Here is a 226,711-nt window from a genome sequence, read left to right as displayed (position 1 = left end):
CCACGGAGGCCCGTGTGGCCACGTCAGCTCAGCTTCTGTTCTCCGCTCTCGCCAAACCCGTGACCGAAGCGGGGGAGCCCGACCCGTTCGCCGGGGTCTCCTACCCCGACTGCGGCCTGTGCGGCCTCGAGGGATCCGGTCTGCACACGGAGGCGCCGCTCACCAGTGAGCCCGCGCCCGCCGACATCGCCCCCCTGACCAGTGAGCCCCCGCTCGCCGCCGAGCCGCCGCTGACGAGCGAGTCGACCGGTGCCGCGTTCGGCACCGGGGCGGGCGCGGAGCCCATGGAGTTCTGAATGGAGTCCTGATGGGCAGAGCGCTCCTCGCCGAGCTGCACGGCGTCGCCACCTCGTACGAGCCCGCCCCCGGCCGCACCGTGCGGGTGTCCGACGACACCGTCGTCGCCGTGCTCGCCGCGCTCGGCGTGGACGCCTCGACCCCCGACTCCGTACAGGCCGCGCTGGAGCGGCACGAGCGCGAGGAGCGCGCCCGGCTGCTGCCGCCGTGCGTCGTGGTGCGCCCCGGCAGGCCGCCGCGGCTGCGGCTGCCCGAGGGCACCGTGCTGCGGGTGGACCCCGAGGACGGCGGGGACGGCGCGCACGGCGCGGTGCGCGACTGGCGGCCCGGGGCCGACGGCCCCGCGGCCGCCGCGCCGCCCCTGGGCAGCCACACCGTGCACGCCCAGGCCCCCGACGGCCGCTCGGCAGCCGCCACCCTGATCGTCGCCCCCGACCGGATGCCGCAGCCCCCGGCGCGCAGCCACGGCTTCCTCGTCCAGCTGTACTCGCTGCTGTCCGCGCGCTCCTGGGGGATGGGCGACCTCGGCGACCTGGCCGACCTCGCCGCCTGGTCGGGCCGGGCGCTGGGCGCCGGGTTCGTCCAGCTCAACCCGCTGCACGCGGCCGTGCCCGGCACGTCCACCGAGCCCACCGACCCCTCGCCCTACCGCCCCTCCTCGCGCCGCTTCCCCGACCCGGTCCATCTGCGGGTCGAGGACGTGCCCGAGTACGCGCAGCTGCGCGGTGCCCCGCGCGAGCGCGTCGACCAGCTGCTGGACCGGGCCGCCGCGCTGCGCACCGCCGTGCTCCATGAGGGCGCGCTGATCGACCGGGACGCGGTGTGGGCGCTCAAGCGGGAGGCCCTGGAGCTGGTGCGGGCCGTGCCGCTGAGCCCCGGCCGCCGGGCCGCCTACTGCGACTTCCTGGCCGAGCGCGGCCAGGCCCTGGAAGACCACGCCATTTGGAGCGCGCTCGCCGAGATCCACGGCCCCGCGTGGCGCTCCTGGCCGCACGGCCTGGCCGACCCCGGCTCCGCCGCGGTCGCCCGCGCCCGCGGCGAGCACCTGGACCGGGCCGACTTCCACTGCTGGCTGGCCTGGCTGACGGACGGGCAGCTGGCCGCCGCCCAGCGCGCCGCGCTCGACGCCGGGATGGCCATCGGCCTGGTGCACGACCTGGCGGTCGGGGTGCACCCGTCGGGCGCCGACGCGTGGGCGCTGCGGGACGTCTTCGCGTCCGGGATGTCGATCGGCGCGCCGCCGGACGCGTTCAACTCCCACGGCCAGGACTGGGGGCTGCCGCCGTGGCGGCCGGACGCCCTGGCCGCCACGGGCTACGCCGCCTACCGCGATCTGCTGCGCGGGCTGCTGCGGCACGCGGGCGCGCTGCGCATCGACCATGTGATGGGCCTGTTCCGGCTGTGGTGGGTGCCGGAGGGGCGGGAGCCGACCGAGGGCTGTTACGTCCGCTACGACGCGGAGGCCATGCTCGGCGTGCTCGCCCTGGAGGCGCATCGCGCCGGGGCGGTGATCATCGGCGAGGACCTCGGCACGGTCGAGCCGGGGGTGCGGGAGACGCTGGCCGGGCGCGGGGTGCTGGGCACGTCGGTGCTGTGGTTCGAGCGGAACTACCCCAGTGGGGACGGCGGGGACGGCGAGGACGGCGAGCAGGGCCGGGGCGAGGCGAGCGGGGAGAGCCGGGACAGCGGGGAGACCGGGGAGACGGGGGAGACCGGGGGTGTCGCACCCGTCCGCGCCCGCCCGCTGACACCCGAGGAGTGGCGCGCCGACTGCCTGGCCACCGTCACCACCCACGACCTGCCGAGCACCGCCGCCCGGCTCACCGGCGGCCATGTCGAGCTGCGCCACCGGCTCGGCCTGCTCACCGGCCCGCTCGAGCGCGAGCGGGCCGAGGACGCGGTGGAGGTCGCGGAGTGGCTGACGCTGCTCGGGCGGCTGGGGCTGCTGCCGGAGGGGCCGGGCGACGAGGAGGCGGCCGTCAAGGCGGTCCACCGCTTTCTGCTGCGCACTCCGGCGAAGCTGGTCGGCATATGGCTGCCGGACACGGTGGGGGACCGGCGCCCGCAGAACCTCCCCGGTACGTGGAACGAGTACCCGAACTGGCGGCTGCCCATCGCGGACGCGGCCGGCCGCCCCGTATCCCTGGAGGACCTGGTGGCCTCGCCGCGGCTGCACGCCCTGATGGGCGAGGTCACGCGGGAGGCGGGGCGTGCGGGTGTGGGCAGGCCCACCCCGGGCACGCGGGGCGCTAGGCCGTCCGATACCGTGAGTGCGTGAGCAACAAGGTCAAAAAGAACGCCGTTCGCGCCGGTGCCGTCATCGCCGCGACGACGGCCATGCTGATGGTGTCGTCCCCCGCGTTCGCGTTCCGCGACGACGGTGACGACCCGGGTCCGGGCCTGAGCGTCGCCGAGACGCTCGGCCTCTACGTCGTCACTCCCATTGTGCTGTTCGTCGTGATCGCCGGTCTGGTGATGCTCGGCGACAAGACCCGCAAGCGCAGTGACTGACACAAACTGACACCTAGGACGCTGTGACGAGGGCGCCCCCGGCCGACCGCCGGTGGGCGCCCTCGTCGCGTTCCCGCGGTGACTCTGCCGAGCGACCCTCTCAAACGTCTTTCCCAAACATCTTTCCCGGCGCGTATCAAGCCGTTTATTTTCGCTTTAACCTACGGTGTCGTAACCTACGGAGCCGTAGGTAACGCATCGCACGACGACGTCCCCAGGAGCCCACTGTGACCCTCGCCCCCACTCGCCGTCACGGTCAGGCCGTATGGAGCGACAGCCGCCTGCTGTACGCACTCGAAGAGGTCGTCGAGGTGGAGCTCAACCGGCATCTGAAGGCCGCCAAGGAGTGGATGCCCCACGAGTACGTGCCGTGGAGCGACGGCCGCAACTTCGACGGTGTGATGGGCGGCGAGGCCTGGGCGCCCGAGCAGTCCAAGGTCAGCGACGTGGGCCGGATCGCGCTCGTGGTCAACCTGCTCACCGAGGACAACCTCCCCAGCTACCACCACGAGATCGCCACGCTCTTCGGCCGCGACGGCGCGTGGGGCACCTGGGTGCACCGGTGGACGGCGGAGGAGGGCCGGCACGGCATCGTCATGCGGGACTACCTGCTCACCAGCCGCGCGGTCGACCCGGTCGAGCTGGAGCGGTTCCGGATGGCGCACATGTCCGAGGGGTTCGAGTCGGACAACAACCACAGCATGCTGCACTCCATCGCGTACGTGGCCTTCCAGGAGCTCGCCACGCGTATATCGCACCGCAACACCGGTCACCACTCCGGAGACCCGGTCTGCGACCGGATGCTCGCCCGCATCGCCACCGACGAGAACCTGCACATGGTCTTCTACCGGAATCTGCTGGCGAAGGCGTTCGAGCTGGCGCCCGACCAGACCATGTGCGCCGTCCGCGATGTGGTGGTCGGCTTCCGTATGCCGGGACACGGCATGCCCGGGTTCGAGCGGGCGGCCGCGCAGATGGCCATCGGCGGCATCTACAACCTGCGCATCCACCACGACGATGTGCTCCAGCCCGTGCTGCGCTTCCTGAAGGTGCTGGAGATCTCCGGGCTCACGGGCGACGGGCTCAAGGCGCAGGAGGAGCTCGGGCTGTACATGGGCGGCCTGGACACGCAGGCCACGAAGTTCGACGAGCGGCGCGAGGCGATGCTGGCCCGCCGCGCGGCCCGCGCCGCCGAGCGCGTCTAGCGCGCCTGCGGCGGGCCGTTTCCCCCATCCACGCGCGAACGGGCTGGATTCGCTCCGCGAGGCGAATCCAGCCCGTCAGGGGGAGGGCGTCAGCCCGCCGCGGCCGCGGCGTCCGCCGCCTGCGCCCTGAGCGCGCGCTCGACGCCCGCGCGGCACTCCGTGACCAGGCGGCGCAGCGCCGCGCTGGGCTCGGCCGAGGCCAGCCAGGCGTCGGTCGCGTCCAGCGTCGCCTGCGAGATCTGCACCGTCGGGTAGAGGCCGACCGCGATCTGCTGCGCCATCTCGTGGCTGCGGCTGTCCCAGGCGCCCTTCACCGCGGCGAAGTACTTCTCGGCGTACGGCGCCAGCAGCTCACGCTGGTCGGTCTGGACGAAGCCGCGGATCACCGCCTCCTGCACCGCGTTCGGCAGCTTGTCGCCCTCCACGGCCGACGCCCACGCCTCGGCCTTCGCCTCCGGCGCCGGCCGCGAGGCGCGCGCGGTGGCCGCGTGCCGCTCGCCCGCCGAGGTGCGGTCCCGGCCCAGCTCCTCGGTGATCGCCTCCTCGTCGGCCCGGCCGGTCGCGGCGAGCCGCTCCAGCAGCGCCCAGCGCAGCTCGGTGTCGATGGTCAGGCCCTCGATGGCCTCGCTGCCCGCCAGCAGCCCCGACAGCAGGCCGAGCTGCTCGTCGGTGCGGGCGGTGTCGGCGAAGGCCCGGGCCCAGGCCAGCTGGTGGTCGCTGCCGGGGCCGGCGGCCCGCAGATGGGTCAGCGTGGCCTCGGTCCACTTCGCCAGGCCCGTCTCGCGCCACTCGGGGGCGGCGTACAGGTCCAGGGCCAGCTTGGCCTGGCGCTGCAGCGACTGCACGACGCCGATGTCCGACTCCTTGGCGATGCCGGACAGCACCAGGGAGAGGTAGTCGCGGGTGGCCAGCTCGCCGTCGCGGGTCATGTCCCAGGCCGAGGCCCAGCACAGAGCGCGCGGCAGGGAGGCCTCGAAGTCGCCCAGGTGCTCGGTGACCACGGCCAGCGACTCGGGGTCCAGCCGGACCTTCGCGTACGAGAGGTCGTCGTCGTTGAGGAGGATCACGGCGGGGCGCTTGCGGCCGGCCAGGGCCGGCACGGGGGTCAGCTCGCCGTCCACGTCGACCTCGATCCGGTCGCCGCGCAGCAGCTTGCCGGTGGCGCTGAGCTCGTACAGGCCGATCGCGACGCGGTGCGGGCGCAGCACACCACGCGGCGGAGCCGCATCATCGGACAGAGTGCCCTTGGCACCGGGCGGCAGCGCCGGGGCCTCCTGGCGCACCGCGAAGGAGGTGATGGTGCCGGAGGCGTCGGTCTCGATCTCCGGGCGCAGGATGTTGATCCCCGCCGTCTCCAGCCACGCCTTCGACCAGGTCTTCAGGTCCCGGCCGCTGGTCTCCTCGAGCGCGCCCAGCAGGTCGGACAGCCGGGTGTTCCGGTACGCGTGGCGCTTGAAGTACGCCTGCACGCCCTTGAAGAACTCGTCCTGGCCCACATAGGCGACCAGCTGCTTGAGGACCGAGGCGCCCTTCGCGTACGTGATGCCGTCGAAGTTGACCAGGACGTCGTCCAGGTCGCGGATCTCGGCCATGATCGGGTGGGTGGACGGCAGCTGGTCCTGCCGGTAGGCCCAGGTCTTCATCGAGTTGGCGAAGGTGGTCCAGGCCTGCGGCCAGCGGCTGCCCGGCGCGTACGCCTGGCAGGCGATGGAGGTGTAGGTGGCGAACGACTCGTTCAGCCACAGGTCGTTCCACCACTCCATGGTCACCAGGTCGCCGAACCACATGTGGGCCAGCTCGTGGAGGATGGTCTCGGCGCGCGTCTCATAGGCCGCGTCCGTGACCTTGGAGCGGAAGACGTACTGGTCGCGGATGGTGACCGCGCCCGCGTTCTCCATCGCGCCCGCGTTGAACTCCGGCACGAACAGCTGGTCGTACTTGGCGAAGGGGTACGCGTAGTCGAACTTCTCCTGGAACCAGTCGAAGCCCTGCCGCGTCACCTCGAAGATCGCGTCCGAGTCCAGGAACTCGGCGAGCGAGGGGCGGCAGTAGATGCCCAGCGGCACCGACCGCCCCTGGCCCTCCCAGCTGCTGTGCACGCTGTGGTACGGCCCCACGATCAGCGCGGTGATGTACGTCGAGATGCGCGGGGTCGGCTCGAAACGCCAGATGTTGTCCTTGGGCTCGGGCGTCGGCGAGTTGGAGATCACCGTCCAGCCCTCGGGCGCGGTCACGGTGAACTGGAAGGTCGCCTTCAGATCCGGCTGCTCGAAGTTCGCGAACACCCGGCGCGCGTCCGGCACCTCGAACTGTGTGTAGAGGTACGCCTGCTGGTCCACCGGGTCCACAAAGCGGTGCAGGCCCTCGCCGGTGTTGGTGTACGCGCAGTCCGCGACGACCCGCAGCTCGTTGCGCCCCTCCTGGAGACCGGTCAGCGCGATCCGGGAGTCCGCGAAGGCCTTGGCCGGGTCCAGCTCGTACCCGTTGAGCACCACCTGGTGCACGGTGGGGGCGACCAGGTCCGCGAAGGAGTCCGCGCCCGCCTCGGCCACGTCGAAGCGCACGGTGGTGACCGACCGGAAGGTGCCGCCCTCCTGCGCGCCGGAGAGATCGAGCTCGATCTCGTACGAGTCGACCGTGAGCAGCCGGGCCCGCCGCTGCGCCTCTTCGCGGGTCAGGTTCGTTCCAGGCACCTGGGCATCTCCTTCGAATACGACGTTTCGGCCATCCTTCCACGCAAAGCCGGTCCGCCGCCCGCGGTAATCGCCCGGCGCCGCGGGGCGCTCGTCAGGTGCCCGGAACGGGGGGCTCAGCTGAGCTCGGCCGCCACCAGCTCGGCGATCTGGACCGCGTTGAGCGCCGCCCCCTTGCGGAGGTTGTCGTTGGAGACGAAGAGCGCGAGGCCGTTGTCGACCGTCTCGTCCACCCGGATGCGGCCCACGTAGCTGGGGTCCTGGCCGGCCGCCTGGAGCGGGGTCGGGATCTCCGAGACCTCGACGCCCGGGGCGTCGGCGAGCAGCTCGTACGCGCGGGCCACGCTCAGCGGGTTCGCGAAGCGGGCGTTGAGCTGGAGCGAGTGGCCGGTGAAGACGGGGACGCGGACACAGGTGCCGGAGACCTTCAGCTCCGGGATCCCGAGGATCTTGCGGGACTCGTTGCGGAGCTTCTGCTCCTCGTCCGTCTCGAAGCGGCCGTCGTCGACGAGGTTGCCCGCGAACGGCAGCACATTGAAGGCGATGGGGCGCTTGTAGACGGCGGGCTCGGGGAACTGCGCGGCCGCGCCGTCGTGGGTCAGCGCGGTCGCGTCGTCGATGACCTTGCGGACCTGGCCGGCCAGCTCCTCCACCCCGGACAGGCCCGAGCCGGACACGGCCTGGTAGGTGGTGGCGACGAGAGCGGTGAGACCCGCCTCCTCGTGCAGCGGGCGCAGCACCGGCATGGCGGCCATGGTGGTGCAGTTCGGGTTGGCGATGATGCCCTTGGGGCGCTGCGCGACGGCATCCGGGTTGACCTCGGAGACCACCAGCGGGACCTCGGGGTCCATCCGCCAGGCGGAGGAGTTGTCGATCACCACGGCGCCGGCCGCGGCGACCTTGGCCGCCAGCGCGCGGGAGGTCGCCCCGCCCGCGGAGAACAGCGCGATGTCCAGCCGCGAGTAGTCGGCGGTGGCCGCGTCCTCGACGGAGATCTCGGTGTCCCGCCAGGGGAGCGTGCGCCCGGCGGAGCGGGCCGAGGCGAACAGGCGCAGCTCCTCGACGGGGAAGTCCCGCTCGGCGAGGATCTTGCGCATGACCCCGCCGACCTGGCCGGTGGCTCCGACGATTCCGATCCTCACGACGCGCTCCTTGTGCTCTGTGCCTGGTGCTGGGTGCCTGGCGTGCCGTCCCATCATGCGGGTGGCCCCGGCGACCTTGTCCAATCTATTGTCCGGTGCCTGGGACGGTGCGTTGTCCGGTGCCCGGGACGGGCCCGCGCCGGCCGTGCGCCGGGCGTACGCCGCGGGCGCCCCGCGGCCTTGAGCCCCCTCGGCGTTCCCAGCTCCGGTGAACTCCGGGTGAGCGGCGGAATTCCGGCGGCGTAGTGCGGGATGACCGTTTGCTATCGCCAAGATCCACGTGCGCATTTCGGCGGCGGGCGTTGCCGCATCGTTAACTCGCAGGCCATCCCAGCTGCCAACGATCCGAAGTGACAGGGCAGCCCGCTGCCCGACCGCAGCCGCGCATCCACTCGGGGAGATCCCGCATGTCCCGCATACGGTCCGCCGCCCACGCCGCCCTCGACCGCCGCACCCTTCTCGTCGCCGCTGCCTCCGCCGGTGCCGCGACCGGCCTCGGGTTCGCCTTCGGGCCCGGCGGCGGTTCGGCGACCGCCTCCCAGCCCGCCCGGGTGAGCGCCGCCGGCCGCAGGGTCGTCACCGCCCCCTCGCTCCCCTCGGAGGCCGGCACCACGCTGGAGACCTTCTCCGCCCCGCGCGGCACCGGCGCCTACCGCCGGCTCGGCGACGGCCCGGCCTGGGCCCGCACCGTGCGCACCGAGCTCGCCGGGGCCAAGAGCGGCCGGGAGGCCCGGCGCACCACGGTCGCCTCCTTCGTACAACTCACCGACCTGCACCTCACCGATGTGCAGCACCCGCTGCGCTACGAGTTTCTGCGCGCCGGTCGCCCCGGGGCCTGGCGGCCCCACGAGGCGCTGACCGTCGTCGGCGCCGCGTCCCTGATCGAGCGGGTCAACGGCCTGCGCGGCGGACCGGCCACCGGCTCCCCACTGTCCTTCGTCATGACCACCGGCGACAACACCGACAACAACGCGCGGATCGAGCTGGACTGGTTCCTGGGCGTGATGAACGGCGGCCGGATCACCCCCAACACGGGCGACCCGCGCCGCTACGAGGGCGTGCAGAACAGCGGGATCAAGGCGTTCTGGCACCCGGACAGCGCGCTGCGCGACGCCGACAAGCAGGCCGGTTTCCCGCGTATCGAGGGCTTCCTGGCGGCCGCGCTGCGCACCGTCAACAGCCCCGGGCTGCGGCTGCCCTGGTACTCGACCATCGGCAACCACGACGACCTGGCCGGCGGCGTCTACTCCTTCGGCGGGAACTACTTCGCCGACCTCGCCACCGGCAGCCGCAAGCTCCAGATCATTCCGGCCGCCGAGGCCGCGGACCGCTTCAAGGACGAGCGCAAGGGCGGCGACCCCACGGGCACGGTCATGAAGGATCTGCTGCGCGCCCACAAGAAGGACATGCGCACCGTCACCCCCGACGAGCGCCGCGCGCCGATCAGCCGCCACGACTACCTGGCCGCGCACCTCAGCCCCGCCCACACCGGCCCCGGCCCAGTCGGCCACGGCTACACCAAGGCCAACCTCGACGAGGGCACCTGCTACTACTCGTTCCGGATATCCGACGGCGTCCTCGGCATCAGCCTGGACACCACCGACCCGGGCGGCCACTACACCGGCTCGCTGGGCACCGCCCAGCTGCGCTGGCTGGAGCGGACGCTGAAGGCCCACAAGGACGACCGGATCCTGGTCTTCAGCCACCACTACAGCCGCAGCATGGACAATCTGAACCGCGACCCGGCCCGCCCGGGCGAGGCCCGGCACGGCGGCGACGAGGTCGTGGCCCTCTTCAAGCGCCACCCCCAGGTGCTGGCGTGGATCAACGGCCACAGCCACAAGAACGAGATCACCCCGCGCTCCACCTTCTGGGAGATCACCACCGCCTCGCACGTGGACTTCCCCCAGCTGGCCCGGGTGATCGAGGTCGTGGACAACCACGACGGCACGCTGTCGCTGTTCACCACGCTGATCGAGTCGGCCGCGCCGCGCCGCACGGACTACTCCGACCTGTCCCAGACCGGCCTCGCCGCGCTCTACCGCGAGCTGTCGTACAACGCCCCGGGGCGCAGCCAGGCCCTGGCGGGCGACGCGGACGACCGCAACACCGAGCTGCTGCTGCGCAAGGCGTGAGCCCTGGCCGGTGCGGACCGGCCCCTCACCGGGGCCGGATCACGACGTAGGGCGCGGGCTCGCGGTCGACCGCCGCGATCAGCGCGGTGCGGACCACCGCGGCCTGCGCCTCCAGGCACTCGCGGAGCTTCCTGGGGGTGACGCGTACGACTGTGATGCCCATCCGCTCCATGTGCTCGCCCGCCGGCGCCAAGCCGCCCAGCGGGTCGTACCCGCTCTGGCGTGAGACGCGCGCGTCGATCTCCAGGGCCACGGCCTGGGCCGGCCAGTAGGCGTCCACCCCGGCCAGCAGGGTGCCGCCGGGCAGCCGCAGCTCCACGTTCCACAGCGGCTCGGGCAGGGCGTATCCGCGCACCATGTCGTACAGCAGCCCCTCGGCCATGGCCCGCCCCTCCGCCAGCAGCGCGTCGACGGCGTCGACGACATGCGGCCGGGCCAGCAGCCGGGCCCGGCTCAGCTCCGCCACGAGGGCCGACGCCTCACAGTGGCCGTGGCGCACGGCCTCGACGAGCAGCCGGCGCACCGTCGCGGCGTCGGGCAGCTGGGCCACCGCGTCAGCGAGGGCGCGGGCGGCGGGGGCGGCCGGCAGGCCGGTGATCTCCCAGGGGCGGGGCAGGGCGGCGGCGCGGACGAAGCGCACATAGCCGGTCGGGCGGAGCCGCCGGGTGCGCGGTACGAGCACATCGACGCGGTCCAGGGCGCGCAGCGAGGGGGCGGCGGAGAAGCGGTGCAGGGCCAGCGCCGCCAGGCCGGTGATCATCGCCGCGCCGTACGGCCCGCCGCCGGCCCCGGGCACCGGGGCGCCGGCCGGGCCGCCCGCGCTGCCCGAGCGGTGCATGCCGCCGGTGCCGCCGGTGCCGCCCGAGCCGTCCGGACCGCCCGCGCGCTCGCGGCTCGCGGCGTACAGGAGCGCCGCGCGCAGCCGCTCCTCGCCGGTCGCGGGGCCGGGGTGGAGCAGATGGACGCCCGGCAGGATCCGCTGCCAGGGGCCGCCGGGGCGGCAGCGCTCGGCGGCCTCCGCCGCCGTCACGCCGTGCTCACGAAGCTGACGGCTCGTCAATACGCTGCGCCCGCCGTCCGGGAGGTGGTGCAGCGGGCGGGGCGAGAGCGGGGTGTCGGAGTTCATGACCCCGCCATTCCCGGGCCCGCCCGGCCCGCTAACCGCTGTTACACGCTCGTCGACAAATGCGGACAACGCCGCCCTAAAGTACGGCAGTTCGATTGCCGAAAACGCCTCATCTGCCGAAAACGCCCGTCAGACGGCCGAGCGAGCGTCGCACTCCTGTCCGCGCAGCGCCCGCGCGAGATCGTCCCGCGACTCCAGGACCAGCCGGCGCAGCGCGGGCGCCGCGCCCGGGTGGCCTGTCAGCCAGGCGTCGGCCGCCTCCAGGGTCGAGGCGTCGCCCTGCGCGGGGAACAGCCCGCGGACGATCGCCATCGCGATCTCGATCGATCGCTCCCGCCACACCCGCTCGATCGCCGCGAAGTACCGGTCCGCGTACGGCGCGAGCAGCTCCGCCTGCGACGGCTGGGCGAACCCCGCGATGGTGGCCTCCACCACGGCGTTGGACAGCGCGTCGGACTCCACGACCGACGCCCATGCCTCGGCCTTGACCCCGGCCGACGGCCGGGCGGCCAGACAGCGCACCTGGTGGCGCCTTCCGGAGGCGGTGTCGTCGCGGGCGAGCTCCGCCGCGATCAGCGACTCGTCGGCCGCGCCCTGGGCGGCCAGCGAGGCCAGGAACGTCCAGCGCAGCTCCTGGTCGACGTCCAGCCCGTCGATCCGGGCCGTGCCGTCCAGCAGCCCGCGCAGCAGCCGCTGGTCCAGGTCCGTGGCCGCGGTCTGGGCGGAGAACCGCGCCCAGGCCAGCTGGTGGCCGCTGCCCGGCGCGGCCAGCCGCAGCTCGCGCAACGCGCCCTCGGCGGCCCGCAGGCCGCCCTCCTCGCGCCACGCGGGCGCCGCGTAGTGCTGGAGCGCGGACTGGGCCCACGCCTGGACCATCTGGAGCACGCCGATGTCGGTCTCCGCCCCGGCGAAGCGCTCCACCAGGTCCAGGAAGTCGCGGGCGGGCATCAGCGCGTCCCGCGTCAGGTTCCACAGGGCGGACCAGCACAGCGCCCGCGCGAGGGGGTCGGTCAGCTCGCCCAGATGGGCGCGCAGGGTGTCCAGCGAGACCTCGTCGAAGCGGACCTTGCAGTACGTGAGGTCGTCGTCGTTGACCAGGATCAGATCGGGCCGCTCGGCCCCGGTCAGCTCGGTCACGACCGTACGGGGGCCGTCCACGTCGACCTCGGCCCGGGCGTAGCGCACCAGCGCGCTGGTCTCGCCCGCCGCGGCGCCGTCCCGGCGGTAGAGGCCGACCGCGACCCGGTGCGGGCGCAGCGTCGGGTGCTCGGCGGAGGCGGCCTCCTGGAGGATCGACAGCTCGGTGATGTGGCCACCCGCGTCATAGGTGGCCTGCGGGGTGAGCACATTGACCCCGGCCGTCTCCAGCCAGGCCCGCGACCAGGCGGCCATGTCCCGCCCGGAGGTCTCGGTCAGCACCGACAGCAGATCGACCAGGCGTGTATTGCCGTACGCATGGCGCTTGAAGTAGCGGCGCGCGCCCTCCAGGAAGGCGTCCCGCCCGGCGTAGGCGACCAGCTGCTTCAGGACGGAGGCGCCCTTGGCGTAGGTGATTCCGTCGAAGTTGAGCTTGGCGTCCTCCAGGTCGTGGATGTCGGCCGTGACCGGGTGGGTGGAGGGCAGCTGGTCGGCGCGGTAGGCCCAGGCCTTGCGGCGGTTGGCGAAGGTGATCCAGCCGTCGGTGAAGCGGGTCGACTCGACGAGGGAGAAGGCGCCCATGAAGTCGGCGAAGGACTCCTTGAGCCACAGGTCGTCCCACCACTCCATGGTGACCAGGTCGCCGAACCACATATGGGCCATCTCGTGGAGGATCACATTGGCCCGGTGCTCGTACGAGGCCTGGGTGACCTTGCCGCGGAAGACGAACTCCTCGCGGAAGGTCACACAGCCCGGGTTCTCCATCGCGCCGATGTTGTACTCGGGCACGAACGCCTGGTCGTACTTCCCGAAGGGGTACGGATAGTCGAAGTGGTCGTGGAAGAAGTCCAGGCCCTGCTTGGTGACGGTGAAGATGTCGTCCGCGTCGAAGTGCTTGGCGAGCGAGGCGCGGCACAGCGCCCCCAGCGGGATCTCCAGGGCGGAGCCGTCCGGCAGGGCGCGGCTGTAGTGGTCCCGCACGTAGTGGTACGGGCCGGCGACGACCGCCGTGATGTAGGTGGAGATCGGCTCGGTCGGCGCGAAGCGGGTGGTGGCGAACCCCTCGCCGGCGTCCTGCGGCCCGGCCTCGGCCACCGCTCCGTTGCCGAGCACCGTCCAGTCCCGCGGGGCGGTCACCGAGAAGGTGAAGCGGGCCTTGAGGTCGGGCTGCTCGAAGTTCGCGAAGACGCGGCGGGCGTCGGCCGGCTCGTACTGCGTGTACAGATAGACCTGGCCGTCCTCGGGGTCCACAAAGCGGTGCAGCCCCTCGCCCGTCCTGCTGTACGCGCACTGCGCGTCCACCACCAGCTCGTTCTCCGCGGCGAGGGAGTCGAGGACGATCCGCGCGCCGTCGAAGACGGCCGAAGGCGCGAGCTCCCGCCCGTTCAGCCGCACCGCGGTGACCCGCGGCGCGAGCAGATCGACGAAGGACGCGGCCCCCGGCTCGGCGCAGCGGAAGCGGATCGTGGTGGTCGAGCGGAAGGTGCGCGGCCCGTCGCCGGTGTACTCCCCGACCGCGGACCGCAGGTCGAGGGCCACGTCGTACGAGTCGACGGCCAGCAGCCGCGCTCGCTCCCGGGCTTCGTCACGGGTCAGGTTCTCGCCGGGCAAGACGCGGCTCCTTTGTCATCGTCTCGAGGATCGGAACACCCGAATCCGGGCAGTTCCGAATCATGTCATGCGGCACTGACACCGGGAATCGGGGAATGGCCGCCGCAGCCGGACGTGTTCCCTGGAACAGCTATAGCTGTTTTTCGCATGCGTTCGTCCGAGGAGAAAACGTGACCGACACCGCCAAGACTCCTGCCGATTTCTGGTTCGACCCGCTGTGTCCCTGGGCCTGGATGACCTCCCGCTGGATGCTGGAGGTGGAGAAGGTCCGCCCGGTCGAGGTGCGCTGGCATGTGATGAGCCTGGCCGTGCTCAACGAGCCCAAGCTCGACGAACTGCCGGAGCAGTACCAGGAGATGATGCGCGGTCCGGCGTGGGGCCCGGTGCGGGTGTGCATCGCCGCCGCGGACAAGCACGGCGACGAGGTGCTCGGCCCGCTCTACACCGCGCTGGGCACCCGCTTCCACAACCAGGGCCTGGAGCGGAACCGCGAGACGATCGTGGCCGCCCTGGAAGAGGTGGGCCTGCCCGCCGAGCTCGCGGACGCCGCCGACACCGACGCCTACGACGACCTGCTGCGCGCCTCCCACAAGGTCGGCATCGACCTGGTCGGCCAGGACGTGGGCACCCCGGTCATCGCGGTCCCCGGCTCGGACGGCGAGCAGATCGCGTTCTTCGGCCCGGTCGTCACCCCCGCGCCCAAGGGCGACGAGGCCGCCAAGCTGTGGGACGGCACCCTGATGGTCGCCTCGATACCCGGCTTCTACGAGATCAAGCGCACCCGCACCGTGGGCCCGATCTTCGACTGAGGAAGCCTCGCAGGACGTACGGCAGGGGCCCCGCGCGGCAGCGTCGCGCGGGGCCCCGTCACTCCGGCCGGGGGCGGTCAGCCGCGCACCGCCACCACCCGCTGCTTGATGTATCCGACCACCGCGAGCGCCACCGTCAGCCCGGCCGAGAAGTACAGCTGGGTGCGGGTGCCGGACTCGCGCGTCATCAGCACCAGCACGGCGACGATCCCGGCCAGCGCCACCCACGTCAGATACGGGAACAGCCACATCTTCACCGCGAGCTTCCCGGGCGCCTCGCGCTCCAACCGCTTGCGCAGCGCCAGCTGTGAGAAAGCGATGAAGCCCCACACGATCAGCACGGCCGCGCCGACCATGTTGAGCAGCCACTTGAAGATGGTGTCCGGCCACTGGTAGCTCAGCTCCACCGCGACGAAGCCGAAGGTGCAGGAGAGGCCCACGGCCGCCCGGGGCACCCCGCCGCTGACCTTGCCGAGGAACGCCGGCCCCTCGCCGCGCGCGGCGAGCGAGTACGCCATGCGGGAGGCGCCGTAGATGTTCGCGTTCATCGCGGAGAGCAGGGCCACCAGCACGATCACGTTCATGAGCTGGCCGGCCGCCGGGATGTCGAGGTGCTTGAGCACGGCCACGTACGGGCCCTCGGCGACGACGGACGGGTCGTTCCACGGGATCAGGGTGACGGCGACCAGCATCGAGCCCACGTAGAACACCGCGATGCGCCACATCGCGGTGCGCACGGCGCTCGCCACCCCCTGGACCGGGCGCTCGGACTCCGCCGCCGCGATGGTGACCGTCTCCAGGCCGCCGTAGGCGAACACGGTGGCCGGCAGGCCCAGGATGAGGCCCTCGAGGCCGTTGGGCATGAAGCCGTGGTTCCCGGTGAGGTTGGCGGTGCCCGGGGCGTCGGTGCCCGGGAGCACGCCGAGGATCGCCAGCACGCCCAGGACCAGGAAGAGCGAGATCGCGGTGATCTTCAGCGCGGCGAACCAGAACTCGAACTCGCCGAAGTTGCCGACGGCCGCGAGGTTCGCCCCGCAGAACAGCACCATGAACAGAGTGACCCACATCCAGGACTGGGTGTCCGGCAGCCACTGGACCACGATCCCCGCCGCGCCGATCGCCTCGGCCGCGATGGCCACGCACAGCAGCGCGTAGAACATCCAGCCCACGGTGAACCCCGCCCACGGGCCGATCGCCCGCTCGGCGTGCACGGAGAACGAGCCGGAGGCCGGGTTGGCCGCGGACATCTCGCCGAGCATGCGCATCACGAGCATCACGAGCAGCCCGGACAGCACATACGCGATCACGATCGACGGCCCGGCGGCCGCGATACCGGTGCCGGAGCTGACGAACAGGCCCGCGCCGATCACACCCCCGAGGGCGATCATCGACAGATGGCGCTGCTTGAGGCCCTGGGACAGCGGCGGGCCGCCGGCCCGGCCGCCGCCGACCGCCTCGGCGTCGTGCGCTTGCGCGGAGGACGCGGGTGTCCGGTTCATGTCTCTGTTGTGTCCATTACATGAGGTGGGGCAGATGTATGAGGTGGTGCCGGTGCAAAACGACCTCAGTGTGCGGGGGTGTGTCCGCTCAGGACAACATGCGGCCCTGAGATGTCTGAATATCGGACCCTCGCGTGACGCTGCGTACCCATCCCATCGCCTGCCTCGTCGCCCGGTGACCGGTGGCCGCCTCCGGCTGCCGGAACTCTCCAAGTGGGAAGGTGCGGGTTTGTCGCTCGTCGACCGTGATCGCGGCCCGGCCCCCGGGTTACCGTCACCGTGTCCCACACTGCCTCTCACCTCGGAGAACCGCCGATGAGCACCGCTTCTGCCGCCACCGTCCACCCGGGCACGGTCCTCGCGGACGTGATCTTCCCGGCCCGCCGGGCCCGGCCGGTCGGCTCATCGGCCAGGTACGTCCTGACCCGGGACGCCGCCCTGGTCGTCGGCGGCGCCGCGCTCACCGGCCTCGCCGCGCAGATCTCCGTGCCCGTCCCCGGCTCCCCGGTCCCGGTGACCGGCCAGACCTTCGCGGCGCTGCTCGTCGGCACCTCGCTCGGCGCCCGGCGCGGCTTCCTCTCCCTCGCGCTCTACACCCTCCTCGGCATGGCGGGCCTGCCGTGGTTCGCCGAGGGCCACTCGGGCGCCGCGATGCCGTCCTTCGGCTATGTGCTGGGCATGCTGCTCGCCTCGGCCGCGGTGGGCGCCCTGGCGCGGCGCGGCGGGGACCGCGGGGTGCTGCGCACGGCGGGCACCATGGCGGTGGGCTCCGCGATCATCTACGCCGTCGGCGTCCCCTACCTGGCGCTGGCCGCGGACATCTCCCTCGGCCAGGCGGTTGCCGCGGGCCTCACGCCGTTCCTGATCGGCGACGCCCTGAAGGCCGCGCTGGCGATGGGCGCGCTGCCCGCCGCCTGGAAGCTGATCGGCCGCCGCGGCTGACGCCTCCCGTACGCACTCAGGCGCCGAGGGCCCATAGGGCTGTCGGCGCCTGAGTCATGCCGGGGGAGAAGCGGCTCTACGGGAGCGCGGACTCCGTGGGCTTGCCGCCGGCGCCGTCGGAGCCCTCGACGGCCGCGCGCCGGGCCGCCGGGAGCCGGTCGCGGACCAGCGCGAACGCCACGACGAGCACGGCCACCAGCGTGGAGAACAGCACCTGGTCGCGCCCGTCCTTGTCGGTCAGCATGTAGACCAGCACAAACGAGATCATCGCGATCGTCGCCCAGGTCAGATAGGGGAACAGCCACATCCGGACGGTCAGCTTCTCCGGGGACTCGCGCTGGACGATCCCGCGCATCCTCAACTGCGTGAAGCAGATCACCAGCCAGACGAACAGGGCGACCGCGCCCGAGGAGTTCAGCAGGAACTGGAAGACCGTGGTCGGCCACTGGTAGTTGAACCAGACCGCGACAAAGCCGAAGACGACCGACCCGAGGATCGCGGTCTGCGGCACCCCGCGCGAGGTGGTGCGCGCGAAGGCGGCCGGCGCGTCCCCGCGCTGCCCGAGCGAGAAGGCCATCCGGGAGGCGGTGTAGAGGCCGGAGTTCAGGCAGGACAGCACGGCGGTCAGCACGATCACATTCATGACCTGGCCCGCGTGCGGGATGCCGATCGAGTCCAGCGCGGATACGTAGCTGCCCTTGGTCTTGTCCGCGATCCCCGGGTCGTTCCACGGCAGCAGGGTCACCACGACGAAGATCGAGCCCAGGTAGAAGACCGCGATACGCCAGATGACGCTGTTGGTCGCCTTGGTCACCGCCCGCTGCGGGTCCTCGGACTCACCGGCGGCGAGGGTGACGATCTCGCTGCCCATGAAGGAGAAGACGACCAGCAGCACGCCGGTCAGGATCGCGCCCGCGCCGTGCGGCAGGAATCCGCCGTGGTCGGTGAGGTGCCCGAAGCCGGCCCCCTCGTTGTCCGAGCCGGGCAGCGCCCCGAAGGCGGCCAGGCCGCCCACCACGATGAACGCGGCGATCGCGACGACCTTGATCCCGGCGAACCAGAACTCGAACTCGCCGTAGGAGGAGACCGAGACCAGGTTGGCCGCGGTGAGCACCACCATCACGATCAGCGCCCAGGCCCACTGCGGCACCGCCGGCACCCAGCCCTCGAGGATCGTGGCGCCCGCGGTCGCCTCGACCGCCAGCACCACCACCCAGAAGAACCAGTAGAGCCAGCCGATCGAGAACCCGGCCCAGCGGCCGAGCGCCCGGTCGGCGTAGGCGGAGAAGGAACCCGAGGTCGGGTTGGCGGCGGCCATCTCGCCGAGCATCCGCATCACCAGGACGACCATCAGGCCGACCAGCGCGTAGGAGATGAGGATGCCGGGCCCGGCCTTGGCGATGCCGGCTCCGGATCCGACGAACAGCCCGGCGCCGATCACCCCGCCGATCGCGATCATCGACAGATGGCGGTTCTTGAGGCCCGCTTTGAGACCGTCGGGCGGGGTTCCGGGGTCGGGGGAACCGGACTTCGCCTCGGCCGTGTTGGTCGCAGGTTGTGCGCTCATGCTCGGTCCTTTGCTCTTGGGTGACGAGCGTCGCCAGTGAAACCCAGGTGCATGATCGACTGAACCTTTGATTCTAGATTGTTACCTGGGGTTTCTCTGTGTTTCCTCAGTGCTACTGAGGGCTTCCGCAACTCGTACCCCGGGCGGTGGCGACCACACGGCCGTGTCACACTCGGGGCATGCGCGTGTACCTCGGCTCCGACCATGCCGGTTTTGAACTCAAGAACCACCTAGTGGAGTGGCTCCGGGCGGTCGGCCATGAGCCCGTCGACTGCGGTCCCCACATCTACGACGCCCAGGACGACTACCCGCCGTTCTGCCTGCGGGCCGCCGAGCGGACCGCGGCCGACCCGGACAGCCTCGGCATCGTGATCGGCGGCTCCGGCAACGGCGAGCAGATCGCCGCCAACAAGGTCAAGGGCGTGCGCGCCGCGCTGGCCTGGAGCGAGCAGACCGCCGAGCTCGGCCGTGAGCACAACAACGCCAATGTGATCAGCGTCGGCGCCCGGATGCACACGCAGGAAGAAGCGACCAAGTTCGTCGAGATCTTCCTGAACACCCCGTACTCGGGTGAGGAGCGTCACACCCGGCGCATCGAGATGCTCTCGTCCTACGAGACCACCGGCGCCCTGCCGCCCATCCCCGCCCACCACCCGCAGCAGGACTGATGGCCTGATGCCCGAAGGGCACACCATCCACCGGCTGGCCGCCGACCACAGCGAGCTGTTCGGCGGCCGCGCCGTACGCGCGGCCAGCCCGCAGGGCAAGTTCGCGGACGGCGCCGCGCTGATCGACGGGCAGGTGCTCGAACACGCCGAGGCCCACGGCAAGCACCTCTTCCTGAGCTTCGCGGCCACCGGCTGGGTCCATGTCCACCTCGGCCTGTTCGGGAAGTACAGCCTCGGCCCGGCGCCCGCCCCGCCGCCCACCGAGACCGTACGGCTGCGGCTGGCCGGCCAGGCGGCCTACGCGGACCTGCGCGGGCCGACCGCCTGCTCGCTGATCAGCGAGGGCGAGAAGCAGGCGGTGCACGACCGGCTCGGCCCGGACCCGCTGCGCCCCGCGGACGACGCGGACCGCGCCTGGGCCCGGATCTCCCGCAGCCGCACCAGCGTCGCCGCGCTGCTGCTCGACCAGAAGGTGGTCGCGGGGGTCGGCAACGTCTACCGCGCCGAGGTCCTCTTCCGGCACGGCATCGACCCGTACCGCGCGGGCCGCGATCTGACCCGCGCCGAGTGGGAGGCGATCTGGGCGGACCTCGTGGCGCTCATGCGCGAGGGCGTGCGGAACAACCGGATCGACACGGTCCGCCCCGAGCACACCCCCGAGGCGATGGGCCGCCCGCCGCGCGTCGACGACCACGGTGGCGAGGTTTACGTCTACCGCCGGGACCGGCGGCCCTGCCATGTCTGCGGCGGCGAGATCCGCACCGCGGACCTCGCCGCCCGCAACCTCTTCTGGTGCCCGAACTGCCAGCGCGATTAGGACCCTCAGAAGCTGTGTGGCAGCCAGGGCGCCGGGTCGCTGAGGAAGGCGGCCGACGCCTCGGCCAGCGCCCCCTGGCGCAGCTCCTGGACGCGCCCGGCGCCCGCCAGCGCGGACAGCGAAATCCCGCCAAGATATGCCGCGCCCAACTCCCGTGCGCCCAGCCGCAGCCCTGGCGCGTCGGTCGTCCGCTCACAGCTCCCGCCCTTGGCGTCGCCGGCCAGCCGCCAGCGCCCCTCGTTCCACGGGCAGAAGGGGTCGGTGACCTCCAGGACCAGGTCCACCGGCAGGGCGTAGGCCCGCGCCGCGAGCGCCGCGCCCACGTCGACCGGGCGTACGTACAGCGCGTCGCGCAGCCGGACCTTGCACCTCCGGATGTCGGAGACCAGGTACTGCCACGGATCGTCTACCGGTCGGCTACCGGTCCGGATCGTGCAGGTGAGGTCGAGATCGAAGAGAAAGCGCCACAGCGCGCCATAGGACGCCGGGTCCAGGGCCTCCAGATCGCGCACGATCACCACCCCCTTCGACCCGGCCAGATCCCAGTCCGGCCTGACCGCGAAGCGCACATAGCCGGTCACCGCGCCGTCCCGCTCGGCCAGCACACAGCGCAGCGGCGAGGCGCCCTCGCGCTCGTCCGGCGGGTCGAGCAGCGGCTGCCGCTCCCAGCCGGGGCGCCGCTCCAGCATCCCCGGCCGGGCGGCCACCCGCCGGGCGTAGACCGCCTCACAGGCCTCCAGCCCGGCCTCGGGCGCCACGGCGCGCAGAGCCACTTCGTCGGCCCCCTCCGGGACGCTCAGGCCCACCCGCGCGGTGTCGATCTCGGCGGACGCGCTCTGGGCGGCCATGCCGAAGCCGAACCGGCCGTAGATCTCCGGCTCCGAGGCGGTCAGGACCGCCAGCGGCTCGCCGGCGGCGCGGACGTCGTCCAACTGGCGGCGCATCATGGTGCGCAGCACCCCGCGCCTGCGGTGCGTCGGCTGCACGCCGACCAAGGTGAGCCCGGCCGCCGGCACCACGGCGCCGCCCGGCACCGACAAGCGGAAGCTGAACAGCCCCGCCGTCCCGACGATCGCGTCCCCGTCCCACACCCCGATCGAGCGGTCACATTCGGTCAAGTCGCGGTCCAGGACGCGCTCCTCCGCGGACGGCTGGACCCCGCCGAAGGCGAGTATCAACGTTCCGTACCACTCGTCCCAGTGGGATGGGTCGAGCACACGCAGCTCCATCGTCATATTCCCATCCCTAGCAGCGGATTCCGGCACAGGCGAACGAATTTCGCTTACGATTGCCCACTCCGGTGGGTGGTTCGACGCGCCACGAATCGACGCGCGTCCGAACGGGTGGGTAGGGTCCCGATGCAATGACTGGCGGCGTAGACACTCCAACAGCCCGGATGCGCAAAGCACTGCACCGGGCTCGCACTGGCGTGCGCAAAGCCGGAGTCGACTACTTCCGCGGCGGCGGCTCGGACCGGCTCGCCCTCACCCTGCTGCTGCTCGCCGTCCCCACCATCGCCTTCGGCACCATCGCCCAGCCCGACTGGTGCGCCCCCGCCGCCCTCGTCCTGCCCATCGTCGCGGGCGGCCTCGTACTGCGCCCCGCCAGCCTGCTCGCCCTCTATGGGGCGGCGGCCACCGCCCTCATCGTCGAATCCGCCGTCCTCGGTCCCTACACCGAGGAGGACACCTCTGCCCGGGTCACCCCCGGCACCATCCTGGTCGTCGCGGCCGTCGGCTTCTTCGGCCTGCTCATCGCCCAGTTCCGCAGCCGGGTCGGGGTGCCCTGGCGGCGCGGCGGCACCATGCTCTTCGACCTGCGCGAACGCATCCGCGTCCAGAGCAAGCTGCCCAGCCTGCCCAGCGGCTGGCACCGCGAGATGGCGCTGCGCCCGGCCGGCGGGCAGTCCTTCTCCGGCGACTTCGTGGTCGCGGCCCGTACGAACGGTGGCCGCACCCTCGAAGTCGTCCTCACCGACGTCTCCGGCAAGGGCATGGACGCGGCCTCCCGTGCCCTCCTGCTCTCCGGCGCCTTCGGCGGCCTCCTCGGCTCCCTGCCGCCCCACGGCTTCCTCCCCGCCGCCAACGGCTATCTGCTCCGCCAGGACTGGGACGAGGGCTTCGCGACCTCGATCCATCTCGTGCTCGATCTCGACAGCGGCGATTTCGAGCTCTTCTCGGCCGGACACCTGCCCGCGCTCCAGCTGAGCGCGGGCACGGGCAAGTGGGAGGAGAAGTCCGCCGACGGCCCCCTCCTCGGCGTCTACGACGGGGCTCAGTTCGACCCCACCAAGGGCACGCTGCGCGCCGGCGACGTCCTGATGCTCTTCACCGACGGCCTGGTCGAGACCGCGGAGCGCGACATCAGCGAGGGCATCGACCGGCTGACCGGCGAGGCCGACCGCTATGTCGCGGGCAACTTCCACGGCGCGGCGTGGCACCTGATCGAGACGGTCGCCAAGGACGTCAACGACGACCGGGCGCTGCTGCTCATCTGCCGCCAGTAGGCGGGCCTTCCCCCTCCGCGCCCCTTCCCGGCCTCGGGCCCCTCCCCCGCCTCCGGGCACCGGCGGAGACGACAGGGGGCGCTGACGGGCGTTGTGCGGGCTTTTCCCCGCGGTTGACCTCCCGTCACCCCAGCGTCACCCTCGCGGGGCCTCCCGGGCCCTTCCAGGCCGTTCCAGGGCATGCCGGGGCATCCCGGGGAACGTCCCCCGGCGCGCCCCGGCCGGGGCACGGGAGGCCCGGGCGGGGGCCGAGGGGCCCGGCCGGGGGCTAGCCCTACCCCGGAAACGGCGGCAGCCGTCATGGCTGCGGAACCCCCGCCATCCGTAGGTTCGAGGCATCGTCAAGCACCTCGGAAGGGCGGAGACCATGCGGCTGCGGAGGCGGCGCGAAGAGCGGCGCGAGGAGCGTCGGGGCGAGTGGGGGGAGGCCGCGGCCGACGCGGGCGGCACAGCCGTCGAACTGCGCGGCGTGCGGCGGCAGTACGGCCGCGGCTCGCGCGCCGTGCACGCCCTGCGCGGCATCGACCTCACCCTCCCCCGGGGGAGCTTCACCGCCGTGATGGGCCCCTCCGGCTCCGGCAAGTCGACCTTCCTCCAGTGCGCCGCCGGCCTCGACCGGCCGACCGCGGGCTCGGTCCGCCTCGGCGGCACGGAGATCACCGGCATGACCGAGGACAAGCTCACCGCGCTGCGCCGCACCCGCCTCGGCTTCGTCTTCCAGTCCTTCAACCTCCTGCCCTCCCTCACCGTGGAGCAGAACGTGGTGCTCCCGATGCGGCTCGCGGGCGCGCGCCCCGACCGGGCCCGGGCCCGGGCCGTGCTCGCCCAGGTGGGGCTGCACGAGCACGCCGGGCGCCGGCCGGGCATGCTCTCCGGCGGGCAGCAGCAGCGGGTGGCCATCGCCCGCGCGCTCGTCACCAGCCCCGACGTGGTCTTCGCCGACGAGCCGACCGGTGCCCTGGACACCGGCACCGCCGCCGAGGTGCTCGGACTGCTGCGGCACGCCGTGGACGCGCTCGGCGCGACCGTCGTCATGGTCACGCACGACCCCGTGGCCGCGAGCTACGCCGACCAGGTGCTCTTTCTCGACGACGGCTCGATCGCCGACAGCATGGCCCGCGCCGACGCCCAGGAGGTCACCGCCCGGATGGCCCGGCTCACCGCCCGCGCGGCCGCCGGCGCGCCGCCCCGTACGGCGAGCACGGCGAGCACGGCGAGCACGGCGAGCACGGCGACCACACTGAGCACGGCGACCACGCCCGTCGGCGCGCCCTTGTCCGGAGAGACGGCCCGATGAGACCGCTCGGCAACGGACTGGCCCGCGCCGCCGTCCGCTTCAAGCCCGCCGCCTTCGCGGGCACGTTCATCGCCCTGATACTGGCCGCCGCGATCGTGTCGGCCTGCGGGATCCTGCTGGAGACCGGGTTGCGGGCCGCGGTGCCGCCCGGGCGCTACGCGAGCGCCCCGGTCGTGGTCGCCCCGGACCAGCGGGTGGGGAACCGCGAGGCGTCGGAGCCCGCCCCCGACCGGGTCCGGCTCGACGCCTCGCTCGTCGCCACGGCCGCCCGCACCCCGGGCGCCGCGGCCGCCGCGCCCGACCTGACCTTCCCGGTCCGGGGCGGCGACGCCGCCCTGACCGCCCACGGCTGGGGCTCGGCCCCCTTCACCGGGGTCGCGCTCGGCTCCGGAGCGGCCCCGCGGGACGGCGAGGTCGTCCTGGACCCGGCGGCCGCGCGTGCGGCGCGCAGCGGCGTGGGCGGCCAGGTCACGCTGACCGCCGCCGACGGCGACCACCGCTTCCGGGTCTCCGGCATCACCCGTACGGACGGCGGCGCGCCGGACCCCGGGCCCACCGTCTGGTTCACCAACTCCCGGGCGAGGGCCCTGTCCGGCCACCCCGCCACCGTCGACGCCGTCCTGGTCCGTCCGGAGCCCGGCACGACCCCCGCCGCCCTGGCGGACCGCCTCGGGCGCGCCCTCAAGGCGGCGCCCGGGGTACGCGTGCACACCGGCGAGGGGCGCGGCGCGGCCCGGGAGCCCGGTCTCGCGGGGGCGAAGGACCTGCTGGAGGGGATCGGCGGTTCCTTCGGCGGGATCGCCACCATGGTCGCGATCTTCACCACCGCCGGGACCGCCGCCCTCTCCGTCGGCCAGCGCGGCCGTGAGATCGCGCTGCTGCGCGCGGTCGGTGCCACCCCGCGCCAGATCCGCCGGTCCATCGCCACGGAGGCGCTGCTGGTCGCCCCGCTCGCGGGCGCGATCGGCACGCTGCCCGGCATCGCGCTCGCGCACTGGTGGTTCGGACAGCTCCGGGACCGGGGCGCGATCCCGGCCGGGGTGGATCTCTCGGTCTCCTGGATCCCGCTGGTCAGCGCGGTCGGCGCGGGGCTGGTCGCCGCGTTGTTCGCGGGCCTGGCCGCCGCCCGCAGACCGGCCCGGATCAAGCCGGGCCAGGCGCTGGGCGAGGCGGCCGCCGAGCCGTTCCGCCCCGGGGTGATCCGTACGCTGCTGGGCACCGCGGCCCTGGTCGGCGGCGGTGTGCTGACGGGCGTGGCGGCCTCCTCCTCGGGGGACGACGCGGCCAACGTCGCCCTCGGCATGGTGATGCTGTTCATGCTGGCCGTCGGGCTGCTCGGCCCGTTCGTCGCCCGCGGCTGCGCCTGGCTGGTCGGCCTGCCGCTGCGGGCGGGCCGGGCCCCCGCCGTCCTGGCCGCGGCCAACACCTGGGTCAACGCCCGCCGCCTGGCCTCGGCGATCACTCCGCTGGTGCTCGCGATGGCCTTCGCCTCGACGCTGGTGTTCCTGCACACCAGCGAGGACCACGCGACCGCCGGGCAGCGGAGCGCGGGCATCGTCGCCGACCACGTCGTCTCCGCGCCGGTCGGACTGCCCGCCGACGCCACGGCCCGCGCCGGCTCCGTCCGGGGCGTGGCGGCGGCGGTCGGGGTGCTGCGCACCGGAGTGCTGGTGCCCAGGGGCTCTGGCGACGGCGCCTGGCTGGCGAGCGAGTCGGCGCAGGGCGTCTCGGAGGCCGGCCGCGCCCTGGCAGCCGTCCAGGACCTCGACGTCCGTACGGGCAGCCTGGAGGCGCTGGGGCGCGGCACGGCGGCCGTGGACGCCGACGTCGCCTCCGCGGTGGGGGTGAAGGTCGGCGACCGGCTCCGGCTGCGCCTCCCGGACGGCACGGCGGCCGCGCCCAAGGTCGTCGCGATCTACGGGCGGGGGCTGGGCCTGGCCCGGATCACTCTGCCCCGCGCGGCACTGGCCTCCCATATGACCTCGGCCTTCGACAGCCATGTGCTGGTACGGGACGCCGAGGGCGCCGACCCGGCGGCCGTCGCGGCGGCGCTCGGCCCGCTCGGCGAGGTCGCGGGACCCGGCGGCTACGCGGCCGCCCGGAACGAGGAGAGCGAGCTCAACGCGTGGGCCAACGCCGTGATGGCCGCGGTGCTGGGCGGCTTCGCCGCCGTGGCCGCAGCCAACACGCTGGTGATGACCGTGCTGGACCGCCGACGGGAGCTGGGCATGCTGCGGCTGGTCGGGTCGACGCGGCGGCAGGTCCTGCGGATGGTGCGCTGGGAGGCGCTGCTGGTGGTCGTCGCGGGGGTCGCGCTGGGCACGGCGATCGCGCTGGCCACACTCGTCCCGATGACGCGCGGCCTGACCGGCGAGGGCCCGTACCTCCCGCCGCTGACGTACGCGGGCTTCGCGGGCACCGCGCTGGCCCTCGGCCTGCTGGCGACGGCGCTGCCCGCCCGGGCGGTGCTCCGCCGCGGCCACTGACCGGCGAGAGGCAGGGGTCTGAGAAACAGGCCGGTGAAACGGCGAAGACCGCGCCGGGGCCGTTGTACACGGCCCCGGCGCGGTCTTCCGTCGTGCGCTCGGGTCGGGCGGTCAGGCCGCCGGGGTGGTGCGCTTGCGGGCCTGCTCGGCCGGGTCCTTGCGGAAGGCCCAGGCCATCTTCGGCTCCATCGCGAAGCGGAACATGCGCTGCACGGGTGGTGTGCAGAGCGCGGTGATCACCGCCGCGGCGATCACGGTCACCGCGATCTCACCCAGCGGGTCGTTCACCCACGGGTTGTCGTCGTACCAGCCCCAGAAGCGGGAGCCCTTGGCGAGGAAGCCGTGCAGCAGATAGCCGTACAGAGTCCCGGCGCCCAGGGCGGTGAACCACATCCGCCGCCGCGGCACCCAGGCGAAGAAGCAGGCGACCAGCACCATCGAGCAGCCGAACATCGCGAGGGTCATCACGGGCCCGGTCCACGGCGGCGCGGCCAGCTCCTGGACGCTGTCGCGGCGGTAGAACCACGCCTTGTTCATCCGCGGGCCCGCCCAGTAGGCGAACACGAACGCGGAGGCCAGCACCGGCAGGGCCAGGATCCGCGCCCGGCGCCCCCGCATCAGCTGGAAGTGCTCCGGCTTCATGTGCAGCCCGATCACGAAGAACGGCAGGAACTGGAGCACCCGCTGGAGATCGAGGTCGTCACCGATGTCGGGGGAGACCGAGGCGAGCGTCGCGATGGCCAGCGAGAGCGGGACGGGCCAGCGGATGATCTTCCAGATCGGCGTGGTCATCCGCCAGACGAACAGCGCGATCAGGAACCAGGTCAGATACCAGGGGTCCAGCAGGCTGAAGTCGTAGGTGGGGTCGTCGTCCGCCCAGCGCTTGAAGAAGGTGTACCCGATCTCGAAGATCAGATACGGCACCGCGATTCCGGTGATCAGCCGCCTGAGCCGGTCGGGCCGCATGTCGAAGCTGCGCGAGAAATAGCCGGAGATGAGGATGAACGCCGGCATATGGAGCGAGTAGACGGTCATGTAGAGCGCTCTGGCGGTGCGGCTCCCGTCGGTGAGCGGCTCCCACGCGTGGCCCATGGCGACCAGGACGATCGCGAGGTACTTCGCGTTGTCGAAGAACGCGTCCCGCTGCTTGGGCTTGGGCCCGTTCGAAGCGGTCGGTGGACCCGTCTGATGCCCTGCTGTGTCGCTGTGCGGTGTGGGGGGAGTGGGCTCCGCCTCCCGGGCCGGGGGGAGCGGGGCCCGCTGAAAACCGTGCGGGCGCAGGGAGTTGGTCACAGGCCCTCCCACCAGGAGCTGGGGGAGAGGACCCGGGACCACACTGCGCGCCGGGGAGTGATGGCAGTGTGGAACATCTGAGGCACGATAGCCCCGGAACCTCTATTGCGTAAAACCTCGTTCAGTTCTTTGTTGCCTATCACATACATGGCCTGCACAGATACTTCTCGGGGGTAAGTCGACAAAGCGATCCCCATGTCCGGCGCCGCGGCCCAAGTGTGCCCGATCTGTCGGGTTTCATCCAGCTTAAATGGCGACATATGCCCTGCAAGCGGCTCTGGCGGAATGTCTGGTTCATTGGCGCTTTGTCGTTACGCGCTGCCCCGCCGGAACGGCCTCGCCGGTAATTTGGAATTTCTCGCCAGACTATGTGATCAAGGCCAATTCTGATCGTCGGGCAGGTCGTCGAATTGTGGGCCGCGTCACCCTCTCCCGGCTCGTCCGGGACCGCTTCGGTGGGTAGGTGAGGTGCGGACCGACGGACCGGCGGTTCCGTCACGCGCCTCCGGTGCGGCGGCAGTTGATGGCACGATGGTGTCGCGGGGGTGTGCGAGGTCGTGTGCTTCCGGGGCCGGAGAGATGCGGAGCAACCGAGGGTGTGTGATCAGTCGTGGTCATAACAGTGTCTTTGGTGGTGCTGGTGGGGGTCATCCTTGTGCTGATGATCCGCAGCGGCAAGATCAAGGGAGGGCCCGCCCTTGTGGCGGCGCTCTTCGGGTTCCTACTCGCCTCGTCCGACCTGGCGCCGAACATCCAGGACTTCCTCGACTCGATCTCGCGCTCGATCAGCGACTTCGACATCTGATCCGTCAGCGCATCCTGCCCGCGGAGCCGCCGGGACCCGGAAGGCGGGTCCCAAGGGCGAGGCGGGTCCCGGGAAACGCGAACGGCCCGGCACTGGGGAAATCCCCTGAACCGGGCCGCGAGCCATGGAGCGGGCGACGGGAATCGAACCCGCGTAGCCAGTTTGGAAGACTGGGGCTCTACCATTGAGCTACGCCCGCCTGCACCGCCGCCCCGCCGGATGTCCCGGGCGCGGCCGCCGAGCGTGATCGCTCGACCCGCGGCACGGGAAGCATCGTAGCGGGTCCGCGCCGTATCCCGCACACCCTTGCCCACCAGTCGGAAAACCGGCAGCCGGGGCCCGCGCGGGCATGTACCCTACGTGTCGCACCGGCGGGGTGTGGCGCAGCTTGGTAGCGCGTCCGCTTTGGGAGCGGAAGGTCGTCGGTTCGAATCCGGCCACCCCGACCACTCACGATCACCACAAGCGCAAGATCGCATTGTGGGCCGCGTCATGCGTGCGGTTACTATGCAAGCTGCGCGTCTGTGACTTTCTCTAACCGGGCGCGATCCGCTGAAACGCATCACAGCAACGCAGCAGAACCCAAAGAAGTCAGCCCCAAGGAGACCGAACCGTGAAGAGCGCCGTGGAGACCCTGAACCCGACTCGGGTTCGGCTCACTGTCGAGGTGCCCTTCGAGGAGCTCAAGCCCAGCCTCGACGCGGCGTACAAGAAGATCAACCAGCAGGTCACGGTGCCCGGCTTCCGCAAGGGCAAGATCCCGGCCCGTGTGATCGACCAGCGCTTCGGCCGTGGCGCGGTGCTGGAGGAGGCCGTCAACGACGCGCTCCCGAAGTTCTACACCGACGCGGTCAACGAGGGTGAGCTGAACCCGCTCGGCCAGCCCGAGGTCGACATCACCGAGCTCAAGGACAACGAGCTGCTGGCCTTCACCGCCGAGGTGGACATCCGCCCGGCGATCGAGATCCCGGACTACTCCGGCATCGAGGTCACCGTCGACTCCGTCGAGGTCTCGGACGAGGACATCGACAAGGCCGTCGAACAGCTGCGCGACCGCTTCGCCACCACCAGCGCGGTCGAGCGTGCCGCCGCCGAGGGCGACATCGTGGTCGTCGACCTCGAGGCCAAGGTGGAGGGCGAGGTCCTCGAGGACGGCGTCGCCACCGGCGTCAACTACACGATCGGCTCCGGCGAGCTGCTCGAGGGCATCGACGAGGCGGTCACCGGCCTGGAGGCCGGCGGCTCCGCCACCTTCACCTCCGAGCTCAAGGGCGGCTCCGCCAAGGGCAAGGAGGCCGAGGTCACCGTCAAGGTCTCCGAGGTCAAGGCCCGCGAGCTGCCCGAGCTGGACGACGACTTCGCTCAGCTGGCCAGCGAGTTCGACACCTTCGAGGAGCTGCGCGGCGACACCCGCCGGCGCCTGGAGCAGTCGAAGAAGTTCGACCAGGCCACCCAGGCCCAGGAGAAGGTGCTCGACGCCCTCCTGGAGCTGGTCGAGGTCCCGATCCCCGAGAAGCTCCTCGAGGACGAGATCCAGACCCGCAAGCACAACCTGGAGCACCACCAGCTCGGCCAGATGGGTCTGACCCTGGACGCCTACCTGGAGATGCAGGAGAAGACGGCCGAGGAGTTCGAGGCCGAGCTCAAGGAGCAGGCCGAGAAGGGCATCAGGACCCAGTTCGTGCTCGACGAGCTGGTCAACAAGGAGAAGCTGTCCGTCGGCCAGGAGGAGCTCACCGAGCACCTGATGCGCCGTGCGCAGTCCTCCGGCATGAGCCCGGACCAGTTCGCCCAGGCCGTGGTCGAGGGCGGCCAGGTGCCGATGCTCGTGGGCGAGGTCGCCCGGGGCAAGGCCCTGGCGGTCGTGGTCGAGGCCGCGAAGGTCGTCGACGACAAGGGTGAGACCGTCGACCTGGAGGACGACGACGAGGCTGACGAGGCAGCCGAGACCGGCGAGACCGTCGAGGCCGCCGCCGAGGAGCCGGCCGCCGAGGCTGAGAAGGCCGAGGAGGCCGACAAGGCCGACAAGGGTGGGGAGAAGGCCGAGGGCTGATCGCCCCGCCGCCCTCTGAAAGCCCGTACGAGCGGGCCCGAACGTCTGAGCGCGTCCGGGCCCGTTCGTGGTTCCACGGCCCCGTGACGGCCCCTGGGAGGCACCTCGCGGGACTTCCGCGGCGCGACCCCGTGCCCATGCCCCGCACACCCCCGCGACCGGCAGGAACCTGCGCTCAGAGCGAACAGTTCCTGATGCGGGATGGCGCCCGCCGACCAGCGCGTTAGGGTCCGTAGATACGAGGGCAGGGGAGTCCCACGAGCCCGCCGGAGCGTACCGGCGGTTACGCCCCCCGCGTCCCAGAAGAAGACGCTGAGACGGCCAGTCGCCGTCAGAGACGAGCAGGTGGATACGTGACGAATACGATGCCTTCCGCCGCCGGCGAGCCGACCTTCGGAGGCCTCGGCGACCAGGTCTACAACCGGCTGCTCGGTGAGCGGATCATCTTCCTCGGCCAGCCGGTCGACGACGACATCGCCAACAAGATCACCGCGCAGCTGCTGCTGCTCGCCGCGGAGCCCGACAAGGACATCAACCTCTACATCAACTCTCCGGGCGGCTCGATCACGGCCGGCATGGCGATCTACGACACCATGCAGTACATCAAGAACGACGTGATCACCATCGCCATGGGCCTCGCCGCCTCGATGGGCCAGTTCCTGCTGAGCGCGGGCACCCCCGGCAAGCGCTTCGCGCTGCCGAACGCCGAGATCCTGATCCACCAGCCGTCCGCGGGCCTGGCGGGCTCCGCGTCGGACATCAAGATCCACGCCGAGCAGCTGCTGCGCACGAAGAAGAAGATGGCCGACCTCACCGCCTTCCACACCGGCCAGACCGTTGAGCAGATCACTCGCGACTCCGACCGCGACCGCTGGTTCTCGGCCGAGGAAGCCAAGGCGTACGGCCTGGTCGACGAGGTCATCGCCTCCGCCGCACACATCCCGGGCGGTGGTGGCACCGGGGCGTGAGCCGCCCGCTCCCAGCCGACCCAGCCCACTGCTCATCACCAGGACGGTGCATGTGAACACCCAGAACTTCCCCGGCAGGGGCCTGTACGCCCGCCACGACGGCCCCCAGGCCGAGGCCCGCTACGTCGTGCCGCGCTTCGTCGAGCGGACCTCCCAGGGCATCCGGGAGTACGACCCGTACGCGAAGCTCTTCGAAGAGCGCGTGATCTTCCTCGGCGTGCAGATCGACGACGCCTCCGCCAACGACGTCATGGCGCAGCTGCTGTGCCTGGAGTCGATGGACCCGGACCGTGACATCTCGATCTACATCAACTCGCCCGGCGGCTCGTTCACCGCGCTGACCGCCATCTACGACACCATGCAGTTCGTCAAGCCCGACATCCAGACGGTCTGCATGGGCCAGGCGGCCTCCGCCGCGGCCGTGCTGCTCTCCGCCGGCACGCCCGGCAAGCGGATGGCGCTGCCGAACGCCCGCGTGCTGATCCACCAGCCGTACAGCGAGACCGGGCGCGGTCAGGTCTCCGACCTGGAGATCGCGGCCAACGAGATCCTGCGGATGCGTTCGCAGCTCGAGGAAATGCTGGCCAAGCACTCCACGACGCCGATCGAGAAGATCCGCGACGACATCGAGCGGGACAAGATCCTCACGGCCGAGGAATCGCTGTCGTACGGTCTGATCGACCAGATCGTCTCGACCCGCAAGACCTCGGTGGGCCTGGGCTGAACTCCGGTATCGGCGCCCCCCTTGTATCGAGTAGCGCCAAGGGGGGCCCGAACGGGGCCCTGAGCAAGGTACCGTCATAGGGGGCTGGGGTCCGCCCCCGGTAACAGAAGCAGAAAGCGCAGCGCAAGCACCCGGATTCGGCTGAACAAAGCGGATCCAAGGCGAAGGGGAATCACCTCGTGGCACGCATCGGTGACGGCGGCGACCTGCTCAAGTGCTCGTTCTGCGGGAAGAGCCAGAAGCAGGTGAAGAAGCTCATCGCGGGCCCGGGTGTGTACATCTGCGATGAGTGCATCGATCTCTGCAACGAGATCATCGAGGAAGAGCTCGCCGAGACCTCCGAGGTGCGCTGGGAGGAACTCCCCAAGCCCCGCGAGATCTACGAGTTCCTCGAGGGCTATGTCGTCGGCCAGGAGGCCGCGAAAAAGGCGCTTTCCGTCGCCGTCTACAACCACTACAAGCGGGTCCAGGCCGGCGAGAACAGCGCCCACAACCGCGACGACGGCATCGAGTTGGCGAAGTCCAACATCCTGCTGCTCGGCCCGACCGGCTCCGGCAAGACCCTGCTGGCGCAGACCCTCGCCCGGATGCTCAACGTCCCCTTCGCCATCGCCGACGCCACCGCGCTCACCGAGGCGGGCTATGTCGGCGAGGACGTGGAGAACATCCTCCTGAAGCTGATCCAGGCCTCCGACTACGACGTCAAGAAGGCCGAGACGGGCATCATCTACATCGACGAGATCGACAAGGTGGCCCGCAAGAGCGAGAACCCCTCGATCACCCGTGATGTCTCCGGCGAGGGCGTGCAGCAGGCGCTGCTGAAGATCCTGGAGGGCACCACGGCCTCGGTGCCCCCGCAGGGCGGCCGCAAGCACCCGCACCAGGAGTTCATCCAGATCGACACCACGAATGTGCTGTTCATCGTGGGTGGCGCCTTCGCCGGTCTGGAGAAGATCATCGAGTCGCGGGCCGGCGCCAAGGGCATCGGCTTCGGCGCCACGATCCGCTCCAAGCGCGAGATCGAGGCCAGCGACCAGTTCCAGGAGGTCATGCCGGAGGACCTGGTGAAGTTCGGGATGATCCCGGAGTTCATCGGCCGCCTCCCGGTCATCACCTCCGTCCACAACCTGGACCGCGAGGCGCTGCTCCAGATCCTCGTCGAGCCGCGGAACGCACTGGTGAAGCAGTACCAGCGGCTCTTCGAACTCGACGGCGTGGAGCTGCACTTCGACCGCCCGGCCCTGGAGGCCATCGCCGACCAGGCGATCCTGCGCGGCACCGGCGCGCGCGGTCTGCGCGCCATCATCGAAGAGGTCCTGATGTCGGCGATGTACGAGGTGCCGTCCCGCAAGGACGTCGCCCGCGTCGTCATCACCGAGGACGTCGTCCACTCCAACGTCAACCCGACCCTGGTGCCGCGCTCCCGCGGCACCGAGCCGGGCGAGCGCCACGAGAAGAGCGCGTAAGGCCGCGCGGCAAGGCGCTGGAAGGCGCCACAGACGCGAGGAGGGCCCTGGGGAATCCCCGGGGCCCTCCTCGCGTCGTACGGCGTCAGCGCGCCGCTCAGGCGGGTTTGCGGGTGTCCTTGTAGATGCCCGCGGTCACCTCAGCGAACGCCTCCATGTCGGCGTCGTCCACGGTCGTGCTCTCCGCGTTGATGTCCAGCACCATGGCCGCGTCCGTCTTCTCGGCCCAGGCGCAGGCAGGGGCGTAGATCCGGTCGTACATCTTGACGACCTCGCACTCTATGCTCGGCCCGTTCTCGCCCTCGGGGTGGAACGTCTTGCGCTTCTTCTCGACCGTCGGGGAGGCGTCGCCGCCCGTGAAGCCCTTGAACATCTCGTCGCGGACCTTGTCGGGGTCGCTGAACTCCCCGTACACACCGGAGTAGGCCAGCCCCGAGTTCGAGTCGTCGGAGCGCGTGTACTGGGCGAGGACGGAGGTGGCGCCGTCGGGCATGCTGTCCTGCACGCTGGTGCCCTCGTTCTCGAGGTCCTTGGTGCCCTTGTCCAGGGTGTACGTGCCGTCGTCCAGCGACTTGGGGGCGACCAGCTTCATCGCCTTGGGCTTGTCCTCGCCCTGGCTGAGCACCACGGCGCCGGTGACGATCGCGCCGATCACCACCAGACCGGCCGCCGAGATCGCGATGATCTTGGTCTTGTTGCGTCCCCCGGCCGGCGCCGCGGGCCCCGGGAAGGGCGCCTGGGGCTGGCCGTAAGGGGCGGTCGGCTGCTGGGGATAGCCGTAGCCCTGCTGCGGCTGCTGCTGGGGGTAGCCGTAGCCCGGCTGCTGTGCGTACGGATTGGGCTCCGCGGTCGGTTGCTGCGCCCCGCCGTACGGGTTGGGCTGACCGCCTCCGTATGGGTTGGGGCCCGTCTGGCCCCCGCCGTAAGGGCCGGGCTGCGGCGGCGGCTGGTTGTAGCTCATCGTGTGGGGATCCCCCTCCGGGCTGCGCCTGTGAACTTCGCTGTGCGGGCCGCTACTTGATCTCCACGCGGGCGTCCTTGCGGACCTTCGCGGTGATGTCGGCGGCGGTGTCGATCGACATGCCCCCGCCGGAGAGCGCGGCCGACACGTCGGAGACGACCACATAGCCGACGGTGCTGTGGTCGGCCCACATGCACAGCGGGATGGTGAAGCTCTTGGTGGCCTCGGTGGTGCCGGTGAACTTCACGTTCTGGCACTTCATCACGGCGTCGTCCAGACCGGCCGGGGTGACCTGCTGCGGGCTGCCCTCGAGCTCGGCCTTGCCGCCGCTGCCGACGCTGGAGTCCTTCTGGGCCTCCTGCGAGATCTTCGCGAAGGCGCCGTCCACCACGGCCTGGGGGTTGTCGATCGTGCCCCACAGACCGTTGAGGCTCAGGACCTTCTGGCTCACGCCCGATCCGGCCTTGTAGCCGGCGCCGACGGACTGCGCGTTCTTGACGCCGAGCTTCTCGAAGTCGGCCTTGTCGCTCTCGCTGAGCCCGTCGCTGTTCCCGGAGGGGTCCTTGGTGTACTCGCCGGCGACCGTCCCGGGCGTGGTCAGCTTGTAGCGCTTGCCGTCGTCGGCGACGACGTTCTTGCCGCCGCCCTTGCCGCCCTTGTCGTCGTCCTTGTTGTTGTTGAACAGCAGGAACCCGCCGACCACCGCGGCCACCACGACCACCGCGCCGATGGCTATCGCCAGGCCCTTCTTGTTGCCGCCGCTCGGCGGGGGCGCCGGCTGGTACGGCCCGGGCATGCCCGGCTGCCCGTACGGCTGCTGGGGCTGCTGGCCGTAGGGGGCGGCGGGCTGCTGCCCCGGGTAGCCGTACCCGGGCTGGGGCTGCGGGGGCTGCTGCGGCTGGCTGTACGGGTTCGGCTGGCCGTAGCCGCCGCCCTGCTGCGGGGGCTGCTGCGGGTAGCCGTAGCCGGGCTGTCCGGCCGCGCCGCCCTGCCCGTAGGGACCCGGCTGCTGGGGCTGCTGGCCGTACGGGCCCGGCTGGTTGTAGCTCATGTCTGTCCTTCGCTTTGTTGCCGGTTGTTGCTAGCTGTCTATTTGGACGCGCGCGTCGTCGCGCACCTTGACGGTGAGCTCGGCGGCATCCTTCAGCGACATGCCGCCGCCCAGGACCGCGGCCGCCGGGTCCACCATCACGGTGATGCCCAAGGTGTCCTTGTCGCCCCAGACGCACGCGGGCGCCTCCACGGATCCCTGATCCGAGGTGAACTTCAGCCCCTGGCACTTCAGGACGTCCCCGTCGAAGCCGTCGGGGGAGAACTCCTGGGCGCTGCCCTGAGGCTGCGCCGTGCCGTTGTCCTGAAGCGCCTTGACGATGACCGCCAGGGCCAGGTCCGCCCCTCGCTTGGGGTCGGTCACCTTGCCCCAGACCCCGGTGAACTTCATCATGTTCTTCCCCGCGGACTGGTAGTCGGCCGCCACCAGATGCGGATCCTCGACGACCGGCACCTGCTGGAGGTCCTTCTTGCCGGCCTCGGACAGGTCGTTCTCGTTGGTGCCGGCCCCTTGGCGCTGATAGTCGCCGGCGACCGTCTTGGGGGTGGTCAGCTTGTACGGCCCGTCGTCGCCGCCGAGCAGGAAGTAGGCCCCGCCGCCCGCGGCCCCCAGGGCGACGATCGCGGCCACCGTGATACCCACGGCCCTGCCCTTGCGGCGGCCGCCGGCGGGTGGGGCCGGCTGCTGCGGGTAGCCGTAGCCGGGTCCCTGCGTCTGCTGTGGGGGCGGTGTCTGCTGCTGCGGCGGCTGGGCGTACGGATTCGGCTGGCCATAGGGGCCCGGCGCGCCGTAGCCGCCGTACGTACCGGGGCCGCCGTAGCCGCCCGGCGCGGCCGGCTGCTGCGGATAGCCGTAGCCCGGCTGCTGGGTGTAGGGATTATTGGGCACGGGCGGCTGGCCGGCGCCGTACGGACCCGGCTGCGCCCCGTAGGGGCCGGGCTGCGGCGGCGGCTGGTGGTAGCTCATCGTGCCCTCTCTTCGATGCCCATGACAGGTGCGCAACATCCTTCCTGACGCGTTGGCCTCCCTTTGCGGCGGGGGCACAACGGGTTCGTAACGGAGTGCCGCGGCCCTTTAGACTGCGGTCGTGACCGAGAACTCTCAGCAGCGCCCCGACAGCGGGCCCAACAGCCACCCCGAACTGCCGACCCAGTACGCGCCGGCCGATGTAGAGGGGCAGCTGTACGAGCGCTGGGTAGAGCGCGGTTACTTCGAGGCGGACGAGAACAGCGGCAAAGAGCCCTACACCATCGTCATCCCCCCGCCCAACGTCACCGGCTCCCTGCACCTCGGCCATGCCTTCGAGCACACCATCATCGATGCGCTCACGCGGCGCAAGCGCATGCAGGGCTTCGAGACGCTGTGGCAGCCCGGCATGGACCACGCCGGCATCGCCACACAGAACGTGGTGGAGCGTGAGCTGGCCAAGGAGGGCGTCTCCCGCCATGACCTGGGCCGCGAGGCGTTCGTCGAGCGGGTGTGGCAGTGGAAGGCCGAGTCCGGTGGGCAGATCTCCGGCCAGATGAGGCGCCTGGGCGACGGCGTCGCCTGGAACCGAGAGCGCTTCACCATGGACGAGGGGCTGTCCAAAGCCGTCCAGACCATCTTCAAGAAGCTCTACGACGACGAGCTGATCTACCGCGCCGAGCGGATCATCAACTGGTGCCCGCGCTGTCTGACGGCCATCTCCGACATCGAGGTGGAGTACCAGGACGACGACGGCGAGCTGGTCTCGATCCGTTACGGGGAGGGCGACGCCTCGATCGTCGTGGCCACGACCCGCGCCGAGACGATGCTCGGTGACACCGCGGTCGCCGTCCACCCCGACGACGAGCGCTACCGCCACCTGATCGGCACCGAGATCGAGCTGCCGCTCACCGGCCGCCGCATCCCGGTCGTCGCCGACGAGCACGTCGACCCGGAGTTCGGCACCGGCGCGGTCAAGGTGACCCCGGCCCACGACCCGAACGACTTCGAGATCGGCCAGCGTCACGGGCTGCCGAGCCTGACCGTCATGGACGAGCACGCGGTCATCACCGCCCACGGCCCCTTCCAGGGCCTGGACCGGCTGGAGGCGCGCAGCACCATCGTCGGCGCGCTGCGTGCCGACGGCCGGATCGTGGCCGAGAAGCGGCCGTACGTCCACTCCGTCGGCCACTGCTCGCGCTGCAAGACAACCATCGAGCCGCGGCTGTCCATGCAGTGGTGGGTCAAGGTCGGCCCGCTGGCCAAGGCCGCGGGTGACGCGGTCCGCGACGGCCGGGTGAAGATCCACCCGGAGGACATGGCCAAGCGCTACTTCGACTGGGTCGACAACCTCCACGACTGGTGCATCTCGCGCCAGCTGTGGTGGGGCCACCGGATCCCGGTCTGGTACGGGCCGAACGGCGAGGTCGTGTGCGTCGGACCGGACGAGCAGCCGCCGTCCGGCGAGGGCTGGCACCAGGACAGCGACGTCCTGGACACCTGGTTCTCCTCGGGCCTGTGGCCGTTCTCCACGCTCGGCTGGCCGGAGGACACCGGCAGCCTGCGGAAGTTCTATCCGAACTCCGTCCTGGTCACCGGCTACGACATCCTGTTCTTCTGGGTCGCCCGGATGATGATGTTCGGCCTGTACGCGATGGACGGCACCCCGCCGTTCCACACCATCGCCCTGCACGGCATGGTGCGCGACCAGCTCGGCAAGAAGATGTCCAAGTCCTTCGGGAACGCGGTCAACCCCCTGGACTGGATGGACCAGTACGGCTCGGACGCGGTCCGCTTCACCCTCGCCCGGGGCGCCAACCCCGGCGTGGACGTGCCGATCGGCGAGGACTGGGTCCAGGCGTCCCGCAACTTCGCCAACAAGATCTGGAACGCCACGCGCTTCGCGCTGATGAACGGCGCGACGGTCGAGGGCGAACTGCCCGCCCCCGAGCGGCTGTCCGCGGCCGACCGCTGGATCCTGTCCCGGCTGAACACGGTGGTCGCCGAGGTCGACGCGTACTACGAGGACTACCAGTTCGCCAAGTTGTCGGACTCCCTCTACCACTTCGCGTGGGACGAGGTCTTCGACTGGTACGTCGAGCTGTCCAAGACCACCTTCGCGCAGGGCGGCGAGGCGGCCGACGCCTCCCGGCGGGTGCTCGGCGAGGTCCTGGACGTGATGCTGCGGCTGCTGCACCCGGTCGTCCCGTTCGTCACCGAGAAGCTGTGGACCGCGCTCACCGGCCGGGAGTCCGTGGTCATCGCCGACTGGCCGCGGGACAGCGGCTTCCGCGACGCCGCCGCCGAGCAGGAGATCACCACCCTCCAGCAGGTGGTCACCGAGGTCCGCAGGTTCCGTGCCGACCAGGGCCTCCAGCCCGGCCAGAAGGTCCCGGCGCGCCTCGACCTGTCCGGCACCCCGCTGGCGGTCCACGAGGACGCCATGCGCGCGCTGCTGAGGCTCCAGCCGGCCGGTGAGGACTTCACCGCCACCGCCTCGCTGCCGGTCGCGGGCGCGACCGTGGCCCTTGACCTGTCCGGCGCGATCGACGTCGAGGCCGAGCGCAAGCGGCTCGCCAAGGACCTCGCCGCGGCCGAGAAGGACAAGGCCCAGACCACGGCGAAGCTGAACAACGAGGCCTTCCTGGCCAAGGCACCCGACCACGTCGTGGAGAAGATCCGGGGCCGGCAGTCGACCGCCGAGGCCGACATCGCCCGGATCACCGCCCAGTTGGCGGCCCTGCCCCAGGGCTGACCACCCAGCCGGTGCCGAAGCGCCCCCGCCCCCTCAGCCGAGGGCGGCGGGGGCGCTTCGCGTGTGCGGGGTCACACCCGGGAACCAAACGCACCGTTCCGGGAGTTATCCGCTCGTACGTCCCGGAAGGAGCACCGCCACCATGAACAAGCCGCTGCGACACGCCTCCGTGTTCAGCCTGCTGCTCGTGCTGGCCCTGCTCATCTGGGCCACCTGGATCCAGGTGGCCAGGGCGCACAGCCTCGACGACAACGCCCACAACCCGCGCATGGCCATCAAGGAGTACTCCGGGCCCCTCGGCGACATCCTGGTCGGCGGCAAGCCGGTCACCGGCTCCGCCGCCACCAGCGGCGACCTGAAGTACAAGCGGACGTACACCGACGGCGAGCTGTACGCACCGGTCACCGGCTACGCCTCGCAGACGTACGGCACCACCCAGCTGGAGGCGCTCAACCGGGGCGTGCTGGACGGCTCGGACTCCCGGCTGGCGGGCCCCGACCAGTTGCTGACCCGGCAGCGGGCCAAGGCGGGCGATGTGCTCACCACCATCGACCCCGCCGCGCAGAAGGCCGCGTACAAGGGGCTCGGCAGCAAGACCGGCGCCGTCGTGGCCATCGACCCGAAGACGGGGAAGGTCCTCGCCCTGGCCAGCACCCCCTCCTACGACCCCGGCACCTTCGCGGGCTCCTCCGCCGCCGACCAGAAGGCGTGGAACGCGCTTCAGAAGGACGAGAAGCAGCCGATGCTCAACCGCGCGCTGCGCCAGACGTATCCGCCGGGCTCGGCCTTCAAGCTGGTCGTCGCCGCGGCGGCGCTGGAGGACGGGCTCTACGGCTCCGTGGACGAGCCGACGAAGAGCCCCGACCCGTACCGGCTGCCCGGCACGGTCACCGACATGACCAACGAGAGCGCGTCGGCCCCCTGCAAGAACGCGACGATACGCACCGCGCTCCAGTACTCCTGCAACACGGTCTTCGCGAAGATGGCGGTCGACCTGGGGCAGACCAAGGTCGCGGCCCAGGCGAAGAAGCTGGGCTTCGACGACTCCAAGCTGGACATCCCGGTGCGCGCCGCGAAGAGCGTCTACCCCAGCGGCATGGACGCCTCCCAGACCGCCCTGAGCGGCATGGGCCAGTTCGACGTCACCGCGACCCCGCTCCAGATGGCCATGGTCTCCGCGGCCATCGCGGACGGCGGCACCCTGATGAAGCCGTATCTGGTCGACCGCACCACCGACGGCAGCGGGGGCACCCTGGACCGGACCGAGCCCGCCGCGTACAGCCGGGCCATGTCGTCGTCCACGGCCTCGCAGCTGCGGTCCGCGATGACGACGGTGGTGGAGCGGGGCACCGGCACCAGCGCCCAGATCCCTGGGGTGACGGTCGGCGGCAAGACCGGCACCGCGCAGCACGGCGAGAACAACAGCGCGAACCCGTACGCGTGGTTTGTGAGTTACGCGGCTGACGGGCAGGGCCATCAGGTCGCGGTCGCGGTGGCGGTCGAGGACAGCGGCGCGGCCCGCGCCGACATCTCCGGCGGCGGCCTGGCCGGGCCGATCGCCAAGTCGGTGATGAAGGCGGCGCTGGGCGTATGAGGGGCACACGGCCTCCGGAGGAGGACCGAGCCCCAAAAGAGACGCGCCGGAAGCAGGCCGAGCCCTGAAAGTAGACTGTGACCGTGAGCGAGAGCCCCCAGAACGAGCCCGATGAGTTCGACGAGATCGTCGGAGCCGAGACCGACCGCGACCCCGATCTCGCCGTGATCGAGGCCGGGAGCCGGACGCTGCGCACCCGGTCCGGGCCGGCGCAGGGGGACGGAGTGCCCTCCCGTCCGGCCGACCCGGAGCTGGACCGGGCGCTGCGGGAGGTGGAGGCGGAGCTCGCGGGGCGCTGGCCCGAGACCAAGCTGGACCCCTCGCTGGTGCGCGTCGAGGCGCTGATGGACATCCTCGGCTCCCCGCACCGCGCCTACCCCTCGATCCACATCACCGGCACAAACGGCAAGACCAGCACCGCCCGCATGATCGAGTCGCTGCTGGGCGCCTTCGACCTGCGCACCGGCCGCTACACCAGCCCGCACGTCCAGTCGATCACCGAGCGGATCAGCCTGGACGGGGCGCCGATCTCCGCCGAGCGGTTCATCGAGACCTACCAGGACATCCGGCCGTACGTCGACATGGTCGACGCCTCACAGGAGCACCGGCTCTCGTTCTTCGAGGTGCTCACCGGCATGGCGTACGCGGCCTTCGCGGACGCGCCGGTCGACATCGCGGTGGTCGAGGTCGGTATGGGCGGCGTCTGGGACGCCACCAATGTGATCGACGCCGGGGTCGCGGTGATCATGCCGATCTCGCTGGACCACACCGACCGGCTGGGCACCACTCCGGAGCAGATCGCGACGGAGAAGGCCGGGATAGTCAAGCAGGACGCCACGGTGGTGCTGGCACAGCAGCCGCTGGAGGCCGCGTCCGTGGTCCTCAAGCGCGCGGTCGAGGTGGATGCCACGGTCGCCCGCGAGGGCATGGAGTTCGGCGTGCTCTCCCGCGAGGTGGCGGTCGGCGGCCAGCTGCTGACCCTGCGCGGCCTCGGCGGTGAGTACCCGGAGGTCTTCCTCCCGCTGTACGGGGCCCACCAGGCGCACAACGCGGCGGTGGCGCTGGCCGCCGTGGAGGCGTTCTTCGGCGTCGGCTCGGAGCACGCCCGCATCCTGGACATCGACACGGTCCGCACCGCCTTCGCCTCCGTCACCTCCCCGGGCCGGCTCGAAGTGGTGCGCCGCAGCCCGACCGTGGTCCTGGACGCCGCGCACAACCCGGCCGGGGCGCGGGCGGCGGCCGAGGCGGTCACCGAGGCCTTCGGCTTCAGCAGGCTGATCGGTGTGGTCGGCGCGAGCGGCGACAAGGACGTACGCGGCGTCCTGGAGGCCTTCGAGCCGATCTTCGCGGAGGTGGTGATCACCCGCAACTCCACCGAGCGCGCGATGGACGTGGACGAGCTGGCCGGCTTCGCCGTCGAGGTCTTCGGCGCGGAGCGGGTGCAGGTCGAGCCGCGGCTGGACGACGCCCTGGAGGCGGCGATCACGCTCGCGGAGGAAGAGAGCGAGTACTCGGGCGCGGGCGTGCTGGTGACCGGGTCGGTGATAACGGTCGGCGAGGCCCGGCTGCTTCTGGGAAGGGGCTGACATGCGAACGCTGTGCGCATCCACCCTGATCGGTGAATTCTTTGTGATCGGCTTCGCCGGTCTGGTGGCCATGAAGGTCTCCGGCCTGTCCGTGGCCACGGTGTGGACGGTCTGCGGCATCGCCATGGCGCTGTGCGTCCTGCTGTGCGGGATGCTCGGCCGCCCCGGCGCGGTGCACATCGGCTGGGCCCTTCAGATCGGCCTGGTGCTGAGCGGCACCATCGTCACCACCATGTACGTTCTGGGCGCGGCCTTCGCGGGGCTGTGGTGGGCCTCGGTCCACTACGGCCGCAAGGTCGACGAGGCGAAGGCCCGTTTCGCTTCCGCCCGCGCCGGCACCGCCGGTGCTGACACTGCGTAACGTGGCCGTCGTTCACCCATGTAGCCTCGGCGGCACAGTTTCACCCGCATGCCACGTTCCAAGGGAGTTCTCGCAGTGACCCAGCGCACGCTCGTCCTTCTCAAGCCCGACGCCGTACGACGCGGACTGATCGGCGAGATCCTGAGCCGCATCGAGAAGAAGGCGGGCTGGACGATCAGCGCGCTGGAGCTGCGCGAGCTCGGCCGCGAGGTGCTGGAGCAGCACTACGCCGAGCACGTGGGCAAGGCCTTCTACGAGCCGCTGGTGGACTTCATGGCCTCCGGCCCGGTGGTCGCGCTGGTCGTCGAGGGCGAGCGCGTCATCGAGGGCGTACGGGCGCTGGCGGGGCCGACCGACCCGATCGCCGCGGCGCCGGGCTCCATCCGCGGCGACTTCGGCACGATCGTGCGGGAGAACCTGATCCACGCCTCCGACTCCGAGGAGTCCGCCCAGCGGGAGATCAAGATCTTCTTCCCCGGGCTCGCCTGAACCCGCCTGAACTCGTCCGGGCCGGGTTGACCGTTCATCACATGGTCACCCGGTCCCACCTGGGGCGGCCGCCATTGTTCGGCCGCCCTTCGGCATATGCGGGCCGATCGGGGGAACGCATCCCCGCGACACGACGTCACCATTAGCAGGGGGCGGGCCCGTGTTCTGCTGACAATGGCGGAGGACCCCCGCAGCGTGTTCGAGCGGGCGTGACTACGATGAGAGCTTCCGCGCCTCGCAGCGCACCACATCCTGCCGACCTCAAGCAAGCAATCGCTCAATTGGGAAGGCCTGACGCATCCTCATGGGGAACAACATGTCGTTCATCGGCCGTGACATGGCTGTCGACCTCGGGACCGCCAACACGCTGGTGTACGTCAGGGGCCGCGGGATCGTCCTCAACGAGCCGTCCGTCGTCGCCATCAACACCAACACCGGCGGAATCCTCGCGGTGGGCGCCGAGGCGAAGAAGATGATCGGCCGCACCCCTGGCAACATCGTGGCCGTGCGCCCGCTGAAGGACGGCGTGATCGCCGACTTCGAGATCACCGAGCGGATGCTGCGCTACTTCATCCTGAAGATCCACAAGCGCCGCTATCTCGCCCGCCCCCGCGTCGTCGTCTGCGTGCCCTCCGGCATCACCGGCGTCGAGCGCCGCGCGGTCATCGAGGCCTCCACCCAGGCGGGCGCCCGCCAGGTGCACATCATCGAGGAGCCCATGGCCGCCGCCATCGGCTCCGGCCTGCCCGTCCACGAGGCCACCGGCAACATGGTCGTGGACATCGGCGGCGGCACCACCGAGGTCGCGGTCATCTCGCTCGGCGGCATCGTCACCGCGCAGTCCATCCGGGTGGCGGGCGACGAGCTGGACAACGCGATCATCCAGCACATCAAGAAGGAGTACAGCCTTCTGCTCGGCGAGCGCACCGCCGAGAACATCAAGATCACGATTGGCTCCGCCTTCGAGGGCAAGGAGGAGGAGCACACCGAGATCCGCGGCCGTGACCTGGTCAGCGGTCTCCCCAAGACCGTCGTGATCTCCGCCGCCGAGGTCCGCAAGGCCATGGAGGAGCCGGTCAACTCGATCGTCGACGCGGTCAAGACCACCCTCGACAAGTGCCCGCCCGAGCTGTCCGGCGACGTCATGGACCGCGGCATCGTGCTCACCGGCGGCGGCGCCCTGCTGCGCGGCCTCGACGAGCGGCTGCGCCAGGAGACCGGCATGCCGATCCACATCGCCGAGGACCCGCTGGACTCGGTCGCGCTCGGCTCCGGCAAGTGCGTCGAGGAGTTCGAGGCGCTCCAGCAGGTGCTGGACGCCCAGCCCCGCAGATGACGATCCGGTGAATCCGCCGTACGGGTGGCCGACTTCCCGTACGGCGGAGCGGCGGTTCACTGATATACAGGCATTTGGCTCCCCATGACCGGCTACACGTGAAAATCGCCTGACGAATGACGTGGCCGGTCCGACTCCGACGAGGAAGGCACGTCGCCGCACGTGAGGGACACACGAGAGAGCCGGCTGCTCCTGGTGCTGCTGGTCGCCATCGCGTTCGCACTGATCACGGTGGACATCCGCGGCGGCGAGGACTCGCCCCTCGACGGCGCCAGGCAGGCCGCCGCATCCGTCTTCGGCCCCGTCGAGGACGGGGTCGCGTCCGCGGTCGACCCGGTCGGCAACGCCGTCGCGGCCGTACGGGACTCAGGCGAGCGGCATGACCGGATCAGCGCCCTGGAGCGGGAGAACGCGGAGCTCAAGCAGCGGCTCGGCAGCGACGACCGCAACCGCGCCCGCGTCGTCGAGCTGGACAAGCTGCGCAAGACCGCGGGCGCCGGCCAGTACGGCATCAAGGGCGCCCAGGTCATCGCCATAGGAGCGGCCCGGGGCTTCTCCTGGACCGTCACCATCGACGTGGGCAGCAAGGACGGCATCCGCCGCGACATGACCGTCATCAACGGCGACGGCCTGGTCGGCCGGGTCACCACCGTCGGCCCGTCCACGGCCACCGTCGTCCTGGCCATCGACCCGGAGTTCACCGTCGGCACCCGCATGGAGAAGTCCGGCGAGCTCGGCTTCGCCAACGGCCAGGGCGGCCGCTCGCTGCGCGTCCAGCTCCTCAACGGCAAGGCCAAGATCAAGAAGGGCGACCGGCTGGTCACCTTCGGCTCCCGCGCCAACAAGCCCTTCGTGCCCGGCGTTCCGGTCGGCGAGGTGGTCCGGGTCGACCCCTCGGGCGGCGATCTGACCCGCACCCTGCTGGTGCGCCCGTACGTGGGCTTCACCAAGCTCGACATCGTCGGGGTCGTCGTCGAGCCGCCGCGCGAGAACCCGCGGGACACGGTGCTGCCGCCCAAGCCCGCCAAGCCCAAGCCGGCGCCCACGGTCACCGTCACGGTCAAACCGACCTCGTCCCCGAGCGCCTCCGCCGACAGGAGCTGACCCATGCTGCGTCTGAACCGGGTCCTGCTCTCGACCCTCCTGGTGGTCATCGCCCTCGTCGTCCAGGTCTGTGTGCTCGCCCGGCTCCAACTGCCCGGCGCGGTCCCCGACCTGCTGCTGCTCGTCGTGCTCGGCCTCGCGCTGGTCTACGGCCACACGGGCGGCGCGCTCATCGGCTTCGGCGCCGGCCTGCTCGCCGACCTCGCCCCGCCCGCCGACCACGCCGCCGGGCGGTACGCCCTGGTGCTGTGCGTCATCGGCTATCTGGCGGGCCTCGCCAAGCCCGAGACCGGCCAGCTCCGGTCGGCCACCGGGCCGATGCTCGTGGTCGTCGCGGCGGCCATCGGCAGCACGCTGCTGTACGCGGGCGTCGGCCAGCTCGTCGGCGACGACGCCTCCCGCCATGTGGGCCTGAGCAAGCTGCTGTTCACCGCGGCGCTGTACGACCTGCTGCTGGCGCCCTTCACCGTGCCGCTGATCATGGGAATGGCCAGAAAGAGCGAGAACGACCCGATGGCCGACAGCTCCGGCGGCTCCCGGGTCGGCAGCCAGCGCGGCGGGCTCCTGATGAAGGCCGCCAACCGAGGGACGGGACGGCTCAAGGGGGTCAAGCGCCTGTGAGGCCTCGATCCGACATCCAGTGGGGGCAGCAGCCATGAGTAATATCCCGGAGACCGGGCGGACTCCGCGCGTCACCATCCGGCTGGTCGCCATCCAGATCATCGTCTTCTCGCTGCTGCTCACCCTCGGCGGCCGCCTGTGGTACCTCCAGATCCGCAACGGCGACGAATACACCGCGGAAGCCGCCAACAACCACGTCCAGCAGGTCGTCCACCCCGCCGTGCGCGGCTCGATACTGGACGCCCGCGGCGTGCCGCTCGCCGACAACGAGACCCGCCTGGTCGTCTCCGCCAGCCGCACCGAGCTGATGAAGATGAAGGACGACGGAAAGGCCGTCCTCACCCGTCTCGCCGACGTCCTGGACATGAAGCCCAAGGACGTGATGGACAAGGTCCGGCTGTGCGACGCCAAGACGGCCCAGCCCTGCTGGAACGGCTCGCCGTACCAGCCCATCCCCATCACCGACGAGGCCAGCCCCAAGCAGGCCCTCCAGATCCGCGAGCGCGAAGAGGACTTCCCGGGGATAAGCGCGGAGCCGACCGCCGTGCGCCGCTACGCCGCCCCGGGCGACGCCAACGCCGCACAGGTGCTCGGCTACCTCTCCCCGGTCACCGACGAGGAGATCAAGAAGGCCGAGGACAGCCATTCGCCGCTGCTCCGCTCCGACCAGGTCGGCCGTAACGGCCTGGAGCGCGAGTACGACGACCAGCTGCGCGGCAAGGCCGGGGTCACCCGCTACGAGGTGGACAACCTCGGCCGGGTCATCGGCCAGGCGGAGAGCCAGAAGGCCCAGCCCGGCGCCAACGTCGTCACCAGCATCGACGCCCGGGTGCAGGCCGTCGCCGAGAAAGAGCTGGACCAGGCGATGAAGGACGCCCGCAAGGAGATGGACCGGAACACGGGCCGCAGGTACGAGGCGGACGCGGGCGCGGTCGTGGTCATGGAGGCGAAGACCGGCCGGGTGGTCGCGATGGCCTCCAACCCGACGTACGACCCCAACGCCTGGGTCGGCGGCATCTCCGGCAAGGACTACAAGAGGCTCACCGGCAAGAACTCCAACTACCCGCTGCTGAACCGGGCGATCCAGGGCCAGTCGGCCCCCGGCTCGATCTTCAAGGTGATCCCGACCACGGCCGCGGTCAACGCCGGCTACCCCTTCGACGGCAACTACAACTGCTCCAGCTCGTTCAGCATCGGCTCACAGGTCTTCAAGAACTTCGAGTCGAAGGGCTACGGCCCGATCAGCCTCGGCCGGGCGCTTGAGGTCTCCTGCGACACCGTGTTCTACGACCTCTCGTACAAGCAGTGGCAGAAGGACGGCGGCAACAAGCCCAAGAAGCACCCGGCGGACTGGTTCTACAAGACCGCCCACCAGTTCGGCCTCGGCAAGGAGACCGGCATCGACCTCCCCAACGAGGTCACCGGCCGGATCCCGGACCGCCAGTGGAAGAAGGACTACTGGAAGGCCAACAAGAACGGCTGGTGCAAGTACGGCAAGAAGGACGGCAACTACGGCCAGCGGATCGCCTACGAGAACTGCCTCGAAGGCATGAAGATGCGCGCCGGTGACTCGGTGAACTACTCCATCGGCCAGGGCGACACGCTCGTCACCCCGATCCAGATGGCGACCATCTACGCCGCGATCAGCAACGGCGGCACGCTGTACGACCCGACCATCGGCAAGGCGATCATCAGCGCCGACGGCAAGAAGGTCCAGGAGATCAAGCCGAAGTCGCACGGCAAGCTGCCGATGGACGGGCAGACGCGCCGCCAGATAGACAGCGCCCTCGCGGGAGTCGCGACCCGCGGCACCGCCGCCTGGCGATTCGGCGGCTGGCCGCAGAACAAGATCCCGATGCACGCCAAGACGGGTACGGCCGAGGTCTACGGCAAGCAGACGACCTCGTGGTTCGCGACGTACACCAAGGACTACTCGATCGTCATGACGATCTCCCAGGGTGGTACCGGCTCCGGCGCCTCCGGCCCGGCCGTGCGCAACATCTACAACGCGCTCTACGGGGTGGACGCCAAGGGCGGCATCGACAACAAGAAGGCGCTGCTGCCCAAGCCCCAGGCGACCCTCCCCAAGATCGATTCCGATGGCACCATTCAGGACCAGCCGCTGGGCCCGCCGGTCAAGGCGGTCGGAAGGCGGGACGAGCAAGCGTGAGTGCCTCTACGCACACGTACACCACGCGCCGGTTCACGCCCGAGCGCGGCACCTGGGGCAAGCTCATGGCGCGCGACTCGATCGTGCGCCGCCTGGACTGGATACTGCTGTTCGCCGCGCTGGCCCTGTCCGCCATCGGCACCGTCCTCGTCTACTCCGCCACCCGCAACCGCACCGAGCTCAACCAGGGCGACCCGTACTACTTCCTGATCCGGCACGCCATGAACACCGGCATCGGGCTGGTGCTGGCCGTCGGCACGATCTGGCTCGGCCACCGCACACTGCGCGGGGCCGTGCCGGTGCTGTACGCGCTGTCCGTGATCCTCGTCCTCGCCGTCCTCACCCCGCTCGGCTCCACCATCAACGGGGCGCACGCGTGGATCGTGATCGGCGGCGGCTTCTCCCTCCAGCCCTCCGAGTTCGCCAAGATCACCATCATCCTGGGGATGGCGATGCTGCTGGCGGCGCGCGTGGACGCGGGGGACCGCGTCAACCCCGACCACCGCACCGTCGTCCAGGCCCTCGGGCTCGCCACGCTGCCCATCGCGATCGTGCTGCTCATGCCGGACCTCGGCTCGGTGATGGTCATGGCGGTGATCGTGCTCGGCGTGCTGCTCGCCTCGGGCGCGTCCAACCGCTGGGTCGTGGGGCTGATCGGCGCGGCCGTCATCGGCGCGGTCCTGATCTGGCAGCTCGGCGTGCTCGACCAGTACCAGATCGACCGCTTCGCCGCCTTCGCCAACCCGGCCCTCGACCCGGCTGGCGTCGGCTACAACACCAACCAGGCGCGGATCGCGATCGGCTCGGGCGGCCTCACCGGCAAGGGGCTGTTCCACGGCACCCAGACCACCGGCCAGTTCGTGCCCGAGCAGCAGACCGACTTCGTCTTCACGGTCGCGGGGGAGGAGCTGGGCTTCCTCGGCGCGGGCCTGATCATCGTGCTGCTCGGTGTCGTGCTGTGGCGCGCCTGCCGCATCGCGCGGGACACCACCGAGCTCTACGGCACGGTCGTCGCCGCCGGGATCATCGCCTGGTTCGCCTTCCAGGCGTTCGAGAACATCGGCATGACGCTGGGCATCATGCCGGTGGCCGGTCTGCCGCTGCCGTTCGTCTCGTACGGCGGGTCGTCGATGTTCGCCGTGTGGATAGCGGTCGGCCTGCTTCAGTCGATCCGCGTACAGCGTCCCGTATCGGCCTGACGCCCGATCCGCCCGACGCCGGGGCTGCCCTCAAACGCCGCACAGCAGTACATTCACGTCATGGCGGACACGGTGCGTGAGATCGAGCGAAAGTACGAGGCCCCCGACGACGGCCGGCTCCCCGATCTGACCGGGGTCGCCGGCGTCGCGGAGGTCGTGAACAAGGGCGTGGCCACGCTGGACGCCACGTACTACGACACCGCCGACCAGCGGCTCGCGGCGGACCGCATCACCCTGCGCCGCCGCACGGGCGGCAGCGACGCGGGGTGGCACCTCAAGCTGCCCGCCGGGCCGGACGCCCGGGACGAGATCCGCGCCCCGCTGTCGGACACGCTGCCCGCCGAGCTCGCCGCCCTCGTACGCTCCCGCGTCCGCGACAAGGGGCTCGTCCCGCTGGTCCGCCTGGTGTCCGAGCGGGACGTCAGACACCTCGTGGACGCCGACGGCGCCCTGCTCGCCGAGCTGTCCGCCGACCGCGTCACCGCCAGCCGTCTGACCCCGGAGCAGGGCGAGCCGGTGGGGTGGACGGAGGTCGAGATGGAGCTCGCCCCGGGCGGCGACCCGGCGCTCCTCGACGCGCTCGAATCGCATCTGACGGAGGCGGGGCTGCGCCGCTCGGCCGCACCGTCCAAGCTCGCCAGGGCGCTGGCCGAGACCAGGGTCGCGCGGGACGGCACGAAGGGCGCCGAGTCGGCCGACAAGAAGGCCGAGACGGGCAAGAAAGCCAAGGCGGGCAAGAAGGCGGGCAAGGGTGCGAAGGGCGCCGGGCCCACGGCGGGCGACGTGGTCCTCCGCTACGCACGCGCCCAGATAGCCGACGTCGTCTCGCTCGACCCCGCCGTCCGCCTGGACGCGCCCGACTCCGTCCACCGCATGCGTGTCGCCACCCGCCGCCTGCGCAGCTCCTTCCGCTCCTACCGCAAGGTCCTGGACCGGGCCGTCACCGATCCCATCGGCGACGAGCTGAAGTGGCTGGCCGGCGAGCTCGGCATCGACCGCGACCGCGAGGTGCTCACCGCCCGGATCGAGGAGCGGCTCGCCGAGGTCCCGGACGGGCTGCGCGCCGGCCCCGTGGCGGAGCGGCTGGGCACCTGGTCGCGGACGAGCCGCCGCGGTTCGCGCGAGCGGCTGATCGGCGTGCTCGACGGCGAGCGCCACCTCGCCCTGCTGGCCTCCCTGGACGCGCTGTCCGCCGACCCGCCGCTGCGGCCCGCCGCCGACCGCCCCGCCGAGGACGTGATCCTCGCGGCCGTGCTGCGCGACTACGAACGGCTCGCCGCCCTTGTCGCCGCCGCCCTCGCCGCTCCCCCCGGGCACGACCGGGACCTCGCCGTGCACGAGGCGCGCAAGAAGGCCAAGCGCGCCCGCTACGCCGCCGAGGCCGCCCGCCCCGCGCTCGGCAAGCCCGCCAAGGCGTTCGCGGGGCTCATGACCGAGCTCCAGGATCTGCTCGGCGACCACCAGGACAGCGTGGTCGCCCGCGAGGCGCTGCGCGACCTGGCCGAGCAGGCGCACGCCGCCGGGGAGCGCGACTTCACCTTCGGCGTCCTGTACGCCCGGGAGGAGGCGCTGGCCGCGCGGCGGGAGGCCGAGCTGCCCGCGTTGTGGGCCGAGGTCTCGCGCGAGAAGCACCGGGCGGCGCTGCGGCCGTGAGCGGCGTCAGGAGTGTCCGCCGGGCGGGTTAGGCTTGGGGGTCACCCTTGTCAGCTCACGAAGGTCTTCCGGATGTCTGTCGAGTCGGTCTTTCCGCAGCTCGAGGCCCTGCTCCCGCATGTGCAGAAGCCGATCCAGTACGTGGGCGGGGAGCTGAACTCCACCGTCAAAGCCTGGGACAGCTGCGACGTCCGCTGGGCGCTCATGTACCCGGACGCGTATGAGGTCGGTCTGCCCAACCAGGGCGTCATGATCCTTTACGAGGTACTGAACGAGCGCGAGGGCGTGCTCGCGGAGCGCACGTACAGCGTCTGGCCGGACCTCGAAGCGCTCATGCGCGAGCACAAGGTGCCGCAGTTCACCGTCGACTCGCACCGCCCGGTCGCGGCCTTCGACGTCTTCGGGCTCTCCTTCTCCACCGAGCTCGGCTACACCAACATGCTGACCGCGCTCGACCTGGCCGGGATCCCGCTCGAGGCCAAGGCCCGCACCGAGGACCACCCCATCGTGGTTGCGGGCGGTCACGCCGCGTTCAACCCCGAGCCGATCGCGGACTTCATCGACTGCGCGGTGATCGGGGACGGCGAGCAGGCCGTCCTGGAGATGACCGAGATCATCCGCGCCTGGAAGGCCGAGGGCCGCCCCGGCGGCCGGGACGAGCTGCTGTTCCGCCTCGCCCGCACCGGCGGCGTCTATGTGCCGGCGTTCTACGACGTGGAGTACCTGCCCGACGGCCGGATCTCCCGCGTCGTGCCCAACCGCTCCGGCGTGCCGTGGCGGGTCTCCAAGCACACCGTCATGGACCTGGACGAGTGGCCGTACCCGAAGCAGCCGCTGGTGCCGCTCGCCGAGACCGTCCATGAGCGGATGTCCGTCGAGATCTTCCGCGGCTGCACGCGCGGCTGCCGCTTCTGCCAGGCGGGCATGATCACCCGCCCGGTGCGCGAGCGCTCCATCACCGGCATCGGCGAGATGGTCGACAAGGGGCTCAAGGCCACCGGCTTCGAGGAGGTCGGCCTGCTGTCCCTGTCCTCCGCGGACCACACCGAGATCGGCGACGTCGCCAAGGGCCTCGCCGACCGCTACGAGGAAGACAAGATCGGGCTGTCGCTCCCGTCGACCCGGGTGGACGCCTTCAACATCGACCTCGCCAACGAGCTCACCCGCAACGGCCGCCGCTCCGGCCTCACCTTCGCCCCCGAGGGCGGCAGTGAGCGCATCCGCAAGGTCATCAACAAGATGGTCTCGGAAGACGACCTGATCAGGACCGTCGCCACCGCGTACGGCAACGGCTGGCGCCAGGTGAAGCTGTACTTCATGTGCGGCCTGCCGACCGAGACCGACGACGACGTGCTCCAGATCGCCGACATGGCCATGAAGGTCATCGCCAAGGGCCGCGAGGTCTCCGGCAAGAACGACATCCGCTGCACCGTCTCGATCGGCGGCTTCGTCCCCAAGCCGCACACCCCCTTCCAGTGGGCCCCGCAGCTCGGCGCCGAGGAGACGGACGCCCGCCTGGAGAAGCTGCGCGACAAGATCCGCGGCGACAAGAAGTACGGCCGCTCCATCGGCTTCCGCTACCACGACGGCAAGCCGGGCATCGTCGAGGGCCTGCTCTCCCGCGGCGACCGCCGGGTGGGCGCGGTCATCCGCGCGGTCTACGAGGACGGCGGCCGCTTCGACGGCTGGCGCGAGCACTTCAGCTACGACCGCTGGATGGAGTGCGCCGAGCGGGCGCTGCCCGAGTTCGGCGTGGACGTCGACTGGTACACCACCCGCGAGCGCGCCTACGAGGAGGTCCTGCCCTGGGACCACCTGGACTCCGGCCTCGACAAGGACTGGCTCTGGGAGGACTGGCAGGACGCCCTCGACGAGACGGAGGTCGACGACTGCCGCTGGACCCCGTGCTTCGACTGCGGCGTCTGCCCGCAGATGGACACGCAGATCCAGATCGGACCGACGGGCAAGAAGCTGCTGCCTCTGACGGTCAAGAACGCTGGTCCGACGCCCGCCGTGAGTGGTCACGCGCACTGAGGGCGAGGGCGAGGTGCCGCACCCTGATCTACACGGTCACTTGAGGATCTCGAGCAGCCGATCGGCGAGAGTCGCTGCTGAGTGGGGATTCTGTCCGGTGATCAGGTTGCGGTCCTCGACCATGTACGGCTCCCATATCGGGCCGCGGCTGAATTCGACGCCGACCTGGTCCTTGAGTTCGGTCTCCAGCAGCCACGTTGCCCTGGAGGCCAGCCCGACCGCCTCTTCCTCCTCATTGGTGAAGCCCGTGACCCGGTAGCCCTTGAAGGGTGACTCGCCGTGCATTCTCGTGGCCAGCATCGCGGAAGGGGCGTGGCATACGATCGCGAGCGGGTCGCCGGAGGCGAGTTGCGCCGTCAGCAGGCGGCCGGCATCGGCGTCGAACGCCAAGTCCGACATGGGACCGTGACCACCGGGCAGATACACCGCGTCGTAGTCCTCGAGACGGACGTCCGAAAGTTTGAGGGGCCGACGCAACACCTCGGCATCGCGGATGATGGCTTCCAGTTCGAGGGCTCCGTCCTCACCACCCGCCATCGAGGGGCGCAGGCTCATCATGTCGACGTTCGGGATCGCACCGCCGGGTGTCGCGACCACGACGTCATGGCCGGCCTCCGTGATCTTCTTGTAGGGCATCGCGAACTCTTCGGCCCAATATCCCGTCGCATGCCTGGTGCCGTCCTTGAGCACCCAATACGTCGCCCCACTCACGATGAAGAGGACTTTCGCCACGGCGCCCACCTCCCCGCCCGAGAACAGCTCGCACATTCATTGCACGCTCGGCACAGCAGCCCGGCAAGTCCAGTGACTCTCCGGGACACAGTCGTAGCCGAGAGAGACGCTTCTGCCCGCGCATGGACACGCGAATCCGGATCGGACCGACGGGCAGGAAGCTGCCACCGCCGACGGCCGTCAAGTAACCCACGGCCCGACAAGTACGCTGGAAGGGGCACGGGCCGCGCACCCGCACAAGGTGAGGGCCCGGCCTCCGGCGTTCGACAGCAACACCTCGATCGCAACACCTCGATCGCAACACCTCGACAGCAAGGCTTCGACGGCAAGGAGAAGGACCCCTGGGCAAGCGACAGCCCGAAGGCCCGCCGCCCGCACCCGCGGTGCAGCGCATTCGTTTGCGCTACACCAAGCGCGGCCGCCTCCGGTTCACCAGCCACCGCGACTTCCAGCGCGCCTTCGAGCGGGCGCTGCGCCGCGCCGAGGTGCCCATGGCGTACTCGGCGGGGTTCACCCCGCACCCCAAGGTGTCGTACGCCAATGCCGCACCCACCGGCACGGGCAGTGAGGCCGAGTACCTGGAGATCCAGCTCACCGAGGCGCGCGACCCCGAAAGGCTGCGTGAGCTCCTCGACGAGTCGCTGCCCGCCGGGCTCGACGTCACCGAGGCCGTCGAGGCCCATACGCCGGGCCTGGCCGATCGGCTTCAGGCCTCCGTCTGGGAGATCCGGCTGAGCGGGGTCGCCCCCGAGGAGGCCGAGCGCGCCGTCGCCGCCTTCCTCGCCGCCGAAACGGTCGAGGTCGAGCGCCGGACGAAAAACGGGTTGCGGTCCTTCGACGCACGTGGTGCCGTCGCCCGGCTCGAGGCCCTCGCGGCCCCGGTCGATAGGCCGGGGGACCCTGCCTGTGCGATACTGCGGCTGGTGGTACGGCATCTGACACCTGCCGTGCGACCCGACGACGTCCTGTCCGGTCTCCGCGCTACGGCCGACCTGGCGCCGCCGGTCCCCGCAGCGGTGACCAGGCTGGCGCAGGGGCTGCTCGATGAGGAGTCCGGCACGGTGACCGACCCGCTCGCGCCCGATCGCGAGGCAGTACCGGCCGCCCCACCCACGGCCGCCGGGCTGACCGCCGCGATGGCGCCGGAAGGTTCCGCGTAGGACCGCCGTCGATGCGCCGCCGGTGCACCAGGGAGCCACCCCGGGTCCGGCAGGCGCACTGACCAGGAGACTTTCGCCGGTCCCGGCATTTCCGGTCCCGGCGAGTGAGACGACAGCTCCCGTGCGGCGCCCGCGCCGCGGGCGGCGGCAATCGCGCAGAGCGCGAATTGCCGCCGAACGCGGACGCGGCGCCCGGGAGCGTGACGGGAGAAACGCCCGCATGCTCGAGCCTATTGAGCCGATCGAACCTATCCAGCCCTTGGGACAGCCCGCTCAGCGTGCCGTCGCCCCCAGGGACACCACCGAGAACAACACCCCAAGCGACACCCTGCCGCCGCGCCGCCGCCGCGCGGCCTCCCGGCCGGCCGGCCCGCCCGCGGCAGTGGTGAGCGACGAGGCGGCCCAGTCCGCCGCTCCGGCCATACCGGCCGCCTCGACCACCGACCTCGACCCCCAGGCCGCCGCGCCGTCCGCTTCGGCGGAGGAGCCGGTGCCCGCGCCGCGTACGCGCCGTCGCGCCACGCGCAAGGCGACGGCCCCGGCGGGCTCGCCGGAGACCGCCGAGACCGCGCTCTCCGCGGCGGAGTCCGCTCCTGCCGCTGAGGACGGCACACCGGCCGAGGAGCCGGTGCCCGCGCCGCGCACACGCCGCCGGGCCACGCGCAAGGCGACCGCTGAGGCGGGCTCGCCGGAGGTGGCCGCCCAGACCGCCGAGGACGCCGATGTCGTGGAGGAGGCCGCCGCGCCGGTGCGCGGGCGTCGCCGTGCGACCCGCCAGGCGTCCGCTCCTGCCGGTCCGGCAGAGACCGCTGAGACCGTTGTCGCCGCCGAGGCCGCTGCCGTGCCCGACGAGGCGGCCGACGAGCAGCCTGCCGAGGAGTCCGATGAGGCCGCCGAGGCGGCGGCGCCGGTGCGCAAGCGCCGTCGCGCGACCCGCCAGGTGTCCGCTCCGGCCGCTTCGCCGGAGGCGGCCGAGGCCGAGACCGTCGTCGCCGCCGAATCCGACGAGGCCGCTGCCGAGAGCGGCGAGGCCGACGAGCCGGTCCGTAAGCGTCGTCGGGCGACGCGCAAGGCGACCGGCGAGGAGCAGGTCGCGGAGGACGTGGCCGCGTCGGAGCCCGTCGGCGAGGACGCCGATGAGGAGGCCGTGGCGCCGGTCCGCAGGCGTCGTCGGGTGGCGCGCAAGGCGACCGCCCCGGCGGGCTCGCCGGAGGCCGCCGCGACGGAAGAGACCCAGCCCGCCGAGACCGCCGAGACCGCTGACGCCGCCGCCCAGGCCGCGTCCGAGTCCGGTGCCGAGGCGGCGGAGGAGGCCGAGCCGACCGCGCGGCGTACCCGCCGCCGGGCGACGCGTAAGGCGACCGCCCCGGCAGGCTCGCCCGAGCCTGAGCCCGAGGCGCCGGAGGCGGCAGCCGCCGCTGCCGAGGTCTCTGCCGCACCTGCCGACGAGAGCCCCGCCGACGAGGACACCGCCGCGCCGCGCGCCCGTACCCGCCGTCGTGCGACCCGTACGGCCGCCGCTCCCGCCGCCGACGAGTCGGCCGAGGCCCCGCGGCCGTCGGCCGGTGAGCCGGAGGCCGCCGAGGCCGAGCCGGAGGCTCCGGCCAGGGGCCGGCGCCGGGCCGTGCGCCCGCCGACCGCCGTGTTCCAGGCCCCGGTGTTCACCGAGCCGGTGTTCCAGACGCCGGAGAGCGCCGCCCTGGCCGCCGCCGCGGCCGCCGAGGAGGCGGACGAGACGGACGAGGCGGAGGACGAGGAGCCGTTCGCGGTCGCAGAGCAGGCGGCGCCCACGGCTGCCCGCCGCCGTCGCCGTCGCCGCGGTGAGCCGTTCGACGACCAGGCCGCCCGGGCCGCACAGCCCGAGCAGGCCGCGCAGGCCGAGGCCGAAGAGACGGCCGAGACCGCCGAGGAGGCCGAGCTCGCGGACGGCGAGCACGGCGACGAGGAGTCGGGCGAGCGCCCGGCCCGCCGCCGTCGCCGTGGTGGCCGCCGCCGTCGCCGTGGCGAGGCCGCGGACGCCGAGGGCGCGGAGGGCCGCGCCGAGGGCGAGGCCGGCGAGCGCTACGAGGACGAGCACGCGGGCGAGGGCGCGGACGAGCAGGTCACCGGCGAGGCCGGGGCCGAGGAGTCCGAGGAGGACGAGGCCGGCGGCACCAGCAGCAGCCGTCGCCGCCGTCGCCGGCGCCGGCGCAGCGGGGACGCCGCCGAGGTCGAGTCGGGCGACGACCCGGAGCGTACGGTCGTCAAGATCCGCGAGCCGCGGGAGCGGCGCGCCAAGGAGGCCGAGTCCGGCGCCGACGAGGTGCAGTCCATCAAGGGCTCGACGCGCCTCGAGGCGAAGAAGCAGCGCCGCCGCGAGGGCCGTGAGCAGGGCCGCCGCCGGGTGCCGATCATCACGGAGGCCGAGTTCCTGGCCCGCCGCGAGGCGGTCGAGCGGGTGATGGTCGTCCGGCAGAACGGCGAGCGCACCCAGATCGGCGTGATGGAGGACAATGTCCTCGTCGAGCACTTCGTCAACAAGGAACAGTCGAACAGCTACGTCGGCAACGTCTACCTGGGCAAGGTGCAGAACGTCCTGCCGTCGATGGAGGCCGCCTTCGTCGACATCGGCAAGGGCCGCAACGCCGTGCTCTACGCGGGCGAGGTCAACTTCGAGGCGCTGGGGCTGTCCAACGGCCCGCGCCGGATCGAGACCGCGCTGAAGTCCGGCCAGTCCGTGCTGGTCCAGGTCACCAAGGACCCGATCGGTCACAAGGGCGCCCGGCTGACCAGCCAGGTATCCCTCCCCGGCCGCTACCTGGTGTACGTGCCCGAGGGCTCGATGACCGGCATCAGCCGCAAGCTGCCGGACACCGAGCGCGCGCGTCTGAAGCAGATCCTCAAGAAGATCGTCCCCGAGAACGCGGGCGTTATTGTCCGGACCGCGGCCGAGGGCGCGAGCGAGGAGGAGCTGTCCCGCGACGTCAAGCGGCTTCAGGCGCAGTGGGAGGAGATCCAGAAGAAGGCGAAGGGCGGCGGCGCCCCGACGCTGCTCTACGGCGAGCCGGACATGACCGTCCGGGTCGTCCGCGACATCTTCAACGAGGACTTCTCCAAGGTCATCGTGAGCGGCGACGGCGCCTGGGACACGATCCACGGATACGTCTCGCACGTCGCCCCCGACCTCGCGGACCGGCTTCAGCGGTGGACGTCGGACGTCGACGTGTTCGCCACGTACCGGATCGACGAGCAGCTGATGAAGGCGCTGGACCGCAAGGTGTGGCTGCCCAGCGGCGGCTCCCTGGTGATCGACCGGACCGAGGCGATGGTCGTGGTCGACGTCAACACCGGCAAGTTCACCGGCCAGGGCGGCAACCTGGAGGAGACGGTCACCAGGAACAACCTGGAGGCGGCCGAGGAGATCGTGCGCCAGCTGCGGCTGCGCGACCTCGGCGGCATCATCGTGATCGACTTCATCGACATGGTGCTGGAGTCCAACCGGGACCTGGTGCTGCGGCGCCTCCTGGAGTGCCTGGGCCGGGACCGTACGAAGCACCAGGTGGCGGAGGTCACCTCGCTGGGCCTGGTCCAGATGACCCGCAAGCGGGTCGGCCAGGGCCTGCTGGAGTCGTTCTCCGAGCCCTGCGTGCACTGCAACGGCCGTGGTCTGCTCGTCCACATGGACCAGCCGACGGCGGTCGGCGGTGGCGGCAAGCGCAAGAAGAAGAAGGGCGCGGCGGCCCAGCCCGAGCAGGCGCCGGAGGTCGTCGAGGCCGCTGAGGCCGCCGAGGCGGCCGTGGTCGAGGCCGAGCCGGAGACGGTGGCCGAGGCCGCCGCCGAGGCCGCGGAGCACCGGCACGCGCCGGAGCCGGTGACCTTCGCCGCCGACGAGGAGCTGTACAGCAGCGCCGCGGAGGCCGAGGCGGCCGCGACGCGTGGCCGTACGCGGCGCCGGGCGACCCGGAAGGTGACCGCCCCCGCGGGCGCCCCGAAGGCCGCGGAGCAGCCGGAGGCGGCCGTGGTCGTGCTGCCGGTCGAGGAGCCGAAGGAGGCCCCGGCCGAGGAGCCGAAGGCCGAGGCGGCGGCTGAGCCGGAGCCGGCCGTCGCGCCGGAGCCGGTGTCCGCGCCGCGTACGCGCCGCCGGGTGACCCGGAAGGTGTCCGCTCCCGCGGGCTCGCCTGCGGGCTCCGAGGAGGCGGCCGTGGTGGTCGTCAGCGCGGCCCAGGACGCCGGGCCGGAGCCGGAGCCCGAGGCCCCGGAGACGGCCCCCGAGACGGCCGCTGAGACGGCTTCCGAGGCGGCTTCCGAGGCCGCGGCGGAGCCTGAGGAGGCGGCGGCCCCGGCGCCGGCGAAGAAGACGGCCCGCAAGGCCGCCAAGAAGGCGCCCGCGAAGAAGGCCGCGGCCAAGAAGACGGCGGCGAAGAAGACGACCGCCAAGAAGACCGCGGCCAAGAAGACGACGGCCAAGAAGTCGGTGGCCAAGAAGACCGCGGCGGCGGAGCAGCAGACGCCGTCCTCGGTCTCGGCCTCCACCGACGACTGACACCGGCGACCGAGCACGCCGCACCGGGATCCGGGGCGGGGGTTGTCCACCCGACTGGGGCGGGCGCCCCCGCCCCGGCCCCGGTTTGACCCCCTGGTCCCGGCCCCGTAACCTTGACCGTCGGCGTTTGTACGCCAACCCCTGAGCAAATCCCTCCCGCCCCGCCGGGAGAGGCCGCTCGCCGTTGCCTGGGCATCCCTTCGTGGACGTACGCAGGTGATCGGTGAACCACTGACCGTGCCGGTCGATGGGGAGCGGCTGGCATCAGAGGTCCCGATTACTGACGAGAGAGTGAGAACCGCGTGTACGCAATCGTGCGCACCGGCGGCCGCCAGCAGAAGGTGTCCGTGGGCGACGTCATCGAGGTCGACCGTTTGTCCAGCAGCAAGGTCGGCGACACGGTGGAGCTCTCGACTCTGCTCGTTGTCGACGGTGACGCCGTGACCAGCGACCCGTGGGTGCTGGCCGGGGTGAAGGTGCACGCCGAGGTTGTGGACCACCACAAGGGCGCCAAGATCGACATCCTGAAGTACAAGAACAAGACCGGCTACCGGAAGCGGATCGGTCACCGTCAGCTGCACACCGCGCTGAAGGTCACCAGCATCGACGCGGCTGCGAAGTAAGGGACTGAGGAGACATGGCACACAAGAAGGGCGCATCGTCCACTCGGAACGGTCGCGACTCCAACGCCCAGCGGCTCGGCGTCAAGCGCTTCGGCGGCCAGGTCGTCAACGCGGGTGAGATCCTGGTCCGCCAGCGCGGCACGCACTTCCACCCGGGTGCGGGCGTCGGCCGTGGCGGCGACGACACGCTGTTCGCGCTGGCCGCCGGTGCGGTGCAGTTCGGCACCGCGCGTGGCCGCAAGGTCGTGAACATCGTTCCGGTCGCTGAGTAATCAGCCCGGGGCGACACCACACACCTTTCCGAGGGCGGACCGCTCTTTCCCGTGACGGGGAAGCGGGTCCGCCCTCGGTGCGTTACGCCTAAGACATTCGGTACGTAAGGCGTACCGTACGTAGCTACTTTGGAGGCACAGCGTCATGACCACCTTCGTGGACCGCGTCGAGCTGCACGTCGCCGCGGGTAACGGAGGCCACGGCTGCGCCTCCGTGCACCGCGAGAAGTTCAAGCCGCTCGGCGGCCCGGACGGCGGCAACGGCGGCCGTGGCGGCGATGTGATCCTGGTCGTCGACCAGTCGGTCACCACGCTGCTCGACTACCACCACAGCCCGCACCGCAGGGCCACCAACGGCAAGCCGGGCGAGGGCGGCAACCGCTCCGGCAAGGACGGCACGGACCTGGTCCTGCCCGTCCCGGACGGCACCGTCGTCCTCGACAAGCAGGGCAACGTCCTGGCCGACCTGGTCGGGCAGGGCACCACCTTCGTCGCCTCCCAGGGCGGCCGCGGGGGCCTGGGCAACGCCGCGCTGGCCTCGGCCCGCCGCAAGGCCCCCGGCTTCGCGCTGCTGGGTGAGCCGGGCCAGGCCGGGGATGTGGTCCTGGAGCTCAAGACGGTCGCGGACGTGGCGCTGGTCGGCTACCCGAGCGCCGGAAAGTCCTCGCTGATCTCGGTGCTCTCGGCCGCCAAGCCGAAGATCGCCGACTATCCCTTCACCACCCTGGTGCCCAACCTCGGCGTGGTGACGGCGGGCTCCACCGTCTACACCATCGCCGATGTGCCGGGCCTGATCCCGGGCGCCAGCCAGGGCAAGGGCCTGGGCCTGGAGTTTCTGCGCCATGTCGAGCGCTGCTCGGTGCTCGTCCACGTCCTGGACACGGCGGCGCTCGAGTCCGAGCGCGACCCGCTGAGCGACCTGGACGTCATCGAGGCGGAGCTGGCGCAGTACGGCGGCCTCGGCGACCGGCCGCGGCTGGTCGCCCTCAACAAGGTCGACGTTCCCGACGGCCAGGACCTCGCCGACATCATCCGGCCGGATCTGGAGGCCCGGGGTTACCAGGTCGTCGAGGTGTCGGCGGTCTCCCGGCACGGCCTCAAGGAGCTTTCGTTCGCCCTGGCGAAGATCGTCGCGGCGGCGCGGGCGGCCAAGCCCCAGGAGGAGGCGACCCGTATCGTCATCCGCCCGAAGGCCGTGGACGACGCGGGCTTCAAGGTCGTCGCCGAGGACGGCTTCTACCGGGTGGTGGGCGAGAAGCCCGAGCGCTGGGTCCACCAGACCGACTTCAACAACGACGAGGCCGTCGGCTATCTCGCCGACCGGCTGGCCCGCCTGGGCGTCGAGGAGGCGCTGGTGAAGGCCGGGGCGCGGTCGGGCGACGAGGTCGTCATCGGCGCCACGGACGACGCCGTCGTCTTCGACTGGGAGCCGACCATCACGGCCGGCGCGGAGATGCTCGGCCGCCGTGGCGAGGACCACCGCTTCGAGGCCCCGCGCCCGGCCGCCCAGCGCCGCCGTGACCGCGACGCGGAGCGGGACGACGCCGAGGCCGAGTACGACGCGTTCAACCCCTTCTAGGGCGAGCGCGGCGCGGTTGAACGCCCAGAGCACGGCGAGGGCCCCGGGAGCTTTCTCCCGGGGCCCTCGCCGTGCTCTTGAGGCTGTGTGGGGCGTGTGCGGCGTCAGACCGCCGCCGCCTCCTCCGCCTCGGGCGAGCCCGACTCCGGCTCCGCCTCTTCCGCGGCGTCCCTGGCCTCGCGCTGCGCGGGGATCTCGTCCGCCAGGCGGGTGGCCATCCGGGCGCGGCGGGCGTCGGCCTCGGCGCACAGGTCCTGGGCGGCCTGGTCGAAGCGCACCAGCGATGGCGGGTCGGACGGGCCCAGCAGATGCACCTTCAGCTCGGCGCGGGCGGCCACGTGGGTGTCCTTCTCGGGGTCGCGGACCGACTTCAGGAGCTCGGCCACGCCCTTCGCGTCCGGGGCGAGGATGGTCGCGGCGCGCACCGTCGGGAAGCCCGACTTGAACTCGGCCTCGGTGAGCCCGCTGGTGTTCGCCACCGCGTACGGCTTCTCGCTGGTCAGGTAGTCCGAGACCACGCTCGAGACATCGCTGATCAGCAGGTCCGACTGGTTGAAGCAGGGGAAGATGGCGGGCCGGGGGCCGGTGATGATCTGGTGCTCCCACACCGGCATCGAGGCCCAATAGGCGTTCTCCCAGGCCGCGGTGGCCGCGGCGACGACCGCGGCGCGGTCCTTGTCCGGGGAGCCCTGGAGGTTCATCCGCTCGATTTCGTCCGCGCTGGGACGGAAGGAGGCGCTGGTGAGGCGGTTGAGCTCATCGGTGCGGCGGGCCAGTTCGGCGGCGGCCTCCGGGCCGGGCCGGGCGCCGCTCCGCTTGGCGTTGGCCTCGACGATCATCGCCTGGATGCGCTCGTTGGCGCGGCCCGCGCGCGGCTCGACCGAGCCGGTCATCGGGTGCGGCTTGTAGAGGAGGCGCACCTTGGGGTCGGCGAGCAGCTCGCGGACGATGTTCTCGCCGGCCAGGATGACCGAGGTGTTGCCCGGGTTGCCGTCCCAGCCCTCCCAGGTCGGCGCGTACAGCACGGTGGTGAAGTGCTCCTCGCCCGCGCCGCCGAGCGCGCCGGTGGGCGTGGCCGCGTAGGGGCGGATCGGCGCCAGCTGCGGGCGGCCGACCTCGACGACGTCCTTGTCCTCGACGCCGATGTCGGCGAGCTGGTAGCGCTCGCGCGCCGCCGGACCCGCGACCCACACCTCGTCATACGCCTTGGCGTACGGGTTGCAGCTGGAGAGCTTGTCGCTCTCGCCGTGGTTGATGAAGGCGTGCTTGATCGACGGGATGCGCAACACCTGCGAGGTCTTGCCGGAGTTCGCCGGGTGCAGCAGCACCTTGAGCGTCGAGTGCTCCAGCCGCATCAGGTGCGCGACCTTCGGCAGACACACGATCGGCACGTCCGTCGCCTCGATCTTCTGCACCATGAAGCGCTCACGGAGCACGATGATCGGCTTGCCGTCGAGCGCGGCGAGCGTGGAGAGCCACATGTTCGCCTGGTACGCGGAGGTGGTGCCGCCGGAGAAGTACATGCCCACGGTCGGCTGGTACTCCGCCAGCCAAGTGTCCAGCCACGCCAGCGCCTTGGCCTCACCGGCCACGCGCTTGCGCGGCAGCAGCCAGGTGCCCAGGTGGACGGTGCCGGCGATCGCGATCAGCAGGCCGACGGCCACGCCGATCGCGCCCCACACGGCGTTCTCGGTGCCCGCGGTGATCAGCAGGCCGACGGTGACCGGCACCGACAGGCGCACCAGCCGACGGCCGTGCTGGCGGGCGAACAGCCGTGGCGGGGCGTCGCTGAGTCCCAGCGCCGACGCGTCGATGTTGCGGGTGACGAACGGCAGCTGGCGGGTGCGGCGGACCAGTATGGCCACGGCCTGGCATGCGAAGTGCGTCACATAGAACAGCAGCAGCCCGACCGTGAGCGGCGCCTGCTCGTGCAGCGGGTCGATGCCCTCTATGCGCAGCAGTCCGACCATGATGAGCATGTCTCTGAACAGCTGGCGCACCGTGACGTCGAGGCGGACCTTGCTCAGCAGCGACAGCAGTCCCGGTTGCTTGTGCTGCAGATAGAGATCGAGCGCGAGGCCACCCGCCGAGGCGGCGATGAGGAGGGGCACGTTCGGGAGCACGGCGCCGACGAGCTGTGTGGTGAAGAACACCAGCATCGCGAGTAGCGCCGCCAGCTGTACGGCCCGGCGGGGGGCGGTTCCGGCAGAGGGCACGGGTTGAGCTCCTGGCAGGAGAACGAGGGAAATGTATGGGGGGACCCCTGACCGTATGCCGCCGCCAGGCCCGGTGACAATCCGCGCCCGCGCCAACCGCCTCGAAACGGGTCCAAAGGATCGGCCCGAGGCGCTCCGGGCGACCGGAGGGCGACGCCGGGGAGGCCTTCAGGAGTCCGGCAGGCGGCCTGTGGGCGACTCTCGGGCGGCCGAAGGGCCCCCGGCTGCGTCCAGGGTGTGGCCCGTCGGTCCAGAGGCGTCCGTGGGGGCGTCCAGGGGCGAGTCCCGGTGGCGTCCAGGGGCTGAAATGCGCGGGCGTGCGATGCCGTGGCTGACGTACATTGCCGGCTTGTCATGATGAGTGTGTAGGAGTGCGCTCGTCACGGCGTGGACGGGCAGAACACCAGGGGACGAGCAGACGAGCAGGGGAGCGGTGTGAGCGAGCAGGACGGGTCCGCGGAGGTACGGGGCGAGGTGACCGCGGCCCGCAGGATCGTGGTCAAGGTCGGCTCGTCCTCCCTCACCACCGCGGCGGGGGGCCTGGATGCCGACCGGGTCGACGCGCTGGTCGACGTCCTCGCCAAATTCGCGGACGGCCCGGGCGGCCCCGGCGACGCGGACGGCAAGGAGATAGTCCTGGTCTCCTCCGGTGCCATCGCCGCGGGCCTGGCGCCGCTGGGGCTCGAGCGGCGCCCGCGCGACCTCGCCCGCCAGCAGGCCGCCGCCAGCGTCGGCCAGGGCCTGCTGGTGGCCCGCTACACCGCCTCCTTCGCGCGCTACGGCCGCCGGGTCGGCCAGGTGCTCCTCACCACCGACGACACCAGCCGCCGCGCCCACTACCGCAACGCCACCCGCACGCTGGACCAGCTGCTGGCCATGGGGGCCGTGCCGATCGTCAACGAGAACGACACGGTGGCCACGGACGAGATCCGCTTCGGCGACAACGACCGGCTCGCGGCCCTGGTCGCCCATCTGGTGCGGGCCGATCTGCTGGTGCTGCTCTCCGATGTGGACGGCCTGTACGACGGCGACCCCCGGACCCCCGGTACCTCCCGGATCGCCGAGGTCACCGGACCCAAGGACCTGGACGGCATCTCCATCGGGAGCGCGGGCCGCTCCGGGGTGGGCACCGGCGGCATGGTGACCAAGGTCGAGGCGGCCCGGATCGCGGCCGCGGCCGGTGTCCCGGTGGTGCTCACCTCCGCCAGCCGGGCCGGTGACGCCCTGCTGGGCCGCCCCACCGGCACGTTCTTCCACCGCACCGGCCGCCGCTCCGCCGACCGGCTGCTGTGGCTGGCCCACGCCTCCGCCCCGCGCGGGGCGCTCACCCTGGACGACGGGGCGGTGCGGGCCGTGGTGGAGCGCCGTACCTCGCTGCTGCCGGCCGGTATCGCGGCGGTGGAGGGCGAGTTCACCGCGGGGGACCCGGTGGAGCTGCGCGACACCGAGGGGCGGGCCGTCGCCCGCGGGCTGGTCAACTTCGACGCCAAGGAGATTCCCCGGCTGATCGGGCGGTCGACCCGCGAGCTGGCCCGGGAGCTGGGCCCGGCGTACGAGCGCGAGGTCGTACACCGGGACGACCTGGTCGTGTTGCACAGGTGACGGACGTCACTCAGGGGAGAGAAAATCCGACAAGTCCGTTCATTCAACGGAGAGCTTCCGGAAAACCGCCCCGCGGCCTCCCGTGGGCTGGTCAACTTTGTTGCACGGGGCCGCACCGGCAGCGGGCCCGTACACCGAACCGCGGGTAACCGCAGCACAACACCGGCTCCGCGTGGGGCGTGAGCGGGGCAGCGAGCAACAGGAGGCCGCCGGTGAGACGAGGGCGCTCGGGGGCGCCGCCCAAAAAAGCGGCGGCGCGCACCCTTACCAGTGTCGGGACCGCGACGAGTGTCGGAACCGGTCCCGGCGTCGGAACCGGTGGCGCCGGGGCGAGGGAGGTGCCGGAGGCGGTGGGCGCGGCGGAGGCGCCCGTCGAGGCCACCCGCCTGTGGCATGTCACCCTCAGCCTCTCCGGTGCCGAGGCGCCGCTGAGGGATGTCCGGCAGGCGCTCGAGCGGCTGGCCCATGACCATCCGTTCCTGCTGACCAGCCGCTACGCCAACGATCACGCCGAGATCCGCTACTGGGAAGAGGCCCGGGACCTGCACGACGCGGCGGCGGTGGCCCTGCGGCTGTGGGGCGAGCACCGGTCCACGGCCAAGCTGCCGCCCTGGGAGATCGTCGGCCTCGAGGTCATCGACCGCGACACCTATCACCAGCGCGTCGCGGAGGGGTACGGCCCGCCGCCGGCCTCGCCGGTGGGGGTGCACCCGTACTGACCCGGGGCGTCCCTAGGGCTCGTGCTCCTCAACAGCGCGTCCCTATGGCGCGGCTTTTCCCGTCGTGAGAATTCCGTCTCGAAAAGCGGGACGGCGGAGGGCACAGGGTCGGACGCTCAGTAGGCTTCATGCATGACCAGCGCACCGACCTCGCCCCTCACCGACCCCTGGCCGAAGTCCCCGGTCCTCCAGACCGCCTACCGGGCCCGGGCCGCCGCCGCCGACCTCGCCCCGCTGCCGCGCGCGGCCAAGGACGACGCGCTGCTGGCGATGGCCGACGCGCTCGAGGTGCGGACCAAGGAGATCCTCGAGGCCAACGCGGTCGACGTGGAGCGGGCGCGCGAGGCCGGTACCAGCGAGGCGATCGTCGACCGGCTGACCCTCACCCCCGAGCGGGTGCGGGCCATCGCCTCGGACGTACGGGACGTGGTGGCGCTGCCCGACCCGGTCGGCGAGGTGGTGCGCGGCTCGACCCTGCCCAACGGGATCGACCTGCGCCAGGTGCGGGTGCCGCTCGGTGTCGTCGGAATCATCTACGAGGCCCGGCCCAACGTCACGGTGGACGCCGCCGCGTTGTGCCTGAAGTCGGGCAACGCCGTGCTGCTGCGCGGCTCGTCGTCCGCGTACCAGTCCAACACCGCGCTGGTGAAGGTGTTGCGCGACGCGGTCGGCGGCGCCGGACTGCCCGCGGACGCGGTGCAGTTGGTGCCGGGCGAGAGCCGGGAGTCGGTGACCGAGCTGATGCGCGCCCGCGGCCTGGTGGACGTGCTGATCCCGCGCGGCGGCGCGTCGCTGATCCGTACCGTCGTCGAGGAGTCCACGGTCCCGGTCATCGAGACCGGCACCGGCAACTGCCATGTGTACGTGGACGCGCAGACCGACCTCGACATGGCGGTCGAGATCCTGGTGAACTCCAAGGCCCAGCGGCCCAGCGTGTGCAACGCCGCCGAGACGCTGCTGGTGCACCAGGACATCGCGCCCGAGTTTCTGCCGCGCGCGCTGGACGCGCTGGCCGAGGCCGGGGTGACGGTGCACGCCGACGAGCGGGTGCTGGCCGCCGCAGAGCAGTTGGAAGGGTCCAAGGCCACGGTCGTCCCGGCGGTGATGGACGACTGGGAGACCGAGTACCTCTCGTACGACATCGCGGCGGCCGTCGTGGACTCCCTGGACGCCGCGGTGGCCCATATCCGACTGTGGTCCTCCGGTCACACCGAGGCGATCGTCACCACCTCCCAGGCGGCTGCCCGCCGCTTCACCCAGCTGGTGGACTCGACGACGGTCGCGGTCAACGCGTCCACCCGGTTCACGGACGGCGGCCAGTTCGGCTTCGGCGCCGAGATCGGTATCTCCACGCAGAAGCTGCACGCGCGCGGCCCCATGGGCCTGCCCGAGCTGACCTCGACCAAGTACATCGTCACCGGAGACGGTCACACGCGCTGAGTGGCGTCCCCCGAACGGGGGATGCCACGGACCGTCAGCGGGTACTCCGGTCGGGTGATGGCTGCGGCGCCCCGCCTCAGCCCTCCGTTCCCCCGAATACCATTTCACCCTGCCCAAATTGACCCGTCCGGTCTACTCTGAATGGGTGCCGGACGACGTGGGAGGCAAGCCGTTCCCGGACGGCGAGGAGCCCGACGACCGCAGCCACGGGGAAGCGAACGACGAGTTCGCCACCGTGGTATTCGACGAGGACTTCGTACGATCCGCCGCGATCCACGAACCCACCGCCATCGAGCGGATGCTGGCCGCCGCACAGGCCCGCGCCGACGCCGAGGCGTCCCGCCGCCGCACCGCCGGGGTCTCCCCGGAGGACGAGCTCTACGACGACGGCTACGGCCCCGACGGCGAGTTCGGCTATGAGGACGACGACGGCGACCCGGCCGACGGATTCGGCCACGACCGGGACGCCGACGGCGCCTATGGCCCGTACGGGCGGTACGGCAGCGCCGGGCGCCCTTACCGCGGCCATGCCCGCTGGCACCGCCCGGTGGCCTGGCTGCTGGCCGTCCTGATGGGCATCGGGGTGGTCGCGCTGGCCTTCACGGCCGTCTACCGCGGCGCCTCGGGCAACCGCCAGAACCCCGCCCCGCCGCCCGCCAGCAGCGGCGTGGACGCCACGCCCGCCGACCGCCCGGCCGACGTGCCGTCGGGGCGGACGGAGCCGTCAGCGCCGTCGGGGTCCGCTGATTCGGACGCGCCGGTCGCCACCGCCACGGCGGTGCCGCCCTCGCCGTGAACCGGCCCTGAACGAGCCGGGGCCGGGGCGCGCGACCGGAGCGCCCGGCCGGGTCTGTGACCGAAGTTGTGGAGTATCACCGCGTTTACCGGGGGCTGTCGCGACCTACTCTTGAGGTATGACCGGGCGTGGAAACCCTCCTGAGGGGACCCCCGAGGGCGTCCCGGGAGGTGGTGACGACGAGTATCGCTCCGTCGTTTTCGACGAGTCGTTCGTCCGCGCTGCCCGGCTCCAGGAATTCTCGGCCCAGGAGCGCATGGGCGAGCACGCCAGGGCGGTGCGCAGCCGCCACGCCTGGGCACGGGCGGGCGCCTCGCGCCAGGCCGTCCTTCTGGTGCTGCTGATCGCCTTCGCCTTCGCGGCCGCCGTCTACATGGGCGTGCGGCACCCCTACCAGAGCCCCCCGCCCCAGGCTGTCGAGCCGATGCGCAGCAGCGTGGTGCCGCTCGCGCCGCGCGGCCAGGTGCCCGGCGGGGAGCCCGCGGCCCTGTTCGAGAACAGCCCGGCCGCCACGTACGCCACCGGCGCCGAGGGCGTCACCCTGCCCGGTGTGCGGCGCACCCACAGCTTCTCCGAGAGCCAGGTGATGACCGCGCTCACCACGGCCAAGGAATACCTCGTCAAGTCGTCGCTCGACCCGGCCGTGCTCACCGGCGGCGAGGCGCGCTCCGTGCGGCTGCTGCTCGACCCGGACCAGCTCGACCAGTTCGACCGCAGCTTCGAACACCCGGTCGACGACGGCCGGTACGCGGCCACCGGCTGGCTGACCCGCTTCAACCCGGCCGAGGTGGCGCTGGCCGCGCCCGTGGTGCGCGTCCACGGCACCCTCACGGCCATCGAGCGGAACGCCGCCACCCTGGAGGTCACCGCCGACCACACCTTCGTCTACGCCGTGCGGCGGCCCCACGAGGGCGGCACCGACCACGCCTCGCTGTTCACCGTGCGGCGCGAGACGCGCTTCCGCTTCGACCGCGACGATCTGCGCGACCACCACCTGGAGGTGGCGCAGAGCTCGGTGCTGGCGGGCCCGCAGGCGTGCGCCGCGAACGCCGCCGGGTATCTGCGGCCGCTGCTGGCCGGGCAGAGCGCCAAGGGCGACGCACCGCCCGGCACCGACCCGTACACCTCCGGCCGCCCCACGGCGTCCCTGTGCGGCGTGCTCTCTCCACAAGCCATGCCGCACCTGCACCCTTCTTCGTAGCGGCTTCGCCTCCGGGCGCTCGGGTCCCCTGTCGACGGCGCTCGTCGCACGGTCGCTCGTGCCTCGCTCCCTCCTCCTCGCCCCTTTCGACAGGGGCGCGCCCTTTGGCTCAGCCGCTGGGTCGGCTTCCTGACCGCTACGGACGATCCGGCTCGGGACCGGCCTGGGGCGGGGTGCCGTCGCCAGGGCCGCCCTCGGCGGAGTCCTGGCCCGAATCCCGGCCCGAATCCCGGGACGGGCCCTGGGAGGGGTCCTTGGGCGCCTCTTTGGCGGACGGGGCGCCGCCACCCGTGAACTTCTCGCGCAGCTTGCTGCCCAGGTCGCCCGCGCCACCCGCCACATCCCGCACAAACGCCATCAGCGGGTCCTTGCTGCCGCGCACCGACTCCGCGTAGTGGTTCGCCGACTCCTTGAAGGAGTCGCTGATCGAGGTGTTCTTGTCCTCGTCGCGCCGCGGATAGTGACCGTCCATGATCCGCTGGTAGTCGCGGGTCGCGGCCCACTTCTTCAGCTCGGCGGCGCGCACGGTGGTGAACGGGTGGGTGCGCGGCAGCATGTTCAGGATCTTCAGCACCGAGTCCCGCAGATCGCCGCCGGCCTCGTACTCCTCGGCCTGCTCCAGGAAGGCGTCCACGTTCATCTCGTGCAGGTGGTGGCCGCCCGCGAGCTTCATCAGCCCGCGCATCGACGCCTTCAGGTCCTGCCCGACCAGCAGCCCCGCGCGGTCCGCGGACAGCTCCGACTTGCGGAACCACTCGCGCAACGCCGTCACCAGCGCCATCACCGCGACATTGCCGAGCGGGATCCAGGCGACCTTCATCGCCAGGTTGGTCAGGAACAGCAGGATCGTGCGGTAGACCGAGTGCCCGGACAGCGCATGGCCCACCTCGTGGCCCACGACCGCCCGCATCTCCTCCTCGTCGAGCAGCTCGACCAGGCCGGTGGTCACCACGATGATCGGCTCGTCCATGCCGATGCACATCGCGTTCGGCTTCGGGTCCTGTGTGACATACATCGCGGGGATCTTGTCCAGGTCCAGGATGTAGCAGGCGTCCCGGAGCATGTCGTGGAGATGTGCGAACTGCCGGTCGCTCACCCGCACCGAATCGGACAGATACAGCAGCCGCAGGCTCCGCTCGGGCAGCAGCCCGCTCAGCGCCTTGAAGGCCACGTCGAAGCCGGTCAGCTTGCGCAGCGCGACCAGCGCGGAGCGGTCCGCCGGGTGCTCGTACGCGCGTGAGGAGATGCCCGGGAACCGCTGCCGGTCACGCCCCGGCACCCGCTCCGAGCCGCCGCCCCCGCCGTTGGACATGTCGCTGTTGCTCATCTGGCCCCCTCGCCGAACCGCTCGGCTTGACTGCATGGTCGATGCCCCCACCAGCGTAGGCCGGGCGGAGCCGCCCGCGGGGCGGGGGTTAGCGTGGAGGGATGCCTGACATGACTGACATGACTGGTCTCAACGAAGTGCTCGTCGCCGTCTCCAAGGAGGACACCGGGCCGGGCGCGCTGCTGCGCATCGTCCTCGTGGTGGGCATCGTGGGCGCCGTGCTGCTCGCCTGGTTCCTGTTGCGTGGGTACAAGCAGGACTGAGATCCGGCTCGCATACGATGTGGCGGACGCACTTGCCCGCCTCGACCCGGATAGGTTCTGCCTGCGATGACCGCTTACAGCGCCGTGCACGCCCTGACGACTCTCGCCTCCGAGGGCGAGCACGTCGACAACCATCCGAGCATCAGCCCCTACATGACCGGCGGCGGGGCCCTGGTGATCCTTTTCCTGCTGCTGTGGATCACCACGCGCTTCAACCGGGACCGCTGACCGAGGTCACACTCTCCATGGGTCCCGGCGCCGGGCCGGGCCCAGTAGGGTCTGCTCGCATGGAAGAGCAGAAGGGGCACGTCAAGCGGCGGCTCGGGGTGATGGGCGGGACGTTCGACCCGATCCACCATGGTCACCTGGTCGCCGCCAGCGAGGTCGCCTCGCAGTTCCACCTCGACGAAGTGGTGTTCGTGCCGACCGGGCAGCCGTGGCAGAAGAGCCACAAGAAGGTGTCCCCGGCCGAGGACCGCTATCTGATGACGGTGATCGCGACGGCGTCGAACCCGCAGTTCTCGGTCAGCCGTATCGACATCGACCGGGGCGGCCCCACGTACACCACGGACACGCTGCGCGATCTGCGCGCGTTGAACAGTGACGCGGACCTGTTCTTCATCACCGGCGCGGACGCGCTCGCCCAGATCCTCACCTGGCGGGACGCCGAGGAGTTGTTCTCACTCGCGCACTTCATCGGGGTGACCAGGCCCGGCCACATACTGGCCGATCCGGGGCTGCCGGAGGGCGGGGTGTCGCTGGTGGAGGTGCCGGCGCTGGCGATCTCCTCCTCGGACTGCCGGGCCCGGGTCGCCCACGGTGAGCCGGTCTGGTACCTGGTGCCGGACGGCGTGGTGCGCTACATCGACAAGCGTGAGTTGTACCGGCACGACTGCTGAAGGGGCACCGGTGAACGACGGACACGACCCGTACGACCCGTACGAGCGGGATCCGTATCCCCAGGACCCGCAGATCTACGGCTACGACGCCTATGGCCGGCCGATCTACCAGCCGCAGGAGCCACAGCACGGCTACGACCCGTACGCACAAGGTCGACCACAACAGCCCCAACAACCGCAGGAGCCCCAACAGGGTTACGGGTACGACCCGTACGCCCAGCAGCAGGCGCAGTACGGGCAGGCGCAGCAGCCCCAGTACGACCTGTACGCCGGACAGCAGCAGTACCCGCACCAGCCCGACCCACAGCAGCAGGGCCAACAGCAGGGCCAGCAGCAGGGCTACGGCTACTCCCCGTACGACACCTCCTCCTACGACACGTCCTACGCTCCCGGCGGCCGCCCGGCCGTCCCCCCGCAGCGCGACCCGGCGGCGGACCGAGAGGACGCGTACAAGGAGCCCGGCCCCGGCAGGCGCGAGGAGCCGCCGGCCAGGGGAACGCCCCCCGGGGAAGCGCCCTCCAGAGCCGACGCCCCCGCCGGCAAGCGGCCGGACGAGCGGCCCGACCCGGAGTCCGACCGGCAGCCCGACGGTGACGAGGCGTACCGCACCGAGCAGTTCTCCTTCGTCGAGGAGCCGGACGACGACTCCGAGGACGTCATCGACTGGCTCAAGTTCGCCGAGACGCGCTCCGAGCGGCGCGACGAGCGCAAGCGCAAGGGCCGCAACCGCCTGGTGGCGCTCGTGGTGGTCATGGTGCTCGCTGTCGTCGGCGGGGTCGGCTACCTCTGGTACGCGGGGAAGCTGCCGGGCATGTCCGACGGCGAGAAGGACGCGGCGGCCGCCGGGGGCCCGCAGAAGCGCGCCGTGATCGTGGTCAATCTGCGCGAGACCAAGGGCGGGCGCACCTCCACCGCCCTGCTGGTCGACAACGAGACCACCAAGAAGGGCGCCACCGTCCTGCTGCCCAACGCGCTCGCCCTGTCCACCGAGGACGGCGGCTCCACCACCCTCGGCCTCTCGGTGGTCGACGAGGGCTCCGACGCCACCCGCGACTCCCTGAGCACGCTGCTGGGCTCGAGTATCCAGGGCACCTGGCGGCTGGACACCCCGTACCTGGAGAACCTGGTCGAGCTGGTCGGCGGCATCACCCTGGACGCCGACGCCACCGTCCCGGGCGCCGCGAAGGGCGACGACCCGCTGGTCGAGCGCGGCAAGCAGCGTGAGCTGGGCGGTGAGGCCGCCGTCGCGTACGCCACCTACCGCGGGCAGGGCGAGGCGCAGACCAAGCAGCTCGCACGCTTCGGGCAGGTCATGCAGGCGGCGCTGAAGGAGATCTCCAGCGATGCCTCCGGCGCCACCCGCACCGTGGAGTCGCTGGCCCAGATCCCGGACCCGTCGCTGAGCGAGCAGGAGCTGGGCGCGTCGCTGGCCCGGCTGGCGGAGCAGGCCAAGAGCGGCTCGTACGACACCACCATGCTGCCCGTCGAGCCGGACGGGTCGCTCAGCGAGCAGTCCACCGACCAGGTCGTCAAGAACATCCTCGGCGGCGCGGTCAAGAACACCGACAAGGACGCGGCGCCGCGCGTCGTCGTGAAGAACGCGGGCTCCGCGCGGGGCGCGGCCAACGAGGCGCAGGTCGCCCTGGTCAACGGCGGCTTCACGGTCGTCGGCGCCACCGAGCAGGGCGGCACGCCGCAGGCGGCCTCGCAGGTGCTGTACGCCGACGCGAAGCAGGCCGCCCAGGCCAAGGAGGTCGCCAAGACGCTCGGGCTGTCCGCCTCCGCCGCACAGAAGGGCAAGGTCCCCTCGAACGCGGACATCACCGTGCTTCTCGGCCCGGACTACACCCCGAAGCGCTGACCGGGTACCGAGCGGCCGGACGGGGTGACGGTGGGGCGTGAGACCCTTGTGGGTATCACGTCCCACCGACCGAAAGCCTTGCCTGTGACCGCCACGGACCGCTCCATCGAGCTCATCAACGCCGCCGCCCAGGCAGCCGCCGACAAGCTCGCGCACGATGTCATCGCGTACGACGTCAGCGATGTGCTCTCGATCACCGACGCCTTCCTGCTGGCCTCGGCTCCCAACGACCGCCAGGTGAAGTCGATCGTCGACGAGATCGAGGAGCGGCTGAGCAAGGAGCTGGGCGCCAAGCCGGTGCGCCGCGAGGGCGACCGGGAGGCCCGCTGGGTGCTGCTGGACTACGTGGACATCGTGGTGCACGTCCAGCACAGCGAGGAGCGCGTCTTCTACGCCCTGGAGCGGCTGTGGAAGGACTGCCCGCAGCTGGAGCTGCCCGCCGACGCCCAGGCCACCCGTGGCAAGGCCGAGGAGCACGCGCACGCGCAGGGCGCCGACGGCGGGCCGGGCGGTGAGCTGAGCTGAACGGCTCCCAGGGCGGCCGCAGCCGCCGCATAGTCCTGTGGCGGCACGGCCAGACGGCCTGGAATCTGGAGCGCCGCTTCCAGGGGACCATGGACATCGGGCTGACCGAGGCGGGCGTCGCGCAGGCGCGCCGCTCGGCCCGACTGCTGGCCGCGCTGAAGCCGGACGTGATCGTCGCCTCCGACCTCAGCCGCGCCAAGGCGACGGCCGCCGAGCTGTCCGCCGTCACAGGCCTGGAGGTCGGCTATGACTCCGGGCTGCGGGAGAGCTACGCCGGACAGTGGCAGGGGCTCACCCATGAGGAGATCACGGCGCGGTTCGGCGAGCAGTACGCGGCGTGGAAGCGCGGCGAGCCGGTGCGGCGCGGCGGGGGAGAGCTGGAGACCGAGGTGGCCGACCGGGCCGCGCCGGTCGTCTCCGCAGCCGCCGACAAGCTGCCGGACGGCGGCACGCTGGTCGTGGTCAGCCATGGCGGCACCATCCGCACCACCATCGGGCGGCTGCTCGGTCTTGAGGCGAGGGCTTGGGAGGCGCTCGGCGGGCTGTCCAACTGCTGCTGGTCGGTGCTGGGCGAGGGCGTGCGCGGCTGGCGGCTGCTGGAGCACAACGCCGGATCGCTGCCGGAGCCGGTGCTCGGCGACGACGACTGACCGGATTTCCTTTTCCGGCAGGTCACCGGCTAAGCTTCATCCCGTTCGAAGCGCTCCGGCGCAACGGAGAGCGGGGCTATAGCTCAGTTGGTAGAGCGCCTGCATGGCATGCAGGAGGTCAGGAGTTCAATTCTCCTTAGCTCCACAGATCTTTGATCGTGACGATCCCGCTTCCCTCAGAGGGAGGCGGGATCTTGCTTTTACGCCCCTGTGGCTTTTACGTCCCCGCAGCGGCGTTTTCTGCCTCCGTCTTTTCCGCCTCCGCGCCCGCCGCCCGCTCCGCCAGGATCTCGGAGACGCTCCGGGCGTGCCGGGGGCAGCCGATGAGCAGGTCGTCGATGGCGCGCAGCCGGTCCAGGTACGCCCGGCTCTGCTCGTCGCTCGGGGTGTAGACCACGACGCGGCTCTCCGGAGCCCCCTGGATCACCAGGGAGGTCGAGATCAGTCGCAGCTCGCCGACCGAGGCATGCCGCACCAGCTTGATCCGGGAGCCGGGCGGGGCGACATCCCCACTGCGCCACATCCGGGCGAACTCCTCGCTGAGGCCCAGCAGCCGGTTGATGAACTCCTCCCAGGCGGGCTCGCCCACATGGCGGCCGTATCCGCCGCGCAGCGTCGCCACCATGAGGGGCAGCTCATTGGCCCGGTTGATGAACATGGAGCAGCAGCCGGGATGGGAGAACAGCTGCCACAGGGCGTTCCGCTCGGCGTGGGGGGCTATCGCGAGCGAGGGGAAGAGGGCCCGGTACGCGTCGTTCAGCGCCAGCATGTCGTACCGCGCGTTGTAGACGACCGCCGGGAGCGGGTCCATCGCGTCGATGATGCCCTGCACCTCCGGGCCGACCGTTCGCGCCTCGTCCGCCGGGTCGGGGGCGTACGGCACCTCGGCGAGGTCGTACAGGTGCTCGCGCTCGGCCTGGTCCAGGCGCAGGGTGCGGGCCACCGCGTCCAGCACCTGTGCGCTGGCGTTGATCGGGCGGCCCTGCTCGAGCCAGGTGTACCAGGTCACGCCGACCCCGGAGAGCTGGGCGACCTCCTCCCGGCGCAGCCCCGGTGTGCGGCGGCGCAGGCCCGGGGCCATGCCCACGTCGGCGGGTGTGACCCGGGCGCGGCGGGTGCGCAGGAAGTCGGCCAGCTGCGGCCGCCGGCGGTGGGTCTTCGCTGCCATCGTCGTCTCCCCCTGAGTACCTCCGCCCTATGCTCCCCGCGGCGGCGGGTGGCTGCCAGGTGCTGTCAGTACCAGCATCGGCGGGCTCTCGTTACCGGTATCGGCCCGCCTCCACGCTCGGTCCATGACACAGACCACCCCGACCACCCCGGTGCCGCCCGGCGCGCTCGACGGCACCGGTGAATCCAGTAAAGGCGAGGCCACCGACAACCGGGCCCGGAGCCGGGCGGCGGGCCCCGGCCGGCTGCTCGCGATCGTCCTGACCGGGCAGCTCATGGCGGTCCTCGATGTCTTCATCGTCAACGTCGCCGCCCCCACCCTCCGTGCCGATCTGCATGCCTCGGGCTCCGGTCTGCAACTGGTCGTCGCGGGTTACACGATCTCCTACGCCGTGCTGCTGATCACCGGCGCGCGGCTGGGCGCCCTGATCGGCCACCGTCAGGCGTTCCTGGCCGGCCTCACGGTCTTCACCGCCGCCTCGCTGGCCTGCGGGCTGGCCCCCGGCACCGGGGCGCTGATCGCCTTCCGGTTCATCCAGGGCGCGGGTGCGGCGGTGATGCTGCCGCAGGTGCTCAGCCTCATCCAGCGGACCTTCACGGGCGCTTCGCGGGCCCGCGCCCTCGGTGCCTACTCGGCGGTGCTGGCCTCCGGCGCGGCCGCCGGGCAGGTCCTGGGCGGGGTGCTGGTGCAGGCGGATCTGTTCGGGACCGGCTGGCGCCCGGTCTTCCTGGTGAATGTGCCGATCGGCCTGGTGCTGCTGATCCTGGGGCCGCGCTGGCTGGGCGGCGCCGAGGAGCGGCCCGAGGCGCGCGCGGGCGGCGGCGCGGCGGGGCGGTCCGGGGCCCTGGACCTGGCCGGTCTGCTGCTCCTCGCGGCGGCCGTGCTGCTGTTCACCGTGCCGATGGTGCTCGGCCAGGAGTGGGGCTGGCCGCTGTGGGGCTGGGTCATGCTGGGCCTGAGCGCGGTCCTGGCGGCGGTCTTCGCGGTGTACGAGGCCCGGCTGGCCGGGCGCGGCGGGGCGCCGCTGATCTCGCCGCGGGTGGCGGGGGCGCCGGGCATGCCGCTGGCGATCGCCCGGATCGTCCTGGCGATGGCGGCCAACGCGGGCTTTCTGTTCGTGATGACGCTGCATGTGCAGGGCGCGCTCGGTTACGGCGCACTGCGGGCCGGCTGGACTTTCGCGCCCACGGCCGTGGCGTTCGGCCTGGTCGGCCTCAACTGGCGGCGCATACCGGCCCGCTGGCAGCCCGTCACCGTGCCGTCCGGATTCCTGCTGGCCGCCGTCTCGTTCGCCGGGGTCGGGCTGGCGCTGCGGGACGGATCGGACGGTGGCCCCTGGCTGTTCGCCGCCCTGGTGGGCGTCGGGACGGGGCTCTCCTTCGCCTACAGCCCCGTGCTGACACGGACGTTGGCGACCATCAGGCCGCAGGACGCGGCGGACGCCAGCGGGGTGCTGGTGACATCGGCTCAACTCGGCATGCTGACCGGCGTCGCCGTCTTCGGTGCCATCTTCCTGGGCCATGGGCCGGGCGTGGACGCCTCCGCGGACGCCCTGTGGGCGACCTGCCTGGCGCTGGCGGGCGCGGCGCTGTGCGGAGCGATTGTGGGTCTGGTGATACGTGTGGGGCATCTCCGCTGACCTGGGCGGCTTCCCGTGGCAGAATCGGCGGCCGGGGGGGGGATGGGGCAACGAGTTTGAGCGGGAGGGACAGTGGGATGCCGAGCAGCATTCTGCGGTGCCCGTCCTGTGGCTCAGGGGAGGTGGCCCAGGTCCTCGGTGACAACGGCGGTGTTTCCTACGTGTGTACGGCCTGCGGCCACAGCTGGAGCTGAGTGAGATTGGGAGCGCACAGCCGGAAGTGCGACTGGTGCGGCAGCGGGACGCCGATCGTGCGTGACATGGAGCCGCTCAACCCCGACTACCAGTACTGGTGTGTGGAGTGCGCGCGGGCGCTGATCATCAAGGGTGACCCGATCGAGACGTACCGGGAGCTCGAAGGGGAGCCGATCTACGGACGGCTCCTCGACGAGCACTGCACCCTGAAGCGTTTCTATTCCTTCGCGACGGCGTAAAGGGCGCGCGTCGGCGGCATGAAGGGTGCGTGCGAGGCATGCCCCGGCGCCCCCGGGAAACCGATTTGGCAGATGGCCGTGGGGGCCGTGTAATGTAGGCGATGCCGCCGGGGGGACCGGGCGGAGCAAGACCTGGGGCTATAGCTCAGTTGGTAGAGCGCCTGCATGGCATGCAGGAGGTCAGGAGTTCAATTCTCCTTAGCTCCACAGTGAGAGTGGGCGGGTCGTCCGGTGAGGACGGCCCGCCCATTGTCGTGGGCCTCCACCCATCCGGGGGCAACCTCTGTGCGTGCCATTGGTGCCCTGCGGTAACCTGTCCCCATGCGTGCCGTACGCCTTCTGCTTAGCGGGCCGCGCTGATCAGTCCCGATCGGTGATCCACCCGGTCGGAATCAGCGCGGCGTCCCCTCCTGTGCGAGGGGTCTTTTTGTTTCAGATGCGACTGCGACCAAGAGTCGCCCGGTACCGCTGGCAGAGACGATCAATGGAGCTTTGAGGACCATGAGCGAGACCAATGCCGCCCCCGAGGCGGTCGCGCCGCACCGCTACACCGCCGCGCTGGCCGCCGACATCGAGGCCCGCTGGCACGACTTCTGGGACGCGAACGGCACGTATGACGCCTCCAACCCGAGCGGTGACCTGGCCGGGGACCCCGAGGCCGCGGCGCGGCCCAAGAAGTTCGTCATGGACATGTTCCCGTACCCCTCGGGCGCCGGCTTGCACGTCGGCCACCCCCTGGGCTATATCGCCACCGACGTCTACGCCCGCTTTCACCGCATGACGGGCCACAACGTCCTGCACACCCTGGGCTTCGACGCCTTCGGCCTGCCCGCCGAGCAGTACGCCGTACAGACCGGCACCCACCCGCGGGTGAGCACCGAGGCCAACATCGAGAACATGCGGCGCCAGCTGCGCCGCCTGGGCCTGGGCCACGACCCGCGCCGCTCCTTCGCGACGATCGACCCGGACTACTACAAGTGGACCCAGTGGATCTTCCTGCAGATCTTCAACTCCTGGTACGACCAGGAGGCCGACAAGGCGCGCCCGATCGCCACCCTGGTCGAGCAGTTCGTCTCCGGTGAGCGGGCGACCCCGGACGGGCGCCCCTGGGCGGAGCTGACCGCCGTCGAGCGTGCGGACGTGCTGAGCGGCTACCGCCTGGCATACGCCTCCGACGCGCCGGTCAACTGGTGCCCGGGCCTGGGCACCGTGCTGGCCAACGAGGAGGTCACCGCCGAGGGCCGCTCAGAGCGCGGCAACTTCCCGGTCTTCAAGGCCAACCTGCGCCAGTGGAACATGCGCATCACCACCTACGCGGACCGACTGCTGGACGACCTGGACGCGCTGGACTGGCCGGAGGCCATCAAGCTCCAGCAGCGCAACTGGATCGGGCGGAGCGAGGGCGCCCGGGTGGACTTCCCCGTGGTGGACCACCCCGACGCCAAGATCACGATCTTCACCACCCGCCAGGACACCCTGTTCGGCGCCACCTACATGGTGCTGGCGCCCGAGCACGGCCTGGTGGACGCCATCGTCCCGGCCGCCTGGCCCGAGGGCACACACGACGTGTGGACCGTCGGACACGCCACCCCGGCCGAGGCCGTCGCCGCGTACCGCAAGCAGGCCGCCGCCAAGTCCGACGTCGAGCGGCAGGCCGAGGTCAAGGACAAGACCGGCGTCTTCACGGGCGCCTTCGCGATCAACCCGGTCAACGGCGACCGGGTGCCGGTCTTCATCGCCGACTACGTCCTGATGGGCTACGGCACCGGCGCGATCATGGCCGTCCCGGCGGGCGACCAGCGCGACTTCGAGTTCGCGCGCGCCTTCGAGCTGCCGATCCGCTGCATCGTCGAGCCGACCGACGGCCGGGGCACCGACACCGCGACGTGGGTGGACGCCTTCGGGTCGTACGACGCGAAGATCATCAACTCGGCGGGCGAGGGCATCTCCCTGGACGGCTTGGGCGTCGTCGAGGCCAAGGCCCGGATGGCCGAGTGGCTGACCGGCCGCGGCATCGGCGAAGGCACCGTCAACTTCCGGCTGCGCGACTGGCTGTTCAGCCGCCAGCGCTACTGGGGCGAGCCCTTCCCGATCGTCTACGACGAGGACGGCGTGGCCCACCCGCTGCCCGAGTCGATGCTGCCGCTGGAGCTGCCGGAGGTCGAGGACTACTCGCCGCGCACCTTCGACCCCGACGACGCCGACACCTCCCCGGAGACCCCGCTGTCCCGGAACGAGGACTGGGTCAACGTGGTGCTGGACCTGGGCGACGGCGCCGGGCCCAAGCGGTACCGCCGCGAGACCAACACCATGCCCAACTGGGCCGGCTCCTGCTGGTACGAGCTGCGCTACCTGGACCCGCACAACAGCGAGCGCCTGGTCGACCCCGACATCGAGCGTTACTGGATGGGCCCGCGCGAGGGGCAGCCGACCGGCGGCGTCGACCTGTACGTGGGCGGCGCCGAGCACGCCGTGCTGCACCTGCTGTACGCGCGCTTCTGGTCCAAGGTGCTGTACGACCTGGGCCACGTCTCGTCGGCCGAGCCGTTCCACAAGCTGTACAACCAGGGCATGATCCAGGCCTATGTCTACCGGGACGGCCGCGGCATCGCGGTCCCGGCGGCCGAGGTCGAGGAGCGGGACGGCGCGTACTACTACCAGGGCGAGAAGGTCACCCGTCTGCTGGGCAAGATGGGTAAGTCCCTGAAGAACGCCGTCACCCCGGACGAGATCTGCGCCGAGTACGGGGCCGACACGCTGCGCCTGTACGAGATGGCCATGGGGCCGCTGGACGTGTCCCGGCCGTGGGACACCCGCGCGGTGGTCGGCCAATACCGGCTGCTGCAACGGCTGTGGCGCAACGTTGTGGACGAGACCACCGGCGAGGTCACCGTCGTCGACGCCGAGCCGGACGAGGCCACGCTGCGGGCCCTGCACAAGGCGATCGACGGCGTGGGGCAGGACCTGGCGAACCTGCGCTTCAACACCGCCATCGCCAAGATCACCGAGCTGAACAACCACGTCACCAAGGCCCGCGAGGTGCCGCGCCAGGTCGCCGAGGCCCTGGTGCTGCTGATCGCGCCGCTGGCCCCGCACATCGCCGAGGAGCTGTGGCGCAAGCTGGGCCACGACACCACGGTCGTCCACGAGCCCTTCCCGGTCGCCGACCCGGCGTATGTCGTCGACGAGACCGTGACCTGCGTGGTGCAGGTCAAGGGCAAGGTCAAGGCACGGCTGGAGGTGGCGCCCTCGGTCTCCGACGAGGAGCTGGAGAAGCTGGCGCTGGGCGACCCGGCGGTGGTGGCCGCGCTGAACGGGGCGGGGATCCGCAAGGTCATCGTGCGGGCGCCGAAGCTGGTGAACATCGTCCCCGCGTGAGCGCTGCCCGATCGCTCAGCTGCCCGATCGCTCCGGGGCCGGGCCTCGGAGGGTAGGGATACCACCTAAGGGCGGGTTGGGGGTTCGTCGGGAACCCCCAACCCGCCCGTAGCGTTTACGGTGGGAAGACGAACTGATGCTGCCGGCCCGGTGCCCCCGGCCCGTCGCCGCGAAGGAGCGCGCATGGAAGCCGTTGCCTGGATCCTGCTGCTTGTCTTCCTGCTCTTCGTCTCGGTGGGGGTCTACGCGGGTGTGCGGGCGGTCAAGGCGGCCAAGCGCGGCATCGATCGCACGGTTAGCCAGGCGCGCCGCACGGTGGAGGACACCAAGCTGAGAGCCAAGCAGTTCGCGCAGCCCGGCCCGGCCGGCGAGCTCGCCGAGCTGCGCCTGTCGCTGCGCACCTCGATGCGGGCGACCCAGGAGGCGTTGCGCGCGGGGGCGCCCCAAGACTCCTCGCTGTCCGAGGCGTTGGGCCTGTTCGAGCGGCTCAGCGCCCATGGGCGCGAGCTCGACGAGGACCTGAAGCGGCTGGAGCAGGAGCCCGACAAGGGCCGTCTGGCCTCCCAGCTGCCCGAGCTCCGGGAGCGTACGGAACGGATCACGCGCTCCGCGGACTCGCTGCGCTGGGCGGCGCAGGACCGGGCGCAGCGGTTCGCCCGGGACGACCTGGACGCGCTGGACCGCGAGATCGAGGTCGAGGCGAGCGCGCTGCGGCACTGGACGCAGGTGCCCGAGGCGCCGCCCCGACCGGCTCCCGGGCCCGCGGCGGGGGCTCAGTCCGGGGCCGGGACGGCTGCTGGGTCCGGGGCCGCGGCGTCCGGCCCGGCGTCTTCGGCGGGCTCCACGGCGGCCGATGGGCAGCCGCGGTCCATCAATGGCCCCACCCCCACGGCCGGGGCGGACCACTGGTGGCAGAAGGCGGCCGACACCGCGGGCGTGCGCCGCGAGAACACGACCTGATCATCCGGCGGGGTCGCGCTGTCAGCCCAGGCCATCCCCCGATAATCTCCCAGTCATGTCCCGCCATGTCGCGATCGTGACCGATTCCACGGCGTACCTTCCACCGGAGGCCATGGAGCGGCACCGCATCGTCTCAGTGCCGCTGACGGTGGTGCTCGGAGACCGGGCACTCGAAGAGGGGACCGAGATCTCGGCCAGGTCCCTCGCGCAGGCGCTACAGAAGCGCAGACCGGTGACCACGTCCCGGCCCAGCCCGGCGATGTTCGCGGCCGCCTACCGCGCGGTGGCGGAGGCGGGCGCGACGGGCATCGTCTCCCTCCACCTGTCGGCCGAGTTCTCCGGCACCTACGACGCGGCCGTGCTCGCGGCCCAGGACGCGCCGGTGCCGGTGCGGGTGGTGGACAGCGGCATGGTGGCCATGGCCCTCGGCTTCTGCGCACTGTCCGCGGCCGAGACGGCGGAGAGCGGCGGCACGCTGGACGAGGCGGTCGCGGCCGCCGAGAAGCGGGCCGAGAGCACGGCCGCCTACTTCTATGTCGACACCCTCGACTATCTGCGCCGAGGCGGCCGGATCGGCGCGGCCCAGGCGCTGCTCGGCTCGGCCCTCGCGGTCAAGCCGCTGCTGCAACTGGACGAGGGCCGGATCGAGCTGCGGGAGAAGGTGCGCACGGCGTCCAAGGCCATCGCACGGCTCGAGGAGATCGTGGTGGAGCGGGCCGGCCTGAGCCCCGTGGACATCGCGGTGCAGCACCTGGCGGCGGGCGAGCGGGCGGCGGCTCTCGCGGAGCGGCTCCGCGAGCGGGTGCCGGGGCTCGCGGAACTGTATGTGAGCGAGGTGGGCGCGGTGATCGGCGCGCACACCGGGCCCGGACTGCTGGGCGCGGTGGTCTCGCCGCGCTAGCGGGGGTGGGCGCGCCCGTCCGGGTGACGGAGTTATCCACAACTCATGGGTTATCCCCGGAAATTGAGGTGTGCGGGCGGGATCGGCCGGGGGCGCCTACCGTCAGACGCATGGCAACTCGATCACGCACAGTAACCACCAGGCCGGGCCCCGGCCGCCGTCACGACCGCCGTCCGCCCTCCGGCACGGGTCACCAGCTGTTCCGCCGCCGTCCCGGCACCGGCGCACGCCCGGCGGCGGTCGCGTACCACCGCCATGCGCGTGCGACCGCGCTCTTCCCCGCCACACCCCGAGTCACCGCCGCCACCCCTCAACCACCACCCCCGCCGGACAAGGCGAGCGGCGAAGAGACCACCGCGGAGGCGGCGGAGGGCCCCGGGGAGGCGGCGGAGGACACCAGGGAGGCGCCGGAGGACACCGGGGTGGCAGACGCCACGACGGGGGGAGAGGGCAGGGCCGGCGGTCCGACAGTGCCGCGCCGCGACCGCCTGCGGCTCGCGCTGAAGGAGCGGTTGCCGCTGTGGCTCCAGCTCCGCTGCGGCATCGAGCCGCGGACCCTGGCCGCGCTGACCGTCGTGCTGCTCGTGGCGGCGGCCTTCGCGGCGTACCACTTCTGGACCGGTCGGCCGCAGACCGTCGCGGCGCCGGCCCCGGAGCCCGCTCGCAGGGCGGCCGCCGAGCCGGCCCCGGCTCCATCGCCCGGTGCGGTGCCCACGGCCGGTGCGGTGCCGACGCCCGGCTCCGGGGGCTCGGTCGTGGTCGATGTGTCGGGCAGGGTCCGCGAGCCGGGGGTGCACCGGCTGCGCTCCGGCTCCAGAGTCACCGACGCGCTGAAGGCGGCCGGAGGGGTCAGGCCAGGCACGGACCTCAGCGGGCTGAACCGGGCCCGCGTCCTGACGGACGGCGAGCAGATCGTGGTGGGAGCGCCTGCGGCCCCGACCCCCGCCGCCCCCGCCGGGGCGGGTGGAGGTACGGGCGGCGCGGCCCCCGCGCCCACCGGACCGATCAGCCTGAACTCCGCCACCGCCGACCAGTTGGACACCCTTCCCGGGGTCGGCCCCGTGCTGGCCCGGCACATCATCGACTACCGCACTCAGCACGGCGGTTTCCGCTCCGTCGACGAACTCCGCGAGGTCAACGGGATCGGCGACCGCCGGTTCGCCGACCTCCGCCCGATGGTCCGCCCATGACGCCCCAGCAGGCCCCGCGCGCCCGTGCCCCGGTGCATGCCGCGGCAGACTCCCCGCGCGGAGCCTCCGCCCCGCGCCAGGAGGGCCCGGCCGACCTGCGCCTCGTACCCCCCGCCCTCGCGGCCTGGCTCGCGGCGGCGCTCGCCCTCGGAGCGTCCGGCCGCGCGGTGGCCCTGGCCTGCGCGGGAGCATTCCTCGCGGCGGCCGCCCTCCTATGGGCCACCCACCACCCCCGACGCGTGGCGCCGGATCCGCCCGACGAGCCGGCGCCCGCCGGGGCCACGACCACCGGCCGCCCGCCTGGGACTGACGCCCGATTACGAGCGACATCCTCGGGCACGACCGGGCAGCTCGCCCGGGCCGTGAGTTCGCCTGTGGGGTCGGCCAGTGGCTCGGGCGTGGCCTTGTGGGCCGGAGCGGGGGCGGCTGCCCGGGGGCCCGTGGCGCGGCGGCGCGGATTGGCGGGGAGCGTGGCCGCGGGGTTGGTCTGCGGGGCCGCGGCGGCTGCCGTCGCCTGGGCGCACGCCGCGGATGTGCGGCGGGGGCCGGTGCCGTCGCTGGCGGGGGCGTATGCCGGGGCCACTGTGGAGCTGACCGTCACGGGCGACCCGCGCCTCACCCGTCCCCGGGTGCGAGGGGCCGCGCTCGCGCCCGTGTCCGTGATGGTGGAGGCCGAGGCCACTCGGGTCGCCGCCGACCACGGCGGCACGACGGCCACGACCCGCGCCCCCGTCCTCCTGATCGCGCACGCCCCGCCCCGGCAGCAGACCGCCTGGCTCGGGCTGCTGCCCACCACGCGGCTGCGCGTGCACGGCCGCCTCGCCCCGCCGGCGCACGGCGGCGACCGCACCGCCGCCGTGGTGCGCGTCGACGGCGGCGCGCCACTGATCGTGGCCGGGCCCACCGCGGCCCAGCGCGTGGCCGGGCGTCTGCGGGCCGGCCTGCGCGCCGCGACCGAAGGGCTGGCCCCGGACGCGCGGGCGCTGCTCCCGGGGCTTGTCGTGGGGGACACCTCGCGGGTGTCGCCAGACCTCGACGAGGCGTTCCGGGCCGCGGACATGACGCATCTGCTGGCGGTCAGCGGAAGCAACCTGTCCGTGATCCTCGTGCTGCTGATCGGCCCGCCCCACCTCGCCGCCCGGGCCGAGCGGCGCGGCCTCGCCGCCAGGCTGGGCATCCCGCTGCGGATGACCGCGCTGCTCGGCGGTGGGCTCACGCTCGCCTTCGTCGTGGTGTGCAGACCCGACCCCAGCGTGCTGCGCGCGGCCGCGTGCGGGCTGATCACTCTGCTGGCCATTGCCACCGGCCGCCGCCGGTCCCTGCTGCCCGCCCTGGCCGCCGCCGTCCTGGTGCTGGTCCTCTACGACCCCTGGCTGGCGCGGAGCTATGGATTTCTCCTCTCCGTACTGGCCACGGGCGCGCTGCTCACCCTCGCGCCGCGCCTCGCCGCCGCCCTGCGGCGGCGCGGGCTGCCGCCACGGCCGGCGGAGATGCTGGCCGCGGCCGTCGCCGCCCACGCGGTCTGCGCGCCGGTCGTCGTGGTGCTGGCCGGGCGGGTGAGCCTGGTGTCGATCCCCTGCAATCTGCTCGCCGAGCTCGCGGTTGCCCCGGCCACGATCCTGGGCTTCGCCGCCCTCGCCGCGGCCCCGCTCGCGTTACCGGCCGCCGAGTGCCTGGCCTGGCTGGCCGGTTGGCCGGCCGGATGGATCGCCTCCGTGGCCCGTACGGGCGCGGGGCTGCCCGGGGCGGAGGCCGCCTGGCCGGGCGGCTGGCGGGGCGGGCTGCTGCTGGCCGCCGTCACCGCGGCCGCCCTGCTCACCGGCCGCCGTCTGCTCAGGCATCGGCTGGTGTGCGCGCTCTGCGCGCTGCTCCTGCTGCTCGCGCTCGTCCGCCCGGCCCCGCTGACCCGCGTCATCACCGGCTGGCCGCCGCCCGGTTGGCGCATGGTGGCCTGCGACGTCGGCCAGGGCGACGCACTGGTCCTGTCCGCCGGTCCCGGCGCGGCCGTCGTCGTGGACACCGGGCCCGAGCCGCGTGCCGTGGACCGCTGTCTGCGGACGCTGGGCGTGGTCCGCATCCCGCTGCTCGTCCTGACCCACTTCCACGCCGACCATGTGGCCGGGCTGAGCGGCGCGTTGCGCGGCCGGGCGGTGGGCGCGATCGAGACGACGCCCCTGCTGGACCCGCCGGACCAGGCCGAGTCCGTGCGCCGCCGGGCCGAGGCGGCGCACATCCCGGTGGTCACCGCCGTGCCGGGGGAGCGCCGCCGGGTCGGCCCGCTGTCCTGGGAGGTGCTGTGGCCGCCGCCCTCAGCGGGGCCACACACGGAGGGGCCAGGGTCGGTCACACCGCCCGCGGAGGGGCCGAACGACGCGAGCGTCACCCTCCTGGTCCGCACGGCGGGCCTGACCTTCCTCCTTCTGGGCGATCTCGAACCGCCCGCGCAGAGCGCCCTGTTGGCGGCTCACCCCGCGCTGCCCGAGGTGGACGTCCTCAAGGTGGCCCACCACGGCTCCGCCTACCAGGACTCACGGCTGCTGCGCCGCCTGAGCCCGCGCCTCGCGCTGATCTCCTGCGGTGCGGACAACCCGTACGGCCACCCGTCCCCCCGGACCATGGCCGCCCTCCGGGCCCAGGGCGCCGCCGTCCTCCGTACCGACTCCGCCGGCCCGATCGCCGTCACCGGCCCGGACCTGCGGGCGGCCGTCAGATGACCCAGCTACTAGATGACCCAGCTTCCGTCCCGCCTGACAGGCCGCCCGTGCAGCGGCACCGGACACGGCACTCGACCCCGTCGGCTCACTCGGCCTCCAGCCACCCGTCGTACTCGGCCGCGAAGGCGTCGAGCGCCGCCGGATCCAGCGCCTCGGCCGGGTCCTCCACGACGACCAGCCACTGCGCGTCCTCCGCGTCGTCCTCGCCGGCCAGGGCGTCCCGGATCAGGTGGGGTTCCTCGGCGATGCCGAAGCGGTCGGCGAGGGCCTCGCCCACCTCTTCCGCCGCGTCGCGGTCGGGCAGCACCAGGACGTGTCGTACGGGGGCAGGTCGTGCGTCGGTCACCGGATCATTGTCGGGCATCCGGGAGACGGGACTGTCGGGGTTGTCGGCGGGTCGTGGGATGCTGGACGGCGATGGCCAGGAAGACGACGACCGACGATCCACTCGCCCCCGTGACCCTCGCCGTGGGCCAGGAGGACCTGCTGCTCGACCGTGCCGTGCAGCAGGTCGTGGCGGCCGCCCGGGCCGCCGATCCGGACACCGATGTGCGCGACCTCGCGCCCGACGCGCTTCAGCCCGGCACGCTCGCGGAGCTGACCAGCCCCTCCCTGTTCGCCGAGCGCAAAGTCGTGGTGGTGCGCAACGCACAGGATCTCTCGGCGGACACGATCAAGGACGTGAAGGGGTATCTGAGCGCCCCTGCCGAGGAGATCACCCTGGTGCTGCTGCACGCCGGCGGCGCCAAGGGCAAGGGGCTGCTCGACGCCGCCCGCAAGGCGGGCGCGCGCGAGGTCGCGTGCCCGAAGATGACCAAGCCGGCCGACCGGCTCGCCTTCGCGCGGACGGAGTTCCGGGCCACCGGGCGCTCCGCGACGCCGGAGGCGTGTCAGGCCCTGGTCGACGCGATCGGCAGCGATCTGCGCGAGCTGGCGAGCGCCTGCGCACAGCTCGCCGCCGATGTGGAGGGCACGATCGACGAGGCGGTCGTCGCCCGCTACTACACGGGCCGCGCCGAGGCGTCCAGCTTCACGGTCGCCGACCGCGCCGTCGAAGGGCGTACGGCCGAGGCCCTGGAGGCGCTGCGCTGGGCGGTGGCCACGGGCGTGGCGCCGGTGTTGATCACCAGCGCCCTCGCCCAGGGCGTGCGCGCCATCGGCAAGCTCGCCTCCGCGCCGCGCGGTGCGCGCCCCGGCGACCTGGCGCGGGAGCTCGGCATGCCGCCGTGGAAGATCGACCGGGTGCGGCAGCAGATGCGCGGCTGGTCGGCGGACGGCGTGGCGGTGGCGCTGCGCGCGGTGGCCGAGGCCGACGCCGGGGTGAAGGGCGGCGGCGACGACCCGGAGTACGCCCTGGAGAAAGCGGTGGTCACCATCGCCCGCGCCGCCCGCGCGGGCCGCTAGGCCCAGAGACGAGGGCCCAGGCCCGCCCGGGGGCGGCGGGCCTGGGCCGTAGGGCCCTCGGAGGGGCTATTTCTGGAGCTTCTCCAGCGTCCCCTTCGCGCTCGCCTTGAGCATCGCGGTGATCTCGGTGTTGGTCTTGACCGGGGTGCCCGACGAGCTCGACGCGTACTGCGACCACGTCGTCTGGTACGTCATCCAGCCGTCGCGCACGCCGAGGATCACATAGGCGCTGGTGTTGCTGCTGCTCTCGTACTCCTGGGCCACCACATACGCCTCGTCGCCGACGCCGCTGACCTTGGACACCTTGTAGTGGGTGGTGGAGGTCTTCTGGTTCTTGTACGACATGTACGTCGCCTTGAACTCGGGCGTCGGGTCGGTCTTCCGGTGCAGATAGGCCGTCGTGTAGAGCCACGCGGAGGAGTAGTCACCGGTGGAGGAGGAGCTGGGCTCGTAGTCGACGTTGCAGGTCATCGAGTCCATGGCCGGGTCCTCCGAGCTGCTGTGCTGCGGGTTGGTCCCGGAGGTGCTGGTCTTCTCCTTGAAGGAGGCGTTCTCGATGGGGGAGAAGTCGCTGGAGGTGCACAGATTGCTCGCGTACTGGTAGCTCCCGAGGTCGGCCTTCTCCTCGGAGCTGCCGAAGCCGCCGGTCGAGAACACCACCCCGGCCCACACCGCCGAGGCCACGACCGCCCCGCCCAGGGCCCACAGCCAGCCCTTGCCGCCACCGCCGCCCGAGCCCGTGGGAGGCGTGGGCATGGGGGGCTGGGCGCCCATCGGGCCGTACCCGGCCCCGTATCCGGCACCGGCCGCGGTCTCGGGCGTGGACCAGCCCCCGGCCCCGGGGGGCCCGGGCGGACCGGGGGGCATCGCGGTGACGGCGGGCATGGCGGGCATCGTCGGCTGCGCGTACGGATACGGCGACGGCTGAGGCGGCTGTGCCTGCTGAGGGCCCTGGCTGTACGGGTTCGGCTGCGCGACCGGCGGCGTGCCGGGCTGAGCCGGCTGGGGCTGCTGGGGCTGCCCATAAGGGTTGGGTGTGTCCCCCGATATCGACATGACGTGAACATACCCGATTAACAGCCAAAAGCCCCACGCTGCCCTGGGGAAAGGGCGAGCGTGGGGCCTTGTTGAAGCAGAGTGCGCCGCACCCGCGTGGCGAACGCAGGCCGCGTGCGGCGCGGTGCCGCAGCTGTTGCTGTCGGCTGCCGGACGGAGCGGGTGAGAGGGACCGCTTGGGTCCGTGCCGGCGGGGTGGGGCGGCCGCCCCGGGGGTGAGCCCGGGAGGAGAGCCCCGGAGGTCAGCCCTGGAGGCCGGCGACCTGGTTGGCCAGGGCCGACTTCTTGTTGGCCGCGTTGTTCTTGTGGATGACGCCCTTGCTGACGGCCTTGTCGAGCTTCCGGGACGCGACGCGGGCGGCGGCGGTGGCCTTCTCGGCGTCACCGGCGGCGACGGCCTCGCGGGTCCGGCGGATCGCGGTCTTCAGTTCGGACTTGACGGACTTGTTGCGCAGGCGCGCCTTCTCGTTCGTCTTGTTCCGCTTGATCTGGGACTTGATGTTCGCCACGTAAAGAGCCTTCGCAGGTTCGTTGGATTTCGCTGTTTCGTTTCGCATCCGGTGTCGCGCGCGAAGAGGGGCACGAGACACAGTCGGCCAGATTACCAGCAGGCTTGTCGGCGTCCCAAACCGCGACCTGGAGCCACCGGACGGGGGGCCGAATCCACGCCGAACCCGGACGCGGTCGCCAGTCATGGGACCATGGACTGACTGACAACACCGAGTCCCGCCTAGACACAGGACCCTGCGTGCCCGCGACCCCTACCAATGTGCCGGAGCCGAGCCGTACCGACCCGGCTCTCATCCGTAACTTCTGCATCATCGCGCACATCGACCACGGCAAGTCGACGCTCGCCGACCGGATGCTCCAGCTGACCGGTGTGGTCGAGCAGCGGCAGATGCGCGCGCAGTACCTCGACCGCATGGACATCGAGCGCGAGCGCGGTATCACGATCAAGTCCCAGGCGGTCCGGCTGCCCTGGGCGCCCACCCAGGATGCGGGCGCCACCCACATCCTCAACATGATCGACACCCCGGGCCACGTGGACTTCACCTACGAGGTCTCGCGCTCCCTCGCGGCCTGCGAGGGCTGCGTCCTGCTGGTCGACGCGGCCCAGGGCATCGAGGCACAGACTCTCGCCAATCTCTATCTGGCGCTGGAGAACGACCTCACGATCATCCCGGTCCTCAACAAGATCGACCTCCCGGCCGCCCAGCCCGAGAAGTACGCCGCCGAGCTGGCGCACATCATCGGCTGCGACCCCTCCGATGTGCTCAAGGTCTCCGCCAAGACCGGCGAGGGGGTGGCCGAGCTGCTGGACGAGGTGGTCCGGCTGGTCCCGGCCCCGGTGGGCGTCAAGGACGCCCCCGCCCGGGCGATGATCTTCGACTCGGTCTATGACGCCTACCGTGGCGTCGTGACCTACGTCAAGGTCGTCGACGGCACCCTGGGCAAGCGCGAGCGCATCAAGATGATGTCCACCGGCGCCGCCCACGAGCTGCTCGAGATCGGCACCAACTCGCCCGAGATGACCCCGGCCGACGGGCTGTCCGTCGGCGAGGTGGGCTATCTGATCACCGGTGTGAAGGACGTCCGCCAGTCCAAGGTCGGCGACACGATCACCCAGTTCAGCAAGGGCGCGACCGAGGCGCTTGGCGGCTACAAGGACCCCAAGCCCATGGTCTTCTCCGGGCTGTATCCGCTGGACGGCTCGGACTACCCGGAGCTGCGCGAGGCCCTGGACAAGCTTCAGCTCAACGACGCCGCACTGGTCTACGAGCCGGAGACCTCGGCGGCCCTCGGCTTCGGCTTCCGGGTCGGCTTCCTCGGCCTGCTCCACCTGGAGGTCATCCGCGAGCGCCTGGAGCGCGAGTTCGGTCTCGACCTGATCGCCACGGCGCCCAATGTGATCTACCGCGTGGACATGGAGGACGGCTCCACGCACACGGTCACCAACCCCAGCGAGTTCCCCGTGGGCAAGATCGACAAGGTGCATGAGCCGGTCGTCCGGTCCACCATCCTGGCCCCGAGCGAGTTCATCGGCGCGATCATGGAGCTCTGCCAGAACCGCCGCGGTGTGATGCTCGGCATGGACTACCTCTCCGAGGACCGGGTCGAGATCCGCTACACCCTTCCGCTCGCGGAGGTGGTCTTCGACTTCTTCGACCAGCTGAAGTCAAAGACCCGCGGCTATGCCTCGCTCGACTACGAGCCCACCGGCGAGCAGACCTCCGACCTGGTCAAGGTCGACATCCTGCTGCACGGAGACAAGGTCGACGCCTTCTCCGCGATCACCCACAAGGACAAGGCGTACGCGTACGGCGTGCGGCTGGTCGCCAAGCTGCGCGAGCTGATCCCGAGGCAGAACTTCGAGGTGCCGATCCAGGCCGCCATCGGCAGCCGCGTCATCGCCCGTGAGACGGTCCGCGCCATCCGCAAGGACGTCCTGGCCAAGTGCTACGGCGGTGACATCTCCCGGAAGCGGAAGCTGCTGGAGAAGCAGAAGGAAGGCAAGAAGCGGATGAAGATGGTCGGCAGCGTGGAGGTCCCGCAGGAGGCCTTCATCGCGGTGCTGTCCTCCGACTCCGAGGGCGAGGCGAAGGCGAAGAAGTAAGAAGACGGGGGTGACAGTGGGCCCGGCGCTCGGCGCGCCGGACCCACTGGCCGCTCCCGTGACTTCTTCCCCACCGCTTCCGCCAGGTCGTTTCCGAAGTTTCAACAAGGTGGCCGAAGCCCCCTTACGCGGTACGGTTCCGGCCCTTACCCTGATCACTGCTCGAAGGTTACTCGCGAGTCAATAAGCACGAGGCAAGCACTGAGGCGGGCTCCGGAGGATGCCGTGACCGACACACAGACTTTGCTCGAGAACCGCCCGCCGTCCCTGGCGACGCACTTCCTCCAGCGCGTCGAGGCGACGCCGGACGCCGAGGCCTACCGCTATCCGGTCCCGCCCGCCTCGGGCGAAGGCCCCGACGACTGGCAGCCGCTGACCTGGCGCGAGACCGCGGACCGGGTCTTCGCCATCGCCGCCGGCCTGATCGACCTCGGCATCCGCCCCGAGGAGCGGGTGGCGCTGGCCTGCTCCACCCGCATCGAGTGGATTCTGACCGACCTCGGCGTGCTGTGCGCGGGCGCGGCGACCACCACGGTCTATCCGAACACCAACGCCGAGGAGACGGCCTTCATCCTCTCCGACTCCGGCAGCCGGGTGCTGATCGCCGAGGACGCGGCGCAGCTCGCCAAGGTGCGGGAGCAGCGCGAGGACCTTCCCGACCTGACCCATGTCGTGGTGATCAAGGCCGAGGACGCGACCCCGGCCGAGGGCGACCCCGAGGGCTGGGTGCTCTCGCTCGCCGAACTGGAGAAGCGCGGCACGGCCTACCTCGACGACCACCCGGACGCGGTGCGGGAGCGGATGGACGCGCTCCGCGCCGATCAGCTGGCCACGCTCATCTACACCTCGGGCACCACCGGGCGCCCCAAGGGCGTACGTCTGGCGCATGACACCTGGTCGTACATGGCCATCGTGATCGGCAATCTCGACGGCATCCTCTTCGCCGACGATGTGCAGTACCTGTGGCTGCCGCTGTCGCATGTGTTCGGCAAGGTGCTGACGGCCGGGCAGGTGTACATCGGACACACCACGGCCGTGGACGGCCGGCAGGACAAGATCATCGAGAACCTGCCGGTGGTCAGGCCCACCTACATGTGCGCCGTGCCGCGGATCTTCGAGAAGGTCTACAACGGCGTGGCGCAGCGGGCCCGCGCGGGCGGCGGCGCCAAGTACAAGATCTTCCAGTGGGCGGCCGAGGTCGCCCGGGAGTACGCCAAGACCTCCCAGGACAACTTCCGCCGCACCGGCACGGCCTCCGTGCCCATGAGCCTCAAGGCCAAGCACGCCGTCGCCGACAAGCTGGTCTACGCCAAGCTGCGCGAGGCGTTCGGCGGGCGGCTGCGGGCCGCGGTGTCCGGCGCGGCCGCGCTCGCTCCCGACATCGGCTACTTCTTCGCCGGCGCCGGTATCAACATCCTGGAGGGCTACGGCCTCACCGAGACCAGCGGCCCGGGCTTCCTGAACCCGGTGGAGTACCGCACCGGCACGGTGGGCAAGGCGTTCGCGGGCCTGGAGGTGCGGGTGGCCGAGGACGGCGAGATCCTGATGCGCGGCCCCTCCATCATGCAGGGCTACCACGGGCTGCCGGAGCTGACCGAGCAGGTGCTGGAGTCCGACGGCTGGTTCCACACCGGCGACATCGGCGAGCTCTCGCCCGACGGCTATCTGACCATCACCGACCGGAAGAAGGACCTGATCAAGACCTCGGGCGGGAAGTATGTCGCGCCGGCCGAGGTCGAGGGCCAGTTCAAGGCGGTGTGCCCGTTCGTCTCCAACATCCTGGTGCACGGCGCGGACCGCAACTACTGCACCGCGCTGATCTCCCTCGACGAGCCGACGATCATGGGCTGGGCGCAGGAGCACGGTATGCAGGGGAAGACATACGCCGAGGTGGTGGCCACGGACGAGGTGCGGGAGCTGATCGAGGGCTATGTGGGGCGGCTCAACGCGGGGCTCCAGCGCTGGCAGACGATCAAGAAGTTCCGGCTGCTGCCGCGCGATCTGGACGTCGAGCACGGTGAGCTGACGCCGAGCCTGAAGCTGAAGCGGCCGGTCGTCGAGCGGGAGTACAAGGAGCTTCTGGAGGACATGTACACCGGCGCGCGGGAGGCCTGAGCACCCGCGGGGCGTGTGAGCGGTCGCGCGGGACGCCCGGGCGTTCCTGCGCGCCGGGCGCCCCGGGCGGGGGGAACCGTGCGGGGCCCGTGGGGCGTACGAGGCGTACGATCCGCACAAGCGTTGCAGCTCCGGCACAGTGTTCACCTGATTTTTCCCCTCATCGCGGCTCACTTGCGTAACTCGGCGCATATGAGGGCGGCATGTCTGTCACCCTGTCGGTGTCGGACTACGGCGCTACGCCGGGACTGCTCAGGAGCCGCACAGTGGGGACGTCTTCTTCTGCCACACCTGCTTCTGTCACACCTGATCCGGCGCCGGGGGCGGTGCCGGGCGCAGTGCCCCGCCCCCGGCCCGGATCCGGGTACGGGCGGGCGCTCGGGGCCGTGCCCGGCACCGCGCCGGCCGCCCGGATCGCCGCCGCGCGCACCAGCCTGCCCGGCAATCCCCTGGCGGCCTCCGCCGCGCGCCGGTTCGCCCGTGCGGCCCTCGCCGACTGGAGCGCGCTCGACTTCCCCGCCGTCGGCCGGATTCCCGACCAGGTCGCGGACGAGGTCGTGCTGCTGGTGAGCGAGCTGGTCACCAATGCCGTGGTGCACGCCGGGACGGCGGTCGAGGTGAGCTGTGCGCTGGATGTGTTAACGGGAGACGGGGAAGAGCCCTCCGTGGTCGTCGAGGTGACCGACCATCACCCCACCCGTTTTCTGCGCGGCGAGGCGCCCGACGCGAACGACGACCCTGGGTGCGCCGGGCACGGGCTGCGGCTGGTCGCCGAACTCGCCGAGTGCTGGGGCACGGCCTATCGCCGGGCAAGCAAGACGGTGTGGTTCCAGCTGCCCGTCACCGCGGTCGAGGCCATCACCTCATCGGGTGATCCGCTTCCCGCCAATTCGGGCGAGGCGCCCAGGGACTCCGCGGCGGATTCCCTCAAGGGCGACTCCCCGGACGGCTCCCTCAAAGACGGCTCCCTCAAAGACAGTTGCGCCGAGGACGACGCGTATGCCGTCGAACTCCTCGCCCCCGCCCCCAGACGCGCCGGCGTCCGCCCTTCCGACGCCGACTGGACCCGGGAGGGCGCGCTGTCCTTCCTCGCGGAGACGTCCGACCTGCTGACCGGGCAGTTCGACGAGGACATGGTGACCTCGCTGGCCGCCCAGCTGCTCGTGCCGCGGTTCGCCGACTGGAGCGCGGTGTGGCTCGACACGGAAGGCGGCCCGCCGCGGCTCGCCCAGGTGTGGCACGCGAGCGAGACCCGGCTCGAAACCCTCCGCCAGCTGCTCGAAAAGGAGCCGCCGGAGCTGCCCGCCACCGCGCGGGGCCGGGCCGTGCCCTGGCCGTGGCCCAGCGACCCCGCCGCGTACGGGCCCGGCGGCGCGGCCCTGGCCTGCCGCCTGATCGCGGGCGGGCGCGCCGTCGGCACACTGCTGCTCGGCCGGGCCGGGCTGATGCGGGTGCCGGGCGAGGTGGCCGGCCTGGTCGAGGACTTCTCCCGCCGGGTCGCGCTGGCGCTCGCGTCCGCCCGCCAGTACACGCGGCAGGCGACCATCAGCCGGGTGCTCCAGCGTGGGCTGCTGCCCTCCCGTATCGCGAAGATCCCGGGCGTGGAGTCCGCGGTGGTGTACGAGCCGACCGGCGGCACATCCGCCGGAGGCGACTTCTACGACATCTTCCCGGCGGGCAACGGCCGCTGGGTCTTCGTGCTGGGCGACGTGTGCGGCAACGGCCCGGAGGCGGCCGTGGTGACCGGGCTCGTACGCCCCTGGCTGCGGCTGCTGGCGCGCGAGGGGTACGGCGTCGGGGAGGTCCTGGAGCGGATCAACCGGATGCTCGGCGAGGAGGCCGTCGAGGTCGCCGTCGAGGGCGCGGCGGAGGCGGTGGCCGCGGGCGTGGGGCTGACCGTGGGCGGCGGCGCGTCGCGGTTCCTGTCGCTGCTGTACGGGGAGCTGGTGCCGCTGGGCGAGGACGGCGACGACGGCATCCGCTGCACGCTCGCCAGCGCGGGGCATCCGCTGCCCCTGGTGCTCCGGCCCGACGGGTCGGTGCGCACCGTCGCCGAGCCGCAGATCCTGCTGGGCGTCGTGGACGACGTCACGTACGAGAGCGAGACCTTCGAGCTGGCGCCCGGGGAGACGCTGGTGTGCGTGACGGACGGGGTCACGGAGCACCGATCGGGCGCCCGGCAGTTCGACGACGGGGACGGGCTGGCGTCGCTGCTCGGGGACTGCGTGGGGCTGGACGCGCAGGACGTGGCGGAGCGGATCCGCGGGGCGGTGCACGCGTTCGCCGTCGAGCCGCCGGACGACGATCTGGCGATGCTGGTCCTGCGGTCGCGGTAGGGCGGCGCCTGGGCGGTCAGGACAGCTCCCCCACCCCTACCCGGTCCCTGTCGGCCGCGCGGGGCCCGGCCTCAGGCCTGGGGCCAAGGGGCGGGGGCGTCGATCTGCTGCTCCGCAGCGTGGCCGCCGCAGGCGTCAAGATCCGCCGGACAGGCCCTGGGCGCCCGGGGTGCTGTGCCGATGGCGGACAATGGGGGGCATGCCTTCCGTACTGCCCGATGGCGAGCCCATGCCCGAGGACGGCGCGCTGCCCGCGAGCGCCCTGTCCGGGGCGGCGGGGCGGCCGCTCGGGTTCTATCTGCATGTGCCCTACTGCGCGACCCGCTGCGGTTACTGCGACTTCAACACATACACCGCCACCGAGCTGCGCGGATCCGGCGGCGTGCTCGCCTCGCGCGACAACTACGCCGACATGGTCGTCGAAGAGGTGCGGCTCGCGCGCAAGGTGCTGGGGGACGACTCCCGGCCGGTCGAGACCGTGTTCGTCGGGGGCGGCACGCCGACCCTGCTGGCGGCCGCCGACCTCGGGCGGATGCTCGGCGCCATCCGGGACGAGTTCGGGCTCGCGGAGGGCGCAGAGGTCACCACCGAGGCCAACCCGGAGTCGGTCGACCCGCGGTATCTGGAGGAGCTGCGGGCGGCCGGGTTCAACCGGGTGTCGTTCGGGATGCAGAGCGCCCGGCAGCATGTGCTGCGGGTGCTGGACCGCACCCACACCCCGGGCCGCCCGGAGGCCTGCGTGGCCGAGGCGCGGGCGGCCGGGTTCGACCATGTGAACCTGGACCTGATCTACGGCACGCCGGGGGAGAGCGACGAGGACTGGCGCGCTTCCCTGGAGGCCGCGCTGGGCGCCGGGCCCGACCATGTGTCGGCGTACGCGCTGATCGTCGAGGAGGGCACCCAGCTCGCCCGGCGGATCCGGCGCGGCGAGGTTCCGATGACCGACGACGATGTGCACGCGGACCGCTACCTGATCGCGGAGGAGACGCTGTCGGCGGCCGGATTCCGCTGGTACGAGGTTTCGAACTGGGCCACGTCAGAGGCCGGCCGGTGCCGCCACAACGAGCTGTACTGGCGTGGCGCGGACTGGTGGGGCGCGGGCCCCGGCGCGCACAGCCATGTGGGCGGTGTGCGGTGGTGGAACGTGAAGCACCCCGGTGCGTACGCGCAGGCGCTGAGCGAGGGCAGGTCCCCCGGGGCGGGCCGCGAGGTGCTGACCGACGAGGAGCGCCGGGTGGAGCGGATCCTGCTGGAGCTGCGGCTCGCGGAGGGCTGCCCGCTGGACCTGCTGGCCCCGGCGGGCGCCGCCGCGGCGGCGAAGGCCATGGCCGACGGGCTGCTGGCGCCGGAGCCGTACGGCGAGGGCCGGGCGGTGCTCACCCTGCGCGGGCGGCTGCTGGCCGACGCGGTGGTGCGCGATCTCGTCGACTGACCGATCGATCAGCCAACCCAGTGCCGCGGCCTACGGCCCGGCCGGACCGCCCACGGTCACATGGTCGATCAGCTCCTCCACCCGCCCCAGCAGCGCCGGCTCCAGATCCCTGTAGGAGCGGACCGAGGACAGGATCCGCTGCCACGCGGCCCCCGTGTTCCCGGGCCAGCCCAGCGCCCGGCAGACGCCCGTCTTCCAGTCCTGGCCGCGCGGCACCGTCGGCCAGGCGGGGATGCCCACCGAGGAGGGCTTCACGGCCTCCCACACGTCGATGTAGGGGTGCCCGACGACCAGGACGTGCTCGCCGGTGACCTCGGCCGCGATACGGGACTCCTTCGTGCCCGGGACCAGATGGTCGACCAGCACACCCAGGCGGGCGTCGGGGCCGGGGGAGAACTCGCGGACGATGGCGGGCAGATCGTCGATCCCCTCCAGATACTCCACGACCACGCCCTCGATGCGCAGATCGTCCCCCCACACCCGCTCGACCAGTTCCGCGTCGTGGCGCCCCTCGACGTAAATGCGCCCCGCGCGGGCGACGCGCGCACGGGCCTGGGGGAGCGCGATGGAGCCGGAGGCCGTGCGGCGCGGGGCCGTGGGGGCGGCGGCGCGCGGGCGCACCAGGGTGACGACACGGCCCTCCAGGAGGAAGCCGCGCGGCTCCATGGGGAAGACCCGATGTTTGCCGAAGCGGTCCTCCAGAGTCACCGTGGCGCCCTCCGCGGTCTTCTCGCAGCGGATCACGGCACCGCAGAACCCGGTGGTGACCTCCTCGACGACCAGATCGGGGTCGGCGGGCACCTCGGGCGCGGGGGCCTGGCGCTTCCAGGGCGGGGTCAGGTCCGGGTCGTACTGTCGCACCCGAGTGACCCTAGCGCCGCAGCGCCGCCGTCAGGAGGACACGCCGAAACGAGCCGCGAGTTCCGCGCGCTGCGCCCGGACGAAACGGGCATCCACGGCGGCGCCATGCCCCGGGACGTACACCGCGTCCTCGCCGCCGAGGGCGAGCAGCCGGTCCAGCGCGGCGGGCCACTGGCCCGGGATCGCGTCGGCACCCGCCTGGGGCGCCCCCGACTCCTCGACCAGATCCCCGCAGAAGACCACCTCGGGCTCGCCCGGGGCCTGCCCGGCGGCGAGCACGGCCAGGTCGTGGGCGGTATGGCCGGGGCCCACGTTCGCCAGCAGGACGGTCCGGCCGCCCAGGTCCAGGGTGAGCTCGCCACACACCGCGTGGTGCGGCCGCACCAGGTGGTCGGCGGCCTCCCCGGCGGCCCCGGGGTCCGCGCCGTGGCGCACCGCGTCGTCACGCAGCACGTCCCCCTCGCGGCGCAGCAGTTCGTCGAGCCCGGCGGCCCCGTACACCTGGCAGCCCGCGAAGGCGGCGGTGCCGAGGACATGGTCGAAGTGGGGGTGGGTGAGGGCGATATGGGTGGGGCGGCGGCCGAAGAGGCGAGTGATCTCGCGGCGCACCCAGGCGCCCTCGGCGAGGTCGGCGCCGGTGTCGACAACCAGGACGCCGGTCCGCCCGGCGATCGCGCCGACCGTCGCGTCCCAGCCGGGCAGGCGGCACCGGACCACGGACGGCGTGAGATGTTCCCAGCGCGCCTCTTCCCAACGGGTGTCCATACGGAGACGCTAGCTCCAGCGGTGGCAAAGCGTCGGCTCTTGCCCCCGCCACGGCACCCCGCCGTACACTGGCTGAGGGTTCTGGCACTCGTGACCATTGAGTGCCAGGGGGAACACCTGATGAGACGGCTGGACTGGAGGTGCGCGGTGCTCAGCGAACGCAGACTCGAGGTACTGCGTGCGATCGTCCAGGACTATGTGGGGACGGAGGAGCCGGTCGGCTCCAAGGCCCTCACGGAGCGGCACCGGCTGGGCGTCTCCCCGGCCACGGTGCGCAACGACATGGCGGCTCTGGAGGACGAGGGCTATATCGCCCAGCCGCATACGAGCGCCGGGCGCATTCCCACGGACAAGGGCTATCGGCTGTTCGTCGACAAGCTGGCAGGAGTGAAGCCCCTGTCCACGCCGGAGCGGCGGGCCATCCAGAACTTCCTGGACGGTGCCGTGGACCTCGACGACGTGGTGGGGCGCACGGTCCGGCTGCTCGCGCAGCTGACCCGGCAGGTCGCGGTGGTGCAGTACCCGTCGCTGACCCGCTCGACGGTCCGCCATGTCGAGCTGCTGTCGATGAGCCCGGCGCGGGTGATGCTGGTTCTGATCACCGACACCGGGCGGGTCGAGCAGCGCATGGTGGACTGCCCGGCGCCCGTGAGCGAGGAGTCGCTCGCGGACCTGCGGGCCCGGCTGAACAGCAGGGTCGTGGGCCGGCGGTTCTCGGATGTGCCGCGGCTGGTGCAGGACCTGCCCGAGTCCTTCGAACAGGAGGACCGGGGGACCGTCTCGACGGTCCTGGCCACGCTGCTGGAGACGCTGGTCGAAGAGACCGAGGAGCGGCTGATGATCGGCGGCACCGCCAATCTCACCCGCTTCGGCCATGATTTCCCCCTGACGATCCGGCCCGTGCTGGAAGCGCTGGAGGAGCAGGTCGTCCTGCTCAAGCTGCTCGGCGAGGCGAAGGACTCGGGTATGACCGTACGGATCGGGCATGAGAATGCTCACGAGGGCCTGAATTCCACTTCGGTCGTGGCGGTCGGCTACGGTTCGGGCGACGAGGCGGTCGCCAAACTCGGCGTGGTCGGACCGACCCGCATGGACTACCCCGGAACGATGGGAGCGGTACGCGCAGTGGCACGTTACGTCGGACAGATCCTGGCGGAGTCGTAAGTGGCGACGGACTACTACGCAGTCCTGGGCGTGCGGCGTGATGCCTCGCAGGACGAGATCAAGAAGGCATTCCGCCGGCTCGCTCGCGAGCTGCACCCGGACGTGAATCCGGATCCCAAGACCCAAGAGCGGTTCAAGGAGATCAACGCCGCCTACGAGGTCTTGTCCGATCCCCAGAAGAAGCAGGTCTACGACCTGGGCGGCGACCCGCTTTCCGCCTCGGGCGGCGCCGGGGGCGGCGCGGGCGGCTTCGGCGCGGGCTTCGGAAACTTCTCCGACATCATGGACGCGTTCTTCGGCACCGCCTCGCAGCGCGGCCCGCGGTCCAGGACCCGGCGCGGCCAGGACGCCATGATCCGCCTCGATGTGGAGCTGAACGAGGCGGCCTTCGGGACCACCAAGGACATCCAGGTCGACACCGCGGTCGTCTGTACGACGTGCAGCGGCGAGGGCGCGGCGCCCGGCACCACGGCGCAGACCTGTGACATGTGCCGCGGCCGCGGCGAGGTGTCCCAGGTGACGCGGTCCTTCCTCGGCCAGGTCATGACCTCCCGGCCGTGCCCGCAGTGCCAGGGCTTCGGCACCGTGGTGCCGACCCCGTGCCCGGAGTGCGCGGGCGACGGGCGGATCCGCTCGCGGCGGACGCTGACGGTGAAGATCCCGGCCGGTGTGGACAACGGCACCCGGATCCAGCTCGCGGGCGAGGGCGAGGTCGGCCCGGGCGGCGGCCCGGCGGGCGATCTGTATGTGGAGATCCACGAGCTGCCGCACCCGGTCTTCCAGCGCCGCGGCGACGATCTGCACTGCACGGTGACCATCCCCATGACGGCGGCGTCCCTGGGCACCAAGGTGCCCCTGGAGACGCTCGACGGCCTGGAGGAGGTCGACATCCGGCCCGGCACCCAGTCCGGCCAGTCGATCCCGCTCCACCAGCGCGGCATCACCCACCTGCGCGGCGGCGGCCGGGGCGACCTGATCGTCCACGTCGAGGTCCAGACCCCGTCCAAGCTCGACCCGGAGCAGGAGGAGCTGCTGCGGCGGCTGGCCAAGCTGCGGGGCGAGGAGCGGCCGCTAGGCGAATTCAAGCCAGGACAGCAGGGGCTGTTCTCGCGCCTTAAGGATGCGTTCAACGGACGGTAGGCGTCCGGCCGGGGGTCCGGGGGGTGGCCCCCGGGGGATGCGGTAAGCCAGGACAGCAGGGGCTGTTCTCGCGCTTGAAGGACGCGTTCAACGGACGGTAAGCGCCCGGAGCCCCTCGGGGACGCGGTCCGTCCAACGGGCCCTGAGCCGAGTACAGATCGGTGCGGAGGACATGACACGATGTTGTCATGTCGTCCGCGCTGACCGATCTCTTTCGGTACCCGATCGTGCAGGCCCCGATGGCGGGCGGGGCCTCCTGCCCGCAGCTGGCCGCCGCCGTTTCCGAGGCCGGCGGCCTCGGGTTCCTCGCCGCCGGTTACAAGACGCCGGAGGCGATGTACGAGGAGATCAAACAGCTGCGGGGGCAGACCGCCCGGCCCTTCGGCGTGAACCTGTTCATGCCGCAGCCCCTCACCGCCGACCCCGCCGCCGTCGCGGTCTACCGCGAGCAGCTCGCCGGGGAGGCGGCCTGGTACGACACCCCGCTGGGCGACCCCGACGCGGGCTCCGACGACGCGTACGACGCCAAGCTGGCCGTTCTGCTCGACGACCCGGTCCCGGTCGTCTCGTTCACCTTCGGCTGCCCCACCCGCGCCGTCCTCGACGCCTTCGGCAGGGCCGGCACGCGGACGGTCGTGACCGTGACCTCGCCCGCCGAGGCGCAGGCCGCGCAGTGGGCGGGCGCGGACGCCGTGTGCGTCCAGGGCGTGGAGGCGGGCGGCCACCAGGGCACACACCGCGACGATCCGCGCGCCGACGGCACGGGCGCCGGGCTCGGGCTGCTGTCGCTGCTCGCGCTCGTCCGGGAGGTCGTACAGATCCCCGTCATCGCGGCGGGCGGGCTGATGCGCGGCTCGCAGATCGCCGGGGTGCTGGCCGCCGGCGCGGTCGCGGCCCAGCTGGGGACCGCGTTCCTGGTCTGCCCCGAGTCGGGGGCCAACGCCCTGCACAAGCGGGCCATGACCGACCCGGTGTTCGGCCGCACCGAGCTGACCCGGGCCTTCTCCGGGCGTCCCGCGCGCGGGCTGGTCAACCGCTTCATGCGCGAGCACGGCCGCTACGCCCCGGCCGCCTACCCCCAGGTGCACCACCTCACCTCGGGGCTGCGGAAGGCGGCGGCGAAGGCCGGCGACCCGCAGGGCATGGCGCTGTGGGCGGGGCAGGGGCACCGGCTGGCCCGGGAGCTGCCCGCCGCGCGGCTGGTGGATGTGCTGACGGTCGAACTGGACGCGGCGCGTGAGGGGTTGGGCATCGCCTTGGACAAGGGGACCGTGTCATGACCGCTCCCGTCTTCGTGGCCGACTCCCTGGCGGGGGCGGCCGTGGGGGCGCGGCTGGCGCTCGAAGGGCCGGAGGGGCGCCACGCCGTGTCGGTGCGCCGGCTGCGCGTCGGCGAGCCGGTGGTGCTGACGGACGGGGCCGGTACGGGAGCCTTCGGCGCCGTGGCGGCCGTCGAGGGCAAGGACCGGCTGGTGGTCGAGGTGGCCGAGGTGCGCCATGAGGCGCCGCCGAGCCCGCGGATCACCGTGGTCCAGGCGCTGCCGAAGGGCGACCGCGGCGAACTGGCCGTGGAGACCATGACGGAGACCGGCGTGGACGCCATCGTGCCCTGGGCGGCGGCGCGTTGTGTCACCCAGTGGAAGGGCGAGCGCGGCCTGAAGGCGCTGGGCAAGTGGCGGTCGACGGCCCGGGAGGCGGGCAAGCAGTCGCGCCGGCTCGTCTTCCCCGAGGTGGCGGACGCGATGACGACCCGCCAGGTTGCCCGTCTTCTGGCCGAATCCGACTTCGCGGCCGTGCTCCATGAGGAGGGCGCCGAGCCGCTCGCGACCGCGCCGCTGCCCGGCGAGGGAAGCGTGGTGCTCGTGGTCGGCCCGGAAGGGGGCGTGTCTCCCGAGGAGTTGGCGGCCTTCGCCGAGGCGGGCGCGCGCCCGTACCGCCTGGGGCCGACCGTGCTGCGCACCTCCACGGCCGGGACGGCGGCGGTCGCGCTGCTGCTGGGCCGTACGGGCCGCTGGAGCTGAGGCCGCCCCGCCGCACCGCCCGCCTCTTCCGCCCCGGCCGCTCGGCGGATCATGTGGCCGAGTGTGCACTTCCGGTTCACCCCGCCCCGGTGGGAACCTTTCTGTATGGGGGCATTGAGGCATCAAAGGAACGGGCTCTTCGCGGTGGTGGCGGTGGCCCTGGCGATCGGCGCCCTGGCGGCGTGCGAGCCCAGGAACGACTCCGGACTCAACTCCATCGGCGTGGCGTTCACCACGGACCGGGTCAGCACGCGCGCGCTCGAGAAGGGCGGCATCGACGTGCGCTGGATGACCTGCAACGCGGATGTGAAGGGCAAGCACACCTCCGGCCCGTCGAGGGACGCGAAGGCATCCGTGGACTGCCGGGGCAGGACCAACGACGACCGCGCGATCCGGGTCACCGGCACCGTCACCTACGAGCGCAAGAACATCTGCGTACGGGGCGACCTGACCGCCAAGGTGGACGGCCACCAGGTCTTCCAGGCGAATGTGATCGGCGACTGCAACGCGCGGAAGACGGGGCATCCCAGGCCGTCCCGGAGCACCACCCACCCGTGGGACAAGCGGACCACGGAGGGCACGGACGGCACGAAGGGCACGGAGACCAGCGGCAAGTAGCGGGAGCCGGTGGTCGGTGACGCACGCTCTCGGCGGGTGGTGTGAGACCACCACGCGGTTCCGGCGCGCGGCCTCCGGGCCTGCCGGTAGCATCCGGTGCCGTACCGGCCGACGACGCGTAAGGAGCCACCGGTGGCGGGAGAACCGCAGGCCGACTGCCTGTTCTGCAAAATCGTCTCTAAAGAGGTGCCGGCGACCGTCGTCCGCGAGACCGACACGACCCTCGCCTTCCGGGACATCAACCCCCAGGCGCCGACCCACGTCCTGGTGATCCCCAAGGTCCACTACCCGGACGCCGCCTCCCTCGCGGTCGCCGAGCCGCAGATCGCCGCCGACATACTGCGCGAGGCGGGCACGGTGGCCGCCGACGAGGAGATCGACGGCACGGGCTTCCGCGTCATCTTCAACACCGGTTCGGGCGCGGGCCAGACCGTCTTCCACGCGCACGCCCACGTCCTGGGCGGCCGCGGCTTCAACTGGCCCCCCGGGTAGACCCGTTGTCCGTACGTGAACTGGTCGTCCTGGGCACCGCGAGCCAGGTGCCGACCCGACACCGCAACCACAACGGCTATCTGCTGCGCTGGGACGGCGAGGGCCTGCTCTTCGACCCGGGCGAGGGCACCCAGCGCCAGATGCTGCGGGCGGGGGTCGCGGCCCACGACATCGACCGGATCTGTGTCACGCACTTCCACGGGGACCACTCGCTGGGCCTGGCCGGGGTGATCCAGCGGATCAACCTGGACCGGGTGCCGCACCCGGTGACCGCGCACTATCCGGCGAGCGGGCAGCGCTTCTTCGAGCGGCTGCGCTACGCGACCGCGTACCGCGAGACCGTACCGCTGGCCGAGGCGCCGATCAGCGGCGAGGGCGGGGTCCTGGCGCGGACCGCCGGGTACACGCTGGAGGCGCGCAGGCTCTCCCACCCGGTCGAGTCCTACGGCTATCGCCTGACCGAGCCCGACGGCCGCCGCATGCTGCCCGAGCGGCTCGCGGCGCACGGCATCCGCGGGCCGGAGGTCGGCCGGCTCCAGCAGGAGGGGGCGCTGGAGCGGGAGGGGCACACGGTCACGCTGGAGGAGGTCAGCGAGGTGCGGCGCGGGCAGCGCTTCGCCTTCGTCATGGACACCCGGCTGTGCGAGGGCGCCCATGCCCTGGCGCAGGGCTGTGACCTGCTGGTCATCGAGTCCACCTTTCTGGACGAGGACGAGCCGCTGGCGGTCGAGCACGGGCATCTCACGGCGGGGCAGGCGGCGCGGCTGGCCGCGGAGGCGGGGGTGCGGCACCTGGTGCTGACCCACTTCTCGCAGCGGTACGGCGACCCCACCGACTTCGAGCGCCAGGCGCGGGCGGCGGGCTTCGCGGGGGAGCTCACGGTGGCGCAGGACCTGATGAGCGTGGCGGTGCCCAAGCGGCGCTGAGCGCTCGGGGCCGGCCGCTCAGGGGGCCGGCCGGTCGGCGGTACGGCCCCGCTGTCGGTGCCATCGTGCACACTGGCCGCAGTCGCATCCGGCGGCCGCATTCATCCGCATTCGCCACACCATGCGGTGGCATTCGCTGAACGAGATCCACGAGATTCACTGAACGAGATCGACCGAACGGGACCGGCGACGAGGCCGGTCCGATCTGGGAGCCCACGGTGACCACAGACCACGGCCAACCGCTCGCGGCGGAGTACCAGTACCCGGCCGAGTACCCGCTGCTCGACCCGCTCGAGGCCGTCCGCAGACCCGGCGACCCCGGCTGTGACGTCTATCTCACCGGCTCGGTCTTCCTGGACATCATCTTCACCGGCCTGGACTCCGCCCCCGTGCGCGGCACCGAGTCCTGGGCGCGCGGCATGGGCTCCAGTCCCGGCGGGGTGGCCAACATGGCCACCGCGCTGGCCCGCCTGGGCCTGCGCACGTCCCTCGCCGCCGCCTTCGGCGACGACATGTACGGGGACTACTGCCGCGACGCCCTGGACCGCGGCGAGGGCATCGACCTGTCGCTGTCCCGTACGGTGCGCGGCTGGCACTCCCCGGTGACCGTGTCCATGGCCTACGAGGGCGAGCGCACCATGGTCTCCCACGGCCATGAGGCGCCGCCGCCCGAGGAGCCCGCTCCCAGCTGCCCGCCCCCGGCCCGCGCCGCGATCGCCTCCCTGGTCCCGGGGAGCCGCGAGGAGTGGGTCACCCAGGCCGTCGGCCACGGCAGCATGGTCTTCGCGGACGTCGGCTGGGACGACACCGGCCGCTGGGACCCGGCCGACCTCGCCGATCTCGAGCACTGCGAGGCGTTCCTGCCCAACGCGGCCGAGGCGATGCGGTACACCCGCACCGAGTGCCCCCGCGCCGCCGCCCGCGCGCTCGCCGACAGGGTGCCGCTCGCGGTGGTCACCCTGGGCGCCGAGGGGGCGTACGCGGTGGACGGGCGCACCGGCGAGACCGCCGAAGTGCCCGCGATCGCCGTGGAGGCCCTGGACCCGACCGGGGCGGGTGATGTGTTCGTCGCGGGCTTCGTCACCGGCACCCTCGCCCAGTGGCCGCTCGCCGACCGGCTGGCCTTCGCGGGGCTGAGCGCCGCGCTGTCCGTGCAGGAGTTCGGCGGCTCCCTGTCGGCGCCCGGCTGGGTGGAGATCGCCGCCTGGTGGCAGCACGCCAAGTCGTACGACGACCAGAACCCCTCCGCGCTGCGCCGGTACGCCTTCCTGGACCGGATCCTCCCGGCGGCCGCCCGCCCCTGGCCGCTGCGCCGGGCGGTGCCCACGATCGGCTTCCGGCAGGCGTGAACCACATCCGGCACCTCCGCCACCCCGGCCACCGCCGCCGCCGCCGACACCTCCGCCACCTCCGGCAAAGCAGCCCGGTAAAAGGGCTCGGGTCTTGTCGGTGCTCCGTCGTACCCTTGTACTCGAGGTTGTCGAGCAACGAGAACCCCGCAAGAGGAGGTAGGAGCAGGCCTCAGAGCCGGCCCATGACGCAACCAACCACAGCACGCCAGGCGCATGCGCAGTTCAAGGTCCCGACCAAGCACCCGATGGTCATGGTGCTGGGATCGGGCGATTCGCTGCTGCGCGTCATCGAGAAGGCCTTCCCGGAGACCGACATCCATGTGCGGGGCAATGAGGTCAGCGCGACCGGGGACCCCGCGGAAGTCGCCCTCATCCAGCGTCTGTTCGACGAGATGATGCTGGTGCTCCGCACCGGTCAACCGATGACAGAGGACGCGGTGGAGCGCTCGATCGCCATGCTGCGCTCCGCGGAGAACGGCGAGACCGGCGTGGAGTCCCCCGCCGAGGTGCTCACGCAGAACATCCTCTCCAACCGCGGCCGCACCATCCGCCCCAAGACCCTCAACCAGAAGCGCTACGTCGACGCCATCGACAAGCACACCGTCGTGTTCGGCATCGGCCCGGCCGGTACCGGCAAGACCTATCTGGCCATGGCCAAGGCGGTCCAGGCCCTGCAGTCCAAGCAGGTCACCCGGATCATCCTGACCCGGCCGGCGGTCGAGGCGGGCGAGCGGCTCGGCTTCCTGCCGGGCACGCTCTACGAGAAGATCGACCCGTATCTGCGCCCGCTGTACGACGCGCTGCACGACATGCTCGACCCCGACTCCATCCCGCGCCTGATGGCCGCGGGCACGATCGAGGTCGCGCCGCTGGCGTATATGCGCGGCCGCACGCTCAATGACGCGTTCATCATTCTGGACGAGGCACAGAACACGAACCCCGAGCAGATGAAGATGTTCCTCACCCGGCTCGGCTTCGACTCCAAGATCGTGATCACGGGTGATGTCACCCAGGTCGACCTCCCCAACGGGACCAAGAGTGGTCTGCGCCAGGTGCAGGAGATCCTGGAGGGCGTCGAGGACGTCCACTTCTCCCGGCTCACCAGCACCGATGTGGTCCGCCACAGGCTGGTCGGCCGTATTGTCGACGCGTACGAGTTGTACGACAGCCGGAACGGAAAGTAAAACAACACTCTTATGGCGATCGACGTCAACAACGAATCCGGCACGGAGATCGACGAGCGCGCGGTGCTGGACGTCGCCCGTTACGCCCTGGCCCGGATGCGTATCCACCCGCTCTCCGAGCTCTCGGTGATCGTCGTCGACGCCGACGCCATGGAGCAGCTCCACATCCAGTGGATGGACCTGCCGGGGCCCACCGATGTCATGTCCTTCCCCATGGACGAGCTGCGCCCGCCCGCGAAGGACGACGAGGAGCCCCCGCAGGGCCTCCTCGGGGACATCGTGCTCTGCCCCGAGGTCGCCAAGAAGCAGGGGGAGGAGGCGCCGACCGGACACTCGATGGACGAGGAGCTCCAGCTCCTCACCGTCCACGGCGTCCTCCACCTCCTCGGCTACGACCACGAGGAGCCGGACGAGCGTGCCGAGATGTTCGGCCTCCAGGCCGCCATCGTCGACGGCTGGCGCGCCGAGCGCGGCATGACCGGCCCCTCCCCGGCCCCCACGACCCGATGACCGGCCGACTGATCACAGCCGCCGTCCTGCTGGTGGTGGTCGCCTGGCTGGCGGCCTGCGCCGAGGCCGGCCTGGCCCGCACCACCCGCTTCCGCGCCGAGGAGGCCGTGCGGGCCGGGCGGCGCGGCAGCGCCAGGCTGATGCAGGTCGCCGAGGACCCCACCCGCTATCTGAACGTCGCGCTGCTGGTGCGGGTCGCCTGCGAGATGGCGGCCGGCGCGTTCGTCACCTACGCCTGTCTGCGCGAGTTCGACGAGACCTGGAAGGCGCTGACCATTGCGATCGGCGTGATGGTCCTCGTCTCGTATGTGGCCGTCGGCGTCTCGCCGCGCACCATCGGCGCCCAGCACCCGCTGAACACCGCGACCGCCGCCGCCTATGTGCTGCTGCCCCTGGCCCGGGTCATGGGCCCCATCCCGCCCTTGCTGATCCTCATCGGTAACGCCCTCACCCCCGGCAAGGGCTTCCGCAAGGGCCCGTTCGCCTCCGAGGCCGAGCTGCGCGCCCTGGTGGACCTCGCGGAGAAGGAGTCGCTGATCGAGGACGACGAGCGGCGCATGGTGCACTCCGTCTTCGAGCTCGGCGACACCCTGGTGCGCGAGGTGATGGTGCCGCGCACCGACCTGGTGGTCATCGAGCGGTTCAAGACCATCCGCCAGGCCCTGACCCTCGCGCTGCGCTCCGGCTTCTCCCGGATCCCGGTCACCGGGGAGAACGAGGACGACATCGTCGGGATCGTCTACCTCAAGGACCTGGCCCGCAAGACGCACATCAACCGGGAGGCCGAGTCCGAGCTGGTCTCCACCGCCATGCGGCCCGCCGCCTTCGTGCCCGACACCAAGAACGCGGGCGACCTGCTGCGCGAGATGCAGCAGGAGCGCAACCACGTCGCGGTCGTGGTCGACGAGTACGGCGGCACGGCCGGGATCGTCACCATCGAGGACATCCTCGAGGAGATCGTCGGCGAGATCACCGACGAGTACGACCGTGAGCTCCCGCCGGTCCAGGACCTGGGCGACGGCACCCACCGCGTCACCGCCCGGCTCGGCCTGGACGACCTCGGCGAGCTGTACGGCACGGACCTGGACGACGAGGACGTGGAGACCGTCGGCGGGCTGCTGGCCAAGTCGCTGGGGCGGGTGCCGATCGCGGGCGCCACGGCGGAGGTCGCGGTGGAGGACGGCGGCCCGGACTCCGACCTCAAGTCGCTGCGGCTGACCGCGGAATCCACGGCCGGCCGGCGCAACCGGATCGTCACGGTCCTGGTCGAGCCGGTCCGCGCCACGACGGAGACCGAGCCGGAGGACTGAGGCCCCGGCCCTCGCCGGACCGTGCCGCCTATGCTCGTCCGCATGAGCGAAGCCGCACCCCTGGACCCCGAAGACCGCAAGATCGTCACCCTCGCCCGCTCCGCGCGGGCCCGCAACGGCGTCCCGGAGGGCGCCGCCGTACGCGACGAGACGGGCCGTACGTATGTCGCCGGCACCGTCGCCCTCCCCTCGCTCCCGCTGAGCGCGCTGCGGACCGCCGTCGCCATGGCGGTCGCCAGCGGGGCGAAGTCCCTGGAGGCCGCGGCCGTGGTGACCGACGCGGAGGCCCTCCCGGACGAGGACCTCGCGGCCGTACGCGACCTGGGCGGGGAGGGCACCCCGGTGCTGCTGGCGGGCCCCGACGGCGGGCTGCGCACCACGGTCCAGGTCTGAGCGGCCCATACATCTGAGCGGCCCATACATAGAGGTCAGGCCCTCATAGCCGTCGGCTATGACGACAGATCTTGGACGCGTACCGGGTCCGGGCGGAAGGCTGAGAACAGGCCGGGGGAACGCCCCCGGCCCCGTCCCAGCTCCGAGGAGCCCAAGCTCATGACCGCCCTTCCCACCCGCACCCTCGGCGACCTGAAGACCACCGCCATCGGCTACGGCGCCATGGTGCTGTCCCCCGGCGTGTACGGGGAGATCGACGACGACCGCGCGCTGACCGCCCTGCGCTCCGCCCTCGACGAGGGCGCGACCCACATCGACACCTCCGACGGCTACGGCGCGGACGGCCACAACGAGAGCCTCGTCGGCCGGGCCGTCCGGGGCCGCCGCGACGAGGTCACCATCGCCACCAAGTTCGGCTTCCGCCGCCCGGAGGGCGTCGAGGGGCATGCCTTCCCCGTCAACTACACCTACGGCGAGCTGGCCGTGAACGCCGAGCCCCGCCACGTCCGCCGCTACGCCGAGACCTCCCTGCGCACCCTCGGCACCGACCGGATCGACCTCTACTACCCGCACTTCCCCGACCCCACCGTCCCGATCGAGGACACCGTCGGCGCGGTCGCCGAGCTGATCTCCGACGGCCTGGTCCGCCACCTGGGGCTGTCCAACGTCACCGCCGAGCAGCTCGCCCGCGCCCACGCCGTCCACCCGGTCGCCGCCGTGCAGGCCCAGTGGTCGATGTGGACTCCCGTAGACGCCGAACTGCTGGCCACCGCCCGCGAGCTGGGCGTGGGCATCGTGGCCTGGTCCCCGCTCGGCAGGGGCTTCCTCACCGGCACGGTCCAGGACATCCCCGCCGACGACTTCCGCCGCTTCATCCCGCGCTACCACGAGGGCAACCTCCAGGCGAACAACGACCGCTACGCGCCGCTGCGCGCCATCGCGGCCGACCTCGGCCTGACCCCGGGGCAGCTGGCGCTGGCCTGGCTGCTGCACCAGTACGAGCACGTCGTGCCGATCCCGGGCAGCCGCACCCCGGCCCACATCGCGGAGAACCTCGCCGCCGCCCGCGCCGAGCTCACCCCCGCCACCCTCGCCCGGATCGCCGAGGCCCTGGCCGCCTTCGCCCCCGAGGGCACCGGCACCCTGCTCGGCTGAACCGTCTGCCCGGCTGAACCGTCTGCCCGGCTGAGCCGTCTGGTCCGCTGAACCGTCTGGTCCGCGGGGGCCGGGGCATCGGGGACAATGGGCGCCATGAGTGCCGCTACGTCCCCCTCCCAGCCCGAGCCGCAGGGCACCCCGCACCGCGCGGGCTTCGCCTGCTTCGTCGGCCGCCCCAACGCGGGCAAGTCGACCCTGACCAACGCACTGGTGGGGACGAAGGTCGCGATCACCTCCAACCGCCCGCAGACCACCCGCCACACCGTCCGCGGCATCGTGCACCGCCCCGACGCCCAGCTGGTGCTCGTCGACACCCCGGGCCTGCACAAGCCACGCACCCTGCTCGGCGAGCGCTTGAACGACGTCGTCCGGACCACCTGGGCCGAGGTCGACGTCATCGGCTTCTGTCTGCCCGCCGACCAGAAGATCGGCCCCGGTGACCGCTTCATCGCGGGCGAGCTGGCCGGGATCAAGAAGACCCCCAAGGTCGCCATCGTCACCAAGACCGACCTGGTCGACTCCCAGCGCCTCGCCGAGCAGCTGATCGCCATCGACCGGCTCGGCAAGGAGCTGGGCTTCGAGTGGGCCGAGATCGTCCCGGTCTCCGCCACGGGCGGCAACCAGGTCGGCCTGCTGGCGGACCTGCTCGTGCCGCTGCTCCCCGAGAGCCCGGCCCTCTACCCCGAGGGCGACCTCACGGACGAGCCCGAGCAGGTCATGGTCGCCGAGCTGATCCGCGAGGCGGCGCTGGAGGGCGTACGGGACGAGCTGCCGCACTCCATCGCCGTGGTGGTCGAGGAGATGCTGCCCCGCGAGGACCGCCCCGCGGACCGGCCCCTCCTCGACATCCACGCCAACCTTTACATCGAGCGCCCCAGCCAGAAGGGCATCATCATCGGCCCCAAGGGCAAGCGCCTGAAGGAGGTCGGGACGAAGTCCCGCAAGCACATCGAGGCGCTCCTGGGCACGCCGGTCTTCCTGGACCTGCATGTGAAGGTGGCCAAGGACTGGCAGCGGGACCCGAAGCAGCTGCGCAAGCTGGGGTTCTGACCGCACTGGTCACCGCCGGTCGGAGGCCGGCGCAGCTGTCCGAAGCCCGGGAGGCCCCCTGGGGCCGAGCGGTGCGAGGGCGGCAGACAGGAGGGGCCGCGAAGCAGCTGCGGAAGCTGGGGTTCTGACCGCACTGGTCACCGCCGGTCGGAGGCCGGCGCAGTCGTCCGAAGCCCGGGAGGCCCCCTGGGGCCGAGCGGTGCGAGGGCGGCAGACAGAAGGGGCCCCGAAGCAGCTGCGCAAGCTGGGGTTCAGACCGGGAGGACGCGCTACGCGCCCTCCTTGAGCACCGTGCGCACCAGCTCGCGCTGGGCGTCGCTCAGGTGCGGGTCGGCGCAGTGGACGGTCCGGCCGTCCACCGCGATCTCGTAGTGGAAGCCGTCCGGGACGCCGCGCGGGGCCGCGAGGTGCCCGCTCTCGACGGCCTGGTGGGCCAGGGCCTCCAGGTGCTTGGCGTCGGGCCGGCCGGCGGTGTCCAGCTCGGCCCGGCGCTCGATCCCGGCGAACCCGCCGGTGCGGATGACGGAAATGCGCATGGATCCATCAGTACCCGGTGCGGCCCCACGCCGCCCGCAGGCGCGAAGATCCACCAAAGATCCGTCCGTACGGCCTCCGGCGGATCTTGATGCCTGCGGCGGGCCCCTCAGCGCGCGCCCACGCGGGCCCGCAGGTCGGTGATGCCCACCTTGGCCCAGGAGTCCAGCACCGCCCGCTGCTCCTCGCCGTCGCCGTACAGGGTCTGCGCGGTCGCCACGGTCAGCTGGGCGAAGGCGGCGAAGTCCGCGTCGGCGGCGAGCTCGCCGCCGGTCAGGGTGGCGTACCAGATCTTCCCGGCCCGCTCCCAGGCGTGGCCGCCGAGGGCCCGGGCGACGAGGTAGAAGGCGTGGTTGGGGATGCCGGAGTTGATGTGCACCCCGCCGTTGTCGCGCGAGGTGCGGACGTAGTGCTCCATCGTCGCCGGCTGCGGGTCCTTGCCGAGGACATCGTCGTCGTACGCCGTGCCGGGGGCCTTCATGGAGCGCAGCGCGACCCCGGTGACGCGGTCCGCCAGCAGTCCGGCGCCGATCAGCCAGTCGGCCTGCTCGGCGGTCTGGCCGAGCGCGAACTGCTTGGTGAGCGAGCCGAAGACATCCGACATGGACTCGTTCAGCGCGCCGGACTGGCCGAAGTACTCCAGGTTGGCCGTGTACTGCGTGACGCCGTGGGTGAGCTCGTGGGCCGTCACGTCGATGGGGATGGTGAAGTCCTTGAAGATCTCGCCGTCGCCGTCGCCGAACACCATCTGTTCGCCGTTCCAGAAGGCGTTGCCGTAGTCCTCGCCGTAGTGGACGGTGGCCTTCAGCGGCAGCCCTGAGTCGTCGATGGAACGCCTGTTGTACGCCTTGAGGTACATCTCGAAGGTCGCGCCGAGACCGTCGTACGCGCGGGTCACGGTGTCGTCGCTGGTGGCCGGGGCGCCCTCGGCCCGCACCTTCTTCCCCGGCAGGGTCTCCTGGTGCTCGGCGTCGAAGATGGTGCGCTTGGGCTTGTCGGAGGGGGCCCCGGTGGGGGCGGCGGCGCCGCGGACGGTGGTGATCCGGCGGCGGGTGCGCTCCAGGGCGTCGCGCTCCAGGGTGCGGCGGGCGGGCTCGGCCAGCGCGGGGTCCTCGGCGCGGGCCAGTTTGTCGAGGACATGCGGTGGCACGATGGTGCAGAAAACAGGGCGGTTGTTCGCGTTGGCGTCCATACGACGCAATGTGGCACTCTGTACATCGGTTGTCACGCCTTGACGTCGCGATTCCTGAAATCGAGTGGTTGACGGCCATTCGCGCAGGATGAGAGCGGCGGATGCGTCATCCCGGATAGTGATACGGGTCGGCCGGTCCCTCGGCTCTCGGTTACGCTTCTAGGCATCATGCGTTTCGGGCTGCTTCTTCTTAGCTGCCGCGGCGAGGGCCTGTAGTCGTAGGCCGACCCCCTCCCCGCGGAGTTCGGCGTTGCAGTGCATACGCCTCGTCGGCCGCCCAGCGGACATACGAGGAGCCCTACGCATCATGAGCACGTCTGATCATTCCGCGAACGCCCAGAGCCCTGTGGGCCGCCGTACGCCGATCACCGCCGCGAGCGTCACCCAGCGTCCGTCCGGGATGCCGATCCACAAGTACGGCCAGTACGAGGCCGTGGACATCCCCGACCGCACCTGGCCGGACAAGCGCATCACCGCCGCCCCCCGCTGGCTGTCCACCGATCTGCGCGACGGCAACCAGGCGCTGATCGACCCGATGTCGCCGGCCCGCAAGCGCGAGATGTTCGACCTGCTGGTACGCATGGGCTACAAGGAGATCGAGGTCGGCTTCCCCTCCTCGGGGCAGACCGACTTCGACTTCGTACGGTCGATCATCGAAGAGGGCGCGATCCCCGAGGACGTGACGATCTCCGTCCTGACCCAGGCGCGCGAGGAGCTGATCGAGCGCACCGTGGAGTCCCTGCGCGGCGCCCACAGGGCGACCGTCCACATGTACAACGCCACGGCCCCGGTCTTCCGCCGGGTCGTCTTCCGGGGCTCCCGTGAGCAGGTCAAGCAGATCGCGGTGGACGGCACCCGGCTGGTGATGGAGTACGCCGACAAGATCCTGGGCGACGAGACCGTCTTCGGCTACCAGTACAGCCCGGAGATCTTCACCGACACCGAGCTGGACTTCGCGCTGGAGGTCTGCGAGGGCGTCATGGACGTCTGGCAGCCCGAGGCCGGCCGGGAGATCATCCTCAATCTGCCCGCCACCGTCGAGCGGTCCACCCCCTCCACGCACGCGGACCGCTTCGAGTGGATGTCGCGCCATCTGTCCCGGCGCGAGCACATCTGCCTGTCCGTCCACCCGCACAACGACCGCGGCACCGCCGTCGCCGCCGCCGAGCTGGCGATCATGGCGGGCGCGGACCGCATCGAGGGCTGTCTGTTCGGGCAGGGCGAGCGCACCGGCAACGTGGACCTGGTGACGCTGGGCATGAACCTCTTCTCCCAGGGCGTCGACCCGCAGATCGACTTCTCGCAGATCGACGAGATCCGTCGGACCGCCGAGTACTGCAACCAGATGGAGGTCCACCCGCGCCACCCTTACGCGGGCGATCTGGTCTACACCGCCTTCTCCGGCTCCCATCAGGACGCCATCAAGAAGGGGTTCGAGGCGATGGAGGCGAGCGCGGCCGAGCAGGGCAGGACGGTCGACGAGATCGAGTGGGCGGTCCCGTATCTGCCGATCGACCCCAAGGATGTCGGCCGCTCGTACGAGGCGGTCATCCGCGTCAACTCGCAGTCCGGCAAGGGCGGCATCGCCTATGTCCTGAAGAACGACCACAAGCTGGACCTGCCGCGCCGGATGCAGATCGAGTTCTCGAAGATTATTCAGGCCAAGACCGACGCCGAGGGCGGCGAGGTCACCCCGGCCCAGATCTGGTCGGTCTTCCAGGACGAGTATCTGCCCACCGACGACAACCGGTGGGGTCGGATCGCGCTGCGCACCGCGCAGACCTCGACCACGAGCGAGGGCACCGACGCGCTCACCGTCGAGGCCGTCGTGGACGGCGCCGAGACCGTGCTGACCGGCTCCGGCAACGGCCCGCTGGCCGCCTTCTTCGACGCGCTGGCCTCCATTGACGTGGACGTACGGCTGCTGGACTACTCCGAGCACACGCTCAGCGAGGGCGCGGGCGCACAGGCCGCCGCGTACATCGAGTGCGCGATCGACGGCAGGGTGCTGTGGGGTGTCGGCGTCGACGCCAACATCGTGCGAGCCTCCCTGAAGGCGGTCGTCTCCGCGGTCAACCGGGCCCGCCGCTGACCCCGGCGCGGGCCGCCGCGCCCCGGGCGCCGTTCGCCGGGCTCCGAAAGTCGGCGGCCCGGCCCCGGGAATCGGCCGCGTCAACCGCGTAAGACACCAGAAAACGGCTTCACCCACACGGGCCCCGCCCGCCGCGTACGGCGGGCGGGGCCTCGTCTTTGGCCTGTTGTCTCCGTTCGGGGTACTGACGCGGCATCATTGATGTGGCTAGCATCACGTCAGCGCGGCAATGTGGCCGAAGCGTTATGGAGGTGTGACGTGGTGCACGCGCAAGCCCGACGCGGACGGGATCTGTGTGTGATAGGCGTCCGCACCCTATGGCGGACGGTGGGCGACGGCGAGTTCTTCTGTCCCGACTGCGGAGGCGACCGTAATTACCGCCGCCGCACCGGCCGCCGCCGTATCGTCGTCCTCGGCCTCCCGGTCCTGCCGCGCGGCCCGGTCGCCCCGGTCGTCGAGTGCGCCGCCTGCGGCTGCCGCTTCGGCACCGAAGTGCTGGACCACCCCACCACCACCCGCTTCTCCGCGATGCTGCGCGACGCCGTGCACACCGTGGCCCTCGCGGTGCTCGCCGCGGGCGGCACCGACTCGCCCGCGGTGCGGCAGGCCGCGGTCGGCGCGGTGCGGGCGGCGGGGTTCACCGACTGCGGCGAGGAGCAGCTGCTGGAGCTCATCGAGGCGCTCGCCGCCGACACCGGGCGGCTGCCCGGCGCCGCCGCGTACGACGCCGAGGTCGCCGGAGCCGCAGGAGCCGCCGGAGCCGCCCTCCAGGGCGGGCGGGACATCGGGCGGGACGGCCTCGACCCGTGCGGCACCGCGCTGGCCATCGAGCTCCATGAGGCCCTGGAACCGCTGGCCCCCCACCTGGCGCCGACGGGGCGGGAGTCGATCCTGCTCCAGGGCGCCCGGATCGCGGTGGCCGACGGCCCGTACCGGCCGGCGGAGCGCGCCGTGCTGGAGACCGTGGGCCGGGCGCTGATGATCTGCCCCGACGACACGGCCCGGCTGATGGCCGCGATCCGCGCGCCCTTCTGATCGGCGCCGGTCCGGTCCGGTCCGCTCCGATGGGCTCTGATCCGTGCCGGGCCGAGGCGTTACTACCCCGGGAGTAATCCGGCCCGTACCGCACCCGGCGCAGTAGCCGCCATCTCCCTCGCCGGCGCGACGATTCGCCCGCCCGGCGCCGGGAGCCTGGAGGGCATGCACACCACACAGCCGACGCATAGGACCGCGCCACGAAAACCGGAGGGACCGGACGAGCCCGCCCGCGCCGCGGGCGGCCGCCGCCTCCTGCCGTGGGCGGTCGTCGCCGTATGGGTCCTGGTGCTCCTGGCCGCCGTGCCCTTCGCGGGCAAGCTAGGCGACGTCAAGCGCGACACGGCCGTCGACTACCTGCCGGCGAGCGCCGACTCCACCCAGGTCGCGAAACTCCAGACGGCGCTGCCCGGCGGCGACACCACCGACCTCGTCCTCGTCTACCAGCGGGACGGCGGGCTGACCGCCGCCGACCGCGAGGCGGCCGACGCACAGGTCGCCCGGGTCGTCGCCCGCCATGAGACCGTCGCGGACCGGCCCCCGCGGGCCATCCCGTCCCGGGACCGCGCCACCGTGATGTACCCGATGGCGCTGACCGGGCTGACGGACGAGACGGAGCGCGCCGACGCAGTCAAGGACGTACGCGCCGAACTCGCCCGCCACCCCGAGGGCCTGAGCGTCCAGGTCGGTGGCGCGGGCGCGCTGAGCGCCGACTCGCAGGAGGTCTTCGCGTCGACCGACGGCACCCTGATGTTCGCCACCGTCGGCGTCGTCGCTGTGCTGCTGATCCTCACCTACCGCAGCCCGCTGCTGTGGCTGGTGCCGCTGGTGGTCGTCGGCGCCGCCGCGACGGCGGCGATGGCCGTCGTCTACGGCCTGGTCCAGGGGATCGACCTCGTCGTCACCAGCATGAGCTCGTCGATCATGACCGTCCTCGTCTTCGGCGCGGGCACCGACTACGCCCTGCTGCTGGTCTCCCGCTACCGCGAGGAGCTGCGCCGGCACCGGCTCCCGTACGACGCCATGCGCGCCGCCGTACGCGGCTGCGGCCCCGCGGTGCTCGCCTCCTGCGGCACCGTGGCCGCCGGGCTACTGTGCCTGCTCGCCGCCGACCTCAACAGCAGCAGCGGCCTCGGGCCCGTCGGCGCGGTCGGCGTGGTGTGCGCGCTCGCCGCCATGCTGACGCTGCTGCCCGCGGTTCTGGTGCTGCTCGGCCGCCGGGTGTTCTGGCCGCTGATCCCCGCGTACGGCAGTGAACCGCGCGCCCGGCGCGGACTGTTCGCCGCGATGGGGAGTTCGGCGGGGCGCCGGCCCGGCACCGTCCTGCTCGCCGGAGGCGCGCTGCTTGGCGCCCTCGCGCTCGGCGTCCTCGCCCTGCCCGGCGACCTCAAGCAGGAGGACACCTTCACCGAGCGGCCCGAGTCCGTCGTCGCCATGAAGACCCTGGCCGACGCCTACCCCGGGAGCAGCAGCCAGCCGATCAGCGTCCTCGCGCGCAGCGAGCGCGCCGGTGAAGTGCTCGACCGTGCGGGCCGCACGGAGGGCGTCGCGCGGGCCGAGCGCGGCCGCAGCGGCGGCGGATGGACCGAGATCGACGTCTACGCCAAGGCGCCTCCGCAGTCCGCGGGGGAGCGGCACACCATCCAGGCCCTGCGCGGCGATCTCCACCGGATCGCGGGCGCCGACGCCCATGTCGGCGGGGCCAGCGCCCAGGAACTCGACCTGGAGGACACCAACTCCCGTGACCGGGAGGTCGTCGTCCCGCTCGTCCTCCTCGCCGTGCTGCTGATCCTCGCCGCCCTGCTGCGCAGCCTGGTCGCACCGCTCGTCCTGGTCGTCGCCGTGGTCGCCGTCTGGGGCGCGGCGATGGGCCTCGGCGGCCTCTTCTTCGAGCCGGTCTTCGGCTTCGCGGGCATCGACCCCGGGCTGCCGCTGCTGTCCTTCGTCTTCCTGGTCGCGCTCGGCGTCGACTACGGGATCTTCCTGATGCACCGCATGCGGGAGGAGTCGCTGCGCGGCGCGGACGTCTCCGAGGCCGCGCTCACCGCCCTGCGCACCACGGGCGGAGTGATCGCCTCGGCGGGGATGGTGCTGGCCGCCACCTTCGCGGTGCTGGGGTCGCTGCCGCTGGTGATGCTGGCCGAGATGGGGTTCGTGGTCGCGGTCGGCGTGCTGCTGGACACCTTCCTGGTCCGGACGTACCTGGTGACCTCGGCCAGCCTGCTGCTGGGGCGCCGGGTGTGGTGGCCGGGAGCGCTCTTCCGCGGCGCGGGCCGGAGATGAGCGGCGAGGTCACCCTGGCCCGAGCCGGTTCGCCCGGCTCGGGCCGGGACTTCCCCGGGGCGACCCGCCAGGATGGACCCGTGCCTCCACAGACACTCCACGAGCCCGAGCGGCGGACGGCCCCGGCCCCGGCCGCGCCGGGACCGAGGCGCCGACTGCCGGGGCGCGCGCTGCGCGCCCTCCACCGCCGCCGCGACGCGGCCGAGACCCCCGCCGAGGCCGCGTCCCGGCGACGGGTCGACGCCGCGGTCGCGGTGGCCGCGCTCGCCGTGCAGTGCGCATTGGCGCTGTTCGTTCACGGGTCGGGCGACCGCCGCCTGGACGCGATCGGATGGGCGCTGCTGATCGGCAGCGCCCTGGCGCTGGTCGGGCGCCGGCACAGCCCGATGCTCGTCACCGTGGCGATCGTCCTCATGGTCGGCCCGTACCACGCCCTGAACTACGAGCACGTCGCCGTCGTCCCGGCCGGGCTCGCCGCCCTCTACACCCTCGCGGTCCTGGGCCCGCCGCTGCGCTCCCTGCTCACCGTCACCTGTGTGATCGGGATCATGGTGACGGTCATGTCGTGGGGCGGCCGGCCCCACGGCGCGGTGGACATGCTGCGCACCTCCGGCTGGGTGCTGTCGGTGGTGCTGATCGGTGAGGCGGTGCGGATCCACCGCCAGTACGTCGCGGCGATCGTCGAGCGCGCCGAACGCGCCGAGCGGACCCGTGAGGAGGAGGCCGCCCGGCGCGTCGCGGAGGAGCGGCTGAGGATCGCCCGCGACCTGCACGACCTGCTGGCACACAGCATCACCCTGATCGGCGTCCAGACCTCGGTAGCCGCCCATGTCCTGATCGCCGACCCCGGCCGGCTGGACCGCGAGACGTTGGCCAAGGCGCTCGACTCCATCTCCGACACCTGCCGCGACGCCCGCACCGAACTGCGGGCCACCTTGCAGGTGCTGCGGGCGGGGGAGGGCGGCGAGGGCGGCGCGGCGGACGGGGTTGACGGGGCCGAGGGGCTCGGTACGGGGCCGCCGCCCGGGCTCGCCGGGCTGGCCGACCTGGCGGCGGCCGCGGAGGCGGCGGGCGTACGGGTGCGCATGACCGTCGACGTGGACGAACCCGAGCTGTCGCCCGCCGTGGGCGCGGCCGTGTACCGCATCGTCCAGGAGGCCCTGACCAACGCCGTCCGCCACGCACCCGGCACCCTGGTGCGGCTCACCCTGGGGCCGGACGGGGCGGGCGGCCTGCGCGTCGCGGCCGTGGACGACGGCCCGGCGGGCGCGGGTGCGTCGGACGCCGCCGCGTCCCCGTCCGGGCCCGAGGGCCCGGGCCGTCCGCAGGGCTACGGCCTCGTCGGCATGCGCGAGCGCGCCCGCAGCGTGGCGGGCACCCTGACCGCGGGACCGCGTCCGGACGGCCCCGGCTTCGCCGTGACGGCCGCGCTGCCGTACGGCCGGGGCGGGCTGGAGCGCACCGCCCCGGCCGGGCAGCACCGCCCGCGGCCTCATTCACCGTCGACGGAGGGAACGATATGAGCGCGCCGCGCACGGCTTCGGACGCCCCCATCAGGGTGCTGCTCGCCGACGACCAGACCCTCGTCCGGGCCGCCTTCGCCATGCTGATCGAGTCGGCCCGCGACATGGAGGTCGTCGGGCAGGCGGGCACCGGCCGGGAGGCGGTCGCGCTCGCCCGCACCGCGCGCGCCGACCTGATCGTCATGGACATCCGGATGCCGGACCTCGACGGCATCGAGGCGACCCGCCGCATCGCCGCCGACGAGGACCTCGCCGGGGTGCGGATCCTCGTCCTGACCACGTACGACACCGATGAGTACGTCGTCGACGCGCTGCGCGCGGGCGCCTCCGGGTTCCTGGTGAAGGACACCCGGCCCGCCGAACTGCTGGACGCGATACGAACCGTGGCGGCCGGCGAGTCCCTGCTGTCGCCCGGCCCGACCGCCCGCCTCATCGCCCGGGTGCTGCGCCTCCCGGCCGCCCCGCCCCCGGACGCCCTCGCCCCCGCGGGCCTGGGCGCCCTCTCCGAGCGGGAGCGTCAGGTCCTCACGCTGGTGGCCCGTGGCCTGAACAACGCGGAGATCGCCGAGGCGCTCGGGCTGTCACCGCTGACCGCCAAGACCCATGTCAGCCGCATCATGGGCAAGCTGGAGGTCCGCGACCGGGCCCAACTGGTCATCGCGGCCTACGAGTGCGGCCTGGTCACCCCGTCCCGCTCCGAGGCGGGCTGATCCGTCGTCCGCCGTCCGCCGTCCGCCGTCCGTCGGACCCGGACCGGCGGCTCAGGCCGCGTGCTCGTGCCAGGCGAAGGGGGCGAGCTGTTCGTCCAGCGGGGCGTCGGTCATCCGGTTGGCCAGGGTCGACAGGGTGTAGGTGCCGATGCCCAGCACCACTTCGAGGGCGTTGCGCGTGGTGTATCCGTGCGCCAGAAAGGCGTTCAGAGTGTCGGGGCCGACCGCCCCCGTGCGCTCGAGCACCTCGATCGTGAAGACCCGTACGGCCTCGAGGCGTTCGTCGGCCAGGGGCCGCCGCTCCCGCAGCGCCGAGGTGAGTTCGGCGTCCGCGCCCAGCGCGGCGAGCTTGCCGGTGTGCATGGCGACGCAGACGTGGCAGGCGTTGCGGGTCGCGATGGTGAGGATGACCACCTCGCGCGCCAGCGGGTCCAGGGTCGTCGTCTCGAACAGTCCGCTGAGCTTCAGGAAGCCGTCCAGCAGCTGTGGTGAGGCGGCCAGCCGCGCGACTGGCGCCGGGAGGTAGCCCAGGCGCCGGGCCGTGGCCTCCATGAGCGGGCGTGAGGCGGTCGGCGCGGACTCCGGGGTGTGGTCGACGAACGGGGTGGGTGCGGTGGAGGGGTGTGCGGACATGGCGAAGCCCCCTGGTCTAGGATGGACAACGTGGTTGTCGAAAACGTAAACCAGGTTGTCGAGTTTCGCAATGGCTGATGATGTTGAGGGCATGCGGGATGCCCGGAACCCGCCGGGCTATGAGCTGCCTCTACTGCTGTTCGCGGGATTCCGGTCCCTCATCGACCAGTTGCACGCCGAGCTGGCCCGCCAGGGCCATCCGGACCTCCGCCCCGCCCATGGCTTCGCCATGCAGGCCATCGGCCTCGACGGCGCCACCGCCAGCGAGCTGGGGCGGCGGCTCGGCGTCTCCAAGCAGGCCGCGGGCAAGACGGCCGACCGCCTGGAGGCGGTAGGTTACGCCGTACGGGCCGAGGATCCGGCGGACGCCCGGCGCAAGGTGATCCGGCTGACCCCGTACGGCATGGACGCGCTGGCCAGGTCCGCCGCCGTTTTCGAGGAACTGCGCGCCCAATGGGCCGCGGCGCTCGGCCCCGAGCGGCTGCGCGGCCTGGAGGACGACCTGCGCGTCATGGTGCCCCTCAGTGGCTTCCGCCTCGATGTGGCCGGGTGGTTCGGCCCCTGACCGCCCGCTACTGCGGGCTGCTGTCCGTGCCGTCCGTGCCGTCCTGTTCGGGCTCCGCCGCCCCGAACAGCTCCAGGCACGGCTCGAGCCCCGTCACCCGGACCGGGACGGCGCGGTGCGCCTCCCAGTCGGCGCGCTCCAGGCGCAGCCGCTGGATGGTGCGGGCCTGCCCGCGAACGGACAGCACCTCGATGCCGTCCGGGCGGTAGCCGATGCGCCGCGAGACGGCCAGCGAGCGCGCGTTCTCCACCATCGCGCCCGAGATCACGCTGTGCGCCCCCAGCCCCTCGAAGGCCAGGTGCGTGACCGCCGCCCGCATCTCCGTGCCGATGCCCTGGCCCTGGTGGGCCAGGCCCAGCCAGGAGCCGGTCTCCGCCTCCCGGGTCACCGGGAAATCGGTTGCGAACAGGTCCTGACGGCCGACCACCTTGCCCTCGCGCAGCACCACGAAGCTCATGTTCCACTTCTCCGGGCGCCACTCCGCGATGGTGCCCAGCAGATGCTGGAAGCTGCTGCGCCCCACCTGCTCCGGGGGTGCGTCCGTCCACGGGATGGAGAACGGCATCTCGGCGGGGTCGTGTACGCCCGTCGCCGCGAGCGCGGCCATCTCGTCGAGGAGCGCCAGGTCCGGAAGGCGCAATTCCAGGCGTGGTGTGGTGAGCCGGAGCCCGAAGGGCGGCCAGTAATGGGGGTCCATGACGGGAGGTTGCCGGATATCCGGCCGTCCGTCGAAGCAATTTTGTCAACCACGGTTGACGTAGGCCGTCGTGTCAACCTAGATTGACATCATGACCGAGGCAACGAACCTCGCCGAGCGGGCGGGTGACCAGGACCCCCGGGTCGGGCTGCGTGCCGTCGCCGCGCTCCGCCGGCTGCTGGAGCAACTGGAGGCCGTGCAGGTGCGCAGCGCCCGCGCGAAGGGCTGGTCGTGGCAGGAGATCGCCGCCGAGCTGGGAGTCAGCAGGCAGGCGGTCCACAAGAAGCATGGGAGGCGTTGATGTTCGAGAGGTTCACCACCAGCGCGCGCGACGTCGTCCGGGGCGCGGTGAAGTACGCCGACGGCGAAGGCGGCGGCACGGGCGGCGGCACCGTCGGCGAGGCGGAGCTGCTGCTCGCGCTCCTGGACCGTACGGGCACCCCCGCCGCCGACGTTCTCACCGCCCTCGGCGCGGCCGGGCGCCGCGCGGCGATCGAGCGCGACCTGGCCGCGGTGCGCCGCCGCGGCGGCATCTCGGCCGAGGACGCGAAGGCCCTGGCCGGGCTCGGCATCGACGTCGAGGAGGTCGTCGCGCGAGTCGAGGGGGCCCATGGCGCGGGCGCGCTCGCCGGGCCCGCGGTGACCCCTCGGCGGCGCGGCCGGCCGCTCCGGCGCCCCTTCACGCGGGAGGCCAAGTCGGTCCTGGAGCGGTCCCTGCGAATGTCGGTGGGGCGCGGCGACAAGCACATCGGCGACGAGCACCTGCTGCTGGCCCTGACCGCCCGCCCGGGGCTCGCCGCGCATGTGCTCGCCGACCACGGGGTGACGTACATCCAGGTCGAACAGGCCCTCGCCACCCACCGGGCCAAGGCCGGCTAGGTAAAGATCCGTTTCCTTTCCAACCCCCCCGCTGACCTGCGGTGAAGACCGTGATCTACAGCTGGAGTAGGGCTTCCGTTTCCATTTCCGTAAAGATCCGTACGCCGACATCCCGAACCATGCCCAAGGGACAGCCGACGGCGCAGAGCCGTTCGGGGCGTCAGGGGGAAGCGGGACAGGGGGAAAGCGGAAATGTCCTTCGATGAGGAATGGGCCCAGCTCAAGGCCGCCGCGCAGGGGGAGCACTCGGTGGCGGGGTGGTCCAGCGGTATGCGGCTCAACCAGCTCGACGGTGGCGGTGGTGGTGGGGTCACCCCGTCCGGCGGGCTGTGCACGTCTCCGGCGCAGAAGAAGACGGCGGCCGGGGTGATCGAGGACGAGCTGGAGCCGGGCCTGGCGAAGGCGGGCGACGACGCGGACACCAAGTCCAACACCGCGATCAGCGAGTTCCATGGCTGGGACACGGCCCTGGGGCTCAAGCATGTCCTGACCGAGTGGCAGACGCAGGTGAAGGCCCTGGCGAAGCGGATGGGTGGGGAGAAGGAGGCCCTGCGCAGCACCAACGTCCTCTTCACGGGCACGGACCTGCACACCGGTTCGAGCTTCTGCAGCGTCCTCCCGCTCCCGACGTACTCGTACGGCACGCCTACCGGCGGCGGGTCGCAGCCCACGTTGCCCCTCCCCCTCACCTCCTCGCACCCCTGAGAGGGAACCAGATGGTCACCTATCGCCAGGTCATGGACACCGACCTCGCCAAGCTGACCGACGCCGCCCAGGCGTGGGAGGACATGGCCGACGAGCTCCAGAAGCTGGAGACGACGTACCAGACCAAGGTCCAAAAGATCAGCGCCGGAATGTCCTGGAGGGGCCTCAGCGCCAACTCCGCCGCCAACACCGCCACCCAGACCCGCCATGAGCTCGACGCGGCCCAAGTGGAGGCGCGGGCCGTCGCGGATCTGCTGCGCGATGCCCACGGCCAGTTCGTACGGCTGGTGGGCCTGGTCAAGGGCGCGGTCAAGGAGGCCCAGCAGGCCGGGATGAAGGTCGACGCCGACGGCCGGTGCACCTTCGACTACGCCAAGGCCACCAAGGAAGAGGCCTTCGCCGCCCATCACGACCCCGACCTCGCGGAGACCGAGCGCTCCTGGACCAAGAGGATCGAGCAGGCCGTCCAAGCCGTCGACGACGCGGACTACGGCGTCAAACTCGCGCTGCGGGAGTCCGTGAAGGACACGGACGGCAAGGGCGATCCACATGGCTTCAACGGGGCCGCGCAGGGCGATGTCGAGGTGTACGAGGGGCGGCGGGCCACGGACCTCGGGGAGAAGCTCATCGACGGGAAGCTGTCGCCCGCGGAGCTGAAGGAAATGCAGATACTGATGCGCAACAACGCGCACAGCAAGCCCTTCAGCCAGACGTTCCTCAGCGGCCTGGGCGCCGGGGACGCCATCAAGCTGAGCGACAAGCTCGTCGGGCTCTCGTACAACCGCGACGGCACGGTCAGCAACACCGAATATCTCTCCGTGGAGCAGGGGCTGGCCCATTCGGTGGCCACGGCCACCGAGGTGCCCGGAACCCTCAAGGAGCGCCCGCCCGGCTCACCGCAGTTCAACGCCTGGCTGAACAGCCCGGACGGAAAGTTCTTCCGTGAGTGGACGGAAGGCGTCCGCAAGGTCGGCTTCGAGAAGTACGGCAGCAAGCAGGTGCCGCGGTACGGCTACCAGTCGTATCTGACCATGCTCCAGAACTACGACAAGTTCGACGACCAGTACCTCTACACACTGGGCGACGACATCATCAAAGCGGAGAAGAAACAGCCTTCGGGCGTGTGGGACGAGTGGACCGGCGCCGACCCCAAATTCGTCAACGATCCGCTCGACACCGTCCTGGGCCTCATGAGCAAGGACCCCGACACCGCCACCGCGTTCCTCGACCCCGAGGGCAAGGGGGCGCTGAAGAACGACCACCTCACCTATCTCATCGAGCAGCGCGACTGGCCGAAGCAGGTGATGAACGGTGGTTACGGCCCGCCCATGTCGATGGACGACACGTTCGGCAAGATGGGCTTCGGCGCCGCGCTCGAAGCGGCCGCCACCGGCCATGTCCCGGGCACCGACTACCCCCTGGGGAAGCACACCGAGGACCAGGCCCGGGTGATGTACCAGGCCATCGAATCACTCAACAAGGCGGGCGCGGCCGAGAACCTGGACCCCATGCTGCGCAAGCCGATGGCGAACATCCTCGCCGACTTCACCCCCGACCTGCACCAGACCCTCGCCCGCGACAACACTCTCTACCGCGAGCACAACGGGCTCTGGAACGAGAACGGCGAACTCAGGGTCTCAGTCCCCGAGGAACACCTCGTCAAGATCATGCGCGGGGTCGCCAACGACCCGAACGCGTTCGCGGATCTCTACAACGCTCAGCGGCACTACGCGGCGGGGACCTTCGCCGGCATGCCGGAGAAGGTCTCCGAGCACACCCGGGTGCCGATCCAGGAGGCGTCCTCGGTCCTCGGCATGTACGACGGGGTGCGTGCGGACGTCCTCTTCGACGACCGCGACAAGAAGATCCAGTGGGAACGGGACTTCAACAACGCCCTCACCAGCGTCACCAGCATCGGCCCGAAGTTCGTGTCCAACAACGCCGCCGCGTTCGGCTCGGAGATCCTCTACCGGATCATCCGCTCCGAATCCCACGGCATCATGTGGGATCGCATCAAAGAGGCCAACCTGGACGCGAGCGTGGAGAACGCCAAACAGTTCACGGCGGGCCAGAAGGAGGTCGACTCCATGGTTGCCAACTGGGCGGAGACCCGCGGCCACGCCAAGGACAGCGACTACACCAAGGACCTCATCGGCATCGGCCAGACCAAGCACGCCGAGGGCCGTAACCAGGCGCTGATCCATCTGCGCGCCGACTACTGATCCCACCTGCGCCACTCGCCCCACCTGCCCCACCCGCCCCGCCCGAACCAGGCGCCGGAAGCGGCGTGGACCGCGCGGGTCCCGCCGCACCGCCGCGGGACCCGCGTCAGCCCGTCCCCGGGCGCCTCAGGCGGGGCGTCGCGCCGCGATCAGCCGGATGCCGAGCGCCGCGTCCTGCCACGCGGTGCGCACATGCCCCAGCCCGGAAGCCGCCAGCGCGCCCTCGACCTCGCCGTCCTCCGGAATCCGCCCGCCTGCGAGCGCGAGGTCCAGGCGCGCCGCCGCGGCCCCCAGCGGGCGTTTGGGCGGCAGCGGACACGGCAGGACGAGCCAGCCGCCGGGCAGCAGCGCCGTCGCGGTCGCGGCGACGGCCGCCCGCAGCTCGGCGCCGGGCAGCCAGGCGAGCGCGAGCCGGTCGTCCACAGCGAAGCCCGCCTCCGTGCCGTTCATGGCGTCGTCGACCCGGACCCGCACTTCTCCACCGCCCACGGCCACCGGCTCCGGCTCCAGCGCGAGCACCGGCACAAACGGGATATGACGCGCCAGCTCGACGGCCGCCCGCCCGCCGTCCCCGGCCGCGCAGCCCACCTGAGCCCCGGGCCGGTCCAGCAGCTCCGGCAACCCCTCCAGCCTCCCCAGCAGGGAGTTGACCAGGACGTCCGCCAGCGCCGCCGCCTCCCCACCGCATCCGGTCAGCGACTCCCGCCCCGCGCCCGGCTTTCCGTCCCGCAGCCGGACCCCGCCGTCCAGCGCGCGCCGCAGCCGCGCCGCGAACGCCGAGGCGCGCGGGCCGCCGATCAGCACCCGCTCCAGCCCCTCGTCGGCGGCGTAGCGGCCCTCACCGCCCTCGCCGTCCCGGCGCGCGACCGAGGCGGCCACCAGGACCTCCAGCAGCCCCTCGGCGAGGGCCGGTGGCAGTTCCCCGGACTGGGCCGCGGTGAGCGAGTCGATGCCGATCTCGCCCAGCGGCCGGTCGCCCGGCAGCCGCCGGCCGTCGAGGCCGAGCAGCTCTCCGATCAACGAGGGCAGCCAGGCGCCGGCGGACCTGGCGGTGCCGTCGCGGTGTTCGGTGGTGATCGCGTCCTCCTAAGGTCGGCCCGGCGCCGGCCCCCGGTGCTGCGGCGCGAGCCGCAGCGGCACGAGGGAGAACGCCCGGTCGTCGTCGTCAAGGTCGGTCAGCCGGCGCACCAGCCGCTCCTCGGCCTCCCGGTCCGGCCCGACCGGGAAGCCCAGCCGCTCGACCACGCGGCGCAGCGCGGCCGAGAGCCAGGCCCGGTCGGCGGCCAGGCCGCCGAGCGCCTCACGGCGCCACAGCCAGGTGTGCAGACAGCAGGCGCCCGCGTGCACCAGACAAGTGCCGGCGGGCCGCCTCGTACGCCTCGGAGTCGCGCGCCGTGCCGAGCGCGCGCAGCGTCTCCCGCGTCTCGTCCCGCACCTTCAGCAGGGTGTGCCCGAGCGGGGACAGCTCCTGGTCGTCGCCCAGCGCCGCCACCGCCTCGTCGAGGAGGTCGACCACCTCGTCGGCGGCGCCGTAGGTGAGCGCCGGGCGCTGGTCCCGGGGCGCCACCGGCGGCACCGGCTCGCCGAACCCGAACAGGTGTACTGGAGCAGGGCCAGCCGGTCCGGCCGGATCTCCGGCAGGGAACCCACGTCTGCCGGGTCTGCCGGGTCGGTCAGGTCGGTCGCGATCAGCCGGGGGGTGCGGCCGGCGAGCGCCGTGGTGAGCCACTCGGCCAGCAGCGGGGCGAGGTCCGAGGTGGTCAGGACGGTGTCCGAGCCGGTGTCCTCGACGATGGCGGCGAGCCGCGGCATCGTACGCGCCGGCCGGGCCGGGTCGGGCGGGAAGGCGGGTACCGCGGGAACCCCGGCGTAGAAGCAGCCGAACAGCCCCGCGAGGTAGTCCAGGCCGGGCGCGAAGGGCAGCAGCGCGGGGTCGGGCCGCCCGCCGGTGGCGGCCGTCAGCCCGGCCGCGACGGCCCGTGCCCGGGTGTCGAGATCGGCGTAGGTGATCTCGGCGGCCGACTCGTCGGCCTCGACGAACCGGTAGGCGAGGGCGTCTGGCGAGCTCGCCGCACGTTCACGCAGCAGCCGCGCGAAGCTTCCGGCCCCGCGCCCCTGTGGACCGGCCAACTGAGCCGTCACCCCCCGTGGTGGACACGGCGAGCAAGTGTTACAGCGACATTGACGGTTGGTCAACGATCTTAGGACGAAGGGACGGGTGCCAGTCCGTGTGCGATCCCGCACCTAATTGGCGAATTGCTGAGATTTCGCCGTCCCAGTACATCCGGTATTTCGGAGATGCCCTCGGTTTGTTCGGTTCGGTTTGGCATCAACTTGCCTGCTTCTCCGATCGCTTGATCGCTGGAAGCCGAAGGCCAGTACGCTTCTGATCCATGGTGACGCCAGAGGTAGAGCCTTACATCCGGAAGAAATTCGCAGAGAACGCGGGGCTTACGGAAGAGCAGCTGTTCGTGGCCGATGCGACATTGACCGATTTGATCGCCCTCAGCCCGCGAATGACCAACAGCATCGACCTCATGGAAGCGTTTGCGCGCACCGCGAACGCATTACGCAAGGACTACGGTGTGCGGGTACGGCTCCCGGCGCTTCCTCTCGATACCCCGATAACGACCGTACTGAAGACCTTCCTTGACGAATTCGAGCGTCAGCAAAAGGAGACGGTCGCATGAGCATCGCGGAGACCGATCGCACCTCGGCCCCGGCCGTCCGCCGTGCGGCCGCCCCCACCGGGCCGCCCGCCATCATCACCGACCTCTATGACGCGCTGACCAAGCGCGGCATGTCCCTGGTCGACGTCACCTGGGAGCAGCAGCGGCTGCACGAGTCCCGGCGGTGGAGCGTCGTGGACATGCTGGAGGCCGTGGACCTGGACAGCCTCACCCCGCTCGACCGCAACCTGGTCTGGAACGCGGGCCGGGCCGAGCTGACCACCAAGCCGGGCGCGGACCGCCTCGAGCGCCAGTCGGAGGCCGAGGTCCGGCGCTGGCAGGACAAGAACCCCACGATCGCCTCGATCATGGAGGCGTGCGGCACCTGGAGCCGCTACTGGAACGAAGAGGAAGCCCACCACGAGACGGTCTTCAACCGGTTGGCCGACCTCAGTGGGATGGAGCCGATCTCGGACGAGACCTTCATCCAGTTCCGCCAGGTCTTCCCCGACGACGACATGCTCCGCACCCTGGTGCTGCTCGCCATCTCGGAGATCACGGCCGCGGTCAACTACGGCCAGTGCCAGCACGTCATCGAGGACCCGGGGCTGCGCCGTATCTTCAAGCAGGTCGCCGCCGACGAGATTCAGCACCGCAACTACTTCGTCTCCTTCGCCAAGGCGCTGGTGGACAGCGGCGAATACCCGGCCAAGGACGCGTTCGCGGTGGCCCACCTCTTCCTCCGTGAGGACGGTGAGCTACAGGGGAGCGCCCGGACCCAACTGGAACAGCGCGGGTCGCATGTGAACTGGTGGGACCAGCTCGAAGTGGGCGACAACGACTTCCGCCCCGAGGCGCTGGAGAAGAAGGAGCAGCTGATCTGCGGCGCTCTGAAGAAGATCACCGGGATCGAGGTCCATTCCCGTGAAGAGGTCGAGGACACGTGGATGTATCTCGTCGGGAGCTGATCGGTCTGGGGCACGACCTCCAGCTGATCAGTGAACTGGAGGTCGCTTCCTCGCTCCGCGAACCCGATGTCTTCTTCACCCGCGGAGAACTGCGCCACTTCGAATCGAAGGTCTCTCCTCTGGAGAGCATGGCGGGGGCGTTCGCGGCCAAAGAAGCTCTTTTCAAAGCAATTCCGGCGGCCGCTGAAACCTGGTTCTGGACCGATGCCGAGCTGGTCCACGACCTCCATGGCGCACCGCGGTTCCAGACCCATGGAGCGCTGGCGGGCCATCTGGCCCGGTACCGGCTGTGGGTGAGCGTTTCGCTTTCGCACAGCGGCGGCTTTGTCTCCGCCGTGGTCATGGTGACCGGCGGGACCTCGGCACTGACACGTTTCTTCGATACGACCAATCGGGCGGTACGACGTGTTTTTCGGCGAATCCCGGCTGACCCTGCCGGTACGCCCCAATGACCTCGATGCGCTGGGGCATGTGAACAACGCGGTCGCGCTCGAATACCTGGAGGCCGGGCGGTGGGACTGGCTCGGCCGCCAGGGCCTGGTGCACGGCGATCGCATGATCGCGGTGGTGGCCCGCACCGAGATCGACTACCTGGCGGAGATCCCGCGCGGCCGGATCGAGGTGTGTACCTCCCTCGAGTCGCCGTCCGCGGAGGAGTTCGACGAGGACGACCTCACCTTCCGGGCGCGGTTCCGGCAGCGCGTCCACCTCCCGGAGGTGGCGCGCCCCGCGGTGGACGCCCTGATCACCGTGGCCTTCCTGGACGCCGCCCAGCGGTGCCTGGTCTCGATGCAGGACTTTCTCGCGGCCTCCGCCGTCTCGAACTGAACCGGCAGGAATGGAGAGCGCGATGAGCACGGCAGCTGATCCGGCCCGTGAGCCGGCGGAGACCGAACGCTGGGTGCCGACCTCCGACGGCCATGAACTGCACCTCAGGCAGGTGCGACCGGGGACCGGCGACGGGGGAACGCCCGGCGTGCTGTTCCTGCCGGGCCTGTTCTCGGACGGCGGCTTCTTCCTCGGCAGATCGGGGGAGGGGCCCGCGAAGGCGTTTCTGGACGAGGGCTTCACCGCGTATGTGGCCTCGCTGCGCGGCCACGGCCCCAGCCGCTGGCCCGAGCGGCGCGCCTACGACTGGAACTTCGACACCTATGTGCGCCACGACGTGCCGGATCTGGTCCGGGCGGTGTCGGCCACCCACGACGGGCCGCTGTTCGTCCTGGCCCACAGCATGGTCGGCTATGCGGCCCTGGCCGCGCTCGGTGTCGACCCCGATCTACAGAAGCGACTCGCCGGAGTGGCCACCGTCTCCTCCGCGGTCAACGACTACAGCGATGGCGGACTGTCCAAACGGGCCCAGCTGACCTTCTCCTCGGTGATCTCCCGGCTGGTCGGGCGGTTCCCCGCGCGCGCACTCAAGCAGGGCCGCTGGGACGAACCGCCCGGGCTGATGAGGCAGTTCGCCGCCTGGGCCCCGTCCGGCGCCTTCCGCAGCGCCGACGGAGCGACGGACTACTGGCAGGCCCTCGGCCAGGTGACGCTGCCGGTGCTGGTCGGGATCGGCGCGGGCGACTCCTTCCACGCGTCCCCCGCCCGGGCCCGGAAGCTCGCCGACCACCTGGGCGGCGGCGCCGAGTTCACCGTATTCGGGCGGGAGACCGGGCTCAGCTGGGACCCCGGCCATGTCGATGTGCTTCGCGGCGCCCGCGCCCAGGAGCAGGTGCTGCCCCGGCTGGTGGCCTGGATGCGCGGGATCACGTCACCCGGCGACGCCACCGACGACACGACCAAGGAGTAGGAGAGGCGCGGTGCTCGAGCACATTCAGCGCAACCAGGAGAGCCCGCCCGAACGGGGCCTGTACCTGTACGACAAGTTCATCGACCCGCCCGAGTTCATCAGTTACCGGGACTTCCCCGAGCAGGTCGCCGCGTACGCCGACCACTTCCGCGACCAGGGGATCGAGCCGGGGACGCGGGTGCTGTTCCCCTTCGAGACCTCCAGCGCGGTGATCTTCGCCTTCCTGGGCCTCATGGAGCTCGGCGCCGTCCCGCTGTCGGTCAAGCCGCTGGTCCTGGACACGCCCAGGGACTCCTATCTGGACTTCCTGGGCCGGGTCGCGCGGGACTACGAGGCGGCCCGCGTGCTGGAGGTCCCGACCCTGGCCACGCTCGACCTGCCCGTCCCCGGCCTGCCGCTGCCGCCGGCCGGGATCCGCAAGCCGGGCGCCCGGCTGCGCACCCCCGCCGCCGACGAGCTGGCGTTCGTCCAGTTCTCGTCCGGGTCGACGTCCTTCCCCAAGGGGGTCCCGGTCCGGCAGGACATGCTCCGCGCCAACCTGACCATGATCACCCGCACGGACGACCGGAAGCCCGAGGAGCGGGTCAGCAGCTGGCTGCCGCTCTACCACGACATGGGCCTGGTTGGCGGCTTACTGTCCTGCCTCGCCGTGGGGTGCGATCTGCTGCTCGCCGAGCCGATCACGTTCCTGTTCGACGCCCGTGGCTGGTGGGAGCACATGGCCCGGGAGGGCGCCGCGGGCACGGTGATCCCGAACTTCGCGGTCGACTACTCGCTCAAGCTGATGCAGGACCTCGACGCCGAGGAGCTCGCCGAGATCGACCTGTCCCGGGTGCGGTCGATCTACCTGGGCAGCGAACCCATCAACCTGCCCAACCTCGACGCCTTCCTGGACCTGATGGCCCCGGCGGGGCTGCGGCGCGATGTGTTCATGCCCTGCTACGGCATGGCGGAGGCCGTGCTGCTGGTCTCCAGCCGCCCGGTGAGCAGCGAGATCCGGGTCGTCTCCACCCCTGCGGGGGTGCCGGCCATCTCGGTGGGCCGGCCGATGCCGGAGTACACGGTGCGGCTGCGCGACGAACAGGGCCGGGTGTGCGAGGACGGCCAACTCGGCGAGATCGAGCTGACCGGCGGCAGCCTGGCCGACTCCTACCTCGACAAACAGGCCCCGCTGACGGGGGACGACGGCTACTACGCCACCGGCGACATCGGATTCCTCGACGACGGCGAGCTGTTCGTCACCGGCCGGATCAGCGACCGGATCAAGGTGGGCGGCCAGAGCTACTTCGCCGCGGACTTCGAGCAGGCGCTGGAGCAGCTGGAGTTCGTACGCGACGGCCGCACCGCCGTACTTCAGACCGGCCCGGACATCGTCGTCCTGACCGAGGTGGACCGCTCGGCGCGCGAGGACATCGAGGGCAGCCGCGCGAAGATCGTCGACCATCTGGTGCGGAGGGTCGGGGTGACGGTGCGGGCCTCGGACGTGCACTACGTACGCCCCGGCCAGCTGGAGCGCACCAGCAGCGGCAAGCTCCGGCGGCGCGCGATCGCGGAGGCGTATGAGCAGGGGCGCCTGAAGGGGTTGACCTTCGACCTGCCCGCGGGCGCGTAGTCGCGACCGGGTGGACCTGTACGGCTCCGCCGCGCCGGGCCCCGCCCCAGACCCCCGTCCGGGGGCGGAGCCCAAGCCGCGCGGCGGAGCCGCATATTGATGACCCGGGGCTACTTCGCCCCGAGCACCAGGGCCAACGGCGACTTCTCGCCGGAGTCCGTCGAGGGTTTCGAGGCGCTGTTGTTCCCGATGTAGAGCCGTCCGCCGGCGTAGATGACCTGATGGTGCAGCGACACGCTCTCGATGAACGCGGTCTCCTCGGGGTTCTGCATCAGCTTCTTCTTCTCGTACGACTTGGTGTCGACGCGCCAGACCGCGCTGCCCTGGCTGAGCGTGGCCTCCTGGTAGGCGATGAGGGAGCCGTCCTTGTCGAGACTGACCGGCACCAGCGGGCCGCCCTCGGCGCCGTCGGCCTTGGCGGCCACCTTGCCGGTCTTCAGGTCGATGGCGACGATTTCGTTGGACGGGCCCGACTCGGCGCTCGCACGGTAGTCCGTGCCCAGGTAGAGCGTGTTGGCCGACTTGTTGACGACGATCTCCGCGCAGCCCCCGACGCTGGTCGCCTCGCAGTCGGCCTCGTACTTGCCGCCCTGCATGCCGAACTTGCTCAGCAGCTTGCCCTCTTTGCCGCTGTCGTCGACCGCCAGGAAGTCGGAGACCCCCGACCCCGACGAGCCGCCCGCGTTGACCCCGAGGACCAGCGGGTCCGTGGACACCACATGGACGTACTTGATGCCCGTGGTGACCTTGTACGAGGACTTCACCGCCCGCGTCTTCGGGTCCACCGTCTGGACCTCGAGCTGCGGGCTCCCGGACACCTCGCACTCGCGCACCGCGATCAGCTTCGGCCCCTCGCCGACATAGCCGTTGTCCGAGCAGTCCTCGTCATCGTTCGGCATCCACAGCGGCTTGCCGTCGATCGACCAGGCCGCGCCGCCGCTGATGCCGCCCGCTGCGACGGTGTCGCCACCGATGGACACCTCGTCGAACATGATCGGCCTGTCGGAGGCCCATTCGCCGGTCTCCCTGCCCTGCTTCGTCCAGAGCAGCTTGCCCTTCTTCAGGTCCACCAGGCCGATCTGGGTGCAGACCGGGTTGTCCGTTGAGTCGTCCTGGAACAGGACCGCGGTCAGGCCCGCCTCGGTGACCTGCGGCGATGCCCAGCAGAGCTCGCCCTTGAGCGGGATCTCCCACGAGGCGGAGCCCCCGGCGAGCGGATAGCCGACGATCTTGTTGACGTCCGACTTGACCCAGTTCTTGTCGGTCACCCACATGCCGGGGGTGTTGACCAACTCGTCGACCTTCGGCATCGGGATCTTGTTCAGCAACTGCGCCTCGACGGCCGCCCCGTCCGCCGAGGTGCCGCCCTTCCCGCCCCCGCCGTCTCCGGAGTCCTTGCCCACGGCGAGCCAGACACCGCCGGCGACCAGCGCGATCGCCACCACCGCGCCGACGATGACCCCGATGGGCGACTTCGACTGCTGCCGCCGACGGCTCGCCCGGCCCCCGCCGGGCGGCGGGCCGGGCGGCGGGCCGGGCAGGGGCCCTTGCTGCGGCATGTGCGGCATGTGCGGCATCTGTGGCTGCTGCATGAGTGGCTGCTGCGGCATCTGCGGTGGGGCCGGAGGCCCCGGGGGGCCCGGCGGCGGATAGCCGTATCCGGGCGGCGGGGGCGGCTGGGACATCCCAGTTCTCCTTCTCGCAGGGGTGGTCGCACGGGTCGCACGAATATGTGGACCGGCAATGTGAAGCGGCAGCGAGAAGGATTTCTATCAAACACGCGCCATTTATGCACGCCGCGGGTCCGGATACCCGGAAAACCGCAGTTCACGCGATTACTGATCTAAATTCCAGTGGAAATAATCCGTGGATTATTTTCCGAATTCCGCCTGCCGGGGGCCGAGCACCGTCCGCACATAGTCCTCGACCGCCGCCTCGAGTCCCACGTCCCGGCCCGTCTGCTCGCACAGCAGCCAGCGGTGTTCGAGCAGTTCGTGGTAGATCTGCGCGGTATCGGTGGAACCTCGCAGCTCCAGGGGCACGGCCCGCACGGTGGGCCGGAAGACGTCGCGGACCCAGCGGTGCGCGAGAACCTCCGGGCGCGCGCCGAGCGGATCGCCCGGAGCGTAGTCGTCCTGCGAGACCATCCAGGTCTCCAGGTCGTTGAGAAGGCTACGGGCCTGATTCTCCTCCGCGTCGAGACCGGTCAGCCGCAGCAATTGCCGCTGATGATGTCCGGCGTCCACGACTTTCGGCAGAAAAGTGACCGTATCCCCGTCTGGCGAGCTCTGGATCTGCATTTCCGCGACATCGAAACCGAGATCGTTCAGCCGCCGCACCCGCCGGTCGATGTAGTGCCGCTTGGTCAGCGGATAGACCGACTCACGGGTCAGCTCGTGCCACAGCTCGTCGTACCGCTCGACGATGGCGCGGCCGAAGAGCACCGGATCCACCGAGGGGTGCAGCGACCCGCCCGCCTCCAGGTCCATCAGCTCGCCCGCGATGTTCACCCGCGCGACCTCCAGGTCATAGCTGCGCTGCCCGCCCGACAGTCGCGGATGGAGCTGCCCGGTCTCCGCATCCACCAGATACGCGGCGTACGCGCCCGCGTCCCGCCGGAACAGGGTGTTGGACAGCGAGCAGTCGCCCCAGGCGAAGCCGCTCAGATGCAGCCGCACCAGCAGCACGGCGAGCGCGTCCAGCAGCCGCTTGATGGTGCCGGGCCGCATTGTCGTCTCGAACATCGACCGGTACGGCAGCGAGCCCACCAGATGGCGGGTGATCAGCGCGGGCTCCAGCGGCTCCCCACCTTCATCGGTCCGCCCCGTCACCACCGCGACCGCGTCCACGGCGGGCACGGCCAGCCGGTCCAGGTCCCGCAGCAGCCCGTACTCCCGCACGGCCGCCCACTCGCCGACCTCCTTGACCGCGACCACCTCCCCGCCCGCCCGCGCGAACCGCACCACATGGCGCGAGATACCGCGTGGCAGCGCGACCAGATGCTCGTCCGGCCACTGCTCCAGTGGGACGCTCCACGGCAGGTCCAGGAGGGCGGCCGGGTGCTCGGGGGAGGTCGCGGTGATTTTGAGGTCCATGGGAAACCAGTGACACACCAGCGCGCCGGAGTCCAGGGTCCGGCGCCCAGCAGCGACGGGCATCACACCTGGCCGGGGGCCATTGTCGGACCCTGGCCCTACGGTTCTCACAACGCCGTCCACACCGGAGGGGCCATGACCTTCGCCGCCCGTCTCGTCACCACGCTCGCCGCGCCCCTGGACCTGGCCGCGGCGGACGCCCCGGCCCCGCAGATCGGGCCGGAGGCCCGGCTGGTCGTGCAGCGTGGCGATGCCGAGGTGGTGGCCTACGACCTCGATGAGTGCGCCGCCGGGGGCGAGGCCGCGAAGGTCCGCTTCCCGGCGCCCTGGCCGCGCCGCTTCGGCACCGTCACCGTCTCCCCGCGCCTGGACCTCGCCGTCTTCGCCGGGGTGCACGCGCTGCGCGCCGTGGACACGGTGGGCGTGGTGCGGTGGGAGGTCCGGCACGGCTGCTGGGACGGGAGCTGCCGCGAGCTGCACACGTCGTTCGACGCATACCCCGAGTCCCACGGTCATCTGTACGCCGACAGCGGCTCGGCGGCCGTCGCGGCCGACGGCAAGCTGGTCTGGGCCCATATCCGCGGCCCGCTCGCTTCGGACGCCGACCCCGATCCGGCCGCGCTCGACGAATGGCTGGTGCTCGACGCCGCGGACGGCAAGGTGCTGGCCCGGGTGGACGCGCAGACCGCGGCCGCCGGATCGGACCATGTGCCCCACCCCGACCCCGGGCAGATGGGCCTGAGCGTCGGCGAGGGCCAGGACGGGGTGCCGCTGCTGTGGGGCCGCTGGGACGGCCGGACGCTCACCGTGGACCGGCTGGGCGGCGACGACTGGGTGCTGCTGGCGGTCAGCCCGTCCGGCGACCGCTTTCTGACGGTCACGCACTACCAGGAGACGCTCGCCGTGCACCGCGCCGCCGACGGTTCGGTCCTCGCCGGGGCGGACGCCGCGACCGCCGTGCCCCGCCACCCCGAGATGCCCCCGGACAGCGACGAGGAAGAGCCGTACTGGGACTACTACGCCGGCTTCCTGGACGAGGACACCGTCATCGCGGCCACGGCCGGGAGCGACGAGGAGTTCGGCGCCGAGCGCCACTGGCTGCTGGACGCGGCGCGGATGGGAGTGGCCGGGCAGATCGACTACCCGTTCCCCATATCCGGCTGGCCCACGGCGCTGGGCGACGGCACCTGGCTGACCCGCTCCGAGGCCGGGGACGCCCTGCACCTGTGGACCCGGTGAGCCGGCTCAGCTCAGGGTGTCGAGCCAGCGGGTGAGGCGGCCCCCCTCGCGGGTCATGATCTCCGGGTCGCGCAGGGTGTTGGCGAGCAGGGACATGCCCTGGTAGGCGCTTACGAGCGTGAGTGCCAGGCCCTCGGGGTCGGCCATGCCCAGCTCGCGGTACTGCCGCTCCGCCCAGTCCAGCAGCTGCCGGATGACATGGCCCGCCACCAGGTCGAGGCCGCCTTCGGCGCGTTTGCCGATCTCGCTGGCGAGGGTGCCGGTGGGGCAGCCGTAGCGGGCCGCGGTGTCGCGCTGCCCGACCCACGCGGCCACCAGCCCCTTGAGGCGTTCGCGCGGGTCGGGGAGCTGGTCGAGCTGGTCGGTGAGGGCCTTCAGATGGGAGACATGCTCGGCGAGGGCTGCCTCGACCAGCTCGTCCTTGGTTTTGAAGTAGTAGTACACATTGCCCGCGGGGACATCGGCGGCGCGGGCGATATCGGCGATGGTCGTGCGCTCCAGCCCCTGCTCGTGCAGGACTCGGGCCGCTGCGGCCGTCAGTCGCTGCCGCTTGCCGACGGCCTTCTGCCGACGAGGTGGCGCATCCGCTGAGTCAGTCACCCGACTAACTATAGACAACCGGTGGTCGGACTGTGCTAGCGTCGTCCGCGACGGGTTAGTCAGTCAACTAACTAACTCGACGGCCAACCTCTGGAACAGGGAGAACAACATGATCGTGGTGACCGGTGCGACCGGAAATGTCGGGCGGGCGCTGGTGCGGACGCTCACCGAGGCCCAGGTGCCGGTGACGGCCGTGTCCCGGCACATCACCGACGCCGACGCGGCCCCGGAGGTGCGGGCGGTGGCCGCCGACCTGGCCGAACCGGCCGGTCTGCGGGACGCGTTCGAGGGAGCGGAGGCGCTGTTCCTGCTGGTGGCGGGGGAGGACCCGCAGGGCATCCTGGGCGTGGCGAAGGCCGCCGGGATCCGCCGCGTGGTGCTGCTGTCCTCGCAGGGCGCGGGGACCCGCCCTGAGGCGTACGGGCACCCGCGCCTGTTCGAGGCGGCCGTACGGGAGTCGGGGCTGGACTGGACGGTTCTGCGCTCGGGCGGAATGGACGGCAACGCCTTCGCCTGGGCCGAGTCGATCCGCACGCGGCGGGAGGCCGCGGCGCCGTTCGGCGATGTGGGCCTGCCCTTCATCGACCCCGACGACGTGGCCGCGGTCGCCGCCGCCGTCCTGCACGACCAGGCCCCCCACCAGGGCGCCACCTACACCCTCACCGGCCCCGCCCCCACCACCCCGCGCGAGCGGGCAGCGGCGATCGCGGCCGCGCTGGGCGAGCCGGTGCGCTTCACCGAACAGACCCGCGAGGAGGCCCATGAGCAGATGGCGCGGTTCATGCCGCTGCCCGTGGTCGAGGGCACCCTGGCCATCCTGGGTGAGCCGACCGAGGACGAGCGGCAGGTGAGCCACGACGCCGAACACATCCTGGGCCGGGCGCCGGGCACCTTCGCAGCCTGGGCCGAACGCAACGTCGCGGCCTTCCGGTGAGGGTGCCGACGACAGCGTCGGCCGAGGACTTCCTCGCCGAGTCGCACATAGCGACCCTGACCACCTTGCGCCCCGACGGCTCGCCCCACGTGGTCGCGGTGCGCTTCACCTGGGACGCCCGGGCGAGCCTCGCCCGCGTCCTGACCGTCGACACGACGCGCAAGGCCAGGAACCTCACCGCCGTGCCGGGCGGGCGCGCGGCGCTCTGCCAGGCGGTGGGGTTCCGGTGGGTGACGCTCGAAGGTTCCGCCACCGTGCACGACGCACCCGATCGGGTGGCCGAGGGCGTTCGCCGCTACACCGCGCGCTACAGGACGCCGCCGCCCGCCCCGCCCGGCCGCGTGGTCATCGAGATCGCGGTCGACCGCTTCACACGCCTCAACCTCCACTAAACGGACCGGATAAGGGAACCGAACATGCCCGTCCTCCACATCCACGACTCGACCATCCACTACCAGGAGTCCGGCACCGGCGTGCCGATCGTCTTTCTGCACGGCAACCCGACCTCCTCCTACCTGTGGCGCCACGTCATGCCGGCCGTAGGAGCCGGACGGCTGCTGGCCCCCGACCTGATCGGCATGGGCGAGTCGGGCAAGCCCGATATCGACTACACCTTCGCCGACCACGCCCACTACCTGGACGCCTGGTTCGACGCGCTCGACCTTCAGGACGTGGTGCTCGTCGGGCACGACTGGGGCGGCGCGCTGGCCTTCGACTGGGCCGCGCGCCATCCGGACCGGGTGCGCGGCATCGCGTTCACCGAGACCATCGTCAAGCCGATGGCCTGGGAGGAGTTTCCCGAGGGCGGCCGGGAGCTGTTCCGGGCGATCAAGACCGACGGCGTCGGCGAGGCGATGATCCTCGACGAGAACGCCTTCATCGAGCAGGCCCTGCCCGGCACCGTCGCCACCCCCCTCAGCCAGGGCGACCTCGACGTCTACCGCAAGCCCTACCCCACCCGGGAGAGCCGGCTGCCGCTCCTGCGCTGGCCGCGCTCGATGCCGCTGGGCGGTGAGCCCGCCGATGTCGTGGCCAGGATCGAGGCGTACGACCGGTGGCTGGCGGCCAGCCCCGACGTGCCCAAGCTCCTGCTGACGTTCGCGCCCGGGCCGGGGGCCATGATGCAGGCGGACACCATCGCGTGGTGCGCGGAGAACATCGCCGCCCTGGAGATCGAACACTCCGAGGCCGTCGCCGGGCATCACACCCCCGAGGACCAGCCCGTACTGATCGCGGAGGCCGTTTCGGCCTGGGCGGACCGACACGGCCTCCGCCTCCCGTGAACCCGGTTCCGGTCCGTGAGCGCGGCGGCGCCTGAGGGGACCGGCTCTGCCGCGCGGACCCGGCTCAGCCCAGCGGACGCGGGCTGGGCCACCGCTGGCCGGCGGCCCACTCCGCGAAGGAGGTCCAGGCGACGTCCGGGAATTCGGCGCGCAGCGCGGCGATGTCCACGGCATAGCCGGTCTCGGTGAGGAACGTGAACATGGCCCCCATGTCCTCGCTCGCCCGCCGCACCAGGTCCAGCGGCACATGGCGGTACGCCACCGGCCCGCCCGCCGCCTCGGCGATCGCCTCGGCCATCTGCCGGGGCGTGGGCGCGTCGCCCGCGACCTCCACCCGCCGTCCGATCCACCGCTCGGGGTCGGCGATCACCGCGGCCACCACCGCGCCCAGGTCGCGGCGGGCGATCTGCTGGAGCGGAGTGTCACCGGGGATCGCGAGCGACAGCAAGCCCTGGCCGATCTCGTCCAGGCCGCCCAGGGCGTTCTCGAAGAAGTACGTCGGCGCGACCACGGTCGCCGGCAGGCCCGCCTCCGCCAGCGTCTGTTCGATCCGCGCCTTGCTCTCGAAGTGGGGAATGCCGGTGGAGCGGTCCGCGGAGGCCACCGAGGCCAGCACCAGATGCGCCAGCCCCGCCCGGCCGGCGGCCTCGACGATCGCCTGCCCCTGCCGCACCTCCGCGTCCGTGCCCGACTCGAACGGCGTGGTCACCGCGTACGCCGCCGACACACCCTCGAACGCCGCCGTCAGGGACGCGGCGTCGGACAGGTCGCCGGGGAACACCTCCACCCCCTGCTCGGCGAGCCGGCGCGCCCGCGGCGCCGCGGCGTCACGTACCACGGCCCGTACGCTCTGCCCGGACGCCAGCAACGCCTGTGCCACCGCGCCGCCCTGTCCACCGGTGGCTCCCAGCACTGTGATCATGCGTACTCCGTAGAACGGCCGAGACCGCCGGCCTCGGAACTCGATGGGCGCGCTCGTGCCCCGTGCGCCCCATGGTTGTACACGATCATGGTCGGCTCAGGTTCGGTGGCACCCGGTCACCGTGTCGCAGGATGGCGCGGAGGGCGGCGCGGGCCACGGACTGGCTGCGCGGGCGGCGCTCGGCGTCGTCACGGGACAGCGCGAGGCGGCTACCATGGGCGGACGAGGACGGCGCCGACCTTGCCGGGCCGCACCGCGTGCTCCACGGCGCCGGTCAGCTCGCCGAGGCCGTACACAGCGGCCACGTCGAACTGGTCCGTGAGCCCCAGCGCGATCTGCTTCGCGGTGGCGACGTCGGACGCCCGCCGCTCGGCGGAGGCCTCGGACAGCCACCAGCCGATGACGTTCTTGCCCCGCAGCGTCAGCGACTTGCTCAGCAGGGTCGAGGCGTGCACCGAGATCGGCTCCTCGGCGATCTGCCCGTAACTGACCAGCTTTCCGCCCGGCGCCAGCAGATCCAGAAGGCTCTCCGCCGGCTTCCCGCCGATCGGGTCGAAGGCCACACTCACCGGACGGCCGCCGACCACCTTGCGTACCTCGTCGGTCCAGCCCGGGTGCTCCGTCGACACGACCGGCACGTCCGGGAACCGTTCGCGCAGCACGGCGGCGCCGCGGTCGCTGCGGACGACATTGACGAGTGGCAGGTTGTGGAACCGGCACACGCCCGTCACCAGCCGCCCGACCGACGAGCCCGCGGCGGTCTGCACCAGGAAGCCGTCGTATCCAAAGGCCAGGTGCTCCTGCGCCTCACGGCGCAGCATCACCGTGGTGAGCGGGTTCACCATCATCTGCGCGGCGACCTCGTCCGACAGCTCGTCCGGTACGGCGACGACCACCTCGGCATCGGCCACGATCCACCGGGCCCACGCCCCCGGATGGAGGAAGACCGTGACCCGGCCGCCGACCTCGACACCCGGTGCCACGCGCGTGCCCGGGCCGATCGCCTCCACCACACCGGTGGCCTCCACACCGGCCGGAACCGGCTGCGCGGCCGTCCCCGGGTAGGCCTCGATGGCCTGGAGATCGCCCGGGTGCACCGTGAAGGCCGTGGTGCGGATGAGGACCTGGCCGCGCTCGGGTGCCGTCGGATCGGGCTCCTCGACGACGGTCAGGACCTCGGCGGGCGGCCCGCCGCGGGTGTGGACGACACGACGGTTCATGATGAGCGCTCCGCGGTTCTCGGCCGTCGGCCGCCCACGGCGACCGGTTCGCCGCTCATGGGCCGGTGACCAGGTCGGCGTGCGTCCGGACGAAGTCGGCCACGTCGGCAGGGGGCCGTCCGGTGACCCGCTGCACACCGTCCGCCTTGCGGTCGTACCGGTTCTCCGCATGGAGCCTGGCCATGGTGGTGATGTGCTGGAAGACGTGGTCGGGCAGGTCCAGCGGCCTGAGATCGTGATCGATCCACTCCTCCAGGGGGACGTCGCGGTAGCCGACCGGCCGGCCCAGGCACGCGGACACCTCCTCCGCCATGGCGGAGATGCCCTCCGAACGGGGGCCGGTCAGCTCGTAGATCCGCCCGATGTGCGGAGCGGGGTCGGCCAGGATCTCCTCCACGACCGCGGCGACGTCGTCGGCCGCCACCGGGGAGGTCTTCGCCTGGCCGAAGGGCAGCCTGATGGTGCCCGTCTTCGCGATCGAGGAGAAGCCGACGCGGAAGAGCGGGTTCTCCATGAACACGGTGGGCCTGATCTCGACCACGGGCAGGCCCGACCAGTCGAGGGCCTGCTCGACCAGCCACTGCTGCCGGTGCTGGTCCGACTCGGAGGTATGGGTGAGGTCCATCTCGGAGACGGTCAGCTGCGACATGTTCACGAGCACCTCCAGGCGCCCGTACACGCGCGCGGCGACCGCCGTCGTCAGGGCCGCCTCCAGGTACTGCGCCGACACGCCCATGCCGAAGTACATCCGCCCGCAGCCCTCCAGGGCGCTCTCGACCTCGCCCGCCCGCGTCAGGTCCATGACCACGACCTCGGCGCCGGTCGCCCGCAGCGCCTGCGCGCGGTCGTCCTCGCGACGCACCGCGGCCCGGACGGGCAGGCCCCGTCTCCGGAGGCCCTCGACGACCGAACGTCCGACGGCGCCGACACGGCCCGCGGCGCCGGTCACCAGGATGGGCAGCGCGCGCGCTCCCGGAGGTCGGTCCATAGCAGCACCGTGCGACGCACACGGCCCGGCCGCAACCGGAACCCTTGCGCCCCGGCGGCGACGGCGGGGACGATGTCGCGGCTCCATGGGCAATTCCGTCGAACCGGGGGTCTTCCCTTGGCAGCCGTCACCACGTCGACGTCCACGTCGACGTCCACGTCGACGTCCACGCCGTCCGGACACGCCGCCGACGCCATGGCGGTGTGTCCTACCTCGAGCGCATGAGTTGCACGAGAACCTCTGCCTCGCTGTGCTCGATGTCCTTCGTCGCGGTCAGCAACGTCACAGGGCCGGTCCGGGCCTCGTCACGCAGATGACGGAATGCCTCGGCCCGGTCCGGTTCCGTCAGTTCGGTCTTGTAGCGGCGCTTGAACTCGGCGAATTTGGCGGGCTGATGGCCGTACCAACGGCGCAGCTCATCGGATGGCGCCACCGCCTTGAGCCACTCGTCCAGATGGGCCTTTTCTTTGGACAGGCCGCGAGGCCACAGCCGGTCCACCAGTACGCGCCTGCCGTCGGACCGTTCGGCCTCTTCATAAACGCGGCGCGAGCGCACCTCCTGCATGGCACCGTCATCCCTTCTCGAGTCCCCGACGTCCGCACCGACGGCTGACTCGGCCCGCCATGCGATGCGGTCCTCCTACGATTATTACCTTCAGCCACTCGGATTTGCTCCGGGCCGGTTCAGTGCTCGCCCGGGCTGCGGCGCAACGGTCTGTTGCGGGCGAGGCGAGGACTCCCAAAACCCTTCGCACCCGCTCGCCTCGCCCGGTACGGTCTCGACCGGCAGTTCCCACGCTGAGAGTAGGTTTCGTCAATGGCATGTCGTATCAGTGAGCTCGTGCTCGGTTGCCGCGACCCCGAGGCGCTGGCGCGGTTCTGGTGCGAGGTCCTGGACTTCGTGGTGCTCGATCGCGAAGAGGACGGCAGCCTCGAGATCGGGCCGCGCGAAGGGTTCGGCGGCCCGCAGCCGACGATCATCCTCAGCCGCAGGGACGAGCCGGAGCCGGGGAAGTCCCGGCTGCACATCGACGTCAACGCCACCGACCGCGATCAGGACGCCGAGCTCGAACGCCTCCTGAAGCTCGGGGCGCGCCCGGCCGACATCGGCCAGACCGGCGAGGAGCAGTGGCACGTTCTTGCCGACCCTGAGGGCAATGAGTTCTGCCTGCTCAAGGCCCGCCTCAACCCGCTCTGACGGTTCTGTGTCCCCGGTGCGGTCCTAGCAGCCCGACCGACCGGCCAACCCGGCCGGTCGGGCCGGTCAGCCGGTCAGGGGGCCGTCGGGGTGCGGAAGTAGTGGCCCTTGTCGAGGTCGTCGACGAGCCCGGGGTGGGTGGGCCGCCACCCCAGCAACTCGCGGGTCAGCGCGCTCGAGGCCGGGCCGTCGGACGCGAGGAAGCCGGCCAGCCACGTGAAGTGCTCGGCCGAGTCCTCGGGGGAGACGGAGGCGACGGGGATGCCGAGATGGCGTCCGATCACTTCGGCGATGTCGCGGATCGGCACGCCCTCCTCGGCGGTCGCATGCAGCACCGATCCCGCCGGGGCCTTCTCGACCGCAAGGCGGATGACGCGCGCCGCGTCGAACCGGTGCACCGCGGGCCAGCGGTTGGTGCCGTCGCCGATGTAGCCGGAGACGCCGCGGGCGCGGGCGATGCCGACCAGCGCCGCCATGAAGCCGTTGTCGCCGTCGCCGTGCACCGTCGGGGCGAGCCGCACGACCGATGAGCGGATGTCGCGGGACGCGAAGGACAGCGTCAGCTGTGCGTTGGCGTGCCGCCCGGCGCCCAGGGAGGCCGGGTCGTCGGAAGTGCCGTCCGCTTCGGTGGCCACGCGCCCAGGTGCGAGCCCGAGTGTCCCGGCGGCGATGACCAACGGTCGCCCGGAACCCGCGAGCGCGTCGCCAAATGTCTCGATGGCGCGGCGATCCGCCTCGGTGGCGTCCTGGAAGCCTCCCGAGAAGGCGAGGTCGTGCTTGAAGGCGAGGTGGATCACGCCATCCGAGGCGGCAGCCGCGCTCCGCAGGCCGTCGAGGTCGTCGAGGGTGCCGCGCCGCACCTCCGCCCCGGCCGCGGTGAGCGCGGCGGCCGAGTCGTCCGAGCGGGCGAGCCCGACGACCTGATGGCCTGCGCCGATCAGTTCGGGAACAACGGCGGAGCCGATCCAGCCGGAAGCGCCGGTGACGAAAACACGCATGAGAAAACCTCCGCTAAGCCGGCCGTCCCTGCCGCACGGCATGACGCGGCGACCGGGACGCACCGATAGGCGATGTCAGTCACTGTCATGGACCGTAGCACGGCTGATGTCATTCGCTGTCATCACGTAAGATCGGCGGCATGAGTCGATGGGAGCCGAACGCGCGCGGGCGGCTCGAGCAGGCGGCGCTGGACCTCTACAGCGAGCGCGGCTTCGAGCAGACGACGGTGGCGGAGATCGCCAAGCGGGCGGGGCTCACGGAGCGCACGTACTTCCGGCACTTCGCCGACAAGCGCGAGGTCCTGTTCGGGGGCACGGGCCCGCTCCACGACCTGTTGATGAACACCGTCGCCGCCGTGCCCGAGTCCACGGCGCCGATCGCCGTGGTGACCGCGGCCCTCGACGCGGTCGCCGCCGTGTTCCAGGGGCGCCACGCCCACTCCCGGAAGCGTCAGGCCGTCATCGTCGCCAACCCGGAGCTCCGGGAACGCGAGTTGATCAAGATGGCGGCCTGGTCCGCGGCGCTGGCCGACGCGCTGCGCCGGCGCGGCGTCGCGGACCCGGCCGCGAGTCTGGCCGCGGAGGCGGGGATCGCCGTCTTCAAGGTCGCGTTCGAGCGCTGGGTCGGCGAGGCCGAGGATCGAGGCCTGGCGCGGCTCGTCCGGGAGTCGTTCGACGAGCTCAAAGCCGTCACTGTGGGGGAGTGACGATTCCGGCCTCGATGTGGGCGAGTTGGGCGGCGAGGATCTCTTCGAACGCGGCGCGGCGGTCCACCCCGAGGGGCCGGACGTCGCGGGCGAAGTGGGCCAGGGCGGGGAAGCGTTCGGGGTCGGCGCCCAGTACCGCGACCCGGAACAGCTCCATGCCCTGTTCGTACTCTTCGGGGGTGATGGTGCTGACCCCGGCCTCGGAGGCGATCAACGAGGCGAGGAGGATCGCGATCCGGTGGTAGCGGGCCGGGATCTCCTCGTCGGGCAGGCCCGACGCCCGCAGGGCCTGTAGCACCTCTTCCATGACCAGCCGGGAACCGGTGCCGCTTGACGCATAGCGTCCCCAGACCGCGGCGAGCTGAGGCTGCCGGCCGAAGGCCTCTCTCACGCGCAGGGCCAGCGCGGTGATGCGCTGCTTCCAGTCGCCCTCGGGCCGGTAGCCGTCCATGGCGGCCAGGAGGATCCGGTCGGCGACCGCCCGCAGCAGTTCGGTCTTGCTGCGGAAGTGCCGGTAAAGGCTGGAGGAATCGGTCCCGAGCGCTGCGGCCAGCTTGCGCACGCTGAACGACTCGGCGTCGCTCGTGCGCAGCAGCTCCGCCGCCGCGTCCAGGATCTCCTCGGTCGACCAGCGCCTTCGGCCTGTCATCTCGCTCTCGCTCCTCTCGTCCGGACTCAGCATAATCTATGCACTTGCTGCTGCACGCACTGCGTGCATAATGAGGACATGCGAAGAGAAGGGGAGAGGGAGACATGAGCGAGGCCACTGAAGTGAAACGGCCACCGGAGCCGGACTTCTCGGCGATAACGGCCGAGGAACTGGCTGCCTACCGCGACGCGGAGAACCGCTTCCGGGCGTCCAGCGCGGCGCGGGCGCTCACCGGGAATCCGGATCCGGGCGCCGCGATCGACTGGCGGCAGGTGGCGCTGCCCGGCCGCGAGCTGCCGGTCCGGGTGTACCGGCCGGCGGCCGAGAACGGCGGCAAGGGGGCCGACCGGGCGGAGTTGCCCCTCGTGCTCCACGTCCACGGAGGCAGTTTCGTGGGCACGGCGGTGCAGTGCGACTGGACCAACAGCCACCTCGCCGCCCAACTGCCCGCACTCGTCGTCTCGGTCGAGCACCGCCTCCTCGACCAGGAAACTCCGCTGTCGGCGGCCGCCGACGACGCCTGGGACGTGCTTCAGCACGTGGTGCGGCACCCCGCGCGGTGGGGCATCGACCCGGCGCGCACGGTCGTCTTCGGCGAGAGCTGCGGCGCGTTGATCAGCGCACTGACGGCGATCCGCGCCAGGGAGGCCGGCCTGCGGCTCGCGGCACAGGTGCTGGTCAACCCCGCGGTCGACGTGACCGAGACGATGTTCGACTACGCCTCGATCGCCGAGTACGGGTACCACCCGACCCGCGCCATGCCACAACTGCGCCTGTTCCAGCGGCTCTCCGTCCCACCGGGAACCGACACCCGCGCGCTCTCGCCGCTGTACGCCGACAACCTGAACGGGCTGGCCCCGGCGCTCCTCGTGGTGCCGACCCAGGATGCGGTGGCCGATCACGGCCGCCGCTATGCCGAGCGGCTGCGGGAGGCCGGGACATCCGTGCGGCTCACCGAATACCCGGGCGCGAGGCACGCGTTCCTCACCCTGCCGGGTGTGGAGCCGCAGGCCGAGGCCGCCCGTACGGAGATCCTCGACTTCCTCCGAGCCGCCATCACCGCGGGCCCCGAAAGGAATGCAATCCGATGACGATGCCGAAGACACGGTATGAGCGAGGGGCCGTCGCGGCGATGTACGCGGGGCTCGGGCTCACCGTCGTCGCGACGATCGCCCCGTACGCCGACCGCGCCACCACCCATTTGCTGGCCGATCACATCCGGGCCGGCTACCCCGCGTTCAGCCGGCCGCGTGTCGACTCGGCCGTCACCACTTACCTGGTCCTGCTGTCCGTCATCGGAGCGCTCGGTGTCCTCGCCTGGCTCGGGACGGCCTGGGCGGTCAAGGCGGGCAAGCGGTGGGCCCGGCCCGCCGCGACCGTGATGTTCGTGCTCGGCACAAGCGTCGGGCTGACCGGGCTGCTCACCGAGGACACCTCCGGTGAGGCCGGCCTGCCGCCGGTGCTGGGCTGGGCCGGCCTGGCTCCCGGCCTGGCAGGACTCCTGGCGGTCGCGTTGCTGTGGAGACGACCTCGCCCGGTGACACAGTGAAGCGCATCGGCATCATCGGGGTGGGCGAGATCGGCCGGGCCATCGTGGACGGCCTGTGCGACCGGGGCGACGATGCGCCCGAGGTGTTCCTCTCCCCGCGCGGAGCCCGCACGGCCGCGGAGCTGTCCGAGCGCTACGAGGGCGTGCGGGTGTGTCCCGACAACCAGGCGGTGGTGGACCGCTCCGAGACCGTGATCATCGCCGTACGCCGTCAGGACCGGCACGAAGCGCTCGCCGGCTTGGCGGTGGCCGACGACAAGATCGTGGTCAATGTGATGTCCGGCGTCGGCAACGACGATCTGCGCCGGACGCTGGCCTCCGATGCCCCGCTCGTACGGGCCATCCCCCTGCCCGCCATACGCGAACGCCGCTCCGTCACGGTGACGTACCCGTCCCACCCGGTAGTGGACTCCCTCTTCGAGCACCTGGGCGGGGCGCTCCCGGTCGCGGACGAGACGGCCTTCAACGTCCTCTCCGCGGTGACGGGGACGCTGACCACCCACTACCGGTACCTCGCCACACTCACGTCGTGGGCCGCGGGCCACGGCATCGCCTCCGGTGACGCGGACCGCTACGTCCGCGGCCTCTTCCAGGAGGTCGGCCGCGCACTGGGCGACCAGACCCGCACCCTGGAGCAGCTCGCGGCCAACCACGAGACCCCGAAGGGGAACAACGAGCGCATCCGCACCACCTGGTTCACCCCGGCCAACTCCGCAGCCCTCGCCCAGGCCCTCGACGGCCTCCTCGCCGACCTCACGGAACCCCTGCACGCCTCTTGACGTGGACGCGTCGCTGCTGCCTCACTGTTAGGAATCTTTCCTATCAGTCAGTCGACCGGGAGGACTCCTGTGGCACCCATCCCCCGCAGACCGCGCCGAGCGGTCGGTGCCGTCGTGGCCGCGGCCACCGCGGCGTTAACCATCGCTCTGCCGAATCTCAGCGCGGCCCAGCCCTCCGGGGCCCAGCCCGCCGGCGCGAAGGCCGCGCCCGTGCGGTACGAGGCCGAGTCCGCGGTCATCTCCGCGGGCGCGGCCGAGTCCAACCACGACGGCTACTCCGGCTCCGGATTCGTCAACTTCGACAACCAGGTCGGCAGCTACGTCGAGTTCACGGTGAACGCCCCTGCCGCGGGCAGCGCCACCCTCACCCTCGGCTACGCCAACGGCACCGACGCCAACCGCCCGCTGGACATCGCCGTCAACGGCGACCTGGCGGCGGACGACCTGGCGTTCCCGTCCACCGGCGCCTGGACCACCTGGTCGTCGGTGACCACGACCGTCACCCTCAAGGCCGGTGCCAACACCATCCGTACGACCTCGGCGGCGGCCGAGGGCGGGCCCAACCTCGACTACGTCGATGTCACCGCCGCCGACGGACCGGCCGGCAGGGACTACGAGGCCGAGTCCGCCCAGATCTCCCAGGGTGCCGCCGAGTCCAACCACGACGGCTACTCCGGCACCGGATTCGTGAACTTCGACGTCGTCGCGGGCGCCTACGTCGAATTCAGCGTCGACGCGGCACAGGCCGGCCCCGCCCGGCTCGACTTCCGCTACGCCAGCTCCTCCGCCGACCGCCCGCTCGACATCGCCGTGGGCGGCGCCACCGTCGCCGACGACCTCTCCTTCCCGGCGACCGGCGCCTGGACCACCTGGAAGACGGTCAGCGTGAACGCCACGCTCAAGGCCGGAAGCAACAAGGTCCGCGCGACCACCTCCGGCGTCGACGGCCCCAACCTCGACAAGCTGACCGTCACCCCGACCGGCCCCGCCGACACCGAGCGGCCGACCGCCCCCGCGAACCTCCGCAAGGACAAGGAGCCGACGGCCACCACCGTCTCGCTGGCCTGGGACGCGGCGGCCGACAACGTGGGCGTCACCGGCTACGACGTCTACCAGCACGGCCAGTTGATGAAGAAGGTCGGCCCGGACGTCCTCGCGGCGACCGTCGAAAACCTCGACCCCGAGACCTCGTACGACTGGACCGTCTTCGCGCGCGACGCGGCCGGAAACGCCTCAGAGGCGTCCAACGCCGTCACCATCGCGACCCTGCCCGCCCCGCCGGACACCGAGCCGCCGACCACCCCCGGCAACCTGACCTCCCCCTCGAAGACGGCCACGACCGTCGATCTGTCCTGGGCCGCGTCCAGCGACAACGTCAAGGTCACGGGCTACGAGATCTACCGCGACGGCGCCCTGTCCGGCACCTCCGAGACCACCACGACCAGCGTCGCGGGCCTGACCCCGAACACCGCGTACGCCTTCAAGGGCAGGGCGTACGACCTCAAGGGCAACAAGTCCCCCTTCACCCCCGAGATCACGGTGACCACCTCCGGCACCCAGCCCGGCGGCACCCCCGACCCCGGTACGGTCAGCACCCTCGCGAGCGGGGTGGACGTCGCCTGGGGCCTCGGCTTCCTGCCCGACGGCACGGGCGTCTTCACCGAGCGCAACACCTTCAACGTCTACAAGCTGACCAAGTCCGGCACGAAGACCCTGGTCGGCAAGGTGCCCAACTCCCAGACCACCGGCGGCGAGGGCGGTCTGCTGGGCCTCGAGGTCTCCCCGACCTTCGCCACCGACCACTACCTCTACTTCGTGCACACCTCCAGCGAGGGCAACCGCATCGCCCGCATGACCCTGGAGAACAACACCCTCAGCGGCTACAAGGTGCTGCTCCAGGGCATGGAGAAGAGCCGCTACCACAACGGCGGCCGGCTGCGCTTCGGCCCCGACGGCAAGCTGTACGCCTCCATGGGCGACGCCCAGACCGAGTCGCGGGCCCAGGACCGCAACTCGCTCAACGGCAAGATCCTCCGGATCAACCCCGACGGCTCCATCCCGTCCGACAACCCCTTCGGCAACGCCGTCTGGTCGCTGGGCCACCGCAATCCGCAGGGCCTGGACTTCGACTCCAAGGGCCGCCTGTGGGAGTCCGAGTTCGGCAACAGCGTCATGGACGAGGTCAACCTCATCCAGAAGGGTGGCAACTACGGCTGGCCCAACTGCGAGGGCACCAGCGGCGACTGCTCCGGCTCCGGCTACATCGCCCCGAAGAAGACCTGGTCCACCTCCTCGGCCTCGCCCAGCGGGCTGACCATCATCAATGACCATGTCTTCGTCGCCACCACCGTGGGCAAGCGCGTCTACCGGATGCGGATCGACTCCTCGTCGAACCTCGTCGAGCAGAAGACGTACTTCCAGGGCACCTACGACCGCCTGCGCACGGTCGAGGTCGACCACGACGGCGACATCTGGCTCACCACCTCCACCGACAAGGACGGCACGGACGGCAACGACCGCGTCCTGCGGATCGACATCGTCTACTCGGACGACGGCACGGCCGGTGACTTCAAGCTCAGCAGCAGCGCCTTCAACGACAACGCGACCATCCCCACCCGCCACACCTGCGCCGGGGACGGCACGGCCGGCCAGGACCCCTCGCCCCCGCTGGCCTGGGGCACCGGCACCACCGGCGCGCGCAGCTGGGCCATCGTCTTCGCGGACGTCGCGAACAGCGGCAACAAGCTCCACTGGGCGATCTGGGACATCCCGGCCGCCAAGCTGTCCCTGCCCGAGGCGCTGGGGTCCGGATTCAACGTCCCCGGCCAGGGCGGCGCCAAACAGAAGGCCATGGGCAGCGGCGCGAATGCCCAGCAGTACTTCGGCCCCTGCCCCGGCGGTTCGACACACCCGTACACCTTCACGCTGTACGCGGTGAACACCGCGACCCTGCCCGGGATCGACTCCGGCTCGTCGATGGCCCAGATCGAAACGGCGATCAAGAACGCGAGCACGGCGAACGTGAAGCTGCGCGGCAACTCGAACGCGGGCACGTAGCTGTCGAGGTCAGGTAGGGGTGGCCGGAGGGCCCGGACGTGCTCCGGTCCTCTCCGGCCACCGCCCTTCACCACCTTGGGGTGCTCGCGCGCACCATAGGCATCCTGGCCGACACCGTTTACCGTCTGCTGCCGACCTGACGGCCCGGCCTCACTTCAGGTGCCGGCCGAAGAACCGGTCCCCGTCCTCCACCTCGAACCACGGGGTACCGGCGTGCCCGCCCATATTGGCGTGCAGCGTCTTCTCCCTGGTGCCGAAGGCGTCGAACAGGTCCAGGGCACGCTGCCGGGGGTTCCCTTCGTCGTCCCACTGGAGCAGGAACAGCAGCGGAATGGTGACCTGCCGGGCCTCCTCGCGCTGGGCGCGGGGCACGTAACCCCCGGCGAAGAAACCGGCGGCCGCGATGCGCGGTTCGACCACCGCCAGCCGAATGCCGATGGCGGTCATCCCCGAGTACCCGACCGGGCCGCCGATCTCGGGCAGCTCAAGGAGGGCGTCCAGGGTGGTCCGCCATTCCGGGACCGCCTTTTCGACCAGCGGGCCGACGAAGGACTCGAAGATCTCGTCGACCGGCTCGCCGGCCGCCATCGCCCGGCGGAGGTCGGCGCGAGCCTGCTCATCGGCGGCGGAACGGGGCCGTTCGCCGTGCCCGGGGTGGTCGATGGCGGCCACCGCGTAGCCGTACTCCGCCGCGCAGTGCCGGGCCCGGGCCACCAGCCGCGCTTCCCGCTTGTGCAAGCCGCCGTTGTGGCCGATCAGGATCAGCGGGGCAGGTGCGGATCCAGACGTCCACAGGATGCCGGGGATCTCACCGAGGGTGAATTCGCGTTCGAGGACGCCGTCGTCGAGGCGCAGTTCAGAAGTGAATCGCATGGTCGTGCCTTTCGGGAGTGCGCGTGAACGGCGCTCCCGGACGACCTATCGCCCGACCGTGACCCCGGAGGGGAGCACCCATGTCGATACTGTGTTCACGGGTACCACCTCCTCGTTCTCTTGCACGGCCTCCGGGAAAGTAGCAGTGGTCGCCGTGGTCCGCCAACTGGTTTTCGGGGGTCCCGCGAGCCGCGATGAGTCCTGCCGCGTCCGGCAGTCGTACTGTCGAACCCGTTACCGAGGAGGACTTCGGATGCGCAGCGTGACCTATTCGATGAGCGTCTCACTCGACGGCTACATCGTCGGGCCGGACGGCCGCTTCGACTGGACGGCGCCCGACGAGGAGGTCTTTCGCTTCTGGATCGACGAGATTCGCGGCGCGCTAGCCGGCGCGTCCGCCGAGCCCTGGGAACAGAGGTGCGCGGGTGGCCCGGGTGAAGCGGGCGCCCCACTCCTGGACGTGCGTGGCGAACTCCGGCGGCCCCAGGACCTCGAACTCGGCGCCCACGTTGCCCAGTGCCTGGGTCGGCCAGTCGAGGGAGGTCGAGGTCATGGTGAGTCGGCAGCTGTCCTGATCGAGCGGTTCGACCGAGCCCCAGCGGCCGACCACCTGCCGAACCCGCGAGGAGGGGGCGTGCACAAGGACCTCGACCGTGTACGGAGCCGGGGCCCCGCTCGCTGACTGGACGAAGGCCACGGCGTCCTCGGCCGGGAGCATACGTGGCCGGAAGCGCGTGCCGGTTGCCGTCGGCTCGGTCAGCCGGTCGAGGCGGAAACTACGCCAGTCGTGCCGATCCAGGTCGTAGGCCACCAGGTACCAGCGTCCGCCGAGTGCGACGACGCGGTGCGGCTCGACCTCGCGCTCCGTGGGTGCGGAGCCCCTGGCCGTGTAGCCGAACCGCAGCCGCTCCATGTCCCGGCAAGCCTGGGCGACCGCGGTGAGCACCCCCGCAGCGACGACCGGCCCGGACACGACAGCGGAGAGGGTCATCGCCCGCAGGGCGTCCACCCTGGCCCGCAGCCGGGGCGGCAGGACCCGCACCACCTTGGTGAGTGCGCGCAGCGACGCCTCTTCCATCCCCGCGATCCCGCTCTGCGCCGTGTCGCCGACGCCCACCGCGAGGGCCACCGCCTCCTCGTCGTCCAGCAGCAGCGGCGGGAGGACGGCGCCTGGCGCGAGCTGGTAGCCGCCGTCGGTGCCCCGGGCCGCGCCGACCGGGTAGCCGAGCTCGCGCAGTCGCTCGACATCGCGGCGCAGCGTCCGCTCGGAGACCCCGAGCCGGCCGGCCAGTTCCAGGCCGGACCAGTGCCGGTGGGTCTGCAGCAGCGAGAGCAGTCTGAGGGTCCGTGAGCTGGTGTTCGCCATGGCGACATCCTGCCTCGACTTCCGGTCAAAAACTGTCCGGAAGCCTCCCTAGGGTCGATCTCGACAGCCGCACCCGAGGCGAGGACGAAAATGATCACCCGTGAGATCCAGCTGACTGCCCAGATCACCGGCGCCCCGACGCTCGACCATTTCACCGTCGCCAAGACCGTGGTGGAAGGCGAGGTCCTGGTACGTACCGACCAGATCGGGCTCGCGGCGACCTACCTGGAGCTGATGCGGGCCGACTGCGCCATCCCGGTCCCGGCCTGGCAGCCGGGGCAGCGGGTAGGGGTGGCCGCCATCGGCTCCGTGGTCCGGTCCGACAGCCCCGAACTCGAGGTCGGCGACCTGGTCCAGTCGATGACCGGCTGGAGTGAGTACTCGGCCGGTCCGGCCGGCTCGTACGTCAAGCTCGATCGTGAGCTCTTCGCCGACCCGGGCTACTACCTCGGCCAGGGACCGACCGCCTACTACGGGATGGCCGAGATAGCGGCCGTCGGTGAAGGCGACGTGGTCTTCGTCTCCGGCGCGGCGGGCGGGGTCGGCTCGCTGGCCGGGCAGATCGCCAAGTGCCGTGGTGCGGCTCGGGTGATCGGCAGCGCCGGCAGCCCGGCGAAGGTCGACTACTTGGTGAACGAACTCGGCTACGACGCCGCCTTCGACTACCACGACGGCTCTGTAGCCGACCGGCTGCGGGAGCTCGCGCCCGAGGGTGTCTCGGTCTTCTTCGACGTCGTGGGCGGCGAGCAGTACCAGGGTGCGCTGCAGGTGGCCCGGCCCGGGGCGCGCTTCGCCCTGTGCGGCTCGCTGTCCAGCCAGCTCGGTGACGCGGCGCAGCGCTTTCCGCAGCCGGATCGCGCGGCGGCCGAGGCCAGGGGCGTCGAGCTGCTCCCGTTCTCCTGCCACCACACGCCTGATCAGATCGCGGCCTGGCGTGAGCACTTCAGCAGCTGGCTGGGCGAGGGCCGCTTCGTTTATCCGCAGACAGTGGTCGAGGGCGGGATCGAGGACGTGCCGCAGGCGTTTCTTTCCCTGCTACAGGGTTCCTACCAGGGCAATGTCTCGGTGCGGCTGTCGTGACCACCCTCTCCCTCCGGACCCTGAACCGGGCGCTGATGGGCCGCCAGTTCCTGCTGGGGCGCACCGATCGCAGTCCGCTGGAGGTGATCGGGCGACTGGTTGCACTGCAGGCACAGGAGCCCAACTGGACCTATGTCGGGCTGTGGAGCAGGATCCACGCCTTCACTCAGCCCGAGCTCACCGGACTGCTGGAGGACCGGCAGGTGGTCCGCTCCGGTCTGCTCCGCAGTACCCAGCACCTCGCCGCGGCCGACGATTTCCGCTGGCTGCGGCCGCTGCTGCAGCCCGTGCTCGACCGCACGGCCGGCTCGCCCCACTTTGCCCGGAACGGCACAGGTCTGGACGCGGCGTCCTTGGTTGCTGAGGGACTCGGCCTGCTCGCGGGAGGGACGCTGTCGCGCAAGGAGTTGGCCCTGCGGCTGGCCGAACGCCATCCGGGACGCGACGGCCGGATCCTGGCCGGGCAGATGGAATTGCGCACCCCTCTCGTCCATGGCGCGGCCACCGGCGCATGGGGCTCCTGGGGCAACCGGTCGGCGGTCTCGGTCACGCCCGCCGAGGTCTGGCTGGGACAGCCGATGGCGACGGCAGGGACGGCGACTGCCGCCAAGGATTCGGCCAAGGAGCTGATCCGCCGCTATCTGGCCGCCTTCGGCCCGGCCGGAGTGAAGGACGTCCAGGCCTGGTGCGGACTGACCCGCCTGGGCGAGGTCGTCGCGGAGATGCGCGCCGAACTGCGCCGCTATACCGGCCCCGACGGCAGGGATCTGATCGATCTGGCCGACGCTGAACTGCCCGACCCCGACACGCCCGCTCCAGTGCGGCTGCTCCCCGCCTTCGACAACATCCTGCTCGGTCACGCCGACCGGACTCGGGTCATCAGCGACGAGGACCGGAAGCGGGTGATGCCCGGCCAGGCAAGGGTACGGGCCACCTTCCTGGTGGACGGCTGGGTGCACGGAACGTGGTCCATCGACGCCGGGACGTTGCGGCTCACCCCGTTCCGACCGCTCTGCGCAACCGATCGGGCAGCCCTGGAACAGGAAGCGGACCGGCTGCTGCAATTCGTGGGAGGCCGGGTGGTGTCCTACAGCGACCCTGCCTCGACCCAGTCGTCTTGAGGTTCCCCCGGCACCTGCCATGCGAACAAGGCTGGGCAAGGCGAGCGCTTGGTCAGTTTCCGCCAACGGTCCGGCTCGGCGAAGCGGTCGACGGGCTCGTACAGTCCGCGACGCGGACCCAGACGAGATCGGGGAGGAACCCCGCGCGATCGACGCGAGTGAGGGGCCGAGCCATGCGGCCGGGAGGTGGCCGCCGTCCGAATTGACATGTCGCATGGTGACGGGAGGTCAGGGCGCGTGTCAGGGGCGTGCGGATGTGCTCGACGTCGACCGCGGGTCTGCCGCTTCGATCCCGACTCGGGCTCGGCCGGTGGCCCTACGCGCCGGCCCTCGGACTGCTGAGCGGCCTGGCGGTGGCGCGGCGCGGGCGCGGCGAGCGCCGGGGTGGGTGGCGCGCGCCACACGAGACCCTCAGGCCGTTGTCTCCCGCTCAGGCGGCTCGTCCGTGCCGGGCAGCTTCGCCGAGGCGTCCACATGGGCGAGCCGCCGCAACGCGCTGAACACCGCCTCGCCCAGAACGGTTCCGACCACCACACCCTCCATCATGTTTTCGACCGCCTCCAGCCGGCCCACGTACGCGAGATCGGCGCGGGCGACCTGCTCGGCGGCGTCCGCGTAGTCCTCGAGCACTTCGACGAACGCTCCGTGTCCCAACCGGTCCAGCGCGGCGAGGGCCTTTGACAGGTCGGCCGCGGCGGGATTTGACTCATCCGCCTGCCATCCGCGCCGGGAGATGAGGTCTGCGACGGCGGCCTGTGCGGCTGCGGACGCCGCGTCGTCGTGATCGCTGCGTCCGGTGCCGAGGCGATCCGCGGCGGCGCCGAGCACCTTGTGCAGGGGACGCTCCGGATCATCGAGGGCCGCCAGAACCTCCGTGATGTCGGCCAGCTTCAAGCCGCCCACATCGAGCAGTGCACGGATCAGCTGTAGCCGACGCTCGTGCGTCTCACCGTAGGTCGCCTGATTCGGGCTGGTCAGCTCGCCCGGAGGCAGCAGCCCTTCACGGACGTAGTACTTGATGGTCGGCACCGACACCCCGGTTCGGCGACTCAACTCCCGTATGCGCACCGTCGGTTCACTCCTCGTCCTCCGCCTCGTCCGCCCGCGCCGGCCCTTGCCGGCCGCCTCCCATGATAGATACTGGCGCTATCGGATAGCGGATAGTGCTGCTATCTGTTTTACTTCGGGAGGGATAGCTGTGCCTTCATCACGTCCGTCTTCGTGGCCGTCGTCGTGGGAGCCGGTTCCATGGCGGTCATGGCACCGACCGCTGGTGATGTTCTCGGCGGCGATGGCCGTCATGGCGGTCATATTCGGTGTGGGGATCGTCGTCGACGACCGCGTTGTGGCGGGTGCGCCGGTCTGGTCCAAACCTTTCAAGTTCTCGGTCTCATTCGTGGCGTACTGCCCCTCTCTGGCCTGGGCGCTGTCACTGCTCACCCGTGGCCGACGTGTGGGCTGGTGGGCCGGGACCGTTGTGTCGGCCGCGTGTCTCGTCGAGATGGCGATCATCACCGGGCAGGCGGCGCGCGGGAGGCGCAGCCACTTCAACCATGAAACGCCCTTCGACGAGGCACTGTTCAACGCGATGGCGGTGACGGTCGTCATCCTGTGGCTGGGCATGCTCGTGATCGCCGTACTGCTGCTCCGCACCCGGATCACCGACCGAGCGACCGCGTGGGCGTTGCGCTCCGGCATTTCCCTGGCGCTGGCCGGCGCCGCTGTCGGATTCCTGATGTCGCAGCCCGCGCCGGGGCAGCGGCGCGGCGTCTCCAAGGTGGTCGGCGCGCACAGCGTGGGCGTGCCGGACGGCGGCCCGTCGATGCCGCTGACCGGCTGGTCGACGACCGGCGGCGATCTGCGGATCCCGCACTTCTTCGGTATGCACGCGCTGCAATTCCTCCCGCTGCTGGTCATGGTGGTGACGGCCCTCGCGCCACGCTTCGCCCGTCTCGCGGACGAACGGGTACGGCTGCGCCTGGCGCTGCTGGCCTCGGGGGTGTACGCCGCCGCCTTCGCCCTGGTTCTCTGGCAGGCGCTGCGGGGCCAGGCGCTGATCCATCCGGACGGTGTGACGCTGGGGGTGGCCGGCCTGATCGTGGTGGCCGCCGTTCTCGGGACGTACGGATCTCTCCGCGTGCCAGGCCACCGCCGCGCTCAGGCGCATGAGGCCGGGCTTGTGTCATGACCGGATTCCTCTTCGAGCTCTCCTTCTGGCTGGCCGCACCGGTGTGGCTGCTCATGATCTTCGCCCCGGGGTGGAGCGCGACCGCCCGCATCGCCGGGTCGCCGCTGACGGTGGTGCCCGTGCTGCTCGTCTATCTCGCGCTCGCCATCCCGGTGTTCCCCGAACTCTGGACCGCGGTCAGCCGACCGGACCTCGACGCCTTCCGTGAACTGACGGCACTCGCGGACGGCGCGGGAGCCGTCTGGGTGCAGGTCATCGCCTGGGACCTGCTGATCGGGCAGTGGATGTACCGGGAGGCCAGAAGGCTTGGGATCTCGGCCCTGCTGATGGGGCCGCTGCTGGCCTTCACGATCCTGCTGTCGCCGTTCGGGCTGCTGGTGTTCCTGGGGCTGCGCGCGTGGAGTTCGCGGCGTGCGACCCGCGACGGCTTCGCGGTTGCCGTGTCCGGCGGGCCGCGTAATTGACCGTCGTGCACCACGGGACTGATGTTGGAACCAGTTCCGTGGTGCACGCGCCACTCGCTCCGACACGTCTCCGCCGGCGCCGCTGCCATGGCATGACTGACTCGGCATGTGTCATCCTTGATAGACAGTCAGTGACGTTGAGACTACGGAGACAGTCGATGGCCCGTTCCTGGGAAGCTGACCCGTCGGCGTTATTCGCCAAGCGTCTGGGAAAGTCGGCGGCAGAGCTTGGGAATTCCGGTGACGATGATAAGTGCCCGGACATCTGGCAGCTCGACAATGGTGATATCGCCGTGATCGGCCGCGACCTCACTGCCGTCTATGCCTCACGTTTGCCGACTGGTGTGTCCATCGGGCCTGACGAGCGGCTGGTTGTCATTCCCGGAAACATGCTCAGCGCAGCAAAGGTAGATATTCCCGATGCTTGATCTTCGTGCCCCCGTGCTCCCGGCCGAACAAGGCAAACCACTCGATGACGACGCCTACGTCAGTGACTTCTGGGCGCGACGCAAGGCTATCCGTCACGGTGAGTCCTGGAAGTTGGAGCGGCTACAGCACTTCGAAGAGGATGACAGCCCCGCCCGGGACGCACTCCGCCGAGGCGACTGGGGCGAAGCGCTCCGGCTGTTCGAGGCGAAGCGTGAGGCTACACAGAAGGCGGCTGAAGAGGACCGGCGGAACGGCTCCCCGTTCCATCGTTTGCGCGTGGTGGAAGAGCCGCTGACGCCATATATGCAATGGGAGCTGCACTCGCTCCACGTCCGTGCGGAGGCCGGGCATCCCACCCGTGTGCTGCCCGCGAAGGAAGTCGCCGCCGCTGAGGTCGAGCACCTTCTGCCCGAGTTCGTCATCCTCGACAATCTCACCCTTTATGAGATTCTCTACACCGAGACCGGAGCCTTCGAGAGCGCCCGCCGTTTCACCGACCCCGAGATCGTGAAACCTTGGGTGACCTATGTGAAGCAGGCTTGGGCGGTAGCGGAGGACATCCGGACCTACTTCGAGCGTGCGGTGGTGCATCTTCCCCCGCCCCCGGCGGCATGAGCGGAGAACAAATCAACGCCCCGGCCGGGGACGAGGGAAGTCGTCCACAAGGGTCTCAGAATGACCTGTCAGGGTCGTCTCGGGACGTCGTACAGGCCGGCAATGTCTCGGGTGGCATCAACTTTTACCAGGGAGCACCGGGAGAGTCGGCCGGCCTCATACCGCGACAGCTCCCGGCTGATGTGCACAGCTTTGTCAACCGCAGCGACGAACTGAATCAGCTTGATGCGATCCTGGCTGGCCAAAGCGGCGACCGACTGGTTGTCTCGATCCATGTAGTGGCCGGTACGGCAGGTGCGGGGAAGACCTCGCTGGTGCTGCACTGGGCCCATCAAATCAAGGACCGCTTTCCCGACGGTCAGCTCTTCGTCAATCTGCGTGGCTACGACCCCGGCGAACCCGTCACCGCGGACCAGGCACTACGCCGATTCCTGCGCGCGCTCGGCGTGCCTGCTGACCAAATCCCCCAGGATGTCGATGATGCCGCCGCTCTGTACCGCTCGCTGCTCGCCGAGCGACGCGTCCTGATTCTGCTCGACAACGCCGCCACGGTCAGCCAGGTGCGGCCCCTCCTCCCCGGTACCGGCACCAGCCTGGTAGTGGTGACCAGCCGCAACCGGCTCTCCGGCCTCACCGTGCGAGACGGGGCCCGCCGCCTGACGCTCGGCACGCTTCCCGAGCCCGAGGCGATTGCCTTACTGCGCGCGGTCACCAGCGGCTATCGGCCCGAGGACGATGAGGGAAAGCTGACCGAACTGTCGCGTCTTTGCGCTCGACTGCCGCTCGCCTTACGTATCGCGGCAGAGCGCGCCGCCAGTCAGCCTCATTATGAGGATCGACGATCTCATCTCTGACTTGCGGGACGAGTCGGTCTGCTTCTGCCCCGCCGGAACTCCGCTGGAGGAACTGGCGCGGATCGCGGGAGCCCGATGGATGGTTGAGGAATGTTTTCAGACCGCGAAGAACGAAACCGGACTCGATCACTACCAGGTCCGCGGCTATACCGCGTGGTACCGGCATATAACCCTCTCCATGGCCGCCCTCGCCTTCCTCGCCATCCTGCGAGCGGAGGCAAAACAGGGGCTCCAAAAACCGGGAGCGATCGATCCCTCATACCCGTGACCATGAACGAGGCCCGGCGGCTCTTCAACCGCATCTCCTCTCCCATCCGCCACGGCATCCAGCACGTACTCGCCTGGTCCCTATGGCGAAGAAAAAGCCAAGCCCGAGCCCGCATCAGCCACTACAGACGCAGAGGACGTCACGGAGTGTCGTTGCAGTACTAGGCAGTGTCTTCAAATGATCACCGCTGGTGGATCATGGTGTCGTGATACGTCGCCATGACCTGTCCGATGCCGAGTGGGAGTTCGTCCGGCCGTTGCTGCCCGAGTCAGTGCGGGGGCGGAAGCGGCTGGATGACCGTAGAGTCCTGAACGGGATCGTGTGGAAGTTCCGGACCGGTGTCGCCTGGCGGGATGTGCCCGACCGTTACGGCCCCTGGGCCCCACTGCATACGCGTTTTCGCAGGTGGGCGGCGAACGGGACGTTCGACCGGATGCTGCGGGCCGCGCAGGCGAAGGCGGACGCGGCCGGCGACATCGAGTGGCTGGTGTCGGTCGACTCCACGGTCGTCCGGGCCCACCAGCATGCGGCCGGGGCTCGAAAAGGGGGCTCCGAGACCTGGCCCTCGGCCGCTCCAGAGGCGGGCTGACCAGCAAGATTCACCTGGCCTGCGACGGATTAGGCCGGCCTCTGGCTTTCGTCGTCACGGGCGGCAACGTCAACGACTGCACCCGGTTCACCGCCGTGATGGAAGCGATCCGGGTACCCCGGACCGGACCGGGACGACCCCGCACCCGGCCCGATCACGTCCTGGGCGACAAGAGCTACAGCTCGAAGGCGATCCGCGCGTGGCTCCGCAGCAAGGGCATCTCGCACACGATCCCCGAGCGGGCCGACCAGGCCGGCAACCGGGCCCGGCGAGGCAGCCGGGGAGGCCGCCCGCCGGGCTTCGACCGTGAGGCCTACAAGCGCCGCAACGTCGTAGAACGCTGCTTCAACAGCTTGAAGCGGTGGCGAGGGATCGCTACCCGGTACGACAAAACCGCTCAGTCCTACGAAGCGGCCGTCGCCCTCGCATCACTCCTGATGTGGGCGTGAAGGCTAACGAACCAACTCAGTCCATGTCCTCCTCGTCCTCATCCTCCTCCATGCTCTCGTACCCGGAGTGGAACAGCGTGGAGAAGCTGGGGTACTTCGTCGTGTCGCCGTACTTCGGTGCGAACTCGTAGGCGGCCCACTCGCCGTCCGGCCCGACGTCGGTCGGATCGAGCAGCCAGAAGTCCTCTCCCCGGGCGATTTCGATAGACCGGCGAAACAACTGAACATCGTCCTCGTTGCCGGGTATCGAGTCGTAGGTCTCGGCAACGCGTCTGCCGGCCTCGCTGTCCCGCATCCACACGATGCGGCCGCACGGATGGACCTCGTCCACCCAGGCATCCAGGCGCGTCCACCCGTCGCTCGCCAGGAAGAATCCCCGCAGGCTCGGTGGGAACCGCACTCCGAGCCGCTCCTCGGATGCCACCAGAGCTTCCTCCCGAGCAGGGGCTTCACCCAACCACGGCTCAACCCGCTCCCCTCGGTCCAGAGCCTCCAACTGATTGTCGTCCATCAGATCGACCAACTCTTTGTCGTCGGCACGGACCTTCACGTACAGCTCGCCGTATCGCTCCAGAAAGACACGCCACTCCTCCGGCGTGGTCAGAACAGCGGCAACTTCATTCTCTTCAGGCTCAGTTGTCTCACTCACGCCGATCATGGTGCCAGGTGGCTATGACAATGCCGATGGCTGCCGACCGTACCGCGTGCGAGGGCCAGCTCGTAGTTGCTGCCTCTGATACGGGCGTGGCATTTGACGACACCGCCTAGGGGGCGGGCGGCCACGCGGCGGAGCCGCAAATCGGCGGGGGCGGGGTGGGGCAGCTGTGTGGTCAGGGGCGGCCTAAGGTAGGCCGCCCCTCGATCGTGTGACAGCGCCACAGGTAGTGGCAGCGCGCGGCGGGCGACAGCTTGGCGCCGTCGGCGCCAGTTCGACCAGCCCAGCGCGCATCAGTAGTTGTCGCGGTCGACTCCCTTGGGGGTTCGGTAGATGGGAGACCCGACGGAGAACACGATTCGGTCGTTCTTGGGCGCGGACGCATGCGCGTTTTCTCCGGAGCTGCTGACCCAGAGCTCCGCGGACAACGAGTACTTGTCCTTTTCGTGTACGGCCTCTATCTCCAACTGGCGGTCCGTTGAATTCACGTGCCCGAAACGAGTGATGCGCCACCCCTCCTTCGGAAGTTCTTCACGCAAGCGGTTGAAGCCGCGCGTCAACTCCCGCTCAGACAGGCGAGAGATGGACCAGAAATGCTGGACGAAATAATCCCGTTCCCCCTGTCGGGAGGGCATCGTCGCAGGTCCGGCAGGCGACACTTTCCCTTGGAGCCGGACCATGTCGAACACGTCACTGGACAGCTTTCTGGCGTGCTGCTTGGCCTGCCTCGGATGCATTTCCTTCGGCGCCGCACCATCCGAGTCACTCATGGATCCGCACCCCACGACACATAGGAGAACCGCCGCAGCGGCCAGTACCCGTCGACATCGCCACACCGTCCACACTTCAGACGTTCCAATTCGGCGGCTCACGCCAGTCGACCGGCAGAAGTGATCCATCGTCGCGTGGCTTCATTTGCACCTTGCCGTATTCTCCCACGATGACCCTTCCTTGGTTCTCGATACTGAGACTCGGCACATTTTTGTCGTCGTCGTAGTCCCAGTAGCCGCTGTGTCCGTCGGTATCAGTGGCCATCTGGTTGGCGCCGAAGATCGGGTCGGTTGGGTCGATGCCCGAGACCCCGCCCCCGTGGCCGAAGCGGCCAAAGCCGTTTACCAAATCGTCACCCTTGGCGTGCTCATTCCAGACATGCCCCTTACCCACGTCCAGATCCGCGGCATTTTCCACCCGGGCGCCAGGGCTGCCGGCGAACACGATGTCGTCGACGCCGAGGTCCCCGTCTTCGGCCGCGGCGCCGATGACCGTGGTCCCATATGAATGCGCGATTGCAGTGATATGAGCGTCGGAACCAGACTTGTTCGCGGCGTTGAGGCCATCGATGAACTGGCCGTACGGACCTACAGCATTGTCCGCATATTTATCCCGAGTGGCGTCCGAGAGTTCCGGCGGCGCATCGTAGCCTATCCAAGTAACGGTCGATACTTCCTGATCGGTCAAACGCTGGGATGTTTTCCACAAGTTCACCCCGCGATTGATGTCCCCCTTGCTGTTGCTGAGTGAGGATTCGGTTCCAGGTGTGTACACCGCGATGTGATCCGCGTCATCAGGATTTCCGTTGGCGACGATGGCCCGCCCCCGCCCTTCCGCGCTGAATCCCAGCAGATACGCCTCTGGCAGACCGTCCTCTCCGGTCCTGTCAAAGCGGCGCTGAATGGCGTCCATACCCTTCAAGGATTCCTTAATCCTGGTTCTTTCCCTGTCCCACGCTTGCCAGGCCAGCGTCACCTGCTTCTCCCCCTGAACGGGAAGCTGGGTTATGTTGTTCCACTTTTGCTCGTACTTCGCGGGCTCATTCTTGCCGAGCTCGTCGAGTTTCAGGTTGAGTTCCGCACGCGTTTCGGCGAGCACGGTCCGGTTCGCTTCGTCGCGCACGGCTGCGGGTAAACCGTCACGCTTGCCGAGCCCTGCTGGATCGAGGGCGAGCATAGCGTCCTGCTCATTCTTCGACAGGTTCTTCCACCACGTGGCGTTCTCTTCCGGATTGCTGTCCTTCAAGGGCGCTTTGATGGCGTCCAGGTAGTCCTTCGCACTGCGGCGGACACCACCCATGTCCCTCTTCGCGTCAGCCCAGTCCTCGGCGGCGACGACCAGGTCGTCGTCAGCCTTCAACCTGCGCAGCTCGGGGGCCCACTTTTCGTCGGCCCGGGTGGCCTGGTGGACGGCTTGCGCAATGCGGTCGGCGATGGCCAGCGCGCGGACGTAATTCGGGTTGCCGTGGAGGTTCGATGCCTGGCGCTGGAGAGCCTTGGCCGTGTCGTTCGCGTCTCCAGCAGGGTCGATCGGGTTGCCGGTGGACTTCCTGGCACTGCCCGTGACCGTACCGCCCTCGGGCACCTTGCCGTCGACCTTGTCGCCGGCCGACGGGTAGCTCACCGAGCCGTCGGAGCCCACGGTGAACTGTGCGGCAGCGGCATCCTCCACAGCGGCGTCGAGCTTGTTCTTGGCTGCCCGTAGTTCGTAGGCCAGAGAGTTGAGAGCGGTGGTGATGAGTGCGCATTCCACCTGGGCGTAATGGAAGTTCGTGGCCAGCTTCCGGAGTTTCCGGACGGCCTCGTCCACAGCCTTGCCCTCGAGCGATTTCCGCATCCCCGCGGTCACTTGCTGCTCGATGTCGTCCTTGGCCTGACTCGCCATCTCGCCGAGGGTCCGATAGCCGCCTGCCGCGTCCTCGAACTCAGAAGGCTTGAGGGACTTGAGGGTCGAGTAATCCACTGGTCCGCGTCACCGCCCCCGGCTCTCGCCACCGACGGGCTTCGTGTCCTTGTACAGGCCGTCCCATCTATCGAATGCGCTCTCGATGGCCGCGTCGTTCTCGTAGTGGTGATCCCCGGCCTTCTGGAGCCGGTCCTGAAAGGTGCCGCACTTGCCGCTCACGCCTTTCAGATAGCGCTTCCAGGAGACGTAGAGCTCCCGCTGGGCCGCCGCGCTCTCGATACCGCCGCCGGTCTCGCTGCCCGCGCCCAGGCCCTTCTGCTCCTCCTCCAGCTTTGTCAGCGCGGTCTTGATGTTCCCCCGCAGCTTGCCGACTTCCTGGGCCGCCTCCGTCCACGCGTTCTTGCTGGACCTCACGCTGCCCGATCCCTCTTGCTCTCAGTCGGGCTTGTCGCCGGCGCCCGCGAGGCTCATTCGGGTCTCCCCGGATGCCTCGCGCTTCATCTGCGCCCATTCCGCCTCGAACGTGGACATGCGCTTCCCTCCCCCTCGTACTGCACACCCGGCAGCGATGTGCAAAACGATCATCCTAGCGTCACGCCCACGTCACGGCGCGTGTCGCTGTCTCAATATTCACCACAAACGCACAGGTCAGTGCTTAGGCCGCCGCGATTGGGCCGAGCCGTGAGGCCCCGCGTCCCCGCGGAGCGGACCGCGTACAGTCGGCCCGGCGCGCGGCGCCGGACCCGTTGCGCTCACGAGCGGAGGGGGACCGTATGCCAGGGGGCCGACTCGCCGGACGCGCGGACGAACGCGCGGTGCTCGCCGAGCTGCTCGACGGCGTCCGGTCCGGCGCCGGGCGGGTCCTGGTGTTGCGGGGCGAGCCCGGCGTCGGGAAGTCCGCGCTGCTGCGGTACGCCGCGGAGCAGGCCGCTCCCGCCAAGGTGCTGCGCGCCACCGGTGCCGAACCCGAGACGGGGCTGGCATTCGCTGCCCTGCATCAGTTGCTGCGGCCGGTCGCCGGGCTCATCGACGCGTTGCCCGGTCCGCAGCGGGACGCGGTGCGCGGGGCGTTGGGGCTGGCCGCGCCGCCCGCCGCGCAGGACCGGTTCCTGGTGGCCGCGGGGGTGCTGTCGCTGCTGGCCGAGGCCGGGCGGCAGCACGGGCTGCTGTGCGTCGTCGACGATTTCCACTGGGTGGACCGGGCCTCCGCCGACGCCCTGCTGTTCGCCGCGCGCCGCCTGGACACCGACGGCGTGGGGCTGCTGATCGCCACGCGCGACACCCCCGACACCCGGTACGCGCTGCGCGACCTGCCGGAGCGGCGGCTGACCGGGCTGGACGTCGCCGACGCGGCCGCGGCCCTCGCCGGCTGGGCGGCCGTGGAGCCCTCGCCGCGGGTCGCGGCGCTGATCGCCGAGGCCACTGGCGGCAACCCGCTCGCCCTCCAGGAGACCGCCGAACTGCTGACGGCCGGCCAGCTGACGGGTCACGAGCCGCTGCCCGACCCGCTGCCGCTGGGGGAGGGGGTCACCGCCGTCTACGGTGGCCAGCTCGCCGCACTGCCCGCCGGGACCCGCCGGGTGCTGCTGGTCACCGCGCTCGACGGGCGGGGCGACCCCCGGGTGGTGCTGGCCGCCGCCGCCCGGCTCGGGGCCCCGGAGCGCGCGCTGGAGCCGGCCGAGGCCGCCGGTCTTGTGGTGGCCGGGCCCGCCTCGATCACCTTCCGGCACCCGCTGATCCGCTCCGCGGTGCACGCCGCCGCGAGCCCGGCGGACCGGCGCTCCGCCCACGAGGCGCTGGCCGCGGTCCTCGGGGCGGCGGGCGACGCGGATCGCCGGGCGGGGCACCTGGCCGCCGTGGCCATCGGCCCCGACGAGGAGATCGCCGCGGACCTGGCCGCCGCTGCCGACCGGGCCCGCGCCCGGGGCGGCTACGCGGACGCCGCCGACGCCCTGACCCGCGCCGCGCAGCTGACGCCCGACCCCGCCGCCCGGGCCCGCCGGCTGACCGACGCGGCCGTGGCGGCCTGGCTCGGCGGGCGACCGGGGCAGGCGCACAGCGCGCTCGCGGCGGCCGGTGAGACCGCCGAGGACCCCGGCCTGCTGGCCGAACTCGCCCAGCTGCGCGGCCGTTTCGCGCTCAACTCCGGGGACGCGGCCGAGGCGCTGCGTATCTTCCTTGCCGCGGCGGATCAGGCACCCGACCGGCTGCAACTGCTCGCGGACGCCGCCGAGGCCGCCTCCTACGTGGGCGACAGCGATGCCACCGTGCGCATCGGCCGGCGTGCCGAGGCCCTGTCCGAGCTGCCGCCGCCGGGTTCGGCGGACGCGTTCGTGCGGGACGTCCTGGCCGGGTCCGGTGCCTTGCAGGGCGGGGACCCCGAACGCGGGGTGCCGCTGCTCAGACGGGCCCTGGCGGCAGTCCCGGACGACGCGGGCGGCGGCGCCGGCGACGCGGGCGAGGCCGCCACCCTGCTGTGGGCGGCCGCCGCCGCCAGCCTGCTCGGCGAAGGGGACGCCGCGGCCGCGTACGGGGCACGGGCCGGTGCGGTCGCCCGGGTGTCCGGAATGGCGGGCACGCTGCCCGTCGTCCTGGAGAACGCCGCCACCGCCGAGCGGATGAACAGCCGGTTCGCCCTGAGCACCGCCCTGTCCACGGAAGGTCTTGCGCTCGCCCGGGAAGCGGGCATCAGCAACTCCGCGGCCGCGCACCTGGCCAACCTCGCGGTCTGCGCCGCGGTGCGCGGCGAGGAGGACGTCTGCCACACGCACGCCCGACAGGCCCTGGCCATCGCCATTCCGCACCGGCTCGGACTGCGCGTCGGCGTGGCCTCCTACGCCCTGGGCGTTCTCGACCTCGGCCTCGGACGGTTCGCCCAGGCGCACGAGCGGCTGGCGGCGCTGGTCGACGCGGGCCCGGGCGCCGGACATCCCGTGGTCGTATGGGGATCGGTCGCCGACCGGGTCGAGGCCGCCGTGGCCGCCGGGGACGAGGCCGCCGCCCGCACCGCCGTGGCCTTCCTGGAGCGGTGGTCGGCGCACGCGGCCTCGGCGCGCTCCCAGGCGCTGCTGGCCCGCTGCCGCGCGCTGGTCGCCGAGGACGACAAGGCCGTGTCGCTGCTGTACGAGGCGCTCGGGCAACTCGCCGCCGACAGCGGCGCCGCGTACGACCGGGCCCGTACCGCGCTGCTGCTGGGCGAGCGGCTGCGCCGCGCCCGCCGGGTCGGCGAGGCGAGAGGGCATCTGCGCCAGGCCATGGAGGTCTTCCAGCGGCTGGCCGCCGAACCGTGGGAGCGGCGCGCGCGGGGCGAGCTGCGGGCCGCGGGGGAGAGCGCCGACCGCCCGGCGCCGGACGCGCTCGCCGCGCTCACCCCGCAAGAGCTGCGGATCGCCCGGCTGGTGGCCCAGGGCGCGGCCAACCGCGAGGTCGCGGCCCAGCTGTTCCTCAGCCCCCGCACCGTGGAGTACCACCTGTACAAGGTCTACCCGAAGCTGGGCATCAGCTCGCGCGCGGAGCTGACGCGGCTGCTGCTTCAGTAGCCGCCACCAGTGGTCGCCACCAGTGGTCCTACGGATGGCACCGATGGCCCGTCCCGGCACAGTTGTCCCCGTCAACGAGAGAAGCAACGAAAGAAGAGCGACACGCATGACGGTAGAAGGACAGCCGGTCACGGTCGGCGACATCGAGCTGTGGACGGAGGAGTTCGGCGACCCCTCCCATCCGCCGGTGCTGCTCATCATGGGGTCGATGACCCAGGGCCTGCTGTGGCCCGACGAGTTCGTGGGCCGCATCGCGGCCGCCGGCCACCGGGTCATCCGCTACGACCACCGGGACGTCGGCCGGTCCACGGCCCGGGACTTCGAGGCCCACCCCTACACCTGGGCGGCGCTCAGGGACGACGCGCTCGGCCTGCTCGACGCCCTCGGCATCGACCGGGCGCACGTGGTCGGCCACTCCGCGGGCGGTCTGCTCGCCCAGTGGATCGCCGCGGACCACCCCGAGCGGGTGGCCACCCTCACGGTGATCGGCTCCTCGCCGCTCGGCGCCCGCGAGGGAGAGGTGCTGACCCGTGCCCTGCTCGGCGAACCGCAGCCGGCGGGCAGCCTGCCGGAGCCGCGGCCGGAGTTCGTCGAGTTCTTCCGGGCCGCCATGACGGCCGCGCCGCCCAGCACCCGCGCCGAGGCCGTCGACTTCCAGATCGCGATGGCCAGGGTGATGAACGGAACGGCGCTGCCGTTCGACGAGGACGCCCAACGGCGGCTGGAGGAGCTGCTGTTCGACCGCGCCCGCGACCCGCGCACCACGGCCAACCACCGGCTCGCCGGAATGGCCGACCTGGCGTTCGAACCCGTCGGCGCGCTGGTCAAGGTGCAGGCGCCCACCCTGGTCGTCGAGGGCACCTGCGAACCGGCCAAGCCCGGACACGGGCAGCTGATCGCGGAGGCGATCGCCGGGGCCCGGCTGCTGATGGTCCAGGACATGGGCCACATGATCGCGCCGGAGGCGGTCGATCCGGTCGCGACGGCGCTCATCGCCCACTTCGCCACCGCCTGAGCGGATGCCGTTCTCCGCGGCGTCCGCCGTCATGGAGAATGAGCGCCATGAGTCTGTTCCGCGACGACGGCATCGTGCTGCGCACCCAGAAGCTGGGCGAGGCGGACCGGATCATCACGCTGCTCACCCGTGGTCACGGCCGGGTGCGGGCCGTGGCCCGGGGGGTGCGGCGGACGAAGTCGAAGTTCGGGGCGCGGCTGGAACCGTTCAGCCATGTCGACGTGCAGTTCTTCTCGCGCGGTGGCGGCGAGCTGGTCGGCCGCGGGCTGCCGCTGTGCACGCAGAGTGAGACCATCGCTCCGTACGGCAGCGCCATCGTGACCGACTACGCCCGCTACACCGCCGGTACGGCGATGCTGGAGACCGCCGAGCGGTTCACCGACCACGAGGGCGAGCCCGCCATGCAGCAGTATCTGCTGCTGGTCGGCGCCCTGCGGACGCTCGCCTCGGGGGAGCACGAGCCGCATCTCATCCTGGACGCCTTCCTGCTCCGCTCCCTCGCGGTGAACGGCTACGCGCCGAGCTTCGACAACTGCGCGAAGTGTGGGATGCCCGGGCCGAACCGGTTCTTCTCGGTCGGTGCGGGCGGGGTGATCTGCGGGGAGTGCCGGGTGCCCGGAAGCGTCGTACCCTCGGCTGAGTCGCTCACGCTGCTGGGCGCGCTCCTGACCGGGGACTGGGCGACGGCGGACGCGTGTGAGGCGCGGCACGCCCGGGAGGGCAGCGGGCTGGTGGCGGCTTATTTGCACTGGCACCTGGAGCGGGGGCTCCGGTCGCTGCGGTATGTAGAGAAATAGACCACGGAAGCGTTGAGAGGGAGACGGCAGGCAATGGCACGACGCGGGATTCTGGGCCGACAGCGGCGCGAGTACCGGGCCCCGGACCAGCACCCCTCGGGTGCCCGTCCGCCGAAGATCCCCGGTGAGCTGGTGCCGAACCATGTGGCGGTCGTCATGGACGGCAACGGCCGCTGGGCCAAGGAGCGCGGGCTGCCGCGCACCGAGGGGCACAAGGTGGGCGAGGGCGTGGTCCTCGACGTGCTCAAGGGCTGTCTGGAGATAGGGGTCAACAACCTCTCCCTCTACGCCTTCTCCACCGAGAACTGGAAGCGCTCGCCCGATGAGGTCCGCTTCCTGATGAACTTCAACCGGGACGTCATCCGCCGCCGCCGCGACGAGATGGACGAGATGGGCATCCGTATCCGCTGGGTGGGGCGGATGCCGAAGCTGTGGAAGTCGGTGGCTCAGGAGCTCCAGGTCGCGCAGGAGCAGACCAAGGACAACGACGCCATGACCATGTACTTCTGCATGAACTACGGCGGCCGGGCCGAGATCGCGGACGCGGCGAAGGCGCTGGCGGAGGACGTCAGGGCGGGGCGTCTCGACCCGTCGAAGGTCAACGAGAAGACCTTCGCGAAGTACCTCTACTACCCCGACATGCCGGATGTGGATCTCTTCCTGCGGCCCTCGGGCGAGCAGCGCACATCCAACTACCTGATCTGGCAGAGCGCCTACGCGGAGATGGTCTACCAGGACGTGCTCTGGCCGGACTTCGACCGCCGTGACCTGTGGCGGGCCTGCCTGGAGTACGCCTCCCGCGACCGCCGCTTCGGCGGGGCGATCCCGAACGAGGCCCAGAAGGAGAACCAGAAGTAAGGGCCCAGGGCGGCGGTGCTCACGCGTAGCCGGTCTGCGCGGTCGACCAGCGCATGCCGCCGCCCGCCAGATGCTCCAGATACCCCGCGTCGCTCACCGTCACCGTGATCTCCGCGTAGGGCCACTCCTCGAACGGGCGGTCCCGCAGCAGCCGCCACGCCCGCCAGTACTCCAGGTCGACGGGGTCGTGCCAGGTGAGCATGGCTTCCCGGTCCTCTCCCGGCTCCCAGGGCTCACGGTCGCTCTCCAGCGCCGCGACCTCGCTCCACAGCGGCACATTGAGGACCGGGCCGCGCTCGTAGGAGGTCACGATCTCGGCGGCGCGCCGGGTGAACTCCTCCGGATCGCTCCTGGTGAACACGTACGACGAGATCGGGTCGCTGCCCGAGCTCCAGCCCAGCTTGTACACGTCCTTGGCCCGGCGCATGGGCTCGACGACGGTCCTGCCGTCGTCCGCGAGGATGTATCCGCCGCTGTTGACGCGGATCATCTTGCCCAGGATGAGGTCGTAGACCTCCGAGAGATCGTCCTTCAGCCGCATGCCGGCCACGATCTCCTTGCCCCGCTCCTTGGAGATGGGGCACCGGTCTCCGCGGTGCACCTCCGGGCCGTCGTTGCCCAGGTATCCGTTGGTCAGCAGGTACCAGGCGTCCACCAGCAGGGCCAGCGGGAAGGTGCGGACCGAGGGAACGCTCGCGGCGTCGGGGTTGATGATGTGCACCTTGCCGCGGAAGGTAGGGCCTTCGACGGCGTCGATGGACACGGTGTAGAGATCGGTCATGGCGTGCGTCCCCCAGTCGGTCCGGCAGTGGTGATCCCTGCTGGTCACCACCATCAAGAACCGTAACCGCCCCCACCGACAACCGTGTTGGGAGTCGGACGCGCCCGACCGTGTGCGCATTCGGCGACCTGTGGCATGATCCGCTCGCCGGCCCACGATGTGAAGAAAAGGTGATGGGGGAATGATCAAGGGTGGCAACACCTTTGTTCCGTCCGTGCCGCTGCGGATCGCCGTGCGGAGCGGGCTGGACGCCTCGGCCTTGCTCCTGACGGAGGGCGGGAGGGTCCGGGGGGACGGGGATGTCGTGTTCCACGGCGCGCCGGTCCATCCGTCGGGCGCCGTGCGGCTGGCCGGGGATGGGGGTGAGGGCGACGGCACGGTGTGGCTGGAGGTCGGCCTCACCGCGATCGAGGAGGAGATCGTCCGCGTCCTCGTGGTCGGCTCGACGGACAGCGGCGCGATGCGGGATGTGTCCGGGCTGTCGGTGGAGGCGTTCGCGCCGGACGGTACGTCCATCGCCCGGTACGACGTGACCGACGGCGGCGGCGAGACGGCCATGGTGCTGGCGGAGCTGTACCGGCGGGCGGGCGGCTGGAAGTTCCGTGCGGTGGGCCAGGGGTACGTGGACGGCCTCGCAGGCCTGGCGACGGACCACGGCGTGGACGTGGCGGAGGACGGCCAGGCCCAGGCCCAGACCCCGTCCGCGTCCCCGGAACCGCTTCCCGTACCGGCACCGGCACCGGCACCGGCACCGACGCCGACCCCCACGCCGACGCCGACCTTGGTGGTGCCGCCTCCCGCGCCGGGCCCGGCGTACTCGGCGTACCCGGCGGACTGGTCGTTCGGCGCGGTCTTCGAGCCGTACGAGCAGGACGGCCGGGACAACGACGTGATCACGGTGGACGGGCTCCCGCAGGGGCCGGTCATCGTCGAACTCACCCTCGAGGGCGGGGGATACACCGGCCTGTGGACCCTCGACCAGCGGAACAAGAAGAAGGACAACCTCGTCAACAGCACCGAGCACGCCTTCCGGGGGCGGCTGCTGACCGAGGTCCCCGGGCGCGGGCCCCTGCGCCTGCGGTTGCAGGCGGAAGGCCCCTGGCAGCTACGGGTGTTGCCGCTGGCGGCGGGCCGTCGGCTGACGGAGGAGTGGCTGGAGTGGGGCGGCCCTGACGTTCTGCTGCACACGGCGGGTACGGCCGACCTCGCCATCCGTTACCGGGGCGACGACAACCTCATCGTCCACCTCTACGAACTGGCGGAGCACCACGACCCCACGGCCCTGCCCGGGTACGAGAACGCCGTCAACGAGATCGGCAGGCGGCGGGAGACCGTGCCGCTGCCCGAGGGGCCGGTCATCGTGCACCTGGAGATGGCGGACGGTCCCTGGCAGGCGCGGCTGAAGGGGCTGCGGCCGCACAGCGGGCCGCCCATGCCCACGCCCCTGCCGGCCCCGGCTGCGGCAGCTCCCATCCCCGTACCGGCGCCCGTCCCCGCGCCCGTCCCGCCCCCGGAGAAGGTGTCCGAGGTCCGCAAGGTGCGGGACTGGCTGCGGCGGGGGAAGCGGTAGTGACGTTGCGGTGAGTATGGGACGGCGACACGCCGCGACGACGGCGCGTCGGTGTCCCGAACTCACCGCAAAGTCGGCGAGCTACACCTTGGGCGGCGTCGCGCAGTCCCCACAGGTGCCGAAGATCTCGATCGTGTGGGCCACGTCCACGAAGCCGTGTTCCGCGGCGATCGCGTCCGCCCACTTCTCCACGGCCGGGCCCTCCACCTCGACCGCCTTGCCGCAGGTGCGGCAGACCAGATGGTGGTGGTGCTCGCCGCTGCTGCATCGGCGGTAGACGGCCTCGCCGTCGGTGGTGCGCAACACATCGACCTCGCCCGCGTCGGCGAGGGACTGGAGCGTGCGATAGACCGTGGTCAGGCCGACGGAGTCGCCGCGGTGCTTCAGCATGTCGTGAAGCTCCTGCGCACTGCGGAACTCGTCCACCTCGTCCAGCGCAGCCGCTACCGCCGCCCGCTGCCTGGTGGACCGGCCGCGTACTGGGGGACCCGCGGTCACCACAGTTGCCTCCTCAACATCGCCTGCTCGTCGCCTGCTCGTACGTCGCGCATCCGCGTGGCCATTGTGCCAGGGAAAGCAGGGCGCACGGGCTAGAGCAGCACATCATCCGTTTCGCCCGCTCCAGCGGAGGCGGAGGCGGCGGAGACGCGCGCGCCGGGGACCGGGAGCGTGCAGCGCTCCTCGGCCGCCGCTGCCCTCCGTGCGCGTCTTCTCGCCAACGGGGCGGCGAGCGCGGTGATCGCGGCGAACACGGCGATGGCGAGGACGACGATGCTCGCGCCGGGCGGGACGTCCTCGTAGAAGGAGTAGACCGTGCCGGAGAGCGTCACCACGATGCCGATCGCGACGGCGAGCGCGAGCGTCATCGCGAAGCCGCGCGTGGCCTGTTGGGCGGCCGCGACCGGGACCACCATCAGGGCGCTGACCAGCAGCAGGCCCACGACGCGCATGGCCACGGTGACGGTGACGGCGGCGGTGATGGCCAGCAGCAGGTTGAGGGTGCGCACCGGCAGGCCGGTCACCCGCGCGAACTCCTCGTCCTGGCAGACCGCGAACAACTGGCGGCGCAGCCCGAGGGTGATCAGCACGACGAAGGCCGCGAGGAAGGTGATCGCGGTCACGTCCTCGCGGGAGACGGTGGTGATCGAGCCGAAGAGATACGTGGTCAGGTTGGCGTTGGAGCCGGTCGGCGAGAGGTTGATCAGCAGGACGCCGCCGGCCATGCCGCCGTAGAAGAGCATCGCGAGGGCCAGATCGCCGCGCGTCTTGCCGTACCAGCGGATCAGCTCCATGAGGACCGCGCCGAGGGCGGAGACCACGACGGCCGTCCACACCGGGTTGGTGCCGGTCAGAAAGCCGAGCGCGACGCCGGTGAGCGCGACATGGCCGATGCCGTCGCCCATGATCGCCTGGCGGCGCTGGACGAGGTAGATGCCGACGGCGGGGGCGGTGATGCCGACCAGGACGGCGGCGATCAGCGCCCGCTGCATGAACGCGTAGTCGAGGATCTCCAGCATGTCAGGTCAGCAGTCCCGTCCGGATCGGTTCGGCGTCGTGCGCCGCGTGCGGGTGTACGTGGTCGTGGCCCGGCAGCGCGTGCTGGCCCACGGCCTTGGGCGGCGGGCCGTCGTGGACCACACAGCCGTCGCGCAGCACCACCGCGCGGTCGATCAGCGGCTCCAGCGGGCCGAGTTCGTGGAGCACCAGCAGCACGGTGGCGCCCTGGGCGACCTGCTCGCGCAGGGTGCCGGCGAGGATCTCCTGGCTGGCCAGGTCGACCCCGGCCATCGGCTCGTCCATGATCAGCAGTTCGGGCTCGCCGGCCAGCGCGCGGGCGATCAGCACCCGCTGGTGCTGGCCACCGGACAGCGCGCTCACCGAGTCCTTGGCGCGGTCGGCCATGCCGACGAGCTCCAGCGCCCGCCGCACCGCCGCCCGGTCCGCCGCGCGCGGCGGACCCAGCCGCCTGCGGGTGAGCCGCCCGGTGGAGACGACCTCGCGGACGGTCGCGGGGACGCCGCTGGCGGCGGTGGTGCGCTGCGGTACGTAGCCGATGCGGGCCCAGTCGCGGAAGCGGCGGCCGGGGGTGCCGAACAGCTCGAGATCGCCGCCGGACAGCGGCACCTGGCCGACGACGGAGCGCACCGCCGTGGACTTGCCCGAGCCGTTGGCGCCGAGCAGCGCGACCACCTCGCCGCGCCGTACGGTCAGGTCGACGCCGCGCAGCACGGGGCGGCCGCCGAGGGAGGCGGTGGCGCCGCGCAGCGATATGACCGTCGGGGCCTCGTCCGAGGAGGCCTTGGCGGTGTTCTCGGGGGATGGCTCCGTGGCGGGTTCCGGCTTCATATGGCTTCCTCCGCTCGTCGTTCGCTCGTCATTTCGCGCCTCATTTCGGGCCTCACTTGGTGCCCAGGGCCTTTTCGAGCGCCCTGAGGTTGGCGTGCATGACCTCGAAGTAGTCTCGGCCCTTGGACTTGCCGCTGATGCCCTCGATCGGGTCGAGCACATCGGTGCGCAGCCCCAGGTCGCCCGCCAGGGTCTTGGCGGTCTTGTCGCTCACCAGCGTCTCGAAGAAGACGGTGCCGACCTTGTCCTTCTTCGTGATCTCGTGCAGGTCCTTCACCCGGGCGGGGCTGGGCTCGGACTCCGGGTCGATGCCGGAGATGGCCTCCTGGCGCAGGCCGTAGCGCTCGGCGAGGTAGCCGAATGCGGCGTGGGTGGTGATGAAGGTGTCCGAGGCGCGGTTCTTCAGGCCCGTCCGGAAATCGTCGTTCAGCGCGCCGAGCTGCTTGACCAGCGCGGCGGTGTTCTTCTTGTAGGCGGCGGCGTGGTCGGGGTCGGCCTTCTCCAGCGCCTTGCCGACACCCTCGGCGACCTGGGCGTAACGCACCGGATCCAGCCAGATGTGCGGGTCGGAGCCGGCGTCCTCGCCGGAGTGGCCGTGCTCGCCTTCTCCGTGCTCGTCGTGCCCGTGTTCATCGCCCGCCACCTCGGTACCGTGGTCTTCCAGGGAGGTGTACGAGGATGCTTCGGCGACGTGCTTCGGCTCGGCCTGCTTGACGGCGGCGTCGACGGCCGGCTGGAGCCCCTTGAGGTAGACGACCAGTCCGGCCTTGCTCAGGTCGGCGGTCTGCCGGGCGCTGATGTCCAGGTCGTGCGGTTCCGTGCCGGGCTTGGTCAGACTGGACACATGGACGTGACCGCCGCCTATGCGCTCGGCGAGGAACTGCATCGGGTAGAACGACGCCACCACATCCAGTTTGCCGTCCGTACGGCCGTCCGTCGTATTGGCGGAGCAGGCTGTGAGCGCTGTGGCCAGGCCGAGAACAGCGACTCCGGCGACGGCGGCCGGGAGGATGGGGCGACGTATGTTCATGACTCTCATTTTCAACAAAGATGGAAACCATTGTCAACAACGGTCCGCTTGTTGATCGGTTCGCTTACCGATTTGATCCGAGGGGTGGAGCCGCCGGTAACCTGAAGCATTCGCTTTGTCGTCCGCACGCCGTCCGCAAAGCCGCCATCAGCCATAACAGAGTCGTCTCACACAGCCGTCTCACCATCTCACTCAGTCGTCATCAGCCGTCATCAATGAAGAGAGCACCGTGGCCGCCGACAAGATCGACACCATCGTCAGCCTGAGCAAGCGCCGTGGCTTCGTCTACCCGTCCAGCGAGATCTACGGCGGGCAGCGAGCTGCCTGGGACTACGGACCGCTCGGCGTGGAGCTGAAGGAGAACATCAAGCGTCAGTGGTGGCGCTCGATGGTCACCTCACGCGACGACGTGGTCGGTCTCGACTCGTCGGTGATCCTCGCCCGCGAGGTCTGGGAGGCGTCCGGCCACGTCGCCACCTTCACCGACCCGCTCACCGAGTGCACCTCCTGCCACAAGCGGTTCCGCGCGGACCACCTGGAGGAGGCGTACGAGGCCAAGCACGGCCGGCTGCCCGAGAACGGCCTGGCGGACCTGAACTGTCCGCACTGCGGCACCAAGGGCAGCTTCACCGAGCCCAAGCAGTTCTCCGGCCTGCTCTCCACGCACCTCGGCCCGACCCAGGACTCCGGCTCGGTCGCCTATCTGCGCCCCGAGACCGCCCAGGGCATCTTCACCAACTTCCTCGCCGTGCAGCAGACCTCGCGCCGGAAGCCGCCGTTCGGCATCGCCCAGATCGGCAAGTCCTTCCGCAACGAGATCACGCCGGGCAACTTCATCTTCCGTACGCGCGAATTCGAGCAGATGGAGATGGAGTTCTTCGTCAAGCCGGGCGAGGACGAGGCCTGGCAGGAGTACTGGATGGAGCAGCGCTGGAACTGGTACCGCGACCTCGGCCTCCAGGAGGCCAACATCCGCTGGTACGAGCACGCCAAGGAGAAGCTCTCCCACTACTCCAAGCGCACCGCCGACATCGAGTACCGCTTCAACTTCGGCGGCTCGGAGTGGGGCGAGCTCGAGGGCGTGGCCAACCGCACCGACTATGACCTGAAGGCCCACTCCCAGGCCTCCGGCCAGGACCTGTCGTACTTCGACCAGGAGGCCGGCGAGCGCTGGACGCCGTACGTCATCGAGCCGGCGGCGGGCGTGGGCCGCGCGCTGCTGGCCTTCCTCCTCGACGCGTACATCGAGGACGAGGCGCCCAACGCCAAGGGCAAGATGGAGAAGCGCACCGTGCTGCGGCTCGACCCGCGTCTCGCGCCGGTCAAGGTCGCCGTGCTGCCGCTGTCCCGCAACCCGCAGCTCTCGCCGAAGGCCAAGGGGCTCGCGACCGACCTGCGCAAGCACTGGAACATCGAGTTCGACGACGCGGGCGCGATCGGCCGCCGCTACCGCCGCCAGGACGAGATCGGCACGCCGTTCTGCGTCACCGTCGACTTCGACACGCTCGAGGACAACGCGGTGACCGTGCGCGAGCGCGACACGATGAAGCAGGAGCGGGTCTCCCTCGACCAGATCCAGTCCTACCTGGGCGGCCGACTGATCGGCTGCTGACCAGGGCGTTCAAAGACGCGATCAGGCCGCTACGGGCCCTGGCGCCGCGGGTAGACTGCCGCGGCGCCAGGGCCCGTCGGCTCTGCGGAGAACGGGGGTTCTGGAATCGTGCTGCGAGGTGTGACGCACCACATCACGGCCACCCGTGAGGACGGCACCGTCTTCGAGGTGAGCTACGGATACGGCGCCAGACAGCGGCGGCTGCTCGGCTGTCTGCACTGCGACTGGGAAGAGCAGATCACCTACGGCGGCGCCCGGCACAAGGGGCTCGACCACCTCGCCCAGGCTCACGGCGCGGTCGGCAGCCCGACCATGACGGCCGACGCGCGGGCGCGGCGGCAGGTGCTGTGGGCGATGACCGTCTGCTTTCTGATCTCCGCGGTCATTTTGTGGTGGGCGATGTCTCAGACCTGAGGGCGGTGTCGGTGTCGGTGTCTATGCCGGCGTCGGTGCGGCCTGTCCTGCGGTCCGTTTTCAGGGCCAGCGTCGCGCACACCACCGCCAGCGGCAGCTCCGCGCACACCGCCATGGCCAGGGCCGTGGCCAGCTCGGCGCCCGGGGCCGCCGTCACGGTGTCGAACCACGCGTCCACCACCAGCAGCGCGCAGGTCGCCGCCGCGGTGAGCCGGTGGCGGCCGTCGCCGCGCCGCCGCAGCAGCCCGGTGGCCACCAGCCCGAGCGCCTCCAGCGCGTCCAGGCCCGCCCAGGCCACGTTCCAGTGGCCGACCTGGGCCGTGGGCGGCAGCGTCGTCGCCAGCACGACGAGCCAGGGGACCAGCGCGGCGCCACTGACGAGGAGCACCGACTCCACGGCCCGGGTGGCCCGGGTGGCCCGGGTGGGCCGGGCGGCCTGGGCGGCCCGGGGCGCGCGGGCGTTCCGTGTGGGGCGGGCCGTGGGGGCGTACAGGGCGCTCATCAGGGCTGATCTCCTTCCGGCCCGATTCGGCTCGGCTGCTCCTCGGGCATGGCCACCAGCCTTCCCGGCACGATCGCGCCTGTCGGTAACGCGAGTTGCCGAATGGGGGTGGCACTAGTTGCACCCCCGATCCGGGTACGGGCGCCAGCGACCCGCCCCGAGGCGGCGGTCTAAGGTCGGCGCATGAGACTCCCCACCGCGCCACAAGCAGCGCTCATCCGGCTGCGGCGCGACGCGGTATTCGGGCTCGCGGGCATATCCGTGCAGTTCCTGGCCCTGTTGGTGTTGAGCGTGCCGTGGCTGGTCTACAGCGACACCGCGATGCCGCTCCTGGGCGTCCTGGTCGCCGTCGCCCTGCCGATCGCCGCCCTGGCCGCTGTCAGCCCGGCGTTCACCCGGATGCAGCGGCGCCGTTTCAAGGCCCTGCTCGGCATCGACATCCCCGGCCCGGCGCGCCGGGGGCCGGAGCTGCGCTACAACCTGCTGGTCGCGCCCGCTGTCGCCTGCGGCGGGGTGCTGGCCATCGTCCTCGTGGTCGTGGGGCTGGCGGCTTCGACCGTGTTCGTCTGGAGCCCGCTGGGCGGGCGGCTGAAGTTCCTCCCCACCGCCATGGCGGCCACGTATGTCACCGCGCTCGGCCTCGCCCTGCTCGCCCTCGCTTACTGGCTCACCGGCGCTCTCGCACGGGCCGACGTCCGCGCCGCCACCGCGCTGCTCGGCCCCGACCCGGCGACGGAGCTGGAGCGCCGGGTCGAGGACCTGACCGAGCGCCGCGCGGGCACCGTCGACGCGGCCGACGCCGAACGCCGCCGCATCGAACGCGACTTGCACGACGGCGCCCAGCAGCGGCTCGTCTCCATGGCGGTCAACCTCGGCCTGGCCAAGGCCACGCTCGGTGATCTGCCCGAGGAGGCCCGTAAGGTCATCGACGAGGCGCACCGGGAGGCCAAGGAGGCCATCGAGGAGCTGAACAACCTGGTGCGCGGGCTGCACCCCGCCGTCCTCGACGACCGCGGCCTGGACGCCGCTCTCTCCGGCATCGCCGCCCGCGCCCCGCTGCCCGTACGGCTGCATGTCGACATCCCCGAACGCCCCGCGCCCACCGTCGAGGCCGTCGCCTACTTCGTCGTCTCCGAATCCCTGGCCAACACCACCAAACACGCACAGGCCACGGGGGCCGATGTCACGGTCGTCAGGACGGGCGACATACTGCGCGTGGTGATCGCCGACGACGGGATCGGCGGCGCCGACCCCGCCCAGGGCAGCGGCCTCACGGGGCTCGTGGGGCGCGTGGGCTCCGTGGACGGGACCTTCGACCTCAGCAGCCCCCGCGGGGGCCCGACCGTCATCACCGTGGAGCTGCCGTGCGTGCTGTGATCGCCGAGGACTCGGTCCTGCTGCGGATCGGCCTGGTGAAGGTCCTCCAGACCGCGGGCTTCGAGGTCACGGCGGAGGCGGACGACGCGGACGGTCTGCTCGCGGCGGTCGAGGAACACCACCCGGACATCGCCGTGGTCGACGTCCGGATGCCCCCGGGCTTCACCGACGAGGGCGTACGGGCCGCGCTGCTGATCCGCCGCCAGTGGCCGGACACGGCGGTGCTACTGCTGTCCCAGTACGTGGAGGAGCGCTACGCCGCGGACCTGCTGACCACGCACACCAGCGGGATCGGGTACCTCCTCAAGCAACGCGTCGCGGACGTCGAGGACTTCATCGCCGCCCTCCACCGCGTCGCCGGCGGCGGCACCGCGCTCGACCCCCAGGTCGTCGCCCAACTCCTCGTCCGCCGCCACCGCGACCCGCTGGACCGGCTGACCGCGCGGGAGCGGGAGGTTCTGGAGCTGATGGCTCAGGGGCGGTCCAACGCGGGGATCGCGGAGGGGTTGGTGATCAGCGAGTCGGCTGTGGCCAAGCACATCAACAGCATCTTCGTGAAGCTGGACCTGCCGGTGGCGGAGGGGGATCACAGGCGGGTGCTGGCGGTCCTGCGGTTCCTCGGCGTCGGCTGACGTTTCCCCTCCCCGCCCCTTCCCGAACCGGGGCTGTGCCCCGGACCCCAGCCCGGTGGCCCATGGAGAACCGCATGCGGGCCTCACTCGGCCGCATCGGGCGTCACCGCCGCCCGTCCGCGGCCTTCATCCCCAGGAACCGGCGGCCGTTCGCCTCCAGCGTCGCGGCGTCGATCCCATGGCCGAGCAGGAATCCGACCGGGTCGGGCTGCGCCATGTCGAAGGGGTAGTCGCTGCCGCAGACGATCCGGTCCGGTGACGCATGCGAGCGCAGCAGCGTCAGCACCTGCGGATCGTGGGTGACCGTGTCGAAGTACAGCTGCTCGAACGACTCCGCGGGCGGCCGCGTACTGCCCCGGTGCACATCCTCGCGGGACCGCCAGCCGTGCTCCCATCTCCCGATCAGGGAGGGGGCGCAGCCTCCGCCGTGTACGAAGCAGATCCGCAGGCCGGGCAGCTCCTCCAGGACGCCGCCCAGGACGACCGAGGCCACGGCGGTCGTGGTCTCCACCGGGTTGCCGATCAGGTTGACCAGGTAGTGGTGGTCCCATTCCGGGCGCGGCAGCTGCATCGGATGCACCAGCACGGACAGCCCGAGCCCGGCGGCGACGCCGAGCACCTCCCGCAGGACACCCCGGTCGTAGGAGCGGCCGTCGACCACCGGCGGCACGGCGATGCCCGCGACGCCGTCCGCCCCGGCGAGCCGCGTCAGCTCCCGTCGGGCCGCAGCGACATCGTCCAGCCGTACCAGGCCGAGCCCGACGAGCGTTCCGTCCGTGTGGGACACCGCGTCGGCGAGCCGCTCGTTGTAGGCGGCCACGTAGTCGTCCGCCTCGGACGGCGCGTGGACCGGAAAGGCGAAGGGCGGCGCCGAGACGGCGCGCGCGCCGAGCCCCCGCTTTCCGCGTGTCCGCGACGATGGCGTCGATATCGGTCATCGCCGCGGTCGGGAACGACAGGGGACTGTCTCCGAGGAAGAGCGCGCCATCCCGGTCGTTCATGCCGCCGAGCGGGTTCCCCGGCGGCAGGCCGAGCAGTTCACGCGGCAGCCAGTGCGCGTGAACGTCGACGACTCCGGAGCGGAGGGTGGGCAGGGCCACAACTTCAACGTACACACCAGGGCCGTCCTCAGCGCGCGGGCAGGAGCACGCCGAGAGCGGTCATCTGTGATCGAGATAACTGACATCCAGATCCATCGCCGGAAAGGGGGAAGCGATGAGGGGTCCCCCGCGCTTTACCCCCGTGAGAGCAGCAAGGAAGCCGCTCGACGATCACCCTCAGGCGTCAACGAAGAAGGTCCCGTGTCCCAGACAACCGAGCTGCGCAGCTCCGAGCCGCGCACATCCCACCGCGCCGCGACCAGCGCCCCCGCTCCCCATGGCGTCCCGGGCTGGTTGGTCGCACTGCTGGCCGTCGCCTCCGGCATGACGGTCGCCAACCTCTACTACGCGCAGCCGCTGCTGTCCTCGCTGCGCGACGTCTTCCACATCACCACGGCCACCGCGGGCGTCCTCATCACGCTCACCCAGGTCGGTTACGTGATCGGCATGCTCTTCCTGGTCCCGCTCGGCGACCGATTGGAGAAGCGAAGCCTGATCACCGCCCTGCTGACCGTCACCACCCTGGCCCTGGTCGCGGCCGGCTTCGCCACCGGCTTCCCCATGCTGCTGGTCGCCTCCCTGATCAGCGGTGCCACCTCGGTCGTCGCCCAGATCCTGGTGCCGTTCGCGGCAAGTCTGGCTCCCGACCACGCCCGCGGCCGGATCGTGGGCCGGGTGATGAGCGGCCTGCTCACCGGCATCCTGCTCTCCCGCACCGTGAGCAGCCTGGTCTCGGACATCGCCGGCTGGCGCGTCGTCTACCTCGGCTCCGCGGTCCTGATGGCCGTCCTGGCCGTGGCCCTGCGGGCAGCGCTGCCGAAGCACGCGCCCACCACCACCGTGCCGTACCACCACGTGCTGCGCTCCACCGTCGCACTGGTGCGCACCCATCCCGCGCTGCTGCGCCGCGGCCTGTACCAGGCGGCGATGTTCGGCGGCTTCAGCGCCTTCTGGACGACCGTCTCCTACGTACTGACCAGCTCCCCCTTCAACTACTCTCCCGTCGGCGTCGGCATCTTCGCCCTCGTCGGAGCCGCCGGTGCGGCCATCGCCCCGCTCGCCGGGCACTGGGCCGACCGCAAGCTCGTCCGCCCCATGACCGGTGTCGCGTTCGCCGTCGCCGCGGTGGCCTTCGCGGTCGCCGGCTTCGGTCAGCACAGCATCGTGCTGCTCGCCCTGGCCGCGATCGCCATCGACATGGCCGTGCAGACCACCCTGATCCTCGGCCAGCACACCATCTACCAGCTCGACGCCAGCGCCCGGGCCCGCCTCAACTCGGCCTTCATCGCCACCTTCTTCCTCGGCGGCGCCCTGGGCTCCCAGGTCGGCTCGATGGCCTACCGTGCCGGCGGCTGGGGTGCGGTCAGCGCCTTCGGCGCAGCCCTGCCCCTGCTGGCGCTGCTGTACTGGCTCACCGAGCGCCGGGCCGCCGCACGGAAGGCGGTCCCTGTTTCCGAGTGAGCACCCCGTTCGAGCCCGGTGCGGTCCGTACTCACGGACCGCACCGGGCTGTGGTGGCCACGGTGTGTGACGAAACCACTCAATATTGGCCAAAGCCGCCATGGGGTGCCATCGTGGACCAGACCCGGACTCGATGTGGAAGTGGTACGAGGTACGACTGGGATGATTGTGGCGGTCACGTTCGCCGTGCTCGCTGCCGGCAGCAACGCCATGGGAACCGTGCTGCAACGGCGAGCGGCCCTGGAAGTGCCGGACTCCTCGGCCCGCCTCGGGCTCGTCCGGCACCTCCTGCACAGTCCGGTCTGGTTCGGCGGAATCGTGGGGGTCGTCTGCTCCGCGCTCTTTCAGGCTCTGGCCCTGAACGCCGGGACCCTGGCGGCCGTCCAGCCCGTCTTCATCCTCGAACTTCCCCTGGCCCTCCTGGCCGGCAGCGCGGTGTTCCGCGTGCGGGTGTCGCGCAGGGCGTGGCTCTGCGTGATCTGCATCTTCGTGGGGCTGGCCGTCGCGCTGTTCTCCGCGTTCCCTTCCGGAGGGCGCTCCCAGGTGCCGGGGGTCTGGTGGGCGCCCACGCTGGCCGCCGTCGGCGGGGCCGGCGCCGCACTCGCCCTGGCGGGACTCCGGCGCCCGCGGGGTCTGGCCCGCGCCGCCTGCCTGGCGGCCGCGGCCGCGATCGGCAACGCACTCACCGCGGCACTGGTCAAGTCCGCCATGGGAACGCTCACCGAGAAGGGGGCTGCGGCGTTCTTCCTCACCTGGCAGACCTACACCTTCGCGGCCGTCGGATCGCTCTCGATCTTCCTGCTCGGATACGCCATGCAAGGCGGCCCGATGATCGCGTCCCAGCCGGCCCTCACCCTGGGAGACGCCACGGTCAGCTTCTGCCTCGGCGTCACGCTCTTCGCGGAGTCGCCGCGCCGCGGACTATGGCTCCTGCCCGCGCTCCTGGGCGTCGCCCTGCTCGGCTACGGCGTCTTCGCCCTGTCCCGCACCAGGTGCCTGGTGAAGTGCGTCAACCCGGACGAAGACGCACCGCAGCGGGACGGGCAACCCGTCACAGCCACCATGTGATGTCACGCCAGCAGGCGGGGGAGGCGCAGGCTCAGCAGGCCGGTTATGACGATGCCCACGAGTTGGATGGCCAGGGTTCTGGCCAGGGCGTCGCCCATGCCCATGGACGGGGCCAGGGTCAGGAAGAGCGTGCCGAGGGTGGCCACGCCCAGGGCCAGCGCGGACTGCTGGGTGGTGACCATCACCCCGCTGCCGACCCCGGCCCGCTCCGCGGGGACCTCGGCGAGGATGCCGCGGATCAGAACCGGGAGTTGCAGGCCCTGGCCGAAGCCGGCGATGGCGATGCCGGGCGTCAGGTCGGCCAGGGACAGGCCTGCCCAGTCGCGCTGGACGGCCAGCATCAGCAGGACGATGCCGACCGCCTGGAAGACCGCGCCCGCGGTCACCACGCGGTTGCCGTACCGGCTCACCAGGCGCGGGCCCATCAGCGAGGCCACGAAGAAGGCCGCGGCCATCGGCGTCAGCGCGAGACCGGCCTCGACGGGCCCGTACCGCAGGCCCTGCTGGAGCGCGACCGCGATGACGAACATGAAGCCGCCGAAGCCCGCGCTGAACGGAAGGATCATCAGCAGGCCCCGCCGCAGTCCGGGCAGGGCGAACAGGCTCGGCGGGAGGAGCGGGACGCGGCCGGAGGACTCGAGGCGCCGCTCGGTGACGTAGAAGGCGACCGCCGCGACGGGGAAGACGCCGAGCAGCAGCCAGGTCCACAGCGGCCAGCCCGCCGCGCGGCCCTCGGTGAGCGGCAGCAGCAGCGCCACCAGGGCGAGGGCCAGCAGCGCGGTGCCGGGCACGTCGACGGGGGCGGGGTGCTTGGAGCGGGTCTCAGGGACCGCGCGGGCGGCGACGACCAGCCCGGCGGCCGCGACCGGCACATTGACCAGGAAGACCGCGCGCCACCCCGTGCCCGCGACATCGGCGGCCACCAGCACGCCGCCCAGGATCTGCCCCGCCACCATGGCGAGGCCGGCCGTGGCGCCGTACAGGCTCACCGCGCGGGCGCGGCGCGGGCCGGAGGTGGTGGCGTGGATGGTGGCGAGCACCTGGGGGAGCAGCAGCGCCGCCGCGGCGCCCTGCGCCACGCGACCCGCCACCAGGGTCCAGGCGTTGGGCGCGAGGCCGCAGGCCAGGGACGTCACCCCGAAGGCGGCCATGCCGGCGAGGAAGAGCCTGCGCCGGCCGAAGGTGTCGCCCAGCCGGCCGCCGAGGACCAGCAGCACGGCGTACGCGACGCCGTATCCGGCGACGACCAGCTCCAGCAGGGCGGGGCCCGCGTTCAGGTCACGGTCCATGGCGGGCAGGGCGACGTTGACGATGAAGAAGTCGATCAGGGGGAGGGCCGCGCCGAGCAGCACGGTGAACAGGCCTAGGGCGCTCAGGGACCCGTCTGCGTCGCTCGGGGCTCTGGTGGCCCCGCGCGCCGGGGCCTGGGTACGGATGCTTGTCTGGGTCACGACTACGACCATCGCGCCCGGCTCAGACAGGTACCAGAGTGTCTTTATCCTGGTACAAGAACTACCTGGCAACCGGCTGAGCCCTCAGGCACCCTGGATCCCATGACAACCATGGCGCAGGAGACCGCGGCCGTCGCCACCGCCACGGCCACCGATGTACGGCGGGGCGAACTGGCGGCGTTCCTGCGCAGCCGGCGCGAGCGGATCACCCCCGAGCAGGTGGGCCTGGAGCGCGGGCGGCGCAGGCGCACGCCGGGGCTGCGCCGCGAGGAGGTCGCCCAGCTGGCCGCGGTCGGGGTCACCTGGTACACGTGGCTCGAACAGGCGCGGGACATCCATGTCTCCACACAGGTCCTCGACTCGATCGCCCGCGCGCTGCTCCTGGACCGCAGCGAGCGCGAGCACCTGTTCGCGCTCTCCGGGGCCGTCGACCCGAGCCCCGGCGGCGAGTGCACCGCCGTGACCCCCGCGCTGGGGCTGATGCTGGAGCAGCTGGAGCCGTTCCCGGCCTGTGTGCAGAACGCCCGGCTGGACATCCTCGCGTACAACCGCACCTACGGGCGGCTGCTGTGCGACCTGGACGCGGTGCCCCTGGAGGACCGCAACTGCCTGTGGCTGACCCTCACCCATGGGGAGTGGCGCGCCAGCATGGCCGACCCGGACGAGACGATCCGGGCGATGGCCGCCAAGTTCCGGGCGTCGATGGCCGAGCATCTGGCCGAGCCGCCGTGGAAGGCGCTGCTGAAGCGGTTCCAGGACGCCTCGCCCGAGTTCCGCGAGGTCTGGGCCCGGCATGAGGTGCTGCGCCCCGGCGACCGGGTCAAGGTCTTCCGCCAGGCGCAGGTGGGCACGCTCCGGGTCACCGGCACCAATCTGTGGATCGGCCCCGGCACCGGGCCCAAGCTGCATGTCTACACCCCGGCGGACGACGAGACGCGGGAGCGCCTGGAGCGGCTTCAGGCACTGGTTCTCGCCGAGGCCTGAGCGGGCGCGCGTTCGTCGTCGCCGAACAGCGCGGCGGCGCGGCGGGCGGTGGCGGCCGCCCACTTGCCGGTGGTCACCAGCCCGAGCAGCAGGACCGAGGCCCCGCATCCGGCGATGATCCACCACGCGGGGCGGGCGGCGTCCGCGAAGCGCGTGGCGGAGGCGGTGGTGCCCGCCGCGCCCGAGGCCAGCACGGCGCCGATCACCGCGACGCCCAGCGACGCGCCCACCTGGCGGCTGGTGGAGGCCACGGCGGCCGCGACCCCGGCCTGGGCGCGCGGCATCCCGGACACCGCGGTGTTGGTGATGGGCGCGTTGACCAGGCCGAAGCCGATGCCGAACAGCACATAGCCGATCAGCAGCAGGGCGTCGGTGGCCTGGGCGTCGAAGGCCGCGAACAGCACCCCGCTCAGCCCCATCGCCATCCCCGCAAGGAGCAGCGGCAGACGCGGACCGCGGCTGCCGACCAGCCGCCCGGACAGTGGCGCGAAGACGAAGCACATGGCCGCCATCGGCAGCATCCACAGCCCGGCGTGCAGTGCGTTGAGCCCGCGGACGTCCTGGAGATACAGCGTGTTCAGGAACAGGAACCCGCTCAGCGCCGCGAAGGCGCTCACCGCTATCACCGTGGCCCCGCTGAAGGGCGCGCTGTGGAAGAAGCGCAGCTCGATCAGCGGCTCGGTGCGCCGCCGCTCGTACGCCACGAGCGCGACCAGCGAGACGGCGGAGACCGTGGTGCACGCGGCGATCAGCGGCGAGCCCCAGCCCCGGTCGGGCGCCTCGATGATCGCGTAGGTGAGCGAGCCGAGCAGGGTGGCGACCAGCACCTGGCCCACCGGATCGGGCCGGCGCGGCTTCGGGGCGCGCGACTCGGGCACGTAGCGGGCGGTCAGCACCAGGGCCAGGAGCCCTATCGGCAGGTTGAGCCAGAAGATCGAGCGCCAGCCGACCGACTGCACCAGCACCCCGCCCACCAGCGGCCCGGCGGCCATGCTGATACCGACGACCCCGCCCCACACCCCGATCGCGCGGGCCCGCTCCCGGGGCTCGGTGAAGGTGTTGGTGATGATCGACATGGCGACGGGGTTGAGCATCGAGCCGCCGACCGCCTGCACCATGCGGAAGGCCACCAGTGCCTCCAGGTTCGGCGCGAGGCTGCACAGCGCCGAGCCGAGGGTGAAGACCACCAGGCCGGTCTGGAAGGTGCGCTTGCGCCCCACCCGGTCCGCCGTCGAGCCCGCGAGCATCAGCAGCGCGGCGAGCACCAGTGTGTACGCGTCGATCGTCCACTGCATGCCCGAGACGGAGGCGTGCAGGTCACGCCGCATCGAGGGCAGCGCCACATTGAGGACGGTGTTGTCGAGGCTGACGAGCAGCAGACTCATGCAGCAGATCGCCAGCACGAGCGTGCGCCGCCGATGGCTCAGCTCAGGCATGATTGAACGCTACATCGACATCCACCGTCTTTCCCCCATCCTCCCTCCGGGCCTTCCCCCGTGGCGGACGCGGGACATCGGGTGCGGGACAATGAGAGATCTGCCGTCCTGACCCGATCAGGTCGCTCGGCCGAGTCACCGCATATCCGAGAGATACCCGAGAGACACCCGAGGAAGCCCCTTCCATGACCGCCACGCAGCTCCAGATCGGACCGCACACGGTGACCCCGCCGGTGGTGCTCGCGCCCATGGCCGGGATCACCAACGCGCCGTTCCGCACCCTGTGCCGCGAGTTCAGTGGGGGCAAGGGGCTGTTCGTGAGCGAGATGATCACGACCCGGGCGCTGGTCGAGCGCGACGCCAAGACCATGCGGCTGATCCGCTTCGACGGCACCGAGAAGCCCCGCTCCATCCAGCTGTACGGGGTGGACCCGGCGACCGTCGGCAAGGCCGTACGGATGATCGTCGATGAGGACCTGGCCGACCACATCGACCTCAACTTCGGCTGCCCGGTCCCCAAGGTCACCCGCAAGGGAGGCGGTTCGGCGCTCCCGTACAAGCGGCACCTGCTGCGCTCGATCCTGCGCGAGGCCGTGACCGGCGCGGGCTCGCTGCCGGTGACCATGAAGATGCGCAAGGGCATCGACGACGACCACATCACCTACCTCGACGCGGGCCGGATCGCGGTCGAGGAGGGTGTGACCGCCATCGCGCTGCACGGCCGCACGGCGGCGCAGCACTACGGCGGCGAGGCCGACTGGGAGGCCATCGCCCGGCTGAAGGAGACCGTGCCCGAGATCCCGGTGCTGGGCAACGGCGACATCTGGTCGGCGGACGACGCGCTGCGGATGATGCGGCGCACGGGCTGCGACGGCGTGGTCGTGGGGCGCGGCTGCCTGGGGCGGCCCTGGCTGTTCGGCGATCTGGTGGCCGCCTTCGAGGGCGGCGGCGCGCCCGCCCGGCCGACCCTCCGGGAGGTCGCGGCGGTCATGCGGCGCCACGCCGAGCTGCTGGCCCAGTGGCTGGAGGACGAGGAGCGGGGCGTCATCGACTTCCGCAAGCACGTCGCCTGGTACACCAAGGGCTTCTCGGTGGGCTCCGAGATGCGCAAGCGGCTGGCGATCACCTCGTCCCTGGACGAGCTGGACGCGCTGCTCGGCGAGCTGGACCTGGACCAGGGGTGGCCGCCGGGCGCGGACGGCCCGCGCGGCCGCACCTCCGGCCGCAACCGGGTGGTGCTGCCCGACGGCTGGCTGAACGACCCGTACGACTGCGCGGGCGTGAGCGCGGACGCGGAACTGGACACGTCGGGCGGCTGAGCGCGCCCCTGGTTGTCCCTCACTCCGGTTCGGCGGCCATCTCCCGCTCCGCCGTCACCAGCTCCGTACCCGCTCCGCCCGAGGTCACCAGCAGGTCCAGTGCCAGGGCCGCCGTCCAGGCGAAGTCGCGGGTGCCGCGCGCCTCGCCGGTGTACGGGTCGACGTACTCGGCGAAGCCGGAGGAGACGGCCGTGTCGAGCGCGGCGGAGCGCAGCGCGTCGGCCCGGTCCACCGCGCCATGGAGCCGCAGGCCGCGCTCCACCAGCCAGTTGACGTTGAACCACGCGGGCCCGCGCCAGTAGCGGGACGCGTCGAAGGCGGCCCCCAGCAGGTCGTAGCTGGGCACCAGGCGCACCGAGGTGCCCAGGCCGAAGTGGTCGCCCGACGCGGTGCGGATCAGGGCGGCGGCGATCTCGTCCGGCAGGCCGGGCACGATCAGCGGCAGCAGCCCGGCCGCGCTGCGCTCGGGGATCAGCGCGCCGCCACCCATGTGCCCTGCGCGCAGGTCGCGGCACAGGAACAGCCCGGCGGCCGGGTCCCACAACCGCTCGACCAGGGCGGCGGTGAGCCGCCGCGCCCGCGCCAGGTGGGGTGCGGGGTCGGCGCCGACGGCGGCGGCGATGTCGGCCAGCGCGTGCTCGGAGGCGATCAGCAGCGCGTTGACCCCGGGGTCCTCGACCGCGAAGGCGGGCGGTGGCCCGTCGTCGTGGTAGCCGCGGTCCCGGTAGTCGGCGGCGAGCCGCACATAGCGGCCGTAGTCCAGGTCGGTGGGCCGGTCGGCGGCCGCGCCGTGGTCGAGGTCGGCGCGGCGGAAGGTGCCCGGCGGGGCGGGCTCGACGCGCGCCAGCGGGGCGTCCCAGCAGGGGCTGTTGTCCATGCCGGGCTCCCAGGGGTGGACCACGGACACCAGCCCGTGGCCGCCCAGGTCGCGGCACTCGGCCAGATAGCGGTGCCAGGCCGCGAGCCGCGGGTAGAGCCGGTCCAGGAAGCCGCGGCGGGCGGAGGCGCGCGGGTCGGCGAGGTGCACCAGCCGGCAGGCGAGCGCGTGGACGGGCGGCTGGACGATGCCGGAGCTCTCGACGGCCGTGGGGGCGCCGGCGGCCGCGCCCGCGCTGGAGGAGCGCCAGAAGTCGGGGCTCGGGAAGTACGCGTCAAGCGGCACGGCCGGGTTGAAGACGATGTGCGGGATCCGGCCGTCGCCCCACTGGGCGCTCAGCAGGGTCTCCAGCTCGCGCTGGGCGCGGCGCACCGACAGATGGCGCAGCCCGATGGCGATGAACGCCGAGTCCCAGCTCCACTGGTGCGGGTACAGGCCGCGCGAGGGGACCGTGGAGGTGCCGGTCCAGTTCTCCAGGAGGACCCGCCGGGCGCCGCGCAGCAGCCGCATGGGCGCGGGCCGGTAGAGCTCGCCGCTTTCCACGAAGGACTCCGGTGGGTGGTCGTGGCTTTGCCGTTGCTGTTACGGCGAAGATATCCCAGGCTTATGTCTTGTCAATACGCAAAACTGATGCTGTGATGCGTTGCTCACAAGCATAAGTGGCGCGTGAGGACTGAGATGCGACTGTGGACCCGGCGGTCGAAGGCGACCGCAGCCGGGATAGCCGCGGCACTGGGCATCGGCCTGCTGGCCGGGTGCTCGAGCGGCGCGACCGACAAACCCGACAACAAGCTCACCGTGTGGTCACTGGAGAGCCTGCCGCCGCGGATGGCGGCCACCCAGAAGATCGTCGACCGGTTCGAGGACAAGACCGGCATCAGCGTCAAGCTGGTGGGGGTGAGCGAGGCCCAGCTGCCCCAGATGATCATGTCGGCGGCGGCCGCCGGGCGGCTGCCCGACGCGATCGCCGCCCTCCCGCTGGGCCAGATGTGGCAGATGTACAGCAACGGCCTGGTCAACACCCGCGTCCCGGGCGAGGTGATCAAGCGGCTCGGCCCCGGCACCTTCGACGCCAACGCCCTCCGCCTCGCCTCCGACCGGGGCACCCGGCTCGGCGTACCGTCCGACGCCTGGCTCCAACTGCTCGTGTACCGCCAGGACCTCTTCGAGCGGGACGGACTGCCGGCCCCCGAGAGCTACCGCGATCTGCTGCGCGCCGCCGACCGGCTGGATGTCCGCGGCCGGGACGGGATCTCCGCCGCCACCGACCCGGCGGACGTCTTCACCCAGCAGAGCTTCGAGAGTCTGGCCCTCGGCAACGGCTGCCGGCTCATCGACGACGCGGAAGACGACGCGGAAGACGACGCGGAAGGCGGCGAGGGAGACGTGGCGCTGGACTCCCCGGCCTGCCGCACCGCCTTCACCACCTACGACACCCTGGCCCGGCGGCACGGCGCGCCCGGCACCCAGACCGTCGACTCCACCCGCGCCGGCTACTTCTCCGGGAAGTCGGCGATGGTCATCTGGTCGTCGTTCCTGCTGGACGAGCTCGCGGGGCTGCGCAAGGACGCCTTGCCCAGCTGCCCCCAGTGCGCGCGTGACCGCTCGTTCCTCGCCGACAACAGCGGGATCGTCACGGCGCTCAAGGGCCCCGACGGCCGGGAGGCCGCCCAGTTCGGCGATATCACCTCCTGGACCGTGACCAGGACCGCCGAGACCGAGGCGACGAAGACCTTCCTCATGTACATGATGACCTCGGGCTACGAGGACTGGTTCGGCATGGCGCCCGAGGGCAAGATCCCCGTGCGCACCGGCACCGCCGCCGCTCCCGACCGCTACCGCCGCGCCTGGCGCGCCGGCGACATGGGCGTCGACGTCAAGAAGCCGATGAACGAGGTCTTTCCCGACACGCTGCTCGACGAGCTCGCGGCGGGTGTCGGCAGGATCAAGCGCTGGGGGATCGAGCAGGGCGAGGGCGCCTTGGTCGGCGCGCTCAACGGCGAACTGCCCATCCCCAAGATCGTCTCCGCCATGACCGGCGGCCAGCTCTCGCCCGACCGGGCCGCGCACGACGCCGCCGAGGAAGTCACCGCCCTGCGGAGGTCCCTGCGATGACCACCCCCCGCCCCCGCCCCACGCGCGCCCGGCGCGACACCGCCGCCCGGCGCGAGAACCGCGCGGGCCTCGCCTTCGTCACCCCCACCTTCGTGGTGGTGCTGGTCGTGGTCGTACTGCCCATCCTGTGGACCGTGCTGCTGGCCTTCCAGCGCGCCCGGCTCATCGACATCCAGGGCATGGGCCTGTTCGGCCACTGGACCCTGCACAACTTCGCGTCCGTCTTCGACTCGCCCGGCTTCTGGTCCTCCCTGTGGACCACCCTCCTGTACACCGCGGGGGCCACCTTCGGCTCGATCGCCCTCGGTCTGGTCGCCGCCCTCGCCCTGCGCCGGCCGTTCCGCGGCCGGGGGCTGCTGCGCGGGGCCATGCTGCTGCCGTACGTCGCCCCGGTCGTCGCCGTGGCCTTCGTCTGGCAGGTCGCGCTCAGCCCGCAGTACGGCATCGTCAACGCGTGGGGCGCGAAGCTCTTCGGCTGGGACGACCCGATCGCCTTCCTGTCCACCCGTCAGTACACCGTGCACCTGCTGGGGATGGGCTTCGACGTGCCGCTGGCCCTGCTCACCGTCATCGCCTTCGAGACCTGGCGCTACTTCCCCTTCGCCTTCCTGTTCCTGCTGGCCCGGCTCCAGGCGGTGCCGCCCGGCCTGGAGGAGGCGGCCAAGGTGGACGGCGCCACGCCGAGCCAGCGGCTGAGGCACATCCTGCTGCCGCAGCTGATGCCGGTGATCGCGCTGCTGAGCGTGTTGCGCTTCATCATGACCTTCAACAAGTTCGACGACGTCTATCTGCTCACCGGCGGCGGCGCCGGGACGGATGTGGTCGCGGTGCGGGTCTACGACTTCCTCACCTCGCGCTACGACGTCGGGGCGGCCTCCGCGCAGGCGCTCGTCCTCGCCGCGGTGCTGATGGTCCTGCTCGGCGTCTACTTCGCCTTCTTCGCCCGTAAGACCCAGGAGGAGGCAGCCCGATGAGCCGCCTGACGAGTCGCCCGACGAGCCGCCCCATGAGCCGTGCGCAGTTCGAGGAGCGCTTCTTCGCCGTCGCCCGCTGGGTGGTGATCGCCTTCCTCGCGCTGATCACCATCGTGCCGTTCGGCTACATGCTGCTGCTGTCGGTGAAGCCGATCGACGCGCTGCTGCTGGACCCCGGCAGCCTGTGGGTGTCCGCGAAGGACTTCACCCTCGACACCTACCGCAGCGTCCTGAAGCCGGCCGACGAGGGCGGGCAGGGCTTTCTGCGGATGCTGCTGAACTCCGCGCTGGTCTCGCTCGGCACGGTCGCGCTGACCCTGCTGGTCGCGGTGCCCGGCGCGTACGCCGTCAGCAGGCTGCGGTTCTTCGGCAGCCGCCAGGTCGGGGCGCTGTTCCTGGCGGTGTATCTGTTCCCCGCGACGCTGCTGGCCGTGCCGTTGTTCGTGATGTTCGCCAAGCTGGGGCTACAGGGCAGCCTGGTGGGGCTGGCGATCGTCTACGTCGCGCAGACCGTGCCGGTGTCGGTGTACATGATGAAGAACTACTTCGTCACCGTCCCGTACAGCGTCGAGGAGGCCGCGGCGCTGGACGGATGTTCGCGGCTTCAGACGGTCCGCAAGGTCGTCCTGCCGCTCGCGCTGCCCTCCCTCATGGCGACCGGCCTGTACATCTTTATGATCGCCTGGAACGAATTCCTCTTCGCGCTGCTCTTCCTCGCCGCCGAACCCGACCGGTGGACCGTCTCTCTGGGCCTCCAGCAGCTCGCGGGCGGTGTCGAGGTCTCCAAGACGGTCCTGATGGCCGGATCGGTGGTGCTCACCCTCCCGGTGGTGCTGCTGTTCTTCGCCGCCGAGCGACTGTTGACCGAGGGCCTGACCAGCGGCGCGGACAAGGGGTAGGCGGGGGCAGGCATACGACCGACAGCGGCGAGGAGCGAGATGGCGGGCAGCACCGGGACCCAGGCCAGCGCGGGCCATCTGCTTCAGCTGATCCGCAGCGGGCGGGCCACCACGCGCGGGGAGCTCCAGGCCGCGACCGGGCTGTCCAGGTCCACCGTCGGACACCGCCTGGACCAGCTCTTCCGGGCGGGCTGGGTGCGCGGCGGCGCGGGGGGCACCTCCACCGGAGGGCGCCCCTCCGCGCGGCTGGAGTTCGACCCCGGCCATGCCGTGGTGCTGGCCGTCAACCTGGAGACCCGGCACGGGCGGGCCGCCGTCATGGACCTCGCGGGCACCCCGCTGGCCGAGCACACCGCGCCGCTGGACATCACGGACGGCCCCGAGCGGGTGCTGGACGAGGTCGCCGGGTGGTTCGGGCCGCTGCTGGAGCGGGCCGGTGCCGACCCCGGGCGGGTCTGCGGGATCGGGCTCTCCGTGCCGGGCCCGGTGGACTGGGAGAGCGGGCAGGCCGTGCAGCCGCCGATCATGCCGGGCTGGGACCGCTACCCGATCGGGGAGCGGATCCGGCGCGCCTTCCACCCCGCCCTCGCCCCGGTGCCGGTGCTGGTCGACAACGACGCCAATCTGATGGCGTACGGGGAGCAGCGCGCGGGTTACCCCGACTGCTCGGCGTTCGTCCTGGTCAAGGTCTCCACCGGGATAGGTGCCGGGGTGGTGGTCGGTGGCGAGATCTACCGCGGCATCGACGGCGGGGCCGGGGACATCGGCCACATCCGGCTGCACGACCGGCCCGACGCGCTGTGCATGTGCGGCGCGTACGGCTGTCTGGCGGCCGTGGCCAGCGGGCGGGCGCTGGCCCGGGACCTGAGCGCGGCGGGGCGGCCCGCCGCCTCCGGCTCGGATGTGCGCGCGCTGCTGGCGGAAGGCGACCCGACGGCGGTGCGGATGGCCCGGGACGCGGGGCGGCGGGTCGGGGAGGTGCTGGTCACCGTGGTCACGCTGCTCAACCCGGGGGTGCTGATGGTCGGCGGGGACCTGGCCGGGGTGCCGTTCCTCACCGGCGTGCGGGAGCTGCTCTACCAGCGGGCGCTGCCGCGCACCACGGCCCATCTCCAGGTGGTCACCTCGCGGCTCGGCGACCGCGCGAGCCTGGTCGGGGCCACCGCGATGGTCGTGGAGTCGCTGTACTCGCCGGCGCGGGCGGACGCCCGGCTCGCGGCGCTTGCCTGAGCAATGCTCATCTGATCAATGCTCGTTTGAGCGGACTCCCACTCGTTGTATCCAAAAGGCGAGATGAGGGGCCGTCAGACCGCGTGATTCTCGCCACTCTGATAGGCCTGTCGCTCACATGAGCACGTCCGGGGAGGGGGTTCAGTGGCCCCCCGCTGCCCTCACCTCTCCAAGGCGTGGCACTCCGTGCCAGTTTTGGATGTTCGACACCCCGAATCAATGATTACACAGAGTAAGATTGGCGCGCTAGAATATAGGCGCAGTGTGGGTATGTGTTCGACCCTTGAAGGTGCGGCGAGCGAGGGCCATTCGTACGAGTGACTTTCGAACTCGTGGCAGGCGGGTGGTTACGGCCGAATGACAGGGGAGTGGACATACTCAGGAACCTTCGATCTGGGTACGCTCCCCGCCGTCAGGGCAGCCGAGCCGAGGAGTTCGAGTCCCGTGCCGGAAACACAAGATCAGCAGAAGTTCGTTTACGACTTCACCGAGGGCAACAAGGATCTCAAGGACCTGCTCGGCGGGAAGGGCGCCAACCTCGCCGAGATGACCAATCTCGGTCTCCCCGTGCCACCGGGCTTCACGATCACCACCGAGGCCTGCAAGGTCTACCTCGACAGTGGTGAGGAGCCCGCGGCCCTGCGCGACGAGGTGAGTGCGCACCTCGACGCCCTCGAGAACAAGATGGGCAAGACCCTCGGCCAGCCGGACGACCCGCTGCTGGTCTCCGTGCGCTCCGGCGCGAAGTTCTCGATGCCCGGCATGATGGACACCGTCCTGAACATCGGCCTCTCCGACGACTCGGTCGCCGGGCTCGCCGCCCAGGCCGGCGACGAGCGGTTCGCCTGGGACTCCTACCGCCGCCTCATCCAGATGTTCGGCAAGACCGTGCTCGGCGTGGACGGCGACCTCTTCGAGGAGGCGCTGGAGGAGGCCAAGCGCGCCAAGGGCGTGACCGTCGACGTCGACCTGGACGCCGGCGACCTCAAGCGGCTGGTCACCGAGTTCAAGGACATCGTCGCCAACGAGACCGGCCGCGGCTTCCCGCAGGAGCCGCGCGAGCAGATGGACCTCGCGGTGCGGGCGGTCTTCGACTCGTGGAACGGCGACCGCGCCAAGCTCTACCGCCGCCAGGAGCGCATCCCTCACGACCTGGGCACGGCGGTCAACATCTGCTCCATGGTCTTCGGCAACCTCGGCCCCGACTCGGGCACCGGCGTCGCCTTCACCCGCGACCCGGCCAGCGGCCAGCAGGGCGTATACGGCGACTACCTCCAGAACGCACAGGGCGAGGACGTCGTCGCCGGCATCCGCAACACCGTGCCGCTCGCCGACCTCGAACAGATCGACAAGGGCTCGTACGACGAGCTGATGCGGATCATGGAGATCCTGGAGACGCACTACCGGGACCTGTGCGACATCGAGTTCACCATCGAGCGCAGCAAGCTGTGGATGCTCCAGACCCGCGTCGGCAAGCGCACCGCCGGGGCCGCCTTCCGGATCGCCACCCAGCTGGTCGACCAGGGCCTGATCGACGAGGCCGAGGCGCTGCGCCGGGTCAACGGCGCCCAACTGGCCCAGCTGATGTTCCCGCGCTTCGACGAGGAAGCGGCCGAGAACGGCACGGTACGCAAGCTCGGGCGGGGCATCGCCGCCTCGCCGGGCGCGGCCGTCGGCAAGGCCGTCTTCGACTCGTACACCGCGGTCAAGTGGTCCCGGTCCGGCGAGAAGGTCATCCTCATCCGCCGCGAGACCAACCCCGACGACCTCGACGGCATGATCGCCGCCGAGGGCATCCTGACCTCCCGGGGCGGCAAGACCTCGCATGCCGCCGTGGTCGCCCGCGGCATGGGCAAGACCTGTGTCTGCGGCGCCGAGGAGCTCGAAGTCGACACCAAGCGGCGCCGGATGACGGTGCCCGCCCTCGACGGCAAGGACGGCCTGGTGATCGAGGAGGGCGACGTCGTCTCCATCGACGGCTCCACCGGCAAGGTCTACCTCGGCAAGGTGCCGGTCGTGCCGTCCCCGGTCGTCGAGTACTTCGAGGGCCGGATGCACGCGGGCGCCGACGACGCCGACGAACTCGTGGGCGCCGTCCACCGGATCATGGCCTACGCCGACCGGGTGCGCCGGCTGCGGGTGCGGGCCAACGCCGACAACGCCGAGGACGCCAACCGCGCCCGGCGGTTCGGGGCCCAGGGCATCGGCCTGTGCCGCACCGAGCACATGTTCCTCGGCGAGCGGCGCGAACTCGTCGAGCGGCTGATCCTCGCCCACACCGACGAGGAGCGCGAGACCGCCCTCGGCGCGCTGCTGCCGCTCCAGAAGGACGACTTCGTCGAGCTCTTCGAGTCCATGGACGGGCTGCCCGTCACCGTACGGCTGCTCGACCCGCCGCTGCACGAGTTCCTGCCCGACATCACCGAGCTGTCGGTGCGCGTCGCGCTCGCCGAGTCCCGCAAGGACCACAACGAGAACGACCTGCGGCTGCTCCAGGCCGTGCACCGCCTGCACGAGCAGAACCCGATGCTGGGCCTGCGCGGGGTGCGCCTCGGCCTCGTCATCCCCGGCCTGTTCGCCATGCAGGTACGGGCCATCGCGGAGGCCGCCGCCGAGCGCCGGAACGCCAAGGGCGACCCGCGCGCCGAGATCATGATCCCGCTGGTCGGCACGGTCCAGGAGCTGGAGATCGTCCGCGAGGAGGCCGAGCAGGTCATCGAGGAGGTGCAGCGGGCCCGGGGCGTGGACCTCAAGCTGACCCTCGGCACCATGATCGAGCTGCCGCGCGCCGCGCTGACCGCCGGTCAGATCGCCGAGTCCGCCGACTTCTTCTCCTTCGGCACCAACGACCTCACCCAGACCGTCTGGGGCTTCTCCCGCGACGACGTCGAGGCCAGCTTCTTCACCGCCTACCTGGAGAAGGGCATCTTCGGCGTCAGCCCCTTCGAGACCATCGACAAGGATGGCGTCGGCTCCCTCGTCCGCAGCGCCGCCGAGGCCGGCCGGGCCACCCGCCCCGACCTCAAGCTCGGCGTCTGCGGGGAGCACGGCGGCGACCCGGAGTCCGTCCACTTCTTCCACGAGGTGGGCCTGGACTACGTCTCCTGCTCGCCGTTCCGCATCCCCGTCGCGCGCCTGGAAGCCGGCCGCGCGGCCGCCGCCGGGCGGTAACCGCACCTCCGGAGTCACCTCGGGGTACCCCAACCCTCAACCCCGGCACTGACTCCGGCTCGCAAAGGGGGCGGCACCTGTGCGGAGGTGCCGCCCCCTCCTTTGCTGCCTGCGGTGTCGCTGGGGCCCCTCCCCCTCACACGATCGGTGCCTCCGGTGACCGGAGCCACACCCGCTGCCCGGCGCCGTCGACGGTCACACCGAACTCCTCGGCCGACGGGCTGCCGTCGCCGACGTAGCCGGCGTGCGCCTCGGCGACCTCCTCCCACAGGCTCCGGGGGCCGTACTGCCACACCTCCTCGTCCGTCACGGTGGCCGCCGATCCTTCCCGGTCCCACAGCCAGATCTGGTACGTCCCCTCAGAGTGGCCGTCCGTCATCGCGACCCCGGGCAGCCGCGCGCTGGTGTAGAGGGCGAACCCGAGGCTCGCCACCGTGTCAGGAACGGTGCTCCCAGGCGCGCGGCGCGCCGTGGAACCGTCCACGGGGGCATCCGCCACGGGACGGTGCGAACGCATCGGCATGAACTGCGCATCGCCGACGGGCCGCCCTTGCGCCACACCCCCGCTGACGTCCAGGCGGAGGAGCGCGCCGGACCAGAAGTCCAAGGCGAACGGGACGACGATCACGCCGCCGGGGGCGGTCTGCTCGATCCAGGCCGGCGGGACCTGGCGCACGGAGCAGGTGGCGATCAGCCGCTCATACGGCGCCCCGGACGCCCATCCCAGCGCTCCGTCACCGTGGATGACGCGGGGACCGTATCCGGCGGCGCCGATCGCCTTCTCGGCCCGCTCGGCCAGGCGCTCGTCCACCTCGACCGTCGTGACGTTCTCGCTGCCCAGGCGTGCGGAGAGCAGGGCGGCGTTCCAGCCGGTGCCGGTGCCGATCTCCAGCACCTGGTGGCCGTCGGCTACGTCGAGCACGCCCAGCATCCGGGCGACCAGCGACGGCTTGGAGCCGGAGGAAGTGGCCACACCGGGACCGCCGCCTTTGCCGTCGTCCAGTTGCGTCACGATCGGCTCGTCGCTGTACACCAGATCCCACCAGGCGGCCTCGGTGGTGACGGGTGCGCAGGTCACTTCCTGCTTCCAGACTTCCCGGGGGACGAACTGGTGGCGTGGTACGGCGTCGAAGGCAGGGCGCCATTCGAGGGGCAGCGCCCCGGACGCCGCGAGGGCGTCCAGGAGCGCGGCCTGGCGCTGTGGCCAGTCGGTCACAGCGTGTCACTTCTCCTTCGGTGGCTGGTTGCCGTCCGGCGGCGGCGGGGGCGGTGGGGTCCACGGCTTGATCGGGGCGGGATCGCCCTTGTGCTTGCCCTGGGAGATCACTGCTCACCACCTCATGAGGTCTCAGCGCAAGGGCCTTCCCCACGCCGTCGCGCACTTTCTACCCGCCCCGGCCGACCGTCCTCACCGGCCGGGGCGGGTGGCTTGTGGTGCGGTGGGAGCGCTCCTTGTTCTGTCTGCGCTCCTCGGACAGCTGTCCGGCAGCGTTTTCGGCAGCGCTTCCGGCCAGATCCCGTAGCTCAGGGTCGAGGTTTGCGTCCCTGCTCGCGTTGATCGCTGCGCCCAGGGCGCCGATCCGAGACCAACGACAAGGATGGTGTCGGCTCCCTGGTCCGCAGCGCCGCCGAGGCCGGCCAGGCCACTCGCTCCGACCTCAAGCTCGGCGTCTGCGGGGAGCACGGCGGCGACCCGGAGTCCGTCCACTTCTTCCACGAGGTGGGCCTGGACTACGTCTCCTGCTCGCCGTTCCGCATCCCGGCCGCGGCCGGGCGGCCGCGGCCGGGCGGTATCCGGACCTCCGAAGTCACATCGGGGTACCTCACCCTCAACCCCGGCGCTGACTCTGGCCCGTGAAGGGGGCGGCACCTGTGCGGAAGTGCCGCCCCCTCCTTTGCTGATCGGGTCAGCGACTGGTGTACGTGTAGGCGAGCAGTGCTATCGGCATCGCGGCGCACACGGCCAGGCAGATCCGCCACGCGGGAACGCCGAAGAAGCGAGTGCCCTCGCCGTCCGGGTACACCTCATCGCCGTCCCGGATGACCCGGTGAGTCCTGATCTTCATGTCCACCTCCGGCGGATCAAGACGGCGGTGGCCAGAAGTAAGACGGCCACCGGCGCCACGACCATACAGCCGCTCGTCTGCCCGTTGCCCATGTCACCGCCGGGCCCCGGCTTCTTGCGGCCCTTCTCCTCGGCCTTGTCCTGGAACTCGCTGTAGTCGCTCACGATGCCTCCAATGTGGTGAACGGAGTTCGTCCGATCGGTTGTCAGCGCCTCTGGCGGTGCCGCCGAGGCGGGGATGAAGCAGGCCCGCCCGCCTCTGCGGGGCGATACGGAGGCGGGCGGACGCTGGGAGGTAGGCCGCTGGCGCAGGGTTGTCCGGGACGGGGGAGCCGGACCACCAGCGGCCCACCGGTCTACGTGGTGTCCGCCTTCAGCTCCCCGACGGGCGAGGTCTTGTGGCAGTCGCAGTCACAGCGGACGGTGAAGATGAGCGCGCCACGGGTTGCCGGCGGTGCGGGCCTCGCCCGGACCTCGCCCGGGCCCTTGCAGAACGCGTGGATCTCGTCGAGTGTGGTGTCGGGTTCGGCCGTGTACAGCGCGCAGTACGGGGACATGCGCCGTGCGCCGACCTGGACGGTCACGTCGCCTGCCTCTCGCTCTGCAGCGCGACGAGCACCTGATAGAGGTCGGCGTCGGGGCGAGGCCAGCGGCGGTCGCAGTCCTGGCACAGGTAGCGCAAGCAGCCGGGCCCGGAGGCCGCCGCGCGGAGCACGGCGATCGCCTCGCGGGTGGGTGTGTCGCAGCGGTAGCAGTGCTGCGTCACTGCGGGACCTCCTCGCGGGGGCCGAGCGCTTCGCGGGTCGCGGTCCGCAGCGCGGCGAGGAGGACCGTGGGGTCGGTCAGGTAGCGGTCGTGACGGAGCGGTACCAGCCAGCGCACGCCCGGCCCCGTCTCGAAGTCTGCGGGCGGCACTTCGATGTAGGCAGTCGTTCCCCACACCTGGACGGAGGGCAGCAGTCTCATGTCCCAGCTGGTGGCGGCTCCCGGCTCGATGAGCCAATACAGCACTCTGTCGATCGGGTTCTCGATGACCGCGCCTGTCGCCTCGCCCAACAGATCAAGGACACGTTTGCCGATGTCAATGAAGACGGGGACGCGCACGACGTCCCACGCTCTGCCGGCGGGCTGCAGCTTTACGCTACGGCCGCTGGTCGGCATCCACGGTTCGGCTCTGGTCGTCATCGGGCTGCCTCCGAGGCAGAACGGGGTGGCCTTGTCCATGACTGCGCCACTCATCTACGTGACCCGCTGAGCGGGTTGTCGCTGCTCATGACGTTACGAATCCGCGCATTGGGCATGAAGTGACCGCAAGTACGGGATGATGGCGGTTCTACGACCAAGCAAGGGGACTCATGGTGAAGGGTCAGCGCCTTCCCTGACCTGTGGTCAGGGAAAGGGCGATCGTGCCCGCGGAGGCGTCGTCTCCGGGTACGTCTTACGGCTGATAAGGGAGCAACTGGACCTGAGCCAGGAAGCGCTTGCCGAACACTTTCGGGTCTCGGTCGACACGATCGCCGGCTGGGAGTCCGGGCGGCGTCCGCTCACGGCCGTACCTGTTGGACAGGTGCTCGTCCATCGTCACCAACTGATGCGGATGGGTGCCTCGCCGACGCTCCTGCTGGCTCTTGAGCGAGCGATGGAAGCAGACGTTCTCCTGGGCAGCGCTCTGGACGGCGAGACCTCGGTTCAGGACAGCCCGCTTGGGGCTTGGGTAATGCAGCGCGATCTCGTCGAAGTTCTTGCCTGGCCGCTCACCGGAGAGCCGCCGGCCTCCGTTCGAGGCTTGCCCGACCCGCCCCGGAAGCGGAGAGGCCCTGTCCCCGCAGCCCCGGAACTGTCCACGGAGGAACTCAGCCGGTTCTTCAGCCAGATGCGACGCACGGCTGAGGAGACCCGGAGCGAAAGGACCTTCCTTCTGCGGCGCCAGGCCCTATACCTGTCCGGATATGACCGGGCCAACGATGCCGACTGGCTTGCCCAACAGCAAAGCAGCGAGCGGCCTTCGAGCTGGCTGACCCGCTGGCTGAACGAGCGATCCATCGCAGCTGTCGCTGCGCGCCACGGCGACAGGGAGCGGATGCGGCATTTCATCAACAGCACGCTGGGCGAGGATGACGCCAGCGAGACTGCGAACCTCAACTACTGGGCGTATTGGGTGGGTGAGACGCGGCAGATCGAACTCTCGGACCAGTTCATCGCCTCTCGTCACCTCGGCGAGTGGTCAGGCATGCGGCTCCTGCGACACCTGGCGTGCGGGCTCGCACCGCATCACGGGTACGTCGACCTCAACATCCATACCCTGTGGGCATTGCTCGCCGCCAAGCCCGAGCTGCTCCGCTCAGGTAGTGCCGCGATCGCCCTCCGGAAGCGGCTGCCGGTGATGTTGGATAGTCAGGAGCTCTCTGCAGCCGCGCGCCGCGAGCTCGAAAGCATCCGATACGCGATCCGCCTCGCCGAGGTGTGAGAGGAGATGGACGGTGGCTGACGATCTGCACGCGGTGGCTCGCTTCCTGTTCGAGGCGGGCACGCTGAAGCACGCCCGGCGAACCGGCTGGTGGATGGCCGGGGTGCGTGATCCTGAAAGCGTCGCCGAGCATGCGTGGCGCACTTCGCTGATCGCCTCGATCATCGCCCGGATCGAAGGCGCGGACCCCGGACGGGCCGCTCTCTTGGCCGTCTGTACGACTCGCAGGAGACACGTACTGGGGACGTGAACTACCTCGGTAAGAAGTACTCATCCAGTGCCGACCCGCAGGAGGTGACCGCCGACCAGACCGCCGACATGCCCGAAGTTCTGGCATCTGCCGTGCGGGAATGGGTGAGCGAATACGAGGCCAAGGAGTCGCCGGAGGCGGTGTGCGCTCGTGATGCGGACAAGCTCGAATGCCTGCTTCAGGGGGTGGAGTACATGGCGCAGGGGTACGCGAACGCCCAGCGGTGGGTCGACAACAGCCGCGGCCGATTGGTGACCGAGACGGGGAAGCGTCTCGCCGACGAACTGCTGAACCAGGGGTCTCTTGACTGGCTCCGTGCCGCCTTGGGCGAGCAACCTTAGGGCCTCAGGCCGGACACAAGAACGCGCCCTCTCTACCGTTGCCCCGGAGGCCAGGGACGAGAGGGCCTTGTGGAGCGTGGTGGCAGCCGCGACCAACGTCGGGCTCACTTCGCGATCAGCGACGTCACGGGCGGCACGGCAGCCAAGCCGTCCTCGTAGCCGAGCCGGTCAAACCCCGCACATCGGGGTCGAATGGTCGGAGCCGAATCCGGCGCGCCCGCTCTGACCACCCCCGCGGGCGAGGGGGCGGCACCTGGCCGGGCGCCGCCCCCTCTCACTCCCCCCACGGGAGCCGTTGCCGCTCGCATCGGCTCAAGCGGCAACAGAAGTGCCCAGACGGCCGTAACGCACTCGTCACCCCCCACGGGGACGAGCAATCCGGACCTGGGCACCGCCTGTTGAATTGCGGACGCCCGCCGGGGGCCTTTCCCGGCGGCGCGCTTTGCAACGAGGAACAGCATTCCCGCCGCGCCCGGCCCGCCGCGCCCCGTTTCAAGTCTGGCCAAAAGGGCGTGGTCACTGACGGTGGCACCGTGCATACTCAACCGTGGTCGGGGGCGATCACGGGTGTCACTCGGTGGGGGTCCAGTGCTGCGTGTGTATTTCGGCGAGCTCGATCTGGCGCGGCTGCGGATGGCGATCCGCCCGGACGCGCTGTGGGAAACGGTTTTGAGTTTCCACCGGCTGCGGGAGCACCGCGCCGCGACCGTATACGGAGAATGGCGTTCACTGGCGCGAAATAGGCTGAACGGCGAGGCGCGGCTGCTCGCGCCCCTCATTCCCTCACGCGGCTATTTCCCCGACTTCCTGACCCCCGCCGAGGGCGGAATCGGCTACGCCGACGGCATGGAGGCGCTGCGCGCCACCCCGCACTCCCGGCTGCACACCGAGATCTCCCGCCTCCCGGCGGCCCGACTCCCCGGCTGGATACGCGATCTCGGCCAGGGCGAGCCGCGCTCCCTGGACCGCCTGACCACCGCGCTGGCCTCCTACCACCGGGCCGCCATCGCCCCCTACTGGCCGCGGTTACAGGCCCGGATCGAGGCCGACCGCGCCGTGCGCGGCCGCGCCCTGCTGGACGGGGGAGCCGACGGGCTGCTGGCCTCGCTGCCGCCCACGATGCGCTGGCGGCCCCCGGTCCTGGAGGTCGACTACCCGGTCGACCGCGACCTGGAGCTCGGCGGGCGCGGGCTGCTGCTCCAGCCGTCCTTCTTCTGCCGAAGAACCCCGGTCACGCTGTACGACCCCCACCTGAGACCCGTGCTGGTCTACCCGGTGGAACACACCCCCGGCGCCGTACCGCCCAGCCCCCCGGCCCGCCCCGTCGCCGCCCCCCGCCCCGCCCCCGTCCCGGGCACTGGCCCCGGCGCCGCCCAGTCGCTCAGCAAGCTTGTCGGACAGACCCGGTCGGCCGTGCTCCAGGGCGTCGGCGGCGGCTGCACCACCAGCGAACTCGCCCGCCGCGTGGGCGTGTCGATCGCCTCAGCCAGCCAGCACGCCAGCGTGCTGCGCGATGCCGGCCTGCTGCTCACCCTGCGCCAGGGCAGCGCCGTGCTGCACACCCTGACCCCGCTGGGCGCCGCCCTGCTGCGCGGCGGCGCCCCCGCTGCCCCCGCTCAGTCGTCGATGCCCGAGCGCTCGACCCCCGCCACGATGTAGCGCTGGAGGAAGAGGAAGACCACCAGCAGCGGCAGAATCGAGACGGCGGCCGCGACGAACAGCTCGTGGATGTTGACCGTCTGCGCGGTGGTGAACGTCGACAGCGCGACCTGGACGGTCCACGCCTCCCGGTCCTGGCCGATGACCAGCGGCCACAGGAACGAATTCCAGGCGCCGATGAAGACGATCGTGCCGACCGCCGCGAACACCGGCCGCGAGTTGGGCACCACGACCCGCCAGTACGTACGCCAGTAGCCGAGCCCGTCCACCCGCGCCGCGTCCTCCAGCTCCCGGGGAAACCCCAGGAAGTACTGGCGGAAGACGAACGCCGCGAACGCGCTGAACAGCGTCGGCACCACCAGCCCGCGCAGCGTGGACACCCAGCCCAGCGAGGACACCAGGACGAAGGTCGGCACGAAGGTGACGGCGGCCGGGACCATGAGGGTGCCCAGGATCCAGTAGAAGACCACGTTCGCGTAGCGGTACGGGATCCGGGCGAGGCCGTACCCCGCGAGCGAGGCCAGCAGCAGGGTGCCCAGCGTCGTCGCCACCGCGATCAGCGAGGAGTTGAGCAGCGCGTGCGCCATCGGCACATTCGGGTCGTCGAACAGCTCGCCGATGTTGGACCAGCGCAGCTCGCTCGGGAAGAACGTCCACTCCGCGGAGGTGATGTCCGCCTCGCTCGACAGCCCGTTGCGCACCAGCAGATAGAAGGGGATCAGAAAGAGCAGCGCCAGCGCGATCAGCAGCACGAGCCGCAGCGCGCGCCCGACGCGGACGAGAGGTTCGCGGACGAGGGGGTCGCGTGTCACCGTCAGTCCTCCTTCCGGCCGAGCCGGAACCAGCGGGCCTGGGCCACCGTCACCACCGCGATGATCAGCGCCAGGATCACCGCGCCCGCGCTGCCAAGACCCAGGTTCTGCCCCTGCCCCAGCGCCGTGTAGTACAGGTACACCAGCGGCGGACGGGCATACGGCGGATAGCCGCGCGAGTCCGAGAGCAGGTTGTAGAACTCGTCGAACGCCTGGAACGCGTTGATGACCAGCAGCAGCGTCACCGCGATCGACGTCGCCCGCAGCTGCGGAAGGGTGATGTACCGGAACACCTGCCACCCCGGCCGCGCCCCGTCCACGGCCGCCGCCTCGTACAGATGGCGCGGAATGCGCTGGAGCCCGGCCAGGAACAGCACCATGTAGAACCCCGCCTGGAGCCACAGCCGCACCGTCACGATGACCAGCCAGTACCAGGGCGGATCGGTCGTCGACAGCCAGGCGATCTGATCCGCGCCGAACCAGCCCAGCACGGTGTTGGCCAGCCCGAACCGCACCCCGTTGAAGATCGACATCTTCCAGATCAGCGCCGCCACGACATAGGAGCACGCCACCGGGAGGAAGAACACCGACCGGAAGAACGCCTGCGCCCGGCGCAGCCTGTTGACCATCAGCGCGAGCGAGAGCGACAGGACGAAGGTGGCCGGGACGATGAAGGCCGTGAACACCAGGAACGTGACGAGGCTGTCGGTGAAGGCGTCGTCCCGCAGCATCGCCGTGTAGTTGTCCAGGCCGACGAAGTCGGTGGGCGAGACCGTGTTGTGCGCGTCGAAGAAGCTGAGGTAGACGCTCCACGCCAGCGGTACGTAGGTGAACAGCCCGAGCCCGATCGCGAACGGGCCGACGAAGATCCAGAACCAGAGCGTACGGTTCTGCTTGCCCAGCAGCCTGCGCCGCAGTGTCGTGCGCGACGTACCGGGCGCGGGCCGCCTGTCCTCAAGCGGGTGCGAAAGCGTGTCCTGCGCCATCGCGGGCGTCAGCTCTTCTTCTTCACACGCCGCAGCTCCGCGCCCACCTTGCGCACCACGCCGCGCAGCTCCTGGTCCGCGCTCGCGCCGTCCTTGATGATCCGGCTGAGCGCGTCCTGGTAAGCGGTCCGGCTCGCCGGGGTCCACAGCAGCGGCTCGGCGAAACCGTGGTCGGTGGCGTAGCGCACGGCGTCCCCCGCCGCGCCCTCGCGCAGCTTGTCCGCCTTCTTGGCGAGCGAGATCCGGGCCGGGATGTGGAAGCCGTACGACAGCGCGAAATCCTCCTGGTACTCCGCCTGGTCCACCCACAGCCACTTCACGAAGGCCTTCGCCTCCTCCTTGTGCTTCGTCTTGGAGCTGACCGCCGCGCCATACGCCCCGACCGGCACCGACGGCTGCCCCGCCGACCCGTCCTTCGGGAACGGCAGCACCCCGAAGTCCTCGCCCAGCTCCTTCTTGACCTGCGGCAGCGCCCACAGGCCCGACCACTGCATGGCTGTGAGCCCCTGGATGAAGGCCGACGGATCCGACCAGTCGGAGGGCGCGCCGAGCAGCAGCGACTTGTCCGCGTACAGCCGGTGGATCTTCTCCAGCGCGCGGGCGGCGGCCGGGTCGTCGAAGCCGACCTCGCCGTCGTCGGTGACCAGCCGGAGCCCGGCGGCCTGGAGCGGGGTGCCGCCGAGTACCCCAGCGCCCCCGTCGTTGCCCAGGAACAGCCCCTTGGTCTTCTTGTCCGTGAGCGCCTTCGCCGCGTCGACCAGCGCGTCGAGCGTCTGCGGCGGCTCCACGCCGGCGTCCTTCAGCAGGCTCTTGCGGTAGTAGAGGAGCTGCATGTCGACGACCTGCGGAATGCCCCAGATCCTGCCGTCGTACGTCTTGGGCGCGAGGACCGCCTGGTTGAAGTCGTCCTTGACGCCGTCGAGGAGGTCGGTCAGATCCTCCACCTGGCCACCCTGGATCTGGTCCAGCGTGGGGCCGTTGGCCTCGAAGACATCCGGGCCGGAGTCGGTGAGCAGCGCGGCGGCCGTCTGCTGGTCGTAGTTCCCCGGCCGCCACTGCACCTCGACCTTGGCCTTGCCGGTCTTGCCGTACGCGGCGGCGTACCGCTTCACCGCACGCTCGGTGCCGTCCTCGCCGTACTGGTGGTACCACTGTTCGATGACCGGCTTGCCGTCCGAATCCTTGGAATCCCGGCCGGTGTTGGAGCCGCACGCGGTGGCCAGCGCGCCCGTGAGGGCGAGGCTCCCCCCGGCGCCGAGCAGACGTCTGCGGCTGATGGACTTGAGGTCGTTGGACATACTGCGGCCCCCTCGCCGTCGCTCCCTGTGACCGGATCGTGCCAACCAACCACGGTACGACCCAGTGATCAACCATGGGGGCGTATTACGACAGCGCTGTTGCGGCGGTATGTCAGCTGCTCCGACTCGGGTTTGACGGGCCGTCGGGGCGGTCGCGGTCCATCTCGTCGAACACCCGCTGGGCGGTGGCGAACGCGGAGTTCGCCGCCGGGACGCCGCAGTAGACCGCGCTCTGGAGCAGCACCTCGCCGATCTCCTCGCGGGTGAGGCCATTGGTGAGCGCGGCCCGCATGTGCATGGCCAGCTCCGCGTCGTGGCCGTGGGCGATGAGCGCGGTGAGGGTGACGCAGCTGCGGGTGCGGCGGTCCAGGGCGTCGCCGGTCCAGATCTCGCCCCAGGCGTAGCGGGTGATGAAGTCCTGGAACCGGGCGGTGAAGGGGGTCGTACGGGCGATCGCACGGTCGACGTGCGCGTCGCCGAGGACGGCGCGGCGGACGGTCATCCCGGCGGCGTGGCGGGAGGCGTCGTCGGCGGTGTCCGTGTCCGTCCCCGTGTCCTGGGTGAAGTGCGCGAGCAGCGCGGCCGTGACCGGCTCCGGCCGCTCCACCCCGGCCAGGTGCGCCGCCCCCGCCACCTCCAGCAGGCTCGCCCCCGGCACCGCGTCCGCGATCTCGCGGGCGTGCGCGGGCGGGGTGGCGGGGTCGTCGCGGCCCGCGACGACGAGCGTGGGCACGCCCGTGACGGACGGCAGCGCGGAGCGCAGGTCGTACGAGGCGAGGGCATCGCAGCAGGCGGCGTACCCCGCGCGGTCACAGGCCCGCAGGTCCGCCAGCAGCGCGATGGCGCGGGGCGAGTCGGCGAAGCGGTGCGAGAACCAGGTGCCCGGACGGCTCGCGACCATCGCCTCCGTCCCTTCGGCCCGTACGAGCGCGGCCCGCTCGCGCCAGGCCGAGGGGTCGCCGAAGCGGGCCGAGGAGCAGACCACGGCGAGCGACTCGACCCGCTCCGGGCGGTGCGCGGCCAGATGCAGACCGACCGCCCCGCCGATCGAGATCCCCGCGTACGCGAACCGCTCCCACCCCTGCGCGTCGGCGAGCCGCAGCACGAGGGCGGCGAGGTCGCCGACGGTGGCGCTGCCGTCGGAGGGCAGCAGCCCGGCGGGGGAGCGGCCGTGCCCCGGCAGGTCCCAGCGCAGCACGCGGTGCGTGCGGGCGAGGGCGGGCAACTGGGGCTCCCACACGGGGAGGGAGGTGCCGACGGACGGGCCGAGGATGAGGGGCGGGGCGGTGGCGGGGCCGTCGAGGAGGTGGTGCGGGAGGTCGGTGATCATGGTCGGCGCTCCGGGCGGGTGAGAGTGAGGATGAGGGGGAGCAGGGGCCGGGTCGTGTCCGGCGGTCGGGGCGGAGCCGCGCCTCGGTGCTGTTCCCCTCCCCGCCCCGTCCCTCAACTGGGGCTCCACCTCAGACCCCGGGGTGCAGGGGCAAAGCCCCCCACGCGGCGGAGCCGCAGATCGACACCGCGGGAAGGGGCGGGGTGAGGAAACGCGCCGCCGGACACCCCCTGGGGGGTTACGCGTCGCCGGGTCGCGGGGGGCCGGGGTCGTCGGGGCTTGCTCGGCGCAGCGCGCGGTCGACGAGCGCGGCGGCGGAGCCGGTGTAGCGGGCCGGGTCCGCCAGCTCCCGCAGCCGCGCCTCGGAGAGCGCGCCCGCGAGCTCCGGTACCTCCGCGAGTGCTGCCGCCAGCCCGACACCCTCCTCCCTCGCTCGCCGGGACGCCGCCGACAGCAGCTCCTTCGCGCGCGAGCGGCCGACGAGGGGCGCGAGTGCGGCGGCGATCCGCTCGCTGACGATGAGGCCGTCGGTGAGCGCGAGGTGTTCGCCCATCCGGCGCGGGAACACCCGCAGGCCCTCCGCCAGTTCGGCGGCCTCCCGCGCGGCCCCGCCCGCCAGCCGCAGCAGCTCGCGCAGCGGCTGCCACTCGGCGTGCCAGGCCCCGGCGGGCCGCTCGTCCTCGGCGACGAGCGAGCCGAGGAGGGTTGCGGCGAGCGCGGGCGCCTGCCGCGCGGCGGCGGCGATGAGCGTGGCGCGGACGGGGTTGCTCTTGTGCGGCATCGCCGAGGAGCCGCCCCCGCTGCCCTCGGCGACCTCCCCGATCTCCGTCCGCGAGAGCACCAGGACATCCGCCGCGACCTTGCCCAGCGCACCGACGGCGAAGGCGAGCGCGACCCCGAGGTCGGCCACGGGGGTACGCAGCGTGTGCCACGGCAGCGCGGGCTCCGCGAGCCCCACCTCGGCGGCGAACCGCGCCACGAGCCGCAGCCCGAGGTCGTCGCCCGACTCGGTCGCGCCGGCCGCGGCGAGTGGGCCCATCCCGGGCGTCGGGCCCGCTGCGGGCTCGGCCGTCGGGCTTACCGCGTTCGGGGCATCGGGTGTCTGGCCGCTGACCTCGCCGGGCCTCCGGCCGTCGGTGCCGGTGCCCGCAGCGGTGGTGCGGGGTGGCGCCGCCCTGTCGGCGGCCCCAGCCGTGGCGTCGTCGCGGCGGTCGGCGCCCGCACCCGGCGTCGGCCGTACCGCGGGGGGCCGCGCCCGGCCGGGCGCGGGTGCGCGCTCCGCGCCGCCGCCGGTCGGGTTCGGCACCCCGGGGACCCCGGGGTCCTCCGACAGCGCGGCGAAGGCCGCCAACGTACCGGCCGCGCCGCCCAGTTGGGCGGGCGGGCGCAGCGCGGCGAGGCGGGCGTGGGCGTCCAGGGTCAGGGCGCGCCAGCCCGCCGCCTTCAGGCCGAAGGTGGTGGGCACGGCGTGCTGGGTCAGGGTGCGGGCGGGCATGGGGGTGTCGCGGTGCTCGGCCGCTAGCCGGCCGAGCGCCGTGGCGGTACGCCCGAGGTCGGCCAGGATCAGCGGCAGCGCGCGGGCGGCGACCAGCATCGCGGCGGTGTCCAGGATGTCCTGGCTGGTCGCGCCCCGGTGAACGTACGCGGCCGCCCCCCGGTCCGTACGGGCCACGGCCGCCGTCAACTCGGCGACCAGCGGGATGACCGGGTTGCCGCCGGCGCGGGCGCGCACGGCGAGCTCCCGCACGTCGTACAGCTCGGCGCGCGCCGCGCCCGCCACCGCCCCGGCGGCCGCGGCGGGCGCCTGCCCGAGCGCGGCCTGGGCCCGGGTGAGCGCGGCCTCCGCGTCCAGCATGGCCTGGAGAAACGCCAAGTCCCCGGTGGCCTCCTCGACGGCCGACCCGACTCGCACCGGCGACAGCAGCCCGCTGTCGCCGGCGGAAGCGGCGGAAGCAGCCGCGTCGGAGCTAGCGGAACTCAAGGAAGACCGTCTCCCCCTCGCCCTGAAGGCGGATGTCGAAGCGGTACGTCCCGGGGTGGGGCCCGGCCGTCGCCACCAGGGTCTCGCGGCGGGCCGGGGGCAGCGCGGCGAGGAGCGGGTCGGCGGCGCCCGCGGCGGCGGTCTCGGGGAGGTAGACGCGGGTGAAGAGGTGGTGCAGCAGCCCGCGGGCGTGAACGCAGACGCTGATGTAGGGGGCCGGGGAGGGGGCGCCCGGGGGGAGGGTGCGGGCGGTCCAGTGGCCGTCGGCATCCGTGGGGACCCGGCCGAAGCCGGTGAAGTCCACGCCGTTGCGGCCCGCGTGGCCGCCGGTCACCGGGTCGCGCCGCATCGAGCCGGGGGCGCCGGACAGCGAGCCGTCCGGGCCCGCCTGCCAGAGCTCGATCAGGGCGTCGGGCACGGGGGCGCCCGCGCCGTCGTAGACGTATCCGTGCAGGGTGATGGCGTCCGCGTGCCCCGTCGGGGCCAGGTCGCCGCCCCCGGGGAAGGGCAGCGCGTAGCCGTAGAACGGGCCGACCGTGTGCGAGGGGGTGGGGGACAAGGGCTGTTGGGTGAGTTGTCGAGCGGGCATCAGCGGCCTTCTTCGATCCAGGTGGCGGACGGCCCGTCGAGGACGATGTCCCAGCGGTAGCCGAGCGACCATTCGGGCTGGGAGAGCGCGTGGTCGTACGTCGCGACCAGCCGCTGCCGCGCCCGCTCGTCGGTGACCGACTGAAGGATCGGGTCGTAGGCGAAGAGCGGGTCGCCGGGGAAGTACATCTGGGTGACCAGGCGCTGGGTGAACGCCGCCCCGAAGAGGGAGAAGTGGAGGTGCGCGGGCCGCCACGCGTTGACGTGGTTGCGCCACGGGTAGGCGCCCGGCTTGATCGTGGTGAAGGTGTAGCCGCCGTCGTCGCCGGTGAGGGTGCGCCCGACGCCGGTGAAGTTGGGGTCGAGCGGGGCGGGGTGCTGGTCGCGCAGATGCGCGTAGCGGCCCGAGGCGTTGGCCTGCCACAGCTCGATGAGCTGTCCGCGCACCGGGCGGCCCCGGCTGTCGAGGAGCCGCCCGGTGACGGTGATGCGCTCGCCGAGCGGTTCGCCCTGGTGCTGGATGGTGAGGTCGCTGTCGGTCGCGGTGATGTCGGTGTGGCCGAAGACGGGCGTGTGCAGCTCGACGGTCTCCGGGTCGCCCTCGACGGCGACGAGCGGCTGCGAGGGGTGGCGCAGCAGGCTGCTGCGGTAGGGCGGGAAGTCGCGCGGCGGGTGGTGGGCGGCGGGTGCGCCGTCGGCGCGGGCCTTGTCGTACCCCTCGCGGATGGTGGCGAGTTCGCCGTCGATGTCGGCCTGGGTGAGAGACATCTGAGTCACGGTTACCTTTCGAGTACGAGGGCGAGGCCCTGCCCGACGCCGATGCACAGGGTGGCCAGGCCCACCCCGGAGCCCGCCGCCGCGAGCTGGTGGGCCACGGCCCCGGCGAGCCGGGCGCCGGAGGCGCCGAGGGGGTGGCCGATGGCGATGGCGCCGCCGCGCGGGTTGACGAGGGAGGGGTCCAGGTCCGGCCACTCGGCGAGGCAGCCCAGCACCTGTGCGGCGAAGGCCTCGTTGAGCTCCAGGGTGGTCAGGTCGGCGAAGGTGCGGCCGGCCTTGGCGAGCGCGCGGTTCACCGCCTCGACCGGCCCGAGGCCGAAGTACTGGGGCTCGATGCCGGTGACGGCGGACGCGCCGATACGGGCCAGCGGCTCGCGCCCGGTGGCCGCGAGCCCCTCCTCGTCGACGAGCAGCAGCGCGGCCGCGCCGTCGTTCAGCGGGGAGGAGTTGCCGGCCGTGACCGTGCCGCCGTCCTTGCGGAAGGCGGGCTTCAGCTTGGCGAGCGATTCGAGGGATGTGTTGTGGCGGATGGTCTCGTCCCGGGGCAGGTCCACGCCCTCGTACGGCACGACCTCCGCGTCGTACGCCCCTTCCTGCCACGCCCGCACCGCCTTCTCATGGCTGGCCAGCGCATACGCGTCCTGCGCGGCGCGGCCGATGCCGTGCCTGTCGGCGATCAGCTCGGCGCCCTCGCCGAGGGCGACGGTCCACTCGGGCGGCATGTCGGGGTTGGTCATGCGCCAGCCGAGGGTGGTGGAGTACAGCTGCTGATGCCCGGCCGGGAAGGCCCGCTCCGGCTTGGGCAGCACCCAGGGGGCGCGGCTCATCGACTCCACGCCCCCGGCCAGCGCGATATGCGCGTCGCCGACGGCGATGGCGCGGGCGGCCTGGAGCACGGCCTCCAGGCCGGAGGCGCACAGCCGGTTGACGGTGGCGCCGGGCACGGTGACGGGGAGCCCTGCCAGCAGGACGGCCATCCGGGCCACATCGCGGTTGTCCTCGCCCGCGCCGTTGGCGTTGCCGAAGTAGACGTCGTCGATGCGGGCCGGGTCGAGGTCGGGGGTGCGGGCGAGGAGGGCGCGTACGACATGGGCGGCCAGGTCGTCGGGGCGCACGCCCGCGAACGCGCCGCCGTACCTGCCGACGGGTGTGCGGACGGCGTCGACGATGTAGACCTCGCGCAGGGTGCCGTTGCTCATCTGTATCAAGCGTCCTTTCCGGCGGACTTTCCCGCGTTCTTGAGGGCGCGCAGGGCTGCCAGCTCCTGGGGCGTCGGCGGCTCGGTCGCGCCGAGCTCGTCGCTCACCCGCAGCTCCCAGCCCGTGGCGGCCCGTACCTGCTCCACAGATACCCCCGGGTGCAACTCGGTCAGCATCAGCTCCGCGGTCGCCGGGTCGGGCCGCAGCACGCCGAGGTCGGTGATGACGGCGACCGGGCCCGCGCCGGGCATGCCCAGCTTCTTGCGGTCGCCGGGGCCGGCGCCATGGCCGAGGGTGGTCACGAAGTCGAGCTTCGGGACGAAGTTCCGGGTGGAGTGGCGCAGCACCATCAGCACCTTGCCGCAGTTCGAGGCGATCTCGGGCGCGCCCCCGGCGCCCGGCAGCCGCCCCTCCGGCTTGTCCGGGCCGCGGTTCACGACCGTGGTGTTGATGTTGGCGTAGCGGTCGACCTGCGCGGCGCCCAGGAAGCCGACGTCGATCCGGCCGCCCTGGAGCCAGTAGTTGAACATCTCCGGCACCGGTACCACGGCGTCCGCGGTCTCCGCGAGCTCGCCGTCGCCGATGGACAGCGGCAGCCGGGTCGGCTTGGAGCCGATCGTCCCCGACTCGTAGATGAGGACGAGGCCCGGATTGACCGTGGCGCGGGCGAGGTTGGCGGCGGTGCTGGGCAGCCCGATGCCGACGAAGCAGGTCCTGGCGCCGGCGAGCGCGCGGGCGGCGTTGACCTCCATCAGCTCGTCGCGGGTGAAGTCCGAGCTTGTGGTGTGGTCGGTCATCGCACGACAGCCTTCGCGCTCTGTTCGTTGCGCACGTGCTCCTCGATCCATTGCGTGAACGCCTCGCGGTCGCGGGCGATCGGGTCCCAGGCCTGGTAGAAGGCGTTGTCCCGGACGGAGTAGCCGGAGGCGTACGAGGGGTGGGCGCCGCCGGGGACGTGGGCCACCGCGTCGATGACCCAGGTCGGCAGGACGACCCCGCCCGGCCGCGGCTCCAGCGTGTCGACGATCTCCTCCACGGTCACCAGGACCCGGTCGGCGGCGAGCGCCGCCTCCTTCTGCACGCCGGTCAGGCCCCACAGCTGGACGTTGCCGTGCCGGTCGGCCTGCTGCGCGTGGATGACGGTGACATCCGGGTTCAGGGCCGCGACGGCGGCCAGCTCCTCGCCGGTGAAGGGGCAGACGACGGTGGAGACCGTCTCCGTACGGGACGGGATGTCGCTTCCCCGGTAGCCGCGCAACACGGCGAACGGCAGCTTGGAGGCGCCCGCCACATAGCGGTTGGCCATGCCCGCGTGGCTGTGCTCGTCCAGCTCCAGGGGGCGCGGCCAGCCGTTCTCCACGGCGTCGCGGAAGCGGTGCAGCGAGCCGACGCCGGGGTTGCCGCCCCAGGAGAAGATCAGCTTGCGCACCAGTCCGGCGCCGATCAGCTGGTCGAAGATGACATCGGGGGTCATCCGGGCGAGGGTGAGGTCGGTGATGCCCTGACGGATGATCTCGTGCGCGGCGGCGTACGGGATCAGGTGGGTGAAGCCCTCCATCGCGAGGGTGTCCCCATCGTGGACCAGGTCCGCCACGGCGTCGTGCAGGCTACGAATGTCGGCCATCGTCACTCCGGGAGGCAGATGCTCAGTGTGCTGATTATTTTTGTCTGCCCGGAACGCTGTCATCGACCCGGGGGCTCAGTCAATAGAGCTGAGGAAGGAAAGGTTGCACTCGACAGGTGTGCTTCGCCAGGGCAGAATTGTTCAGTGTACGAATGAAATGCGAGGGAAGAGGGCGGCGGGGGTATGGGCGCGGTCGATCTGAGCACTCACCCCGGGCATCTGGCCCGCCGGCTCCAGCAGGCGCACTCCCTGCTGTGGGGCGCGATGGTCTCGGAGGAGACGACCTCGCCGCAGTTCGCGGTGGTCAACGCGCTCGTCGAGAAGCCGGACATCGACCAGCGCACCCTCAGCGAACACGTCCACCTCGACCGCTCCACCATCGCCGACGTCGTGGCCCGGCTGGCCCGGCGGGGGCTGCTCGAGCGGGTCCGCGACCCACGCGACGGGCGCCGCAATGTGCTCAAGCTGACGGAGGAGGGCGTCCGTGTCCACCGCAAGCTGGTCACGCGTACGGCGCGGATGAACCGGGTCTTCCTCGCGCCGCTGGACGAGGAGGAGCGCGAGACGCTGCTGCGGCTCATCGCGCGGGTGGCGGACGCGGCGGAGGAGCTGCGGGCGTAGGCGGCACTACGCGCGCAGGCCGCCGAACCCCCCGCTTCCGCTGACCGTGCGGGCCGCCACCGTCAGGGAGTTGACGAAGCGCGGCAGCCGTTCCGCCGTGAAGCGGGTCGACGGGCCGCCGAAGGACAGCGCCGCGACCACCTCGCCGCCCCGCGCCCGTACCGGGACGGCCACCGCCGACAGCCCCTCCTCGTGCTCGCCGTGGCTGACCGCGTACCCGTTGCGCAGCGTCTCGGCCACCCAGCGGCGCAGCGTCGTGGCGTGGGCCGGGCCGTGCGGGGAGCGGCGGGCGACCCGGTCGAGCAGCGTGTCGTCCGCCTCGAGCAGCAGCACCTTGGACGGGCCGCCCGCCCACAGTGGCAGTTCGTCGCCGACCTGCACGACATGGCGCAGCGCCTGTGGCCCCTCCTCCTGGGCGATGCAGATGCGGTGCGCATCGCGCCGCACGTACAGGTGCACCGTCTCCCGGTGTTCCGCCGCGAGCTCGCGCAGCGCCCGGCGGGCGGGGGCGGGTAGCCGCCAGCCCTGGTCCGCCATGCGGACCCAGCGCAGGAAGGCGGGGCCCGCGGTGTAGCGGCCGTGTTCGTCCAGCCAGAGCAGGCCGTTGAGGCGCAGGGTCTGAAGGATCCGCAGCACGGTGGTCTTGGGCAGGCCGCTGGCGGTGACGATCTCGCGGAGGGACAGCGCGGGGCGGTGCTCGTTGAACAGCTCCAGGATGTCGATGGTCCGCTGGACCGTCCGCATGCCCCGGGCCTCGCCGCCGGCACTGTCTGTGCTTCCTGTGCTGTCTTCGCTCACTCCGCCGCTCCTCGCCGTCCGGTCCGCCCGGCGGACCCGTCCGGGCCCCATATGGACGCACAGTATGGACCGAGGTCCGCTGCGCGGACCAGGGGCGGGGCAGGGTGGGTAAGGGCTTTCTGGCATGTCAGGCCCGGGTTTCCCGCTCGGCCGCCCGTTTGACGCCGCGGTTACTCGCCAGCGACCTCTTGTCGATGCTCAGCGTACGTTCTATCGTCACCGGCGCACGGACCCCAAGGTCCGTTCAGCGGACCAACTCCCCAAGTCCGCCCTCCCCTCCCCACGTAGGAGACCCGGTGAAAGCAGCCGTCCTCACCGCTCCCCGCCGCATTGAGACAGTCGACGACTGGCCGGAACCCGAGTGTGGCCCCCACGATGTCCTGGTCCGACTCGAAGGCATGGGCGTCTGCGGCTCCGACCTGGCGGTCTTCGACGGCGATCGGGCCGTCCCGGCGCTGCCGTGGGTCGTCGGCCACGAGGGCTTCGGCCGGATCGTCGCCGTCGGCGGGCGGGTCGTGGACCGCGCCGTGGGCCAATGCGTGGTCATCGAGCCGAACTACGCCTGTCTCGACTGCCCCGAGTGCGCCCGCGGCCTGACCTCCGCCTGCACCAAGCGCGTCATCGTCGGCATGAACGCGCCCGGTCTCCTCGCCGAGCGGATCGCCGTCCCCGCCCCCTTCGCCCACCCCGTCCCCGACACCACCGACCCCGCCGACCTGGCCTGCGCCGAGCCGTACACCGTGGCCCGTACCGCCGTGCGGCGCGGGGGAGTCGGGGCCGGGGACAAGACCCTGGTCGTCGGCGCGGGCGCGCAGGGGTTGCTGCTGTGCCAGGCGCTGCTGGCCATCGGCGTCCGCCCGGCCGTCGTGGAGCCGCACCCGCGCCGGCTGGCGCACGCCGAGGTGCTCGGCGCCCGCGCGGCGGACGACGGCGAGGGCGGCTTCACGTACGTCTTCGAGTCCTCCGGGGTGGCCGCCGCGCTGGGCGCGGCCCTGGAGCGCACGGTTCCCGGCGCCACCGCCGTCCTCGTCGGGCTCGGCTCGGCGGGGCTGCCGCTCAGCGTCAACCAGCTGGTCCGCTCCCAGCTCACCCTGCGCGGCTCGCTCATCTACGACCACCCCGGCGACTTCACGGCCGCACTGGCCGACATCACCTCCGGCGCGGTGCGGCCCGGCGCGGCCATCGACGCCCGATTCCCGCTGGAGGACGCGCAGGAGGCGTTCGCCGGGGCCCGCGAGCGGGCCGGCAAGACCTGGATCTCCCTGGACCCGGAGGACGGCGGGCGCAACGATGACGACAACTGACGCCCCCGGGCTCACCCTGTCCGCCCTGACCCTGCGCACCGCCTCCTTCGGCGAGCGGGTCCGGGCGGCCGCGCAGGCCGGGTTCACCGGCATCGGCCTGGCCGTGCACCAGTACCGGCAGGCCCGCGAAGAGGGCTGGACCGACGCCCGGATGGCGGCCCTGCTGACCGAGTACGGCGTGCGGCTCACCGAGGTCGAGCTGCTGCGCCACTGGGCGCGGCCACAGCGCTACGACGAGCGGCGGCGCAGCGAGGACGACACCGTCTTCCACATCGCGGAGACCTTCGGCGCCCGGCGCGTCAACGCCGGGATGTTCGACGAGCACCCGTACCAGGACCTGGTCGACGGGCTCCGCACGGCCACCGAGCGCGCCGAGCGGGCGGGCGCGGTGCTGGGGCTTGAGTTCATGCCGTTCTCCGGCATCCGCGACCTGAACCTCGCGGCGCGCCTCGTGGCCGCCGTACGGGCTCCGCGCCCGGCAGGGGCCGCGTCCCCGGGGCTGATCCTCGACGCCTGGCACCTCACCCGGGGCCGCACCCGCCCCGAGGAGATCGCGGCCCTGCCGCCGGGCGCCGTGGTGAACGTCCAGCTCGACGACGTGCTGCCCACCCCGCTGTCCGACACCCTGCACGAGGCCCGCCACCAGCGGCAGCTGCCGGGGGAGGGGGCGGCGGACCTCACCGGGCTGCTGCGTCTGCTGCGCCGGGCGGGCATTGAGGCGCCCGTCTCGGTCGAGGTCCTCTCCGACGACCTCGACGCCCGCGTACCCGCGGAGACCGCGGCGCGCGCGTACCGGACCACGTGTCGCGTCCTGGCCACGGCCGCCGTGGCCGCCCCTGCCGTCTGAGTGCCCGCCGAGTCGCGTGACGGGGCGCTGTCACGCCCGGCGCAGGTGCGCCGATCGTGGTGAATCGAGGTCCGTACAGCGGACCAAGGAAACCATTCAACGGTCTCCGTCGCTAGCATGGCCCTTGTGACCGTGACTCAACAGCCCCCCACCCCGGCCGACTGGTGGGTGACCGCGGACCAGTCGCTCACCCTCGCCGACCGGCACGCCGGCGCCGCCCACACCGCCCCCGATCTGCTCGCCACCCTCCGCGAGATCGCCGAGGCCCGGCGCGCCACGGACTCCGCCCTCGGCGCCGCCGTCCAGGCGCTGCTCGGCTCGGGCCGCGGCTGGGACGAGATAGCCGCCGCCCTCGGATTCCCCGACGCCGAGACGGCCCGCCGGGCCACCGCCCCCGCCCTCGAGGGCGCCCGCCGTGCCCTCGACAGACGAATCGGACACCACTGACGATGACCACCACCCCGCCCCGCGTCCTGCTGCTGCACGGCCCCAATCTCAACCTGCTCGGCGAGCGCGACCCCGCCACCTACGGGTCCACCACGCTCCAGCAGATCGAGGAGCGCACGACCGTGCTGGGGCAGGAGCTGGGCGCCGAGGTGCGGTGCGCGCAGAGCAACAGCGAGGGCGTGCTGGTCGACCTCGTCCACCAGGCCCGCCACGACGACGGCATCATCTTCAACCCCGGCGCGTACGCGCACTACAGCTACGCGCTGCGCGACGCGGTGGACGCCGTGGCGGGCCTGGGCGTGCCCTGTATCGAGGTCCACATCTCCAATGTGTACGCTCGCGAGCCGTTCCGGCACACGTCGGTGACGGCGGCGGTGAGCCAGGGCTACCTCTGCGGCCACGGCGTCTTCGGCTACGAACTGGCGCTGCACGCCGTGCTGAACCGGATCGAGGAGCGCCGCCGTCTCAACGGCTGACCGGATTGTTGATCAGACCCCGAGATCCACGGACATCAGGGCGGCGAGGCGCTCGACGGTCCCCCGGGAGTTCACATGGAGCCCGTCCAGGTCGAGCCCCTCGTCACCCCTGACCGCCAGCAGCGCCTGCTCTCCGATGGCGTAGACGACGAGGTGGCCCGACTGCGCGCGGGTGACCACCTCGCGCAGCCCGCCGATGGCGACCTCCCCGGCGGTGCGCCGGGCGAGGCCCAGCGCGGCGGCCGCGAGCGCCGCCACCGACTCGGCGTGGATCTCGTAGCTGTCGGAGGCCACGAGAAGGCCGTCCGCGGTGGCGACGAGGGTGTCGCTCACGCCAAGGACTTGTTCCCGCAGGTCCTTCAGTTCCTGGACCAGTCCTTCATCACTCACTACGAGAACTCCTTGCGCCGTGTGCGGGGGGTGTTGCTGCTGCGTTCAGTTGGTCGGACGGTTGGTGCCAGGCCGGCGCCGGGGCAGGGCGGCGGGCGGCAGCGGGACGGGCGGTACGGCGGCGGGGGCGCCCCCGCCCTGGGCGGGCGTCTCCCGGGCGGGCGTCCTGATCGCGGCGCCGGCGGCCCCGGCGGGACCGGTGGGCGCCGGCGCGGGCCTGCCGTCCAGCAGGCCGCGGGCGGTCATGGAGACGATGTCGGTGACGACGGCGAAGGTGCCGCGCCCGATCAGAAAGGCGATGTCACGGGGGGTGTGCCTGCCGTTGGCGTGCATCAGGATGTCGCGGAACCGGGGGTTCGCCACGCCGCTCGGGGCGGCCCGGCCCGTCACCCGGTGCATCACCAACTGCTGGGGTGAGCCCCACCGCCCGGACAGCTCGGACAGCCGGCGGCGGTTCTCCCGCAGCAGATCACGCGGATGCACCCCGGGCCGTACGGGAAGCGGGAGGTTGACGGCTCCGGGCTCGGCCTGCCACCGCTCCGGCCGGTTCAGCGCGAGGGTGAAGGCCGCGTCGTACAGGGCGGAGACCGTGACGACCTCCAGCTCCGCCGCGCCCACCCCGG

The 226,711-nt window shown here is 71.5% G+C and carries 201 protein-coding genes, 4 tRNA genes and 5 pseudogenes (1 of these 210 cut by a window edge); 137 read left to right on the top strand and 73 right to left on the bottom strand.

What is annotated here, in order from left to right; genetic code table 11:
- Window positions 1–14: 14 nt before the first annotated feature.
- The 4 genes from ACZ4WQ_RS05470 (at window position 15) to ACZ4WQ_RS05455 (ending at window position 4,013) form a co-directional block, all read left to right on the top strand.
- Window positions 15–296 carry a hypothetical protein gene (locus ACZ4WQ_RS05470; RefSeq protein WP_398369334.1) on the top strand — a complete coding sequence of 94 codons (282 nt, stop codon included), beginning with the start codon at window positions 15–17 and terminating at the stop codon, window positions 294–296.
- Between the two features lie 11 nt (window positions 297–307).
- On the top strand, window positions 308–2,575 hold the full coding sequence (gene malQ, locus ACZ4WQ_RS05465) for a 4-alpha-glucanotransferase (protein WP_398369336.1): 2,268 nt from the start codon (window positions 308–310) through the stop codon (window positions 2,573–2,575).
- Window positions 2,572–2,808 carry a hypothetical protein gene (locus ACZ4WQ_RS05460; RefSeq protein ID WP_311722413.1) on the top strand — a complete coding sequence of 79 codons (237 nt, stop codon included), beginning with the start codon at window positions 2,572–2,574 and terminating at the stop codon, window positions 2,806–2,808. The genes malQ and ACZ4WQ_RS05460 overlap by 4 nt, the downstream gene beginning before the upstream one ends.
- Before the next feature lie 227 nt (window positions 2,809–3,035).
- Window positions 3,036–4,013 (top strand): acyl-ACP desaturase, encoded by a 978-nt coding sequence (locus ACZ4WQ_RS05455; RefSeq protein ID WP_311722415.1) that lies wholly within the window; start codon window positions 3,036–3,038, stop codon window positions 4,011–4,013.
- 89 nt (window positions 4,014–4,102) lie between these two features.
- Here the strand turns inward: ACZ4WQ_RS05455 and pepN (ACZ4WQ_RS05450) are convergent, their stop codons facing one another.
- Window positions 4,103–6,706, bottom strand: coding sequence for an aminopeptidase N (pepN, locus tag ACZ4WQ_RS05450; protein WP_398369339.1), 2,604 nt, complete (start codon window positions 6,704–6,706; stop codon window positions 4,103–4,105).
- A gap of 116 nt (window positions 6,707–6,822) precedes the next feature.
- Entirely contained in the window at window positions 6,823–7,848 is a 1,026-nt protein-coding gene (locus tag ACZ4WQ_RS05445; RefSeq protein ID WP_311722417.1) for an aspartate-semialdehyde dehydrogenase, read from the bottom strand.
- Window positions 7,849–8,255: 407 nt separating this feature from the next.
- Here ACZ4WQ_RS05445 and ACZ4WQ_RS05440 point away from each other — a divergent pair, with 407 nt between their 5' ends.
- A complete protein-coding gene (locus tag ACZ4WQ_RS05440; RefSeq protein WP_398369342.1) occupies window positions 8,256–9,983 on the top strand; it encodes a TIGR03767 family metallophosphoesterase in 1,728 nt (575 codons plus the stop codon).
- Window positions 9,984–10,008: 25 nt separating this feature from the next.
- Here ACZ4WQ_RS05440 and ACZ4WQ_RS05435 read toward each other — a convergent pair whose 3' ends face one another.
- On the bottom strand, window positions 10,009–11,109 hold the full coding sequence (locus ACZ4WQ_RS05435) for a hypothetical protein (RefSeq protein WP_398369344.1): 1,101 nt from the start codon (window positions 11,107–11,109) through the stop codon (window positions 10,009–10,011).
- Between the two features lie 129 nt (window positions 11,110–11,238).
- Entirely contained in the window at window positions 11,239–13,857 is a 2,619-nt protein-coding gene (pepN, locus tag ACZ4WQ_RS05430; protein ID WP_398369346.1) for an aminopeptidase N, read from the bottom strand.
- Window positions 13,858–14,027: 170 nt separating this feature from the next.
- Between pepN (ACZ4WQ_RS05430) and ACZ4WQ_RS05425 the strand changes: the two genes are divergently transcribed.
- Window positions 14,028–14,666, top strand: a complete 639-nt coding sequence (locus ACZ4WQ_RS05425) for a DsbA family protein (protein ID WP_311722421.1) — start codon at window positions 14,028–14,030, stop codon at window positions 14,664–14,666.
- Window positions 14,667–14,743: 77 nt separating this feature from the next.
- Here ACZ4WQ_RS05425 and ACZ4WQ_RS05420 read toward each other — a convergent pair whose 3' ends face one another.
- Entirely contained in the window at window positions 14,744–16,165 is a 1,422-nt protein-coding gene (locus ACZ4WQ_RS05420) for an amino acid permease (protein ID WP_361182698.1), read from the bottom strand.
- A 315-nt stretch (window positions 16,166–16,480) separates the two neighbouring features.
- Between ACZ4WQ_RS05420 and ACZ4WQ_RS05415 the strand changes: the two genes are divergently transcribed.
- On the top strand, window positions 16,481–17,107 hold the full coding sequence (locus tag ACZ4WQ_RS05415) for a biotin transporter BioY (RefSeq protein ID WP_311722423.1): 627 nt from the start codon (window positions 16,481–16,483) through the stop codon (window positions 17,105–17,107).
- A gap of 76 nt (window positions 17,108–17,183) precedes the next feature.
- On the opposite strand, the gene ACZ4WQ_RS05410 is transcribed toward ACZ4WQ_RS05415, so the two are convergent.
- Window positions 17,184–18,674 carry an amino acid permease gene (locus ACZ4WQ_RS05410; RefSeq protein WP_311722424.1) on the bottom strand — a complete coding sequence of 497 codons (1,491 nt, stop codon included), beginning with the start codon at window positions 18,672–18,674 and terminating at the stop codon, window positions 17,184–17,186.
- 179 nt (window positions 18,675–18,853) lie between these two features.
- Here ACZ4WQ_RS05410 and ACZ4WQ_RS05405 point away from each other — a divergent pair, with 179 nt between their 5' ends.
- A complete protein-coding gene (locus tag ACZ4WQ_RS05405) occupies window positions 18,854–19,342 on the top strand; it encodes a ribose-5-phosphate isomerase (protein WP_385341877.1) in 489 nt (162 codons plus the stop codon).
- A gap of 7 nt (window positions 19,343–19,349) precedes the next feature.
- Window positions 19,350–20,159, top strand: a complete 810-nt coding sequence (locus ACZ4WQ_RS05400; RefSeq protein ID WP_358845765.1) for an Fpg/Nei family DNA glycosylase — start codon at window positions 19,350–19,352, stop codon at window positions 20,157–20,159.
- Window positions 20,160–20,164: 5 nt separating this feature from the next.
- Here ACZ4WQ_RS05400 and ACZ4WQ_RS05395 read toward each other — a convergent pair whose 3' ends face one another.
- Window positions 20,165–21,394 carry a GNAT family N-acetyltransferase gene (locus ACZ4WQ_RS05395; RefSeq protein WP_398369350.1) on the bottom strand — a complete coding sequence of 410 codons (1,230 nt, stop codon included), beginning with the start codon at window positions 21,392–21,394 and terminating at the stop codon, window positions 20,165–20,167.
- 128 nt (window positions 21,395–21,522) lie between these two features.
- Between ACZ4WQ_RS05395 and ACZ4WQ_RS05390 the strand changes: the two genes are divergently transcribed.
- From ACZ4WQ_RS05390 to ACZ4WQ_RS05380, 3 genes are all read left to right on the top strand, one after another.
- Window positions 21,523–22,665: a PP2C family protein-serine/threonine phosphatase gene (locus tag ACZ4WQ_RS05390; protein WP_311722428.1), complete on the top strand. Its 1,143-nt coding sequence runs from the start codon at window positions 21,523–21,525 to the stop codon at window positions 22,663–22,665.
- Between the two features lie 367 nt (window positions 22,666–23,032).
- Window positions 23,033–23,962: an ABC transporter ATP-binding protein gene (locus ACZ4WQ_RS05385; RefSeq protein ID WP_398369353.1), complete on the top strand. Its 930-nt coding sequence runs from the start codon at window positions 23,033–23,035 to the stop codon at window positions 23,960–23,962.
- Window positions 23,959–26,448, top strand: coding sequence for an ABC transporter permease (locus ACZ4WQ_RS05380; RefSeq protein ID WP_385341885.1), 2,490 nt, complete (start codon window positions 23,959–23,961; stop codon window positions 26,446–26,448). The genes ACZ4WQ_RS05385 and ACZ4WQ_RS05380 overlap by 4 nt, the downstream gene beginning before the upstream one ends.
- Before the next feature lie 111 nt (window positions 26,449–26,559).
- On the opposite strand, the gene ACZ4WQ_RS05375 is transcribed toward ACZ4WQ_RS05380, so the two are convergent.
- Entirely contained in the window at window positions 26,560–27,741 is a 1,182-nt protein-coding gene (locus tag ACZ4WQ_RS05375) for an acyltransferase family protein (RefSeq protein ID WP_311722431.1), read from the bottom strand.
- Window positions 27,742–28,351: 610 nt separating this feature from the next.
- Here ACZ4WQ_RS05375 and ACZ4WQ_RS05370 point away from each other — a divergent pair.
- The gene (locus ACZ4WQ_RS05370) at window positions 28,352–28,546 is read left to right on the top strand and encodes a hypothetical protein (protein ID WP_311722433.1); all 195 of its coding nucleotides are present in this window, start codon (window positions 28,352–28,354) and stop codon (window positions 28,544–28,546) included.
- A gap of 125 nt (window positions 28,547–28,671) precedes the next feature.
- On the opposite strand, the gene ACZ4WQ_RS05365 is transcribed toward ACZ4WQ_RS05370, so the two are convergent.
- A tRNA-Gly gene (locus ACZ4WQ_RS05365) sits at window positions 28,672–28,745 on the bottom strand.
- Between the two features lie 173 nt (window positions 28,746–28,918).
- Here ACZ4WQ_RS05365 and ACZ4WQ_RS05360 point away from each other — a divergent pair.
- The 5 genes from ACZ4WQ_RS05360 to clpX all read left to right on the top strand — a co-directional run bounded on the left by ACZ4WQ_RS05360 (window position 28,919) and on the right by clpX (window position 33,757).
- Window positions 28,919–28,995 (top strand) — tRNA-Pro (locus ACZ4WQ_RS05360).
- Between the two features lie 164 nt (window positions 28,996–29,159).
- Window positions 29,160–30,599 (top strand): trigger factor, encoded by a 1,440-nt coding sequence (gene tig, locus ACZ4WQ_RS05355; protein WP_398369356.1) that lies wholly within the window; start codon window positions 29,160–29,162, stop codon window positions 30,597–30,599.
- 353 nt (window positions 30,600–30,952) lie between these two features.
- Window positions 30,953–31,567 carry an ATP-dependent Clp protease proteolytic subunit gene (locus ACZ4WQ_RS05350; protein WP_089506800.1) on the top strand — a complete coding sequence of 205 codons (615 nt, stop codon included), beginning with the start codon at window positions 30,953–30,955 and terminating at the stop codon, window positions 31,565–31,567.
- Window positions 31,568–31,619: 52 nt separating this feature from the next.
- A complete protein-coding gene (locus ACZ4WQ_RS05345) occupies window positions 31,620–32,291 on the top strand; it encodes an ATP-dependent Clp protease proteolytic subunit (RefSeq protein WP_311722435.1) in 672 nt (223 codons plus the stop codon).
- A gap of 179 nt (window positions 32,292–32,470) precedes the next feature.
- Window positions 32,471–33,757, top strand: coding sequence for an ATP-dependent Clp protease ATP-binding subunit ClpX (clpX, locus tag ACZ4WQ_RS05340; protein WP_398369359.1), 1,287 nt, complete (start codon window positions 32,471–32,473; stop codon window positions 33,755–33,757).
- Window positions 33,758–33,854: 97 nt separating this feature from the next.
- On the opposite strand, the gene ACZ4WQ_RS05335 is transcribed toward clpX, so the two are convergent.
- Genes ACZ4WQ_RS05335 through ACZ4WQ_RS05325 form a run of 3 tightly spaced genes read right to left on the bottom strand, consistent with a single transcriptional unit; the run spans window position 33,855 to window position 36,735 of the window.
- Complete coding sequence (locus ACZ4WQ_RS05335; RefSeq protein ID WP_398369361.1) at window positions 33,855–34,718, bottom strand: hypothetical protein; 864 nt, start codon at window positions 34,716–34,718, stop codon at window positions 33,855–33,857.
- Between the two features lie 52 nt (window positions 34,719–34,770).
- Entirely contained in the window at window positions 34,771–35,769 is a 999-nt protein-coding gene (locus ACZ4WQ_RS05330) for a hypothetical protein (RefSeq protein ID WP_398369363.1), read from the bottom strand.
- A 30-nt stretch (window positions 35,770–35,799) separates the two neighbouring features.
- A complete protein-coding gene (locus ACZ4WQ_RS05325; protein ID WP_358845772.1) occupies window positions 35,800–36,735 on the bottom strand; it encodes a hypothetical protein in 936 nt (311 codons plus the stop codon).
- A 121-nt stretch (window positions 36,736–36,856) separates the two neighbouring features.
- On the opposite strand from ACZ4WQ_RS05325, the gene ACZ4WQ_RS05320 reads away from it, so the two are divergent.
- From ACZ4WQ_RS05320 to ACZ4WQ_RS05265, 12 genes are all read left to right on the top strand, one after another.
- Window positions 36,857–39,490 (top strand): valine--tRNA ligase, encoded by a 2,634-nt coding sequence (locus tag ACZ4WQ_RS05320; RefSeq protein ID WP_398369366.1) that lies wholly within the window; start codon window positions 36,857–36,859, stop codon window positions 39,488–39,490.
- 142 nt (window positions 39,491–39,632) lie between these two features.
- Window positions 39,633–41,084 (top strand): peptidoglycan D,D-transpeptidase FtsI family protein, encoded by a 1,452-nt coding sequence (locus ACZ4WQ_RS05315; RefSeq protein ID WP_398369368.1) that lies wholly within the window; start codon window positions 39,633–39,635, stop codon window positions 41,082–41,084.
- 83 nt (window positions 41,085–41,167) lie between these two features.
- On the top strand, window positions 41,168–42,670 hold the full coding sequence (gene folC, locus ACZ4WQ_RS05310; protein ID WP_311722443.1) for a bifunctional tetrahydrofolate synthase/dihydrofolate synthase: 1,503 nt from the start codon (window positions 41,168–41,170) through the stop codon (window positions 42,668–42,670).
- A gap of 1 nt (window position 42,671) precedes the next feature.
- The gene (locus tag ACZ4WQ_RS05305) at window positions 42,672–43,031 is read left to right on the top strand and encodes a DUF4233 domain-containing protein (protein WP_311722445.1); all 360 of its coding nucleotides are present in this window, start codon (window positions 42,672–42,674) and stop codon (window positions 43,029–43,031) included.
- A gap of 75 nt (window positions 43,032–43,106) precedes the next feature.
- Entirely contained in the window at window positions 43,107–43,520 is a 414-nt protein-coding gene (gene ndk, locus ACZ4WQ_RS05300) for a nucleoside-diphosphate kinase (protein ID WP_311722446.1), read from the top strand.
- 316 nt (window positions 43,521–43,836) lie between these two features.
- Window positions 43,837–44,856, top strand: coding sequence for a rod shape-determining protein (locus ACZ4WQ_RS05295; protein WP_311722447.1), 1,020 nt, complete (start codon window positions 43,837–43,839; stop codon window positions 44,854–44,856).
- A gap of 162 nt (window positions 44,857–45,018) precedes the next feature.
- A complete protein-coding gene (gene mreC / locus ACZ4WQ_RS05290; protein ID WP_311722448.1) occupies window positions 45,019–45,960 on the top strand; it encodes a rod shape-determining protein MreC in 942 nt (313 codons plus the stop codon).
- Between the two features lie 6 nt (window positions 45,961–45,966).
- On the top strand, window positions 45,967–46,581 hold the full coding sequence (mreD, locus tag ACZ4WQ_RS05285; protein WP_311722916.1) for a rod shape-determining protein MreD: 615 nt from the start codon (window positions 45,967–45,969) through the stop codon (window positions 46,579–46,581).
- Window positions 46,582–46,615: 34 nt separating this feature from the next.
- Window positions 46,616–48,751 carry a penicillin-binding protein 2 gene (mrdA, locus tag ACZ4WQ_RS05280; RefSeq protein ID WP_311722449.1) on the top strand — a complete coding sequence of 712 codons (2,136 nt, stop codon included), beginning with the start codon at window positions 46,616–46,618 and terminating at the stop codon, window positions 48,749–48,751.
- 65 nt (window positions 48,752–48,816) lie between these two features.
- Window positions 48,817–49,950, top strand: coding sequence for a rod shape-determining protein RodA (gene rodA / locus ACZ4WQ_RS05275; protein ID WP_311722917.1), 1,134 nt, complete (start codon window positions 48,817–48,819; stop codon window positions 49,948–49,950).
- A gap of 60 nt (window positions 49,951–50,010) precedes the next feature.
- A complete protein-coding gene (locus ACZ4WQ_RS05270) occupies window positions 50,011–51,603 on the top strand; it encodes a CYTH and CHAD domain-containing protein (protein WP_398369372.1) in 1,593 nt (530 codons plus the stop codon).
- 72 nt (window positions 51,604–51,675) lie between these two features.
- Window positions 51,676–53,637 carry a TIGR03960 family B12-binding radical SAM protein gene (locus ACZ4WQ_RS05265; protein WP_385341901.1) on the top strand — a complete coding sequence of 654 codons (1,962 nt, stop codon included), beginning with the start codon at window positions 51,676–51,678 and terminating at the stop codon, window positions 53,635–53,637.
- A 36-nt stretch (window positions 53,638–53,673) separates the two neighbouring features.
- On the opposite strand, the gene ACZ4WQ_RS05260 is transcribed toward ACZ4WQ_RS05265, so the two are convergent.
- Window positions 53,674–54,369, bottom strand: a complete 696-nt coding sequence (locus ACZ4WQ_RS05260) for a type 1 glutamine amidotransferase domain-containing protein (RefSeq protein ID WP_398370496.1) — start codon at window positions 54,367–54,369, stop codon at window positions 53,674–53,676.
- 383 nt (window positions 54,370–54,752) lie between these two features.
- On the opposite strand from ACZ4WQ_RS05260, the gene ACZ4WQ_RS05255 reads away from it, so the two are divergent.
- From ACZ4WQ_RS05255 to obgE, 5 genes are all read left to right on the top strand, one after another.
- Window positions 54,753–55,529, top strand: a complete 777-nt coding sequence (locus tag ACZ4WQ_RS05255; RefSeq protein WP_311722453.1) for a TIGR03936 family radical SAM-associated protein — start codon at window positions 54,753–54,755, stop codon at window positions 55,527–55,529.
- 220 nt (window positions 55,530–55,749) lie between these two features.
- Window positions 55,750–60,051: a ribonuclease E/G gene (locus ACZ4WQ_RS05250; RefSeq protein WP_398369375.1), complete on the top strand. Its 4,302-nt coding sequence runs from the start codon at window positions 55,750–55,752 to the stop codon at window positions 60,049–60,051.
- 302 nt (window positions 60,052–60,353) lie between these two features.
- A complete protein-coding gene (gene rplU / locus ACZ4WQ_RS05245; RefSeq protein WP_311722456.1) occupies window positions 60,354–60,674 on the top strand; it encodes a 50S ribosomal protein L21 in 321 nt (106 codons plus the stop codon).
- Window positions 60,675–60,688: 14 nt separating this feature from the next.
- Window positions 60,689–60,946: a 50S ribosomal protein L27 gene (gene rpmA, locus ACZ4WQ_RS05240; protein WP_311722457.1), complete on the top strand. Its 258-nt coding sequence runs from the start codon at window positions 60,689–60,691 to the stop codon at window positions 60,944–60,946.
- 145 nt (window positions 60,947–61,091) lie between these two features.
- The gene (gene obgE / locus ACZ4WQ_RS05235) at window positions 61,092–62,525 is read left to right on the top strand and encodes a GTPase ObgE (RefSeq protein ID WP_311722458.1); all 1,434 of its coding nucleotides are present in this window, start codon (window positions 61,092–61,094) and stop codon (window positions 62,523–62,525) included.
- A 104-nt stretch (window positions 62,526–62,629) separates the two neighbouring features.
- Here obgE and ACZ4WQ_RS05230 read toward each other — a convergent pair whose 3' ends face one another.
- On the bottom strand, window positions 62,630–64,741 hold the full coding sequence (locus tag ACZ4WQ_RS05230) for a hypothetical protein (RefSeq protein ID WP_398369378.1): 2,112 nt from the start codon (window positions 64,739–64,741) through the stop codon (window positions 62,630–62,632).
- 435 nt (window positions 64,742–65,176) lie between these two features.
- Here ACZ4WQ_RS05230 and proB point away from each other — a divergent pair, with 435 nt between their 5' ends.
- The 5 genes from proB to ACZ4WQ_RS05205 all read left to right on the top strand — a co-directional run bounded on the left by proB (window position 65,177) and on the right by ACZ4WQ_RS05205 (window position 70,499).
- Window positions 65,177–66,343, top strand: coding sequence for a glutamate 5-kinase (proB, locus tag ACZ4WQ_RS05225; protein ID WP_468022074.1), 1,167 nt, complete (start codon window positions 65,177–65,179; stop codon window positions 66,341–66,343).
- Between the two features lie 212 nt (window positions 66,344–66,555).
- The gene (locus ACZ4WQ_RS05220; RefSeq protein WP_311722460.1) at window positions 66,556–67,062 is read left to right on the top strand and encodes a hypothetical protein; all 507 of its coding nucleotides are present in this window, start codon (window positions 66,556–66,558) and stop codon (window positions 67,060–67,062) included.
- A 132-nt stretch (window positions 67,063–67,194) separates the two neighbouring features.
- The gene (locus tag ACZ4WQ_RS05215) at window positions 67,195–68,502 is read left to right on the top strand and encodes a glutamate-5-semialdehyde dehydrogenase (protein WP_311722461.1); all 1,308 of its coding nucleotides are present in this window, start codon (window positions 67,195–67,197) and stop codon (window positions 68,500–68,502) included.
- A 145-nt stretch (window positions 68,503–68,647) separates the two neighbouring features.
- Entirely contained in the window at window positions 68,648–69,298 is a 651-nt protein-coding gene (locus tag ACZ4WQ_RS05210; RefSeq protein ID WP_311722463.1) for an SCO2584 family spore wall biosynthesis protein, read from the top strand.
- 118 nt (window positions 69,299–69,416) lie between these two features.
- Complete coding sequence (locus tag ACZ4WQ_RS05205) at window positions 69,417–70,499, top strand: SCO2583 family membrane protein (RefSeq protein ID WP_385341913.1); 1,083 nt, start codon at window positions 69,417–69,419, stop codon at window positions 70,497–70,499.
- A gap of 136 nt (window positions 70,500–70,635) precedes the next feature.
- Here ACZ4WQ_RS05205 and ACZ4WQ_RS05200 read toward each other — a convergent pair whose 3' ends face one another.
- Complete coding sequence (locus ACZ4WQ_RS05200; RefSeq protein ID WP_361182668.1) at window positions 70,636–71,826, bottom strand: M48 family metallopeptidase; 1,191 nt, start codon at window positions 71,824–71,826, stop codon at window positions 70,636–70,638.
- 110 nt (window positions 71,827–71,936) lie between these two features.
- On the opposite strand from ACZ4WQ_RS05200, the gene ACZ4WQ_RS05195 reads away from it, so the two are divergent.
- The 7 genes from ACZ4WQ_RS05195 to ACZ4WQ_RS05165 all read left to right on the top strand — a co-directional run bounded on the left by ACZ4WQ_RS05195 (window position 71,937) and on the right by ACZ4WQ_RS05165 (window position 76,169).
- The gene (locus ACZ4WQ_RS05195; protein WP_311722948.1) at window positions 71,937–72,089 is read left to right on the top strand and encodes a hypothetical protein; all 153 of its coding nucleotides are present in this window, start codon (window positions 71,937–71,939) and stop codon (window positions 72,087–72,089) included.
- Window positions 72,090–72,155: 66 nt separating this feature from the next.
- Window positions 72,156–72,317, top strand: coding sequence for a hypothetical protein (locus tag ACZ4WQ_RS05190; RefSeq protein ID WP_311722467.1), 162 nt, complete (start codon window positions 72,156–72,158; stop codon window positions 72,315–72,317).
- Window positions 72,318–72,376: 59 nt separating this feature from the next.
- Window positions 72,377–72,988, top strand: coding sequence for a nicotinate-nucleotide adenylyltransferase (gene nadD, locus ACZ4WQ_RS05185; RefSeq protein WP_311722468.1), 612 nt, complete (start codon window positions 72,377–72,379; stop codon window positions 72,986–72,988).
- A gap of 10 nt (window positions 72,989–72,998) precedes the next feature.
- Complete coding sequence (locus ACZ4WQ_RS05180; RefSeq protein ID WP_468022073.1) at window positions 72,999–74,849, top strand: LCP family protein; 1,851 nt, start codon at window positions 72,999–73,001, stop codon at window positions 74,847–74,849.
- 84 nt (window positions 74,850–74,933) lie between these two features.
- On the top strand, window positions 74,934–75,374 hold the full coding sequence (gene rsfS, locus ACZ4WQ_RS05175; protein ID WP_311722470.1) for a ribosome silencing factor: 441 nt from the start codon (window positions 74,934–74,936) through the stop codon (window positions 75,372–75,374).
- Entirely contained in the window at window positions 75,371–76,024 is a 654-nt protein-coding gene (locus ACZ4WQ_RS05170; RefSeq protein WP_311722919.1) for a histidine phosphatase family protein, read from the top strand. Before rsfS ends, ACZ4WQ_RS05170 begins: the two co-directional genes overlap by 4 nt.
- A 72-nt stretch (window positions 76,025–76,096) precedes the next feature.
- Window positions 76,097–76,169: transfer RNA gene (locus ACZ4WQ_RS05165), tRNA-Ala, on the top strand.
- Window positions 76,170–76,241: 72 nt separating this feature from the next.
- Here the strand turns inward: ACZ4WQ_RS05165 and ACZ4WQ_RS05160 are convergent.
- A complete protein-coding gene (locus tag ACZ4WQ_RS05160; protein ID WP_311722471.1) occupies window positions 76,242–77,192 on the bottom strand; it encodes a helix-turn-helix transcriptional regulator in 951 nt (316 codons plus the stop codon).
- Between the two features lie 124 nt (window positions 77,193–77,316).
- On the opposite strand from ACZ4WQ_RS05160, the gene ACZ4WQ_RS05155 reads away from it, so the two are divergent.
- From ACZ4WQ_RS05155 to ACZ4WQ_RS05120, 8 genes are all read left to right on the top strand, one after another.
- Window positions 77,317–78,831 carry an MFS transporter gene (locus ACZ4WQ_RS05155; RefSeq protein ID WP_385341918.1) on the top strand — a complete coding sequence of 505 codons (1,515 nt, stop codon included), beginning with the start codon at window positions 77,317–77,319 and terminating at the stop codon, window positions 78,829–78,831.
- A gap of 260 nt (window positions 78,832–79,091) precedes the next feature.
- Window positions 79,092–79,265, top strand: coding sequence for a hypothetical protein (locus ACZ4WQ_RS05150; RefSeq protein WP_311722920.1), 174 nt, complete (start codon window positions 79,092–79,094; stop codon window positions 79,263–79,265).
- 134 nt (window positions 79,266–79,399) lie between these two features.
- Window positions 79,400–79,472 (top strand) — tRNA-Ala (locus tag ACZ4WQ_RS05145).
- Between the two features lie 294 nt (window positions 79,473–79,766).
- Window positions 79,767–82,643: a leucine--tRNA ligase gene (gene leuS / locus ACZ4WQ_RS05140; RefSeq protein WP_468022072.1), complete on the top strand. Its 2,877-nt coding sequence runs from the start codon at window positions 79,767–79,769 to the stop codon at window positions 82,641–82,643.
- A gap of 183 nt (window positions 82,644–82,826) precedes the next feature.
- Window positions 82,827–83,603 carry a hypothetical protein gene (locus tag ACZ4WQ_RS05135; protein ID WP_398894955.1) on the top strand — a complete coding sequence of 259 codons (777 nt, stop codon included), beginning with the start codon at window positions 82,827–82,829 and terminating at the stop codon, window positions 83,601–83,603.
- A 55-nt stretch (window positions 83,604–83,658) separates the two neighbouring features.
- Window positions 83,659–84,504 carry a DegV family protein gene (locus ACZ4WQ_RS05130; RefSeq protein ID WP_311722476.1) on the top strand — a complete coding sequence of 282 codons (846 nt, stop codon included), beginning with the start codon at window positions 83,659–83,661 and terminating at the stop codon, window positions 84,502–84,504.
- 110 nt (window positions 84,505–84,614) lie between these two features.
- On the top strand, window positions 84,615–85,694 hold the full coding sequence (locus tag ACZ4WQ_RS05125; RefSeq protein ID WP_468022071.1) for a ComEA family DNA-binding protein: 1,080 nt from the start codon (window positions 84,615–84,617) through the stop codon (window positions 85,692–85,694).
- Window positions 85,691–88,408 carry a ComEC/Rec2 family competence protein gene (locus ACZ4WQ_RS05120; protein WP_468022070.1) on the top strand — a complete coding sequence of 906 codons (2,718 nt, stop codon included), beginning with the start codon at window positions 85,691–85,693 and terminating at the stop codon, window positions 88,406–88,408. Before ACZ4WQ_RS05125 ends, ACZ4WQ_RS05120 begins: the two co-directional genes overlap by 4 nt.
- An 85-nt stretch (window positions 88,409–88,493) precedes the next feature.
- Here ACZ4WQ_RS05120 and ACZ4WQ_RS05115 read toward each other — a convergent pair whose 3' ends face one another.
- A complete protein-coding gene (locus tag ACZ4WQ_RS05115; RefSeq protein WP_311722479.1) occupies window positions 88,494–88,772 on the bottom strand; it encodes a hypothetical protein in 279 nt (92 codons plus the stop codon).
- Window positions 88,773–88,825: 53 nt separating this feature from the next.
- Between ACZ4WQ_RS05115 and holA the strand changes: the two genes are divergently transcribed.
- Window positions 88,826–89,812, top strand: coding sequence for a DNA polymerase III subunit delta (holA, locus tag ACZ4WQ_RS05110; RefSeq protein WP_385341926.1), 987 nt, complete (start codon window positions 88,826–88,828; stop codon window positions 89,810–89,812).
- Between the two features lie 66 nt (window positions 89,813–89,878).
- On the opposite strand, the gene ACZ4WQ_RS05105 is transcribed toward holA, so the two are convergent.
- Together ACZ4WQ_RS05105 and rpsT are read right to left on the bottom strand one after the other, a co-directional pair.
- Window positions 89,879–90,868 (bottom strand): hypothetical protein, encoded by a 990-nt coding sequence (locus ACZ4WQ_RS05105; protein ID WP_385341928.1) that lies wholly within the window; start codon window positions 90,866–90,868, stop codon window positions 89,879–89,881.
- 242 nt (window positions 90,869–91,110) lie between these two features.
- Entirely contained in the window at window positions 91,111–91,377 is a 267-nt protein-coding gene (gene rpsT / locus ACZ4WQ_RS05100) for a 30S ribosomal protein S20 (RefSeq protein ID WP_311722483.1), read from the bottom strand.
- A 239-nt stretch (window positions 91,378–91,616) separates the two neighbouring features.
- Between rpsT and lepA the strand changes: the two genes are divergently transcribed.
- The 4 genes from lepA to hemW all read left to right on the top strand — a co-directional run bounded on the left by lepA (window position 91,617) and on the right by hemW (window position 99,365).
- Window positions 91,617–93,482: a translation elongation factor 4 gene (gene lepA, locus ACZ4WQ_RS05095; protein WP_311722484.1), complete on the top strand. Its 1,866-nt coding sequence runs from the start codon at window positions 91,617–91,619 to the stop codon at window positions 93,480–93,482.
- 225 nt (window positions 93,483–93,707) lie between these two features.
- The gene (locus ACZ4WQ_RS05090; RefSeq protein WP_361182655.1) at window positions 93,708–95,597 is read left to right on the top strand and encodes an AMP-dependent synthetase/ligase; all 1,890 of its coding nucleotides are present in this window, start codon (window positions 93,708–93,710) and stop codon (window positions 95,595–95,597) included.
- A gap of 203 nt (window positions 95,598–95,800) precedes the next feature.
- Window positions 95,801–97,933 (top strand): SpoIIE family protein phosphatase, encoded by a 2,133-nt coding sequence (locus ACZ4WQ_RS05085; protein WP_398369402.1) that lies wholly within the window; start codon window positions 95,801–95,803, stop codon window positions 97,931–97,933.
- Window positions 97,934–98,132: 199 nt separating this feature from the next.
- The gene (hemW, locus tag ACZ4WQ_RS05080; protein ID WP_311722487.1) at window positions 98,133–99,365 is read left to right on the top strand and encodes a radical SAM family heme chaperone HemW; all 1,233 of its coding nucleotides are present in this window, start codon (window positions 98,133–98,135) and stop codon (window positions 99,363–99,365) included.
- A gap of 30 nt (window positions 99,366–99,395) precedes the next feature.
- On the opposite strand, the gene ACZ4WQ_RS05075 is transcribed toward hemW, so the two are convergent.
- Window positions 99,396–100,226: a DUF3097 domain-containing protein gene (locus tag ACZ4WQ_RS05075; RefSeq protein ID WP_311722488.1), complete on the bottom strand. Its 831-nt coding sequence runs from the start codon at window positions 100,224–100,226 to the stop codon at window positions 99,396–99,398.
- Between the two features lie 30 nt (window positions 100,227–100,256).
- Window positions 100,257–100,991: an MBL fold metallo-hydrolase gene (locus ACZ4WQ_RS05070; RefSeq protein WP_311722489.1), complete on the bottom strand. Its 735-nt coding sequence runs from the start codon at window positions 100,989–100,991 to the stop codon at window positions 100,257–100,259.
- 147 nt (window positions 100,992–101,138) lie between these two features.
- Between ACZ4WQ_RS05070 and hrcA the strand changes: the two genes are divergently transcribed.
- The 14 genes from hrcA (at window position 101,139) to era (ending at window position 114,308) form a co-directional block, all read left to right on the top strand.
- The gene (hrcA, locus tag ACZ4WQ_RS05065) at window positions 101,139–102,155 is read left to right on the top strand and encodes a heat-inducible transcriptional repressor HrcA (protein ID WP_311722921.1); all 1,017 of its coding nucleotides are present in this window, start codon (window positions 101,139–101,141) and stop codon (window positions 102,153–102,155) included.
- Entirely contained in the window at window positions 102,156–103,295 is a 1,140-nt protein-coding gene (gene dnaJ, locus ACZ4WQ_RS05060) for a molecular chaperone DnaJ (protein WP_311722491.1), read from the top strand. It abuts the gene before it with no gap.
- Between the two features lie 188 nt (window positions 103,296–103,483).
- Window positions 103,484–104,575 (top strand): nitronate monooxygenase, encoded by a 1,092-nt coding sequence (locus ACZ4WQ_RS05055; RefSeq protein ID WP_385341939.1) that lies wholly within the window; start codon window positions 103,484–103,486, stop codon window positions 104,573–104,575.
- The gene (locus ACZ4WQ_RS05050) at window positions 104,572–105,315 is read left to right on the top strand and encodes a 16S rRNA (uracil(1498)-N(3))-methyltransferase (protein ID WP_352128502.1); all 744 of its coding nucleotides are present in this window, start codon (window positions 104,572–104,574) and stop codon (window positions 105,313–105,315) included. The genes ACZ4WQ_RS05055 and ACZ4WQ_RS05050 overlap by 4 nt, the downstream gene beginning before the upstream one ends.
- Window positions 105,316–105,420: 105 nt before the next feature.
- Window positions 105,421–105,933, top strand: coding sequence for a hypothetical protein (locus ACZ4WQ_RS05045; RefSeq protein ID WP_311722495.1), 513 nt, complete (start codon window positions 105,421–105,423; stop codon window positions 105,931–105,933).
- A gap of 132 nt (window positions 105,934–106,065) precedes the next feature.
- A complete protein-coding gene (locus ACZ4WQ_RS05040; RefSeq protein WP_311722497.1) occupies window positions 106,066–106,425 on the top strand; it encodes a histidine triad nucleotide-binding protein in 360 nt (119 codons plus the stop codon).
- 5 nt (window positions 106,426–106,430) lie between these two features.
- Window positions 106,431–107,351, top strand: coding sequence for a ribonuclease Z (locus ACZ4WQ_RS05035; RefSeq protein WP_398369408.1), 921 nt, complete (start codon window positions 106,431–106,433; stop codon window positions 107,349–107,351).
- Window positions 107,352–107,569: 218 nt separating this feature from the next.
- The gene (locus ACZ4WQ_RS05030; RefSeq protein ID WP_385341944.1) at window positions 107,570–108,700 is read left to right on the top strand and encodes a PfkB family carbohydrate kinase; all 1,131 of its coding nucleotides are present in this window, start codon (window positions 107,570–107,572) and stop codon (window positions 108,698–108,700) included.
- A gap of 185 nt (window positions 108,701–108,885) precedes the next feature.
- Window positions 108,886–109,887: a PhoH family protein gene (locus ACZ4WQ_RS05025; RefSeq protein ID WP_311722499.1), complete on the top strand. Its 1,002-nt coding sequence runs from the start codon at window positions 108,886–108,888 to the stop codon at window positions 109,885–109,887.
- A gap of 12 nt (window positions 109,888–109,899) precedes the next feature.
- Window positions 109,900–110,397: an rRNA maturation RNase YbeY gene (gene ybeY, locus ACZ4WQ_RS05020; protein WP_311722500.1), complete on the top strand. Its 498-nt coding sequence runs from the start codon at window positions 109,900–109,902 to the stop codon at window positions 110,395–110,397.
- Window positions 110,394–111,707, top strand: a complete 1,314-nt coding sequence (locus ACZ4WQ_RS05015; protein WP_311722501.1) for a hemolysin family protein — start codon at window positions 110,394–110,396, stop codon at window positions 111,705–111,707. The genes ybeY and ACZ4WQ_RS05015 overlap by 4 nt, the downstream gene beginning before the upstream one ends.
- 30 nt (window positions 111,708–111,737) lie before the next feature.
- Window positions 111,738–112,100, top strand: a complete 363-nt coding sequence (locus tag ACZ4WQ_RS05010; protein WP_311722502.1) for a cytidine deaminase — start codon at window positions 111,738–111,740, stop codon at window positions 112,098–112,100.
- 159 nt (window positions 112,101–112,259) lie between these two features.
- Window positions 112,260–113,255, top strand: coding sequence for an aldo/keto reductase (locus ACZ4WQ_RS05005; protein ID WP_468022069.1), 996 nt, complete (start codon window positions 112,260–112,262; stop codon window positions 113,253–113,255).
- An 87-nt stretch (window positions 113,256–113,342) separates the two neighbouring features.
- A complete protein-coding gene (gene era, locus ACZ4WQ_RS05000) occupies window positions 113,343–114,308 on the top strand; it encodes a GTPase Era (RefSeq protein WP_468022068.1) in 966 nt (321 codons plus the stop codon).
- Window positions 114,309–114,577: 269 nt separating this feature from the next.
- Here the strand turns inward: era and ACZ4WQ_RS04995 are convergent, their stop codons facing one another.
- The gene (locus tag ACZ4WQ_RS04995; protein WP_311722505.1) at window positions 114,578–114,844 is read right to left on the bottom strand and encodes a protealysin inhibitor emfourin; all 267 of its coding nucleotides are present in this window, start codon (window positions 114,842–114,844) and stop codon (window positions 114,578–114,580) included.
- 107 nt (window positions 114,845–114,951) lie between these two features.
- Window positions 114,952–116,034, bottom strand: coding sequence for a M4 family metallopeptidase (locus ACZ4WQ_RS04990; RefSeq protein ID WP_361182643.1), 1,083 nt, complete (start codon window positions 116,032–116,034; stop codon window positions 114,952–114,954).
- A 307-nt stretch (window positions 116,035–116,341) separates the two neighbouring features.
- Between ACZ4WQ_RS04990 and leuA the strand changes: the two genes are divergently transcribed.
- From leuA to ACZ4WQ_RS04965, 5 genes are all read left to right on the top strand, one after another.
- Window positions 116,342–118,126 carry a 2-isopropylmalate synthase gene (gene leuA / locus ACZ4WQ_RS04985; protein WP_468022067.1) on the top strand — a complete coding sequence of 595 codons (1,785 nt, stop codon included), beginning with the start codon at window positions 116,342–116,344 and terminating at the stop codon, window positions 118,124–118,126.
- Window positions 118,127–118,384: 258 nt separating this feature from the next.
- Window positions 118,385–119,161 carry a TerB family tellurite resistance protein gene (locus tag ACZ4WQ_RS04980; RefSeq protein WP_468022066.1) on the top strand — a complete coding sequence of 259 codons (777 nt, stop codon included), beginning with the start codon at window positions 118,385–118,387 and terminating at the stop codon, window positions 119,159–119,161.
- Window positions 119,162–119,326: 165 nt separating this feature from the next.
- A complete protein-coding gene (locus ACZ4WQ_RS04975; RefSeq protein WP_468022065.1) occupies window positions 119,327–121,444 on the top strand; it encodes an MMPL family transporter in 2,118 nt (705 codons plus the stop codon).
- Window positions 121,441–122,967 (top strand): sensor histidine kinase, encoded by a 1,527-nt coding sequence (locus tag ACZ4WQ_RS04970; RefSeq protein WP_468022064.1) that lies wholly within the window; start codon window positions 121,441–121,443, stop codon window positions 122,965–122,967. The genes ACZ4WQ_RS04975 and ACZ4WQ_RS04970 overlap by 4 nt, the downstream gene beginning before the upstream one ends.
- Window positions 122,964–123,677, top strand: a complete 714-nt coding sequence (locus ACZ4WQ_RS04965; protein WP_398369422.1) for a response regulator — start codon at window positions 122,964–122,966, stop codon at window positions 123,675–123,677. Before ACZ4WQ_RS04970 ends, ACZ4WQ_RS04965 begins: the two co-directional genes overlap by 4 nt.
- A 51-nt stretch (window positions 123,678–123,728) precedes the next feature.
- Here ACZ4WQ_RS04965 and ACZ4WQ_RS04960 read toward each other — a convergent pair whose 3' ends face one another.
- Window positions 123,729–124,310 (bottom strand): carboxymuconolactone decarboxylase family protein, encoded by a 582-nt coding sequence (locus ACZ4WQ_RS04960; protein WP_398369424.1) that lies wholly within the window; start codon window positions 124,308–124,310, stop codon window positions 123,729–123,731.
- A 70-nt stretch (window positions 124,311–124,380) separates the two neighbouring features.
- Here ACZ4WQ_RS04960 and ACZ4WQ_RS04955 point away from each other — a divergent pair, with 70 nt between their 5' ends.
- Window positions 124,381–124,875 (top strand): MarR family winged helix-turn-helix transcriptional regulator, encoded by a 495-nt coding sequence (locus tag ACZ4WQ_RS04955; RefSeq protein ID WP_311722512.1) that lies wholly within the window; start codon window positions 124,381–124,383, stop codon window positions 124,873–124,875.
- 7 nt (window positions 124,876–124,882) lie between these two features.
- Here the strand turns inward: ACZ4WQ_RS04955 and ACZ4WQ_RS04950 are convergent, their stop codons facing one another.
- The gene (locus ACZ4WQ_RS04950; protein WP_398369426.1) at window positions 124,883–125,572 is read right to left on the bottom strand and encodes a GNAT family N-acetyltransferase; all 690 of its coding nucleotides are present in this window, start codon (window positions 125,570–125,572) and stop codon (window positions 124,883–124,885) included.
- 91 nt (window positions 125,573–125,663) lie between these two features.
- On the opposite strand from ACZ4WQ_RS04950, the gene ACZ4WQ_RS04945 reads away from it, so the two are divergent.
- From ACZ4WQ_RS04945 to ACZ4WQ_RS04930, 4 genes are all read left to right on the top strand, one after another.
- Window positions 125,664–125,873: a helix-turn-helix domain-containing protein gene (locus ACZ4WQ_RS04945; RefSeq protein WP_043491624.1), complete on the top strand. Its 210-nt coding sequence runs from the start codon at window positions 125,664–125,666 to the stop codon at window positions 125,871–125,873.
- Window positions 125,873–126,451, top strand: coding sequence for a Clp protease N-terminal domain-containing protein (locus ACZ4WQ_RS04940; protein WP_398369429.1), 579 nt, complete (start codon window positions 125,873–125,875; stop codon window positions 126,449–126,451). The genes ACZ4WQ_RS04945 and ACZ4WQ_RS04940 overlap by 1 nt, the downstream gene beginning before the upstream one ends.
- Before the next feature lie 192 nt (window positions 126,452–126,643).
- On the top strand, window positions 126,644–127,156 hold the full coding sequence (locus ACZ4WQ_RS04935) for a hypothetical protein (RefSeq protein ID WP_311722515.1): 513 nt from the start codon (window positions 126,644–126,646) through the stop codon (window positions 127,154–127,156).
- An 11-nt stretch (window positions 127,157–127,167) separates the two neighbouring features.
- Window positions 127,168–129,378 (top strand): hypothetical protein, encoded by a 2,211-nt coding sequence (locus tag ACZ4WQ_RS04930; RefSeq protein WP_398369431.1) that lies wholly within the window; start codon window positions 127,168–127,170, stop codon window positions 129,376–129,378.
- 126 nt (window positions 129,379–129,504) lie between these two features.
- On the opposite strand, the gene ACZ4WQ_RS04925 is transcribed toward ACZ4WQ_RS04930, so the two are convergent.
- From ACZ4WQ_RS04925 to ACZ4WQ_RS04915, 3 genes are all read right to left on the bottom strand, one after another.
- Window positions 129,505–130,398 (bottom strand): hypothetical protein, encoded by an 894-nt coding sequence (locus ACZ4WQ_RS04925; protein WP_398369433.1) that lies wholly within the window; start codon window positions 130,396–130,398, stop codon window positions 129,505–129,507.
- 66 nt (window positions 130,399–130,464) lie between these two features.
- Complete coding sequence (locus ACZ4WQ_RS04920; RefSeq protein WP_398369435.1) at window positions 130,465–130,725, bottom strand: hypothetical protein; 261 nt, start codon at window positions 130,723–130,725, stop codon at window positions 130,465–130,467.
- A 90-nt stretch (window positions 130,726–130,815) separates the two neighbouring features.
- Window positions 130,816–131,508, bottom strand: a complete 693-nt coding sequence (locus tag ACZ4WQ_RS04915) for an AMP-binding protein (protein WP_398369437.1) — start codon at window positions 131,506–131,508, stop codon at window positions 130,816–130,818.
- Window positions 131,509–131,771: 263 nt separating this feature from the next.
- On the opposite strand from ACZ4WQ_RS04915, the gene ACZ4WQ_RS04910 reads away from it, so the two are divergent.
- The 6 genes from ACZ4WQ_RS04910 to ACZ4WQ_RS04885 are packed head-to-tail and all read left to right on the top strand — an operon-like array spanning window position 131,772 to window position 136,425.
- Window positions 131,772–132,068, top strand: coding sequence for a hypothetical protein (locus ACZ4WQ_RS04910; protein WP_311722521.1), 297 nt, complete (start codon window positions 131,772–131,774; stop codon window positions 132,066–132,068).
- Window positions 132,065–133,015, top strand: coding sequence for an acyl-ACP desaturase (locus ACZ4WQ_RS04905; RefSeq protein ID WP_398369439.1), 951 nt, complete (start codon window positions 132,065–132,067; stop codon window positions 133,013–133,015). The genes ACZ4WQ_RS04910 and ACZ4WQ_RS04905 overlap by 4 nt, the downstream gene beginning before the upstream one ends.
- Complete coding sequence (locus ACZ4WQ_RS04900; RefSeq protein WP_398369441.1) at window positions 132,991–133,467, top strand: holo-ACP synthase; 477 nt, start codon at window positions 132,991–132,993, stop codon at window positions 133,465–133,467. The genes ACZ4WQ_RS04905 and ACZ4WQ_RS04900 overlap by 25 nt, the downstream gene beginning before the upstream one ends.
- Window positions 133,421–133,843, top strand: coding sequence for an acyl-CoA thioesterase (locus ACZ4WQ_RS04895; RefSeq protein ID WP_468022063.1), 423 nt, complete (start codon window positions 133,421–133,423; stop codon window positions 133,841–133,843). The genes ACZ4WQ_RS04900 and ACZ4WQ_RS04895 overlap by 47 nt, the downstream gene beginning before the upstream one ends.
- Before the next feature lie 22 nt (window positions 133,844–133,865).
- Window positions 133,866–134,813, top strand: a complete 948-nt coding sequence (locus ACZ4WQ_RS04890; RefSeq protein WP_361182624.1) for an alpha/beta fold hydrolase — start codon at window positions 133,866–133,868, stop codon at window positions 134,811–134,813.
- A 10-nt stretch (window positions 134,814–134,823) separates the two neighbouring features.
- Window positions 134,824–136,425 carry an AMP-binding protein gene (locus tag ACZ4WQ_RS04885; protein ID WP_468022062.1) on the top strand — a complete coding sequence of 534 codons (1,602 nt, stop codon included), beginning with the start codon at window positions 134,824–134,826 and terminating at the stop codon, window positions 136,423–136,425.
- 110 nt (window positions 136,426–136,535) lie between these two features.
- Here ACZ4WQ_RS04885 and ACZ4WQ_RS04880 read toward each other — a convergent pair whose 3' ends face one another.
- Both ACZ4WQ_RS04880 and ACZ4WQ_RS04875 read right to left on the bottom strand, forming a co-directional pair.
- Window positions 136,536–138,110 carry a hypothetical protein gene (locus ACZ4WQ_RS04880; RefSeq protein ID WP_398369447.1) on the bottom strand — a complete coding sequence of 525 codons (1,575 nt, stop codon included), beginning with the start codon at window positions 138,108–138,110 and terminating at the stop codon, window positions 136,536–136,538.
- A 186-nt stretch (window positions 138,111–138,296) separates the two neighbouring features.
- On the bottom strand, window positions 138,297–139,520 hold the full coding sequence (locus ACZ4WQ_RS04875) for a DUF4032 domain-containing protein (protein ID WP_358845202.1): 1,224 nt from the start codon (window positions 139,518–139,520) through the stop codon (window positions 138,297–138,299).
- Window positions 139,521–139,655: 135 nt separating this feature from the next.
- Here ACZ4WQ_RS04875 and ACZ4WQ_RS04870 point away from each other — a divergent pair, with 135 nt between their 5' ends.
- Window positions 139,656–140,759, top strand: a complete 1,104-nt coding sequence (locus ACZ4WQ_RS04870; protein WP_398369449.1) for a hypothetical protein — start codon at window positions 139,656–139,658, stop codon at window positions 140,757–140,759.
- A gap of 6 nt (window positions 140,760–140,765) precedes the next feature.
- Here the strand turns inward: ACZ4WQ_RS04870 and ACZ4WQ_RS04865 are convergent, their stop codons facing one another.
- A complete protein-coding gene (locus ACZ4WQ_RS04865; RefSeq protein ID WP_398369451.1) occupies window positions 140,766–141,359 on the bottom strand; it encodes a TetR/AcrR family transcriptional regulator in 594 nt (197 codons plus the stop codon).
- Between the two features lie 109 nt (window positions 141,360–141,468).
- On the opposite strand from ACZ4WQ_RS04865, the gene ACZ4WQ_RS04860 reads away from it, so the two are divergent.
- From ACZ4WQ_RS04860 to ACZ4WQ_RS04850, 3 genes are read left to right on the top strand one after another with little or no spacing between them, the layout of a single operon-like run.
- On the top strand, window positions 141,469–142,293 hold the full coding sequence (locus tag ACZ4WQ_RS04860; RefSeq protein WP_398369453.1) for an SDR family oxidoreductase: 825 nt from the start codon (window positions 141,469–141,471) through the stop codon (window positions 142,291–142,293).
- Between the two features lie 2 nt (window positions 142,294–142,295).
- Window positions 142,296–142,685 carry a pyridoxamine 5'-phosphate oxidase family protein gene (locus tag ACZ4WQ_RS04855; RefSeq protein ID WP_311722532.1) on the top strand — a complete coding sequence of 130 codons (390 nt, stop codon included), beginning with the start codon at window positions 142,296–142,298 and terminating at the stop codon, window positions 142,683–142,685.
- 24 nt (window positions 142,686–142,709) lie between these two features.
- On the top strand, window positions 142,710–143,576 hold the full coding sequence (locus ACZ4WQ_RS04850; RefSeq protein WP_385341343.1) for a haloalkane dehalogenase: 867 nt from the start codon (window positions 142,710–142,712) through the stop codon (window positions 143,574–143,576).
- Window positions 143,577–143,640: 64 nt separating this feature from the next.
- Here ACZ4WQ_RS04850 and ACZ4WQ_RS04845 read toward each other — a convergent pair whose 3' ends face one another.
- The 4 genes from ACZ4WQ_RS04845 to ACZ4WQ_RS04830 form a co-directional block, all read right to left on the bottom strand.
- Window positions 143,641–144,498 (bottom strand): NmrA/HSCARG family protein, encoded by an 858-nt coding sequence (locus ACZ4WQ_RS04845; RefSeq protein ID WP_361182609.1) that lies wholly within the window; start codon window positions 144,496–144,498, stop codon window positions 143,641–143,643.
- A 209-nt stretch (window positions 144,499–144,707) separates the two neighbouring features.
- Complete coding sequence (locus ACZ4WQ_RS04840; RefSeq protein ID WP_398369456.1) at window positions 144,708–145,718, bottom strand: zinc-binding dehydrogenase; 1,011 nt, start codon at window positions 145,716–145,718, stop codon at window positions 144,708–144,710.
- Window positions 145,719–145,773: 55 nt separating this feature from the next.
- A complete protein-coding gene (locus tag ACZ4WQ_RS04835; RefSeq protein WP_398369458.1) occupies window positions 145,774–146,706 on the bottom strand; it encodes an NmrA family NAD(P)-binding protein in 933 nt (310 codons plus the stop codon).
- Between the two features lie 208 nt (window positions 146,707–146,914).
- On the bottom strand, window positions 146,915–147,271 hold the full coding sequence (locus ACZ4WQ_RS04830; protein WP_311722537.1) for a DUF488 domain-containing protein: 357 nt from the start codon (window positions 147,269–147,271) through the stop codon (window positions 146,915–146,917).
- A 252-nt stretch (window positions 147,272–147,523) separates the two neighbouring features.
- On the opposite strand from ACZ4WQ_RS04830, the gene ACZ4WQ_RS04825 reads away from it, so the two are divergent.
- Window positions 147,524–147,904: a VOC family protein gene (locus tag ACZ4WQ_RS04825; protein ID WP_311722538.1), complete on the top strand. Its 381-nt coding sequence runs from the start codon at window positions 147,524–147,526 to the stop codon at window positions 147,902–147,904.
- A 74-nt stretch (window positions 147,905–147,978) separates the two neighbouring features.
- Here ACZ4WQ_RS04825 and ACZ4WQ_RS04820 read toward each other — a convergent pair whose 3' ends face one another.
- Complete coding sequence (locus ACZ4WQ_RS04820) at window positions 147,979–148,902, bottom strand: SDR family oxidoreductase (protein WP_398369461.1); 924 nt, start codon at window positions 148,900–148,902, stop codon at window positions 147,979–147,981.
- 140 nt (window positions 148,903–149,042) lie between these two features.
- Here ACZ4WQ_RS04820 and ACZ4WQ_RS04815 point away from each other — a divergent pair, with 140 nt between their 5' ends.
- The gene (locus ACZ4WQ_RS04815; protein WP_398369463.1) at window positions 149,043–149,609 is read left to right on the top strand and encodes a TetR/AcrR family transcriptional regulator; all 567 of its coding nucleotides are present in this window, start codon (window positions 149,043–149,045) and stop codon (window positions 149,607–149,609) included.
- On the opposite strand, the gene ACZ4WQ_RS04810 is transcribed toward ACZ4WQ_RS04815, so the two are convergent.
- Complete coding sequence (locus ACZ4WQ_RS04810; protein WP_398369465.1) at window positions 149,593–150,258, bottom strand: TetR/AcrR family transcriptional regulator; 666 nt, start codon at window positions 150,256–150,258, stop codon at window positions 149,593–149,595. The two genes, ACZ4WQ_RS04815 and ACZ4WQ_RS04810, sit on opposite strands and share 17 nt — an antisense overlap.
- Before the next feature lie 104 nt (window positions 150,259–150,362).
- Here ACZ4WQ_RS04810 and ACZ4WQ_RS04805 point away from each other — a divergent pair, with 104 nt between their 5' ends.
- From ACZ4WQ_RS04805 to ACZ4WQ_RS04790, 4 genes are all read left to right on the top strand, one after another.
- Entirely contained in the window at window positions 150,363–151,349 is a 987-nt protein-coding gene (locus tag ACZ4WQ_RS04805) for an alpha/beta hydrolase (protein WP_398369467.1), read from the top strand.
- Window positions 151,346–151,807 (top strand): hypothetical protein, encoded by a 462-nt coding sequence (locus ACZ4WQ_RS04800; RefSeq protein WP_398369469.1) that lies wholly within the window; start codon window positions 151,346–151,348, stop codon window positions 151,805–151,807. Before ACZ4WQ_RS04805 ends, ACZ4WQ_RS04800 begins: the two co-directional genes overlap by 4 nt.
- Window positions 151,804–152,586, top strand: coding sequence for an NAD(P)-binding domain-containing protein (locus ACZ4WQ_RS04795; protein ID WP_398369471.1), 783 nt, complete (start codon window positions 151,804–151,806; stop codon window positions 152,584–152,586). Before ACZ4WQ_RS04800 ends, ACZ4WQ_RS04795 begins: the two co-directional genes overlap by 4 nt.
- 69 nt (window positions 152,587–152,655) lie before the next feature.
- Window positions 152,656–155,643: a PQQ-dependent sugar dehydrogenase gene (locus ACZ4WQ_RS04790; protein ID WP_398369473.1), complete on the top strand. Its 2,988-nt coding sequence runs from the start codon at window positions 152,656–152,658 to the stop codon at window positions 155,641–155,643.
- Between the two features lie 150 nt (window positions 155,644–155,793).
- On the opposite strand, the gene ACZ4WQ_RS04785 is transcribed toward ACZ4WQ_RS04790, so the two are convergent.
- Window positions 155,794–156,516 (bottom strand): dienelactone hydrolase family protein, encoded by a 723-nt coding sequence (locus tag ACZ4WQ_RS04785; RefSeq protein ID WP_385341360.1) that lies wholly within the window; start codon window positions 156,514–156,516, stop codon window positions 155,794–155,796.
- A gap of 253 nt (window positions 156,517–156,769) precedes the next feature.
- Here ACZ4WQ_RS04785 and ACZ4WQ_RS04780 point away from each other — a divergent pair.
- Window positions 156,770–156,892, top strand: a pseudogene (locus ACZ4WQ_RS04780) (dihydrofolate reductase family protein); the annotation flags it as partial.
- A 6-nt stretch (window positions 156,893–156,898) separates the two neighbouring features.
- On the opposite strand, the gene ACZ4WQ_RS04775 reads toward ACZ4WQ_RS04780, so the two are convergent.
- Entirely contained in the window at window positions 156,899–157,882 is a 984-nt protein-coding gene (locus ACZ4WQ_RS04775; protein WP_398369475.1) for a helix-turn-helix transcriptional regulator, read from the bottom strand.
- 90 nt (window positions 157,883–157,972) lie between these two features.
- On the opposite strand from ACZ4WQ_RS04775, the gene ACZ4WQ_RS04770 reads away from it, so the two are divergent.
- Together ACZ4WQ_RS04770 and ACZ4WQ_RS04765 are read left to right on the top strand one after the other, a co-directional pair.
- On the top strand, window positions 157,973–158,962 hold the full coding sequence (locus tag ACZ4WQ_RS04770) for a zinc-binding dehydrogenase (RefSeq protein WP_385341364.1): 990 nt from the start codon (window positions 157,973–157,975) through the stop codon (window positions 158,960–158,962).
- Window positions 158,959–160,083, top strand: a complete 1,125-nt coding sequence (locus tag ACZ4WQ_RS04765; RefSeq protein WP_468022061.1) for a winged helix DNA-binding domain-containing protein — start codon at window positions 158,959–158,961, stop codon at window positions 160,081–160,083. Before ACZ4WQ_RS04770 ends, ACZ4WQ_RS04765 begins: the two co-directional genes overlap by 4 nt.
- A gap of 411 nt (window positions 160,084–160,494) precedes the next feature.
- Here the strand turns inward: ACZ4WQ_RS04765 and ACZ4WQ_RS04760 are convergent, their stop codons facing one another.
- A complete protein-coding gene (locus tag ACZ4WQ_RS04760) occupies window positions 160,495–161,151 on the bottom strand; it encodes a MerR family transcriptional regulator (RefSeq protein WP_385341368.1) in 657 nt (218 codons plus the stop codon).
- A 223-nt stretch (window positions 161,152–161,374) separates the two neighbouring features.
- Here ACZ4WQ_RS04760 and ACZ4WQ_RS04755 point away from each other — a divergent pair, with 223 nt between their 5' ends.
- The 7 genes and pseudogenes from ACZ4WQ_RS04755 (at window position 161,375) to ACZ4WQ_RS04725 (ending at window position 165,939) form a co-directional block, all read left to right on the top strand.
- A complete protein-coding gene (locus ACZ4WQ_RS04755) occupies window positions 161,375–162,271 on the top strand; it encodes a hypothetical protein (protein WP_398370499.1) in 897 nt (298 codons plus the stop codon).
- Complete coding sequence (locus tag ACZ4WQ_RS04750) at window positions 162,268–162,735, top strand: ABA4-like family protein (RefSeq protein WP_311722549.1); 468 nt, start codon at window positions 162,268–162,270, stop codon at window positions 162,733–162,735. Before ACZ4WQ_RS04755 ends, ACZ4WQ_RS04750 begins: the two co-directional genes overlap by 4 nt.
- A 158-nt stretch (window positions 162,736–162,893) precedes the next feature.
- Window positions 162,894–163,163 carry a hypothetical protein gene (locus tag ACZ4WQ_RS04745; RefSeq protein WP_398369480.1) on the top strand — a complete coding sequence of 90 codons (270 nt, stop codon included), beginning with the start codon at window positions 162,894–162,896 and terminating at the stop codon, window positions 163,161–163,163.
- Window positions 163,156–163,779, top strand: a complete 624-nt coding sequence (locus ACZ4WQ_RS04740) for a DUF6879 family protein (RefSeq protein ID WP_398369482.1) — start codon at window positions 163,156–163,158, stop codon at window positions 163,777–163,779. The genes ACZ4WQ_RS04745 and ACZ4WQ_RS04740 overlap by 8 nt, the downstream gene beginning before the upstream one ends.
- Window positions 163,776–164,633 (top strand): AAA family ATPase, encoded by an 858-nt coding sequence (locus ACZ4WQ_RS04735; RefSeq protein ID WP_398369484.1) that lies wholly within the window; start codon window positions 163,776–163,778, stop codon window positions 164,631–164,633. The genes ACZ4WQ_RS04740 and ACZ4WQ_RS04735 overlap by 4 nt, the downstream gene beginning before the upstream one ends.
- A 16-nt stretch (window positions 164,634–164,649) precedes the next feature.
- Window positions 164,650–164,901, top strand: a pseudogene (locus ACZ4WQ_RS04730) (IS701 family transposase); the annotation flags it as partial.
- A gap of 208 nt (window positions 164,902–165,109) precedes the next feature.
- Window positions 165,110–165,939 (top strand): annotated as a pseudogene (locus ACZ4WQ_RS04725) (IS5 family transposase).
- 16 nt (window positions 165,940–165,955) lie between these two features.
- On the opposite strand, the gene ACZ4WQ_RS04720 reads toward ACZ4WQ_RS04725, so the two are convergent.
- The 4 genes from ACZ4WQ_RS04720 to ACZ4WQ_RS04705 form a co-directional block, all read right to left on the bottom strand.
- Window positions 165,956–166,597, bottom strand: coding sequence for an SMI1/KNR4 family protein (locus tag ACZ4WQ_RS04720; RefSeq protein ID WP_398369486.1), 642 nt, complete (start codon window positions 166,595–166,597; stop codon window positions 165,956–165,958).
- Between the two features lie 290 nt (window positions 166,598–166,887).
- On the bottom strand, window positions 166,888–167,364 hold the full coding sequence (locus ACZ4WQ_RS04715) for a hypothetical protein (protein WP_358845145.1): 477 nt from the start codon (window positions 167,362–167,364) through the stop codon (window positions 166,888–166,890).
- 76 nt (window positions 167,365–167,440) lie between these two features.
- Window positions 167,441–169,327, bottom strand: a complete 1,887-nt coding sequence (locus ACZ4WQ_RS04710; RefSeq protein ID WP_398369488.1) for an alpha/beta hydrolase — start codon at window positions 169,325–169,327, stop codon at window positions 167,441–167,443.
- 9 nt (window positions 169,328–169,336) lie between these two features.
- Window positions 169,337–169,684 carry a hypothetical protein gene (locus tag ACZ4WQ_RS04705; RefSeq protein WP_398369490.1) on the bottom strand — a complete coding sequence of 116 codons (348 nt, stop codon included), beginning with the start codon at window positions 169,682–169,684 and terminating at the stop codon, window positions 169,337–169,339.
- A 359-nt stretch (window positions 169,685–170,043) separates the two neighbouring features.
- On the opposite strand from ACZ4WQ_RS04705, the gene ACZ4WQ_RS04700 reads away from it, so the two are divergent.
- The 4 genes from ACZ4WQ_RS04700 to ACZ4WQ_RS04685 all read left to right on the top strand — a co-directional run bounded on the left by ACZ4WQ_RS04700 (window position 170,044) and on the right by ACZ4WQ_RS04685 (window position 175,479).
- Window positions 170,044–172,809 carry an ATP-binding protein gene (locus tag ACZ4WQ_RS04700; RefSeq protein ID WP_398369492.1) on the top strand — a complete coding sequence of 922 codons (2,766 nt, stop codon included), beginning with the start codon at window positions 170,044–170,046 and terminating at the stop codon, window positions 172,807–172,809.
- A gap of 106 nt (window positions 172,810–172,915) precedes the next feature.
- Window positions 172,916–173,824, top strand: a complete 909-nt coding sequence (locus ACZ4WQ_RS04695) for an alpha/beta fold hydrolase (protein ID WP_398369494.1) — start codon at window positions 172,916–172,918, stop codon at window positions 173,822–173,824.
- Between the two features lie 47 nt (window positions 173,825–173,871).
- Window positions 173,872–174,621: a DNA repair protein RecO gene (gene recO, locus ACZ4WQ_RS04690; RefSeq protein WP_311722559.1), complete on the top strand. Its 750-nt coding sequence runs from the start codon at window positions 173,872–173,874 to the stop codon at window positions 174,619–174,621.
- 33 nt (window positions 174,622–174,654) lie between these two features.
- On the top strand, window positions 174,655–175,479 hold the full coding sequence (locus tag ACZ4WQ_RS04685) for an isoprenyl transferase (RefSeq protein WP_311722560.1): 825 nt from the start codon (window positions 174,655–174,657) through the stop codon (window positions 175,477–175,479).
- Window positions 175,480–175,498: 19 nt separating this feature from the next.
- On the opposite strand, the gene ACZ4WQ_RS04680 is transcribed toward ACZ4WQ_RS04685, so the two are convergent.
- Complete coding sequence (locus tag ACZ4WQ_RS04680; RefSeq protein WP_398369496.1) at window positions 175,499–176,260, bottom strand: hypothetical protein; 762 nt, start codon at window positions 176,258–176,260, stop codon at window positions 175,499–175,501.
- A gap of 181 nt (window positions 176,261–176,441) precedes the next feature.
- Here ACZ4WQ_RS04680 and ACZ4WQ_RS04675 point away from each other — a divergent pair, with 181 nt between their 5' ends.
- Window positions 176,442–177,830 (top strand): TerD family protein, encoded by a 1,389-nt coding sequence (locus tag ACZ4WQ_RS04675; RefSeq protein ID WP_468022060.1) that lies wholly within the window; start codon window positions 176,442–176,444, stop codon window positions 177,828–177,830.
- Window positions 177,831–177,911: 81 nt separating this feature from the next.
- On the opposite strand, the gene ACZ4WQ_RS04670 is transcribed toward ACZ4WQ_RS04675, so the two are convergent.
- From ACZ4WQ_RS04670 to ACZ4WQ_RS04655, 4 genes are all read right to left on the bottom strand, one after another.
- Entirely contained in the window at window positions 177,912–178,331 is a 420-nt protein-coding gene (locus ACZ4WQ_RS04670) for a Fur family transcriptional regulator (protein WP_311722563.1), read from the bottom strand.
- An 89-nt stretch (window positions 178,332–178,420) separates the two neighbouring features.
- Window positions 178,421–179,347: a metal ABC transporter permease gene (locus tag ACZ4WQ_RS04665; RefSeq protein ID WP_311722564.1), complete on the bottom strand. Its 927-nt coding sequence runs from the start codon at window positions 179,345–179,347 to the stop codon at window positions 178,421–178,423.
- A gap of 1 nt (window position 179,348) precedes the next feature.
- Window positions 179,349–180,176 carry a metal ABC transporter ATP-binding protein gene (locus ACZ4WQ_RS04660; protein WP_358845152.1) on the bottom strand — a complete coding sequence of 276 codons (828 nt, stop codon included), beginning with the start codon at window positions 180,174–180,176 and terminating at the stop codon, window positions 179,349–179,351.
- A gap of 52 nt (window positions 180,177–180,228) precedes the next feature.
- Window positions 180,229–181,206, bottom strand: coding sequence for a metal ABC transporter substrate-binding protein (locus tag ACZ4WQ_RS04655; RefSeq protein ID WP_468022059.1), 978 nt, complete (start codon window positions 181,204–181,206; stop codon window positions 180,229–180,231).
- 229 nt (window positions 181,207–181,435) lie between these two features.
- On the opposite strand from ACZ4WQ_RS04655, the gene ACZ4WQ_RS04650 reads away from it, so the two are divergent.
- Window positions 181,436–182,818 (top strand): glycine--tRNA ligase, encoded by a 1,383-nt coding sequence (locus tag ACZ4WQ_RS04650; protein ID WP_385341400.1) that lies wholly within the window; start codon window positions 181,436–181,438, stop codon window positions 182,816–182,818.
- A 120-nt stretch (window positions 182,819–182,938) separates the two neighbouring features.
- On the top strand, window positions 182,939–183,232 hold the full coding sequence (locus ACZ4WQ_RS04645) for a hypothetical protein (protein ID WP_385341402.1): 294 nt from the start codon (window positions 182,939–182,941) through the stop codon (window positions 183,230–183,232).
- Here ACZ4WQ_RS04645 and ACZ4WQ_RS04640 read toward each other — a convergent pair.
- On the bottom strand, window positions 183,201–183,734 hold the full coding sequence (locus ACZ4WQ_RS04640; RefSeq protein ID WP_468022058.1) for a hypothetical protein: 534 nt from the start codon (window positions 183,732–183,734) through the stop codon (window positions 183,201–183,203). The two genes, ACZ4WQ_RS04645 and ACZ4WQ_RS04640, sit on opposite strands and share 32 nt — an antisense overlap.
- Window positions 183,735–183,917: 183 nt before the next feature.
- On the opposite strand from ACZ4WQ_RS04640, the gene ACZ4WQ_RS04635 reads away from it, so the two are divergent.
- Together ACZ4WQ_RS04635 and ACZ4WQ_RS04630 are read left to right on the top strand one after the other, a co-directional pair.
- The gene (locus tag ACZ4WQ_RS04635) at window positions 183,918–185,111 is read left to right on the top strand and encodes a sensor histidine kinase (protein ID WP_468022057.1); all 1,194 of its coding nucleotides are present in this window, start codon (window positions 183,918–183,920) and stop codon (window positions 185,109–185,111) included.
- Window positions 185,099–185,743: a response regulator transcription factor gene (locus tag ACZ4WQ_RS04630; RefSeq protein WP_311722571.1), complete on the top strand. Its 645-nt coding sequence runs from the start codon at window positions 185,099–185,101 to the stop codon at window positions 185,741–185,743. The genes ACZ4WQ_RS04635 and ACZ4WQ_RS04630 overlap by 13 nt, the downstream gene beginning before the upstream one ends.
- 103 nt (window positions 185,744–185,846) lie before the next feature.
- Here the strand turns inward: ACZ4WQ_RS04630 and ACZ4WQ_RS04625 are convergent, their stop codons facing one another.
- Window positions 185,847–186,563 carry an amidohydrolase family protein gene (locus ACZ4WQ_RS04625; protein ID WP_468022056.1) on the bottom strand — a complete coding sequence of 239 codons (717 nt, stop codon included), beginning with the start codon at window positions 186,561–186,563 and terminating at the stop codon, window positions 185,847–185,849.
- Window positions 186,564–187,167: 604 nt separating this feature from the next.
- Between ACZ4WQ_RS04625 and ACZ4WQ_RS04620 the strand changes: the two genes are divergently transcribed.
- Window positions 187,168–188,304 (top strand): MFS transporter, encoded by a 1,137-nt coding sequence (locus tag ACZ4WQ_RS04620; RefSeq protein ID WP_385341577.1) that lies wholly within the window; start codon window positions 187,168–187,170, stop codon window positions 188,302–188,304.
- Window positions 188,305–188,466: 162 nt separating this feature from the next.
- A complete protein-coding gene (locus ACZ4WQ_RS04615; RefSeq protein ID WP_358845160.1) occupies window positions 188,467–189,372 on the top strand; it encodes a DMT family transporter in 906 nt (301 codons plus the stop codon).
- A 2-nt stretch (window positions 189,373–189,374) separates the two neighbouring features.
- Here the strand turns inward: ACZ4WQ_RS04615 and ACZ4WQ_RS04610 are convergent, their stop codons facing one another.
- Window positions 189,375–190,835 carry an MFS transporter gene (locus tag ACZ4WQ_RS04610; protein WP_468022055.1) on the bottom strand — a complete coding sequence of 487 codons (1,461 nt, stop codon included), beginning with the start codon at window positions 190,833–190,835 and terminating at the stop codon, window positions 189,375–189,377.
- A 90-nt stretch (window positions 190,836–190,925) separates the two neighbouring features.
- Between ACZ4WQ_RS04610 and ACZ4WQ_RS04605 the strand changes: the two genes are divergently transcribed.
- Window positions 190,926–191,807, top strand: coding sequence for a helix-turn-helix transcriptional regulator (locus ACZ4WQ_RS04605; protein ID WP_468022054.1), 882 nt, complete (start codon window positions 190,926–190,928; stop codon window positions 191,805–191,807).
- On the opposite strand, the gene ACZ4WQ_RS04600 is transcribed toward ACZ4WQ_RS04605, so the two are convergent.
- Complete coding sequence (locus ACZ4WQ_RS04600) at window positions 191,780–193,243, bottom strand: MFS transporter (protein ID WP_468022053.1); 1,464 nt, start codon at window positions 193,241–193,243, stop codon at window positions 191,780–191,782. The two genes, ACZ4WQ_RS04605 and ACZ4WQ_RS04600, sit on opposite strands and share 28 nt — an antisense overlap.
- Window positions 193,244–193,428: 185 nt before the next feature.
- Between ACZ4WQ_RS04600 and dusB the strand changes: the two genes are divergently transcribed.
- The gene (gene dusB / locus ACZ4WQ_RS04595; protein ID WP_468022052.1) at window positions 193,429–194,562 is read left to right on the top strand and encodes a tRNA dihydrouridine synthase DusB; all 1,134 of its coding nucleotides are present in this window, start codon (window positions 193,429–193,431) and stop codon (window positions 194,560–194,562) included.
- Between the two features lie 19 nt (window positions 194,563–194,581).
- Here the strand turns inward: dusB and ACZ4WQ_RS04590 are convergent, their stop codons facing one another.
- On the bottom strand, window positions 194,582–195,949 hold the full coding sequence (locus ACZ4WQ_RS04590; protein ID WP_311722926.1) for an MGH1-like glycoside hydrolase domain-containing protein: 1,368 nt from the start codon (window positions 195,947–195,949) through the stop codon (window positions 194,582–194,584).
- Between the two features lie 168 nt (window positions 195,950–196,117).
- On the opposite strand from ACZ4WQ_RS04590, the gene ACZ4WQ_RS04585 reads away from it, so the two are divergent.
- The 5 genes from ACZ4WQ_RS04585 (at window position 196,118) to ppdK (ending at window position 203,828) form a co-directional block, all read left to right on the top strand.
- The gene (locus tag ACZ4WQ_RS04585; protein WP_398369517.1) at window positions 196,118–197,554 is read left to right on the top strand and encodes an ABC transporter substrate-binding protein; all 1,437 of its coding nucleotides are present in this window, start codon (window positions 196,118–196,120) and stop codon (window positions 197,552–197,554) included.
- The gene (locus ACZ4WQ_RS04580) at window positions 197,551–198,528 is read left to right on the top strand and encodes a carbohydrate ABC transporter permease (RefSeq protein WP_311722579.1); all 978 of its coding nucleotides are present in this window, start codon (window positions 197,551–197,553) and stop codon (window positions 198,526–198,528) included. Before ACZ4WQ_RS04585 ends, ACZ4WQ_RS04580 begins: the two co-directional genes overlap by 4 nt.
- A 32-nt stretch (window positions 198,529–198,560) precedes the next feature.
- Window positions 198,561–199,427 carry a carbohydrate ABC transporter permease gene (locus ACZ4WQ_RS04575; RefSeq protein ID WP_311722580.1) on the top strand — a complete coding sequence of 289 codons (867 nt, stop codon included), beginning with the start codon at window positions 198,561–198,563 and terminating at the stop codon, window positions 199,425–199,427.
- Window positions 199,428–199,466: 39 nt separating this feature from the next.
- Window positions 199,467–200,657: an ROK family transcriptional regulator gene (locus ACZ4WQ_RS04570; protein ID WP_468022051.1), complete on the top strand. Its 1,191-nt coding sequence runs from the start codon at window positions 199,467–199,469 to the stop codon at window positions 200,655–200,657.
- A 444-nt stretch (window positions 200,658–201,101) separates the two neighbouring features.
- Window positions 201,102–203,828: a pyruvate, phosphate dikinase gene (gene ppdK / locus ACZ4WQ_RS04565; protein ID WP_311722582.1), complete on the top strand. Its 2,727-nt coding sequence runs from the start codon at window positions 201,102–201,104 to the stop codon at window positions 203,826–203,828.
- A 136-nt stretch (window positions 203,829–203,964) separates the two neighbouring features.
- On the opposite strand, the gene ACZ4WQ_RS04560 is transcribed toward ppdK, so the two are convergent.
- Window positions 203,965–205,044, bottom strand: coding sequence for a methyltransferase domain-containing protein (locus ACZ4WQ_RS04560; RefSeq protein WP_385341424.1), 1,080 nt, complete (start codon window positions 205,042–205,044; stop codon window positions 203,965–203,967).
- A 366-nt stretch (window positions 205,045–205,410) separates the two neighbouring features.
- On the opposite strand from ACZ4WQ_RS04560, the pseudogene ACZ4WQ_RS04555 reads away from it, so the two are divergent.
- Window positions 205,411–205,686 (top strand): annotated as a pseudogene (locus tag ACZ4WQ_RS04555) (putative PEP-binding protein); the annotation flags it as partial.
- A gap of 49 nt (window positions 205,687–205,735) precedes the next feature.
- Here ACZ4WQ_RS04555 and ACZ4WQ_RS04550 read toward each other — a convergent pair.
- The 5 genes from ACZ4WQ_RS04550 to ACZ4WQ_RS04530 form a co-directional block, all read right to left on the bottom strand.
- Window positions 205,736–205,894, bottom strand: coding sequence for a hypothetical protein (locus ACZ4WQ_RS04550; protein ID WP_385341426.1), 159 nt, complete (start codon window positions 205,892–205,894; stop codon window positions 205,736–205,738).
- Window positions 205,891–206,058, bottom strand: a complete 168-nt coding sequence (locus ACZ4WQ_RS04545; RefSeq protein WP_358845169.1) for a hypothetical protein — start codon at window positions 206,056–206,058, stop codon at window positions 205,891–205,893. The genes ACZ4WQ_RS04550 and ACZ4WQ_RS04545 overlap by 4 nt, the downstream gene beginning before the upstream one ends.
- Before the next feature lie 191 nt (window positions 206,059–206,249).
- A complete protein-coding gene (locus ACZ4WQ_RS04540; protein ID WP_358845170.1) occupies window positions 206,250–206,477 on the bottom strand; it encodes a hypothetical protein in 228 nt (75 codons plus the stop codon).
- The gene (locus tag ACZ4WQ_RS04535; RefSeq protein WP_358845171.1) at window positions 206,474–206,659 is read right to left on the bottom strand and encodes a hypothetical protein; all 186 of its coding nucleotides are present in this window, start codon (window positions 206,657–206,659) and stop codon (window positions 206,474–206,476) included. Before ACZ4WQ_RS04535 ends, ACZ4WQ_RS04540 begins: the two co-directional genes overlap by 4 nt.
- Window positions 206,656–207,117, bottom strand: a complete 462-nt coding sequence (locus ACZ4WQ_RS04530) for a hypothetical protein (RefSeq protein ID WP_468022050.1) — start codon at window positions 207,115–207,117, stop codon at window positions 206,656–206,658. The genes ACZ4WQ_RS04535 and ACZ4WQ_RS04530 overlap by 4 nt, the downstream gene beginning before the upstream one ends.
- Before the next feature lie 100 nt (window positions 207,118–207,217).
- Between ACZ4WQ_RS04530 and ACZ4WQ_RS04525 the strand changes: the two genes are divergently transcribed.
- The 3 genes and pseudogenes from ACZ4WQ_RS04525 to ACZ4WQ_RS04515 all read left to right on the top strand — a co-directional run bounded on the left by ACZ4WQ_RS04525 (window position 207,218) and on the right by ACZ4WQ_RS04515 (window position 210,610).
- Entirely contained in the window at window positions 207,218–208,360 is a 1,143-nt protein-coding gene (locus ACZ4WQ_RS04525; RefSeq protein WP_468022099.1) for a helix-turn-helix domain-containing protein, read from the top strand.
- Between the two features lie 13 nt (window positions 208,361–208,373).
- Window positions 208,374–208,951, top strand: a pseudogene (locus tag ACZ4WQ_RS04520) (HD domain-containing protein).
- 588 nt (window positions 208,952–209,539) lie between these two features.
- A complete protein-coding gene (locus tag ACZ4WQ_RS04515; protein ID WP_398894901.1) occupies window positions 209,540–210,610 on the top strand; it encodes an ArsR/SmtB family transcription factor in 1,071 nt (356 codons plus the stop codon).
- Here ACZ4WQ_RS04515 and ACZ4WQ_RS04510 read toward each other — a convergent pair.
- The 10 genes from ACZ4WQ_RS04510 to ACZ4WQ_RS04465 form a co-directional block, all read right to left on the bottom strand.
- The gene (locus tag ACZ4WQ_RS04510) at window positions 210,568–211,422 is read right to left on the bottom strand and encodes a carbohydrate ABC transporter permease (RefSeq protein ID WP_394816702.1); all 855 of its coding nucleotides are present in this window, start codon (window positions 211,420–211,422) and stop codon (window positions 210,568–210,570) included. The two genes, ACZ4WQ_RS04515 and ACZ4WQ_RS04510, sit on opposite strands and share 43 nt — an antisense overlap.
- 2 nt (window positions 211,423–211,424) lie before the next feature.
- Window positions 211,425–212,408, bottom strand: a complete 984-nt coding sequence (locus tag ACZ4WQ_RS04505) for a carbohydrate ABC transporter permease (RefSeq protein ID WP_385341439.1) — start codon at window positions 212,406–212,408, stop codon at window positions 211,425–211,427.
- Window positions 212,409–212,416: 8 nt separating this feature from the next.
- The gene (locus tag ACZ4WQ_RS04500; protein WP_468022049.1) at window positions 212,417–213,706 is read right to left on the bottom strand and encodes an ABC transporter substrate-binding protein; all 1,290 of its coding nucleotides are present in this window, start codon (window positions 213,704–213,706) and stop codon (window positions 212,417–212,419) included.
- Between the two features lie 112 nt (window positions 213,707–213,818).
- Complete coding sequence (gene pcaDC, locus ACZ4WQ_RS04495) at window positions 213,819–215,036, bottom strand: bifunctional 3-oxoadipate enol-lactonase/4-carboxymuconolactone decarboxylase PcaDC (RefSeq protein ID WP_468022048.1); 1,218 nt, start codon at window positions 215,034–215,036, stop codon at window positions 213,819–213,821.
- A gap of 238 nt (window positions 215,037–215,274) precedes the next feature.
- A complete protein-coding gene (locus tag ACZ4WQ_RS04490) occupies window positions 215,275–216,891 on the bottom strand; it encodes a lyase family protein (RefSeq protein WP_468022098.1) in 1,617 nt (538 codons plus the stop codon).
- Window positions 216,892–217,003: 112 nt separating this feature from the next.
- On the bottom strand, window positions 217,004–217,606 hold the full coding sequence (gene pcaG / locus ACZ4WQ_RS04485) for a protocatechuate 3,4-dioxygenase subunit alpha (protein ID WP_468022047.1): 603 nt from the start codon (window positions 217,604–217,606) through the stop codon (window positions 217,004–217,006).
- Complete coding sequence (pcaH, locus tag ACZ4WQ_RS04480; RefSeq protein WP_468022046.1) at window positions 217,606–218,373, bottom strand: protocatechuate 3,4-dioxygenase subunit beta; 768 nt, start codon at window positions 218,371–218,373, stop codon at window positions 217,606–217,608. The genes pcaG and pcaH overlap by 1 nt, the downstream gene beginning before the upstream one ends.
- 11 nt (window positions 218,374–218,384) lie before the next feature.
- Window positions 218,385–219,581 (bottom strand): thiolase family protein, encoded by a 1,197-nt coding sequence (locus ACZ4WQ_RS04475; protein ID WP_385341451.1) that lies wholly within the window; start codon window positions 219,579–219,581, stop codon window positions 218,385–218,387.
- Window positions 219,582–219,586: 5 nt separating this feature from the next.
- Window positions 219,587–220,378, bottom strand: coding sequence for a CoA-transferase subunit beta (locus ACZ4WQ_RS04470; protein ID WP_398369545.1), 792 nt, complete (start codon window positions 220,376–220,378; stop codon window positions 219,587–219,589).
- Window positions 220,375–221,205, bottom strand: a complete 831-nt coding sequence (locus tag ACZ4WQ_RS04465) for a CoA transferase subunit A (protein ID WP_468022045.1) — start codon at window positions 221,203–221,205, stop codon at window positions 220,375–220,377. The genes ACZ4WQ_RS04470 and ACZ4WQ_RS04465 overlap by 4 nt, the downstream gene beginning before the upstream one ends.
- A 183-nt stretch (window positions 221,206–221,388) precedes the next feature.
- Here ACZ4WQ_RS04465 and ACZ4WQ_RS04460 point away from each other — a divergent pair, with 183 nt between their 5' ends.
- A complete protein-coding gene (locus ACZ4WQ_RS04460; RefSeq protein WP_358845185.1) occupies window positions 221,389–221,826 on the top strand; it encodes a MarR family winged helix-turn-helix transcriptional regulator in 438 nt (145 codons plus the stop codon).
- A gap of 6 nt (window positions 221,827–221,832) precedes the next feature.
- On the opposite strand, the gene ACZ4WQ_RS04455 is transcribed toward ACZ4WQ_RS04460, so the two are convergent.
- Window positions 221,833–222,624 carry an IclR family transcriptional regulator gene (locus tag ACZ4WQ_RS04455; protein WP_468022044.1) on the bottom strand — a complete coding sequence of 264 codons (792 nt, stop codon included), beginning with the start codon at window positions 222,622–222,624 and terminating at the stop codon, window positions 221,833–221,835.
- A 296-nt stretch (window positions 222,625–222,920) separates the two neighbouring features.
- Here ACZ4WQ_RS04455 and ACZ4WQ_RS04450 point away from each other — a divergent pair, with 296 nt between their 5' ends.
- The 4 genes from ACZ4WQ_RS04450 to aroQ all read left to right on the top strand — a co-directional run bounded on the left by ACZ4WQ_RS04450 (window position 222,921) and on the right by aroQ (window position 225,698).
- Window positions 222,921–223,928, top strand: coding sequence for a zinc-dependent alcohol dehydrogenase (locus ACZ4WQ_RS04450; RefSeq protein ID WP_468022043.1), 1,008 nt, complete (start codon window positions 222,921–222,923; stop codon window positions 223,926–223,928).
- Window positions 223,915–224,775: a sugar phosphate isomerase/epimerase family protein gene (locus tag ACZ4WQ_RS04445; protein WP_311722603.1), complete on the top strand. Its 861-nt coding sequence runs from the start codon at window positions 223,915–223,917 to the stop codon at window positions 224,773–224,775. The genes ACZ4WQ_RS04450 and ACZ4WQ_RS04445 overlap by 14 nt, the downstream gene beginning before the upstream one ends.
- A gap of 126 nt (window positions 224,776–224,901) precedes the next feature.
- Entirely contained in the window at window positions 224,902–225,222 is a 321-nt protein-coding gene (locus tag ACZ4WQ_RS04440; RefSeq protein WP_385341458.1) for a hypothetical protein, read from the top strand.
- A 2-nt stretch (window positions 225,223–225,224) separates the two neighbouring features.
- Window positions 225,225–225,698: a type II 3-dehydroquinate dehydratase gene (gene aroQ, locus ACZ4WQ_RS04435; protein ID WP_468022042.1), complete on the top strand. Its 474-nt coding sequence runs from the start codon at window positions 225,225–225,227 to the stop codon at window positions 225,696–225,698.
- A 12-nt stretch (window positions 225,699–225,710) separates the two neighbouring features.
- On the opposite strand, the gene ACZ4WQ_RS04430 is transcribed toward aroQ, so the two are convergent.
- Window positions 225,711–226,088: a roadblock/LC7 domain-containing protein gene (locus ACZ4WQ_RS04430; RefSeq protein WP_311722606.1), complete on the bottom strand. Its 378-nt coding sequence runs from the start codon at window positions 226,086–226,088 to the stop codon at window positions 225,711–225,713.
- A gap of 45 nt (window positions 226,089–226,133) precedes the next feature.
- A protein-coding gene (locus ACZ4WQ_RS04425; protein ID WP_358845191.1) for a hypothetical protein crosses the window boundary here: on the bottom strand, window positions 226,134–226,711 show its 3' portion. Its footprint extends 250 nt past the window's final position; 578 of the gene's 828 nt are visible here — the last part of the coding sequence; its start codon lies beyond the right edge, outside the window; it ends in the stop codon at window positions 226,134–226,136.

The organism is Streptomyces sp. NPDC028305 (assembly GCF_055569495.1).
This window is presented reverse-complemented; position numbering and strand designations above follow the sequence as displayed.

Excerpts from the sequence above, each read along its gene's own strand:
- malQ (WP_398369336.1), top strand. The coding sequence starts at position 308 with ATGGGCAGAGCGCTCCTCGCCGAGCTGCACGGCGTCGCCACCTCGTAC.
- ACZ4WQ_RS05440 (WP_398369342.1), top strand. The coding sequence starts at position 8,256 with ATGTCCCGCATACGGTCCGCCGCCCACGCCGCCCTCGACCGCCGCACC.
- ACZ4WQ_RS05435 (WP_398369344.1), bottom strand. The coding sequence starts at position 11,109 with ATGAACTCCGACACCCCGCTCTCGCCCCGCCCGCTGCACCACCTCCCG.
- ACZ4WQ_RS05420 (WP_361182698.1), bottom strand. The coding sequence starts at position 16,165 with ATGAACCGGACACCCGCGTCCTCCGCGCAAGCGCACGACGCCGAGGCG.
- ACZ4WQ_RS05415 (WP_311722423.1), top strand. The coding sequence starts at position 16,481 with ATGAGCACCGCTTCTGCCGCCACCGTCCACCCGGGCACGGTCCTCGCG.
- ACZ4WQ_RS05410 (WP_311722424.1), bottom strand. The coding sequence starts at position 18,674 with ATGAGCGCACAACCTGCGACCAACACGGCCGAGGCGAAGTCCGGTTCC.
- ACZ4WQ_RS05405 (WP_385341877.1), top strand. The coding sequence starts at position 18,854 with ATGCGCGTGTACCTCGGCTCCGACCATGCCGGTTTTGAACTCAAGAAC.
- ACZ4WQ_RS05400 (WP_358845765.1), top strand. The coding sequence starts at position 19,350 with ATGCCCGAAGGGCACACCATCCACCGGCTGGCCGCCGACCACAGCGAG.
- ACZ4WQ_RS05395 (WP_398369350.1), bottom strand. The coding sequence starts at position 21,394 with ATGACGATGGAGCTGCGTGTGCTCGACCCATCCCACTGGGACGAGTGG.
- ACZ4WQ_RS05390 (WP_311722428.1), top strand. The coding sequence starts at position 21,523 with ATGACTGGCGGCGTAGACACTCCAACAGCCCGGATGCGCAAAGCACTG.
- ACZ4WQ_RS05385 (WP_398369353.1), top strand. The coding sequence starts at position 23,033 with ATGCGGCTGCGGAGGCGGCGCGAAGAGCGGCGCGAGGAGCGTCGGGGC.
- ACZ4WQ_RS05380 (WP_385341885.1), top strand. The coding sequence starts at position 23,959 with ATGAGACCGCTCGGCAACGGACTGGCCCGCGCCGCCGTCCGCTTCAAG.
- ACZ4WQ_RS05335 (WP_398369361.1), bottom strand. The coding sequence starts at position 34,718 with ATGAGCTACAACCAGCCGCCGCCGCAGCCCGGCCCTTACGGCGGGGGC.
- ACZ4WQ_RS05330 (WP_398369363.1), bottom strand. The coding sequence starts at position 35,769 with ATGAGCTACAACCAGCCGGGCCCGTACGGCCAGCAGCCCCAGCAGCCG.
- ACZ4WQ_RS05325 (WP_358845772.1), bottom strand. The coding sequence starts at position 36,735 with ATGAGCTACCACCAGCCGCCGCCGCAGCCCGGCCCCTACGGGGCGCAG.
- ACZ4WQ_RS05315 (WP_398369368.1), top strand. The coding sequence starts at position 39,633 with ATGAACAAGCCGCTGCGACACGCCTCCGTGTTCAGCCTGCTGCTCGTG.
- ACZ4WQ_RS05305 (WP_311722445.1), top strand. The coding sequence starts at position 42,672 with ATGCGAACGCTGTGCGCATCCACCCTGATCGGTGAATTCTTTGTGATC.
- ACZ4WQ_RS05295 (WP_311722447.1), top strand. The coding sequence starts at position 43,837 with ATGTCGTTCATCGGCCGTGACATGGCTGTCGACCTCGGGACCGCCAAC.
- mrdA (WP_311722449.1), top strand. The coding sequence starts at position 46,616 with ATGAGTAATATCCCGGAGACCGGGCGGACTCCGCGCGTCACCATCCGG.
- rodA (WP_311722917.1), top strand. The coding sequence starts at position 48,817 with ATGGCGCGCGACTCGATCGTGCGCCGCCTGGACTGGATACTGCTGTTC.
- ACZ4WQ_RS05270 (WP_398369372.1), top strand. The coding sequence starts at position 50,011 with ATGGCGGACACGGTGCGTGAGATCGAGCGAAAGTACGAGGCCCCCGAC.
- ACZ4WQ_RS05265 (WP_385341901.1), top strand. The coding sequence starts at position 51,676 with ATGTCTGTCGAGTCGGTCTTTCCGCAGCTCGAGGCCCTGCTCCCGCAT.
- ACZ4WQ_RS05250 (WP_398369375.1), top strand. The coding sequence starts at position 55,750 with ATGCTCGAGCCTATTGAGCCGATCGAACCTATCCAGCCCTTGGGACAG.
- rpmA (WP_311722457.1), top strand. The coding sequence starts at position 60,689 with ATGGCACACAAGAAGGGCGCATCGTCCACTCGGAACGGTCGCGACTCC.
- obgE (WP_311722458.1), top strand. The coding sequence starts at position 61,092 with ATGACCACCTTCGTGGACCGCGTCGAGCTGCACGTCGCCGCGGGTAAC.
- ACZ4WQ_RS05215 (WP_311722461.1), top strand. The coding sequence starts at position 67,195 with ATGACCAGCGCACCGACCTCGCCCCTCACCGACCCCTGGCCGAAGTCC.
- ACZ4WQ_RS05205 (WP_385341913.1), top strand. The coding sequence starts at position 69,417 with ATGACCGGGCGTGGAAACCCTCCTGAGGGGACCCCCGAGGGCGTCCCG.
- ACZ4WQ_RS05200 (WP_361182668.1), bottom strand. The coding sequence starts at position 71,826 with ATGAGCAACAGCGACATGTCCAACGGCGGGGGCGGCGGCTCGGAGCGG.
- ACZ4WQ_RS05195 (WP_311722948.1), top strand. The coding sequence starts at position 71,937 with ATGACTGACATGACTGGTCTCAACGAAGTGCTCGTCGCCGTCTCCAAG.
- ACZ4WQ_RS05190 (WP_311722467.1), top strand. The coding sequence starts at position 72,156 with ATGACCGCTTACAGCGCCGTGCACGCCCTGACGACTCTCGCCTCCGAG.
- nadD (WP_311722468.1), top strand. The coding sequence starts at position 72,377 with ATGGAAGAGCAGAAGGGGCACGTCAAGCGGCGGCTCGGGGTGATGGGC.
- ACZ4WQ_RS05160 (WP_311722471.1), bottom strand. The coding sequence starts at position 77,192 with ATGGCAGCGAAGACCCACCGCCGGCGGCCGCAGCTGGCCGACTTCCTG.
- ACZ4WQ_RS05155 (WP_385341918.1), top strand. The coding sequence starts at position 77,317 with ATGACACAGACCACCCCGACCACCCCGGTGCCGCCCGGCGCGCTCGAC.
- ACZ4WQ_RS05150 (WP_311722920.1), top strand. The coding sequence starts at position 79,092 with ATGGAGCCGCTCAACCCCGACTACCAGTACTGGTGTGTGGAGTGCGCG.
- leuS (WP_468022072.1), top strand. The coding sequence starts at position 79,767 with ATGAGCGAGACCAATGCCGCCCCCGAGGCGGTCGCGCCGCACCGCTAC.
- ACZ4WQ_RS05135 (WP_398894955.1), top strand. The coding sequence starts at position 82,827 with ATGGAAGCCGTTGCCTGGATCCTGCTGCTTGTCTTCCTGCTCTTCGTC.
- ACZ4WQ_RS05130 (WP_311722476.1), top strand. The coding sequence starts at position 83,659 with ATGTCCCGCCATGTCGCGATCGTGACCGATTCCACGGCGTACCTTCCA.
- ACZ4WQ_RS05125 (WP_468022071.1), top strand. The coding sequence starts at position 84,615 with ATGGCAACTCGATCACGCACAGTAACCACCAGGCCGGGCCCCGGCCGC.
- ACZ4WQ_RS05120 (WP_468022070.1), top strand. The coding sequence starts at position 85,691 with ATGACGCCCCAGCAGGCCCCGCGCGCCCGTGCCCCGGTGCATGCCGCG.
- ACZ4WQ_RS05115 (WP_311722479.1), bottom strand. The coding sequence starts at position 88,772 with ATGCCCGACAATGATCCGGTGACCGACGCACGACCTGCCCCCGTACGA.
- holA (WP_385341926.1), top strand. The coding sequence starts at position 88,826 with ATGGCCAGGAAGACGACGACCGACGATCCACTCGCCCCCGTGACCCTC.
- ACZ4WQ_RS05105 (WP_385341928.1), bottom strand. The coding sequence starts at position 90,868 with ATGTCGATATCGGGGGACACACCCAACCCTTATGGGCAGCCCCAGCAG.
- ACZ4WQ_RS05085 (WP_398369402.1), top strand. The coding sequence starts at position 95,801 with ATGTCTGTCACCCTGTCGGTGTCGGACTACGGCGCTACGCCGGGACTG.
- hemW (WP_311722487.1), top strand. The coding sequence starts at position 98,133 with ATGCCTTCCGTACTGCCCGATGGCGAGCCCATGCCCGAGGACGGCGCG.
- ACZ4WQ_RS05070 (WP_311722489.1), bottom strand. The coding sequence starts at position 100,991 with ATGGACACCCGTTGGGAAGAGGCGCGCTGGGAACATCTCACGCCGTCC.
- ACZ4WQ_RS05055 (WP_385341939.1), top strand. The coding sequence starts at position 103,484 with ATGTCGTCCGCGCTGACCGATCTCTTTCGGTACCCGATCGTGCAGGCC.
- ACZ4WQ_RS05050 (WP_352128502.1), top strand. The coding sequence starts at position 104,572 with ATGACCGCTCCCGTCTTCGTGGCCGACTCCCTGGCGGGGGCGGCCGTG.
- ACZ4WQ_RS05045 (WP_311722495.1), top strand. The coding sequence starts at position 105,421 with ATGGGGGCATTGAGGCATCAAAGGAACGGGCTCTTCGCGGTGGTGGCG.
- ACZ4WQ_RS05025 (WP_311722499.1), top strand. The coding sequence starts at position 108,886 with ATGACGCAACCAACCACAGCACGCCAGGCGCATGCGCAGTTCAAGGTC.
- ybeY (WP_311722500.1), top strand. The coding sequence starts at position 109,900 with ATGGCGATCGACGTCAACAACGAATCCGGCACGGAGATCGACGAGCGC.
- ACZ4WQ_RS05015 (WP_311722501.1), top strand. The coding sequence starts at position 110,394 with ATGACCGGCCGACTGATCACAGCCGCCGTCCTGCTGGTGGTGGTCGCC.
- ACZ4WQ_RS05010 (WP_311722502.1), top strand. The coding sequence starts at position 111,738 with ATGCTCGTCCGCATGAGCGAAGCCGCACCCCTGGACCCCGAAGACCGC.
- ACZ4WQ_RS05005 (WP_468022069.1), top strand. The coding sequence starts at position 112,260 with ATGACCGCCCTTCCCACCCGCACCCTCGGCGACCTGAAGACCACCGCC.
- era (WP_468022068.1), top strand. The coding sequence starts at position 113,343 with ATGGGCGCCATGAGTGCCGCTACGTCCCCCTCCCAGCCCGAGCCGCAG.
- ACZ4WQ_RS04995 (WP_311722505.1), bottom strand. The coding sequence starts at position 114,844 with ATGCGCATTTCCGTCATCCGCACCGGCGGGTTCGCCGGGATCGAGCGC.
- ACZ4WQ_RS04990 (WP_361182643.1), bottom strand. The coding sequence starts at position 116,034 with ATGGACGCCAACGCGAACAACCGCCCTGTTTTCTGCACCATCGTGCCA.
- leuA (WP_468022067.1), top strand. The coding sequence starts at position 116,342 with ATGAGCACGTCTGATCATTCCGCGAACGCCCAGAGCCCTGTGGGCCGC.
- ACZ4WQ_RS04975 (WP_468022065.1), top strand. The coding sequence starts at position 119,327 with ATGCACACCACACAGCCGACGCATAGGACCGCGCCACGAAAACCGGAG.
- ACZ4WQ_RS04970 (WP_468022064.1), top strand. The coding sequence starts at position 121,441 with ATGAGCGGCGAGGTCACCCTGGCCCGAGCCGGTTCGCCCGGCTCGGGC.
- ACZ4WQ_RS04965 (WP_398369422.1), top strand. The coding sequence starts at position 122,964 with ATGAGCGCGCCGCGCACGGCTTCGGACGCCCCCATCAGGGTGCTGCTC.
- ACZ4WQ_RS04960 (WP_398369424.1), bottom strand. The coding sequence starts at position 124,310 with ATGTCCGCACACCCCTCCACCGCACCCACCCCGTTCGTCGACCACACC.
- ACZ4WQ_RS04955 (WP_311722512.1), top strand. The coding sequence starts at position 124,381 with ATGGCTGATGATGTTGAGGGCATGCGGGATGCCCGGAACCCGCCGGGC.
- ACZ4WQ_RS04950 (WP_398369426.1), bottom strand. The coding sequence starts at position 125,572 with ATGGACCCCCATTACTGGCCGCCCTTCGGGCTCCGGCTCACCACACCA.
- ACZ4WQ_RS04945 (WP_043491624.1), top strand. The coding sequence starts at position 125,664 with ATGACCGAGGCAACGAACCTCGCCGAGCGGGCGGGTGACCAGGACCCC.
- ACZ4WQ_RS04940 (WP_398369429.1), top strand. The coding sequence starts at position 125,873 with ATGTTCGAGAGGTTCACCACCAGCGCGCGCGACGTCGTCCGGGGCGCG.
- ACZ4WQ_RS04935 (WP_311722515.1), top strand. The coding sequence starts at position 126,644 with ATGTCCTTCGATGAGGAATGGGCCCAGCTCAAGGCCGCCGCGCAGGGG.
- ACZ4WQ_RS04930 (WP_398369431.1), top strand. The coding sequence starts at position 127,168 with ATGGTCACCTATCGCCAGGTCATGGACACCGACCTCGCCAAGCTGACC.
- ACZ4WQ_RS04910 (WP_311722521.1), top strand. The coding sequence starts at position 131,772 with ATGGTGACGCCAGAGGTAGAGCCTTACATCCGGAAGAAATTCGCAGAG.
- ACZ4WQ_RS04905 (WP_398369439.1), top strand. The coding sequence starts at position 132,065 with ATGAGCATCGCGGAGACCGATCGCACCTCGGCCCCGGCCGTCCGCCGT.
- ACZ4WQ_RS04890 (WP_361182624.1), top strand. The coding sequence starts at position 133,866 with ATGAGCACGGCAGCTGATCCGGCCCGTGAGCCGGCGGAGACCGAACGC.
- ACZ4WQ_RS04880 (WP_398369447.1), bottom strand. The coding sequence starts at position 138,110 with ATGTCCCAGCCGCCCCCGCCGCCCGGATACGGCTATCCGCCGCCGGGC.
- ACZ4WQ_RS04875 (WP_358845202.1), bottom strand. The coding sequence starts at position 139,520 with ATGGACCTCAAAATCACCGCGACCTCCCCCGAGCACCCGGCCGCCCTC.
- ACZ4WQ_RS04870 (WP_398369449.1), top strand. The coding sequence starts at position 139,656 with ATGACCTTCGCCGCCCGTCTCGTCACCACGCTCGCCGCGCCCCTGGAC.
- ACZ4WQ_RS04860 (WP_398369453.1), top strand. The coding sequence starts at position 141,469 with ATGATCGTGGTGACCGGTGCGACCGGAAATGTCGGGCGGGCGCTGGTG.
- ACZ4WQ_RS04850 (WP_385341343.1), top strand. The coding sequence starts at position 142,710 with ATGCCCGTCCTCCACATCCACGACTCGACCATCCACTACCAGGAGTCC.
- ACZ4WQ_RS04845 (WP_361182609.1), bottom strand. The coding sequence starts at position 144,498 with ATGATCACAGTGCTGGGAGCCACCGGTGGACAGGGCGGCGCGGTGGCA.
- ACZ4WQ_RS04840 (WP_398369456.1), bottom strand. The coding sequence starts at position 145,718 with ATGAACCGTCGTGTCGTCCACACCCGCGGCGGGCCGCCCGCCGAGGTC.
- ACZ4WQ_RS04835 (WP_398369458.1), bottom strand. The coding sequence starts at position 146,706 with ATGGACCGACCTCCGGGAGCGCGCGCGCTGCCCATCCTGGTGACCGGC.
- ACZ4WQ_RS04830 (WP_311722537.1), bottom strand. The coding sequence starts at position 147,271 with ATGCAGGAGGTGCGCTCGCGCCGCGTTTATGAAGAGGCCGAACGGTCC.
- ACZ4WQ_RS04825 (WP_311722538.1), top strand. The coding sequence starts at position 147,524 with ATGGCATGTCGTATCAGTGAGCTCGTGCTCGGTTGCCGCGACCCCGAG.
- ACZ4WQ_RS04820 (WP_398369461.1), bottom strand. The coding sequence starts at position 148,902 with ATGCGTGTTTTCGTCACCGGCGCTTCCGGCTGGATCGGCTCCGCCGTT.
- ACZ4WQ_RS04815 (WP_398369463.1), top strand. The coding sequence starts at position 149,043 with ATGAGTCGATGGGAGCCGAACGCGCGCGGGCGGCTCGAGCAGGCGGCG.
- ACZ4WQ_RS04810 (WP_398369465.1), bottom strand. The coding sequence starts at position 150,258 with ATGACAGGCCGAAGGCGCTGGTCGACCGAGGAGATCCTGGACGCGGCG.
- ACZ4WQ_RS04805 (WP_398369467.1), top strand. The coding sequence starts at position 150,363 with ATGAGCGAGGCCACTGAAGTGAAACGGCCACCGGAGCCGGACTTCTCG.
- ACZ4WQ_RS04800 (WP_398369469.1), top strand. The coding sequence starts at position 151,346 with ATGACGATGCCGAAGACACGGTATGAGCGAGGGGCCGTCGCGGCGATG.
- ACZ4WQ_RS04785 (WP_385341360.1), bottom strand. The coding sequence starts at position 156,516 with ATGCGATTCACTTCTGAACTGCGCCTCGACGACGGCGTCCTCGAACGC.
- ACZ4WQ_RS04775 (WP_398369475.1), bottom strand. The coding sequence starts at position 157,882 with ATGGCGAACACCAGCTCACGGACCCTCAGACTGCTCTCGCTGCTGCAG.
- ACZ4WQ_RS04770 (WP_385341364.1), top strand. The coding sequence starts at position 157,973 with ATGATCACCCGTGAGATCCAGCTGACTGCCCAGATCACCGGCGCCCCG.
- ACZ4WQ_RS04755 (WP_398370499.1), top strand. The coding sequence starts at position 161,375 with ATGGCCGTCATGGCGGTCATATTCGGTGTGGGGATCGTCGTCGACGAC.
- ACZ4WQ_RS04750 (WP_311722549.1), top strand. The coding sequence starts at position 162,268 with ATGACCGGATTCCTCTTCGAGCTCTCCTTCTGGCTGGCCGCACCGGTG.
- ACZ4WQ_RS04745 (WP_398369480.1), top strand. The coding sequence starts at position 162,894 with ATGGCCCGTTCCTGGGAAGCTGACCCGTCGGCGTTATTCGCCAAGCGT.
- ACZ4WQ_RS04740 (WP_398369482.1), top strand. The coding sequence starts at position 163,156 with ATGCTTGATCTTCGTGCCCCCGTGCTCCCGGCCGAACAAGGCAAACCA.
- ACZ4WQ_RS04735 (WP_398369484.1), top strand. The coding sequence starts at position 163,776 with ATGAGCGGAGAACAAATCAACGCCCCGGCCGGGGACGAGGGAAGTCGT.
- ACZ4WQ_RS04720 (WP_398369486.1), bottom strand. The coding sequence starts at position 166,597 with ATGATCGGCGTGAGTGAGACAACTGAGCCTGAAGAGAATGAAGTTGCC.
- ACZ4WQ_RS04715 (WP_358845145.1), bottom strand. The coding sequence starts at position 167,364 with ATGAGTGACTCGGATGGTGCGGCGCCGAAGGAAATGCATCCGAGGCAG.
- ACZ4WQ_RS04700 (WP_398369492.1), top strand. The coding sequence starts at position 170,044 with ATGCCAGGGGGCCGACTCGCCGGACGCGCGGACGAACGCGCGGTGCTC.
- ACZ4WQ_RS04695 (WP_398369494.1), top strand. The coding sequence starts at position 172,916 with ATGACGGTAGAAGGACAGCCGGTCACGGTCGGCGACATCGAGCTGTGG.
- recO (WP_311722559.1), top strand. The coding sequence starts at position 173,872 with ATGAGTCTGTTCCGCGACGACGGCATCGTGCTGCGCACCCAGAAGCTG.
- ACZ4WQ_RS04685 (WP_311722560.1), top strand. The coding sequence starts at position 174,655 with ATGGCACGACGCGGGATTCTGGGCCGACAGCGGCGCGAGTACCGGGCC.
- ACZ4WQ_RS04680 (WP_398369496.1), bottom strand. The coding sequence starts at position 176,260 with ATGACCGATCTCTACACCGTGTCCATCGACGCCGTCGAAGGCCCTACC.
- ACZ4WQ_RS04675 (WP_468022060.1), top strand. The coding sequence starts at position 176,442 with ATGATCAAGGGTGGCAACACCTTTGTTCCGTCCGTGCCGCTGCGGATC.
- ACZ4WQ_RS04665 (WP_311722564.1), bottom strand. The coding sequence starts at position 179,347 with ATGCTGGAGATCCTCGACTACGCGTTCATGCAGCGGGCGCTGATCGCC.
- ACZ4WQ_RS04660 (WP_358845152.1), bottom strand. The coding sequence starts at position 180,176 with ATGAAGCCGGAACCCGCCACGGAGCCATCCCCCGAGAACACCGCCAAG.
- ACZ4WQ_RS04655 (WP_468022059.1), bottom strand. The coding sequence starts at position 181,206 with ATGAACATACGTCGCCCCATCCTCCCGGCCGCCGTCGCCGGAGTCGCT.
- ACZ4WQ_RS04640 (WP_468022058.1), bottom strand. The coding sequence starts at position 183,734 with ATGAGCGCCCTGTACGCCCCCACGGCCCGCCCCACACGGAACGCCCGC.
- ACZ4WQ_RS04635 (WP_468022057.1), top strand. The coding sequence starts at position 183,918 with ATGAGACTCCCCACCGCGCCACAAGCAGCGCTCATCCGGCTGCGGCGC.
- ACZ4WQ_RS04620 (WP_385341577.1), top strand. The coding sequence starts at position 187,168 with ATGACGGTCGCCAACCTCTACTACGCGCAGCCGCTGCTGTCCTCGCTG.
- ACZ4WQ_RS04615 (WP_358845160.1), top strand. The coding sequence starts at position 188,467 with ATGATTGTGGCGGTCACGTTCGCCGTGCTCGCTGCCGGCAGCAACGCC.
- ACZ4WQ_RS04610 (WP_468022055.1), bottom strand. The coding sequence starts at position 190,835 with ATGGTCGTAGTCGTGACCCAGACAAGCATCCGTACCCAGGCCCCGGCG.
- ACZ4WQ_RS04605 (WP_468022054.1), top strand. The coding sequence starts at position 190,926 with ATGACAACCATGGCGCAGGAGACCGCGGCCGTCGCCACCGCCACGGCC.
- ACZ4WQ_RS04600 (WP_468022053.1), bottom strand. The coding sequence starts at position 193,243 with ATGCCTGAGCTGAGCCATCGGCGGCGCACGCTCGTGCTGGCGATCTGC.
- dusB (WP_468022052.1), top strand. The coding sequence starts at position 193,429 with ATGACCGCCACGCAGCTCCAGATCGGACCGCACACGGTGACCCCGCCG.
- ACZ4WQ_RS04590 (WP_311722926.1), bottom strand. The coding sequence starts at position 195,949 with ATGCGGCTGCTGCGCGGCGCCCGGCGGGTCCTCCTGGAGAACTGGACC.
- ACZ4WQ_RS04585 (WP_398369517.1), top strand. The coding sequence starts at position 196,118 with ATGCGACTGTGGACCCGGCGGTCGAAGGCGACCGCAGCCGGGATAGCC.
- ACZ4WQ_RS04580 (WP_311722579.1), top strand. The coding sequence starts at position 197,551 with ATGACCACCCCCCGCCCCCGCCCCACGCGCGCCCGGCGCGACACCGCC.
- ACZ4WQ_RS04575 (WP_311722580.1), top strand. The coding sequence starts at position 198,561 with ATGAGCCGTGCGCAGTTCGAGGAGCGCTTCTTCGCCGTCGCCCGCTGG.
- ACZ4WQ_RS04570 (WP_468022051.1), top strand. The coding sequence starts at position 199,467 with ATGGCGGGCAGCACCGGGACCCAGGCCAGCGCGGGCCATCTGCTTCAG.
- ACZ4WQ_RS04550 (WP_385341426.1), bottom strand. The coding sequence starts at position 205,894 with ATGAAGATCAGGACTCACCGGGTCATCCGGGACGGCGATGAGGTGTAC.
- ACZ4WQ_RS04530 (WP_468022050.1), bottom strand. The coding sequence starts at position 207,117 with ATGGACAAGGCCACCCCGTTCTGCCTCGGAGGCAGCCCGATGACGACC.
- ACZ4WQ_RS04525 (WP_468022099.1), top strand. The coding sequence starts at position 207,218 with ATGGCGGTTCTACGACCAAGCAAGGGGACTCATGGTGAAGGGTCAGCG.
- ACZ4WQ_RS04505 (WP_385341439.1), bottom strand. The coding sequence starts at position 212,408 with ATGGCGCAGGACACGCTTTCGCACCCGCTTGAGGACAGGCGGCCCGCG.
- ACZ4WQ_RS04500 (WP_468022049.1), bottom strand. The coding sequence starts at position 213,706 with ATGTCCAACGACCTCAAGTCCATCAGCCGCAGACGTCTGCTCGGCGCC.
- pcaDC (WP_468022048.1), bottom strand. The coding sequence starts at position 215,036 with ATGATCACCGACCTCCCGCACCACCTCCTCGACGGCCCCGCCACCGCC.
- ACZ4WQ_RS04490 (WP_468022098.1), bottom strand. The coding sequence starts at position 216,891 with ATGCTGGACGCGGAGGCCGCGCTCACCCGGGCCCAGGCCGCGCTCGGG.
- pcaG (WP_468022047.1), bottom strand. The coding sequence starts at position 217,606 with ATGCCCGCTCGACAACTCACCCAACAGCCCTTGTCCCCCACCCCCTCG.
- pcaH (WP_468022046.1), bottom strand. The coding sequence starts at position 218,373 with ATGTCTCTCACCCAGGCCGACATCGACGGCGAACTCGCCACCATCCGC.
- ACZ4WQ_RS04475 (WP_385341451.1), bottom strand. The coding sequence starts at position 219,581 with ATGAGCAACGGCACCCTGCGCGAGGTCTACATCGTCGACGCCGTCCGC.
- ACZ4WQ_RS04470 (WP_398369545.1), bottom strand. The coding sequence starts at position 220,378 with ATGACCGACCACACCACAAGCTCGGACTTCACCCGCGACGAGCTGATG.
- ACZ4WQ_RS04465 (WP_468022045.1), bottom strand. The coding sequence starts at position 221,205 with ATGGCCGACATTCGTAGCCTGCACGACGCCGTGGCGGACCTGGTCCAC.
- ACZ4WQ_RS04460 (WP_358845185.1), top strand. The coding sequence starts at position 221,389 with ATGGGCGCGGTCGATCTGAGCACTCACCCCGGGCATCTGGCCCGCCGG.
- ACZ4WQ_RS04445 (WP_311722603.1), top strand. The coding sequence starts at position 223,915 with ATGACGACAACTGACGCCCCCGGGCTCACCCTGTCCGCCCTGACCCTG.
- aroQ (WP_468022042.1), top strand. The coding sequence starts at position 225,225 with ATGACCACCACCCCGCCCCGCGTCCTGCTGCTGCACGGCCCCAATCTC.